General features: G+C 40.1%; 223 protein-coding genes and 1 tRNA gene. 120 read left to right on the top strand and 104 right to left on the bottom strand.

The window, feature by feature from the left end:
• Positions 1-34: 34 nt before the first annotated feature.
• Both GSQ74_RS05320 and GSQ74_RS05315 read left to right on the top strand, forming a co-directional pair.
• Entirely contained in the window at positions 35-892 is an 858-nt protein-coding gene (locus GSQ74_RS05320) for an RNA polymerase sigma factor RpoD/SigA (protein ID WP_158990816.1), read from the top strand.
• A 160-nt stretch (positions 893-1052) separates the two neighbouring features.
• Complete coding sequence (locus GSQ74_RS05315; protein WP_158990814.1) at positions 1053-1796, top strand: DUF3800 domain-containing protein; 744 nt, start codon at positions 1053-1055, stop codon at positions 1794-1796.
• 191 nt (positions 1797-1987) lie between these two features.
• Here GSQ74_RS05315 and GSQ74_RS05310 read toward each other — a convergent pair whose 3' ends face one another.
• Positions 1988-2575: a DUF4142 domain-containing protein gene (locus tag GSQ74_RS05310; protein WP_158990812.1), complete on the bottom strand. Its 588-nt coding sequence runs from the start codon at positions 2573-2575 to the stop codon at positions 1988-1990.
• 336 nt (positions 2576-2911) lie between these two features.
• Here GSQ74_RS05310 and GSQ74_RS05305 point away from each other — a divergent pair, with 336 nt between their 5' ends.
• The 4 genes from GSQ74_RS05305 to GSQ74_RS05290 all read left to right on the top strand — a co-directional run bounded on the left by GSQ74_RS05305 (position 2912) and on the right by GSQ74_RS05290 (position 8516).
• Complete coding sequence (locus GSQ74_RS05305; protein ID WP_158990810.1) at positions 2912-3559, top strand: hypothetical protein; 648 nt, start codon at positions 2912-2914, stop codon at positions 3557-3559.
• Between the two features lie 83 nt (positions 3560-3642).
• Positions 3643-4443 (top strand): S1/P1 nuclease, encoded by an 801-nt coding sequence (locus tag GSQ74_RS05300; protein WP_158990808.1) that lies wholly within the window; start codon positions 3643-3645, stop codon positions 4441-4443.
• Between the two features lie 66 nt (positions 4444-4509).
• Positions 4510-5892 carry a DNA/RNA non-specific endonuclease gene (locus GSQ74_RS05295; RefSeq protein ID WP_158990806.1) on the top strand — a complete coding sequence of 461 codons (1383 nt, stop codon included), beginning with the start codon at positions 4510-4512 and terminating at the stop codon, positions 5890-5892.
• Positions 5893-6326: 434 nt separating this feature from the next.
• Entirely contained in the window at positions 6327-8516 is a 2190-nt protein-coding gene (locus tag GSQ74_RS05290) for a S9 family peptidase (protein ID WP_254060811.1), read from the top strand.
• Between the two features lie 174 nt (positions 8517-8690).
• Here GSQ74_RS05290 and GSQ74_RS05285 read toward each other — a convergent pair whose 3' ends face one another.
• Positions 8691-9245: a DUF4276 family protein gene (locus GSQ74_RS05285; RefSeq protein ID WP_158990804.1), complete on the bottom strand. Its 555-nt coding sequence runs from the start codon at positions 9243-9245 to the stop codon at positions 8691-8693.
• Positions 9238-10587, bottom strand: coding sequence for an AAA family ATPase (locus tag GSQ74_RS05280; protein ID WP_158990802.1), 1350 nt, complete (start codon positions 10585-10587; stop codon positions 9238-9240). The genes GSQ74_RS05285 and GSQ74_RS05280 overlap by 8 nt, the downstream gene beginning before the upstream one ends.
• 651 nt (positions 10588-11238) lie before the next feature.
• Here GSQ74_RS05280 and GSQ74_RS05275 point away from each other — a divergent pair.
• Positions 11239-11991 (top strand): hypothetical protein, encoded by a 753-nt coding sequence (locus tag GSQ74_RS05275; RefSeq protein ID WP_158990800.1) that lies wholly within the window; start codon positions 11239-11241, stop codon positions 11989-11991.
• Positions 11992-12131: 140 nt separating this feature from the next.
• On the opposite strand, the gene GSQ74_RS05270 is transcribed toward GSQ74_RS05275, so the two are convergent.
• Together GSQ74_RS05270 and pdxA are read right to left on the bottom strand one after the other, a co-directional pair.
• Positions 12132-12290 carry a hypothetical protein gene (locus GSQ74_RS05270; protein WP_158990798.1) on the bottom strand — a complete coding sequence of 53 codons (159 nt, stop codon included), beginning with the start codon at positions 12288-12290 and terminating at the stop codon, positions 12132-12134.
• A 383-nt stretch (positions 12291-12673) separates the two neighbouring features.
• Entirely contained in the window at positions 12674-13729 is a 1056-nt protein-coding gene (gene pdxA, locus GSQ74_RS05265; protein WP_158991749.1) for a 4-hydroxythreonine-4-phosphate dehydrogenase PdxA, read from the bottom strand.
• A 149-nt stretch (positions 13730-13878) separates the two neighbouring features.
• Here pdxA and rsmA point away from each other — a divergent pair, with 149 nt between their 5' ends.
• Together rsmA and GSQ74_RS05255 are read left to right on the top strand one after the other, a co-directional pair.
• Complete coding sequence (gene rsmA, locus GSQ74_RS05260; RefSeq protein WP_158990796.1) at positions 13879-14658, top strand: 16S rRNA (adenine(1518)-N(6)/adenine(1519)-N(6))-dimethyltransferase RsmA; 780 nt, start codon at positions 13879-13881, stop codon at positions 14656-14658.
• A 16-nt stretch (positions 14659-14674) separates the two neighbouring features.
• Positions 14675-15289 carry a hypothetical protein gene (locus GSQ74_RS05255; RefSeq protein WP_158990794.1) on the top strand — a complete coding sequence of 205 codons (615 nt, stop codon included), beginning with the start codon at positions 14675-14677 and terminating at the stop codon, positions 15287-15289.
• 19 nt (positions 15290-15308) lie between these two features.
• On the opposite strand, the gene GSQ74_RS05250 is transcribed toward GSQ74_RS05255, so the two are convergent.
• Both GSQ74_RS05250 and GSQ74_RS05245 read right to left on the bottom strand, forming a co-directional pair.
• Positions 15309-15902 carry a hypothetical protein gene (locus GSQ74_RS05250; protein ID WP_158990792.1) on the bottom strand — a complete coding sequence of 198 codons (594 nt, stop codon included), beginning with the start codon at positions 15900-15902 and terminating at the stop codon, positions 15309-15311.
• 78 nt (positions 15903-15980) lie between these two features.
• The gene (locus GSQ74_RS05245; RefSeq protein WP_158990790.1) at positions 15981-16535 is read right to left on the bottom strand and encodes a hypothetical protein; all 555 of its coding nucleotides are present in this window, start codon (positions 16533-16535) and stop codon (positions 15981-15983) included.
• 121 nt (positions 16536-16656) lie between these two features.
• Between GSQ74_RS05245 and GSQ74_RS05240 the strand changes: the two genes are divergently transcribed.
• The 3 genes from GSQ74_RS05240 to GSQ74_RS05230 all read left to right on the top strand — a co-directional run bounded on the left by GSQ74_RS05240 (position 16657) and on the right by GSQ74_RS05230 (position 18796).
• Entirely contained in the window at positions 16657-17586 is a 930-nt protein-coding gene (locus GSQ74_RS05240; RefSeq protein ID WP_158990788.1) for an NAD(P)-dependent oxidoreductase, read from the top strand.
• A 262-nt stretch (positions 17587-17848) separates the two neighbouring features.
• Positions 17849-18322, top strand: coding sequence for a transcription elongation factor GreA (gene greA / locus GSQ74_RS05235; RefSeq protein WP_158990786.1), 474 nt, complete (start codon positions 17849-17851; stop codon positions 18320-18322).
• 78 nt (positions 18323-18400) lie between these two features.
• Positions 18401-18796, top strand: coding sequence for an HIT family protein (locus tag GSQ74_RS05230; protein ID WP_158990784.1), 396 nt, complete (start codon positions 18401-18403; stop codon positions 18794-18796).
• Positions 18797-18901: 105 nt separating this feature from the next.
• Here the strand turns inward: GSQ74_RS05230 and ruvC are convergent, their stop codons facing one another.
• The 5 genes from ruvC to GSQ74_RS05205 form a co-directional block, all read right to left on the bottom strand.
• Positions 18902-19519 (bottom strand): crossover junction endodeoxyribonuclease RuvC, encoded by a 618-nt coding sequence (gene ruvC / locus GSQ74_RS05225; protein WP_158990782.1) that lies wholly within the window; start codon positions 19517-19519, stop codon positions 18902-18904.
• A gap of 177 nt (positions 19520-19696) precedes the next feature.
• Entirely contained in the window at positions 19697-20332 is a 636-nt protein-coding gene (gene aat, locus GSQ74_RS05220; RefSeq protein ID WP_158990780.1) for a leucyl/phenylalanyl-tRNA--protein transferase, read from the bottom strand.
• A gap of 9 nt (positions 20333-20341) precedes the next feature.
• Positions 20342-22267 (bottom strand): DUF3857 and transglutaminase domain-containing protein, encoded by a 1926-nt coding sequence (locus GSQ74_RS05215; protein WP_158990778.1) that lies wholly within the window; start codon positions 22265-22267, stop codon positions 20342-20344.
• A gap of 2 nt (positions 22268-22269) precedes the next feature.
• Complete coding sequence (locus tag GSQ74_RS05210) at positions 22270-24243, bottom strand: DUF3857 domain-containing protein (RefSeq protein WP_158990776.1); 1974 nt, start codon at positions 24241-24243, stop codon at positions 22270-22272.
• Positions 24244-24277: 34 nt separating this feature from the next.
• Positions 24278-26173 carry a DUF3857 domain-containing protein gene (locus GSQ74_RS05205; protein WP_158990774.1) on the bottom strand — a complete coding sequence of 632 codons (1896 nt, stop codon included), beginning with the start codon at positions 26171-26173 and terminating at the stop codon, positions 24278-24280.
• Between the two features lie 93 nt (positions 26174-26266).
• On the opposite strand from GSQ74_RS05205, the gene GSQ74_RS05200 reads away from it, so the two are divergent.
• From GSQ74_RS05200 to pgl, 12 genes are all read left to right on the top strand, one after another.
• The gene (locus GSQ74_RS05200) at positions 26267-27646 is read left to right on the top strand and encodes a DUF1800 family protein (protein ID WP_158990772.1); all 1380 of its coding nucleotides are present in this window, start codon (positions 26267-26269) and stop codon (positions 27644-27646) included.
• An 11-nt stretch (positions 27647-27657) separates the two neighbouring features.
• Positions 27658-28857 (top strand): DUF1501 domain-containing protein, encoded by a 1200-nt coding sequence (locus GSQ74_RS05195; RefSeq protein ID WP_158990770.1) that lies wholly within the window; start codon positions 27658-27660, stop codon positions 28855-28857.
• Positions 28858-29032: 175 nt separating this feature from the next.
• On the top strand, positions 29033-30046 hold the full coding sequence (locus GSQ74_RS05190; RefSeq protein ID WP_158990768.1) for a DUF6515 family protein: 1014 nt from the start codon (positions 29033-29035) through the stop codon (positions 30044-30046).
• A 171-nt stretch (positions 30047-30217) separates the two neighbouring features.
• On the top strand, positions 30218-30499 hold the full coding sequence (locus tag GSQ74_RS05185; RefSeq protein ID WP_158990766.1) for a hypothetical protein: 282 nt from the start codon (positions 30218-30220) through the stop codon (positions 30497-30499).
• 444 nt (positions 30500-30943) lie between these two features.
• A complete protein-coding gene (locus tag GSQ74_RS05180) occupies positions 30944-31687 on the top strand; it encodes an ROK family protein (protein WP_158990764.1) in 744 nt (247 codons plus the stop codon).
• Positions 31688-31732: 45 nt separating this feature from the next.
• On the top strand, positions 31733-33742 hold the full coding sequence (gene tkt, locus GSQ74_RS05175; RefSeq protein WP_158990762.1) for a transketolase: 2010 nt from the start codon (positions 31733-31735) through the stop codon (positions 33740-33742).
• A gap of 107 nt (positions 33743-33849) precedes the next feature.
• Complete coding sequence (gene rpiA / locus GSQ74_RS05170; RefSeq protein WP_158990760.1) at positions 33850-34548, top strand: ribose 5-phosphate isomerase A; 699 nt, start codon at positions 33850-33852, stop codon at positions 34546-34548.
• Between the two features lie 97 nt (positions 34549-34645).
• A complete protein-coding gene (gene tal / locus GSQ74_RS05165) occupies positions 34646-35737 on the top strand; it encodes a transaldolase (RefSeq protein ID WP_158990758.1) in 1092 nt (363 codons plus the stop codon).
• Positions 35738-35742: 5 nt separating this feature from the next.
• Entirely contained in the window at positions 35743-36372 is a 630-nt protein-coding gene (locus tag GSQ74_RS05160) for an HAD family hydrolase (protein WP_158991747.1), read from the top strand.
• Positions 36369-37802, top strand: coding sequence for an NADP-dependent phosphogluconate dehydrogenase (gene gndA, locus GSQ74_RS05155; protein WP_158990756.1), 1434 nt, complete (start codon positions 36369-36371; stop codon positions 37800-37802). The genes GSQ74_RS05160 and gndA overlap by 4 nt, the downstream gene beginning before the upstream one ends.
• A gap of 33 nt (positions 37803-37835) precedes the next feature.
• Positions 37836-39347 carry a glucose-6-phosphate dehydrogenase gene (gene zwf, locus GSQ74_RS05150; protein WP_158990754.1) on the top strand — a complete coding sequence of 504 codons (1512 nt, stop codon included), beginning with the start codon at positions 37836-37838 and terminating at the stop codon, positions 39345-39347.
• A gap of 3 nt (positions 39348-39350) precedes the next feature.
• The gene (pgl, locus tag GSQ74_RS05145) at positions 39351-40079 is read left to right on the top strand and encodes a 6-phosphogluconolactonase (RefSeq protein ID WP_158990752.1); all 729 of its coding nucleotides are present in this window, start codon (positions 39351-39353) and stop codon (positions 40077-40079) included.
• A 52-nt stretch (positions 40080-40131) separates the two neighbouring features.
• On the opposite strand, the gene GSQ74_RS05140 is transcribed toward pgl, so the two are convergent.
• Together GSQ74_RS05140 and GSQ74_RS05135 are read right to left on the bottom strand one after the other, a co-directional pair.
• The gene (locus GSQ74_RS05140; protein ID WP_158990750.1) at positions 40132-40761 is read right to left on the bottom strand and encodes a DUF2306 domain-containing protein; all 630 of its coding nucleotides are present in this window, start codon (positions 40759-40761) and stop codon (positions 40132-40134) included.
• Positions 40762-42636, bottom strand: coding sequence for a WG repeat-containing protein (locus tag GSQ74_RS05135; RefSeq protein ID WP_158990748.1), 1875 nt, complete (start codon positions 42634-42636; stop codon positions 40762-40764). It abuts the gene before it with no gap.
• A gap of 148 nt (positions 42637-42784) precedes the next feature.
• On the opposite strand from GSQ74_RS05135, the gene GSQ74_RS05130 reads away from it, so the two are divergent.
• Together GSQ74_RS05130 and GSQ74_RS05125 are read left to right on the top strand one after the other, a co-directional pair.
• Positions 42785-43330: a peroxiredoxin gene (locus GSQ74_RS05130; protein ID WP_174236912.1), complete on the top strand. Its 546-nt coding sequence runs from the start codon at positions 42785-42787 to the stop codon at positions 43328-43330.
• A gap of 70 nt (positions 43331-43400) precedes the next feature.
• On the top strand, positions 43401-43985 hold the full coding sequence (locus GSQ74_RS05125; protein WP_158990746.1) for a carboxymuconolactone decarboxylase family protein: 585 nt from the start codon (positions 43401-43403) through the stop codon (positions 43983-43985).
• Positions 43986-44229: 244 nt separating this feature from the next.
• Here GSQ74_RS05125 and GSQ74_RS05120 read toward each other — a convergent pair whose 3' ends face one another.
• Genes GSQ74_RS05120 through GSQ74_RS05105 form a run of 4 tightly spaced genes read right to left on the bottom strand, consistent with a single transcriptional unit; the run spans position 44230 to position 48862 of the window.
• Positions 44230-45777, bottom strand: coding sequence for a DHA2 family efflux MFS transporter permease subunit (locus GSQ74_RS05120; RefSeq protein WP_158990744.1), 1548 nt, complete (start codon positions 45775-45777; stop codon positions 44230-44232).
• A 10-nt stretch (positions 45778-45787) separates the two neighbouring features.
• On the bottom strand, positions 45788-46852 hold the full coding sequence (locus GSQ74_RS05115) for an HlyD family secretion protein (protein WP_158990742.1): 1065 nt from the start codon (positions 46850-46852) through the stop codon (positions 45788-45790).
• Between the two features lie 17 nt (positions 46853-46869).
• Complete coding sequence (locus tag GSQ74_RS05110; RefSeq protein WP_158990740.1) at positions 46870-48231, bottom strand: TolC family protein; 1362 nt, start codon at positions 48229-48231, stop codon at positions 46870-46872.
• A complete protein-coding gene (locus GSQ74_RS05105; RefSeq protein WP_158990738.1) occupies positions 48191-48862 on the bottom strand; it encodes a TetR family transcriptional regulator in 672 nt (223 codons plus the stop codon). Before GSQ74_RS05105 ends, GSQ74_RS05110 begins: the two co-directional genes overlap by 41 nt.
• A 195-nt stretch (positions 48863-49057) precedes the next feature.
• Here GSQ74_RS05105 and GSQ74_RS05100 point away from each other — a divergent pair, with 195 nt between their 5' ends.
• Complete coding sequence (locus tag GSQ74_RS05100; RefSeq protein WP_158990736.1) at positions 49058-51541, top strand: PIG-L family deacetylase; 2484 nt, start codon at positions 49058-49060, stop codon at positions 51539-51541.
• Between the two features lie 115 nt (positions 51542-51656).
• Positions 51657-51848, top strand: coding sequence for a hypothetical protein (locus GSQ74_RS05095; RefSeq protein ID WP_158990734.1), 192 nt, complete (start codon positions 51657-51659; stop codon positions 51846-51848).
• A 65-nt stretch (positions 51849-51913) separates the two neighbouring features.
• Here GSQ74_RS05095 and GSQ74_RS05090 read toward each other — a convergent pair whose 3' ends face one another.
• The 3 genes from GSQ74_RS05090 to GSQ74_RS05080 form a co-directional block, all read right to left on the bottom strand.
• Positions 51914-53077: a PepSY domain-containing protein gene (locus GSQ74_RS05090; protein ID WP_158990732.1), complete on the bottom strand. Its 1164-nt coding sequence runs from the start codon at positions 53075-53077 to the stop codon at positions 51914-51916.
• A gap of 1 nt (position 53078) precedes the next feature.
• Positions 53079-55529: a TonB-dependent receptor gene (locus GSQ74_RS05085; RefSeq protein WP_158990730.1), complete on the bottom strand. Its 2451-nt coding sequence runs from the start codon at positions 55527-55529 to the stop codon at positions 53079-53081.
• 86 nt (positions 55530-55615) lie between these two features.
• Positions 55616-56551 carry a hydrogen peroxide-inducible genes activator gene (locus GSQ74_RS05080; RefSeq protein ID WP_158990728.1) on the bottom strand — a complete coding sequence of 312 codons (936 nt, stop codon included), beginning with the start codon at positions 56549-56551 and terminating at the stop codon, positions 55616-55618.
• A gap of 92 nt (positions 56552-56643) precedes the next feature.
• Between GSQ74_RS05080 and GSQ74_RS05075 the strand changes: the two genes are divergently transcribed.
• Positions 56644-58143 carry a catalase gene (locus GSQ74_RS05075; RefSeq protein ID WP_158991743.1) on the top strand — a complete coding sequence of 500 codons (1500 nt, stop codon included), beginning with the start codon at positions 56644-56646 and terminating at the stop codon, positions 58141-58143.
• An 86-nt stretch (positions 58144-58229) separates the two neighbouring features.
• Here the strand turns inward: GSQ74_RS05075 and GSQ74_RS05070 are convergent, their stop codons facing one another.
• The 5 genes from GSQ74_RS05070 to GSQ74_RS05050 all read right to left on the bottom strand — a co-directional run bounded on the left by GSQ74_RS05070 (position 58230) and on the right by GSQ74_RS05050 (position 64060).
• A complete protein-coding gene (locus GSQ74_RS05070) occupies positions 58230-59195 on the bottom strand; it encodes a zinc-binding dehydrogenase (protein ID WP_158990726.1) in 966 nt (321 codons plus the stop codon).
• Between the two features lie 134 nt (positions 59196-59329).
• Positions 59330-59842: a glutathione peroxidase gene (locus GSQ74_RS05065; protein ID WP_158990724.1), complete on the bottom strand. Its 513-nt coding sequence runs from the start codon at positions 59840-59842 to the stop codon at positions 59330-59332.
• A 36-nt stretch (positions 59843-59878) separates the two neighbouring features.
• Positions 59879-60310: an rRNA maturation RNase YbeY gene (gene ybeY, locus GSQ74_RS05060; RefSeq protein WP_158990722.1), complete on the bottom strand. Its 432-nt coding sequence runs from the start codon at positions 60308-60310 to the stop codon at positions 59879-59881.
• The gene (locus GSQ74_RS05055; RefSeq protein ID WP_158990720.1) at positions 60310-60732 is read right to left on the bottom strand and encodes an ATP-binding protein; all 423 of its coding nucleotides are present in this window, start codon (positions 60730-60732) and stop codon (positions 60310-60312) included. The genes ybeY and GSQ74_RS05055 overlap by 1 nt, the downstream gene beginning before the upstream one ends.
• 1 nt (position 60733) lies before the next feature.
• Positions 60734-64060 carry a DUF4175 family protein gene (locus GSQ74_RS05050; protein ID WP_158990718.1) on the bottom strand — a complete coding sequence of 1109 codons (3327 nt, stop codon included), beginning with the start codon at positions 64058-64060 and terminating at the stop codon, positions 60734-60736.
• Between the two features lie 191 nt (positions 64061-64251).
• On the opposite strand from GSQ74_RS05050, the gene GSQ74_RS05045 reads away from it, so the two are divergent.
• From GSQ74_RS05045 to GSQ74_RS05030, 4 genes are all read left to right on the top strand, one after another.
• Positions 64252-64689, top strand: coding sequence for a MarR family winged helix-turn-helix transcriptional regulator (locus tag GSQ74_RS05045; RefSeq protein WP_158990716.1), 438 nt, complete (start codon positions 64252-64254; stop codon positions 64687-64689).
• Between the two features lie 32 nt (positions 64690-64721).
• Entirely contained in the window at positions 64722-65990 is a 1269-nt protein-coding gene (locus GSQ74_RS05040; protein WP_158990714.1) for an MFS transporter, read from the top strand.
• A 310-nt stretch (positions 65991-66300) separates the two neighbouring features.
• On the top strand, positions 66301-67572 hold the full coding sequence (locus GSQ74_RS05035) for a sugar MFS transporter (RefSeq protein ID WP_158990712.1): 1272 nt from the start codon (positions 66301-66303) through the stop codon (positions 67570-67572).
• 360 nt (positions 67573-67932) lie between these two features.
• Positions 67933-68304 (top strand): response regulator, encoded by a 372-nt coding sequence (locus GSQ74_RS05030; protein WP_158990710.1) that lies wholly within the window; start codon positions 67933-67935, stop codon positions 68302-68304.
• Between the two features lie 77 nt (positions 68305-68381).
• Here the strand turns inward: GSQ74_RS05030 and GSQ74_RS05025 are convergent, their stop codons facing one another.
• Both GSQ74_RS05025 and GSQ74_RS05020 read right to left on the bottom strand, forming a co-directional pair.
• Positions 68382-71330 (bottom strand): outer membrane beta-barrel protein, encoded by a 2949-nt coding sequence (locus tag GSQ74_RS05025; RefSeq protein WP_158990708.1) that lies wholly within the window; start codon positions 71328-71330, stop codon positions 68382-68384.
• 157 nt (positions 71331-71487) lie between these two features.
• Positions 71488-72348: a collagen-like protein gene (locus GSQ74_RS05020; RefSeq protein ID WP_158990706.1), complete on the bottom strand. Its 861-nt coding sequence runs from the start codon at positions 72346-72348 to the stop codon at positions 71488-71490.
• Positions 72349-72531: 183 nt separating this feature from the next.
• Here GSQ74_RS05020 and GSQ74_RS05015 point away from each other — a divergent pair, with 183 nt between their 5' ends.
• The gene (locus GSQ74_RS05015; RefSeq protein ID WP_158990704.1) at positions 72532-72804 is read left to right on the top strand and encodes a hypothetical protein; all 273 of its coding nucleotides are present in this window, start codon (positions 72532-72534) and stop codon (positions 72802-72804) included.
• Between the two features lie 28 nt (positions 72805-72832).
• Here GSQ74_RS05015 and GSQ74_RS05010 read toward each other — a convergent pair whose 3' ends face one another.
• Complete coding sequence (locus tag GSQ74_RS05010; RefSeq protein WP_158990702.1) at positions 72833-74074, bottom strand: aspartyl protease family protein; 1242 nt, start codon at positions 74072-74074, stop codon at positions 72833-72835.
• 98 nt (positions 74075-74172) lie between these two features.
• Positions 74173-75144 carry a YihY/virulence factor BrkB family protein gene (locus GSQ74_RS05005; RefSeq protein ID WP_158990700.1) on the bottom strand — a complete coding sequence of 324 codons (972 nt, stop codon included), beginning with the start codon at positions 75142-75144 and terminating at the stop codon, positions 74173-74175.
• A gap of 136 nt (positions 75145-75280) precedes the next feature.
• On the opposite strand from GSQ74_RS05005, the gene GSQ74_RS05000 reads away from it, so the two are divergent.
• A complete protein-coding gene (locus GSQ74_RS05000; RefSeq protein WP_216846676.1) occupies positions 75281-75841 on the top strand; it encodes a histidine phosphatase family protein in 561 nt (186 codons plus the stop codon).
• Positions 75842-76038: 197 nt separating this feature from the next.
• Here the strand turns inward: GSQ74_RS05000 and GSQ74_RS04995 are convergent, their stop codons facing one another.
• The 4 genes from GSQ74_RS04995 to GSQ74_RS04980 form a co-directional block, all read right to left on the bottom strand.
• Complete coding sequence (locus GSQ74_RS04995; protein WP_158990696.1) at positions 76039-76743, bottom strand: M15 family metallopeptidase; 705 nt, start codon at positions 76741-76743, stop codon at positions 76039-76041.
• A gap of 9 nt (positions 76744-76752) precedes the next feature.
• Entirely contained in the window at positions 76753-77979 is a 1227-nt protein-coding gene (locus tag GSQ74_RS04990; RefSeq protein ID WP_158990694.1) for an alanine dehydrogenase, read from the bottom strand.
• Between the two features lie 53 nt (positions 77980-78032).
• On the bottom strand, positions 78033-78449 hold the full coding sequence (gene tsaE, locus GSQ74_RS04985; protein WP_158990692.1) for a tRNA (adenosine(37)-N6)-threonylcarbamoyltransferase complex ATPase subunit type 1 TsaE: 417 nt from the start codon (positions 78447-78449) through the stop codon (positions 78033-78035).
• A 135-nt stretch (positions 78450-78584) separates the two neighbouring features.
• Positions 78585-80138 (bottom strand): bifunctional response regulator/alkaline phosphatase family protein, encoded by a 1554-nt coding sequence (locus GSQ74_RS04980; RefSeq protein ID WP_158990690.1) that lies wholly within the window; start codon positions 80136-80138, stop codon positions 78585-78587.
• Positions 80139-80339: 201 nt separating this feature from the next.
• Here GSQ74_RS04980 and GSQ74_RS04975 point away from each other — a divergent pair, with 201 nt between their 5' ends.
• From GSQ74_RS04975 to GSQ74_RS04950, 6 genes are all read left to right on the top strand, one after another.
• Positions 80340-81566 carry an HD domain-containing protein gene (locus tag GSQ74_RS04975; protein ID WP_158990688.1) on the top strand — a complete coding sequence of 409 codons (1227 nt, stop codon included), beginning with the start codon at positions 80340-80342 and terminating at the stop codon, positions 81564-81566.
• Between the two features lie 249 nt (positions 81567-81815).
• A complete protein-coding gene (gene lpxD / locus GSQ74_RS04970) occupies positions 81816-82859 on the top strand; it encodes a UDP-3-O-(3-hydroxymyristoyl)glucosamine N-acyltransferase (RefSeq protein WP_158990686.1) in 1044 nt (347 codons plus the stop codon).
• A 26-nt stretch (positions 82860-82885) separates the two neighbouring features.
• Complete coding sequence (locus GSQ74_RS04965; RefSeq protein WP_158990684.1) at positions 82886-84295, top strand: bifunctional UDP-3-O-[3-hydroxymyristoyl] N-acetylglucosamine deacetylase/3-hydroxyacyl-ACP dehydratase; 1410 nt, start codon at positions 82886-82888, stop codon at positions 84293-84295.
• Position 84296: 1 nt separating this feature from the next.
• The gene (gene lpxA / locus GSQ74_RS04960; protein ID WP_158990682.1) at positions 84297-85082 is read left to right on the top strand and encodes an acyl-ACP--UDP-N-acetylglucosamine O-acyltransferase; all 786 of its coding nucleotides are present in this window, start codon (positions 84297-84299) and stop codon (positions 85080-85082) included.
• A gap of 110 nt (positions 85083-85192) precedes the next feature.
• Complete coding sequence (locus GSQ74_RS04955; protein WP_158990680.1) at positions 85193-85813, top strand: ATP-binding cassette domain-containing protein; 621 nt, start codon at positions 85193-85195, stop codon at positions 85811-85813.
• A gap of 347 nt (positions 85814-86160) precedes the next feature.
• On the top strand, positions 86161-86877 hold the full coding sequence (locus GSQ74_RS04950; RefSeq protein ID WP_158990679.1) for a DUF2071 domain-containing protein: 717 nt from the start codon (positions 86161-86163) through the stop codon (positions 86875-86877).
• 116 nt (positions 86878-86993) lie between these two features.
• Here GSQ74_RS04950 and GSQ74_RS04945 read toward each other — a convergent pair whose 3' ends face one another.
• The 4 genes from GSQ74_RS04945 to GSQ74_RS04930 all read right to left on the bottom strand — a co-directional run bounded on the left by GSQ74_RS04945 (position 86994) and on the right by GSQ74_RS04930 (position 89466).
• Positions 86994-87176: a hypothetical protein gene (locus GSQ74_RS04945; protein WP_158990677.1), complete on the bottom strand. Its 183-nt coding sequence runs from the start codon at positions 87174-87176 to the stop codon at positions 86994-86996.
• Between the two features lie 9 nt (positions 87177-87185).
• Positions 87186-87953, bottom strand: a complete 768-nt coding sequence (locus GSQ74_RS04940; RefSeq protein ID WP_158990675.1) for an exodeoxyribonuclease III — start codon at positions 87951-87953, stop codon at positions 87186-87188.
• Positions 87954-88170: 217 nt separating this feature from the next.
• Positions 88171-88857, bottom strand: a complete 687-nt coding sequence (locus tag GSQ74_RS04935; protein WP_158990673.1) for a peptidylprolyl isomerase — start codon at positions 88855-88857, stop codon at positions 88171-88173.
• 261 nt (positions 88858-89118) lie between these two features.
• A complete protein-coding gene (locus GSQ74_RS04930; protein WP_158990671.1) occupies positions 89119-89466 on the bottom strand; it encodes a hypothetical protein in 348 nt (115 codons plus the stop codon).
• A gap of 192 nt (positions 89467-89658) precedes the next feature.
• Here GSQ74_RS04930 and GSQ74_RS04925 point away from each other — a divergent pair, with 192 nt between their 5' ends.
• Entirely contained in the window at positions 89659-89985 is a 327-nt protein-coding gene (locus tag GSQ74_RS04925; protein WP_216846675.1) for a hypothetical protein, read from the top strand.
• A 133-nt stretch (positions 89986-90118) separates the two neighbouring features.
• The gene (locus GSQ74_RS04920; protein WP_158990667.1) at positions 90119-92656 is read left to right on the top strand and encodes a TonB-dependent receptor; all 2538 of its coding nucleotides are present in this window, start codon (positions 90119-90121) and stop codon (positions 92654-92656) included.
• Between the two features lie 157 nt (positions 92657-92813).
• Here the strand turns inward: GSQ74_RS04920 and GSQ74_RS04915 are convergent, their stop codons facing one another.
• Positions 92814-94346 (bottom strand): Do family serine endopeptidase, encoded by a 1533-nt coding sequence (locus GSQ74_RS04915; RefSeq protein ID WP_158990665.1) that lies wholly within the window; start codon positions 94344-94346, stop codon positions 92814-92816.
• Between the two features lie 542 nt (positions 94347-94888).
• Here GSQ74_RS04915 and GSQ74_RS04910 point away from each other — a divergent pair.
• A complete protein-coding gene (locus GSQ74_RS04910; protein ID WP_158990663.1) occupies positions 94889-97783 on the top strand; it encodes a DEAD/DEAH box helicase in 2895 nt (964 codons plus the stop codon).
• 123 nt (positions 97784-97906) lie between these two features.
• Here GSQ74_RS04910 and GSQ74_RS04905 read toward each other — a convergent pair whose 3' ends face one another.
• From GSQ74_RS04905 to GSQ74_RS04895, 3 genes are all read right to left on the bottom strand, one after another.
• Positions 97907-98317, bottom strand: coding sequence for a hypothetical protein (locus tag GSQ74_RS04905; protein ID WP_158990662.1), 411 nt, complete (start codon positions 98315-98317; stop codon positions 97907-97909).
• Between the two features lie 71 nt (positions 98318-98388).
• Positions 98389-100017 (bottom strand): M56 family metallopeptidase, encoded by a 1629-nt coding sequence (locus GSQ74_RS04900; RefSeq protein WP_158990660.1) that lies wholly within the window; start codon positions 100015-100017, stop codon positions 98389-98391.
• Between the two features lie 2 nt (positions 100018-100019).
• Positions 100020-100391, bottom strand: a complete 372-nt coding sequence (locus GSQ74_RS04895; RefSeq protein WP_158990658.1) for a BlaI/MecI/CopY family transcriptional regulator — start codon at positions 100389-100391, stop codon at positions 100020-100022.
• Positions 100392-100534: 143 nt separating this feature from the next.
• Between GSQ74_RS04895 and GSQ74_RS04890 the strand changes: the two genes are divergently transcribed.
• Both GSQ74_RS04890 and GSQ74_RS04885 read left to right on the top strand, forming a co-directional pair.
• The gene (locus GSQ74_RS04890) at positions 100535-101938 is read left to right on the top strand and encodes an MBL fold metallo-hydrolase RNA specificity domain-containing protein (protein ID WP_158990656.1); all 1404 of its coding nucleotides are present in this window, start codon (positions 100535-100537) and stop codon (positions 101936-101938) included.
• A 42-nt stretch (positions 101939-101980) separates the two neighbouring features.
• Positions 101981-102184: a hypothetical protein gene (locus tag GSQ74_RS04885; RefSeq protein WP_158990654.1), complete on the top strand. Its 204-nt coding sequence runs from the start codon at positions 101981-101983 to the stop codon at positions 102182-102184.
• On the opposite strand, the gene GSQ74_RS04880 is transcribed toward GSQ74_RS04885, so the two are convergent.
• Together GSQ74_RS04880 and GSQ74_RS04875 are read right to left on the bottom strand one after the other, a co-directional pair.
• Positions 102181-102873, bottom strand: a complete 693-nt coding sequence (locus GSQ74_RS04880; RefSeq protein ID WP_174236911.1) for a response regulator transcription factor — start codon at positions 102871-102873, stop codon at positions 102181-102183. The two genes, GSQ74_RS04885 and GSQ74_RS04880, sit on opposite strands and share 4 nt — an antisense overlap.
• A 73-nt stretch (positions 102874-102946) precedes the next feature.
• The gene (locus GSQ74_RS04875; protein ID WP_158990652.1) at positions 102947-104764 is read right to left on the bottom strand and encodes a sensor histidine kinase KdpD; all 1818 of its coding nucleotides are present in this window, start codon (positions 104762-104764) and stop codon (positions 102947-102949) included.
• 142 nt (positions 104765-104906) lie between these two features.
• Here GSQ74_RS04875 and GSQ74_RS04870 point away from each other — a divergent pair, with 142 nt between their 5' ends.
• A complete protein-coding gene (locus tag GSQ74_RS04870; RefSeq protein WP_158990650.1) occupies positions 104907-105704 on the top strand; it encodes a T9SS type A sorting domain-containing protein in 798 nt (265 codons plus the stop codon).
• A gap of 140 nt (positions 105705-105844) precedes the next feature.
• Here GSQ74_RS04870 and GSQ74_RS04865 read toward each other — a convergent pair whose 3' ends face one another.
• The 4 genes from GSQ74_RS04865 to GSQ74_RS04850 all read right to left on the bottom strand — a co-directional run bounded on the left by GSQ74_RS04865 (position 105845) and on the right by GSQ74_RS04850 (position 108859).
• On the bottom strand, positions 105845-106210 hold the full coding sequence (locus tag GSQ74_RS04865; RefSeq protein ID WP_158990648.1) for a DUF3127 domain-containing protein: 366 nt from the start codon (positions 106208-106210) through the stop codon (positions 105845-105847).
• 322 nt (positions 106211-106532) lie between these two features.
• Entirely contained in the window at positions 106533-106730 is a 198-nt protein-coding gene (locus tag GSQ74_RS04860) for a hypothetical protein (RefSeq protein ID WP_158990646.1), read from the bottom strand.
• Positions 106731-106781: 51 nt separating this feature from the next.
• Positions 106782-107906, bottom strand: a complete 1125-nt coding sequence (locus GSQ74_RS04855) for an FAD-dependent monooxygenase (RefSeq protein WP_158990644.1) — start codon at positions 107904-107906, stop codon at positions 106782-106784.
• A gap of 80 nt (positions 107907-107986) precedes the next feature.
• Positions 107987-108859 (bottom strand): helix-turn-helix domain-containing protein, encoded by an 873-nt coding sequence (locus tag GSQ74_RS04850; protein ID WP_158990642.1) that lies wholly within the window; start codon positions 108857-108859, stop codon positions 107987-107989.
• A 260-nt stretch (positions 108860-109119) separates the two neighbouring features.
• Between GSQ74_RS04850 and GSQ74_RS04845 the strand changes: the two genes are divergently transcribed.
• Positions 109120-110289, top strand: coding sequence for a class I SAM-dependent RNA methyltransferase (locus GSQ74_RS04845; RefSeq protein ID WP_158990640.1), 1170 nt, complete (start codon positions 109120-109122; stop codon positions 110287-110289).
• Positions 110258-110794, top strand: a complete 537-nt coding sequence (locus tag GSQ74_RS04840; protein WP_158990638.1) for an energy transducer TonB — start codon at positions 110258-110260, stop codon at positions 110792-110794. The genes GSQ74_RS04845 and GSQ74_RS04840 overlap by 32 nt, the downstream gene beginning before the upstream one ends.
• A 136-nt stretch (positions 110795-110930) precedes the next feature.
• On the opposite strand, the gene efp is transcribed toward GSQ74_RS04840, so the two are convergent.
• The 3 genes from efp to GSQ74_RS04825 all read right to left on the bottom strand — a co-directional run bounded on the left by efp (position 110931) and on the right by GSQ74_RS04825 (position 115153).
• Complete coding sequence (gene efp, locus GSQ74_RS04835; RefSeq protein ID WP_158990636.1) at positions 110931-111494, bottom strand: elongation factor P; 564 nt, start codon at positions 111492-111494, stop codon at positions 110931-110933.
• Positions 111495-111664: 170 nt separating this feature from the next.
• A complete protein-coding gene (locus GSQ74_RS04830; protein ID WP_158990634.1) occupies positions 111665-112708 on the bottom strand; it encodes an NAD(P)-dependent alcohol dehydrogenase in 1044 nt (347 codons plus the stop codon).
• A 468-nt stretch (positions 112709-113176) separates the two neighbouring features.
• Positions 113177-115153 carry a thiamine pyrophosphate-dependent enzyme gene (locus tag GSQ74_RS04825; protein WP_158990632.1) on the bottom strand — a complete coding sequence of 659 codons (1977 nt, stop codon included), beginning with the start codon at positions 115151-115153 and terminating at the stop codon, positions 113177-113179.
• A 62-nt stretch (positions 115154-115215) separates the two neighbouring features.
• On the opposite strand from GSQ74_RS04825, the gene GSQ74_RS04820 reads away from it, so the two are divergent.
• On the top strand, positions 115216-116067 hold the full coding sequence (locus GSQ74_RS04820) for a DUF4198 domain-containing protein (protein WP_158990630.1): 852 nt from the start codon (positions 115216-115218) through the stop codon (positions 116065-116067).
• A gap of 138 nt (positions 116068-116205) precedes the next feature.
• On the opposite strand, the gene GSQ74_RS04815 is transcribed toward GSQ74_RS04820, so the two are convergent.
• From GSQ74_RS04815 to GSQ74_RS04805, 3 genes are all read right to left on the bottom strand, one after another.
• Positions 116206-117591 carry a LutB/LldF family L-lactate oxidation iron-sulfur protein gene (locus GSQ74_RS04815; RefSeq protein ID WP_158990628.1) on the bottom strand — a complete coding sequence of 462 codons (1386 nt, stop codon included), beginning with the start codon at positions 117589-117591 and terminating at the stop codon, positions 116206-116208.
• A gap of 134 nt (positions 117592-117725) precedes the next feature.
• Positions 117726-118142, bottom strand: a complete 417-nt coding sequence (locus tag GSQ74_RS04810) for a DUF1003 domain-containing protein (RefSeq protein WP_158990626.1) — start codon at positions 118140-118142, stop codon at positions 117726-117728.
• Positions 118143-118241: 99 nt separating this feature from the next.
• Complete coding sequence (locus GSQ74_RS04805) at positions 118242-118709, bottom strand: DUF4293 domain-containing protein (RefSeq protein ID WP_158990624.1); 468 nt, start codon at positions 118707-118709, stop codon at positions 118242-118244.
• 112 nt (positions 118710-118821) lie between these two features.
• Here GSQ74_RS04805 and GSQ74_RS04800 point away from each other — a divergent pair, with 112 nt between their 5' ends.
• A complete protein-coding gene (locus GSQ74_RS04800) occupies positions 118822-119118 on the top strand; it encodes a hypothetical protein (protein ID WP_158990622.1) in 297 nt (98 codons plus the stop codon).
• A 179-nt stretch (positions 119119-119297) separates the two neighbouring features.
• Entirely contained in the window at positions 119298-120065 is a 768-nt protein-coding gene (gene truA, locus GSQ74_RS04795; protein ID WP_158990620.1) for a tRNA pseudouridine(38-40) synthase TruA, read from the top strand.
• A 234-nt stretch (positions 120066-120299) separates the two neighbouring features.
• Here the strand turns inward: truA and GSQ74_RS04790 are convergent, their stop codons facing one another.
• Positions 120300-121469: an IS4 family transposase gene (locus GSQ74_RS04790; protein WP_158990618.1), complete on the bottom strand. Its 1170-nt coding sequence runs from the start codon at positions 121467-121469 to the stop codon at positions 120300-120302.
• A 337-nt stretch (positions 121470-121806) separates the two neighbouring features.
• Here GSQ74_RS04790 and GSQ74_RS04785 point away from each other — a divergent pair, with 337 nt between their 5' ends.
• The gene (locus GSQ74_RS04785) at positions 121807-123555 is read left to right on the top strand and encodes an ABC transporter ATP-binding protein (RefSeq protein ID WP_158991739.1); all 1749 of its coding nucleotides are present in this window, start codon (positions 121807-121809) and stop codon (positions 123553-123555) included.
• 210 nt (positions 123556-123765) lie between these two features.
• Here GSQ74_RS04785 and GSQ74_RS04780 read toward each other — a convergent pair whose 3' ends face one another.
• On the bottom strand, positions 123766-123975 hold the full coding sequence (locus GSQ74_RS04780; protein WP_158990616.1) for a hypothetical protein: 210 nt from the start codon (positions 123973-123975) through the stop codon (positions 123766-123768).
• Positions 123976-124126: 151 nt separating this feature from the next.
• Here GSQ74_RS04780 and GSQ74_RS04775 point away from each other — a divergent pair, with 151 nt between their 5' ends.
• The 4 genes from GSQ74_RS04775 (at position 124127) to GSQ74_RS04760 (ending at position 126580) form a co-directional block, all read left to right on the top strand.
• On the top strand, positions 124127-124471 hold the full coding sequence (locus tag GSQ74_RS04775; RefSeq protein WP_158990614.1) for a hypothetical protein: 345 nt from the start codon (positions 124127-124129) through the stop codon (positions 124469-124471).
• A 124-nt stretch (positions 124472-124595) separates the two neighbouring features.
• A complete protein-coding gene (locus GSQ74_RS04770; RefSeq protein WP_158990612.1) occupies positions 124596-125474 on the top strand; it encodes an ABC transporter permease in 879 nt (292 codons plus the stop codon).
• A gap of 36 nt (positions 125475-125510) precedes the next feature.
• On the top strand, positions 125511-125780 hold the full coding sequence (locus tag GSQ74_RS04765) for a DUF3098 domain-containing protein (RefSeq protein ID WP_158990610.1): 270 nt from the start codon (positions 125511-125513) through the stop codon (positions 125778-125780).
• Positions 125777-126580, top strand: coding sequence for an undecaprenyl-diphosphate phosphatase (locus tag GSQ74_RS04760; protein ID WP_158990608.1), 804 nt, complete (start codon positions 125777-125779; stop codon positions 126578-126580). Before GSQ74_RS04765 ends, GSQ74_RS04760 begins: the two co-directional genes overlap by 4 nt.
• Positions 126581-126633: 53 nt before the next feature.
• Here the strand turns inward: GSQ74_RS04760 and GSQ74_RS04755 are convergent, their stop codons facing one another.
• The 4 genes from GSQ74_RS04755 to GSQ74_RS04740 all read right to left on the bottom strand — a co-directional run bounded on the left by GSQ74_RS04755 (position 126634) and on the right by GSQ74_RS04740 (position 129759).
• The gene (locus GSQ74_RS04755) at positions 126634-127395 is read right to left on the bottom strand and encodes an MlaD family protein (RefSeq protein WP_158990605.1); all 762 of its coding nucleotides are present in this window, start codon (positions 127393-127395) and stop codon (positions 126634-126636) included.
• The gene (locus tag GSQ74_RS04750; RefSeq protein ID WP_158990603.1) at positions 127392-128174 is read right to left on the bottom strand and encodes an ABC transporter ATP-binding protein; all 783 of its coding nucleotides are present in this window, start codon (positions 128172-128174) and stop codon (positions 127392-127394) included. Before GSQ74_RS04750 ends, GSQ74_RS04755 begins: the two co-directional genes overlap by 4 nt.
• Position 128175: 1 nt before the next feature.
• Entirely contained in the window at positions 128176-128958 is a 783-nt protein-coding gene (locus GSQ74_RS04745; protein WP_158990601.1) for an ABC transporter permease, read from the bottom strand.
• A gap of 90 nt (positions 128959-129048) precedes the next feature.
• On the bottom strand, positions 129049-129759 hold the full coding sequence (locus tag GSQ74_RS04740) for a pirin family protein (RefSeq protein WP_158990599.1): 711 nt from the start codon (positions 129757-129759) through the stop codon (positions 129049-129051).
• A gap of 87 nt (positions 129760-129846) precedes the next feature.
• On the opposite strand from GSQ74_RS04740, the gene GSQ74_RS04735 reads away from it, so the two are divergent.
• The 5 genes from GSQ74_RS04735 to GSQ74_RS04715 all read left to right on the top strand — a co-directional run bounded on the left by GSQ74_RS04735 (position 129847) and on the right by GSQ74_RS04715 (position 136296).
• Entirely contained in the window at positions 129847-130503 is a 657-nt protein-coding gene (locus GSQ74_RS04735) for an NAD(P)H-binding protein (RefSeq protein WP_158990597.1), read from the top strand.
• On the top strand, positions 130500-132365 hold the full coding sequence (locus GSQ74_RS04730; RefSeq protein ID WP_158990595.1) for an ABC-F family ATP-binding cassette domain-containing protein: 1866 nt from the start codon (positions 130500-130502) through the stop codon (positions 132363-132365). The genes GSQ74_RS04735 and GSQ74_RS04730 overlap by 4 nt, the downstream gene beginning before the upstream one ends.
• Before the next feature lies 1 nt (position 132366).
• Positions 132367-132615 (top strand): hypothetical protein, encoded by a 249-nt coding sequence (locus GSQ74_RS04725; protein WP_158990593.1) that lies wholly within the window; start codon positions 132367-132369, stop codon positions 132613-132615.
• Positions 132616-132672: 57 nt separating this feature from the next.
• Positions 132673-134535 (top strand): tRNA uridine-5-carboxymethylaminomethyl(34) synthesis enzyme MnmG, encoded by a 1863-nt coding sequence (gene mnmG / locus GSQ74_RS04720; protein WP_158990591.1) that lies wholly within the window; start codon positions 132673-132675, stop codon positions 134533-134535.
• A gap of 177 nt (positions 134536-134712) precedes the next feature.
• Positions 134713-136296, top strand: coding sequence for an Ig-like domain-containing protein (locus tag GSQ74_RS04715; RefSeq protein ID WP_216846674.1), 1584 nt, complete (start codon positions 134713-134715; stop codon positions 136294-136296).
• A 6-nt stretch (positions 136297-136302) separates the two neighbouring features.
• Here GSQ74_RS04715 and GSQ74_RS04710 read toward each other — a convergent pair whose 3' ends face one another.
• Positions 136303-136812 carry a gamma carbonic anhydrase family protein gene (locus tag GSQ74_RS04710; RefSeq protein ID WP_158990587.1) on the bottom strand — a complete coding sequence of 170 codons (510 nt, stop codon included), beginning with the start codon at positions 136810-136812 and terminating at the stop codon, positions 136303-136305.
• Positions 136813-136851: 39 nt separating this feature from the next.
• Here GSQ74_RS04710 and GSQ74_RS04705 point away from each other — a divergent pair.
• Positions 136852-136924: transfer RNA gene (locus GSQ74_RS04705), tRNA-Gly, on the top strand.
• Between the two features lie 5 nt (positions 136925-136929).
• On the opposite strand, the gene nadB is transcribed toward GSQ74_RS04705, so the two are convergent.
• A complete protein-coding gene (nadB, locus tag GSQ74_RS04700; RefSeq protein ID WP_158990585.1) occupies positions 136930-138522 on the bottom strand; it encodes an L-aspartate oxidase in 1593 nt (530 codons plus the stop codon).
• 408 nt (positions 138523-138930) lie between these two features.
• On the opposite strand from nadB, the gene nadA reads away from it, so the two are divergent.
• Positions 138931-139923 carry a quinolinate synthase NadA gene (gene nadA / locus GSQ74_RS04695; RefSeq protein ID WP_158990583.1) on the top strand — a complete coding sequence of 331 codons (993 nt, stop codon included), beginning with the start codon at positions 138931-138933 and terminating at the stop codon, positions 139921-139923.
• 104 nt (positions 139924-140027) lie between these two features.
• Here the strand turns inward: nadA and GSQ74_RS04690 are convergent, their stop codons facing one another.
• The gene (locus GSQ74_RS04690) at positions 140028-141482 is read right to left on the bottom strand and encodes a DNA/RNA non-specific endonuclease (RefSeq protein ID WP_158990581.1); all 1455 of its coding nucleotides are present in this window, start codon (positions 141480-141482) and stop codon (positions 140028-140030) included.
• Between the two features lie 178 nt (positions 141483-141660).
• On the opposite strand from GSQ74_RS04690, the gene thiL reads away from it, so the two are divergent.
• On the top strand, positions 141661-142713 hold the full coding sequence (gene thiL / locus GSQ74_RS04685; protein WP_158990579.1) for a thiamine-phosphate kinase: 1053 nt from the start codon (positions 141661-141663) through the stop codon (positions 142711-142713).
• 24 nt (positions 142714-142737) lie between these two features.
• Complete coding sequence (locus GSQ74_RS04680) at positions 142738-143577, top strand: DUF6263 family protein (RefSeq protein WP_158990577.1); 840 nt, start codon at positions 142738-142740, stop codon at positions 143575-143577.
• Here the strand turns inward: GSQ74_RS04680 and rmuC are convergent, their stop codons facing one another.
• The 5 genes from rmuC to GSQ74_RS04655 all read right to left on the bottom strand — a co-directional run bounded on the left by rmuC (position 143578) and on the right by GSQ74_RS04655 (position 149435).
• The gene (rmuC, locus tag GSQ74_RS04675) at positions 143578-144945 is read right to left on the bottom strand and encodes a DNA recombination protein RmuC (protein ID WP_158990575.1); all 1368 of its coding nucleotides are present in this window, start codon (positions 144943-144945) and stop codon (positions 143578-143580) included.
• 68 nt (positions 144946-145013) lie between these two features.
• Positions 145014-146312 carry a tetratricopeptide repeat protein gene (locus GSQ74_RS04670; RefSeq protein ID WP_158990573.1) on the bottom strand — a complete coding sequence of 433 codons (1299 nt, stop codon included), beginning with the start codon at positions 146310-146312 and terminating at the stop codon, positions 145014-145016.
• Positions 146313-146367: 55 nt separating this feature from the next.
• Positions 146368-146850 (bottom strand): gliding motility lipoprotein GldH, encoded by a 483-nt coding sequence (locus GSQ74_RS04665; protein WP_158990571.1) that lies wholly within the window; start codon positions 146848-146850, stop codon positions 146368-146370.
• 6 nt (positions 146851-146856) lie between these two features.
• Positions 146857-148287, bottom strand: a complete 1431-nt coding sequence (gene ricT / locus GSQ74_RS04660; protein ID WP_158990569.1) for a regulatory iron-sulfur-containing complex subunit RicT — start codon at positions 148285-148287, stop codon at positions 146857-146859.
• A gap of 2 nt (positions 148288-148289) precedes the next feature.
• A complete protein-coding gene (locus GSQ74_RS04655) occupies positions 148290-149435 on the bottom strand; it encodes an ATP-binding protein (RefSeq protein WP_158990567.1) in 1146 nt (381 codons plus the stop codon).
• 231 nt (positions 149436-149666) lie between these two features.
• On the opposite strand from GSQ74_RS04655, the gene ruvX reads away from it, so the two are divergent.
• The 15 genes from ruvX to GSQ74_RS04580 all read left to right on the top strand — a co-directional run bounded on the left by ruvX (position 149667) and on the right by GSQ74_RS04580 (position 164933).
• Positions 149667-150080, top strand: a complete 414-nt coding sequence (gene ruvX, locus GSQ74_RS04650; RefSeq protein ID WP_158990565.1) for a Holliday junction resolvase RuvX — start codon at positions 149667-149669, stop codon at positions 150078-150080.
• 69 nt (positions 150081-150149) lie between these two features.
• Complete coding sequence (locus tag GSQ74_RS04645) at positions 150150-150824, top strand: helix-turn-helix domain-containing protein (protein WP_158990563.1); 675 nt, start codon at positions 150150-150152, stop codon at positions 150822-150824.
• Positions 150825-150947: 123 nt separating this feature from the next.
• A complete protein-coding gene (locus tag GSQ74_RS04640) occupies positions 150948-151586 on the top strand; it encodes an O-methyltransferase (RefSeq protein ID WP_158990561.1) in 639 nt (212 codons plus the stop codon).
• Between the two features lie 2 nt (positions 151587-151588).
• On the top strand, positions 151589-152122 hold the full coding sequence (locus GSQ74_RS04635) for a glucosaminidase domain-containing protein (RefSeq protein ID WP_158990559.1): 534 nt from the start codon (positions 151589-151591) through the stop codon (positions 152120-152122).
• 57 nt (positions 152123-152179) lie between these two features.
• Positions 152180-153031, top strand: coding sequence for a glucosaminidase domain-containing protein (locus tag GSQ74_RS04630; RefSeq protein WP_158990557.1), 852 nt, complete (start codon positions 152180-152182; stop codon positions 153029-153031).
• A gap of 62 nt (positions 153032-153093) precedes the next feature.
• On the top strand, positions 153094-153834 hold the full coding sequence (locus GSQ74_RS04625) for a hypothetical protein (RefSeq protein ID WP_158990555.1): 741 nt from the start codon (positions 153094-153096) through the stop codon (positions 153832-153834).
• Between the two features lie 72 nt (positions 153835-153906).
• Entirely contained in the window at positions 153907-154920 is a 1014-nt protein-coding gene (locus GSQ74_RS04620) for a DUF3078 domain-containing protein (RefSeq protein WP_158990553.1), read from the top strand.
• 75 nt (positions 154921-154995) lie between these two features.
• The gene (gene ffh / locus GSQ74_RS04615; RefSeq protein WP_158990551.1) at positions 154996-156324 is read left to right on the top strand and encodes a signal recognition particle protein; all 1329 of its coding nucleotides are present in this window, start codon (positions 154996-154998) and stop codon (positions 156322-156324) included.
• Between the two features lie 3 nt (positions 156325-156327).
• The gene (locus GSQ74_RS04610) at positions 156328-157917 is read left to right on the top strand and encodes a M1 family metallopeptidase (RefSeq protein WP_158990549.1); all 1590 of its coding nucleotides are present in this window, start codon (positions 156328-156330) and stop codon (positions 157915-157917) included.
• A gap of 120 nt (positions 157918-158037) precedes the next feature.
• Positions 158038-158436: a protease inhibitor I42 family protein gene (locus tag GSQ74_RS04605; RefSeq protein ID WP_158990547.1), complete on the top strand. Its 399-nt coding sequence runs from the start codon at positions 158038-158040 to the stop codon at positions 158434-158436.
• Between the two features lie 85 nt (positions 158437-158521).
• Complete coding sequence (locus GSQ74_RS04600; protein ID WP_158990545.1) at positions 158522-160060, top strand: YifB family Mg chelatase-like AAA ATPase; 1539 nt, start codon at positions 158522-158524, stop codon at positions 160058-160060.
• Positions 160061-160091: 31 nt separating this feature from the next.
• Positions 160092-160466, top strand: coding sequence for a hypothetical protein (locus GSQ74_RS04595; RefSeq protein WP_158990543.1), 375 nt, complete (start codon positions 160092-160094; stop codon positions 160464-160466).
• Positions 160467-160555: 89 nt separating this feature from the next.
• Positions 160556-161512 (top strand): DUF2268 domain-containing putative Zn-dependent protease, encoded by a 957-nt coding sequence (locus GSQ74_RS04590; RefSeq protein WP_158990541.1) that lies wholly within the window; start codon positions 160556-160558, stop codon positions 161510-161512.
• 195 nt (positions 161513-161707) lie between these two features.
• A complete protein-coding gene (locus GSQ74_RS04585) occupies positions 161708-162859 on the top strand; it encodes an acyltransferase (RefSeq protein WP_158990539.1) in 1152 nt (383 codons plus the stop codon).
• Positions 162860-163160: 301 nt separating this feature from the next.
• The gene (locus tag GSQ74_RS04580; RefSeq protein ID WP_158990537.1) at positions 163161-164933 is read left to right on the top strand and encodes an alpha-L-rhamnosidase; all 1773 of its coding nucleotides are present in this window, start codon (positions 163161-163163) and stop codon (positions 164931-164933) included.
• A 186-nt stretch (positions 164934-165119) separates the two neighbouring features.
• Here GSQ74_RS04580 and GSQ74_RS04575 read toward each other — a convergent pair whose 3' ends face one another.
• Entirely contained in the window at positions 165120-166004 is an 885-nt protein-coding gene (locus tag GSQ74_RS04575) for a glycosyltransferase family 2 protein (protein ID WP_158990535.1), read from the bottom strand.
• A gap of 92 nt (positions 166005-166096) precedes the next feature.
• Positions 166097-167755: a glutamine--tRNA ligase/YqeY domain fusion protein gene (locus GSQ74_RS04570; protein WP_158990533.1), complete on the bottom strand. Its 1659-nt coding sequence runs from the start codon at positions 167753-167755 to the stop codon at positions 166097-166099.
• A gap of 168 nt (positions 167756-167923) precedes the next feature.
• Here GSQ74_RS04570 and GSQ74_RS04565 point away from each other — a divergent pair, with 168 nt between their 5' ends.
• The 13 genes from GSQ74_RS04565 (at position 167924) to GSQ74_RS04505 (ending at position 176319) form a co-directional block, all read left to right on the top strand.
• Positions 167924-168298, top strand: a complete 375-nt coding sequence (locus GSQ74_RS04565; RefSeq protein WP_158990531.1) for an endonuclease domain-containing protein — start codon at positions 167924-167926, stop codon at positions 168296-168298.
• A 51-nt stretch (positions 168299-168349) separates the two neighbouring features.
• Positions 168350-168769, top strand: a complete 420-nt coding sequence (locus tag GSQ74_RS04560; protein WP_158990529.1) for a cobalamin B12-binding domain-containing protein — start codon at positions 168350-168352, stop codon at positions 168767-168769.
• A gap of 9 nt (positions 168770-168778) precedes the next feature.
• Complete coding sequence (locus GSQ74_RS04555; protein WP_158990527.1) at positions 168779-169561, top strand: enoyl-CoA hydratase/isomerase family protein; 783 nt, start codon at positions 168779-168781, stop codon at positions 169559-169561.
• A 168-nt stretch (positions 169562-169729) separates the two neighbouring features.
• A complete protein-coding gene (locus GSQ74_RS04550; protein WP_158990525.1) occupies positions 169730-170314 on the top strand; it encodes an outer membrane beta-barrel protein in 585 nt (194 codons plus the stop codon).
• Between the two features lie 251 nt (positions 170315-170565).
• Complete coding sequence (locus tag GSQ74_RS04545) at positions 170566-171147, top strand: hypothetical protein (protein ID WP_158990523.1); 582 nt, start codon at positions 170566-170568, stop codon at positions 171145-171147.
• A 91-nt stretch (positions 171148-171238) separates the two neighbouring features.
• Positions 171239-172669: a sigma-54 dependent transcriptional regulator gene (locus GSQ74_RS04540; RefSeq protein WP_158990521.1), complete on the top strand. Its 1431-nt coding sequence runs from the start codon at positions 171239-171241 to the stop codon at positions 172667-172669.
• A 1-nt stretch (position 172670) separates the two neighbouring features.
• Positions 172671-172886 carry a hypothetical protein gene (locus tag GSQ74_RS04535; RefSeq protein WP_158990519.1) on the top strand — a complete coding sequence of 72 codons (216 nt, stop codon included), beginning with the start codon at positions 172671-172673 and terminating at the stop codon, positions 172884-172886.
• 121 nt (positions 172887-173007) lie between these two features.
• Entirely contained in the window at positions 173008-174012 is a 1005-nt protein-coding gene (locus GSQ74_RS04530) for an AI-2E family transporter (RefSeq protein ID WP_254060810.1), read from the top strand.
• A 125-nt stretch (positions 174013-174137) separates the two neighbouring features.
• Positions 174138-174404 (top strand): YtxH domain-containing protein, encoded by a 267-nt coding sequence (locus GSQ74_RS04525; RefSeq protein WP_158990515.1) that lies wholly within the window; start codon positions 174138-174140, stop codon positions 174402-174404.
• Positions 174405-174449: 45 nt separating this feature from the next.
• Entirely contained in the window at positions 174450-174791 is a 342-nt protein-coding gene (locus GSQ74_RS04520; RefSeq protein ID WP_158990513.1) for a phage holin family protein, read from the top strand.
• A 5-nt stretch (positions 174792-174796) separates the two neighbouring features.
• The gene (locus tag GSQ74_RS04515; protein WP_158990511.1) at positions 174797-175213 is read left to right on the top strand and encodes a hypothetical protein; all 417 of its coding nucleotides are present in this window, start codon (positions 174797-174799) and stop codon (positions 175211-175213) included.
• Positions 175214-175334: 121 nt separating this feature from the next.
• Positions 175335-175994, top strand: a complete 660-nt coding sequence (gene trmB / locus GSQ74_RS04510; protein WP_158990509.1) for a tRNA (guanosine(46)-N7)-methyltransferase TrmB — start codon at positions 175335-175337, stop codon at positions 175992-175994.
• A complete protein-coding gene (locus GSQ74_RS04505) occupies positions 175987-176319 on the top strand; it encodes an MGMT family protein (protein ID WP_174236910.1) in 333 nt (110 codons plus the stop codon). The genes trmB and GSQ74_RS04505 overlap by 8 nt, the downstream gene beginning before the upstream one ends.
• Position 176320: 1 nt before the next feature.
• On the opposite strand, the gene GSQ74_RS04500 is transcribed toward GSQ74_RS04505, so the two are convergent.
• Both GSQ74_RS04500 and GSQ74_RS04495 read right to left on the bottom strand, forming a co-directional pair.
• Entirely contained in the window at positions 176321-176680 is a 360-nt protein-coding gene (locus GSQ74_RS04500) for a hypothetical protein (protein WP_158990507.1), read from the bottom strand.
• Positions 176681-176736: 56 nt separating this feature from the next.
• Positions 176737-177102, bottom strand: coding sequence for a VOC family protein (locus GSQ74_RS04495; protein ID WP_158990505.1), 366 nt, complete (start codon positions 177100-177102; stop codon positions 176737-176739).
• A 98-nt stretch (positions 177103-177200) separates the two neighbouring features.
• On the opposite strand from GSQ74_RS04495, the gene GSQ74_RS04490 reads away from it, so the two are divergent.
• Genes GSQ74_RS04490 through polA form a run of 4 tightly spaced genes read left to right on the top strand, consistent with a single transcriptional unit; the run spans position 177201 to position 181982 of the window.
• On the top strand, positions 177201-177545 hold the full coding sequence (locus GSQ74_RS04490; RefSeq protein WP_158990503.1) for a carboxymuconolactone decarboxylase family protein: 345 nt from the start codon (positions 177201-177203) through the stop codon (positions 177543-177545).
• An 18-nt stretch (positions 177546-177563) separates the two neighbouring features.
• Entirely contained in the window at positions 177564-178571 is a 1008-nt protein-coding gene (locus GSQ74_RS04485; RefSeq protein ID WP_158990501.1) for a hypothetical protein, read from the top strand.
• 2 nt (positions 178572-178573) lie between these two features.
• Entirely contained in the window at positions 178574-179125 is a 552-nt protein-coding gene (locus tag GSQ74_RS04480) for a DNA-3-methyladenine glycosylase I (RefSeq protein ID WP_158990499.1), read from the top strand.
• 43 nt (positions 179126-179168) lie between these two features.
• The gene (polA, locus tag GSQ74_RS04475) at positions 179169-181982 is read left to right on the top strand and encodes a DNA polymerase I (protein WP_158990497.1); all 2814 of its coding nucleotides are present in this window, start codon (positions 179169-179171) and stop codon (positions 181980-181982) included.
• A gap of 153 nt (positions 181983-182135) precedes the next feature.
• On the opposite strand, the gene GSQ74_RS04470 is transcribed toward polA, so the two are convergent.
• The 3 genes from GSQ74_RS04470 to GSQ74_RS04460 all read right to left on the bottom strand — a co-directional run bounded on the left by GSQ74_RS04470 (position 182136) and on the right by GSQ74_RS04460 (position 183689).
• Complete coding sequence (locus tag GSQ74_RS04470) at positions 182136-182648, bottom strand: cupin domain-containing protein (RefSeq protein ID WP_158990495.1); 513 nt, start codon at positions 182646-182648, stop codon at positions 182136-182138.
• Positions 182645-183037: a DUF4267 domain-containing protein gene (locus tag GSQ74_RS04465; RefSeq protein ID WP_158990493.1), complete on the bottom strand. Its 393-nt coding sequence runs from the start codon at positions 183035-183037 to the stop codon at positions 182645-182647. Before GSQ74_RS04465 ends, GSQ74_RS04470 begins: the two co-directional genes overlap by 4 nt.
• A 73-nt stretch (positions 183038-183110) precedes the next feature.
• Entirely contained in the window at positions 183111-183689 is a 579-nt protein-coding gene (locus tag GSQ74_RS04460; protein ID WP_158990491.1) for a Crp/Fnr family transcriptional regulator, read from the bottom strand.
• A gap of 366 nt (positions 183690-184055) precedes the next feature.
• Between GSQ74_RS04460 and GSQ74_RS04455 the strand changes: the two genes are divergently transcribed.
• The 3 genes from GSQ74_RS04455 to GSQ74_RS04445 all read left to right on the top strand — a co-directional run bounded on the left by GSQ74_RS04455 (position 184056) and on the right by GSQ74_RS04445 (position 187016).
• Entirely contained in the window at positions 184056-185480 is a 1425-nt protein-coding gene (locus GSQ74_RS04455; RefSeq protein ID WP_158990489.1) for a glycogen synthase, read from the top strand.
• A complete protein-coding gene (locus tag GSQ74_RS04450) occupies positions 185477-186739 on the top strand; it encodes a glucose-1-phosphate adenylyltransferase (RefSeq protein ID WP_158990487.1) in 1263 nt (420 codons plus the stop codon). Before GSQ74_RS04455 ends, GSQ74_RS04450 begins: the two co-directional genes overlap by 4 nt.
• 79 nt (positions 186740-186818) lie before the next feature.
• Entirely contained in the window at positions 186819-187016 is a 198-nt protein-coding gene (locus tag GSQ74_RS04445) for a hypothetical protein (RefSeq protein WP_158990485.1), read from the top strand.
• Between the two features lie 49 nt (positions 187017-187065).
• Here the strand turns inward: GSQ74_RS04445 and GSQ74_RS04440 are convergent, their stop codons facing one another.
• The 4 genes from GSQ74_RS04440 to GSQ74_RS04425 all read right to left on the bottom strand — a co-directional run bounded on the left by GSQ74_RS04440 (position 187066) and on the right by GSQ74_RS04425 (position 190476).
• Positions 187066-187623, bottom strand: coding sequence for a hypothetical protein (locus tag GSQ74_RS04440; protein ID WP_158990483.1), 558 nt, complete (start codon positions 187621-187623; stop codon positions 187066-187068).
• Positions 187624-187882: 259 nt separating this feature from the next.
• The gene (locus GSQ74_RS04435; protein WP_158990481.1) at positions 187883-188557 is read right to left on the bottom strand and encodes a metal-dependent hydrolase; all 675 of its coding nucleotides are present in this window, start codon (positions 188555-188557) and stop codon (positions 187883-187885) included.
• A gap of 278 nt (positions 188558-188835) precedes the next feature.
• Entirely contained in the window at positions 188836-189141 is a 306-nt protein-coding gene (locus GSQ74_RS04430; RefSeq protein WP_158990479.1) for a YbaB/EbfC family nucleoid-associated protein, read from the bottom strand.
• 117 nt (positions 189142-189258) lie between these two features.
• Positions 189259-190476 (bottom strand): serine hydrolase, encoded by a 1218-nt coding sequence (locus GSQ74_RS04425; RefSeq protein ID WP_158990477.1) that lies wholly within the window; start codon positions 190474-190476, stop codon positions 189259-189261.
• Positions 190477-190660: 184 nt separating this feature from the next.
• Between GSQ74_RS04425 and GSQ74_RS04420 the strand changes: the two genes are divergently transcribed.
• Entirely contained in the window at positions 190661-191023 is a 363-nt protein-coding gene (locus GSQ74_RS04420; RefSeq protein ID WP_158990475.1) for a hypothetical protein, read from the top strand.
• Here the strand turns inward: GSQ74_RS04420 and GSQ74_RS04415 are convergent, their stop codons facing one another.
• Positions 191024-191260 carry a hypothetical protein gene (locus GSQ74_RS04415; protein WP_158990473.1) on the bottom strand — a complete coding sequence of 79 codons (237 nt, stop codon included), beginning with the start codon at positions 191258-191260 and terminating at the stop codon, positions 191024-191026.
• Positions 191261-191385: 125 nt separating this feature from the next.
• Between GSQ74_RS04415 and fumC the strand changes: the two genes are divergently transcribed.
• The 4 genes from fumC (at position 191386) to GSQ74_RS04395 (ending at position 194815) form a co-directional block, all read left to right on the top strand.
• Positions 191386-192783, top strand: a complete 1398-nt coding sequence (fumC, locus tag GSQ74_RS04410) for a class II fumarate hydratase (RefSeq protein ID WP_158990471.1) — start codon at positions 191386-191388, stop codon at positions 192781-192783.
• Positions 192784-192959: 176 nt separating this feature from the next.
• Entirely contained in the window at positions 192960-193463 is a 504-nt protein-coding gene (locus GSQ74_RS04405) for a fumarate hydratase (RefSeq protein WP_158990469.1), read from the top strand.
• 4 nt (positions 193464-193467) lie between these two features.
• The gene (locus GSQ74_RS04400) at positions 193468-194265 is read left to right on the top strand and encodes a S1/P1 nuclease (RefSeq protein ID WP_158990467.1); all 798 of its coding nucleotides are present in this window, start codon (positions 193468-193470) and stop codon (positions 194263-194265) included.
• A gap of 106 nt (positions 194266-194371) precedes the next feature.
• On the top strand, positions 194372-194815 hold the full coding sequence (locus GSQ74_RS04395; protein WP_158990465.1) for a low molecular weight protein-tyrosine-phosphatase: 444 nt from the start codon (positions 194372-194374) through the stop codon (positions 194813-194815).
• 313 nt (positions 194816-195128) lie between these two features.
• On the opposite strand, the gene GSQ74_RS04390 is transcribed toward GSQ74_RS04395, so the two are convergent.
• Positions 195129-195632, bottom strand: a complete 504-nt coding sequence (locus GSQ74_RS04390) for a GNAT family N-acetyltransferase (protein WP_158990463.1) — start codon at positions 195630-195632, stop codon at positions 195129-195131.
• Between the two features lie 116 nt (positions 195633-195748).
• Here GSQ74_RS04390 and hisS point away from each other — a divergent pair, with 116 nt between their 5' ends.
• Positions 195749-197287: a histidine--tRNA ligase gene (gene hisS / locus GSQ74_RS04385; RefSeq protein ID WP_158990461.1), complete on the top strand. Its 1539-nt coding sequence runs from the start codon at positions 195749-195751 to the stop codon at positions 197285-197287.
• A gap of 209 nt (positions 197288-197496) precedes the next feature.
• Here hisS and bshA read toward each other — a convergent pair whose 3' ends face one another.
• Both bshA and pepT read right to left on the bottom strand, forming a co-directional pair.
• On the bottom strand, positions 197497-198642 hold the full coding sequence (bshA, locus tag GSQ74_RS04380; protein WP_158990459.1) for an N-acetyl-alpha-D-glucosaminyl L-malate synthase BshA: 1146 nt from the start codon (positions 198640-198642) through the stop codon (positions 197497-197499).
• A gap of 533 nt (positions 198643-199175) precedes the next feature.
• On the bottom strand, positions 199176-200429 hold the full coding sequence (gene pepT / locus GSQ74_RS04375) for a peptidase T (protein ID WP_158990457.1): 1254 nt from the start codon (positions 200427-200429) through the stop codon (positions 199176-199178).
• Between the two features lie 95 nt (positions 200430-200524).
• Between pepT and GSQ74_RS04370 the strand changes: the two genes are divergently transcribed.
• The 3 genes from GSQ74_RS04370 to GSQ74_RS04360 are packed head-to-tail and all read left to right on the top strand — an operon-like array spanning position 200525 to position 202255.
• Positions 200525-201262 (top strand): hypothetical protein, encoded by a 738-nt coding sequence (locus GSQ74_RS04370; RefSeq protein WP_158990455.1) that lies wholly within the window; start codon positions 200525-200527, stop codon positions 201260-201262.
• Complete coding sequence (locus tag GSQ74_RS04365; RefSeq protein ID WP_158990453.1) at positions 201259-201615, top strand: MmcQ/YjbR family DNA-binding protein; 357 nt, start codon at positions 201259-201261, stop codon at positions 201613-201615. The genes GSQ74_RS04370 and GSQ74_RS04365 overlap by 4 nt, the downstream gene beginning before the upstream one ends.
• A 7-nt stretch (positions 201616-201622) precedes the next feature.
• On the top strand, positions 201623-202255 hold the full coding sequence (locus GSQ74_RS04360) for a rhomboid family intramembrane serine protease (RefSeq protein ID WP_158990451.1): 633 nt from the start codon (positions 201623-201625) through the stop codon (positions 202253-202255).
• On the opposite strand, the gene GSQ74_RS04355 is transcribed toward GSQ74_RS04360, so the two are convergent.
• Complete coding sequence (locus GSQ74_RS04355) at positions 202224-203213, bottom strand: hypothetical protein (RefSeq protein ID WP_158990449.1); 990 nt, start codon at positions 203211-203213, stop codon at positions 202224-202226. The two genes, GSQ74_RS04360 and GSQ74_RS04355, sit on opposite strands and share 32 nt — an antisense overlap.
• Positions 203214-203267: 54 nt before the next feature.
• Between GSQ74_RS04355 and GSQ74_RS04350 the strand changes: the two genes are divergently transcribed.
• Entirely contained in the window at positions 203268-204281 is a 1014-nt protein-coding gene (locus tag GSQ74_RS04350; protein ID WP_158990447.1) for a dipeptide epimerase, read from the top strand.
• Positions 204282-204507: 226 nt separating this feature from the next.
• Here GSQ74_RS04350 and GSQ74_RS04345 read toward each other — a convergent pair whose 3' ends face one another.
• The 5 genes from GSQ74_RS04345 to GSQ74_RS04325 all read right to left on the bottom strand — a co-directional run bounded on the left by GSQ74_RS04345 (position 204508) and on the right by GSQ74_RS04325 (position 206673).
• Positions 204508-204840: a DUF86 domain-containing protein gene (locus tag GSQ74_RS04345; protein WP_158990445.1), complete on the bottom strand. Its 333-nt coding sequence runs from the start codon at positions 204838-204840 to the stop codon at positions 204508-204510.
• Complete coding sequence (locus tag GSQ74_RS04340) at positions 204830-205132, bottom strand: nucleotidyltransferase family protein (protein WP_158990443.1); 303 nt, start codon at positions 205130-205132, stop codon at positions 204830-204832. The genes GSQ74_RS04345 and GSQ74_RS04340 overlap by 11 nt, the downstream gene beginning before the upstream one ends.
• A gap of 110 nt (positions 205133-205242) precedes the next feature.
• On the bottom strand, positions 205243-206148 hold the full coding sequence (locus tag GSQ74_RS04335) for a prohibitin family protein (protein ID WP_158990440.1): 906 nt from the start codon (positions 206146-206148) through the stop codon (positions 205243-205245).
• A gap of 12 nt (positions 206149-206160) precedes the next feature.
• Positions 206161-206355 carry a DUF6358 family protein gene (locus GSQ74_RS04330; RefSeq protein ID WP_158990438.1) on the bottom strand — a complete coding sequence of 65 codons (195 nt, stop codon included), beginning with the start codon at positions 206353-206355 and terminating at the stop codon, positions 206161-206163.
• Positions 206356-206358: 3 nt separating this feature from the next.
• On the bottom strand, positions 206359-206673 hold the full coding sequence (locus GSQ74_RS04325) for a rhodanese-like domain-containing protein (RefSeq protein WP_158990436.1): 315 nt from the start codon (positions 206671-206673) through the stop codon (positions 206359-206361).
• 123 nt (positions 206674-206796) lie between these two features.
• Between GSQ74_RS04325 and GSQ74_RS04320 the strand changes: the two genes are divergently transcribed.
• Positions 206797-207915 (top strand): DUF4407 domain-containing protein, encoded by a 1119-nt coding sequence (locus tag GSQ74_RS04320; protein WP_158990434.1) that lies wholly within the window; start codon positions 206797-206799, stop codon positions 207913-207915.
• A 96-nt stretch (positions 207916-208011) separates the two neighbouring features.
• Here the strand turns inward: GSQ74_RS04320 and GSQ74_RS04315 are convergent, their stop codons facing one another.
• The gene (locus GSQ74_RS04315) at positions 208012-208839 is read right to left on the bottom strand and encodes an N-acetylmuramoyl-L-alanine amidase (protein WP_158990432.1); all 828 of its coding nucleotides are present in this window, start codon (positions 208837-208839) and stop codon (positions 208012-208014) included.
• Between the two features lie 229 nt (positions 208840-209068).
• Between GSQ74_RS04315 and GSQ74_RS04310 the strand changes: the two genes are divergently transcribed.
• Positions 209069-209485, top strand: a complete 417-nt coding sequence (locus GSQ74_RS04310; protein WP_158990430.1) for a VOC family protein — start codon at positions 209069-209071, stop codon at positions 209483-209485.
• A gap of 435 nt (positions 209486-209920) precedes the next feature.
• On the opposite strand, the gene dinD is transcribed toward GSQ74_RS04310, so the two are convergent.
• The 4 genes from dinD to GSQ74_RS04290 all read right to left on the bottom strand — a co-directional run bounded on the left by dinD (position 209921) and on the right by GSQ74_RS04290 (position 213832).
• On the bottom strand, positions 209921-210754 hold the full coding sequence (gene dinD, locus GSQ74_RS04305) for a DNA damage-inducible protein D (protein WP_158990428.1): 834 nt from the start codon (positions 210752-210754) through the stop codon (positions 209921-209923).
• Between the two features lie 198 nt (positions 210755-210952).
• A complete protein-coding gene (locus GSQ74_RS04300) occupies positions 210953-211258 on the bottom strand; it encodes a hypothetical protein (RefSeq protein WP_158990426.1) in 306 nt (101 codons plus the stop codon).
• A gap of 51 nt (positions 211259-211309) precedes the next feature.
• Positions 211310-212083 carry an HNH endonuclease gene (locus GSQ74_RS04295; RefSeq protein WP_158990424.1) on the bottom strand — a complete coding sequence of 258 codons (774 nt, stop codon included), beginning with the start codon at positions 212081-212083 and terminating at the stop codon, positions 211310-211312.
• A gap of 51 nt (positions 212084-212134) precedes the next feature.
• Positions 212135-213832, bottom strand: coding sequence for an AIPR family protein (locus tag GSQ74_RS04290; RefSeq protein WP_158990422.1), 1698 nt, complete (start codon positions 213830-213832; stop codon positions 212135-212137).
• A gap of 377 nt (positions 213833-214209) precedes the next feature.
• Here GSQ74_RS04290 and GSQ74_RS04285 point away from each other — a divergent pair, with 377 nt between their 5' ends.
• The 5 genes from GSQ74_RS04285 (at position 214210) to GSQ74_RS04265 (ending at position 218007) form a co-directional block, all read left to right on the top strand.
• A complete protein-coding gene (locus GSQ74_RS04285) occupies positions 214210-214839 on the top strand; it encodes an MBL fold metallo-hydrolase (RefSeq protein WP_371724288.1) in 630 nt (209 codons plus the stop codon).
• A 22-nt stretch (positions 214840-214861) separates the two neighbouring features.
• Complete coding sequence (locus tag GSQ74_RS04280) at positions 214862-216085, top strand: FtsX-like permease family protein (RefSeq protein WP_158990418.1); 1224 nt, start codon at positions 214862-214864, stop codon at positions 216083-216085.
• A gap of 144 nt (positions 216086-216229) precedes the next feature.
• Positions 216230-216601: a 30S ribosome-binding factor RbfA gene (gene rbfA / locus GSQ74_RS04275; RefSeq protein ID WP_158990416.1), complete on the top strand. Its 372-nt coding sequence runs from the start codon at positions 216230-216232 to the stop codon at positions 216599-216601.
• A gap of 9 nt (positions 216602-216610) precedes the next feature.
• Positions 216611-217315, top strand: coding sequence for a peptidoglycan DD-metalloendopeptidase family protein (locus GSQ74_RS04270; RefSeq protein WP_158990414.1), 705 nt, complete (start codon positions 216611-216613; stop codon positions 217313-217315).
• Between the two features lie 8 nt (positions 217316-217323).
• Positions 217324-218007, top strand: coding sequence for an energy transducer TonB (locus GSQ74_RS04265; RefSeq protein WP_158990412.1), 684 nt, complete (start codon positions 217324-217326; stop codon positions 218005-218007).
• Between the two features lie 5 nt (positions 218008-218012).
• Here GSQ74_RS04265 and GSQ74_RS04260 read toward each other — a convergent pair whose 3' ends face one another.
• From GSQ74_RS04260 to GSQ74_RS04225, 8 genes are read right to left on the bottom strand one after another with little or no spacing between them, the layout of a single operon-like run.
• Positions 218013-219146 carry a DUF1624 domain-containing protein gene (locus tag GSQ74_RS04260; RefSeq protein ID WP_158990410.1) on the bottom strand — a complete coding sequence of 378 codons (1134 nt, stop codon included), beginning with the start codon at positions 219144-219146 and terminating at the stop codon, positions 218013-218015.
• Positions 219147-219203: 57 nt separating this feature from the next.
• Entirely contained in the window at positions 219204-220310 is a 1107-nt protein-coding gene (lepB, locus tag GSQ74_RS04255) for a signal peptidase I (RefSeq protein ID WP_158990408.1), read from the bottom strand.
• 18 nt (positions 220311-220328) lie between these two features.
• Positions 220329-221471 (bottom strand): signal peptidase I, encoded by a 1143-nt coding sequence (lepB, locus tag GSQ74_RS04250; protein WP_158990406.1) that lies wholly within the window; start codon positions 221469-221471, stop codon positions 220329-220331.
• A 37-nt stretch (positions 221472-221508) separates the two neighbouring features.
• Positions 221509-222258: a 4-hydroxy-tetrahydrodipicolinate reductase gene (dapB, locus tag GSQ74_RS04245; protein ID WP_158990404.1), complete on the bottom strand. Its 750-nt coding sequence runs from the start codon at positions 222256-222258 to the stop codon at positions 221509-221511.
• Positions 222259-222295: 37 nt separating this feature from the next.
• A complete protein-coding gene (locus tag GSQ74_RS04240; RefSeq protein ID WP_158990401.1) occupies positions 222296-222979 on the bottom strand; it encodes a DUF5683 domain-containing protein in 684 nt (227 codons plus the stop codon).
• A 60-nt stretch (positions 222980-223039) separates the two neighbouring features.
• The gene (locus tag GSQ74_RS04235; protein ID WP_158990399.1) at positions 223040-223720 is read right to left on the bottom strand and encodes a DUF5683 domain-containing protein; all 681 of its coding nucleotides are present in this window, start codon (positions 223718-223720) and stop codon (positions 223040-223042) included.
• A gap of 3 nt (positions 223721-223723) precedes the next feature.
• Positions 223724-224635 carry a ParB/RepB/Spo0J family partition protein gene (locus GSQ74_RS04230; RefSeq protein ID WP_158990397.1) on the bottom strand — a complete coding sequence of 304 codons (912 nt, stop codon included), beginning with the start codon at positions 224633-224635 and terminating at the stop codon, positions 223724-223726.
• A 3-nt stretch (positions 224636-224638) separates the two neighbouring features.
• Positions 224639-225442: a ParA family protein gene (locus GSQ74_RS04225; protein ID WP_158990395.1), complete on the bottom strand. Its 804-nt coding sequence runs from the start codon at positions 225440-225442 to the stop codon at positions 224639-224641.
• A 229-nt stretch (positions 225443-225671) separates the two neighbouring features.
• Between GSQ74_RS04225 and GSQ74_RS04220 the strand changes: the two genes are divergently transcribed.
• A complete protein-coding gene (locus GSQ74_RS04220) occupies positions 225672-226196 on the top strand; it encodes an NADPH-dependent FMN reductase (RefSeq protein WP_158990393.1) in 525 nt (174 codons plus the stop codon).
• Here the strand turns inward: GSQ74_RS04220 and GSQ74_RS04215 are convergent, their stop codons facing one another.
• Positions 226197-226889 (bottom strand): VIT1/CCC1 transporter family protein, encoded by a 693-nt coding sequence (locus GSQ74_RS04215; RefSeq protein WP_158990391.1) that lies wholly within the window; start codon positions 226887-226889, stop codon positions 226197-226199.
• A gap of 102 nt (positions 226890-226991) precedes the next feature.
• Here GSQ74_RS04215 and GSQ74_RS04210 point away from each other — a divergent pair, with 102 nt between their 5' ends.
• Complete coding sequence (locus tag GSQ74_RS04210) at positions 226992-228257, top strand: hypothetical protein (protein ID WP_158990389.1); 1266 nt, start codon at positions 226992-226994, stop codon at positions 228255-228257.
• Positions 228258-228369: 112 nt separating this feature from the next.
• On the opposite strand, the gene GSQ74_RS04205 is transcribed toward GSQ74_RS04210, so the two are convergent.
• Complete coding sequence (locus tag GSQ74_RS04205) at positions 228370-230337, bottom strand: gliding motility-associated C-terminal domain-containing protein (protein ID WP_158990387.1); 1968 nt, start codon at positions 230335-230337, stop codon at positions 228370-228372.
• Between the last annotated feature and the right edge of the window lie 349 nt (positions 230338-230686).

Below are 230686 nucleotides of genomic sequence, written 5' to 3'. Positions count from 1 at the left end.
TCCACATAACTTTAATTACCTTTGCAGCAATAATATGAGACAACTAAAGATAACCCAATCGATTACCAACCGCGAATCACAATCACTTGATAAATACCTGAGTGAGATTGCAAAGGTAGATTTGATAACTGCGCAGGAAGAAGTGATACTGGCCCAAAAGATACGCGAGGGTGACCAGGCTGCTTTGGAACGCCTTACCAAAACGAATTTGCGTTTTGTGGTGTCGGTAGCCAAACAATATCAGAACCAGGGCTTAACCCTTGGCGACCTTATTAACGAAGGCAACTTAGGATTAATTAAAGCGGCAAGGCGTTTTGATGAAACTAAAGGATTTAAATTTATATCATACGCTGTATGGTGGATTCGCCAATCAATACTTTCTGCTGTTGCAGAGCAATCAAGAATTGTGCGTTTACCATTAAACCAGGTAGGATCATTAAGTAAGATACGTAAATCGCACTCTAAATTAGAGCAGCAATTTGAGCGTGAACCAACGCCTGAAGAAATGGCTGAGGATTTGGAAACTACTGCTGATAAAATTTCGGACGCGTTATCAAACGCTGGTCGTCACGTATCGGTAGATGCTCCTTTTATCACCGGTGAGGAAAACACCTTATTAGATGTTTTACAAAGCGGCGATGCAGGAACAGACAGCGACCTGATCACAGATTCATTATCTCAGGAGATTAAACGCTCATTAGGTATTTTAGCTGAACGCGAAAAACAAGTATTAGTATTGTTCTTCGGTTTAAACAGCACCGCGCCACACTCTCTTGAAGAAATTGGCGAGAAATTTAACTTAACCCGCGAACGTGTTCGCCAGATAAAAGATAAAGCGTTATTACGCTTAAGGCAAAATTCAAAATCAAGGTTATTGCAATCTTATTTGTAATATTTTGATTTGCTGGGTGTAAACTTGATGTAGAACACACCCCCTGCCACTCTCAAGAGGCAGCTAAATAAGCCATCCGTTAGTTAACGGATGGCTTATTTAGTTATAGACGAAGAACGAATGGCAAAATTGATTATATTAGATGCCTTGATAATTCCAAATGGATCAACGAGACCGATACTTTTTATTTTTAGATGAAAGTGGCGATCATGGATTAATAACCGTTGACCCGTCATTTCCTGTCTTTATATTGTGTGGAGTACTAATACATGAAAATGATTATTACAAAATAAGAGACGCTATCAACGAACTAAAAAATAAATTATGGGGCAATAAATTAGTTGTATTTCATTCGAGTGATATACGGAAATGCAATAAAGAATTTCAAATATTATTTGATTTGGAAGTCAAAAAAGAATTTTATGAATCGTTAAATAATATTATAAAACAATCTGATTATACAGTATTTGCATCCGCTATAAATAAAGAGGAATATATTGCAAGATATGGCAAATTGGGAAATAGTGTCTATGAAATATCCTTGTCATTTATAATCGAAAGAACCGTTTTTTATCTTGATGATACACCTACTAATAATAATGTTCAAATCGTTATAGAAAGGCGAGGTAAAAAAGAAGACAAGAAATTAACAGAGCACTGGCAAAAACTAATGGCACGTGGAACTGGATATATCTCGCCTGAAAGATTAAAATACTTGGGGTTGAAATTAAACTTTAGAAGTAAGAGTCAGAATGTAAATGGACTTCAATTAGCTGATTTAATTGCATATCCAATAGCAAGATTTGTAATAGATTCAAAAAGAGCTAACCCTGCTTATGACCTTATAAAAGGCAAAATATACAACAAAGGGGATAAAAACTTTGGTCTTAAGATTTTCCCATAAACAAAAAGCCAATATATATTTCAATATTGGCATTCTTGCCGACCAGGTGACACCCCAATCCAATACAAATGTAATACTTATTTTGATATAAACAAACAATAATTACTAATAAAATTAGTAAAAAGTCGCTGTATTATGACGTAAAAAGCCAGACGAAATCGCCTGGCTTTTTTTGTTTAAGCTTTTTAGGCTTATTTCATATTATCTTTTATTTTGTTGATAGCGTCCAGGTGCATTTGCACCTTTGGGGCTGTTTGGGCGGCGAACGCTTTCAATGTACTGTCTTTACCATTTTTAGCTTCGTCGTTCATCAGATCTAAAGTTTTCTTATGGCCATCAATCATCGCGCTTACATATTGTTTGTCGAAATCAGCTTCGCTCAATTTGCTTAAATCATCAGCTTTTTTCAGGTGCGCGCTATCCGGTTCAGCAGGCAGCGTAATATTTTTGGCTTTGGCAATGGCCGCCAGCTGATCATTTATCTTACTATGATCGGTGACCATCATATTGGCAAAATCTTTAATAGCCTGGTTGGTAGTTTTGGTAAGTGCTAATTTACCTAATGCAACTTCGGCAAGGCCACCGTTTGCCGCTGTGGTAGCAAATTTAGCATCATCGCTGGTTACCGCTATCCCGCCTGTTGCAGCAACATTAGTGGTTGTGTCTTTAGTTTTGTTAAGGCTGTCGGCGCTATCTTTTGCGTCTTTTGCACCATGGTTACATGATTGGAAGGCTACTGCCGCCGCCGAGATCATGAATACATAACTTAGTTTTTTCATGTTAGTGGATATATTGGTTTGTTGTAAGTTAACATATTATTTAATAATAAGTTTCATTATAGATACTGATGAATCCCGTTTTCGGTTGCCCGTGTCAATAATTAACAAGCTTAATTTAAATCACGAGGCGCGCAGCATGGGCAATGTCATTAAGTTAAGGGGGGCATATAATTTAGCCCCCTCTAAATCTCCCCCAGTAGGGGAGACTTTAAATCATTCTTTCTTAAAGGCCTCCCTTCCGGGGAGGGTTGGGTGGGGCTAGCCTTCCTTTTATTTCGGTAGAGAAAAACATTTTTACTTTTAATTTATTATGATGTATTAAATCCCCCACATCATATGAAATCAACCTTTACCATTATCGCGCTATTGTTTTGCAGCTATGGCTTGCTTGCTCAAAATGCAGTTTCGGCTACAATGGGTAAAGCAATTTTATCGCATGGGTCAAATCCAAAAACCATAGCGGGCAAGGATACCGTGATCGAATCGGACACAACGAAAGAGAATAAAGAGCCGCAATACTTTTATCTATCGATAAATACGGATGTGTTTGTAAATACAAAAGGTGGCGTTGCCAAACGTTTTTCGCCTGCGCTGGAGTTTGGGCGTACCTATGGCATATTTGATATAGGTTTAGCCACAGGCGTCACCAACACGTTAAGCCGGGGTAATGATACGGCGCACTATATTGAATTCAGGCCGACGATTAATATATTTAGTAAAGGCCGCTTTAACGAAGGCTTATGCCTTGGCGGCGGATATGTATTTAATGCCAAGCAAGGCTTAATGACCGAGATTTGTAACAGCATCAACTTTAATGTTACTACAACGGTAACGGTGGCCGTAACGCAGGGCTACTACTTTTTTGATGGCACTAATAGCAGCAGAAGTACACAATACATGGGATTTTCTGTCACCTATAACTTTCTGAGGGCGCACAGCACCAACAAAAGGCGCAAGAAGGCCGCGATAATTAGCGACAATTGATAATGAGTTTATACAGGGTTAACAATTTGTTACAATTAGCTATATACTGATGTGCTTATATTAGTGACCATTTTAATTTGATCATGAAAAGATATTTGTTGAGCTTTGCTGTTTGTTTATCTATTGGTTTGCTATCATGGGGCGTTACGGGGCACCGTACCATTGGCGACATAGCCGAACGCCATCTATCGCCGGAGGCAAAAACAGCTGTTTATAAATTACTGGGGCATGAAACCATGGCTGAAGCCAGTACCTGGGCCGATGAGATCCGCAGTGCTAACCCGGAAACCGGCGCATGGCACTTTATAAATGTGCCTCTAGGTTTATCCTTCACTGATTTTGAAACACAAGTAAAAGGCGCCGCGGGCACAAATGTTTATAGAGCCCTGCTTAATGCCGAGTATACATTGAAGGATAGCAAATCTGTAGAACGGCAAAAAGTGGAAGCACTCAAATTTATTATACACTTTGTGGGCGACATGCACCAGCCGATGCATGTAAGTCGCGCCGAAGATAAAGGAGGCAATAGCATACAATTAACTTTTAATGGCGAAGACACCAACCTGCATGCCCTATGGGACAGCAAACTATTGGACCATGAAGGCCTGAGCTATGATAAACTGGCAGATAAGTATGACCATGCCACACCTGAACAAATAACCAAATGGCAAAGCGACCCTATTATCATATGGGCATGGGAAAGTTACCAGATCAGCACGATATTGTATGGTGAGGTTAACAACGATGGCAGTACCAAACTGGATAAGGATTATTACGACGCGCATATACCGGTTGTAGAATCGCGGATTGAAAAAGCGGGCATACGTTTAGCCGGTTTGCTTAACACGATTTTTGCTACGCCAACTCCTACCAAAACACAATAAATAGATAATACAGACTTAACAACTAAAGGTTAATATTTGTCTTGAAAACAAAAAAATATAACCTTTATGAAATTAAAACATTTACTTGCACCACTCGCGATTGCGTTAATGCTGGCCTCGTGTCAGAAAAATGAAACTACACCTTCTGCGGAAAAACTCAATTTAAGCTCTACAAACAACACAAACGGTAGCTATGCCAGCACACAAACCTTTGACGAAGGATTTGAATCGGCAGGTAAAACAGCTTATGCTGATGCCGACGTAACCTTCACCAGCGGATCATGGGATCTGAATTCTGCCCTTGTGGGTACCAGCGCATCAGATGCAAAAGTTGGGAGTCACTCTATTCGTATTGAAAATACCGGTACACTGGGAATGAACTTTGATGTAACAACAGGTGCATCTACCGTTACTATGGAATACGCTGTTTTTGGCAGCGATGGCTCATCGGCATTCCAGTTATGGGAATCGACAAATGGCGGCAGCACCTATACACAGGTAGGTACAACCTCTATCACCGCGAGCAGCACCACATTGGCTACAGCAACTTTTACGGTTAATGTGGCAGGTACCATCCGTTTCCAGGTGCGTAAAACAACAGGCGGGACCAACCGCATCAATATAGATGAATTCACCATCAACAGCTACAGCAGCACAGGTGGCGGCACAGGCGGCGGCGGAAGCTCAACAGCGGATAATACCAATTTGATGCTGGGTAACCCAAGCAACGCTACAGCCGACATCAGCAATTTTGATAACTATTTGTATGATCATACCTATTATGTAGAGTCGTACAATCGTGATAGGAACGAACCAAACTGGGTGAGCTGGTATGTAGGTTCAACCAGCCTGGGCTCGCAGGATAGGGCAAATGATTTCCGTGCAGATCCTAACTTGCCTACAGGATGGTACGAGGTTCCTGCTACAGCTTACAGCGGCAGCGGATTTGATCGCGGACATAACTGCCCATCGGGCGACCGCACGTCTACCGTGGCGGCTAATGAAGAAACTTTTTTAATGGACAACATGGTTCCGCAGGCACCGCAGAACAACGAGCAAACCTGGGCCAACCTGGAAGAATACGGTCGCTCATTAGTTGCCGCGGGCGACGAGATCTACGTGATCATGGGCAGCTACGGGTCTGGCGGTACAGGATCAAGCGGATCGGCTACTACGGTTGATGGTGGTTTGGTGGTTGTGCCATCAAACATCTGGAAAGTGATTGTGGTATTGCCAAACGGCGATAACGATTTAAGCCGTATTACCAGCACCACCCGTGTTATAGCGGTAAATACGCCTAATATCAACACCATCAGTTCCGACTGGACACAGTATATCACCACGGTTAAATCTATCGAAACAGCAACAGGCTATAGCTTGCTAACCAATGTACCGGCTAACATCCGTACGGTATTGGAGAATGTGAAAGATTCGGGTACTGGGAATTAAGCTAAAGGAATAATTTTCACCCTCTTTCCGGCCTGTCGGAGAGAGGGTCGAACAGCGCAGCGTGTTCGGGGTGAGTTAACTCTGCGATTGACATTTGCGCCACGGTCGCTCGTATAATTTACTCACCCGGTCATTGCTTCGCTCGACCACCCTCTCTTTTGCAAGCAAAAAGAGGGTAAAAACACTAGCCTTTTAAATAGAAACGCCGGACTTTACAGTCCGGCATTTTTTTGTTTTTGGGTAGAGGTTAAGCTGGAAGCTTAAAATATTTTAGGTCGAAGTTTGTAAACTTCGGACAGCAGTTTGTAAACCTCAACTAGCGTGCATATTCGCCTACAGGTATTTTTTTCATTACATCTGTTTGTACGAAGTTTTAAAACGTTAATTTAACAGCAATTTTACATAAAGACCTCTTATTAAAAAACTGACTTGAAATGAACTACAAGTTTTACCGATTAACATTTATAGCCGGGTGCTTTTTAATGCTGATATTTTTCCAGCTCACCGCATCCGCGCAGCGCCAAAAAACACACTGGGCTCCAGATGGCTACCAATATTACCGCAACGTTAGCGGTTCAATTGTTGAACTGGACACCCGCGATTCCAGCAAAAAAACGGTGATATTGAGTGCCGAAATGCTTACACCGCCGGGGAAAGATGCGCTCAACATAGCTAATTTTACTTTTTCGGAAGGCCGGACCAAGGTGCTGATATTTACCAATACCAAAAGGGTATGGCGCTATAATACCCGAGGCGATTACTGGGTGTATGATCTGGCTGCCAAAACATTGAAGCAATTGGGTAAAGGCAGGCCGACATCATCGCTGATGTTTGCTAAACTATCGCCGGATGGCACAAAAGCGGCCTATGTGAGCGAGCATAACCTGTTTATTGAAGACCTGGGCAGTGGCACCATTAAACAATTAACCTTTGATGGTACGGATAAGCTTATCAACGGCACGTTCGACTGGGCATACGAAGAGGAGTTTGGTTGCAGGGATGGGTTTCGCTGGTCGCCGGATGGCAGGGCATTGGCCTACTGGCAAATTGATGCCAGTAAGATCAAGAAATACCTGATGCTGAACACTACGGATTCTATTTACCCTTTTGTGGTGCCTGTAGAATACCCCGTTGCAGGCGAAGACCCAAGCGCGTGCAAAATTGGTGTAGTTGATGTGAGCACCGCCAAAACTACCTGGATGAATATTCCCGGCGACGCGGTACAGCACTACATCCCGCGTATGGAGTGGACCACCAGCCCTAACGAAATTATTGTAGAGCAGGAAAACCGCGCGCAAAACCAAAGCCGCATTATAATTGCCAATGCATCAAATGGAACGGCCCATGTAATACATGAAGAAACCGACAAAGCCTGGATAGACGGCAAAGAACGCTGGAACAGCGGCGACCCGATGGGCTGGGAGTGGATAAATAAAGGCAAGGAATTTATTTGGCTAAGTGAAAAAGATGGCTGGCGACATATTTATAAAATAGACCGCGATGGCAAAGAAACCTTAATTACCAAAGGGAATTACGATGTAATTACCTTAAGCCTGATTGATGAGGCCAATGGTTTAATTTACTTTTTGGCTTCGCCAGATAATGCTACGCAGAAGTATTTGTATAAAATAAAATTAAGCGGCGGTAAGGCCGAGCGTGTAACCCCAACCGATGAGCAGGGAACCAACGGTTACGAAATTTCGCCAAATGGGAAGATAGCGCTACATAGCTTTAGCAATATTTATACCCCGGGTGAAAACGAAGTGGTCAGTTTACCAAATCATCAGCATATAAGTGGTAAACCTATTAAGCTGAACATAGATGCCAAAAACAAACCGGAATTTTTTAAGGTAAAAACGGTTGACGGCGTGGAGATGGATGGCTGGATGGTTAAACCCACCAACTTTAACCCGGCTAAAAAATACCCGGTTGTATTTTATGTATACAGCGAACCGGCTGGCGCTACCGTTACCGACTCGTACGGCACCGGAGCCAACCGCGAATACGTAGGCAGCATGGCCGATGATGGTTACATCTACATTTCGTTGGATAATCGCGGCACCCCTGCGCCCAAAGGACGCGAATGGCGCAAATCCATCTACAAAAATGTAGGTATCGTAAATATTGAAGACCAGGCCATGGGCGCGAAAGAAATTTTAAAATGGCCATTTGTAGATAGCAGCCGTGTGGCAGTTTGGGGCTGGAGCGGTGGCGGTTCCTGCACGCTTAACCTAATGTTTCAGCACCCGGAGATTTACAAAACGGGGATAGCGATTGCCGCTGTAGGCTGGCAGTTAACCTATGATAATATTTACCAGGAGCGTTATATGGGCGTACCTATTGACGATGCCAGTCGTGAGGTGTTTATTAAAGGATCGCCGGTTACTTATGCTAAAAACCTACGGGGCAATTTGCTGTACATACATGGTACCGGCGATGATAACGTGCACTATAAAAATGCCGAAATGCTAATAAACGAGCTGATCAAATACAACAGGCAGTTTCAGCTGATGTCGTACCCTAACCGCACGCATGGCATATTTGAGGGCGAGGGTACCACCTTGCACTTGCGCACCCTGTATACCGAATACTTAAAAGAGCATTGCCCACCGGGAGGTAGATAGGCAACTAATATTTATGAGAAAGGCGGATGATTTTAAGAGTCATCCGCTTTTTTTGTGGGCGTTGGATATAATGGGGGCTGTAGTTGCAAACTACAGTCTTAGTCGTCCGAAGTCACAGACTTCGGACAGCTAGAGCAGCGCTGAACTCCTAAAGTAGTCATTTCAACATAAACATTAGACCGCGGCGAGCTTAAGGTATTTACATTGAATATCTAAGAGTTGATCTGCGAATTCTTTAAAACTTGGTGAATTATCATAAATAATCGATGGATCTGCATTGAGGAACATATCTACTCCATCAGTTGTTTTGCCATATGAGCCCAGTATCTCTTTTATTTTTGAGCATCCATTTATACCGTCAGTATCATCTGGTTTTGGCAAATCAGTCGAAACTTTATCCCAATCTGCTAAAATCCAATTTTCAATCATTCGATCTGCTACGCCTATTTTTAACTCAATATCGTTGATACCCTCATTAATAATTAATTGACGCAATTGAGAACACATTTCTTCAGTTGTTAGCTCTCTATTTTCTTTATCAACAAGAATAATTATAGGATAATTCCTGTTATTGAATAATCTGATTAACGAAGCGATTTTCTTCGCCATTGCTAATAAAGTCACGTTTTTACCATTCAAATCAGTTCTACTAATTGGCTTACCAGGACATATTGACTGAATAATATTTCTTTCTGTAAAGCCGTCTACTATAAAAGCAGGATTACTCATTGCCGAAAGAATTAGAAAAATAAAAGCTTCCTAAACCCATACCCGTTTGTGAAATCTCACTTTTTAGCAAATCAATGTTAGGTATCTTCTTAGCTACTGTTTTACCTTCTATCAAATCAACTAATATAATTTCTTCTGCATTACTATGATTAAGTAGAGATTCGCTATGGGTAGTCATAATTACAAATGATTGGTTGTTTTTACTGTCAATATGTTCTCGCATGATATTTACAATTTCAGCCTGCATCCAAGGATGCAAAAAGTTTTCTGGCTCCTCTATTGAGAAAATCGTCTTTGAGGTTAGAATTGCGGTGATTAATGTCAACCATTTAATTGTTCCGTCAGACATAGATGACAAGGGCAATACTGCTTCGTAATTACCTGTTTTTATAAAGATCTTAACTATCAATTTATTATCAAACGGGTCATTTTCTACATCTAAATTTACAACTGTTTTATTCGCCAACTTTAGATATGAAATTATCTTACTTAAAGTTTTAGGGTCATAGTCAGTTTGAATTCTCTCAATCATATAATAATAAATGAAATCAGATTGGGATACTGGCTTGCTCTTTTTTAACGCATACAGCGTGGTTGAAAGACCGGACCCATCTTTCTTAATCCCAGGGGGCTTTGCTGCATCTTCTTGTTCCTTAACCTTACTTGGCACCACGTTAAAGGATTCGCCTCCAAGTATGTCATTCACAATTATATGAGTATGTTCGATTATTGGGAAGAGGGCGCTTATAATTATTTGAGTAGATGGATCATTTTTTAATATGAAGTCTTTAAACGCTTTTTCAATCTCAGCTTCATTATTTGTTGAATTAAGAATATATCTCGGTTTGAATTTTTTTTTGTTTAATTCATGAATAATCAACTCTGGTTTTTCACCCTGATAATTATATTCTAAATTAAAGTCCCATACCGTTTTTCCTCGAATGTCGTCTGGATCTTTCCAGAATTTCGTCGCTGTTCTGACTTTGACTTCTTGCCTGCTAAAATAAATATCATCTTTTTCAAAGGATGATTTTATAATCGCCGAAATCTCATAAACAAGAAAGCTGTTCTTTTCCTGTTGTAACGCGCCATAAATTTTAAAACTAATTGTATCTTGGTACTCTACCACCTTTAGCTTCTTAAAGATAGCACCAGCCCCTCCCACTGAACTAACAGCATGCGCAATTGGATTTCTCACCATTTTAGATATGAATTCAAAAAACAAAATGATGTTTGTTTTGCCTGCACCATTTGGTCCAACTAGAATATTAAGACCTGAATTTAGTTTTAATTCAAATTGTGATAGGGACTTAAACCCATCGACTTCGATCTTGGTTATCATACAATTAAATTACTTATATAACTCCGTTTATAATTTACTAATGTAATAATCTTATCGAGCTGCAAATGAATGATAATTAGACGTCTTAGTGATGATAAATGGATTTGATATTAACTAGGCCTATAATAACAAACTAACTTCTTTCGTTGGTCGTTAAGGTTTGGTTTCAGCTAATATAAAAAAGAATCGTTATTTTTGCAAGTTAGGGATTGCCGCGCTATCGCTTGTAATGACGCTCGGAGAAAGACATTCAGTATCTTATCAGCAATTACGGGATCGGTTTGATACGGAAGGATTGAAATTAAAAAAGCCACCCGCAATTGAGCTCGTTTATAACGAGTACTTAACTCTTATTAGCATTTGTAATGCGCATATGATGATTTATCGAGGCGATGCAATCGCAAACTCATTTTAAACCCTCATTACAAACGAACACAAGTAATCTAACTTTCAAAGAACAATTCGCGCTCCTTCTCAAGAGCATTGTACTGGTACATTCAAATTTCGGGAAATGGTTTGGGATAAGTGCTGACAGTGTTTTGTCAGTAGGTGCGGTAGCGAGGGCTAAGCTGAACGCTTAAAACAGTGCGAGAAACCCCGCAATAAATTCCAATTTATTGTTATTTTTGTGACAAAATCTAAACCCGTTACATGAAAAAATATCTACCTCTGTTACTTATTGCAATGATGGCTTACAGCTGTAAAAAAGACGGACTAAACCCGGCCGAAAGGCAGCTAATCTCGTCGGAAACGATAACCGATTATTACCCTGCAGATTCTACTTTTAACTTTGTGGTAAACATGCAATATGATAATAACAACAGGCTTACCACTGTTACCCACAACTATGGCCCGCGGTACTATATTAATACAAGCAACTACAGTTATGATAGTAATGGCAATATTGTGCAATTAAGTTATTTACAGGGGAGCAACCCGAATGGAACTTATACTTACAGCTATAAGAACGGTGTACCTTTAAGCACATCATACCTGGCACCAAATTCAACGAACGCTGTAGTTGAGGCTATTTATACTGTAGAGGGTAGTAAAGTTACCGGGGTGACTTTTCCACTCTCGTCTGATTTGACGGAAACACTTACTTATAAGGGCAATAATTATAATGTACTAAGCTACAATGACGGCAGCACCAACACGTATACTTACGGCAACCATACAAGCCCATTTTTATATACCGGTTTAAAATATTGCCTGTACGGGCTTGGTTATGTTATAAATGATAATGAGATACTGGAGATTAAAGCAGTTAACAGCACAGGCGGGGTAACGGATCAAAAAAATGTGTTTACCTATAATACCGAGGGCTACCCTTTAAAAGAACAAACCTATACCAATGGCACACTTACTGAAACAATAGTTTTTAGTTACACCGAAGTTAAGTAGTAAGTACGAGGCGGTTTCAGCTTGGATTTTTTTCATATAAACACGTATGAGTTAAGGGCTTTTTTGTGGGCGAACCTTTTGCTTGCCGCTTGTAGAAATACACCCCTAACCCCACCCTAGCGAGGAATTTGAATGCCTGGTTATTTGGTGGTTGTTTTAAAATTGAGGCCGCCTTCTGTCATACCATCTACAAAGCCGTTTTTTATATCTCTCCAATGGTAAACTGCGGATACAAGCAGACAGATGATTATTAGCTTTTTGGTGGTTATTTTATTTGTTGAAGTGGTTAGGCTTTGCATAGTATTTCAAATATAGCGTTAGGCGGCGAGATTTACAACAGGGTTTGCATTGGCGTGTTTACCCCTCCCTACACCCTCCCAGGGGAGGGAATCGCACAAAGGCCGGGCTTTGATTTTGAATGATGTGGGACACACCTCTACCAATCTCAAGAGGGGATTAAAAAACTGTTATTTTGGGTCAAAACCGGTATTTTTTGTGTCGAAAATCGCCAAAAAGCATCAAAAAATAGCTCTTTTTTAGCGCTTTTGGGGCTAAAATTGGCTTTTTGAGGCCTAAAAACACATGTAAAAAGCGCCAAAACAGGGCATTTTAGTTCGATTTTAGTTCGAAAAGTGTACCAACTGTACCATGTGTTCCACTTGCATTGTGGTACAGTTTGGGCTTAGTCCCTATCGCGGCTTAGCTTGGTGAAGGCTAGCGGATTTTCGTTTAGTTCGGCGGTTTCACGGCGGTGCTTTACGATGTGTATAGCGGCAAATAGCGCCTCGCGGAAGGATACCTCGGAGGCTTTATTCTTGCCCGCAATATCAAACGCGGTACCGTGATCAGGCGAGGTACGCACAAAGCTCAAGCCTGCCGTAAAGTTAACCCCTGATTCAAAGGCGATCTGCTTAAAGGGTATCAGGCCCTGGTCGTGATACATGGCTAATACTGCATCAAATTGCAGGTAGGTACCATTGGCGAAAAATCCGTCGGCGGCATATGGGCCCATAGCCAGTATATCGTTAGCGCGGGCTTCTTCAATAGCAGGGGTGATGATGTCGGCTTCTTCGTTGCCTATCAGGCCGTTATCGCTTGCATGGGGGTTAAGGCCCAGCACGGCAATTTTAGGTTTACGAATCCAGAAATCATTACGCAGGCTGGAATCCATCATGCGCAGTTTGGACAGGATCTTCTCGGTAGTGATGCTTTCAGCCACTTTAGCAATCGGGATATGCCCGGTTACTACACCCACGCGCAGGGTATCGCTCACCAAAAACATCAATGAATCGGCAGCATCGCCACGGAATTGCAGGTATTCGGTATGGCCGGGGAAATTGAACTCCTCGCTTTGTATGGTGTCTTTGTTAATAGGCGCTGTTACCAACGCGTCGATATGACCTGCAAGCAGATCGTTAGTAGCCCGCTCAAGGGAAAGGAAGGCATATTTGCCTACTTCTTTATTGAAAATGCCGGGCTCTATCTTCACATCCTCGCTCCAACAGTTAATCATGTTGACACGTTTTGGCAGTGCTTGTGAAGCTTCGGCAATCACGTTAAAGTTAAGCTCATTAACTTCGGTGGCACGGCGATAGAACGATGCTACCTTGGTATGCCCATAAACTATCGGTGTGCAATAGTCGAATATCTTGCTATCGGCAAGCGTTTTGATGATGATCTCGAGGCCGATGCCGTTAACATCACCAATGCTTATCCCTATTTTCAATTTGTCCATTATTCTATATGTTGATTACGCTGAAAATCGGTGAAATCGCCGATTTTCAGGTAAGGTTATAATTACGCTATGTGCTAATAAACACAAATAAAAAGATTTGTTCCTTAATAAAGCGCAAATTATGATTTAATTTGCTTAAATAATCCATTATAATGACATTGGTAAGGGCAAAAAAACATCTGGGTCAGCATTTTCTTACTGATAAAAATATAGCAGCCAAAATAGTAGAAAGCCTGCGCCCCGAAGGCAAATACAAACAGGTGCTTGAAGTTGGGCCCGGCATGGGTATATTATCCGACTTCCTGCTGCAAAAAACAGCGTATGAGGTTAGTTTGGTTGATATTGATACGGAGTCGTACCTGTTCCTTCAAAAAAAATATCCGCAACTGGGCAGCAAATTATTAAATGCCGATTTCTTGCAAATGGACTTCGCGACACTGTTCGATGGCCCGCTGGGGATTATTGGAAACTTCCCTTATAACATATCGTCTCAGATATTATTTAAAGTATTGGACAACCGGGCACAGGTGGTTGAGGTAGTGGGCATGTTCCAGAAGGAAGTGGCCGAGCGCTGCAGTGCCGAAGCGGGCAGTAAGGAGTATGGGATATTAAGCGTTTTCCTCCAGGCATATTATAAGGTGGAATATCTGTTTACGGTGAAAGCAGGTGTGTTTAATCCCCCCCCAAAGGTATTGTCAGCAGTAATCAGGTTGACGAGAAACGAAACTGCAGAGTTAGGCTGTGATGAAAAACTGTTCTGGCAGGTAGTTAAAGCAGGGTTTAATCAGCGAAGAAAAACCTTGCGCAATGCGGTATCATCGCTCATGAACAAAGAAAAAATGACCGACGAGCCATTACTTGATCTGCGTGCGGAAAGGCTCACTGTTGAGGATTTTGTAAAGTTAACCAACTTGATAACAGCTAACAGATAACCTAAACAATATACAATTGAAAAATCTACCTTTCGACACAATCAACTTAAGCGGAGATGATGTACAGATATTGGAAGATACGTACGACGCCCTTAAAGCAAAATTTAATATAGGAATAGATTGCGATATCCATTTTGATGTTAAAAAATTCGACTCTACCGCAAATACTGAGACGACGATAGGCGGAATATTATCAATTAACTCTTCCAGTCCGTTTTATCTGATCTTTTTAAAAACACACTATTCTAGTTACGGCTTAAAATCAGCAACTAGGTACGATTGGTATAAATACACGGTTTGGGCTTACATTAACCAGACTAAAGATTTTGGCAGGATATTAATCAGACATGAAACTTTTAATGACAGGTTGGTTGCATTACTACATCCCTGCGAAATGAAGTTTGAAGACGATAAACCTTTCGACCATAAATTTTATGTCGTGACTAATGACGATCAAAAAGCGCATCTGGCCATGAACTGGAATTTTAGAAATGCAGTAATGGGCATGGGCGATAATATGGTACTGGAAACCGAGGGCAAGTCATTAATTATCGGCTGTCCGTTAGACATAAATACCGGGCAAACGATTCAACTGGCTGAGTTTGCCAGTAAAATTGCCGCGCTGAAATAGGTAATTGCGATTGATTATATTACGATTGAACTACTTTGGGTTTTGATAGCTTATTTTTGATCCATTCGGCGGTCAATAGCATCTTTCCTGCTACCAGCATCATTACATGAATGATCATCGAACCAAAAATGTAGCCGCTAAATTCAATATTTCTTAGCCATTTGTGTTTTACAGCCGGTAAAATTTCCAGATGGGTCGCTTTCATTTCGACTAAGCTAAGTGCATCAATATCTGCTTCGCTCAATCCATCTGCCATATAGTATAAATTCCTGCTCCTGCAGCCCCGGTAAAATGCATTAATTACTTTGGTTGGGCTGAGTATAAAACCTGTCGACAAAGCAAAAAGGTTCATTATGGTTATCAAAGGCTTGCGGCAACTTCTTGAACCGAGTTCCCATGCGCTAATTTCACTTTCGCCAATCCTGTCAATTCCATAACCTGCCATAATGTGGTGCAAGTCATGAAATTTTAGATATTTTTTGCGTGCATTAATATTCGGGACGGGAGCCAGAATACATCCAATGTAAACACGCACACAATGCGATTCAAAATCTTGGGCAAGATTTAAGCTGTTAAATTTGTAAAAACCTATAAGTGCTTCTTTAACAGTCATTCCGAATTATATAATCTATGGAAATGTAGGATTATAAATGCGGATATGCAAAAAAATGCTGCTACGTAACAATAATACTTAAAACACCTGTATTACCGCCGGCTCCAATTGCATTTTCTTCACCATTTTGGCCATGCGTTTAATGAATAAGTAGTTTGTTGTGCCCCCAATCGTAGCGCCAACTAAGGGGATCAGACGTTCTGCTGTTCGTGTCCCGAAGATCATTAGCATTTTTTCGGCTACACTTTCCATCATGGTTTTCGTGATGGTTACACTGGCCTCTACTTTAAGCGATGTGGCCACCAATGCCATAAATTCATCAAAGCCAATACGGTACGTACCCCTGTTTCGGTACATTATGGCCATAGTAACCCTAAATTGTTGGGTTATCAAGTTTATAAAATCAAATGGCATACCTATTATCATGGTGAATACGCCGCCGCCCCCCGAAATAACACCTGAGCCTGCTGCCAGGTAAGCGCATTGGTCTATAAATTTATCAAGGCCAAGCCTGTCTACCCCCTCTTTAATTTTAAATTGGTCTATATGGTTAAATAATTGATGAAAGCCATCTTCTGAAAGCCCCCTGCCGTATTCTTTTATATTGGATGTTATATTTTTTAGCGGTTGCATAATCTTCGTGTTTGTTAATACTACAATTAAAACGATTTTAGGTTTATGAATATTGCTTCAGACAATATATTGCAACGAAGTGTTATAAATTTCCTGCCGTATCAATATGTTTGTAATTGATATGAAAAAAAACATTCTTATTGTTGATGATATACACCCGGTATTTATTGAACAGGCTGAAGCGCTGGGTTATACTTGCGACTATCAGCCTTTCATAAAAGCTGCTGAAGCGTTAGAAATTATCGGCCAATATGCGGGCCTGGTTATCCGCTCAAAATTCAATGTCGACCGCAAAGTAATCGATGCGGCGAAGCAATTACGCTTTGTTTGCCGTGCCGGTGCGGGGATGGATAATATTGATGAGGTTTATGCGGCTGAAAAAAAGCTGTTCCTGATAAACGCACCCGAAGGTAATATGGATGCCGTTGGCGAGCATGCGGTTGGTTTATTACTATCGCTGATGAATAACTTCCGCAATTCGGATATGCAGATCCGCAATGGCGTTTGGGATCGCGAAGGCAATCGTGGTTACGAATTAAAAGGTAAAACCGTGGGCATCATCGGCTATGGTTTTATGGGCAGCAGCTTCGCGCGTAAGCTTTCGGGCTTTGGGGTGAATGTAATTGCTTATGATAAATATAAAACCGGCTTCAGCGACCAATTTGCGCGTGAAGTAAGCATGGAAGAGATTGTGAAACACAGCGATGTACTCAGCATACATGTACCATTAACCAAGGAAACCGATGGCTTTATAAATGAGGAATACTTCTTCCACTTTAAAAAGCCAATATTCTTCATCAATACATCCCGTGGTAAAACAGCCAAGGTTAGTGCTGTGATTGATGCTGTTAAAAAAGGTAAAATTTCAGGTGCAGGTTTAGATGTATTGGAAGTTGAAAAATTCCCCGCATTAGCCGAACAGGAATGGTTTAATGATTTAAAACAATCGGGCAAAGTATTGCTTACTCCTCATGTTGCTGGCTGGACATTTGACTCGTACCGCAAAATTAGCGAGGTAATGGCTGAGAAGTTGGGTAAATTGGTTTATTAGTTGAATTGGGGTGATTTAGTTGATTCTGACATTTCATCAACCCCTCTATCCAACATTATCAATCATTTAAGTTTGCGACAACAAAAATTTGGATATTAAAATTTAAATCACTTATCTTCGTTTTAGACAAAACAAGACTATGTAGGCAATAGCCAATATGGTCTTGTTTGTTTTTACGGTAACTGCGTCCTTCTGTGAACGGGAGGGCGGTTTTTTTTGGTAACCATTATAAATTAAAAGTTTTAAAATTAATTCGTGCGTTATGGCAGAGGTATCATACTATACCAAGGAAGGTTTAGAAAAATTAAAAGAGGAATTACAATATTTAAAAACAACGGTTCGTTCAAGCATATCAAAACAAATTGCTGAAGCCCGCGATAAAGGTGATCTATCGGAAAATGCCGAATATGATGCCGCAAAAGAAGCACAAGGCTTGCACGAGGCTAAAATAGCCCAAATGCAGGAGGCGGTAGCCAACGCGAGATTGCTTGATGAATCAAAAATTGATACATCCAAAGTGCTTGCATTGTCGATTGTGAAAATTAAGAACGTTAAAAACGGCGCAACCATGAGCTACCAGTTAGTATCAGAAACGGAGGCCGATCTGAAAACCGGAAAAATATCCGTAGCGTCCCCAATAGCTAAAGGCCTGTTAGGCAAAAAGGTTGGCGATACAACCGAAATTATGGTACCTGCAGGTAAAATGGAATTCGAGATATTGGAAATCACAAGATAAGTTGAATGGGTTGATTGAGTGAGTAGTTGATTTAGTTAACTACCCACCCAATCAACCTAATAAACCACCCACCAAACAATGAGCATTTTTTCAAAGATAATATCAGGCGAAATATCAGCCCACAAAGTAGCCGAAAGCATTGACTTTTTGGCATTTCTGGATATTAGCCCGCTAGCTGAAGGTCACGTGCTGGTAATCCCTAAAAAAGAGGTTGATTATATTTTTGATCTGGATGATGAAACCTATGTCGGCCTGCAGCTTTTCGCTAAAATTGTTGCTACGGGGTTAAAAAAAGCCATTTCGTGCAAAAAAGTTGGTGCAGCTGTTATCGGGCTCGAAGTGCCGCATGTGCATATCCACTTAATACCTATGAATCGTGTTGATGATATGAATTTTGCAAGGCCTAAATTGAGCTTCACTACTGAACAGCTGGAAGCTACTGCTGAAAAAATTAGAGAAGCGTTAAGAGGATAGGTACGGGTTTTCGGAGCATGCGACGCGGTGTCATGCTGAGCGTAGTCGAAGCTTGTGGCAAAGGCCTTTACGCTAATGCTTCGACTACGCATGACAGGCCCCAACTTATTTCTTTACTTTTCCAATACCCGCTACCCTGCTGGTATTTTCCTTCACAAAAGTTTCCCAGCCAGAATAAGACTTTTTACTGCCGCTACTATTGGTTTTACTGCCTGCCGGTTTACTCACATTAATTTTTTGGAACGAATGACAAACAGCAACCGCCAAACCATCTGTAGCATCTAAAAATTCAGGCGTTTCGGTAAAATTCAGCAGCGTTTTTAACATAGCGGCTACTTGCTCCTTGGTCGCATTACCGTTGCCTGTGATTGATTGTTTTATTTTGCGGGGAGCATATTCAGTTATCTCGATATTACGCGATAGTGCTGCTGCCATCACTACACCCTGCGCCCTCCCCAGTTTGAGCATTACCTGTATATTTTTGCCGTAAAACGGTGCTTCTATCGATAGGCAGTCTGGTTTATAATTATCAATCAAACCAACTGTTTTCTCAAATATGCGCTGTAATTTCAGCATATGGTCATCTAGGTTATCCATTTTGATGATACCCAGGCTGATGAGCTCGATTTTTGAACCGATCTCCTTAACAAGTCCATAACCCATCACGGCCGTTCCGGGGTCGATGCCTAAAATAATACGTTCTTTATGGATGGTTTGCAGCATATTTATTATTGTCCTTCTCCTTGATTGGATTGTTATTCTGATCACTTTGTCATTCTGAGCAGAGCGAAGAATTTTCTGCAACATGCATTGTTCGCCATGTAAATCGAAGAAGATTCTTCGCTCTGCTCAGAATGACAAATCTTATTTTAGAATGATTTTATAAAGTTAAAGCTTTCCTCAGCCATTATCGCGCAGCAACATCATATATTCTTCGCGGCTTATCATCTGTGCCCCCATTGATTCCAAATGGCCGGTATATACCTGGCAATCTATCAAGTTATATAATCCCGACTGGCATAGCCATACCAAAGCTGTTTTGGATGCATTGCTTGCGTTACTGAACATACTTTCGCCGCAAAAAATCGAACCTATCTGTACGCCATAAAAACCGCCAACCAATTTGCCATTTTCCCAAACTTCAACAGAATGCGCATGACCGCTTTTGTGAAGCTGCCCATAGGCCGTCTTCATTTCATCGGTGATCCAGGTACCATCCTGCCCTATCCTCTCAACAATTGAGCAGGCTTCTATAACATCAGTAAAGCACTGGTTTTGGGTGATGATAAATTTACCGGAACGCAAAACCTGGCGCATGCTTTTGGATATTTTCAATTCATCCGGAAAAAGCACAAACCGCTCATGCGGCGAATACCACAAGATGGGCGAATCATCGCTATACCAAGGGAATATGCCGTTTTGATAAGCAAGTAACAAACGTTCAGTTGACAAATCGCCGTCAATTGCCAGCAATCCATCGGGCTCTGCCAATTCGGGATCAGGAAATATTAAACGTTCATCAAGCCTGAAAATCATCAGGCAAATTTACGCCTTGTGGCGTATTACCAGTTTTTTATTTTGAGCTTTTGCAACAGCATCCAGATATTGCTGCATTTCATTATATTTTGCAGCTGGAATCACCTGGTTTGTAATATTAAATTTAGCTGTGCTTATTACTTGATTTTTCGCGGCATTGTAAACATAACTTATTTCGTAATTACCATAAGTAAACTTTAAGTTTTGATTTGCAGGCAATGCCTCTACTTCGTAGTTTGCAGGAAGATCAATAGTGGTTACACAAGTTTTTTTCATGGGAGCTTCGAAGTAATAATCGCTATTACGTTTCTCCAAAACAGGCACGGTAAACGCGCACAAATCAAAGACCCTTGGCCTGTAAAACTGCTTACTACCTGCCATTATATCGCAAAACCTATCATATTCCAGGTTTAAGTTAACCTCTCTTACACCATCTTCATCTTTACCTTGGGTAAAATCAAATACCGAAGCCTGTTTTATATTTAGTGCCTGCATTAAAAATTCTTTTTGCTCATCTGTTTTTTCATAAGACAACCCTATGTAGTCATCACGATAAACTCCCGTGCCTAAAATCTTTACCCGGGCCTTTGCACTTCCATCAGAATCAATAGCTAAATGCACTTCGCTGGTAAATTCATTGTCATCAGCTATACTTTTAGGGGTATTGACTAATTTGCCTCCTTCGGGCGTGATAAGCAACGCATTACGATTTTCTGTAAAAGAGCCCAATTTGCCAAAAGGCTTTGTGCTACTTGTGCATTCCAGCCAGGTTGTATCACTTTTAAAAGGTATGCATACAATTATATGGTTGGTTATATCAAAGGGGAATGATGGGTCAAGCGGCTCTTCATTGGGTTCAGCATGTACGATTGAATAATATGCTGGAATATTTACCGCCTTTAATAAGGCACACATATAATTGGAGAAAGCCTTACAATCACCATATTTTTTCTGATCAACAAATGTTGCCGAGAACGGCTTTAAACCACCAATTCCTAAAGTTACTGCAACATACCGCATATTCTTTTGCATGTATTCATACAAAAATTTCGCCTTTGCCTTATCCGTCTTAATGGTGTCTGTCATTTTTTGTATCTCAGCAACACGTTGTGGGCTAAGGTCGCAAACATCAGCGTTCAACGTTTGTTGCCACTTGCCGAAATTTTGCCATGTGCTAAAATCACCGTTAAACCCATAATATTCAAACTTGTTAACGCCAATTTTTAATTCCGGCAGTACACGCCATGGCATAGCACCTTCTTCCACTTTTATTGCCTTCTTATTGGCTATATTCCATATATATGTGTCTTTTCCGTTTGCACTTGTTTTATTGGGCGTTAAGCTGATATTTCTTGTCTGGTATCTAAGCCCAACTTCAGGGTTTACCGTTATTGAATACTTTGCGGATTGTATAGACTGGTCTTCCCCCTGAATATCCCATTGAAATTGTATAAAGCTTGTCTGGTTTTCTTCATATTCAACTTCGATAGTTGTTGGATAGCCCGACACCACGTGTCTTACTCCCAGTAATCGGTCGTCACTGATTAAAATTTCATCATCTAATGCTGCAACGTCAACCATATCACCCTTATGATATTTTTTGATTAAAGTTCCGGCGGCATCATAAACATGTATGCTAATGTCGCTAACTGTAAAAAATTTCTTATTATACGGAAGTACAATTATTGCTTGCTTATCTGCTTTTTCATTTAAAATGGTAACAATCAAGTGGTGTTTAACAACAGCCTTTCCGGCCCCTTCTACAACCACCTCATCGTTGGAATACCTTACCACAGAGTTAGCGTCCTCTTTTAATGAGTCAGGAATACCGGCAGCACTGTATAGTTCTTTGGGCATATCCTGACCATACGATCTAATAGTAAAAAGGAAAATTGCAACAATAGCTAATGCTAAACAGTTTAAATATTTTCGCATACTCAGGATTTTTTTAAGGCAATAGGTTCATTAAGCATTTGGAATAACTGCTTGAAAAATTCATGGAAATCAGCATAGTTTTCTTTAAAATATATGCTTTTGTTATACGTAACAACGTAACGCACTACTATAGTACCATCCTGCTCGCCTATTATGCGTTTAAAAGTAATGCCTCTATCAGGCATGGTCATGCTGATGTTTTTAGGCAGCGCGTCAACCTTGTATCCTGCCGGCTCCTTGTATATGCCGTTTATTGTTAAGGTTGATGGATAACCAAAATCAATATCGCTGCTGCGCGTTTCGTTTAAAAAAGGATTTTTATGTAATGAACTAAACAAATTCGAATTAAAATAAATGTAGTTGTCGTCAGAGCCCGTAAGGTCGAGATTAAACTTTATGTTCTGCACTAATGGCAATGAATCCACATCCATGTTATCCATTTTAAGAGAAGATATTTTCAGATTATTATCGTCCTCTCTTAAATTATCAATATATTTTTTTTCGCCCTCGGTGTTATAATCATCTATATCGCTCATCCTGTTATAACTTAAGCTGCTTATCTCGGCATTCCCCTCAATTTTACCTTCCGGCTTTATTTCGGCAGTTATAAAAATAGACTCCCTGATGGGTGTTTGCTTCTGCAAAAAAACAAGGTCCTCTGTTTTATTATCTATATCAACATAAAAACCGGATGAATTAAGCAGGTTGTAGGGTATCTCGTTGTACATATTATACTTGTTCGATGCATCAAGAACATACAGTTTTGTACTGTCGACAGGTATGTATACCACCGCGCGGTTAAACTGGCCCAGATAAGGGAATGACGGATTAGCCCTGCCATGACCACGCGTGCTAACGATCATTGGCATAGCTGCTACTCCGGATTTCTTAAGTAAATGATACAGAATAAGGTTAATCTCTGTCGCGTTCCCGGTTTTGGTATCCCAGGCACTGCTGGTGCCAACGTTTGTATACCATCTATCTTCGTCATTCCATTTCATGGTTGTTTTAACTTTATTGAAAAGGAAGGCTATTTTTTCATCATCTGTTTTTAGTGCTTTTGCCTGGCTAATAATAACATCCTCACCAGCCAGTTTCCTTTTAAGCTGATGCCCGAAGTCATCATCATCAGCCAGAACACTACCAATTTTAGCCCATGTATCGGCACGGCTTTTTACAAACCCATTTATAGGCTTGATAGAAGTAAGTATAAAAGATATAGATGCCTGGTTATCTGTTTTTGAGCTCATATAAGGCTCATCATTCAATGATGGGATATTGTCCATTTCACGCTTAGCACACTCGTTGGTATAACTTACAGCGTCCTGACCAATACCAATACTGCCCGATTCTTGAGATGTAGAGTACTTTGTTAAACGCAATAATGATTTTACACGCGTATTAAAGTATAACAGATCCGGCAGTTTGGTATCCAGCTCGCTATATCGTACAGGTATATCCTCCTGGTATGACCATGATGGTACATATCCATAATCCACACCATTCCAAACATACTTATATTCAATTATTGATCCGGATTTCACATTGGGGAATGTAAATATCATTTCCGACTTAACTTTGTCAATATTCTTAATGTATACCTGCTTTTTATCAAGCTTGGTTATTTCAACTTTACCATCAACCAGGTTCACCGTTTCTGCCTGTAACCCGGTAATAAATTCCGACCGGTCTCCGCCATCAAAAGGAATAACAATATCGGCATTGCTTTTACCATTATCATTAAAAATCTTTATCCTGCGGTGTACCTCTAAAACCACGTTAAACGTTTGGTCATAGTATAAGTCGCCTTTATCAATCAATACTTCTGCATTCGCATCTTTTTCAAAATCACAGGCTTTCATTTCAAGGTCGGCCTGATCAATTTTTCCATACTCTTGATTTAAGGTGGTAGCTTGCTGGGCTTTTACAGCAAGTGTAAGTGCACATAGCGCTAAAGTTGTAAGAAATTTATTCATTGCAATAGGTTTAATCGGTACTAATATAACAATATTAGCTTTTCTTTAGTACAATCTGCTCATTTAGCATTTCGTACATTTTTTTATAGAAATCATGGAGACTTTTATATTCCTCTTTGTGGTAAAATAACTTCTTCCGCGAAATAATATAATGTAATTGTATTACATCGTTGCTCGCTTCAAAAACTCGTTTAACACTCATGCTTTTGTCTGCCAATGTCAATAGTTGGTTTTGGGGAAGGGACTCAATTTTATAGCCTTTGGGAATTGTATATGTCCCGGTTATGGTGTAAGTGTTATTGTAAGTGAAATCGATATCGCTGAATCGTTTCTCGCTTAAAAAGGGATTCGGATCAAGCTTAAACATGTACGGAGTAAAGTATATATAATTCCCATCTGACGAAGGCAGGTCTAAACTAAAATTGAAATGCTGTGTTAACGGAAGCGAATCTGTTTCCATATTATCTATTGTTAAAGCCGATATTTTTAAGGCATTATTTCCACCTGTTAATGATTTTATATAGTCTTTTTTGCCGAGCCTATGATAGTTTTTCATATCAGCGTCCCTGTTATAATCATTGCTAGTTACCTCTACCGTTCCGTTCAACTTACCGTCAGCTAATATGTCGGCTTTTACAGAAACTAATTGCTGCGAAGGTTTGCTATCCCTTAAATATACTATACCATAATTTTTTTTATACATAACAATAAACCCGGCTGTATTAAGTAATTCTAAAGGTATTCTATTGTAAACATTATGCTTATTACTGGCGTCCAGGGTATAATAGTGCGTAGTATCCAATGATACCATTACTACACACTTATTAAATTCAAATAAACTTTCTGCAGTAGGATCGGCAACGCCGTAATCGGGTGTGCTTATTAACATTGGGTAGGCTTCAATTCCTGCACTTTTCAATAATCTGCATAAGATCATGTTTATTTCTGTCGAACTTCCTTTTCTGTTGTTCCATGCATCCTGAGCAGGATCGTCAACATACAAATGGTTAATCCCGTTAAATCGCATACTATCCTTAACAAGCGTAAAAATGGAATCTATTTTATCGTCATTATTTTTTATCGAATCCGCTTTTTTTATAATTGCTTTTTCATTTTTTAAGGGAAAGTCAAGCTGCCCCCCGAAAAACATATTTACTACTAAACTAATATTAGCCCTTTCCCACCAATTTATTTTTGATTTAAAACTCACACGTTGTAGATTAACGAACTCAGGAGTCATATGAGGTTCTTTTACAAACGAGTGAATATTTTTTAAAATAAGAATAGCTTTTGTACCAGAATCGTGGTTTATGGAAAATACCGTATCCTCTGCAAAAAATTGGTTAACAACCGTTTCAAGCTTTATTTTATACGTATTGTCCATTTCAACATTTACTTTCGAATAACGGACGGGGATATCTGACTGAAAAAACCAGGGAGGAATAGATAAAAGCGATTTAAGCTTCCACGTATATTGTATTTCAATAACTGAACCTGCTCTTACATCCGGAAATGCAAAAGTTAGGTTTTTAATTTCCTTGTTTACTTTTTGCTTATATATCAGCTGCGGATCTACCTGCGTGTATTCTATCTTTCCGCCTGTTAAATTAACGGTTTCAGCAACTAAGTCTGTTATCTTATCAAAATAAGAAAGATCAATATTTGCGTTGTCTTTGCCGTTAGTATTAAAGATTTTTATCCTTTTATGCCTCATGAAACTAACTGCACCATCCCAATTAATTTTAATATCGGCCTTATCAAAAAGCACCATTGCATTGGCGTCCTTTTCAAAGCCGCAGCTCTTTAAGTTTAACTCGCTGGTATCAACGTTACCATACGGCCGTACTTGATTAGTGTCGGTTTTAATAGATTGGGCTTTAACTGAAAAAGTGAATAAGGTTAGTGCTAATAGCACAACAGGGTTAGTCATTTGTGAGGTTTAATCGCATCTAAAATAATAAAAATAATTAATTAGCAATTAACATTAAACCTATTGAGAATCAGATTGTCCTATTATATAAGCATGAAGGACATTAAACAAATTAAACACCTGTTTGCAAGGGCCGGTTTCGGGATGCGTTTCGAAGATTTAAGGAAGTACAAAAACACTTCTATACATAAAGCGGTGAAAGAATTATTCGAAAACAGTGACAATGATGACCCAATAGCGGTTGTTACACAACCTGTTGATGACATGATGCTTGCTAAGGCCGACGCTGACACCAAAAAGAAATTTTTCCAGATGGAGCGTGAACAGGAAAAAAACCTGAACATCGGCTGGATAACCAAAATGAGCACTACCGATGCCATACTACGCGAAAAAATGACCTTGTTTTGGAGCAACCATTTCTCGTGTCGCGATGGGAAAGCAGTTTATATACAGCAGTTAAATAACATACAACGAGCCAATGCCTTGGGTAACTTCCGCACATTGCTTATACAGGTTTCGCAATCACCCGCTATGCTGCTGTTTTTAAATAATCAGCAAAACCATAAAGGGCACCCTAATGAAAATTTCGCACGTGAGTTGATGGAGTTATTTACCATTGGTCGCGGTAATTATACCGAACAGGATGTAAAAGAATCAGCGCGAGCATTTACCGGTTGGGGGTTTGATAAAGATGGCACATTTAAAATGCGGCCTTTTCTGCATGATACCGGCGTAAAAACGTTTATGGGCAAAACGGGTAATTTTCAGGGCGAAGATATTATTGACATTATCCTATCTAAAAAACAAACAGCCCACTTTATCAGCACCAAACTATACAAATACCTGGTTAATGAAACCCCGGACAACACGCATATTAACGCGATGACCGATGTATTATTCAATGCCAATTATGAGATAAAGCCACTGCTTGAATTTGTGTTTACAGCCGATTGGTTTTATGATGATAAAAACACCGGCAACCTTATTAAATCGCCGGTTGATTTTATAGTGGGGTTAAACAGGCAGTTTTATGTCACCTATCAAAAACCAGATGTTTTGTTATTATTTCAGCGTGCGTTAGGGCAGGAATTATTTTATCCGCCAAATGTGGCGGGATGGCCGGGCGGGCGAAACTGGATAGACAGTTCATCACTCATGTACCGGCTTAAAATCGCTTCAACAGTTTTAGATCAGGGCTTGATTGATTTTACCGGCAAAACCGACCCTGAAGATGAGGCTTTTTTGGCAACGGTTCGTAACCAGCAGCATGTGGTAAATACCCATGTACAAGCCGACCCCGATTGGGACAAGTTTTTTAGTGACATCCCAAAAGATATGTCGAAAGTTGAGATAGCGCAGTTTTTATTAGAACCGCCATTAAACGGTACGGTACAAAATACAGTAAACGAGGATAATGATTTAAAAATAATGGTAGTTGAATTGGTTTCAACACCGGAATACCAGCTTTATTAAATATCAGGATCATGAGGAGAAGAGATTTTATAAGGACCACGGCTTTAGTATCAGGCGCATTTATGGTGCCTGCGTTTTTAAAGCCGCTTGAAGCCATGGCCATGAGCGGCTTAACCGGGTATAAAAACTTGGTGATCATCCAGCTTTCGGGCGGTAACGATGGTTTAAACACCATTGTACCTTATTGCAACGATATTTATTTTCAAAAACGCAACACCATCGCCATTAAAGAAACCGATGTGATCCCTCTGGATGATATGCAAGCCTTTAACCCTAACCTATCGGCATTAAAAGAAATTTACGATCAGGGTTATATGAGCATTATCAATTCGGTTGGTTATCCCAATCCAGATCGCTCTCACTTCAGGTCGATGGATATATGGCAAACCGCCAGCGATTCCAACCAGTTTTTAACCAACGGCTGGATAGGCCGTTACCTGGATGCCAATTGCCAAAACATCAAAAACCCTTACACCGCTATTGAGGTTGATGATACCCTATCATTAGCTATGAAAGGCGCGAAAATGAAAGCCATCGCTGTACAAGACCCGTACAAGCTATTCCAAACCACTCGTGAACCCTTTTTTAAAGACCTGGTGCACAGTCAGAATTCTGAACATCTAAATGAAGACAATTTAGGCTATCTGTACAAAACCATGATAGAAACCTATTCTTCGGCAGATTATATCCAAAATACATCCAAAACTTATAAAACCTCTGCGGTATACCCGGCTACGCAATTTGCCAATCAACTAAAAACAGTATCAAAGTTTATAAATTCAGGCTTGCAAACCAGGGTTTATTATGTATCACTTAGCGGGTTTGACACACACGTTGGGCAACAAGGCCAGCAGGGCCGGCAACTAAAAATTTATGGCGATGCCGTGGCCGCGTTCATAAAAGATTTAAAGCAGACCAATAAACTGGATGATACGCTGGTGATGACCTTCTCGGAATTTGGCCGCCGTGTAGAGCAAAACGCCAGCAACGGAACCGACCACGGCACAGCTAATAACATTATGCTATATGGCGGAAAGTTAAAAAAAGCCGGTATTTACAATCCCCCGCCCGATCTTTCAACCCTTGATAATGGTGATCTTAAATACCAAATAGATTTTAGAGATGTTTACGCCACCGTTTTAGATAAATGGCTTAATGTAGATAATAGCCTGGTACTCAACAAAAACTTTGCAGGCTTACAGTTCATTTAAGCAATAAACAGCATGGCGAGTTCGTTTTGTTAACCTGTTTGATAATTAGCATTAATTTTATAATTTTAATGCAACCAATTAGCATGGTTTTATAAAGCGTTAAACTATTCATATAATTGTTCGTCTATATTATTATACATCATATAGATGTGCAGCTATATAAATCTTACTCGTCATGAAAAACATAATTAAATCATTATCATATTCGGCATTAGCCGTTATGACAGGTTTGGCTTTAAGCTTACCTGCAAATGCTCAGCATCGAGATGGCGGTGGTGGTGGTGGCAATTCACGCCCTGCACCTCAACGCTCTGCTCCGCAAAGCGCCCCAGCCAGGAGTTTCACTCCTCGTACCAATACGGCTAGCCCGCAACGAAGCAATGCAGGCCAACGCAACTATAATAATAACCGCCAAACTACTACACAAAGAAGCACTAACGGTATAACACAAACAAGGCAATACAGCGGCCATGTGCCAGCCAACACCCAATCAGGATCAACGGCGCGAGGTTATCGTCCGTCTGCGGGTTCTACCCAAGGTTCATACTATGGCCGTACCCACAACAGTGGTTTTTCAGGCGGCGTAAGTGTGCGTGCAGGCTTTACCGCGCGTGGCAATACCTATTATCACTATAACCATGGTTATTATGGCTCATACTATGCGCCAAGGCTTGGGTTTAGCATAGGTATTTTGCCTTATGGCTATTATCCGTTTTATTATGGTAATGACCAATATTTTTACAGCGGCGGTTTGTTTTATCAGTTTGATAACGACCAATATACCGTTGTTGAACCCCCTGTAGGCGCCGAAGTAACTACATTACCATCAAATGCGCAATCAATTGTAATTAATGGCCAGCAATATTATGAGGCTGATGGTGTTTACTATGCACCGATAACTAAAGATGATGGCACACTAAGCTACCAGGTTGCAGGTAAAGATGGCGAGTTAAATACTACCGATGACCCGTCGGTTGATAATACTCCTCCGACTCCGCAAATTGGCGACATCGTTAACCAGCTGCCGCCTAATTGCAGAAAGATTAGCGTTAATGGTGATAAGCTATACCTTTCTCCTGATGGCATTTATTACAAGGCACAGGTAGATCAAAATGGCAATAAAACCTACAAAATTGTAGGCTTACCTGAAGACGATGATCAGAACCAACCCGATCAAACAAGCAACTAATACAATCAAATAATATTTTAGGGCGATACTTACCAGTATCACCTTTTTTGTTTATATCAAAATTAAAGGTTGATGATTAAATAGCATCCGTACTAAATTGTATATTAAACGCTCAAATCGGCCCCTTAAACCCATTAATTATAAGTACCTTTAGAAAAATCCGGTACTTATATGATTTTGTTCTCAAAAAGAAATTTGCATTATTCCGATTACAAATGGAGCGCTTATCCCCATAACGATCCGCATGTATACGGAAAACCGGATGCAACGCCATTTGATAAAGAAGAAGGTAACGAAATGGTTTACCTGATAAACCGTTTAATGATTCTTTGGGACTACCGTTTTGCCAACACCGGCAACAAAATTGAAAAATTAATTCATGACCAGCTACCCGCAGATATTAGTGCCCAGGAAGAAGTTCAAACCTGGGTTAAAACTAATCTTAAATTTTAGTTCTCTATTTTTCTTGGGGTAAACAATCTCTCGTTCAGCGTTTATTTAAAAACAAACGTCATTGCTGTACGAAGCAATCTTTACATAGGCAAGGCGGTTAAAAAGGTATTGAACCTGCAGAGCAGTTCTGTAAAATATAGAGATTGCCGCGCTATCGCTCGCAATGACGATAGTTTTATTATTTTCAAACAGTTCCTTCGGATTAACCAATCTTTCGTTCAGCGTTTATTTAAATGCTGATTACTCTTTTTTTGCAATTCCTTTGTAAAAAACCTGTACATTTTATCTTAAGAAAAACAAAATCACCACTATTGTATTCTAATAGTGTTTATTTGCCTGTGCAAATAATATCATTTTTAGTAATGATTTATTATTAAAAGTGTGATATTTGGGTCTCGTTAACTGCCCACCTGATATATATTTTGTTTATCAACCTTTTCTTAAATGAAAAACACTTCTGCCATTGTTAAAATCCTTTCAATTGATATTGGAGGCTCCCATATTAAAGCAACCATCCTTAATGACAAAGGCGAATTGCAAAAAACTTATGATAAAGTCATAACCCCAATACCGTCAAACCCGGAGAATGTTATCGCTTCTATTAAAAAACTGGTATCAGCTTTTCCTGATTACGATCACGTTTCAGTTGGATTTCCAGGGTATGTACGCGACGGTGTAATAAAAACAGCGCCTAATTTAGGTACGGAAGATTGGAAAGACGTTGACTTTGCTGAAAGATTAACCCAAGAATTAGGCAAACCCACCAAAGTAGTAAATGATGCCGACATGCAGGGCTTAGGTGTAGTTAGCGGTAAGGGTTTTGAAATGGTGCTTACTTTAGGTACAGGTTTTGGTACTGCCCTATTAATGGATGGCCGTTTATTACCGCATTTAGAGGTATCGCATCACCCTATTTCAAAAAAAGAAAATTACGACGAGTACATAGGCGAAAAAGCGCTTGAAAGAGACGGCAAAAAGAAGTGGAACAAACGCATGGAGAAAGTTTTTGAAGTTTTGAAAACAGTATTCAATTACGACACTTTATATATAGGCGGCGGTAATGCGGAGAAACTGACATTCAAACTGGATGATAACATGAAAATTGTCACCAACGAAGACGGCATAAAAGGCGGCTCGAGACTATGGACATTGGAACATAATACTAAAACAGCAAACCCTTCGGCATAGGGAATTTATAAAGCAACCTAATAATACTACTATATATTTTAAAAAATGGATACAATAGCAATCCCAAGCATTGAGGAACTGGGCATAAATACAGTTCGTATTTTATCAGCAGATGCTGTACAAAAAGCAAATTCAGGACACCCGGGTACTGCCATGGCCCTTGCGCCAATGGGCCACGTACTTTGGAAAGAGTTCATGAACTATAATCCTAAAAACCCACATTGGGCAAACCGCGACAGGTTCATTTTGTCGTGCGGACATGCCTGTATATTACAATACAACTTTTTATACCTTACCGGATACGATTTATCCCTGGATGATATTAAAAATTTCCGCCAGTTAAACAGTAAAACTGCCGGTCACCCTGAATATGGCTTGTGCCCGGGCATTGATGTAACAACTGGTCCTTTAGGCCAGGGTTTTGCAAATGGCGTAGGTTTTGCTATCGCGCAAAAACATTTAGCAGCACGTTACAACAAACCAGGTTTCGACCTTTTCAATTATCATATCTATGCGATCACCAGCGATGGCGATATGATGGAAGGTGTAACTTCAGAAGCAGCTTCATTAGCTGGTCATCTGGAGCTAGGTAACATCATTTATTTATATGATGATAACCACATCTCTATCGAAGGTGCAACCGACATCACATTTAACGAAGATGTAAGCGCGCGTTTCCGTGCATACGGATGGCACGTACAAGAAGTTGCTGATGTTAACGATGTACATGCTTTAGAATTAGCGCTTACAAACGCAAAAGCAGAAACACAAAAACCATCATTAATCCGCGTGCGTTCGCTGATCGCTTATGGCAGCCCTAACAAGGCAGGAACAGCAGGATCACACGGTTCACCACTTGGCGCTGATGAGATTAAATTAGTAAAAGAGTTTTTTGGTTTCGATCCGGATAAATCATTCAACGTACCTGCCGAAGTGTTAGAATACTACCACAAAGTCGGTTCAAGAGGTGAAGATACCGAAGCTAAATGGAATAAATTATTTGCCGATTATAAAGCACAATACCCTGAGCTTGCAGCAGAGTATGAAACAGCTGTTAAAGGCGAATTACCAAAAGGCTGGGCAGATTCATTACCTGTATTTAAAGCATCTGATCCTAAAGTGGCAACACGTGTAGCATCAGGTAAAGCACTAAATGCACTTGCTGAAAAGATCCCATATTTAATTGGCGGCGCTGCCGATTTGGCACCATCAACCGAAACTAACTTAAAGAATTTCGATTCTTTCACCTCTGAAAGCAGAGCTGGTCGTAACTTCCACTTCGGTATACGCGAGCATGCTATGGGTGCCGCAATGAATGGTATGGCTTTAACAGCAGGTGTTATTCCTTTCGGCGCAACGTTCCTGATGTTCTCTGAGTACATGCGCCCGCCAATCCGTTTGGCATCCATCATGAAAATAAGCCCGATCTTTGTTTATACACACGATAGTATTGGTTTAGGCGAGGATGGTACTACTCACCAACCGGTTGAGCAATTAGCATCATTACGTTCTATCCCACGCATAACAGTTATTCGCCCTGCTGATGCAAACGAAACTGTACAGGCATGGAAAACAGCTGTTGAGCACAAAGATGGCCCGGTTGTATTAGTATTCACCCGTCAGGGCTTACCAATCCTTGATCAGGATAAATATGGAAAAGCAACCAACCTTGCAAAAGGCGCTTATGTGTTATCAGAAGCCAGCAAAAATCCTGATTTGATTTTAATGGCAACTGGTTCTGAAGTTTCTTTAATTATGGAAGCTCAGGTTAAACTGGAAGCAGAAGGTATTTCAACCCGTGTGGTAAGCATGCCATCATGGGAATTATTTGAAAAACAGAGTGCCGCTTACAAAGAGTCGGTTTTCCCGAAAGCTTATCGTAAACGTTTAGCTGTTGAAATGGCATCACCAATGGGATGGCATAAATACACTACCGACGAAGGCGATATGTTAGGTATGGAAACCTTTGGTGAATCCGCACCGGCAGAAGAGCTATACAAACACTTCGGCTTTACTGTTGATAACGTAGTTAAAAGAGCGAAAGCTTTATTATAGAAAGTACTTAGTAGCAAGTATCGAGTAGCAAGACATGCTGCTTAATACTTGCTATTATATGTTATAAAAAGTCTTGCTACTTAATACTAAATACTCGATACTAAACAATGAACTGGCAAAGCGACATACTTAATACCCTTGAATGGTCAGGAACCATTATCAACCTTGAAGGAAAACAAAAGGTTGCTGATGAAATTGCCATCAGGGTTAAAGATGGCGATATATTAGGCGTAGGTTCAGGTTCAACAGTTTATGTAGCGCTGATAGCTATTGCGAAACGGATAAAAGAGGAAGGGTTAAAGGTGAAAGCTATACCAACCTCGATTGAAATTTCGCTGTTTTGCGCCAAGCTTGGCATCCCATTAACTACCCTTTTCGAAAACAAACCCGATTGGTTGTTTGATGGTGCCGATGAGGTTGATCCCGACAAAAGTTTAATTAAAGGCAGAGGTGGCGCTATGTTCAAAGAGAAACTGCTCATCAGCTCAAGCCCTAAAAATTATATTATTGTTGATGACAGTAAGCTGGTAAAAAAGCTTGGCATTAATTTCCCGGTACCTATAGAGGTTTTCCCTACGGCCTTACTGCATGTAGAAGAAGAACTAAAAAAACTAGGTGTAAGTGAATTACAGTTAAGGCCGGCAAAAGGTAAAGACGGCCCTATTATTACCGAAAATGGTAACTTGATTTTGGATGCACGTTTTCATAATATTGGTAAGGATATGGAGCAGGCTATAAAATCAATAACCGGGGTAATTGAAAGCGGCTTATTTATAAATTACAATGTAGAGATTTTAATGGCTTAAAAATATGACATTAGCCTACAGACGGCACAAATAGGTGGTACACTTATTGACGCTAAATACACAAAAAAGCACTAATTAATTAATACATATATTCATAATGGAAACTAACAAAGTAAAACAAATACACAGCTTTGGTCAAAGCATCTGGCTGGATTTTATAGATCGCGAAATTATTGCATCAGGTAACTTGCAAAAACTTATCGACGAAGAAGGCATCAGAGGTGTAACCTCAAACCCGGCAATTTTCGAGAAGGCTATAACCAGCGGTACCGATTATGACAAGGATATTGTTGAACTGGCAAAAACGCATACTGATAACGAAGAGATCTTTTTTGGTCTTGCGGTAAAGGATATTCAAAATGCTACAGCATTGTTTGAAGGCGTATACAACGAATCAAAAGCTGAAGATGGTTATGTAAGTTTAGAGGTATCTCCATTTTTAGCATTAAAAACTAAAGAAACGGCTGATCAGGCAGAAAAACTTTGGAAAGAAGTTGCCCGCAAAAACGTAATGATCAAAATCCCTGGAACACAACCAGGTTTAGCGGCAATTCGCCAATCTATAGCAAAAGGTATTAACATCAACGTTACTTTACTTTTTGGCTTACCTCGTTACGAAGCAGTAACCGAAGCTTATATCTCAGGTTTAGAAGATCATTTGGCAGCAGGCCACAAAATCGCTCACATATCATCGGTAGCTAGCTTTTTCTTAAGCCGTATTGATGTTTTGGTTGATCCATTACTTGACGAAAAAGGTTTAGGTGACCTGAAAGGCGAAGTTGCTATCGCGTCAGCAAAAAAAGCATACGAGATTTACAAAAGAGTATTCAGCGGCCCACGTTGGGAAAAACTAGCAGCAGCAGGCGCTCAACCGCAACGTTTGCTATGGGCAAGTACCAGCAGCAAAAACCCTGCATTTAAAGATACCAAATATGTTGAAGCTTTGATCGGCCCTGATACTGTTGATACCGTTCCTTTGGAAACTATTTTAGCATTTGCTGATCATGGTATTGCTGCCAATACATTAGAGCAAGGTTTGGATAAAGCAACCGAAACTTTAGACAGAATTAAAAAAGCAGGTATCGATATCGACCAGATCACCCAGCAATTAGAAGACGAGGGTATTGATAAATTTAACAAACCTTTCGAAAAACTGTTACAAGCTATCGAGGATCAAAAAAATAAATAATCTTGGTGGAGACATTAGCCATAAAATTCCTGTTTTTTGACATTGGGGGCATTTTGCTTACCAATGGCTGGGGCCACGAATCCCGCGAGGAAGCGGCAAGAAAATTCGGGCTCGATTATAACGAGGTTAAAGAACTGCACACCTTTATTTTTAATGTGTACGAAGCGGCTGGTGTTGACCTTGACGAATACCTGGACACGGTAGTTTTTAATCATCCGCGCGATTTTACGCGCGAAGATTTTAAGAACTTCATGTTCGAGCAATCAATAGAATTACCTGACATGCTGGCTTGGTTAAAAGAATGGAAAAAGGATTGTGGTTTCAGAATAATTGCCATCAATAACGAGGGCAAGGAACTGAACGACTATCGCGTTAAAAAATTCAAACTGCACGATGTATTCGACGCGTTTGTTTCTTCGTGCGAAGTCAAAATCCGTAAACCTGATCCCGCTATATTTAAGTTAGCAATGGGCATAGCAATGGCTCAACCACAGGAATGTGTATATTTTGACGATAGGAAAATGTTTGCGCTTGCGGCCAAGAAATTAGGCATGCGCGCGTATCAGCATACCGACTTCAAGATCACAAAAAAAATACTGGAAGATTTAAAAAAAGAACAAACTCAAACAAAATGAGCGACACAACAGATAAATACGATTTTGGCATGATAGGCCTTGGTACCATGGGCCGTAACCTGCTGTTAAACATGGGCGACCATGGTGTTAAAGGTGCCGGTTTTGATAAAGATGCCTCAAAAGGCCAATTATTAGAACAGGAAAGCACGCATAAAAACCTTAAAGGTTTTAGCGAAGTTGAACCTTTTGTAAAAAGTCTTAAAAGTCCGCGCGCTATAATGATGCTGGTTCCGGCCGGTAAAATTGTGGATGATGTAATTGCTGAACTATTGCCTTTGCTTGATAAAGGTGATATTTTGATAGATGGCGGTAACTCTCATTTTACTGATACCAACCGCCGTGTTGATGAGCTGGAAGCTCAAGGTTTCCATTTCTTCGGTATGGGTATATCAGGTGGTGAAGAAGGCGCGCGCCGTGGCCCGAGCATGATGCCGGGTGGCGATAAAGATGCCTACAATGTAATGAAACCGATATTGGAATCTATCGCTGCTAAAGTTGATGGTGCTCCATGCGTAACATACATTGGCCCCGGTGCATCAGGTCACTTTGTTAAAATGGTTCACAACGGTATCGAGTACGGCATTATGCAATTAATTGCTGAAACCTATGAAGTGCTTAAAACTGGATTAAAACTGGACAACGAAGCCATAGGTAAAGTATTTACCAAATGGAACGACGGTCGTTTAAGCTCATTCTTATTAGAGATCACTAAAGATATATTCCACTACAAAGCTCCCGGAACTGATCATTTATTGTTAGATGATATTAAGGACGAAGCTAAAGCAAAAGGTACCGGTAAATGGACATCACAAGTGGCTATGGACTTGCAGGCACCTATCCCAACTATTGATACAGCGGTATCCATGCGCGATCTTTCTAAATATAAAGAAATGCGTTTAGAAGCTGCTAAAGTATACAGCAAAACCGCTCCAAAACTGGATGTTAGCAATACTGATGAGTTTTTAGAGGCATTAGAGCAAGCGTACTACTTCAGCATGGTTATTACTTATGCGCAGGGTATGTTCATGCTGTCAAACGCATCTAAAGAATATCAATACGATTTGCATTTAGACGAGATCGCTAAAATTTGGCGTGGTGGTTGTATCATCCGTTCAACATTCCTGAACGATATATACAACGCTTACAAAAGCAATGCGAAACTATCACATCTGTTATTAGATGGCGGAGTTGAAAAATTAGTTAGCGCAGCAGTACCGGGTGCAAGAAAAGTAATTTCTTCTGCTATTGCTGCTGGTATCGCTGTACCGTCTTATGCTGCTTCTATAAGCTACTTTGATAACTTCCGTACCGGAAGGATGCCATCAAACTTAACACAAGCGCAACGCGACTATTTTGGCGCGCACACTTATGAATTGGTTGGCAAAGAAGGAACTTTCCACACCCAATGGGTACCTAAAAGCGATCATTAATTAAACTTTAATTAGCCGATAGAACATAATATCATGGAATCAACTAAAAATCAACCTACAATATTTATCATTTTTGGAGGTACAGGAGATTTGAATGCCCGTAAACTGGCACCTGCACTTTACAATCTGTTTTTGGACAATTGGTTGCCAAAGCAGTTTGCCATAATTGGTACAGGAAGAACTAAACTTACCGATGAGGATTTCCGCAAAAAATTATTGGATGATATCAACCAGTTTTCGCGCAGTGGAAAGGCTGAAAAGAAAAAATGGGATGAGTTTTCAAAAAACTTGTATTACCAGGTATCAGACATCAATGATTCTGAAACTTATAAAGAGTTTGGCAAACAGGTAGAAACCCGCAACGCGGAGTGGAAAACTAAAGCCAATGTAATTTATTACATGGCGGTATCACCAAACTTCTTCCCAATCATTGCTTCTAATATTTCAAAAGCAGGTTTGGCCGAGGATAAAGAGCGTACAAGAATCGTTATCGAAAAACCTTTCGGGCATGATCTGGAAACCGCTAAAGAACTAAACACTTTATTGGCAGGTATTTTTGATGAAAAGCAGATCTACCGCATCGACCATTATTTAGGTAAAGAGACTGTACAGAATATAATGGCATTCCGTTTCGCCAACTCCATTTTGGAGCCGATATGGAACCGTAATTATATTGAACATGTGCAGATTTCTGTAACTGAACAACTGGGCGTTGAAGAACGCGGCGATTACTACGATGGCGCCGGTGCTTTACGCGATATGATCCAGAATCACTTATTACAATTACTGTGCTTAGTAGCGATGGAAACTCCGGTTAATTTTAGCGCCGATGAAATACGCAACCGCAAAGTTGATGTACTACATGCCATGCGTAAATTTTCGCCTGATGACGTACGTAATTCAGCTGTACGTGGCCAATATGGTAAAGGATGGATGGAAGGTAAAGAAGTTACCGGCTACCGCGATGAACCTAAAGTCGACTCAGACTCAAACACTGAAACCTTCGCCGCTGTTAAATTTTTTGTAGATAACTGGCGCTGGCAAGGTATCCCTTTCTACCTGCGTACAGGTAAAAGGCTGCACCAATCATCATCAGTGATCACTATTCAGTTTAAGGATGTACCACACAAGGTATTCCCTACCGAAGCAGCAGAAAGCTGGCAACAAAACAGGTTGATCATCAGTATACAGCCCGAAATGAGTATCCGCTTACAAGTACAGGCAAAACGCCCGGGCTTGGATATGATATTAAATACTGTTGATATGGTATTTGATTACAAAGGCACTTATACCAGTCAGGCTCCTGAAGCTTACGAAACCCTATTGTTAGATACTATGCTGGGCGATCAAACGCTATTTATGCGTGGCGACCAGGTAGAAGCTGCATGGGAGTTGATCATGCCGATATTAAGCACCTGGACTAATAAGAAGAGCTTGAACTTCCCTAACTATTCTGCCAATTCATGGGGACCTGAAAGCGCTGAGGCTTTAATAGCACGTGATGGTTTTACCTGGTTCTCATTGCCGTTAAAGGACAAAAAATAAGCTATGAAACTAAATATTTTCAATACACCCGAAAATGTACTGGTTAATCTGGCTACTTATTTTGTAACCCTGGCAGAGCAGTCTATAGCTAAACATAGTAACTTTTCGGTAGCCTTATCGGGCGGAAGCTCGCCTAAAAAATTGTATGAGCTTTTGGCTTCAAACGATTTTAAAAATAAGGTGGACTGGGAAAACGTGTATTTCTTTTTTGGAGATGAGCGTAATGTACCGCAGGATGATAAAGACAGCAACTATTTAATGGCAAAAACAGCTTTGTTTGATCCATTGCAAATTGATGATTCTAACATTTTCGCTGTTGATACATCACTAAGCCCTGCTGAGGCCGCGGCTGAATACAAAAAAGCTATTGATCTGTTTTTTGACGAGCAGTCTTTAACGTTTGATCTGATCCTGCTTGGTTTGGGTGACAACTCGCACACTGCTTCATTATTTCCATACACGCCGGTTCTGAATGAAAAAACGGCTACTGTGAAAGAAGTGTTTTTAGAAGATCAACAAGTTTACCGCATCACCTTTACTGCCCCATTAATTAACCAGGCACACAACATAGCCTTTTTAGTTTATGGCGAAGGTAAGGCGATAGCCGTTCATCATGTATTGGAAGATGCCAGGGATATTGAAAACTATCCTGCGCAACTAATTGCCCCTACCCATGGCAAGATACGTTGGTACTTAGACGAACCGGCAGCAGCAGATCTGAAGAATAAATAGATTATTCATTAAGTATTTATGTTAAAGGCGATAAGATGATCTTATCGCCTTTTTATTTAACTAAAGTATAGGTGGTTTTACGGTCGTAGTAATTGATTGCTTCTACAAGCAAAAGATTAGGTATCCAGCTTAAAAATGCGATGATCAGGTAATTATTCGGAAAGCTTACACCATTGCCAAATATGGTGAACAACCATATATAAAACCTTAAAGTAACTGCCGCAAAAGCCAGCGCATAACTTCTCCGCATCATACGCACATGCTCATCTACTTTACCATTCATAATCAGTAGCCACGCACTTAGCGTGAATATTATCCAAAGGGTATTTTGGATAAAAAAAGAAATAAATACGCCAGTGCCACGATTGATAAACAGTGTCATAATATAAGCGCCCGGCGCTGCGAAGAACAGTACGCCAAACACATATATTTTCCCTAATACTTTATGTAACCTGCGATTGCTGTAAACCTTTTTTGAGAATTGAAAAAATCCGGCTAACAGAATAATACTGCTGCCAAAAATATGGCAATAAAAAGCAGGTAGATAAAATCCGGTTTTAACTGCAAATTGCTTTAAGTGTAGAAAATTATAATCCGACTTAAAATTAAGGTACTGCAGCGTCCCGGCGCACAAAATAAAAATCCAGAAGAAAGCAATTATCCTAAGTGTCTTTTCAACCATTTATCTCGATGCCAGTTTTTTTGATTCGGTAGCCTTTAGCTTTTGATTGATCCAGTTGATGTTATATTTATCAATTTCAGTTAGTGAATCGTCAACGGATTCATTTTTGGCTTCGTAATTGGCAATTGATTCTGCAAATACTTCGTTCCATACAGAGTCTTTAAATTTATAGTGGTAATCCGCGAATATTTCATTTTTCATGTACTGAAGCACATCTTTTCGTAAATGATCACTCTGCTCTTTTTTGTATTTTCCCCTAGCTATTGACGGCTTAATCAGATACAAATAACAACCTTCCAGATAAGAATCATCCATCTTCCGGAATTTAGTAAACGAAAACTTGCGGTTTGTACTAGCTTCCGCCATTTTCCCATTTTTTAAGGTTAGATAATGAAATACAGGGGCTTCCTGCAAATAATCGCCATTGTACAATAGTATGCTTATCGCACTGGTAACCTTCATTTCAAGTAAGGTATCGTTTAATGGGTTTAAATTATATTCGTTACATAAACCGGTCATACCTTCTTCCCCCTCTTCCATGCTCAAGTCCGTAATAATTTCTTGTCTGTAAACCTTGTTTCTTTTCTTATCTACAATCACTAAGTTTTTAGTATCATAAAATTCAGATCTGCCACCTAAAAAATAATTACGAATTGAATAAAACGCTGTCTCAAAAATATTATCGTTCTTTTCAACTGTAGCTTTATCACTAAGCTTTATATTAATTTTAGCACTTACATCTTCAAAATCAATGTTTCTTCGTAGTGGATTTTTAAACTGTTCTATAGTTGAAAATATTCCCAGGTTAACAAGATAGGCCGGTGGTATATAAACCGATCCGTGTTGCTCGTGTGAATTAAATTCAGTTACATTATCAATATTGCTACCATCTTGGTTAAAATTACCTAAACGACTTGTTTGCGCTAATACCTCACTAATACTGATGTTAACCTTATTTGAAATAGTAGAATCCTTATTCAACCAATAAAAATCGTCGCCTTTTTGCAATGCCGCCAATGCATTATCATTTGTTACCGGGTAAATCTGGTCATATTCTACGGGTACAATTATTTTTCCCTGCAGATTATAAAAACCGTGTTTATTGCTCTTTTCAACCTCAATTAATCCATTTATTGTCCCGTTAATATTATGAATCAAATCATAATCAACTGGTATCAGTTCTTTCAAATCCGGCCCGACCAATCCCATTTTATAGGTTTTAGCTGAATCTCCGGACGCGAGGTCCAAATTCCATTTATCTTTAACCACGAAAAAATAAGTTTGTTTATTATTAATGTGCTCAAACCAAATAACACTATCATATTTGGCTTTTAACTGTTTTGCCGTTTCAAAAGCCTTTAAAGTTATTGGCGCATATATGTCTTTGTCGGTAAGTGTTTTACTTTTTACAAGGTTTTCATAGGCGATATAATCCGGTAAAAACCTGGAAACATTTATAAATGATATCCTCATTTTGCCGTCCTTATCATTAATAAGTTTCAATATTATTAATGATTTAGCGCTTTCGATGTTGTTATGTGAAAACAAAACAGGTATTGAAACTTCAATAATTCCATTGGGCGATGTTGTTATTTTACTATCATCTGTTATTAAGTCCAGCCTGAAAATAGTAGGAGACTGCTCCACTATTCCGCTTTTGCCTGCCAATATTTTAGCAATACGGTCAGTTTTAAGGCCCTGTTCTACAAAATATGCTTTAATTGAATCGGCATTGCCTGCCGATACAAATCCATTAAACTTCGTTAAGAACTGCTTTACAGCAGCACCATCTGCGCTTGCTTTATGCTTACAGCTTAGGGTTAAGATACTAGCACTTAGCAATATAATTGCGGTTAAGACAAATTTAGGTTTCATGCCACAATATAATAATTTTCATATGCAGCAGTAATATAATTTTTGAAATCAAAACTATAGATAAAATCTATATATCATAGAAAGTATATATCTAATAGCTATATAGTTATTTGTATATTTGCAACAAATAAAAACAAAAATTAAAAATATGATTACTATAGGACAAGAATTTCCGAAATTCTCTAAAACTGCGGTTGTTAGTATCGAAAAAGGAAAAGAGTTTGAAACTATCAACTCTGATTATTTTACTAACGAGGATAACGTTTGGACTGTAATGTTTTGGTGGCCAAAGGATTTCACTTTTGTTTGCCCTACCGAAATAGCTGAATTTAATAAAGCTTATGGCGAATTCCGCGATCGTGATGCACGTTTAATTGGTGCTTCAACTGATTCTGAATTTGTACACGCTGCATGGAGAAGAGATCATGATGATTTGCGTGATTTGAAGTTCCCGATGTTAGCTGATACTTCAAAATCATTAGCGGAAGAGTTAGGTATATTAGAGCCGAATGAAAAAGTTGCTTACCGCGCTACCTTCATCATCGATCCTACCGGTATTGTACGTTGGGTTTGTGTTAACGACTTAAGCGTTGGCCGTAACGTTAAAGAAGTATTACGTGTACTTGATGGTTTACAAACTGACGAGCTTTGCCCTTGCAACTGGGAAAAAGGCCAGGAAACATTAACTGTATAATTTGTTTGAATATTGATAGTCCCCGTGCCTTTGGCGCGGGGATTTTTTATGCATTACTAAACACAAAAAGATGAGTGAAGTTACCGAAACTATAAACGAGCTATTGCAAAGCATTGGCCTGGATAGCGACTATCGTACCGAAAGCCTTACCTTACTTGAAAAAGGCGAATCGCGCTATATACGCGACTTTAAATTAAATTTCAGCAGTACATTAACCTCTGAACATTTAAGCGCTAAGGAATGCGCTTTATTAGGCCTAAGCGTTTCCATAAACAATACCAACAACCCGCTTACCCAATATTACACCAAACATGCCGAAGAACAAGGTGCAACCGCAGCAGATATTGCTGAAGCTGCCGCATGTGCATCCTTACTGGCATCTAATAATGTATTTTATCGCTTCAGACATTTTACCCAAAAGGATAAATACAATCAGATTCCGGCACGTATCAGAATGCAGATCATGATGAAACCTGTAACAGGTAAGGAATTTTTTGAATTGATGAGCTTAACTATTTCGGCCGTTAATGGTTGTGAATTATGCGTAAACGCTCACGAAGATTCATTAATAAAGATGGGGACTACCGAGGAAAGAGTTTTTGATGCGATACGAATAGCATCATTAGTTACAGCAAGTGGAAAGGTTATTTATTGATATTGACGAAAAAAGCTGCTATATAATAAAATTTCATAATTTTTTCATTTTGTGTTTTTTATTGCATCACAAAGTTGTTTTTTACAATTAAAAACTATTAATTTTATAGCAAGATTAAACACCCCCGCTCCCATATATATTTAGTAATAAGCATTTGTGATTTTGTGGGGCTTATACCAAATTTTTAATTGTTAATTTTTTTTGAGAAAGCCGCCCTATGTAGTAACAGGGCGGCTTTATCTTTTTAGTGCGCGTCTACCGCGGCTTTTTGGCCTTTTTTGAATGGCTGCAAGTATAATAATGGTATTGAGAATAGCATTACTAAACCCGATATCCAATAAGCATCAGCATAAGTTAGTAGCAACGTTTGCTTAATTACCATACCTTCAATAGCCTGGTAAGCCATTTGTGTAGCATCACTTAATGATTTACCTTTTGATTCAAAATTTTGTATCAAATTATTAAAGCGCAATGTAAATGCATTATTATAAGGGTTAATATTGGTTAATAGGTTGTTGCGGTGTACCCCCTGACGTATGTGAATTATGGTAGTTAAGGTAGCTATACCAAAAGCACCACCAAGTTGTCGCATCATATTATTTAAACCAGTACCCTGTCCTATTTCCGGCCCTTTAAGGTCGGCAATTGCCAATGTGGTCAACGGTACGAATAATAATGCCATACCTACACCCCTTATCACCAATGGCCAAAAGAAATCGCCTGTGCCTGAATTAAGTGTTGATTTACTCAACATAGTGGTAAATACAAAAAACAGGAACATACCTATAGTAGCCATAAATTGTGCCGGAATACCCTTATTGAGCATCTTACCAATAAATGGCATCAATATAATGGTACACAATCCACCCGGGAATAAAATTTCACCCGTTTGTTGTGCTGAGAAGCCTAACAAACTTTGACAGAAAATTGGGAATACGAAAACCGAACCATACAAACCAAACCCGAGCACAAAGGATGTAAACATCCCCACCGCGAAACTTCGATGCCGCATAATGGCAAAGTTTACTATCGGGTGGTCGGTACTTAACTCTCGCCAAATAAACAGCAATGTTCCTAATATGGCGGTTATAGTAAGTATAAGTATATATGTTTTTGAAAACCAATCTTCTGACTCACCTTTTTCCAATATGGTTTGTAAACTACCTACTGCAAGAGCAAGTAATCCAATGCCCCACCAGTCGATCGGCTTGTTTCGCCCATCTCGCGGCGTTGTTCGCACAAAGGTGTAAGTCAGGAATAGTGCCAATGCACCAACCGGAATGTTTACATAAAATATCCATGGCCAAGAGTAGTTATCTGTGATCCAGCCACCAATTGTTGGGCCCACTGTTGGGCCTACAACCGCACCTAAACCAAATAAGGCGGTAGCTGTACCAATTTCTTCACGCGGCCAGGTTTCAATCAAAATAGCTTGTGATGTTGATATCAAACCACCACCTGCAATACCTTGTATAATACGGAATAGTACCAACTCATTTAAACTATGTGCATTACCGCATAAAAATGACGCGATAGTAAACAATAGAATAGACGCCATGTAGTAATTTTTACGCCCGAAGAAACTACCTAACCAACCCGACATTGGCAGTACAATTACGTTTGCCACAGCGTAACCGGTAGTTACCCATGCAACGTCTTCAAGTGTGGCCCCCAGGTTACCCTGTATTTGGGGCAGGGATACGTTTACTATCGTGGTATCAATAAGCTCCAACAATGAAGCCATGATCACCGTGATAGTAATGATCCACTTTCTAAAACCTTGTTCAGCCATTATTAATTAATTAGTCTTTGTAGATTACTGAAACATTCACGCTCATTCCCGGGCGTAACCTGTCCATAGTTGCTTTATCAGCTTTTATTAAAATTTTAACAGGCACACGTTGTACTACTTTTACATAGTTACCGGTAGCATTATCAGGTGGCAATAAAGAGAATTTTGCACCAGTAGCCGGTGAAAAGTTAAATACTGTACCTTCTAATTTCATTTCAGGGTAAGCATCAACCTCGATGTCAACTTTTTGGCCTGAACGTATTTTATCTAACTGGGTTTCTTTAAAGTTGGCAGTTATATAAATGCTGTTATCATTAACAATAGAGAACAATGTTTGCCCGGCTTGCACCAATTGACCTAATTGAATGTTCTTTTTTGAAACAAGACCACTTGCAGGTGCAGTAATTGACGCGTATGATAATTGAAGTTTTGCAAAATCAACATCAACCTGGCGTTGTGTAACACTGGTGTTGGTTACTGTCAATTGGTTTTTTGTAGTTCCAATTTGTTGCTGTGCTGCCTGGTATTGATCCTGTGCTGCTTTATAATTTGCCTGCGCTACTTCAAGATCGGCTTTTGCCTGATCAAATTGTTGCTGGGTTACTGATCCATCTTTTACCAGATTAGCATAACGCTGATAATCTTTTGATACCTGATCAAGCTTTGCACCTGCTGATACTACACCAGCTTTTGCAACAGATGAGTTTGAAGTAACACTATAGATTTGTGACTGACTAACACCTACACCAGCGCTTGCGCCTTTTTGTGCGGCTAGTGCCTGCTCAAGTTTTACTTTGTAATCGCGGTCATCCAGTTTAACCAATAACTGGCCTTGGTTAACATGTTCGTTTTCCTGAAAATATATACTGTCAACATAACCACCAACGCGGGCAACAACAGGGCTTATATCGCCATCTATCTGCGCATCATCAGTATCTACGTGTTTGCTGAAATATATATATTCTTTTACGCCGAAGATGATACCGCCAATTAGTACAATTATTAATATGATGGGAAGTACCTTATTCGGTTTCTTTTTTGGTTCTTCTTCTTCTGAGTTGTGTTTTTGTGCCATTGTAATTTCTGTTTGTATTATTTGTTAAGTTTTCCGGTTGATTTCAATAATGTGTAATAAGCAAGTCCTGCATCAGCTTTAGCAAGTTCCAGGTTTATTTGGGCTTGATAAAGTAGTGTTTCAGCGTCAGCACGATCGGTAGCTGAAGCTATATTGCTTGCATATTTGTTTTGTAGAATAGTGTTGTTTTCACCGGCTTGTTCAATCGATGTTTGTAAAAGCTGTATTTTGCTTAAAGCAGTAATATAGTTCTGATAATCCTGGTTTACTTCATTCCTTACATTATCAGAAGTTATACCCTTATTGATCTCCACTTCGGCTTGCTGAATTTTAGCCTGTGCCACTTTGTTCTTGTTAGTCCAAAGCGCTGAGAAATCCCATGATAAAGTTAAGCCAACTGTTATAGGCGTAATATCATTACCAATTTTAGGTATTGGGTTACCTGCAATGCCAACATAATACCCCGCTGCTGATGCTGCAAGTGTTGGGCTTAAATTAGCCTGTATACTTTTAATATTAGTTTGGGCAACACGGTTACGCAAATCCAGTTCTTGTAATTCCTGGCGAGTTGTTAAAGCGGTATCTATATAATCGCTTAAAGGGCCAACCGGTTTAGCGGCATCGGTAATCTCATCAATACTTAAATTGGTGGTTTCAGGCAAGCCTAATAAAATATCCAAATTGTAGTTAATTATTTTACGATTGCTTTCCAAATCGATACCATTTAATTGTATGTTAGCTTTCTGTAATTCAAAACGTAACACATCGTTTTTTGTAACTATGCCCTGATCAAAGAAACGTTGTGATTGATGTATTTGCGCATCAACAGTTGCAATGTTTTGGTTTACAACCTTTATGCTCTGTAGCACTTTATACAGGTTATAATATGCACTGATGATATCGTAAGTTATCTGATCTTTATCGGAAGAAGCACTTAAACGCGATACCTGTGTTAACAAATCGGTAGACTGGCGTGCATATCTAAGTTTGTTACCTCCGAAAATAGTTTCGTTAATTGAGGCTATGCCTAAATAAGCGTTAGCGCTGGTTGGTAATGCGATGGTTTCTCCACCAAACCTTAATAAGTTTTCCGGTATCTGCGCACGGTCATAAGTAGCACTTACCGAACCTGTTGGCAGCGATTTATCTTTTGCCTGATTGTATTCAGATACAGCTTCATCAATTTTAGCCTGCGAATATTTTAACGTTTTGCTGGTTTGTAAACCAAGTGAAATTGCCTCGGGCAACGTGATGGTCCTGTCTTGTGCGCTGGCTGCATTTGCCAGTACACCAAGTATAACGGCTGTTATGCCGTACAGTTTAAGGGGTTTTATTAGTTTATTTAACATATGCAGGATAGGTGTTTTGTGTTTTGTCATTTTCCTTAACTAAATAAGCTCTCAGTAATTTCTTTTGATAAGCTTTAATACGTGGTTTGAATTTTTCCTCCAGGTTATTTTCATCTAAAATGTCATATCCCAACATCATTGATGTTAACTGAGGTGCATTAATAATAAAGTTTTTTGTTCCGTAAATAGTAGCTGTAACCATCTCAAAATCAACATCCTCATTAAACTCGCCGTTATCTACCCCTTCTTTCAAAATTTTATGAAACTCATTCACATTTTGCATAAGGATTTGGGTAAGGTTCTCGGAAAGTTCCGTCCGCTTATTCATTGACATTTCCTGATAAAGCATTTTTTGGAAGCAGTTATTGTTCACCACCCGCTCTGCATACATATCAAGATACGTTTCTACTTTTGCCCATGAACTTAAATGCTCGTCATTTCCGAGGTCTTGCAACAGATCCTTAAATGAATTAATTTTCCTGTTGAATACAGCTAAAAACAAACCTTCTTTTGAACCGAAGTAATAGTTCAGCATAGCCATATTAACCCCAGCCTCGCCTGATATAGAACGGGTTGAAGCGCCATCATAGCCTTGGTCCGAGAAGACTTTCTCGGCTACGTCAAGGATATGATCTTTCTTATCTATTTTATCTTTGTCCATTGTTTTAACGGCACAAAATTAATCAAACGATTGATTAATGTAAAACTTTTTTTGTAATTTATTTGTAATATGCTCGTGTTTAGATATAAATATTCAATCAAAAGATTGCTATCTATATTAAACAGATAATCATTTAATTGTTTTTTTATTGATACAATAAATATGCCTGATTATCTTTCATTTATATTTGTTTCTATGAAGCGTATTATATCTTTTGCCTTATTCATATTTATCAGTAGTTCCGTATTTTCACAAACTGCTCCCCCATCCGATCTTATAACCATTGAACAAAGCTTTAAAAAGCTGGATGTATTGGGCAGTGTGCTATATGTTGCCGCACATCCCGATGATGAGAACACACGCTTACTGGCATATTTGGCACAGGAAAAGCATTACCGTACCGGTTATTTATCTTTAACTCGTGGCGATGGCGGCCAAAATTTGATAGGAAATGAACAAGGTGAACAATTAGGACTGATACGGACCCAGGAATTATTGGCAGCCCGAAGAATGGATGGCGCTGAACAATTTTTTAGTCGCGCCAATGATTTTGGCTTTAGCAAAGGGCCCGGCGAAACATTAAAAATCTGGGATAAGGAAAAAGTATTGAGTGATGTGGTGTGGGTGATCAGAAAATTCAGACCAGATGTGATCATCTGCCGTTTCCCTACAACCGGCGAAGGTGGCCATGGGCATCATACCGCATCGGCAATATTGGCACAGGAGGCATTTACCGCGGCAGCTGATCCAAGCCGTTTTCCGGAGCAATTAAAATATGTGAAAGTTTGGCAGGCGAAACGCTTATTGTGGAACACTTTTAATTTCGGCAGTGTAAATACCACAAACCCCGACCAATTTAAATTAGATGTTGGCGTATACAACCCAATCATCGGTAAAGGATACGGCGAAATTGCTGCGGAAAGCAGATCTAATCATAAAACACAGGGATTCGGGTCAGCCAAGCAAAGAGGTGAAGCTATTGAATACTTTAAAACCATTTTGGGAGATGCCCCAAAAACAGATTTAATGGATGGCGTTAATACCACCTGGGCGAGGGTTGGTGCAGAAGACATTTCAACTGATCTATCTGCAATACAGAAGAGTTTTGATATTGACCGTCCCGATAAATCGGTACCGGCATTGGTTGATTTGTTGGATAAGGTTGAAAATGTAAAAGATGGCTATTGGCGCGAACAAAAAACAAAGGATTTAAGCGAATTAATTGCTGCTTGCGCGGGAATATGGATTGAAGCATATGCAGAAAGTCCGATTTATGCCCTTGGAGATACCGTTTCTGTTATTTCACAGACATTAGTTAGATCTGACCTTAATATTAGTCTAAAGGCGACAAGTTTTCATAGCCTAAAGCATTTTATTGAACCACAAATACGTGCGACTCATCCATTCTTACAAAAAAATAGAATATCAGAATCTGAGGAAAAATTCCTAGCAGATGCCATAACGCAACCATATTGGTTAGTATATCCGCATTCAATGGGATCATATAACACTGATTATTTGGACAATTATAATGATGACCAAAAAACACTTCCTGAAAATACACCACATTTTTATTATGCCTATTTTAAGATATTAAATGCAATTATTGAGCTTAGGCGACCGATAGAGTACAAACACGTTGATCCCGCCCGCGGCGAACTTTATGAACCTTTAGTTATCGCGCCGCCAGTAACTGCAAATGTTAGCGACAAGGATTACATCTTCAACTCCAACAAATCGCAAAACGTTGAGGTAAAACTACAAAGCTTTACTACCACTAGTGGCAGCATCAGCATAAAACCAATAGATGGCTGGAAAATAAGCCCGGATAAGATAGATTTCGCGGACAAGAAAAAGGGCGAAGAATGGACCGTAGATTTTAAAGTTGAACCTACTGACGACAAACCAAAAACAAGTGTATTTGAAGCTGTGGTAACCGCAAATGGCAAAACGTTTTCAATGGGGATAAAAACCATCGCTTATAATCACATCCCTACTATAACTTATTTCCCACCCGCACAGGCCAACCTTATCAATATTGATTTGAAAACTGCCGGTAAAAAAATGGGCTATATAGTTGGTGCCGCTGATTTGGTGCCCGATGCTTTAAAGCAGGTTGGTTATGATGTACATATTTTGACTGAAAACGAGATCATGAACAGCGACCTATCGGTTTATGATGCCATTGTAACTGGCGTACGTGCTTTTAATGTGGATGAGCGCCTACCATTTGAGCAACCTAAATTGCTGGAGTATGTAAAAAACGGCGGCAACCTGGTTGTACAATACAACAATAACGCAGGGGTGCTTGTGCCGCAAATCGGGCCATATCCATTTCGCCCGGTTAATCAGCGCGTAACGGATGAAACGGCTAAGGTTACTGTTTTAGATCCAACTAACCCGGTGCTTAACTATCCGAATAAAATTAATGATGCCGATTTCGACGGATGGATACAGGAACGTGGTTTGTACTTTGTAAGCGACATTGACCCTAAATATCAAACCCCGCTGCAAATGAATGATCCGGGTGAAAAGCCTAATAATGGCTCGTTAATTGTGACAAACTATGGTAAGGGAAGGTTCATATATACATCACTGGCGTTCTTCAGGCAGTTGCCTGCCGGGGTACCGGGAGCCTATCGATTATTTGTTAATTTATTAAGTAACCCTAAAAAGTAAGATGCCAACATTGTAATTTCTGCGTCTTATTTTTATTAATTGAATAATTTTTTTGATACACATATTGTTATACATCAATTAATCACATACTTTTGCGGTCTGCAATAACAAGATTATGAAACATCAGCAAGAAGAAGAAAAAAGCTACGACTTTGTATATTACCTGTTAGGCCTGGTTACAGGTGTATTTACCGGTGCTATATTAGATGTAGGAATGATATGGGCTTTAGTAGGCGGCGTTTTAGGCTTACTTTCAGCAGGCTTATTCCTTAATGTATTAGTTAAAGGTCGCGGCGAAGAGGCATAACCTCTACTAAGCGCATACTATATTAAAACCAGTTTATGGCATTGCCGTATACTGGTTTTTTGTTTTTACAGCTGTTTGTTTTGTTGTAATTGTTTGTTTAGCCTGCGGTGAGCAACCGCCTTGGCTGGTTTGGGTTTCTTTCTTTTACCTAACCAAATTACAAAGCCTGTTATGGGTAAGCTCGCACAAATCAGGCTGGCTAAAAAGGCTATTATCTTCCCACACAAACCTAAAGCCTGGCCTACGTGTATGTCGTAATTCAGGTCGTTTAGTTTTAGTCCCAAGCTTTTTTGAGCATTAGGCATATGCTGCAACATCTTTCCTGAATATTTATCAAACACAAAAGAATCGTTATTGCCATAGCGCAAACTTTGCGCATATGCGGTTACGCCTATAGTCCCCGCCTTTGTATCATCCTGTGAGATCAAAAACATTTGTGCCTGCGGCGATTGTTTTTCTGCCGTCAAAAACGCCCGGTCAACAACCGGTTTATCTTTAATGGCCGATTTGAATAACGAATCAGATTTAAAAATCCGGGTTTCATTGGCATAGGTTTGCCCCAGGTTGGCAACCTTATAAATTCCCTTATCCATCCAATCAAAATCAACCCCTAAGCCTGTAATGGCTAAAATAACCACAATGGCGGTGGCATAAAAACCAAGCACATTATGCAAGTCGTAATTCACCCGGCGCCAGCGGCCATTCCATTTGATGGTGAAACTGCGTTTACGATCGCTTTTACGTTTGGGCCACCATAGGACGACACCGGTTATCATGATCAATACAAACAGGATAACAGATATGCCAACCACCAAACTACCAATATTGTCGGGCAGCAATAGGTAAAGGTGTATATCCTCTATCACCGTAAAAAAATTATCCTTTAAGCCTTCGGCATGCAAGACCTGCCCGGTGTAAGGATTAAGGTAGATGAAGGTATACCCTTTTTGAGGAACATTTGCTATAACCGAGGCTGGGCGATTCACCCCAAAGTAATACATATAATTGGCCGTAGCACTGGGATATTTACTCAGCGCGATACTTTTTAACGCAGATGGTTCAAGATATGGCCGCTCTACCGGAACAACCTTGCGCCATGAATGCACAGCATCCTGTATCTCATCCTGAAAACAAAAGATACAGCCTGTAATACTCACTATAAACACCACTAGCCCGGTTATAAAACCGAGCCAGCGATGTAAAAAGAGTATGACTTTTTTAAAAGACATGTTAGAATTTGAATGCAACGCTTCCTATTACTTGCCTTAACATTTGCGGGTCTACCGTTGTATAACCGATATAATACTCCTTGTTTGCAAGGTTATTTACATTAAGCGACAGGCGGTATCTTTCTTTGTTATAAAATACGCCGGTGTTTAAAATAGTGTATGATGGCAGGTAAAACTTACCGGTATAAGTATCATTTATTACATAGTTATTGCTAGCGTAGTTTCCGCCGAAACCAATACCAAGGCCTCTTGCTCCACCATTTGCAATAGTATAGCTCATCCATAAATTAGCTGAATTTGGCGGGCCAGCTGTTTCTGGCCTAAGGCCATTGTTGTATGATGAAGCGTTAGTCATTAAACTATTGTTATGTGAAAAGCCCGCTAAAATATTAAACCCGTTGAAAGGATTAGCGGTAAGCTGCACTTCAATGCCTTTACTTTTTTGTGTGCCATTTTGTATTGATGCGTTAGCATATTGAGGGTCGCCTATTACTTCGTTACTTACACTAATATCATAGTAACTAACAGTACCGCTTAGTCTGCCATTAAAAGCATTTGCTTTAATACCACCTTCAATTTGGTTTGCTTGCTCTGTTTTAAATAAAGTTGGCGTTAAGCCATTGGCGGTATTAGGTGTGTGTACGAATCCACTTCCGGGATTGATGAATCCATTGGTATAATTACCGAATAACGAAACCTGGTTGTTAAATAATTTGTAAACCAAACCAAATTTTGGTGATAAGGTAGTTTGATTAAACGCCTTAGTTGGGGCAATACCTGTTGTAGGGTCAATAATTGCTTGTGAATCGTAATTATCAATCCTCAAACTTGCCATAGCCAATAGGTTGTCGGTTATATTCAATACATCTGATACATACGCACTATAAGTATAGGTATTGGTATGACTGGTAGACGTAGTTATCGGGAATTTTTGGAATAAAGAATCTACTTTACTTTTGTTAAAATTATAATAATTAGGTATAGCTCCTTGGGTATTAATTACATCAAAAGAATCACTACCATTATTAGGGTTTACATATTTAATGTCTTCGCTTTGGTTCAGGAAATCAACACCGGCTACCAGCCTATTTCTCAAATTTCCTATTTTAAAATCGCCTACAAAGTTTTGTTGTATTTGTAAGGTACTACCGCCACCGCTAACACTCCAAACGTCGCGCGCTATAGAATTATTTCCTGGTAACAGGTAAAAGAATGGGCCATAGCCGCTTGAACTATTACTGGTTGAACTAATGTTAGTTTGCGATCTCCAGTTATCCGACATTTTATAATCGGCTTGTGCAAAGAAGTTCGCAACATTTGATGTTGTGATCAGATCACCGCCCTGGTATGATTTTCTGTAACCTATATTTAAATCATTTGCGTTACTAACACCTAATTGGGCAACTGTTGTATTAAAATAATATATGGATGGGGTTGGTGCTGCGCTATGGCTTATCTCCACATCAAATGATAATGTTAAGCGGTCGTTTACTTTATAGCTAAAGCTTGGGTCGAACACGAAGCTGTTGCTTTTACCATTATCCTGGAAACTACCGCTGTTGGTATATGCTGAGTTGATACGTAATAATGCTTTTTTAGCGGTATCAATCGGCGTATTATAATCAACACTTACACGGTTTAAACCGTAGCTGCCTGTAGAATAAGCAATTTCACCGCCTTCGGTATCAAAAGGTTTTTTAGTAACGCGATTAATTAAACCGCCAAATGATACTAAGCTGCTACCGTATAAAGCGCCTTCAGGGCCTTTTATAACCTCAAGCGATTCAAGGTTAGCAGCATCTATTGAGCTGGTGACATTGCCAGATAGGCCATTTCTGAGTGATGTTTGAACCGAGAAACCTCTCAATGTAAAGTAAGAACCGCCATCGCCGGCACGCCCGGTAGGGCTCCATAACTGGGTTAAGCCCGGAACGTTTTGAACAGCAGCATCAGCTGTGAACAAGCCTTGCTCCTGTATTAATTCTTTACTTACAGTAGTGTAAACCTGTGAGTTTTCAATGTTATCCAACGGCATCTTGTTAACATAATCGCTCTTTTTTATAGCGAATTTGTTTGCCTTATTAGCATTGATGGTAACCTGTTGTAGGGTGCTGCCTGTAATACTTATAGTTACTTCAGGTATTTGTGTAAGCTCATCTGCCTTTATCGTAACTGGTAGCTCCTGCGATTTCGCGCCAACATGGGTGAAGACTAAGGTATAAGATCCGGCATGTACCTTTAACTTAAATTTGCCTTCTTCGTTAGTTTTGGTGCCGTAGTTGGTGCCTTTTATAGCTACTGATACATTCTCTGCCGGTTTATTGTTACCGGTAATTACAGATCCCGTAATAGTACCTTTATTTGTTTGTGCCGATGACCAATTATAATTGAAAATAGTTATTGTGAATAACAGTAGAAAACAGAGTGTTTTGTAAGGAAGTTTGATACGCATATCTTATTAAGACTAATTAAAAATTAGGCAAATATATGCACAGAATTGGGATTGTTTAGAATTATTATAAATAAGATTGCAAGCGGCTATATATCAATAACTTCTTTTTTCTTTTTAGTCCGCATTCGTTTGGGTATGAGCTCTAATATCTCATTTCTAAGGGCATCAACCATTCTTCTTTTCAAAAAATTGTGCTGCACAACAATGCTTACTTCCCGGGCCGGTTCGGGTGAACGGAAGTAGCGGACCTTATCCAATTGCTTGTCAGTAAGATCAGATAAAGCTAGTTCAGGGAGTATAGTGGCACCGTTGTTTTGATCAACCATGCGCTTGAGTGTTTCAACGCTCCCGGTATTATATTCAAAATGCTGAAATCCTTTTGTTGCTTTACGTCGTTGGCAAATGTTTAACACTTGTTCGCGCATGCAGTGGCCTTCGTTTAGTACCCATATCTCCTCCATATCAATATCTTCGGGGCATATGTTTTTCTTTTTGGATAGCTTACTATTCTTAGATACATAAGCCACAAAATTTTCATAAAAAACGGGGATCTCTTTCAAATTACCCTCATGTAATGGGGTTGATAGGATACCACAATCAATCGTACCGTTTTTTAACTGCAAGATGATCTGCTCTGTGGTTTGTTCCCAAACGATCAATTTTACCTGGGGATATTTTTCGACGAAGCCGCGCAATATCTTGGGTAAGATGTATGGCGATACCGTTGGAATGATGGCCACCTTCAATTCACCTGATAATTCTTTCTGTCTGTCGGTTATAATTTCTTTGATCTTTTCGCTTTCGGCAAGCAGTGTGCGTGCTTGCGCGATAATATCAATACCAATCTCTGTGGGCGATACGGGTTGTTTGCTGCGGTCAAAAAGCTTTACGCCAAGCGTGTCTTCCAGCTTCTGCACTTGCATGCTTAAAGTGGGTTGTGTAACAAAACATTTCTCGGCTGCCAATACAAAGCTCCGATAAGTATCAACAGCTACAATATATTCAAGTTGTACAATGGTCATATATAGATAAAATCTATACAAATATAGTAATTATTGATTTTTTCTATTGAATATTTATAGTGAAATTTGTTTATACAAATACCGAAACATTTATGGAGAACAATAAGAAAAAACTAACTACGGCATCAGGTATACCGTATGCGGAGAATGAAAATTCCATGACCGTCGGCCCTCGCGGACCAATTCTGTTACAGGATTTCATTTTACACGAAAAAATGGCTCACTTTAACCGTGAACGTATACCTGAAAGGGTGGTACACGCTAAAGGATCGGGCGCATATGGTACTTTTACAGTAACACACGATATATCAAAATACACCAGGGCTAAGCTATTTAACACCATAGGTAAAGAAACAAAGGTTTTCCTTCGTTTCTCGACCGTAGGTGGCGAGAAAGGCTCGGCAGATACAGAACGCGACCCTCGTGGTTTCGCGGTTAAATTTTATACTGAAGAAGGTAACTGGGACCTGGTTGGTAACAACACCCCGGTATTTTTTATAAAAGACCCCAAAAAATTCGGTGATTTTATCCATACCCAAAAACGCGATCCTTATACCAACAGTAAAAGCGCTACCATGATGTGGGATTTCTGGTCGCTAAACCCGGAAAGCTTACACCAGGTAACTATCCTGATGTCAGACAGGGGAACACCATACGGTTATCGCCATATGGATGGCTTCGGAAGCCATACTTTCTCTATGATCAATGCGCATAATGAAAGATTTTGGGTGAAGTTCCACTTTAAAACGCGACAGGGTATTAAAAACTTTACAGATGCAGAAGCCGCCGAAATGCGGGGTAAAGCACCTGATTTCGCACAGCATGATCTATTAACTTCTATTGATAATGGCGATTTCCCTAAATGGAGCCTAAAAATACAGGTAATGCCCGAAGCGGATGCTAAAACTTACCATATCAATCCATTTGATTTAACTAAAGTTTGGCCACATGGCGATTACCCATTGATTGATGTGGGCACATTAGAATTAAATGCAAATCCTGACAACTACTTTGCCCATGTTGAGCAAGCTGCCTTTGCGCCAGCACACGTAGTTGATGGCGTTGGTTATTCACCTGATAAGATGCTACAAGGCCGCATTTTATCCTATCCTGATGCACACCGATATCGTTTAGGTGTCAACTACGAGCAGATACCTGTAAACCGTTGTCCGTTTGAAGTTAATAACTACCAGCGCGACGGCCAGATGAGGGTTGATGGCAACCATGGCAACAAGCCAAACTATTTTCCTAATAGCTTTGACGATATAGAAGCCGATCACTCATATAAAGAACCAGCATGGGATTTAGGTAATACTAAAGCCGATTGGTATGATCGTAACGCAGAAGGTGAAAACGACCATTATACTCAACCTGGTGACCTGTACCGTTTAATGAGCGAAGACCAAAAGCATGATTTGATTGCTAACATCACCGGTTCAATGAAAGGTATTGACGGACCAAAACGCGACATTATTGTTAACAGGCAACTATGCCACTGGTTCAGAGCTGATATGGGCCTTGGAATGGCTATAGCTAAAGGTTTAGAATTAGACCTGAATGAAACTATGAAGCAAATGCCACAAACGATTTAAATACTGCTTATACGTTTGATTATAACAAGAAAGCCATGTAGAGTTTCTGCATGGCTTTCTTGTTATCTTACTTATAGATGGGATTTTTAAATCACGATTACCAATCGTTTACCGCCGGGTATTTCTTTGTGCCATACGGCTTCAATGTCTTTTAGGTTGGCCGTTTCTGTATCGATCTTAAGCTTTCCATCAGCCGCTAATTGCAGCATATCAGGCAACAGCTCAGTAAAAAGTTTATTCATGGCATCGACATCTAAACTACCAAGCCCTGAGCCTGAGATTTCAATATCAGAGCTTCTTAATGTTCCGGATGATAATTGGATTTTATCGCCTGCCATACCACCCACAGTAACATATTTTACTTTGTGAGTTGTACCACCGGTGCCTCCTAATGCAGAAAGAACTAACTCGGCAGGATGTCCCCATACATAATCCACCACTGAGTCTATCGGCGTGATTTTATGAATTTCTTTAATCTTATTTATAATCAGTTCGTCCTCCTGTTTAAGCGAGATCGCTTCATCTGCTCCCATGGTAAGCAAATGGTTTAAAGCATCTGCATTTCTACCGGTAACGATCACGTTTTTCGCACCGTAATGTTTGGCTATTTGTACCGCGACTAATCCGGTAACGCCGGTAGCGCCATTAATTAACACCACATCGCCTTTTTTTACATTAGCCCTGAAATGAAGTGCCGCTCCTGCTCCCATCACAGCATTTGGTAATGCAGCTGCAGTTATATCATCTATTCCATCCGGGAGTTTAACTATTCTGTTTTTATCGATTAACGCCTTTTCAGCTATCATACCAGATACACCAAAACCATAAACTCGTATACCATCATCCAATATACCTACCCCATCCACGCCAGCTACTTTAGGTTCTGTGCTGCCGCCACTTGAATAGTGATGACCGCTAACTATGCCTTTATCCAGATTTTTAACCGCAGCCGCTTTAACTGTGATCACTACTTGATTTTCGTTTTGTGGGATAGGGTCTGCAAAATCTAAATATTTAGGCGTTTGGCCTGGGATATATACTGCTGCTTTCATAGGTTTTATATTTAATAATACATCAACAATCAAAGGAAAACAATTGTTATCATTTCTATCTAAAAATAAGGCAATAAAAAAGCGATGATATGCTCATCGCTTTCTGGCCTCTCAGCCTGATATTTTAAACCTGCTTATAAATATTTTGTAAGTTCAGGAGACATTGGGGTTACGGGTGAGCGGAAACGGTGGATTAATTTGCCGTTCTCGTCAATCAGGAATTTTTCAAAGTTCCATTTTATTTCGCCTGTAAAATCAGGGTTTGGTGCTTCGGTTAAATATTTAAATAGCGGGGTGATATCGTCACCCTTAACACTTACTTTTTCGCTAAGCGGGAAAGTAACACCAAAACGTTTTTGGCAAAAGGTCTTAATTTCTGAATTTGTACCCGGATCCTGGTTGGCAAAGTTATTTGCGGGGAAACCTACAACTACAACTTTGTCTTTGTAAGTATCGGCAAGTTTTTGCAATTCAGCATATTGTGGGGTATAACCACATTTTGAGGCAGTATTTACGATCAAAATCTTTTTGCCTTTATATTGGGCTAAAGAAAAGTTCTGTCCGTCAATATCTTTTAATTTGAAGGTATACAATTCGCTGCTGCTGCTAATAAACATAAAAGCGAAAATGAATGCTAATGTTTTCATGATAATAATGCGTTTTGAGAGATTTATCAGATAAAATTAGCTAATAAAAACCCGCTTATTTAAATAGAAATCCTCTTTTTGTGTCATTTTTTGCTTGTCGGCAGGTGATTTATCCTTATAGCCTAACAAATGCAATGCGCCGTGAATTATTACACGGTGAAGCTCGATGGTTTCAGTAACATTAAACTTTGCCGCGTTTTCGCGGATGCGCTCTATCGAAATAAAAATATCACTTACAATCTTGCCTTCTTCCTCAGAGTTGTCGAAGGTTACAATATCGGTATAAGTATCATGATCTAGATATTGCCGATTGATTTCCAGCAAGTAAGCGTCGGAACAAAAAATATAATTAAGCTCTTTTAGCTTGAAGCCTTCGGCAATAATGGTATCAGTTATCCATTGCCTTACCTTAGCTTTATCTTTTAGCGTGAAGCTGATGTCTTCTTCAAAAAAACTAATAGTAGGCATTATATTTTAAAATGCAGTTCAACTTCGTTACCTGATGTATTAAATATGCACTGATCGGCAAGATGTTTCATAATGAATACACCGCGGCCTGTAAGGCTTTCCAGATTTTCAGGCGCAGTTGGATCGGCAAGATGTACATAGTCGAAACCAGACCCTTCGTCGGTTACAGTCCAAATAATACGTTTGCCATCAACTTCGGCATTTATAATAACTTTTTTAGCGGGGTCCATTTTATTACCGTGCTTAATCGCGTTAATTAACGCTTCGTTTAAGCAGGTCATCATATTGGCAAAGGTATCTTCACCGACATTGTAGGCATCAGATAAGTTTTCTATCAATAACTCTAACTGCGTTATGCTTTCCTCTTTTGAGGGTAGTTGTAACGTATATAGTTTTGCTGCCTTAACGTTTGCCTCTTCCATACTATTTGGCATTGATTTGATCAAAGTAAATGTTGATTTTTTGTTTGTAATATAAGTTAAGCGCCGGGGATTCTGTTTTGATCTGCTCTGTTTGTTTAGCCTTGACCTGCTGATAATCCTGCAATGCTTTAATATATCCGGGAGGCATATCCTTGCCCGTATTACTTTCTCTTTTCTGATCCTGATCACGCTGTTGTTCAGCCTTTTCGGCTTCTAATAAACGCGTTTGGATCTGCTCCTGTCTTTTTAATGCCTCATCGGTAATATGCTTGTTTACGAGATCCCGCTCGTTTTGTTCCATTTGTTGCGAAATTTTATCAAGATTACCCAAACCTTTGGTTCCATCCTTATTATCTTCCTGGTTAATTTGCTGTAACGTTTCACGTATCATTTGCTGTTCACGAGCCATACGGGCCAACTGTTCACTCATTGAGCCACCCTGACCGTGTTTCTGGCCAGATTGCCCCTGTTTGCCTTCTTTTTGCATTTGCTCACGAGCTTTTTGCATATTTTGGTTAAGCTGCTGCTGCATTTTCGCTAATTCGCCCAGCGTTTGCTGTTTTGATTTGCCTTTGCCCGAACCATTTTTAGCTTTTTGCAATTGTTCGAGCGCTTCGCTCAACATTAGTGCCAAATTATTCATAACGGTCATTGAATATTGTTGGTTGCTTCCGGCTTCGGCTATTTGCCTGTCGCCTAAATTTTGCAACGCCTGGTCAATATGATCATTTATACTGGTAATTTGTTTATTAACTGTAGATTGTATCTGCGGTACACGGCGACTTATCGCGTACAGACTATCCTCGGCAGTTTTTAAATTATCCTTAATATCTTGTTGCTTTTGGGCCAGGGCAATATAATTCGGATCAGTCGTATTTGTTGTTTTTAATGTTTGCATTACCGATTCTTGCTCAAAAGAGCTATTTACAAGGTTTTTCAGCAAAGCCCGCAATTGCTGAATGTCAATTGTGCTCTGGTTATCTTCGCCTTCCTGATCTTGCTGCTTCATTTTATCGGCCATTTGCTGCATTTGTTTAGCTGCTTGCTGTTGCGATTGTGATGCTTTTTGGCTGTTATTCTTTTTCAAATCATCACTACTTTGCTGCATTTGCTGGTCGATACTTTTTTCCTCTTTTTCTGGATTTTGAAAATCCATTTTCCGGTCGTTTTGCTCGTTTTCTTTATTCAGCTCATCCAATGATTTTTTCACTTCCTGAAAATCATCACTCAACTTTTGCTGTTGTTGCTGTGCCGCCTGGGGGGTAGCGGTTGACTGCTTTGTTTGATCAGCTAATTTTTGTTGTTGCTGCGCCAATTGGTTCAACTGTTTAATGTTTTGATCCAATTTTTGGTCGAAAGCCAGCTTTTTGTAAAGCTCCAACATTCTATCTAACTCTTTTTTGAGCGATTTGTTATCTGACTGCATTTTTGAGAGATCTTCCCTGGTGGCATCTTTCTGATCCTGTTGCAACAGTTGTTGCAGATTTTGAAGCAGTTGCTGCGTTTTAGGATCGAGCACATTGTTAAATAATTTCTCCATTTCCTTTTGTTTTTCGGTTATGGATGGGTCCTGCTGTAGGTTTTCCTGGCGGTTAAATTCGTTTTTGTGGTTTTCGTCTTGTATTTGTTTTACCAGGTCGTCCAGATCTTTCTTCTTTTGCATCAGATCGGCTATCTGTTTCTTTTCATCAAAGGAGAGATTATTTTTATTCAGTAGTAGCTCATTCAGTTTTTGCGATTCGCGCTCCACCTGCCCGGCCAGTTTAATTGCCGACTGCATTTTTTGCTTTACCGCCTCGGTGCCCGTGTTTAACTGTTTATTTATCTCGGCAGCATCAGGCATATTTAAGGTATGCTCGGCGGAGCGTACTTTCTTAGGGCCATTTACGGCATCGTTATCGGCTACTTCAAAATAATAGGTTACCTGTTCGCCGGGTTTAATACCTATCTCCTTTAAATTCCAGTAGTAGAAAAAATCAGATTGCGTTTGGTTCAGATCGGCCTTTATCGCTTTTGAAAACACATGCGCATTTTTATCCGTGCCTATCTTATAATAAAACACCAATGACGAAAACCCGTGATCGTCCTGTATCTTACCATTAAAATAAATGGCTTTATTGCTTACCGAATCCGGCTTTTCTTCCACATTGATAGTCGGTGGCTCATCGGCAATAACGGAAATACGATAACTTGCCGAATCGCTGTTTTTTACTAGTGTATTTAGCGGGTTAATTTTATAAGCAGTGTTTTTAATTATACGTTCACTATGTTCAAAAACATCAGTTTTAGCAGGATTAAGCAATTGTGTTTTATCCCCCAAAGAAAAATATAAGCCGGTAGCATTTTGCGTATGAAAGGCCCAGTTTACAGATGTACCCGCAGGAATGGTTAAATCACCGGCATTGGCTATGGTTTCATTTTTTTTGTGCAGATAGGCGGGATAATTCAGTTCCACATCAAAATGCAATAACGACGGGCGCAGGTTAACCTTTATTTGATACGGCGCAGATGTAACCCCGTTTGCCGTTAACCTGAAAATCTGGTTTTGTTGAAGGTTAGAGAATACATAATGAAAACTGGAAATATTTTCTTTATCCAGCTTAAATGTGTTGCCGGCTGTTTCTATATAAACATCTGCAGGGAACTTGTCGCCGGTTAATTTTAGGTCGAGTTTAAAATCCTGCCCCTGAACAGCCGATAAGGCTTGATTTTGAACCACGAATTGAAATGGTGATACGGGTGCAAAATATTCGTTATGCCTGATGAGCCTTTTAGTACTTTCGGTTAGTATTGATGGAGCGGCAAGCGCGATCACACAAATAACAACAATCGGGGTAATGATCCATTTTAAATACCTGTTGTTTTCGCGGATGTTGATTGCCGAAGGGAAACTAACGGGCTTTAACACTTCTATTTTTTGGTCGATACTGGCTTCAATTAGGGCGCGATGTTTTTCATCATCGATAGCTTGTTTCTTTAGCTGAAGCGTATTCAATAATTTATCATTAACACTGCTAAAATGTTTGCCTATAATTTCGGCGGCTTCATCATGTGTAAGGTTCTTGCTCAGTTTCAGCCAGGCAAATAAGGATGGGATTACCAACCAAACAATAAGCCCTAAATTCAGCAGGATAAAAGCATAAAAAAGAATGGTGCGAAAAACGGTATTGAAGTTGCCAAAGTATTCGCTAAGCGTAATAACAACATATGCCGAAAACAAACCCGCACCCAAAAATATCAATCCCCGTAAAAGATTATTTAAATAATACTTACGGATGAAGGTATTGATCTTGCTGATTAAAAGCTCGTAGTTTTCGGTAGCGTTCATTTGGCAGCATTTATTCCTGATACCTTATTAACACCTGTTAGCGGTATATCAGGGTGTTCAAGATAAAGAAATAATATTTACCCTTAAAAACATTTTAAATTTATATAACATTAAGATGATAAGTGATTATTGCACGACTGGTAAAATCATTGTATATTTGTAAGGTAAACTTATTAGTTTAATTTATTAAAATGAGCGCTAAAGATCTTCAGTTTGCATCAGACCTGCGTACGGTTGTAACACGGCTGGTAAAAAAACTGCGCAAAAAATCGGTAACCGGGCAACAGCTGTCGCTTACAGAGCGATCAACCTTGTCGTTACTACTATCCAGCGAAAACGGCATGCTGCCCAGCGAACTTGCCGCTATGGAAAAAATAACCAATCAATCCATGTCGCAAATATTGAGTAGCTTTTTGGAGAAGGGATTTATTACACGCACAGCTTCGGAAACTGATAAACGCAAGGTGATCATCTCCTTAACCGAAAAAGGTAAGGCGATAATTTTGCAGGTGCTTAGTGAGCGAGACGAGTGGCTGAACGAGGCATTACGTGAAACTTGTACAGAAGAAGAAAGAGAACTCATTAAAAAAGCACTTGGGCCATTAACCAAATTGGTTGATTTTGAGTAAAGAACAGATTTGATAATTTTAGAGGGTGATAGATGAACATAAGCACATTCAGGGCATTTAAAAGCAGGAACTATAGGTTATATTTTAGCGGTCAATCCGTATCGTTAATAGGCACATGGATGCAGAAAACGGCGGTGAGCTGGGTTATTTATACGCTCACACACTCTACCCTGATGTTAGGGGTTACACTTTTTGCCAGTCAGTTCCCTTCGTTTTTATTTTCACTGTATGGTGGCGTGGTCTCCGACAGGTATAACCGATATAAGGTTTTACTCACCACACAAGTACTATCATTAGTACAGGCGGTTTTGTTAGCGGTTTTGATACTATTGAAGCACTACGAAGTATGGGAAATACTTTCGCTAAGTGTATTTTTAGGTATCATCAACGCATTTGATGTGCCTGCCAGGCAATCACTGGTTTATGAAATGATTGATGATAAGGATGATCTTCCGAATGCACTGGCGTTAAATTCCTCTATGGTAAATCTATCCAGGCTGATCGGGCCCGGCATCGCAGGTATCATTTTGGAAAAAGTGGGGGATGGAGCCTGTTTCTTATTAAATGCTTTAAGTTTTGTGGCTGTAATAACCTCTTTATTAATGATGAGGCTGCCAAAATATGTAAGCAAACCGCATACAAAAAATGTGTTTGGCGAACTTAAAGAGGGCTACAGTTATATCAGACGCACACCGGAAATATTATTTGTAATTATTATGCTGATGTTCATCAGCTTGTTTGTGTTGCCATACAGTACGCTTATCCCTTTTTATGCAAGGGATGTATTTCATGGCACGGCATCAACCTTTGGTATAATTGACAGCTTTATAGGGCTTGGCGCTTTTTCGGGTGCTATATTTTTAGCATCAATAAGGCCGGGGCATGACCTTAAAAAAATACTCGCTATAAACACCCTGGTATTTGGCGCGGGGCTGGTTTTATTCTCTCACGAAAATCATTATATCCTCGCGTTGCTATTCTCGGCGCTGGCAGGCTTTGGTATGATGTCGCAAATAACCATCAGCAATACTTTACTGCAAACAACAGCTGATGTAAAAATGCGTGGCAGGGTGATCAGCTTTTACGCTATGGCCTTTTTCGGGATGCAACCATTGGGCGGTTTGATAATTGGCTATGTATCTAAAATAATCGGCACAAAAAACACCATGTTAGGCGAAGGCGTTATTGCTTTAATAATTGGCCTGGTACATTTTATGTTTTTACGCAGGGCCCGACTAAAAACAAAACGAACCTTAATCATTGAGCCATCTGCAGTAGATTCCACACATATCCCTGCTTAGACACTGTTCAAAAAAACTATCGTCATTGCGAGGTACGAAGCAATCTCTACAAAGGACATGCGAACCAACAAAAGCTCTCTGTACAGCATAGAGATTGCTTCGTACCTCGCAATGACGCTTTGTTTTTGTTTAGATAAAAACAATATTTAATAGTTTTTAGACGCCTTCGAAAGGTTAAATAAAGCATGCAATATTGACAGCTTTTCTTAGCCAGTAAAAAAATTGATGTATAGCATTGAATGAGCTAACAATTTTTATATTGCATCACAATTTATAGCCAATTATAAATCAGCCAGAAATAAAATCTGTTATGCAAAACATTAAAACAAGTAAACTATTTGTCGCCAGTTGTTTGTCGTTATTAGTAACCTCCTTGTCATTCGGCATCAGGGCCGGTATTATGGGGCAGCTGGGCACGCAATTTGATTTGAACGCGGGCGAGTTATCAACCATTACCGCCACGGCGTTTTGGGGCTTTCCGCTGGCTGTAGTAATTGGGGGTTTTATTGTTGACCTGATTGGCATGAAACGATTGCTGGTGATGGCGTTTGTTTTTCACCTATTGGGTATCGTGCTTACCATTTTTGCGCAAGGATATTGGACACTCTTCTTCTCGACATTGTTAATCGGAATTGCTAACGGAACGGTTGAAGCCGCGTGTAACCCACTGGTAACAGCTTTATATCCTCAAAATAAAACCACACGGCTTAATTACTTTCACCTTTGGTTTCCGGGCGGCATTGTTTTAGGGTCGTTGTTGGTACTATTACTTAGCCATATTGGCTTAAACTGGCAGGTACAAGTTGGTGTAATGCTGATACCTACAGCTATTTATGGCTACCTATTTTCAAAACTCGACTTCCCGGTTACAGAACGCGTTTCCGCAGGCTTTACCACTACAGATATGTACAAAGGGGTACTTACTCCGCTTTATCTTTTCATGTTGGTTTGCATGTTTGGCACCGCTATTACCGAGTTGTTTACCAACCAATGGACAGGCGTGCTATTTAAAACAGTAACAGACAATGCCCTTTTAATACTCACCTTTGTAGCTACTATACAGGTAATATGCCGCGCATTTGCCGGGCCTATAGTACATAAGCTGGCGCCTCAGGGCGTTTTGCTTATATCAACCATATTATCGGCATTGGGCATTTACTTGCTAATAACCCTACACGGCGAGTCCATATTTTTTGCAGCAGTAGTATTTGGCCTTGGTGTAGCCTTCTTTTGGCCATGTATGATAGGCTTTGTAGCCGAGAATATTCCTCAATCGGGTGCATTAGGCATAAACCTGCTTGGCGGCGGCGGCATGCTTGCGGTTTCATTTTATACTATTTACATGGGTGGCTTTTATGACAGGCACACCGTGCAACATTTGACAACAGGTGCGGTGTTAGATAACTATCAAAAGGCAGCTACCGGCACACCAATGGCCAACGAGCTTGCACATGCACAAAGCCAGGCCGGGTTTGATGTATTGCATGTTACCTTGATTATTCCGGCAGTGCTTATTCTTGCTTTCGCCGGGTTGGTGTTTTATATGAAAGCTAATCGAAAAAAAGCAGTTGCAGCAAATTAAAAGTTTCGAACAATAGCTTTATACAGCTTCACGCCGGATAATTTGTTATTTAGATTTTGGGAGATGCGGCCTGATGGTAATCCGTTGATTTAATATACTACAGAAATAGCTTATGATCCTTTAATTAATACCATTCAAAAACAACGAAATTACCAGCAATCGCAAGTTGATTTGTAATATTTTTGCTAGACAGGTTTAAAAGTCACCAGGAATGTTTCGCTTTGCGCTAAATGTATATTTGCGCTAAATGTATAATTTACATAAAACAAGGGCGTTATATTATTAGTTATTTATGTGGTTTCCTAAGAATAGTTGTTTGTTAGGAAAGTTATCTATAGATTCACATACTAGTTGTGTAAAATGAATAAATCTGCTAAAAAGATCGTCATCTTTGATGACGACGAGGATATTCTTTCCATTTGTGTTTATATTTTGGAAGAGCAAGGATGGGAGGTGTATACATACACAAATTGCAATAATATTGTTGAGCGCATTAGCGAGATAAAACCTGATGTTATTTTGATGGATAACTGGATACCGGACGAGGGGGGCATTATTGCTACACAGACTTTAAAGAAAGAAGAATCATTGCAACAGATACCGGTAATCTACTTTTCGGCTAATAGCGATATCCAATTGCTGGCAGAGCACGCTGGCGCTGATGGTTACCTGGCAAAACCATTTGACCTGGAAGAACTTGACCGCGTTATTGGAGATGTAATGGTAAAATAAAGAACACATACATACCAGATATAACAAAAGAGGCTCAACTCAACTAAATTAGTTGAGCCTCTTTTGTTATAGGAATATTAAAAGCCCGGGCCACCGCCGGGTCCGCCGCCGCCAGGTCCGCCACCACCTGGGCCGCCGCCTGAACCATTACCATTATGCCTAAAATTATGCATTGATGGATCTTGATTTGGGGCTTTGCCTGCAAATTTTTGCAAACGTAAAGTGAATGTTCCAAGATAATAACGTGCAAGCCTGTTCACACGGGTTTCGGTAATAGAGCTAGCTGTTTGAGAACTGGTAAAACCTGTGTTTTGGTTAAACAAATCAAATACTGATAAACGTATAGTAGCGGCGTTGTTTTTCAGGAACCTGCGTTCAAGGTATACGTTTAAAATATTGGGGTTAGTTGCATTTACTGAACTGGCATAACCATAGTTAATAGTCTTGGTGTAGTCATAGCTAAATGTCCAGTCATTAAAATAGTTTTTCCCGTTTAAACCAATAGTCCATGTGCGGATATTTGTATTACCGCTTGTTAACGAATCTACAACACTATTATTTGTACGATTGATGGCGTAGTTTGTTAAAAACTGGGCATCAATCACTTCCGGAAGGTCGACCCTAAATTTCAATCCAGGAGTAACCTGCAAATTCTTAGAGATGTTTTTTTGTGTAAGCGAATCGGCAGTGGTTACATCGGTTAAATAGCCGGCTGTTGAAGTATACGCGATAGCTGTAGAAAGCGATAGTGTAAATTTGCGCTGTTCCCAAGGTTTTGCGTAAACAACGTTACCCGACACGCTAGTGTATCCAACACCGGGAGTATTTAAATACTTGGTTAAAATGGTATTTTCAAACCGTTTTTCGCTCGGAAAACTAGCAGGGTAAGAAATAGTATTAGTAGTTATATAATTGCTTATCTGCTGAAAAGCTAAATTGGTGAACAAAATATTCCCTGAAGCAAAATCAAATGAGTTGTACCTCATAGAAAAATTGTTGGTAAACTGGGGTTTAAGATCAGGGTTGCCTTCAACAGGATAGAGCGCATTCGAAAAATTGACCACCGGCTGTAATTGTGTAAAGCTTGGCGAACTGCTTGATCCATTATAATTTAAGCTAAAAGCATGGCTCCTCGAAAAATTATATACAAAACGGGCGGTAGGTATAACATCAAAAGTATTAATATGCGTTTGTACACCTGTTACCAAGGAGTTACCATCTAATTCAGCCGGTTGAACAGCAAGCCCTAATGTGTAGTTATATTTTTTCTGTATAAAGCGATAATTTAACCCAATTCGGTTAGTTAAAAAAGAAAAATTATACCGGGTACTTAAAGCACTATCGGGTAAAAGCAATTCATTTGGTGGTATAGTTAAGCTGGTGTCCGTTATTTGATTATTTGTTGTTGCAGCATAATTAATCGCGTAGTTTAATTCCAGGTATGAATATTTACCTACAGGTGCGATGTAGGACAATGTTGCGCCTACGGAATTTGTACGGCTGTAAGTAGTTATAACTTGATCTGCCGCTGTTGTTGGCACACCAACAATATAATCAGTTATCGGATTTTGATATTGATTACTAACGGTAGAGCTTAAAGTAATATATGCGCTAAAATTATGCCTGTGCGGTAATTTATGGTTATATAAAATATTTAAGCCATAACTAGGTGCAGAAGATGTTGCGTAGGTGTTAGAATGCGTTGAATCCACAACTTTCCCGTTTCTTAACAGTGTATTCGTTTCATCATCAGTGGTATTCACACCCGCATAAGAAAATGTTGGGGTAATTTTTAAATAGTTGATAGTATCCGGAGTATACTCCATATTCCAGGTAAACCTATGGTTAATATCCCTGTCTGTTTCATTACTTGTTTGGTTATTTAAGCTTGGATTAACAGACGAGAGATTCTGTTGACTGTTTATACTGTTTGTAGTAACAGTATTATCGGCAAAACTATAGCTGCCATATACCGCAAGGTGTTTCCCCCATTGATCGCGGAAATTTGCACCCAGAGAATGCGCATCGGTTATACCGTTTTGAGTAGTGGTCAAACTTCCTGAATTTTGCGAGCCTCTCGCCGCGTTACCACGACCGCCGCCACCACCACCACCGCCGAATCCACTGCCACCACCACTTGAGCTTGACCCAAAAGAAAAGGTATTAACATTGGTGTTGTTTACGCTTCCTAATAATGCTATTTGCTGATCGCCGTTGAAAATAAAACTATTTAAGGTGGTTAAATAACGATTGTCATCCGGTATTCCCTGGCTTTTAGGCAAAGCGTCTTCTCCATCACCAGCCGTTCCCTGTAATGTATAACCGTAGTTTTTATCTTTCCTGATGGTGATATTTAATATTTTATCAGGTTCACCCGTTTTAATACCTGTTAAATTGGCCTGATCGCCATAATCATCAATTATCTGAATATTATCAGCAACATCAGCAGGCAAATTTTTGGTGATGGACTGTACATCGCCCCCCATAAAATCTTTACCATTAATGCGCACTTTAGTAATTTGTTTGCCCTGAGTTGTAATATTGCCATTTACATCCACATCCACACCCGGTAGTTTCTTAATAACATCTTCAATCGGTGCATTATCGCGCACCTTATACTGGCTTACCTTATATTCTGTTGTATCTTCTTTAAAAACAACTGCCTCTGTAGCCACAATATTAACTGTTGCAAGCGTATTTGTCTCCGCCTTTAAAATGATTGGCGGCAACACCACTGGTTTGGTATCGGCGTCAAAAGTAAAATGCTTGCGTATTGCCTGGTAGCCAATAGATTTGATGCTGAGTGTAAATTTTGTGCCGCCAACAGCAGGAAAATCAAACTTGCCATTGGGGTCGGTTGCGGTTAATGAGCTATCACCTTTATCAGAAACAACCTTAACAATTGCTCCGGGAACGGATTGTTTGGTAGAATCTATAATTGTGCCGCTTACTTCGCGCCCATTTTGCGCACGCGCGTTAATAAAGAAGAAAAAAAGAAGTGATAAAGTTAGTAAGGATGACTTCATAAGTTAAATAATATTCATTGAGTTGTATTAATACAACTGTACGTCACAAAGGTTGTATTTAAATATTATAATTGATTAATAATCATAGCATTGTTACACATAAAAACAAAAAAGGGGCAGGATATTATCCAGCCCCATAAATAAATATTATTGAATATTAGTTACTTAAATGTAAGTATGATGTTACGCTTTGCAAGCTGTTAATATCAATACCAGGATGCGTTACTTGTATACTGTTAAGTGATGTACCAGGTATAATAACTATCCTGAATTGCGCGCTGTTGTTGGTAATATTTTGATTTGCCTCAAGCAATACATATCCAACACCATACGAATCAAAGCTTATTGAAAGGCCTGATGAATTAGTGAAAGGTAATACGGACCAAGCGCTACCACCCATTGGCCTGTAGTATACTAACACTACACCATTATCAACAATATCTTGTGTTATAGCAGGAACCACATATGGAGCGGATACTGTAGATACATTTTGATTAGATAGGGTATAACTTGATGCGCTCGCACCTGTAGCACCTGTTGCTCCAGTTGCACCTGCTGAACCAGCAGCACCTGTTGCACCATTGGCACCCGTTACTCCATTAGCACCTGTTACTCCATTAGCACCTGTTGCTCCATTAGCACCTGTTGCTCCATTACTTCCATTAGCACCTGTTGCACCGGTAGTACCATTGGCACCTGTTGCGCCGGTAGCGCCGGTTGATCCTACACCTGTAGCTCCGGTAGCTCCGTTACTACCATTAGCCCCTGTTGCACCAGTAGCGCCGGTTTTACCAGTACTTCCTGTTGCCCCTGTTGTACCAGCACCTGTTGCTCCGGTTGATCCGGTAGCGCCGGTATTTCCGGTTACACCTTGTGCTCCAACACCAGGACCAGTGGCTCCTGTTGCACCGGTAGTACCAGCATCTCCCTGTGGGCCGGGAGTTTTGTCTTTACGACATGCACTTATTGTGAATGCAATTACAAATAAGATTGATAAAGTAAGTTTTAGTTTTTTCATAGCTCTAATTGTGGCTTAATGAGCTGTTCTACGAGAAACGATTGAATTAGTTACAATTTTTTAATATAGATTAAAAATTCAACAAAGTTTTCCACAAAAATCTTAACATTTGTTCGAAATACATTTCGCCTTGGTTGAAACACTTCGCTATATTTTTCGTTAGTGTAAATAAAACATTAACTCATGAACAATATTAGTGTAAACCTGCATTCCCGTGTGCATAACTGGATAGACAGCATTGGTTTCAGACTAAACACCTCGCAAACCAATAGAAAAAGCAAGATCACTACTAACCATTATTTTTTTGAAACCTTTAATTTTTTTGAGCGCGCCAAGAATAATGACTTACAGCATTCAAAATTTTTATGCTTTGATATGTATGGCGAAAAGATAAATGTGCGTTCGCTGTTGGATTTGCAAACCGCGTTTTTTGAAAATATAAGCCAGTTAAAGTAATCGGCCGGGGTATATAGGCTATTTTAATCTAAATTCTTCTTTTTAAAGTAAGTATAATATTATCGTACTTATTATCGTGATATACTTCGAGCAATAAACTGCGGCCGTCTTTTGATTTAAAAATAGTATCAATATCCTCTAAACTCATTTTTGAAACCGGCATCAAGTTAATTGTTACAATTTCGTCGCCCTTCTCCAATCCAACCTCGTCTGCCGGCGACCCTGGTTCAACTCTACTTATAATAACATGTTTATAGCCTCCGTCTGAATAATATTCCAGTCCGCTCATATCGTGTTCAAAGGGTTCTTTATACAATGGCCCGGGTTTTAAGTATATGGCATTATCAGGATAATCAAAAATCACTTTAAATTTTTTAAGCATCCCAATGCCCAGGTTTCCATCCCTAGGTACCGAGGTTTCCACTTGTTTCTTTGTATCATCAGGGAATGACGCTAATACGTTCTTAACTTTATATTTTCCAATTTGTATTTCATCTATGCGGCTTAAATAGCCATCAATAGGGCCATTTAACCCAATCCCTAAATTAGCCGCTATAAATGCTTTAGGTAAACCATTGTTTTTAACCATATTTTCAATTGAAACCGGGTGGCCCGCTCCTATATCAATAACTAATTTACTATCTGTTTTTTTTCCATTAGGGAGTGTTATAATAGCATGCAGATATGGTTTTCGATCTTCAATGGTTATAGGAATTTTATTCCCCTTTCTAAACGGGTGTAAATCAGCCGGCCTGCATATATTAAGCGTACTGTCACTAAAATCAATACTAATAGCAAGATTGTCAAAAAACTCATACCCCAATAAGCCATCAATAGGCATACCCGCATAGTTGGAAAGATTAAAATGATCTTTTTTTAATATCGCTGCATTTACATCATGGCTTACCAAACCCGGAATCTGCACATTAAGTGCCGAGGTTATATATGCTTCTGCATCATCCCCCTCTCCCAATCCAGCTATTTTTACAATTCTTTTTGATTTCAGGTTGATCGAGTCAACCAAATCCGGCTCTGTAATTATCATCAATCCAACACCGGTATCTAAAACAAAATTAAATGGCCCCTTATCATTTATATTCAGCTTTATAACAATCATATTCCTAACCAATCGAAAGGGGATTTTTATATGCTTTCGATTTTGTGGTAGATCAAAATACTGGGCATGTGCAGATGAAAAGCAAAAAACAAAAATAAATACGGGCATTAACAAATGCACCCGCTTTAATTTATTTAAGAGATTACGCGACATGTGTTATAATTGGTTGATTAAATCTACATAAAATAGACCGCTAAAACACAATGATGTTACATCCATGATAGTGAAAAGAACCCGGTTATAGCATTAGCTTACCCGGGCTGTTTCAAATTGTCTTTTATATCAGGATGTTGAGTAGGCAACTTGGCTACTTCCATTTCAATCTCTGTTTGTTTTATGGCTACGGCATACTCCGCCGGTTCAATTTTGCTCCCCATTGCTTCCGCATAAACCTGCGTAAACTCCGCACCTATATATAATATAGCCGAGGTATAATATATCCATGTAAGTATTACTATGATTGAGCCCGCAGCCCCGTAAGCAGAGCTATTGGCGAAATATTTAATATACAAGCCTATTAAATATTGCCCCAACATAAATAGTAAGGCGGTAAATATCGCCCCCGACCTCACATCTTTCCATGAAATTTTAACATCGGGAAGTACTTTAAATATAATAGCAAAAAGCGTAGTGATTACTATAAACGTAATGGCAAGGTTAACAACATATATTATAATATGTATACCCGGAAAAAAATACTGTATCTTATTGCTCAAAGCAGAAATTAGTATATTTATAATAAGCGATACAACTAACAAAAAGCCAAGGCTACCAACAAGCGAGAATGACAAGAACCTATTCTCTATTAATTTTAACCACCCTTTTTTAGGTTTAGCTTTAACCCGCCATATGATATTTAAGGAATCTTGTATTTCGACGAACATGCTGCTTGCGCCTATCAACAATACAATAATACCTGAAACCAGTGCCGGCCCGCTTTTGCTGTGCATGCCGTAGTTTTTAATAACATCTTTTATTTGAATAGATGCTTGCATCCCCATGTAATGTTCTACTTGTACATATAGCAAATCCCTGTTTGCGGGATCTCTTAAAAATATCCCGATAAGCGCTAGTACCAATACTAATAAAGGCGCAATAGAAAATATGGTATAGTATGCCAGCGAAGCACTTAATTTAAGTCCATTATCATTTATAAAGCCCATAAATGTGGTCATAATTATTTTCCACCATCGTTTTAGGTATGCTTTTCTTAAAATCTTCATTCGTATCAAATATATTTGTAATAAAAGTATATATGCTTTATTATGATAGCTTTATGTAATAGAACAAGCCGTGTATAATAGCCATACTTAGTACTAAACTTTAAATCATAACTCCATGATAAAAAAAGTGTTTTTTTTGAGCAAACTATTAATACTTATACCTTTTGCTTTATTCCTTAGCAATTTTAGTGCCTTAGCACAAAAAACTAACGTTTGGATAGTAAACAATGCGGAGAAGGCTAAAGGAATTGATGCATTATCAGATACTGGCAAGGAACGAGCGGTTGACTTGTTTAAGGCACTTAAACATGATGACGTGCAGGTTATTTACATCACCCCTAAAAAAATATCAGCAGAAACCGCAGAACCATTGGCTACGCGAGATAAAATTTTACCTCGTGTATATACCGATAGCGTACAAAAGTTCGCACAAATTATAAAGCTGAACTTTATTGGCAAGAATGTGCTAATAGTGGCTAATTACGATACAATTATTCCATTAATATCGGCACTTGGTGGTGAAACGCCGTTTGATGAGCTGGATAAGGGAGACCATGACCAATTATTTTGTTTAACCATAAAAAGTACAGGTGATGTAGATTGCACAGTGCGATATTACGGTAAAAAGCATCATATAAACGAGATACCTCAAAGTTATATTTTAGAAAATTATTCGCAGGGGATACCGGGGCGATAGTAATTAGATGCTGTCCAAAATGATAAAACTATCGTCATTGCTGTAAACGAAGCAATCTCTATACTTTACAGAGTTGCTCTGCAGCTTCAATACCTTTCTAATCGCCTTGCCTATGTAGAGATTGCTTCGTACCTCGCAATGACGCTTTGTTTTTGTGTTTATATAAAAACAATATTCAATCGTTTTTAGACAGCTGCTTAGAGATCTGAAAAAGGCACGTCAAGCAGTTCATAATTTTTCCATCCTTTAAAATCAAAATGCCACCACTCGGTTGGTAATTCGGTAAACCCATGTGCTACCATAACCTTTTTTAACAGCGCTCGATTTGCGATCTCCTGTTTTGGTAAGTCAGTATTATTTGATGCGGCTTTTTTGCTGAAACTGTCGAAGCCGGTTGGCATATCCAGTTCTTTACCTGTTTTCAGGTCTATCAAACTCAAATCAATGGCACATCCGCGATTGTGTTTAGAGCCTTTTGCCGGGTCAGCAACAAAATCAGTATCGCGTATTAACTCATAAAACTTTACGGTAACCGCATATGGGCGATAAGCATCATAAATTTTCAAACCTAGGCCTTGAAGTTTTAATGCCGCCTCCACCTCTTTTAATGCAAGCACAACCGGCAGCCTTGCATAAGCTTTTGCCTGCGGATACATTTTTTGATGCGCAAAGTTGTTAGTGGTGGCATAACGAATATCCAGCACGATACCTGGTATATATTTTTTTATTTCTACAAGACGTTTTTCTGAATCGGCTTTAATTTCGTTTTGATAAGCCACATTTGTACTTATTAATAATGCATGGCTGTAAAGTTGTACCTGCGCGGTTGTTTTACTTATCCAAAAGGTGCTTATTACTATTGCTATTAAAACAACCCGAACTATGCGCCTAATATTTTTCATATGACTTAACTATCGATGTGAAACGATAAGCAGATCAAGGTCCTTAGTGGGAATAGAGAACCGCTCACCAATGTATTTACTGGTTAAATGTCCCTGGTAAATATATACGGCATTGCGCACACCAGCATTTTGCCATATTACATTTTTAAGGCCGCCTTGCTCGCCAATGTCCAATAAAATAGGAGCGAAAATATTAGTTAAAGCATAAGTAGCGGTACGAGCAACACGCGATGCTATGTTTGGCACACAATAATGTATTACATCGTACTTGCGGAAAACCGGATGGGTATGATTTGTAATCTCAGATGTTTCAAAACAACCACCCTGATCAATACTTACATCAATAATTACCGAGTCGCGTTTCATTTTGCTAACCGTTGTTTCTGATATAATACAGGGACTGCGGCCGTCTTCGGCCCGCATGGCGCCTATAGCTACATCGCAAGTGGTAATAGCTTTTTCTAAAACGATGGGCTGCACTACAGAGGTAAATATCCGTGTACCGATATTATTTTGTAAACGACGAAGTTTATAAATTGACGGATCAAACACCTTCACCTCGGCACCTAACGAGATAGCTGTTCGGGCTGCGTATTCGCCTACTGTACCGGCACCTAATATTACAATTTCGGTGGGTGGTACACCGGTAATGCCGCCAAGCATCAGGCCTTTGCCTTCAAAAACATTGCTTAGGTATTCAGCGGCGATCAGAATAGATGTTGCGCCAACAATCTCGCTCATGGCGCGCACTACGGTTAATGATCCGCCTTCGTCCTGTAAATGCTCAAAACAAAGCGCGGTAATTTTTTTATTAAGCAGGGCCTGTAAACACTCTGGCCTTAATGTCGAGAGTTGCAGCGCTGATATTAAGATCTGCCCGGGTTTCATCATTTCAATTTCACCCAAAGTAGGTGGGGCTATTTTGATGATGATATCGGCTTCGTAAATTTTTCGGGTATCGTGAACAATTAAGGCCCCTTGTTCGCTATAATCCTTATCCGAAAAGTTGGCGGCCTGCCCGGCATTGCTTTCCAGCATTACATTATGCCCGTTGTTTACCAATAACGCGACGGACAAAGGTGTAAGCGGAATACGGTTTTCCTGAAACGAAACTTCTTTTGGAATACCTATGTATAATTGATTTTTTTGAGCCTTAACCTCCAGCATCGACTCCTGCGGCTGCATCATTGCCTGCTTGGCAATATCAGAAAACCCACTGTATTTCCCTGAACTCATTTTGGTCTATTTTCTGGATGTTGAAGATAGGAAAAAAAAGGATTATTGTTAAACTAAATATGCTTAACAGTTATATATCTGGCACCATCCGCAACAACCTGTATGTTTATGCTGATATAGTTTTCAGGTAACAACTCAGGCACTTTTTCCGGCCATTCAATAAAGCAATAATTACCGGAGTACAGGTATTCTTCAAAACCCATATCCATGGCTTCGATTTCTGTTTTAAGGCGATAAAAATCAAAATGATAAATGGTATTGTTTGCCGCCCTGTACTCATTTACAATGGCAAATGTAGGGCTTGAGATATTATCGGTAACGCCTAATGATTTGCATAAAGATTTTATGAGCGTAGTTTTACCTGCACCCATATCGCCATAAAAAAGAAAAACACGGTTGTTAGATGCAAAAGATAAGATAGATGCTGCTGTTGCATCCAATTCATTGAGGCTATTTATGAGCAGTTCCATGCGCCAAAAATAAAAAAACTTAACTAAATGTCATTCTGAGCGAAGCGAAGAATCTTCTTCGACTTACAAACGAATATGCTTGGTGCAGAAGATTCTTCGCTCCGCTCAGAATGACAAATGGTTACTGGCTATTGCCTATTTAGGCCCGTAGGTGGCAATAGGTATAATCATTTCTTCTAATGAGATACCGCCATGCTGGAAAGTTTCGTTATAAAAATTAACAAAGTGGTTGTAGTTGTTTGGGTAAACAAAATAACCGTCTTCCTTGGCAAATACAAAGCTTGAGCTTACATGCAGCTTAGGTAGCATCGCATCATGCGGGTTGCGGATGTGAAATACATCTTTAGCGTTAAAATTTAAATTACGGCCCTGTTTATAGCGCAGGTTGGTGTTGGTGTTTCTGTCGCCGATAATTTTACTTGGTTTTTTTACGCGGATAGTGCCATGATCGGTAGTAATAACCACACGAACTTGTTTCGATGCTAAAAACTTAAGTAGCTCAAACAGTGGAGAATGCTCAAACCAGGAAAGTGTTAATGAACGGTAAGCCGAATCATCACTCGCCAACTCACGGATCATTTGCATATCTGTACGGGCATGAGACAACATATCCACAAAGTTGTAAACAACCACGTTCAGGTCGTTATTCATCAGGTTATTTACCGATTCATTCAACGCCCGACCTTCGTCAATATTCAGGATTTTGTGATAAGACAGTTTGATGTCTTTACGAACCACGCGTTTCACCTGGTCGGCAATAAAATCCGCCTCAAATAAATTCTTACCGCCTTCGTCCTCATCATTCTGCCACATTTGCGGGTAACGGCGTTCCATTTCCAACGGCATCAGGCCGGAGAAAATAGCATTACGGGCATATTGCGTTGCGGTAGGCAAAATACTGTAATAGGTATCCTCTTCCTCTAATCTAAAGTATTCAGAGATAATCGGGTTAATGATCTTAAACTGATCATACCTTAAATTATCAATCAAGATAAAAAACACCGGGCCTTTACCATCCAGTTTAGGGAAAACCTTCTTTTTAAATAACTGCGGCGAACTTGTTGGCGCCGTATCCGGATTTTTAATCCAGTCCAGATAATTACGTTCTACAAATTTGCAGAACTGGGTATTGGCTTCGGCCTTTTGCAGTGTTAAAATTTCATGCATGCCGTTATCCTGCAATTGTTGCAGCTCAAGCTCCCAATAAATTAGCTTTTTGTAAACATCAACCCACTCCTGGTGGCTCAAGTTATCATTAAGCGTCATGCCCAGGTTACGGAACTCTTGCTGGTAAGCCATGGTTGTTTTTTCGGTTACCAGGCGCTTGTTATCCGTAAGTTTTTTAATGGTAAGCAATATTTGCTTGGGGTGTACTGGCTTTATCAGGTAGTCATCAATTTTGGAGCCGATGGCATCCTCCATTAAATACTCTTCCTCATTTTTGGTAATAAGAACGATTGGTACATCATTATTAATGTTTTTAATTTGCGATAAAGTTTCCAATCCGGTTAAGCCGGGCATATTCTCATCTAAAAAAACAAGGTCGAAAAAATTATTTTTGAAGGCTTCCACAGCATCCATACCGTTAGTTACGGTGGTTACTTTGTATCCTTTTTCGTTTAAAAATAAAATGTGGGGTCTCAACAAATCAATCTCGTCATCCGCCCACAATATGGTTGTATCTTGCATGGTATATAGTTAAAGTCTGAATCAGAATTAATATGATTCAAAAGTTTACAGCGTTTTTCAATTCTATAGCGCTATAAATTCTGATCTTATAACCTTTAAGCAGGGCATTTGTTGTTGCTATTAAAGGTATTAACAAAATTTTAACAAATATAAGACAACGTTGTACCTTTACTTCACATTTTTGCAGGATATATAAATACATTGAATAAAAAGAAAATTATAAACGATCCGGTTTACGGGTTTATCAGCATCCCCTCAGATCTGGTGTTCGACCTGATAGAACATCCTTATTTTCAACGCTTAAGGTATATCAAGCAATTGGGCATGACGCATTTGGTTTACCCCGGCGCTCTACATACCCGTTTTCACCATGCTTTGGGCGCGTTGCATTTAATGAGCCTGGCTGTTGAAACCTTGCGCTATAAAGGGCAAATAATAACCGAAGCTGAGGAAGAAGCCGTTAGCGTAGCTATATTATTACATGATATTGGCCATGGCCCGTTCTCACATGCTTTAGAGCAAATCATAGTTGATGGGGTTTGGCACGAGGATATATCGAAACTGTTGATGAATGAGCTGAATAAACAATTTGATGGCCGTTTAACCATGGCGATTGAAATATTTAATGGCACTTATTCAAAAAACTTCCTGCACCAGTTAGTATCCAGTCAGCTGGATATGGACCGGATGGATTATTTGAACCGGGACAGTTTTTTTACCGGGGTATCCGAAGGCGTCATCAGCTCCGACCGTATTATTAAAATGCTTAACGTAGTTGATGACCATGTTGTGGTTGAAGAAAAGGGTATTTATTCGATAGAGAAATTTTTAATTGCCCGCAGGCTAATGTACTGGCAGGTATATCTGCATAAAACAGTGATAGCCGCAGAAGTGCAGCTAACTAAGATATTAAAACGTGCCCGTGAAGTAGCCTTAATGGGCGACCAACTAAATTGTACCCCGGCATTAAACCATTTCCTGGTAAACAGCATCAATAGTGAGGTGTTTATTTTGGAGGATAAGAACCTGCAAACTTTTGCCGGCCTGGATGACACTGATATTATGGCCGCGATAAAGGTTTGGGAAGGCAGCAAAGATTTTGTTTTATCGAAATTATGCCGTGATCTGATACAAAGAAATTTATATCACGTAGACATAACGAATGAACTGCCGGACCAAAAAAGAGTAGACGATTTGACGGCTAAGGTTGCTGAAAAGTATAGCATAAGCGTTCATGATGCATCGTATTTTGTTTTTACAGATGACGTGCGCAACAATGCCTATAAAACCGGAGATGGAAGCATACTTATTTTGATGAAGAACGGGACCGTGAAGGATATTACAGCTGCCAGCGATAACTCAAACCTTGAAGCATTGGCTAAAACTGTAAAAAAATATATTCTATGCTATCCAAAGGATTTAGTTTAAGGCTTCCGTCAAAAGCTCCCTCTAAATCTCCCCCGGTTGGGGAGACTTTGTCTTCCGTCTCTATTAAAAGCCCTCCCTTCCGGGGAGGGTTGGGTGGGGCTTTTGGATAATATTTAGTTTAAACTTTGATTATCTGCGATTTAACTATCTGATAAAATTAAATTATCTGCATTAATTAAAGCATAAACAGGCCACTTAACCACCCAATTATAAATTTGCCACTTTAGTTTTAACCCTTAAATTTGCCGGATGCAATTTACTGCGCAACAGATAGCTGCTTTGCTTAACGGAACAGTTGAGGGTAACCCTTCGGCTGCGGTTAGTCAGCTGGCTAAAATAGAAGAAGCTACCGAAGGCTCGCTTTCGTTTTTAGCGAACCCCAAGTATGAGCAGTACCTGTATACTACAGATGCCTCGATTGTTATTGTTAACAATGATCAGCAATTGGCCGAAAAGGTTAAGGCAACACTTATTCGTGTTGAAAATGCCTATACGGCTATATCGGTATTATTAGAGATCTATAACAAATTTAAACTCGACAAATCAGGTATTGAAGACCCTCACTTTATACACCCAACCGCCAAAATTGGTAAAGATGTATATATAGGCGCTTTTAGTTATATCGGCCCGAATGTAAAAGTTGGTGATAATTGCAAAATATACCCCAACAGCTATATAGGCGACGATGCTATTTTGGGTGATAACGTTACACTATTTTCTGGCGTAAAAGTTTACTTTGACTCCAAACTGGGTAACAACGTAATTATCCACTCGGGAGCGGTAATCGGGAGCGATGGATTTGGTTTTGCACCTACCGCCGATGGATCGTACAAAAAAATTAGCCAGATAGGCAATGTTGTGATAGAAGATGACGTTGAAGTAGGCTCAAATACAACAATCGATAGGGCAACCATGGGCTCAACCATTATACGCAAGGGTGTAAAGTTGGATAACCTGGTACAAATAGCGCATAATGTTGAAATTGGTATAAATACCGTTATTGCTGCGCAAACAGGGGTATCGGGCAGTACTAAAATTGGCGAGCGTGTTATTTTAGGCGGCCAGGTTGGTATTGTTGGGCATATTAATGTGCCAAACGGCACACAAATGCAGGCACAATCCGGCTTAAGCCGATCGATAAAAGAAGAAAACCAAAAATGGGCGGGTTCGCCAGCCTCAACATATAGTTCGCACATGCGATCGCAGGTAGCTTTAACCCGTTTACCTGAATTGGAAAAAAGAGTTTTAGAATTAGAAAAGATTATTGCAGAACTGCAAAAAAGCAAAGACTGATTAACCTTGCAGTTAATATTTAAGTTATGAACGTAAAACAAAGGACTATAAAAGCGCCTGTTTCAGTTTCGGGCACAGGTTTACATACCGGCGAAAAAGTAACCATGACCTTCAATCCCGCAGAGGAGAACCATGGCTATAAATTCAGGAGAGTAGATTTGCCGGGCTCGCCAGTTATTGATGCTGACGTAGATAATGTTACCGATACCTCACGCGGAACAACCATTACCGAAAATGGCGCCAGCGTAAGTACTGTTGAACACGTATTAGCGGCCCTGGTTGGGCTTGAGATAGATAATGTGATGATTGATCTGGACGGACCGGAAACGCCCATTATGGATGGTAGTTCTATCAAATTTATTGATGCCATAAATGCAACCGGCTTTATTGAGCAGGATGCAGACCGCGAATATTATCATATACCTTACAACATACATTATACCGAAGCTGACCGCAAGGTTGAAATGGTTGCCATGCCTTTGGATGATGACTACCGTTTTACTTGCATGGTTGATTATAACTCGCATGTATTGGGTAGCCAGCATGCCAGTATCTCTACTATATCTGAGTTTGTGAAAGAAATCGCCTCATGCCGTACATTTTGCTTTTTGCATGAGTTGGAAATGCTGCTTAAGCATGACTTGATAAAAGGTGGCGACCTGAACAATGCGATTGTTGTGGTTGATAAAGAGGTAGATGAAGCTGAATTAGCACACCTGGCTAAAATATTTAACCGCAAGGATATAAAAGTAGCACCACAAGGTATACTTAACAATATCGATCTGCGTTATCAGAACGAACCGGCCCGCCATAAACTGCTGGATATGATTGGCGATCTTGCTTTGGTGGGTACGCCATTAAAAGGTCACATCATGGCAGCAAGACCCGGCCATGCCGCAAACGTAGCCTTCGCTAAAAAAATCAAAGCGTTGATAAAAAAAGAAAAAAGCAAAAAACGCTTTAAAGCATATGACCCTAATGCCAAACCCGTATATGATACGGTAGACATTATGGCCAAATTACCACACAGGCAACCATTTTTGATGATCGATAAGATAATGGAGATCTCAAAAACCCATGTGGTTGGTGTAAAGAATGTTACCATGAATGAGGATCTGTTCCGCGGGCATTTCCCTGGCGCACCTATATTTCCGGGCGTATTACAGATAGAAGGAATGGTACAAACAGGTGGCATCATGGTATTAAATACCGTTCCTGATCCGGAAAATTATCTTACCTTGTTTTTAAAGATTGAGAACGCCCGGTTTAAAAGTAAAGTAGTACCCGGCGATACTATAATTTATTATTGCGATCTTACCTCGCCAATACGCCGTGGAATAGCGCAAATGAAAGGTGTAGGTATGGTTGGCGACAGAATTGTTGTAGAGGCCGAGCTAATGGCACAAATAGTTAAAGTAAAAGAAACAGAAGCATAGCATGATACAACCGTTAGCATATATACATCCTCAGGCTAAAATAGCCGACAATGTAGTGATTGAGCCATTTGTTACTATACATAAGGATGTAGAAATTGGCGAGGGTACCTGGGTCGGCTCAAATTCTGTTATTATGGATGGGGCAAGGATAGGCAAGAACTGTCGTATTTTCCCGGGGGCTGTAGTATCTGCACCACCACAGGATTTGAAATATCGTGGCGAACCAAGCACAGTTACCATCGGTGATAATACCGTTATCCGTGAGTGCGTTACCCTAAACCGCGGTACCGCGCTTGATAAAAACACTACTACCATAGGCAACAACTGCCTGTTAATGGCTTATGTACACGTAGCGCATGATTGTGTTATAGGTGATAATGTTATTATAGCTAACTCGGTACAACTTGCAGGGCATATTAATGTATACGACCATGCTTTTATTGGTGGGACATCAGCGGTGCATCAGTTTGTTGAAATTGGCGCGCATTGTATGGTATCCGGCGGGTCATTGGTTCGTAAGGATGTTCCTCCGTTTACAAAAGCTGGTCGTGAGCCGTTATCTTACATAGGCATAAACTCTGTTGGCTTGCGCCGCAGGGGATACTCGGCAGAAACCATTAACGAGATTCAGGAAATTTACCGTATCATCTTCCTTAAAAAATACAACATCACCAAAGCATTGGATATTATTGAAGCCGAATTTAACCCAACAGTTGAGCGCGACGAGATCATCAATTTCGTATCCAACTCGCAAAGGGGTATTATGAAGGGCTTTGGTAATAGTTAGTTGTCTGAACCCGGATTCATTGGATTAAATAGATTTTTATGATGCTTCCTTTTCATCTTTTTCACAAATCCTGTAAATCCCATAAATCCGTTTAATCCCGGTTCAGACAAATGAACATCACCCTCCAAAACATAGGTCGCCGCTTTAACCGCGAGTGGATATTCAGAGGGGTAGAATATACCTTTAAGGCAGGCGAAAGCTACGCCATTTTAGGTTCGAATGGCTCTGGCAAATCAACGCTATTGCAGGTATTAAATGGCAGCTTATCACCATCCGCAGGGACTATAAGCTATGAACTTAACGGAAAAGGAGTACCCGTTGAAGATGCATTTCAATACCTGAGCCTTGCCGCGCCATATATGGAAATGATCGAGGAGTTTACGCTTGCTGAAATGATCGACCTTCATTTCAAGTTCAAAAGCTATAAATCCGGCATGGATAACAAAACGGTTATCGATCTGCTGGCTATGGATACGAATAAAAACAAGCTCATCAGATACTTCTCATCCGGCATGAAGCAGCGGCTTAAGCTGGCGCTTGCTTTTTGTTCTGATACACCCATATTAATGCTGGATGAACCCACCAGTAACCTCGATGCGCAAGGAGTGGAATGGTATCTGGATCTTGTAGAAAAATTCGCCCTGAACAGGCTTACCATCATCTGCTCCAACCAACCACATGAGTATGGTTTCTGCGGGCATCAATTGAATATTTCGGATTATAAAAAATAGTACTGTACCACTGAAACAAGTGGAACACATTGGTACATTTGGTACACTTTGGGGGCAAAAAACAGCATTTTGATGGCAAAAACAGCATTATTACATCGATTTTTAAGTGCTTTTGGGTTGAATAATGGCGTTTTTTGATGAAAAAGTAGAAAAAAACCGTCCATTTTTGCCTGCTTTTAAGTCGATTTTATTCGAAAATTAGCGCTTTTTCATCGAAAAATGATCCATTTTGTTTCATTGTGAGACACCTGCCCCTTATCATTCTGAACGGAGTGACAAGGAGGAACGAACAAAACGTCACCACAGGTTATAGTTGCTAATAACACTTGAATATTTAACTTAGTGACATGAAAATTCCAACTATCAGCGGAATAATAGACCGGCGCATTTTAATTAATTATGCCGTTGATCCTGCTATAGCAAAGCAAATTGTACCTGCACCTTTCTCACCTAAAATTATTAATGGAAAGGCAATAGTTGGAATATGCCTTATCCGATTAAAAAACATCAGGCTAAAAGGATTACCGGCTATTTTTGGATTTGGTTCAGAAAATGGAGCGCATAGAATCGCCGTTGAATGGACAGAGGGCGATGAACAAAAGGACGGTGTATATATACCCAGAAGAGATACTTCTTTACGTTTTAACGCCTTAGTAGGTGGACGTCTATTTCCGGGGAAACATCACTATGCAAAATTTGATGTTAAAGAAGATGGACAGCATTATCACGTTGCATTTAAAAGTTCAGATGATACCCTCATCAGTATTGATGCCCAATTAACCGATTCCTTTAATCCTCAATCTGTATTCAAAAATTTATCTACTGCATCAGCTTTCTTCAAAGCTGGTTCTTTAGGGTATTCGCCTAATAGCAATAAGTATGACGGGTTGTTATTAAATACCTTTAAATGGGAAGTTAAACCGTTAAAAGTTGACAACGTTGTCTCAAGCTTCTTCGAGGATGAATCTATTTTTCCTAAAGGTTCTGTTACGTTTGATAATGCCTTATTAATGAAAAACATAGAGCATGAATGGTCATCTGTTGCAGACAAACCATTCTGCTAGTTTTTTTGTCATTCTGAGGAACGAAGAATCTTCTGCTCCACGCATGTTCTGTATGCAAATTGAAGAAGATTCTTCGTTCCTCAGAATGACAAGGGGGGCTATTTTTGTAACGGGCCCTAAATATAATGTAGAATCAGAGCGACTCCAAATACCACAGCCATAACCCCTCCACCTAATAATTTAATATCAAATCCAAGACTATCCTGTTCTCCTTTCTTAAAAACAATTACTTGTTTTACAGTGATCCATATTCCAAGGACCAAACATGCAAATCCTCCAATTATGTATAATGCGTTCATATGGTGACTTTAAAACTCCAACTCCACCAACATCGGGCAATGATCAGAATGCTTAGCCTCCGGCAATATCGCCGCCCGTTTAATATTCCCCTCTAACTCCTTACTGGCCATCGCATAATCAATACGCCAACCTAAGTTTTTAGCGCGGGCGTTAGCACGGTAGCTCCACCAGGTATAGTTGTGCGGCTCCTTGTTTACATGCCGGAAAGTATCCACAAAGCCTGATTCAATAAACTCTTCCATCCAGGCACGCTCTTCGGGTAAAAAGCCGGAAGAGTTGGCGTTTGATTTAGGATTGTGAATATCAATAGGGCGGTGACAAATATTATAATCGCCGCAGATAACCAAATTGGGATGCTCTACTTTTAGCAGCGTAAGGTATTTACCAAACTCATCTAAAAAACGATATTTAAATATCTGTCGCTCATCGCCGCTTGAGCCTGATGGAAAATAAGCGCTCATTACGGATACATCATCAAAATCAACACGGATACAACGGCCCTCGCGATCAAAATCGGCAATGCCGCAGCCGTATTCGATATGTTTTGGCGTTTGCTTACAAAAGATAGCCGTACCGCTATACCCTTTTTTCTCCGCCGGGAACCAGTAGTGCTGGTAACCCAATTGCTCCACCAATAGCAATTCTTTTATATCCTCTTTAGTAGCTTTTATTTCCTGCAGACAAACCACATCAGCATCTGTTGCCTGGAGCCATGCCAACCAGTCTTTATTTATTGCAGCTCTTAGTCCGTTAACATTATAGGTGATTATTTTCATATGTTTTGTTTCTTTTTGTCATTCTGAGCGCAGCGAAGAATCTATCCGTTATACATGGCGCAAATGCCTATCGATAGATTCTTCGCTGCGCTCAGAATGACAAAGGGTTTTATAATTAGACTGTGTTATGCTGAGGAACGAAGCAATCGCACGTAGAAAAGCGGATCTGCATAGTTCGCGATTGCTTCGTTCCTCGCAATGACAAATGGTAAAAACATTACAATTGCAGCAATTTATCCATCTGCTTACATTCCTTTTTGCTGAGTACTTCAACAGTCATCGGCACATCAACTAACGGGCGGTCATTCGCGTCTTTTTTTACAGCCGCTATCAAATCCACCATATCCAAACCGGCTACCACTTCGCCATAAACAGTATAGTTGCCATCTAAATGTGGCACACCACCCACGGTTCGGTAATACGCACGCTGCCATTCCGGTATTTTACGCCCGCTTCTTTTCTCTGCTTTGTTGATCATAGTATCTGTCAGCCGCTTACCCTGCACAATATAAAACTGGCAACCGCTTGATGCTTTTTTAGGATTATCATCCCGCGCTGCGGCTAAAACCCCTTTTTTATGAAACAGGCTGTCGCGAAACTCGGCAGGGATCGTATACCCAACATCGCCATTACCTAATTCAACATTGGGTTTTGCATTTTTCGAATCAGGATCTCCGCCCTGTATCATAAAATCCTGTATCACCCGGTGAAAAAGTGTCCCGTTATAAAACCCTTTTTTGGCCAGCTTTATAAAGTTATCGCGATGGAGCGGAGTTTCGTTATATAAACGGATAATGCATTCACCATAACTGGTATTAATACGCACATATTGATTTTTTGGTGGTTTGGCGAAAGCCGCCGTTACAGTGATCAGTAAAATGAATAGGGGGGAAAGTTTTTTCATGTTATAGAATTTGTCAGTTAAAATATCTTTAGTAGTCCTATCAGTACCTTACCTAAATTTCATTAAGTAAAGATAGATTTTTATGTTTTTTTTTACCCTCTTTTTTGCAAGCAAAAGAGAGGGTGGTCGAGCGAAGCTAAGACCGGGTGAGTAAATTATACGAGCAGCATTGGCGCAAATGCCGTGGCGCACAATCAACTCACCCCGAATACGCTGCGCTATTCGACCCTCTCTCCGGCAAGCCGGAAAGAAGGTAAAATATTAGTTATTTTCCATCCCCTCAAAATAATCAATCATCAGTGATTTTAACACCATTTCCTGTTCAAGCAAGGTATAATTAGGGATTACACCAACACGTTTCCAGTGTGGCCAGCCATCCTGATCCAGGCCCTCTAATTCATAAAAACCCATCATGCTAAATAATTTGCAGTTGGCAATATGCATCAGCTCTTCTTTTTGGCGTTTGCTGAATTTTCTAGGGCCCTGTCCCAGCTCCTGCACGCCGATGAGGAATAGCATCACTTTCAAGTCGGGTTTTTCATTATCAAAATCCTCAGCAATACGTTGCTGAAGCATGCTCCATTTCAAATTAATTTCGGCAGGTGTCATGCAACAAAGATATGAGCAGTTTGCTGTTTGCCGTCTTCAGTTTGCATTTTTTTACCCGAAACTTACTGCCAACAGTAAACTGCCTGCTGATTATATCTTAACATGAAGTTAATTGCAACTTAATTGCAATTGATGCTTGTTTAAAGATTTTTTTATCTACTTTTGCCTAAAGCCGCTAAATGGCCTGCTGACTTGAAGAAAAACAAATCCCATATAATCCTTACCTGGATGCTAATGCTTTGCTTTGTTGCAGGGCAATATATGGTGTATTCGCATACCCATGCGGTAAATACAACAAGTAATAAAGCAGCATACCACAGCCCTCATACACAACCCAAGCAAACCGTTACCGAAAACTGCCAATTGTGCGATGCCATGCATCATAACGCTATGGAAGTATTTAGTGCAGTTTATTTTGCACCGGTTACCGTAAGCAGTTATTATTACAAGGCTGTTAAACACAATTTTATAAGCCTCGCCCTCGTCCTATCCGCAGGGCGTTCTCCTCCAATAGCTTAATTTTCATACTTAAGTATTCTTTTATTATTTATTCCGTTTAGGTTTTGCGCTGATAGCACGTATCGGAATAAATTTTGTTAATAACAATTGACCCCATGGTCATTTCCCGGATTTTTACTTGTTTAGATTTTTTATGAAACTTATAAAGAGACTCTCATCGATATTTTACATACTGCTTTTTCTATCGACGGCGGCAAACGCTATTGATAAATCACCACCTGTAACTAAGGGCACAGGCACACTAACGGGCATAGTAACTGATAAGGCATCAGGAACCACTATTCCGGGCGCTACGGTTTCTATACCGGATTTGCATACCGGCACATCTACCAATGTAAGTGGTAAATATACTTTAAGAAATTTACCTAAAGGGGTGTATCTGGTATCAGTCACTTTTGTTGGATATGCCTCATATACCCAAAAGATTGATCTTTCAACAACAACAACTTTAAATATTGCATTGTCGGTATCTTCAATAGAAGAAGCTGAAGTTGTTGTTACCGGCGTAAGCCGGGCCACTGAATTAAAAAGAGACCCCGTGCCAATGGTAGCCGTAGGAAAAACTTATATCGACCAGCACTCCGCATCAGGAAACGTAATTGATGAAATTGCAAACTTGCCGGGTATTAGCGCGGTTACTACAGGGCCAAATATTTCAAAACCTTTTATACACGGCCTTGGCTACAACAGGGTAGTAACTTCTGTTGATGGTATTCGCCAGGAAGGGCAACAATGGGGCGATGAACATGGCATTGAGGTTGACCAAAATTCGGTTGACCGTGTAGAAATCATAAAAGGCCCGGCCAGCTTAAGTTATGGTTCTGACGCGATTGGCGGGGTAGTTAACTTAATATCGCCGCCTCCGGTTGCTGAGGGACAGATTTTAGGATCGGTGCAGGAAATATACGGTACCAATAATGGTTTATTTAACGAATCATTGAGATTGCAGGGAAATAATAACGGTATCGTATGGGGTACCATTTTATCAGATAAAATGGCCAAAGATTATCAGAATCAACATGATGGCCGCGTATATGCAACTAATTTTAAGGAAAAAGATGCAAGGGCTATGGTTGGCTTAAATAAATCATGGGGATATTCTTATTTGAACTTTTCCCTGTTTGATGATGAGCAGGCGATACCTGATGGTAGCCGCGATTCGCTTACCCGCCAGTTTACCAAACAAATATCTGAGGCTGATACCTATAGGCCAATTGTACCCGAATCGGAGTTAAATTCTTATTCTTTACCAACACTACACCAACATGTACAATTATATCGCATTTATGATAACAGTAATTTTATCATAGGTAGCGGTAACTTAATTGTGAACCTTGGTTATCAATACAGCCACCGCCGGGAATTTACACACCCTGATAGCGCAAACGTACCGGGACTGAACTTACAATTAACCACCTGGACATATGACGTTAAGTACGACTTTAACATTGGCAAGGGCTACGAAACTACCGTTGGTGTTAACGGCATGTATCAAGTCAACTCCTTAGGGTTTAGTACAGATTTTCCTATACCAGCGTATAACCAATTTGATATCGGGTCATTCTTTATCATGAAAAAAAGCTTTGGAAAGCTAGATCTTTCAGGCGGTGCCAGGTATGATACACGGTCCTTTTCAGGAAAGGCCGCATATATTGATACCGCTAAACAGTATTTCCCGACATTATATACCGGACCAAACCCAACAGGTACTGCTAACGTAACCCAACAGTTTGGCGCATTAAATAAAACATTCTCAGGTGTTTCAGGAAGTTTAGGCGCTGCATATAATTTTTCAGATGCGTTTTTATTGAAAGGAAATATAGCACGTGGATTTAGGGCCCCAAGTATTGCTGAGTTATCAGCCAACGGCGCTGATCCCGGATCGCAAATATATCACGTAGGAAACAGCAACTTTAAACCTGAATTTAGTGTTCAGGAAGACCTTGGCGCTTTCCTTACTTTGCCAAATGTTTCTGCAAGTGTGGAGGTTTTTGATAATCATATCCAGAATTATATTTTCCAGGAGCAGGTACTTGATGCTAACGGAAACCCTGAACGCGTTGATGCTAATGGCGACAGTAATCCAAACGGACAATACAGCAAATTTACTTACGTACAAAGCAGGGCGCGTATTGATGGCGGCGAGTTTAGTTTAGATGTGCACCCGGTATCGTGGTTACATTTTGAAAACGCGCTTACCTTAACTTATGGTACTAACTTAGGTACAGGTGCTAAAGTACCTGATAGTTTAAAATATTTACCTTTCATCCCACCGTTGCATACCCACTCCGAACTACGTGGCACTTTTGCAAAAGGCTTGGGAAAAACATTTAAAAACCTGTACGCTTTTGGCGGATTCGACCACTACTCTGCTCAGAACCGTTTCTTTTCGGCCTACGGAACAGAAACCTATACCGCGGGATATAACCTGTTAAGCGCAGGCATAGGTGGCAACGTTGTAAATGCAAAAGGCAATAAGGTGCTTGAGATATTTATTGAAGGAACCAACCTGGCCAATGTGAACTATCAATCAAACATGAGCCGGTTGAAATATTTCGATAATGCAACAGTACCAGCAGGTGTACAACCGGGTATATTCAACATGGGCCGGAACATCAGCTTTAAAGTTGTAATCCCTTTTGATCTATCGCCGAAAGAGAAAGCGATTTAATTTTTTGTCATGCTGATGAACGAAGCATCTGTACAGGTGTAAACTACTTTACAGATTCTTCACTCCGTTCAGAATGACAAATTGAAAAAGAATCCTCAAAAACAAAAAACCCGGCCATAAGCCGGGTCTTTTGTTTTGAAATTATTAATCACATTTATTATTGAACCTGGAAGGTATTGCTAAAGCTGGTACCATCAGGATATAGTCCTGAGATCACTAATAAACCATTACGTGTATTAGTTATGGCGGTATCCATATCAGCAATGCTGGTTATGGCATGCCTGTTTATGCTGGTAATAACCGAACCTACAGGTATTTGGGTATCGTCAAACAAACGGCCCGGGCGAACTTGTGTAACCACCACTCCTGATTGAACATGGAATTGTGCTTTTTGCTCTTTGGTTATCGGCATAAAGCTTGCCCCTAACTTATTAAACAATTCAGATGCTGATTTGGTAACCGCTGCTGTATGTGTAGCTGTCGGCAAATCACCTTTTAAGGTTACGGTAAAGGTTTTTTCAGCTCCATCGCGCAATACAGTTAAATGTATTTTATCGCCCGGCTGCAATTCGCCAACACGTTCCTGCAGATCCGATGATTCGTAAACAGGTGTACTTTCAACCTTAACAATTACGTCACCGGCTTTAATACCGGCTTCTTGTGCGCCGCCACCCGGTACAATATCTCTTACATATAAACCATTGGTTACGCTTGTTTTTAATTGCTCTGCAACATCAGGGTTAAGCTCGGTAAAGCTAACACCAACGTAACCACGTTTAACCGCTCCATATTTTTCAATATCATTCAATACCTTTTTAGCAAGGTTAATAGGTATAGCAAAACCATAACCTTCGTAAGAACCGGTTTGTGAAGCAATAGCTGAGTTAATACCGATCAGTTCGCCTTTAGTATTTACCAATGCGCCGCCGCTATTACCCGGGTTAATGGCCGCATCAGTTTGTATGAACGACTCTATAGATTTATTAGTTCTTGGACCATCGTTACTTGTACGGCCAAACGGGTTTTGATTCTGATTATCTTCGCTGCCAATAATACCAATGTTACGGCCTTTAGCGCTAACAATACCAGCTGTAACGGTAGATGTTAAGTTGAATGGATTACCAACTGCCAATACCCACTCGCCTACTTTAGCATCATCTGAATTACCTAATTTAACAATTGGGAGATTAGTCGCGTCAATTTTTATCAGCGCCAAATCAGTATTTGGGTCAGTACCGATAACTTTAGCCTGGAAAGTACGGTGATCGTTTGTATTAACCGTGATCTTGTCCGCTTTTTCCACAACGTGATTGTTGGTTACGATGTAGCCATCAGGCGAAATAATAACACCTGAACCTGATGCCTGTTGCACACCTTGCGGGCGCATTTGCTGGCCAAACATGTTACCAAACATTTGTTGTAATTCGCTTTGTTTGTCATCACCTGCATCATTTTGATAGGTAACGCGGATATAAACTACCGCGGGTGTAACCGCAGCTGCCGCTTGTGTAAAATCAACCTCGCCTGCCGAAGATGTAATCGGTGCAGACGGATTGCTGGTGAAATAAACTTTTTGGCGATCTTCAAAACTCATGTTGTCAGCATATTTGTTTTCAATCACCTTGTAAGTACCTAAGGCCATGGCCCCGCCAATAAAGGCTGTTAATAGTGTTAAACCAAACTTTTTCATTTTCTCTAATCTGTTTTTTAATGGTAATGAAGCTATTATGAAATTGGTTAATTTTAACGGAAGCTCATAATGGTTTCATATTATTATTCACTTTTCTTTTGCGTTATTTATTTTAACAATTCAAATATAATACCATATAGACTGCAATGTCAATAAGATGTTATTTGCTGTTTTGTTAAAAAATGTTAAATCAAAAATTGCTTTAGGGAAAGTCCTGCTAGCCCCACCCAACCCTCCCCGGCAGGGAGGGCTTTAAAGTTAAAGTCTCCCCTTCCGGGGGAGATTTAGAGGGGGCTAAAACCACCTCTACTTAGCTGAACGTCAGTTATAAAGTTACCACATAAAAACGACAAATTTAATTGCGTAGTATGTTGCCTATTGTCAAAACTTCAGTTGTTAAATAATGGTAATAATATTATTATCCGCATCCAAAATCAAACACTTAACAAATATTTAATATTAAATGCTTTCAATTGCTGTAAATTCTGTTTACGTTTGAATTTTTTGTTGATGTAGCTTCTATAAATTTTTGATAGAAACGGATGCTACGAGTTGACAGTACAAAACCTTGCCAGATAATTTATGCTATAGCACGGCATGAGTACCTGTCGTTCGTTATCGAACCGCATATCGTTCAGCTTAATCCAAACGGCGAATTTTCCCTTACCTACCAGCGCTTATTCTCAAACACAGCCAAAGAGTTTACTAATTTTATTGATGATACCGACATCAAGCTGATTAAGATGCTGGAGGAGATTGAGCAGGGTAACGTCATCAAAAAATATTATAAAAAACCCATCCGCCCATTTGAGTTTTTTACCAAGATATTTACCGATCAGCTTTTTGATACCATCCGCCCAAAAATGGAAAAACGGATTGGCGAAGCGTTGATATTGCTCGGGAATAAGCCCATTTATTTAATGAGCAAGGAGGGCTATCCCGCGGAGCGGAAACTGCAAATAGCCACCGAAGCGGCAACTGTACTATTCCATTTCAGGCGCGATGCCGAGGAGATCAGGTATTTCCCCACCATCAAATACCAGGGCATGCGCATTGAGTTCATGTTCAAAAATGCCGAGATCATCAGCAACCACCCCGCCTGGATGTTGCTGGAAGACACGCTATATTATTTTGAAAAAGAGATAGAGGGCAAAAAGCTACTCCCGTTTTTAAACAAACGCTACATTGCCATACCCCGCTCTTCCGAGCAATCTTATTTCGAGAAGTTTGTAATCCCGCTGATAGAAAAGCACAGCGTTTATGCCGAAGGCTTTACCATCAACACCGAGAAACATGAATCGCAGCCTATCATAAAACCTATTTATGTAGAAAATGGCACGTCTCAGTTGCAGCTTTATTTCAAATATTCCGGCTATACTTTCCCTTATGGGGATGGGCGGCATGTTTCGGTAAGGATGGAGAAGGATGGCGATGAATATATGTTCCACCGCATCAAACGCTCCCTCACCTGGGAAAAAAACAAGATGGCTGAGTTAGAGAAGATGGGGCTTAAAACCGCATCATCACTTTTCCAGAACCTCGAGGTTGATATTAAGGATGAGGACGCCGACCGCTCATTCTCGATATTTGAGTGGCTCAACCAGCATCACGAAGAACTCTCGCAGCTTGGTTTTGAAATAGAGCAACCCGAAGGCCAGAAACGCTATGTTTTCGGCACCAGCAAAATAGACCTGGAGGTTAAAGAGAATAATGATTGGTTTGATATTTACGCTGTGGTATATTTCGGACCATACCGCATACCATTCATACAGCTAAAAAATCATATCCTAAACCATAAAAAGGAGTTTACCCTGCCGTCAGGCGAGATTGCCGTTATTCCCGAAAAATGGTTTTCGCAATACGGCAACCTGTTACATTTTAGCGAAGGCAATGCCGAACTTAAGTTACGCCGCCAGCATATTGGCCTGGTAAATGAATTAGCCGAGGGCGAACTGGCCAATATCACCATGACGCGCAAGCTGCAAAAGCTTACAGACTTTGAAACGCTGGAGGACATTGACCTGCCTAAGCACTTTAAAGGCGATTTGCGCCCTTATCAAAAGGCTGGCTATAATTGGTTTCACTTTTTAAAGAGCTATCATTTTGGCGGCTGCTTGGCCGATGATATGGGTTTGGGTAAAACCATCCAAGCGCTGGCCCTATTGCAAAAACACAAGGAAGATACCGAAGCCGGCGGCACCAAAAGCACATCGCTGGTTATTATGCCAACCTCGTTGATATACAACTGGCTTAACGAGGCCAAAAAGTTCACACCAAAATTAAGGTTGATGGTGCATACCGGTACCATGCGCTATAAATCGCCTGAAGTATTTAGCAATTATGATGTGGTGATAACTACCTATGGCATCAGCCGAATAGATATTGATTTGTTTAAAGAGTTCTTTTTTGATTATGTGATTTTGGATGAAAGCCAGAACATCAAAAACCCATCATCAAAATCATATCAAAGTGTTCGCCAGTTAAAATCAAGATTTAAGCTGATATTGAGCGGCACGCCGGTAGAAAACTCAGTTAATGATTTGTGGACACAGATGTCGTTCATTAATCCTGGCTTATTGGGCATACAGCAATACTTCCAAAACGAGTTTGTAACCCCGATAGAAAAGAAAAAAGATGAGGACAAGGCCCGCAAACTGCAAGCCTTAATAAAACCTTTTGTTTTACGCCGTACCAAGGAACAGGTAGCCACAGAATTACCACCCAAAACCGAAACCTTGCTTTATTGCCCAATGACCGAGGAGCAATCAACGGTTTATGAAAAGGTAAAATCAGAATATCGTAACGAGTTATTGAAAAGCCTTGAAGATGGCACTTATGCCAAAACCCAGATCCAAGTTTTACAAGGACTGATAAAATTAAGGCAGATAGCCAATCACCCATCAATGGTTGATGCCGAATATGAGGGTGATTCAGGCAAGTTTGAGAATGTGGTGCATACGCTTGCCAACGTACTTGAGGGCGGGCATAAGGTGCTCATATTTTCGCAATTTGTTAAGCAGCTAACCATCTACCGCAATTACTTTGATGAAAAGCGCATCCCTTACGATTACCTGGACGGCAGCACACAAAACCGTGGCGATATTGTAAAGCATTTTCAGGAAGACAAGGATACCCAGGTATTTCTAATATCGATAAAAGCAGGCGGCGTTGGCTTAAATTTAACCGAAGCCGATTATGTATTTATACTCGACCCATGGTGGAACCCGGCAGTTGAACAACAAGCCATTGACCGCACGCACCGTATCGGCCAAACCAAAAATGTATTCATCTATAAATTTATAACTAAAGACTCGGTTGAGGAAAAGATATTGGCCCTGCAGCACCGCAAGTTAAGTGTAGCCCGTGCCTTAATAACTACCGAAGACAGCTTTATTAAATCGCTATCTGCCGAAGATATTAAAGAGATTTTACGATAACAACGTATTTAGCGATGACAATATGGGAGTTATTACAGTTCCCCTCTTGAGAGTAATAGCCCAGCCTTGAATTTAACGCTTTTCAATAATTTCAATCGCTAAACGTATACAGTAACAAATTTTTTAAGCAACCGGAGGCATCGCTTTTACGAACCGCGAAACAAGAAAGGCAAACAATCCCTGCAATAAGCCGAAAGCCGCTCCGAATACCGGGCAGAGTATCAGCATTAATAACCTGGGGTGGCTTGCTAAGAAGTGCATATTTACCCCCATCGCCGCAACATCAGGATGTTTAGTCGCATATGTTTTGTAAAAATAAATATGCGCAAAAGTGATCCAAACACTGTTTATCATACTTAACCAAAAGCCATGCAAAAACTGTTTCTCCGCGCATTGTTTCGCGATCACAAAGGCGCAAAAAACAAATATCACTATCCAATAAATAATCTCGGTTCTTTCAGGAATTAGCGATACGGTGCCGAAAGCCATTATCAACCCGAAGAGGGACATTTGGAAGATAAGTTTCCAGTTCATGATTCAATTGGTTGTGTAAATAAATATAACAATTATTTACACAACCAATTAACACAGATGCTGTCTAAAATTTATTTACTATTAGTAGTAATAGTAGCCGCCGGTGGCAATGGGCCTTTGTATGACTTTGTAAATATTAGTATCACGCCATTCTTTCCTTTTGAGCCATATTGTGTTACGGCTGCTTTATCTTTTAAAACGTAAATACTATTTATATCATTCGGGCTTACTAGCGACTTGAAATCTGCCGATTTCATTTCCTTACCATCAATAATATAAATGGGGTCAGCCTTTCCCGGTGGCACCAATACAATGTCAATTGGTTTTTTTCCTGTATCCGCATTAGCTACAGTACCGGCTTCTGCATCTGACAAACTAAACATTAGTGACGTTGTAAATTGCACACGCACGGCTTTTCCGTTTTGATAACCCGGCTTCCATTTAGGTGATAAAGAAACAACTCTTACAGCCTCTTCATTAGCGCCATAACCCGGCCCCTTAAGTGCGCGTAAATTACTTAATGAACCATCTTTCTCTACAACAAAAGTTACAATAACTTTTCCTTGTATGTTATTAGCCCTCATTGCCTCAGGATATACCGTATTCCTGGCTAAAAATTTATAAAAAGCATCCGTTCCTCCTGGGAAACTCGGCGTTTGCTCTACAGCTGCAAAAATCTGCGAATTATTTATAGTCACCGTATCCATTAGGTCAATCGTGCTTGTTTTTTTTGCTGTTGGGGCTTCAGGTTTTGTGATGGTTACAACATGAGCAGGTTTTTGATTGGATAGATCTGTGGGCTTGTTAGTCATCGTACTGGTTATTGCCGGTGTTGCCAACACTTGTTCTGCCTTCAGATTTATAATTTTAACAGCCTTGCTGTTGTTTACCGTTGCCGAAGATAACACCAGCATCAAAACAAATAACGGGGCAGATAGCCCGTACTTTATCAATTTTATCCGCTGTGATTTATTTTTTTGAAGCATAACGATACGTTGTTTTAATAGGCTATGGTTAAAAAAATGGTTAACCAAATTATGGGTTGGCACTTCAAACGCTTTGGTAAGTAATAGCATGGCATAATCTGCCCTATTATCTGCTGCTTTAATAGCATGGCTATCCGCTATAAACTCATGCACATGCTTTATAGCCCTGCGATAAAAATACACCACCGGGTTAAACCAGTTGATAATCATTACTGCTTCAATTATAAATACATCGGCCGAGTGCCATTGCCGGGCATGTACCTGCTCATGTGCATTGATGATGGAATTGTTATCCGCGTGCTGGTCAACTTTTATCTTTTTAAAAAACGAATAAGCTACCCCCTGTTGATCGCCCTTGATGATCTTATTCAAAACAACCAGTTGCCAAATAAGCCTTCCCACCAAAAACAAAACACCAATAAAATACAGGCAGGCTAATACCTGGCCAATGCTAACCGGCACATTTGCTACCGGCTTTAATTGCACAATAGTTATTTGGCTACCATATACCGCATAATGTACTTCCTGGGTTATAAACAAGTTTTGCACCCACCCCGCTTGTATCACCGGTATAAAAAATGATAAGGCCGAAGCACTAACCAAATAAACACGGTTAAGCTGAAAAAAGGTCTCCTTACGTAGGAGCAAAGCATAAAAACCGTAAAACAGCACCAGGTAAATATTTACCAGTAATAAATATTGCCACCAGTTCATAACTATTTATCTTTAAGTTTTTCAATCAGTTTCATTATCTCGTCGGCTTCCTTCAGGTCTATCTTCTCTTTCTTCACGAAATAAGAAAACATATGCTTTACCGAGTTATCAAAATAGCCGTTCATCAATTTATCGGTAGCAAAATTCTGGTACTCATCTTTGCTGATGATCGGAAAATACTCGTGGCTTTTGCCATAAGCCGTATGATCAACAAATCCTTTAGTCTCCAATATCCTGATGATAGTGGAGACCGTATTATAGGCAGGTTTAGGTTCAGGTAATTCCTCTATAATATCTTTTACATATCCTTTTTCCAATTGCCACAATATTTGCATCAATTGTTCTTCCGCACGGGTTAATTCTTTTATTTCCATGATTAAATTGTATCAGCCATAAACCAACTAATTATTTAGTTTTATAAAGTAAAGCTATAACTAAATAATTAGTTATGCAAATAATATTTTAAAAATCGAACATTTTACGATAGGTTGCGGTTATAAAAGCCTATATCTAAATTATGCATATAACTTTTCATGGCGCCGCCCGTGTTGTTACCGGCAGCAAACACCTGCTTCAATTAAATGATGGCACTACAGTTTTATTGGATTGCGGCATGTTCCAGGGCATGGGCGAGCAAACCGAAGACCTGAATGAGCACTTTGGCTTCAACCCAAAAAAGGTCGACCACATGATCCTCTCTCATGCGCATATAGATCACTGTGGATTAATACCGAGATTAGTAGCTGAAGGCTTTGCCGGGCAGATCTACTGCACATCCGCAACGATGGATCTTGTCAGGATTTTACTGCTGGATTCTGCCAAAATTCAAATGCAGGATACCGAGTACAGCAATAAACACCGGGCGAGAAAAGGACTGCCGCTTTTAACTTCGTTATACACAGAAGATGATGTAACTGCAGCCTTCCACTTGTTTAAAATAGTTGATTACCATACTGAATTTGAGATCTCTCCACACATAAAATTCCAGTTTACAGATGCCGGGCACATTTTAGGCAGCACTGCAATGCATCTAACCGTTTTGGAGGATGGCAAGGAAACCCATATAACTTTTAGCGGTGATGTTGGCCGCTACGGCGATATGCTGCTTAAAAACCCGCAACCCTTCCCGCAGGCCGATTATATTTTGCTGGAGTCGACCTATGGCGATTCTCTGCACAAAGAGTTGGCACCAATCGAAGATGAATTGTTAGCTATTATAAAGCAAACTTGCGTAATTAAGCAGGGTAAAGTCATCATCCCGGCGTTTAGCGTTGGCCGCACCCAGGAATTGCTGTATGCCCTAAACGCGCTTGAGCTGAAAGGCATTTTACCGGAGGTGCCCTATTATGTAGATAGCCCGCTATCAGAAAAAGCCACCCGCATTTTAATGGACCATCCCGAAGAATACAATAAAGCGGTTACCGAGGTGTTAAAAACTGACCCCAATCCTTTTGGATTCAAAGGCTTGCGTTTTATAGAATCAACAGAGGAATCAATCGCGTTAAATAGTGATCCCAGGCCATGTGTTATCATATCATCATCAGGCATGGCCGAGGCCGGCAGGGTTAAACATCATATTAAAAACAATATCGGCAATCAAAAAAACACCATTTTGATGGTGGGCTATTGCGAGCCAAGCTCATTAGGCGGCCATTTAATAAAAGGCGACCATGAAGTTTATATTTTCGGTGAAAAATATGAAGTTAAGGCGGAGGTACACGCCATTAAATCCATGAGTGCGCATGGCGATTACGAGGATCTGTTGCATTTTCTATCCTGCCAGGACCCGAAGAAAGTTAAAAAGCTATTTCTAGTCCACGGAGAATATGATGTTCAACAGCATTTTTCCAAAACCCTAAAAGACCATGGCTTCGAAAATATTGAAATACCGTATCAGCATCAAAGGGTAGAATTGGAATAATTCGAGATACACATTCAATATGATATTGCTTATATTTGAAGTATGAGTTCGTACAGGTTAGATAGAACAGCCTTTAAAGCACAAACAGCAACAGAAGCTGCTGATCATGCTGCATATTATCGTAACCTAACCTGGCAGGAACGCCTGCGTATTGCAAACTACTTAAATAGCATCGCCTACAATTATCCCGAAAACGAACCGCCAAAAATGGATAAAACTGTTTTTAGTATGAGGGGACGAAACTAATTTATCAGCAACTTATATCCCCTACCATGTACGTTGATAATCTCCACATTCTGATCATCTTTTAAATATTTGCGGATCTTGCTTAAAAAAACATCCATGCTTCGTCCGTTGAAATAGTTATCATCGTGCCAAATGTTCAATAACGCTTCTTCACGGGTCAACACCTCGTTTTTGCGCAGACAAAGCAGGCGCAATAATTCTGCTTCCTTGGTTGAAAGCTTTTGATGATGATCATCAATAGATATGGTTTGGCCGGTATAGTCAAACTCGTAGCGGCCAACTTTAAAGTGCGATTGCTTCTCTTCTTCTTTTTTCTCTGAGTTTTCTGTTCGCTTTAATAACGCGTTTATACGCAGCAGCAATTCCTCAATACGAAATGGCTTGGTGATATAATCGTCGCCGCCTAAATTAAATGCCTGCATTTTATCCTCAATCATTCCCTTAGCCGTAGCAAAGATGATGGGTACATGAGCGTTTATCTTTCTGATTTCTTTACCTAATGTAAACCCATCCTTTTTGGGCATCATCACATCCAAAATCAGCAGGTCAAAAATTTGTTTGGTAAATGCCCGTAAGCCTTCTTCCCCATCCTTACATAAAACAACATCAAATTTTCCTTTTAACTGCAGATAGTCCTGCAGTAGTAAGCCAAGATTGGGGTCGTCCTCAACTAATAATATTTTTTTCATGTTGTTTATTTATTATTGCGATAAAGCGGATTAATCTTTCGGACTTACGGTCTTCCAGACTTCCCGACTATTTTTATGCCAGGGGAAATTTCAATTCAAAATCCGACCCTTTGTCTTTTTCTGAGCGTACGCTTATTACGCCATTAAGGCGTTTTACAATGGTATTTACATAGCTTAATCCTAAACCAAATCCCTTAACATCGTGCAGGTTGCCGGTTGGTATGCGATAAAACTGTTCAAATATTTTAGTTTGCTGGTCGCGGCTCATGCCAATGCCTTTATCTGCTACCTTTATTACTATCTGGTCGCCTTTATTATCCGTACTGATGGTAATTTCAGGGGTTGAGGTACTGTATTTTATAGCGTTGTCAATCAGGTTGTATATCAAGTTACTAAAATGCAACTCATCTGCCAAAACAATAGCATTTATAGCATCCAAATGCAAGGTTAACTGAACATCATGTTTTTGCAATTTAAGCGACATGCTATCAATCACTATATTGATCATTTCATTTACATCAAGCGGTTTTTTCTCCAGCTTAAAGTCGTTCTTTTCAATACGTGCCACATTTAACACCCTTTCTATGTGGCTACCTAAACGCGCGTTCTCTTCATAAATTATATTGGCAAGCCTTGTAATCCGCGCCTTATCAGCAACAATTTCCTGATCCCTTAACGCCTCGCTTGCTATCATAATGGTTGATACCGGAGTTTTAAACTCGTGGGTCATGTTGTTAATGAAATCGGTTTTCATTTCCGATACCTTTTTTTGTTTGATAATGGAGAAAATGGTATACCCCAGGCAAAAAACAAGGACCAGCAATAACCCGCCTGTTGCAGCCATATTAGCAGTCATCTTGCTTAATATCAGCGAATTCTTATCCGGAAAGGCTATTCTAATTTTCCCCGGATCCCTAATCACATCCTTACTAAAAATAGCCGTCTCGTAAGTATTTGCTTTAATAAACACAGGTTTCTCGCCCGCCATATCCATCGCCTTCGAAAAAATGAGCGAATCATTGTTCGCGGTTAATACCTCAAAGCTATATGGCTGGTATATCCCCTGGTTATGCAATTCAAACCGTAACAAAGTATCAATAAAAATAGCGTTCAAGCGGCCTTTTAACGGCTCGCTAAAAGTTTGGTATTCCTGGGCCAGGTTTTCAATAACAGCAGCGTTACCGGTTTTAATATTTTGCATCGAGTCGGTAGCCAATAGCTTCTCTACCAGTTTAAACTGCTTTTCGCGGGCTTTGCGCGCCTGCTCTTGTTGCCATAGCGGATTTAATTGCGGTACAGAAATTATTTGTTTACCAAACTGCGGGTCGCTGTATACATAATGCAGTGTATCGTATTTATGAAGTACCCGTGGCCTTTTTATTTTAACATTTTTCTGGCTGCTCCTAACAATTTCGGGCGTAAACTGACCTCGTACCACCCCAAACTCGTCTGTATATTCGTCAATCCTTATCTGAAATTTGATCGAGCCATTTTGGAGCATCCCTTCCAGCTCATCATCCATTTTTTTATTGGCGATCATTCTTTTCAGGCTATCCCGCAATAAGGCAATTCGTCTTTCTCTTAGGGTAAGCCTTTTATTTTTCTTTTTTGTAGGTTTAAATAATACACTGGCGGTAGTATCGGCATTTTTAAGCATGTTATAATGCACCCGCTTTTGCTGATCAATTTTAGCCTTGTCATTTAAAAAATTAACAGCGTCCTGCTTAGTAACTTTGTTAACTACATTGTTAAGAGCCTCGTTAACTGAACGATCAAAAAGCTCTGATTGCATAAGGTAAGACTGCCTTAAAAAATATAACTGCATGGCTACCACGCCCAAAAGCGCCACAGTCATCAATCCTATTATAAGCCTAATGCTTCTCTTTTTCATCTTTCAAAACAAAAATATTTTAAATAAACCGACAATGCGTTCTTTTAACAATTTTTAACACAATATTTACCTTTATAACGTTGTTGTTACAAGTTGAGAAACAACACTTTACTACCTTTGATATTAATTAACTAAACATATTATGAAAAAGCGATCATTTAAACCCGGTTATGAATTTATTTTCTCTCTTTGTATCCTGGCAATTTTAGGATTACCCCCGCTGGTTTCTGCACAAAGTAGCACTAAAGATATGGATATTACCATTGTTAATGGCGATACAACTGTAAACGGAAAAAACATCAGAGATCTTTCAGGGAAAGACCGCCGCGAGGCCTTAAAGAATATTGGTAATATTTCATCTGTAAAAAGACAAGACGTCACAATAGATGCTCCGATGGCTAACAATGGTGATATGATGCACAGACATAAAAAAGGTGACTCAACTTTTGCCCTTCAGTATAAAATGCGCATAGAGGATAAGCACCATGTAGAAATGCATGAATACCACCCAATGGAAAGCGGCGACCATGACAGAGGCGACCGTATGGGATTTGATCGTAAGAACACTCAGAATTTCATATTTACCAGTACAGATAATGAGGGCATAAGCACCCATGTAACCTTTCATGTATCAGACCATTTTGGCCGACTGGATGCTGATGCGACAAATCATGAAAACTTACAAATGGAGATGCTTGATTTGATGGACCTGACACTGGCTCCCGAGTTTTCAAGCGGGAAAGTGTTATTGATGTTTAATCTGCCATCAAAAGCCGTAGCAGAAGTAAAATTAAAAGATAGCAAAGGCACCATACTTTGGATTGCAAAAGCTACTAACGGCAAATTTAGCACAACATTTGCCATGGGCCTAAACGGCACTTATTATCTGCAAGTAAAACAGGCGGGTAAAGTAACGGTGAAGAAAATAGTTAAAGAATAGGTTGATTTGCAGTTGCCGGTAGAGGTTTGCAACATTTTCTAATTCTAAGTATACGAGAAAGAGCCTTTCAGAATGTCTGAAAGGCTCTTTTATTTTGACTGTTATACAATGCAAACTGCTAACCAGCAACTGCAAACTAATTAGAAAGGCAAATCATCCTCATCCGGCTGTGAGCTTATATCAGCAGGCGGAGCATATGCAGGTGTGCCGGCTGTAGCGCCTGCGCCTGATAATACATTCACTTTCCACAACTGTAATGAGTTGAAATATGTTTTCTTACCCGCTTTATCTGTCCACGGGCGGCCTTTAAGGTTGAAGAAAACTTCAACATCATCGCCAACTTTAGTATTATCCAACAAATTACAGCGATCCTGTATCGCTTCAAACTTCAAATATTCAGGATATTGAGGGTTCTCAATATATTCAAGTATCAATTCTCTTTTCTTAAGTGAATCTGTAACCTGAACGGTTGGAGACACTTCATGTACCTTACCTTTAATTTCCATAGCTTTAAAAAGTATTAAAATGTAAAGTTAATGGTATCAAATTAATTTGGGCATTATTTGATCCATAAATTCCCAATAATATTGCTCAAGTTTTCCACAAACGCGCTACCATGTCAGCAATAGCTATTGGTAAGTATCAACGTGCGCAAAGGCTGTCATGCTGAGGTACTCGAAGTATGTGGGCGGGCCTTTGCGCTTATGCTTCGAGTACCTCAGCATGACAACCCACACCTGACGCACGACTAAGTTTATCTGTATAGCTTAGAGATTGCTTTGTTCTCGCAATGACGTTTAAACTTAAAAGCACAAGCCATCGTTCACCTCAAAAACCGGCATCGTCTGGCTCGGTTAGCACAGGCCCAACTAAAAGCACTAACAATAACAGAGGCAGGCGCAGCCGGGAGTTTTCTTTGGTTACTTTCTTTTGCGGAAAAAGAAAGTAACGCTTAGCGCAGCGATACCAAAGAAAGGTAAACATGGAAAAAGTAAACGGTATACCCAGTATATCTATGAGTTGCATCTTCGTTCCTCCCCGCAATTACAAAACTTAAAAAGCCCACCCAACATTCACCTAAAAAGGATTCTCCTGCTCATTTCTTTTACGAATCGCCTCCTCCGTTCTCGGGATAAAATTTTGTCTCACATTTAATTCAGCTATGGCCTGAATCTCCTCAATAAACGGACGTAGATCTTTATTGTAATCCTCAAATGCCAATTCAAAATCACCATTGTTTTTTACTAAAGCATCCGCCAATGCTGCGGCCCCGCTTATTGACAACGATGCACCCATCCCAGCAGCAGGCGAAGCGCAATAACCGGCATCACCCACCAACGCCACCCGCCCTTTTGTCCACGATGGCATTTTTATCTGGCAAAATTTATCAAAGTAAAAGTTTTCCAAACCCTGTACTTCTTCCAATAATTCGGTGGTTCTCCAGCCCAACCCGGTAAACTGTTCTGCAATAATTTTTCTTTGCTGGGCGATATCACGATAATCATATGAGATCTCATTTTCGGAGAAGAAGCAAAAAATAATATCGGTTTTATTGTTGTAGGCATTCAGCATAACCGATTTGTCGGGCTCATTATACATCTGCATCGTTTTTTGTTCTATCAGTAATTTATTTACTGTCGTGATGGAGAAATATGCGTCAAGAAAATGCGTGTATTTGCTTTCCTCGCCAAACCATATTTTTCGCACACCCGAATGTGAGCCGTCGCAACCAAACAGCAGGTCAAAAGATCGCTCTGCGCCACTTTTAAAAGTAACTTTTATATCGTCTTCTGTTTCCTCTAACGTGGTGATGCTGTCGTTAAAAATAAATTCAACATCATTTTTCAGGTCGTTATATAAAATGGTAATAAATTTATCCCGTTCAATTTCGATATCATCATCGGGCAGTTCCGCATCCTCGTTTCCCGTCGGCATCGAGCGTGCTGTAGTATCGTCTGCATTTTTAAACTCTATTAGCTCAACGTGTAACCTGTTCGCTTTTAATTCATCATAAATACCCATGCGTTTAGCAATGTCCGCGGTTTCTCCACGTATATCTATAGCTGCACCATTAATTCGGGGCTGACTGGCAATTTCAACAACGGTCACCAGATAACCTAATTTGTTCATCCAATAGGCGGTGGATAATCCGGCTATGCTTGCGCCCGAAATAAGTATTTTTTTATCTTTTAATGATTCCATTTTTATACGAGTTAATTTAACACGGCAAAGGAACATCACGCAGCAACAAGAAAAAATGGCAACACAGCGTAAGTATTGGACTAATCGAAGTTTTTATTCCGGAAAGACAAGGCTGTCATTCCTGTAACCTTGGTAAACAGTCGTGAAAAATAAGGATAATCATCATAGCCTAATTGTATAGCAATTTCTTTTACCGATTTATCCGAATAATAAAGCAATCGTTTTGCTTCTAAAATTACACGCTGCTGTATATGATACGAAACAGGGTGGCCCGTTGCGTTTTTAACACATTCGTTCAGGTAGGGCGTAGTTATGTTCAATTTTTCGGCGTAATCTGCCGGGCGTTTGGTTGTGGTATAATTACGTTCTAATATTTCCCTAAATGTCTTGGTAACAATTTCAAACCGGGAAAGCCTATCAATTGGTTTTGCTGATTCTAAATATTGCGAAGCAACTAACGCAACTAACGCGTTGCAGCTATCTTTTAGTAAGGAGTGAAATAGCTTATCGCTTTTTCTTTCAGCAAATTTCATAAAAAGCAATACCGCTTCGGAAATAAGGGAAAACGTTTCTTCGTTTAACACCAACGGTTTTGCGGGAGTAATGCTTTCCAGCAGTTTCAGGTATTCCGGGTTCAGGTTTTCATTGGTGATTGCCCAACTGCATACGGTCATATTGTCAAATGCCGTGGTACGATGTACCTGATCCGGGTGAACGTAAATAATTGACGGTGCCGTAATGATATACTTTTGAAAATCAATTTCAATATTAACAGTCCCTTTTTCAAGCAGAAAAAAGGAATGACTGTCGTGCCGGTGTGCTAATTTTGCTTCGTCTGAAGAGTTTAATCTTGCCTCGTCTGCAGTGCTTAAAGACATTCTTTCAATAGAAATACCTGCGTCAAAATCATCGGCCATTGTATTTACAGGAATGGATTTGTTCTTTTTACGCATTAACTTCAATTGACTGTGTAAATATAGCTTTTGTATTATTCTGTTGTGCGGTGATACCTGTATAGATGATGAATATCATCGTTCGGCCCCTTATAGAATTGCAGGTTAACTTTTATTAGCTATTTTTGCAATTCATTTATAGTTACTTATCATCGAAAGGCAACAGGAGAATGAATATTAATAACTGATTATTTGGTTGATTCGTTTATTAATGTACTTATCCGTTACTCGTCTAATTTAAGTAGTTGAATAACAACGCCATGTCAGTTTTCTCCACCGATAGTAAAATCATAATAACCTGTAATAAAAGGCTGTCGCCATACCTTCAACAAGAGGTTGAGGCGCTGGGATTTATACCCGACCGTGTTTTCCCCACCGGCATTGAACTTACAGGAACCGTAAACGATTGTATCCCGTTAAATCTTAACCTGCGCTGCGCAAGCCAGGTGCTTTATTTATTAAAGAGCTTTACCGCCGCCGATCCGAAAGAGTTATACGATGGCCTTGTTGAAATTGAATGGGAAAAGTATATCGATTTCACAGGTTACTTCTCCATAACCTCAAACGTTAATAACGAGCACATTTTAACCCCGTTGTTTGCCAACGTTAAAGTTAAGGATGCCATTGTCGACCGTATCCGGTCAGTAAAAGGCGTACGCCCAAATTCAGGTGCCGAATCAAACAAAACTGTTATCCACCTGTACTGGCAGGATGATAAGGCTGAGATTTTCCTGGATACCTCCGGCGAAACATTGGCCAAACACAGCTATCGTAAAATACCCGGCAAAGCACCAATGCTCGAAGCCTTAGCGGCATCAACTATCATAGCAACTAATTGGGATAAGGTAAGCACCTTTATTAACCCCATGTGTGGCTCTGGCACATTAGCTATCGAGGCTGCTTTATTAGCTACCGATAAACATCCCGGCCTATTCCGTATGAATTATGCCTTTATGCATATTATGGGTTATGACGAGCAGGTATTTTTTGTTGAAAGACGCAAGCTTAAGGATAAAGCCAAGAAGGAAATTAAATTTAAAATTATAGCGACAGATATATCACAAGATGCCATCGACATCTCACAAAAAAATGCAAATACCGCAGGGGTAGAACATTTGATAGAGTTTGCTGTTTGTGATTTTGAAGATACCGAAGTACCTGCCGAGCCGGGCATAGTAATGTTTAACCCCGAATACGGCGAGCGCCTGGGTGTACATACTAAACTGGAGATCACTTATAAACGTATTGGTGATTTTTTAAAGAAAAAATGCCTGGGTTATAGGGGTTATGTTTTTACCGGCAACCCCGATCTGGCAAAGAAGATCGGACTACGGGCTTCAAGAAAAATTGAGTTTTACAACGGCAAGCTTGATTGCCGCTTATTTGAATACGAGCTTTATGAAGGCACAAAAAGAGACCCAAGGGAATAAATTTTTTATAAAAGGCGGTATTATCATTGCCTTGTTTCTGTTAACATCCGTTTATAGCAAAGCTCAGGACCAGTTGATCTTCCCATTTCAGGGGGGCGTTACTATTATGAATCGCTTTTTTAAGGATAGCTTAACTGTATCTCCGGAGATCATACAGAAAAAGGCTACCGGTACGGTAGTGCTAAAATTCACTGCCGATCCTAACGGAAATGTTAAAAAGATCATCATTTATTATGCCGATGACTATATGCTAACTACACCAGTAATCGAAGCACTAAAAAAATCTAACCATAAATGGATAATACCCGATCATGAAAAACTGCATGATTTTATTATCTCGTTTACAGTTAACTTTAACCCTCCCGCTATTGAAAGCGCGGCATTGGCAAAAGAAGTATACCGATATTATAAACAACGCCACCCAATTGTATCTGTAAACCAGGTGCCAATTGATGATGTTACGTTGTTGCCGACTATACAGGTTGATTACAACCTACCGCAATAGGTGTTCGTAAGATTAAAAAGGGTGTCATGCTGAGGCACTCGAAGCATGCGGGCAAAGGCCTTTACGCTAATGCTTCGAGTGCCTCAGCATGACACCCCGCTCTTTTTTTCTCCATTGTTTGTGTCCTCACAAACAATTACCCTTTCACTCGCTCAACATAGCTGCCGCTTCCGGTATCAACCTTCACCTTATCTCCAATATTAATAAACAATGGAACTTTAATTTCTGCCCCGGTTTCAACAGTAGCATTTTTTAATGCGCTAGCTGAGGTATCACCTTTAACAGCAGGTTCAGTATAAGCTATTTCTAATTCAACAGAATTTGGTATCTGCCCCATTATCGGTTCATCGCTTTCAAAAGCAACAACCACATTCATGCCTTCTTTCAGGAATTTCACCGCGGTACCAAATAATTTTTTAGGCACATTGTGCTGATCGAAGGTTTCATTATCCATAATCACCAAGGCATCGCCATCTTCATATAAATATTGGTAGTTGCTGGTTTCTACACGGGCTATATCAACCTCCTCATCCGTACGAAAACGGTACTCTACCAATTTGCCCGACTTAACATTACGCATACGTGCCTGGTAAAACGCACGTAAGTTGCCCGGTGTACGATGTAAAAATTCTTCAACCTGCACTAGCTCGCCGTTAAAGCGAAGTATATTACCATTTTTTATATCAGATGCCTTAGCCATAATATTTTATTGAGGCGCAAAATTAGAAAATAGATGTGAGATTTGAGAGAGGAGATTTGAGATTTTAAGCCAAAAACAAATCGTACTCATTAGCTATAAACAAGATAGGAGATCAGCTACAGAAAAATTTTTCTGTAGCTGATCTCCTATCTCACGTCTCAAATCCAAAACTACAACGTAGCTATATCGATCACAAAACGGTAACGCACATCGCCTTTAAGCATGCGCTCATAAGCTGTACTAATATCTTTAATATCGATCATTTCAATATCCGAAACAATGTTGTGTTCCGCGCAAAAATCAAGCATTTCCTGAGTTTCGGCAATACCGCCGATACCCGAACCTGCAAGGCTTTTCCTGCCGCCCAATAAGCTAAACGCAGCAACTTCAGCTGGTTTAGATGGCACACCAACACATATCATGGTACCGTTGGTTCTTAATAACGATAGGTACATATTAAAATCATGCTCTGCAGAAACAGTATCCAATATAAAATCGAATGTTCCTTTAGCCGCTTTGATCTGTTCAGGATCAGATGTTACCACAAAATGGTGGGCGCCTAATTTTTTAGCATCGGCTTCTTTACTTGGCGATGTACTTAATACAGTAACATCAGCGCCAAAAGCAACACCAAATTTAACCGCCATGTGGCCTAGTCCGCCTAAACCTAAAACGGCTAATTTATGTCCTTTTCCAACTTTCCAATGGCGTAATGGCGAGTATGTGGTAATACCTGCGCATAATAATGGCGCGGTAGCGGCCAGATCCAACTTGTCCGATATGTGTAATGTAAAATCCTCATGTACTACTATCGAGTTTGAATAACCACCATATGTTGGCGTTTTATGGTCCTGCTCTAAACCATTGTAGGTTTGTGAGCTTCCATTCAGGCAATATTGCTCCAAATCTTGTTTACAGTTTTCGCAAACACGACAAGAGTCCACCATACACCCGGTTCCGGCAAGGTCGCCTACTTTAAATTTGGTTACATGCGAACCTACTTTTACCACACGGCCAACAATTTCGTGACCAGGCACCATCGGGAATATACCCGGGAACCAGTCATTTTTTATCTGGTGAAGATCAGAGTGGCAAACGCCGCAAAATTGAATATCAAATTGCACATCGTGAGGCCCTACTTCACGTCTTTCAAAATTCCAGGGCGCAAGATCTGTTGTCGGCGATTGCGCCGCATATCCTTTTACAGGTATCATAAAAAATAATTTTAGGTAATGTTTATTAAAATAAAGGTAAGTCAATAGATTTTCCTCGGGAAACCAGAAATGTCCGTACAATGCAATTTTTGAAATCTCAAACCTTCCACAATCGTCATCGAGCGAAGCGTGGCAATCCCCTACCTATAGAGCCGCTTAAAAAACTCTTCATCAAATAAAATTGTCATTCTGAGGAACGAAGAATCCGTACGGTGCAAACTACTTTACAGATTCTTCGCTATGCTCAGAATGACAAAAACTACTGACAAAACACTGTCAGCACTTATCCCACCCTTATTCCCGAAATTTGTATGTACCCCAAGCCCGAAAGCCCCCAAAAAGGAAGCATTGGCCTCGTGCGATTCCCGCCCTGGGGCGGGGAAGGGTGGGGTTTATCAGATTGTCCGCTATTTAACCGCTTCCACCCAACAGCTCTTGAGAAAAGAGCAAACCCTGTTCTTTGAAATCTTAATAATTAAGCAAAACCCCCATCTTCTCCTCCAGCCTGCTTTTAGCCATAAACTGATCTTCCAGCTCCTTATTCATCGGGATGGCCGTATCCAAACTGGCGCATCGTATTACCGGAGCATCCAGATAAGCAAAACAATGCTCAGCCAAATGTGCTGCTATCTCCGCACCAAAGCCACTTGTTAAAGTGTCCTCATGCAAAACCAAAACGCGTCCCGTTTTTTTAGCGCTCGCCTCAACAGTGCTTTTATCCCAGGGCTGTAAACTGCGCAAGTCAATAATTTCCAGCGACAACTCCGGGTGTTTAGCCGCGTATTCTAAAGCCCAATGAACGCCCAACCCATAAGTAATGATGCTTGCTTTTGTTCCCGACTGAACAATTTTCGCCTTGCCAATCTCAACAAAATAATCGCCTTCCGGCACATCGCCCGAATTACTGCGGTATAAATATTTATGCTCAAAGTAAATTACCGGGTTAGGGTCATCAATAGCTGCCATCAATAAACCTTTGGCATCTGCCGGGTTTGAGGGGTAAACGACTTTTAATCCAGGAGTTTTGGTAAACCAGGCCTCGTTACTTTGCGAGTGAAACGGCCCCGCCGACGTACCGCCACCGGCCGGCATCCGGATCACCACATCAACGTTCTGTTCCCAGCGGTAATAAGTTTTGGCCAGGTTGTTAACAACCTGGTTAAAGCCGCAGGTCACAAAATCGGCAAATTGCATTTCTACAACCGCCTTGCCGCCGTTTATGGCCAATCCCATAGCAGCCCCCACAATAGCCGATTCGCAAATAGGCGTATTGCGTACCCTGCCTTTTCCAAACTCCTCAACAAAACCTTGGGTTATTTTAAAGGCCCCTCCATACTCAGCAATATCTTGCCCCATAATAACCAGGTTCGGGTATTTCTGCATGCTCAGCCTTAAACCATCACTTATGGCGTCAATATATCTCCGTTTAGTGCTGTCAACAGATGAAGCTATAACAGGCATTTGATATGCTTGGTACATATCCGCTATCTCAATATTTTCATCCGGTACAATGTCAGGCTCGTTGAATGCCTTCTCTATTTCAACATCAATAACCTTGTTAAACTCATTCCTGATATATTGCGGCCATTCCGGGCGAAGCACAAATTCATTAATTAAATACTTTTCGAAATTTAACAACGGGTCCTTCGCTTTCCATTCCGTAAATAACTCTTCAGGAACATATTTTGTACCCGATGCTTCTTCATGGCCCCTCATTCTGAAAGTCATACACTCCACCAAAACCGGGCGCGGGGTTACACGAATATCTTCTGCTATACCTTTAATCGTATGATAAACTTCGAGAATATTATTCCCATCAATCCGGCGACCCTCCATACCATAACCTACCGCTTTATCAACCAAACGCCTACAGGCATATTGTTCTTTAGTTGGGGTAGATAGGCCGTACCCATTGTTTTCAATAATAAATATTACCGGCAGGTTCCAAACCGCGGCAACATTTAACGCCTCATGAAAATCGCCTTCGCTGGTTCCCCCTTCCCCGGTAAAAGCCAGGGTTGCTTTTTTTCTATTATTTAAAACATCAGCCAGCGCTATCCCATCTGCTAAAGCCAATTGAGGGCCTAGGTGCGATATCATACCAATTATCTTATATTCCTGTGTGCCGAAATGAAACGACCTGTCACGTCCCTTTGTAAAACCCGAAGCCTTACCCTGCCATTGGCCCATCAACCGGGCTAATGGTATTTCGCGGGCGGTAAAAACGCCCAGGTTTCGGTGCATGGGTAGTATATACTCGTCCTTTTGCATGGCTAATGTGCAGCCCACGGCAATGGCTTCCTGCCCTATCCCCGAAAACCATTTGCCAATGCGGCCTTGCCTTAACAGGATCAGCATTTTCTCTTCAATCAGCCTTGGAAGTAACAAATTCCTATACAAAGCGATTAAATCGTCATTATTTAAATTTTTTCGGTCAAAATTCATATAGCTAAACTACTGATGTTTTTAAAACTTTGTATGTTTACAAACTCAACTCCTTTTATACTATGAAAAGTATTCGTTTGTTACTTTCTATATTACTTGCCTCGTCAGGTTTTATTGCTCATGCTCAGAATTATTATTTAATACCTGAAAAGTTTTTTCTGCAAAAAGGCGACAAGCTTGATATGCATATCATAGCAACCGATGATTTTACCAAGCAAACCGACGTTAAGTTTCAACAAAGCAACACACAAAGTGTGTTTATGTATGAGGGAAAGAAAAAATTCGATCTGAATGGCGTTGTAACAGGTGCCGATTCGGCAGTAAGCTACCCGATTAAAGAGGATGGATTAACCCTAATCTCCATGACAACTAAACCTGCGGCCAATGAAATGAGCAGGAGCAAATTTTTAAGATCATTAGATGCTGATGATCCGGATAACATTGCTGATAAGGTAAAAAACAGCAACCAGCTTTTTTATAAGGAAAGATATACTTTTTATATGAAAACCTTAGTTCAGGTAGGCGATCCGGGTGGTAAAGCATTTGACAAGCCGTTGAATGACGATTACGAGATTATCCTTAAAGACAATCCATATAAATTTAATTATGGCGACGACATATCGGCACAGGTAAATTTTAAAGGCAAACCCTTAGCCGTGGCTACAGTAATGCTATACGTTAAAACAGTAGGAGGAAACGTGTACCCCCAAAAACTGAGCAGTGACAACGCCGGTATGATTTACTTCAAGCTTAGTCGCGAAGGGGTATATATTTTATCATCACGCCATTCAGCCCAGATAAAAGATAAAGATGCTGATTTTGAAAGCTGGCGTACCAGTTATGTATTTGCCTTCAGCAGCAATAACGAAATGCCAAATACTTATAGAGAGTTTGGGTTCGGTAACAAGCACTAATTAGAGATCAGAGGTTGGTGATTAGAGATTAGTTGCCGCACCGACCATAATTGTTTGGAAGATGACATTTGCTTCTTTTTAAGATTTTTTTTATAAAAATGATTTGTCATTCTGAGCATACCGATAGCTGCAAACTGCCTATTGCTCTTCTTTATGCTTTTCCTGCCATTGCTCGGTAAACGACTTTTCGGCTACTTGTGGTAATTGCCTCAGATTACCCCAGGTTTTTTTGAAGAAGGTTTTAAGCAGAAAGTTTTTGGTGTTCCCGCTAAAGTAATCCTCCAATTTGCGTTTAAGCATGCCCTTTTTCCAGATTGCCCAGCCCCAGCGTTCTTTGGTGGTTACCAGGTTATCTTTAACCGAATCACGACGGTTAAGCAACAACATTTTATGTATGTCGATTTTAACGGGGCAAACTTCGGTACATTTTCCGCAAAGGCTGCTGGCGTAGCTTAGGTGCTTAAAATCTTCCATGCCGCGCATGTGCGGGGTAATCACAGATCCGATGGGGCCGCTATATTCCGTATTATAAGTATGGCCGCCAATGTTTTTATATACCGGGCAAGCGTTTAAACAAGCACCGCAACGGATACAGTACAAACCCTGCCGCTGATCTTTTTGTGCCAGCAAATTCGTGCGGCCATTATCCAACAATACCACATACATTTCTTCGGGCCCATCCGTTTCATTGGGTTGGCGCGGGCCGCTTAAAATGGTATTGTAAGCCGTCAAATTTTGCCCCGTACCATGTGTAGACAACATCGGCCAAAACAAATCGAGGTCAGCAAGGGACGGGATCATCTTCTCTATCCCCACAATCGCTATGTGAATTTTGGGGAAACTGGTTGTTAAACGGGCATTACCCTCATTTTCAGTTATCGCGATGCTGCCTGTATCCGCAATCAAAAAATTTGCTCCGGTTATACCGGCATCGGCCTGCACATATTTATCGCGCAATATCTCCCGCGCTTTTTGGGTGAGTTGCTCGGGTGTAGAATCAAGCGGGGTGCCGAATTTTTCATTAAACAGCTTCGCGATATCTTCTTTAGATAAGTGCATGGCCGGTGTCACAATGTGATAAGGCTTCTGCCCCAGCAATTGCACAATGTATTCGCCAAGGTCGGTTTCTAAAGATTCAATTTGGTTATGCTCCAAAAATTCATTTAGCTGAATCTCTTCGGTAACCATTGATTTGGATTTTACAACTGTTTTTACGCCTGCCTTTTTTAGAATATTGAGGATTTCGCGGTTAGCTTCTTCGGCATCACTGGCCCAAATCACTTTGCCTCCACGCTTCTGAAAATTAGCCTCAAACTCGGGTAAAAACTTATCCAGGTTCTCCATCACCTTCCATTTCAGCACATGCCCCTTACGCTTATTGTTTTCCAGGTTGATGATCTTGGATAATCCGCGTGCAAAGGCGGCATCATACTTACCAATGTTATAATTGATAATGCGGCGATGATCTTTATCAAATGCCTTTTGCTCACTCGCAACCAGAAACTCCTCTGCTTTTACACCCATATTATCAGAATCCAGAGCCAGGAATCAAGAGTCAAGACAAAAGTCTTACACTCAGTTCCCAGCGTTTATGATAACCAAAGATACAAGAATCGGAGTTGAGAAAAATCTTGACTCTTGATTCTTACACCTTGATTCTATTTCCCCGCTTCCATTCTCTCCAGTATGGTAATAATTTTATCCAACTTGTCCAGCTCTATTTTGTTCAACAAAACCTGTAATTCTTCTATTTCCTTTTTAGCCTCTACGTTGGTTCTAAAATCTTCATCAGCCTGCGCACGGTCGCGTTCACCCTGGCGATTTTGCGCCATCATGATAATTGGCGCTGCATAAGCTGCCTGTGTTGAGAAAAGCAGGTTAAGCAAAATGTATGGATACGGATCCCAATGATCTAAAAAAGCCACCACGTTTAAAGCCATCCAGGCAATAACTATAACCGTTTGAATGATGATAAATCGCCATGAACCCATGCCTGTAGCCACAGAATCGGCCAGCCTTTGCCCGAAGGTCATTTCATTTTTATGCTTCTGATGCCAGTTTACTTTTTCAGCCATAATTTTTTTTATCGTTTCTAAGCTAAACATACTAATTTAATTGAAGCTAACGACCTTCATTAAATAAAGATGTTGCGGAAAAGTTTGATGTAAACGTAATTATCGTAACCTATCGGCTGATTTGATCAGCTTTTCATCACGCTGTATGCCTTTTATCGCCAACAACATAAAAACTATCGCCAAGGGGCAAAGCAACATGCCAATACCATAGTTATTGGTTTGCAGCGTTATATCACCCACAACCGCTTTTGAAGCTTGCGCTATCCAAAAACTATAACCAATAACTAGCAGCATAGCGCTATAACATAAAGCTATTTGCTGTTTACGATTTTTGAACAGGAAAATAATCACCAATGGAATAAGCGCTGCAACACCGGTAACCGCTGTAAGCGCCACAAAATGGTCAATCTGAGTTTGCTGGCCGTTCACATCCTGGTAAGTACCGGTAACCATAACGGTGGTAGGTTTATTATCCACATAAACATTATGAACCAGCGGAAACAGGAAAAGAGCGAAAATAGCCAGTGCGGCTAAAAAAAGATATATGCTTTGTATGCGTTGTAACATGGTTAATTTTATTGATAAGCAAATATAGAATTGTTTAGTTAAATGATAATCACATAAAATCATTTGAATTAGTTTTGGTTAACGATATATGTTAAGTAAATTCACAATACAGATGGGTATTGTAATAATTATATTATTTATTGTGTTGTTTGCAACTGTATTCCCTGTTTACGGTTACGTAGGCCGCAGATTAAAAAAGAATTACATCCTTTGGGGGTTTATAGGCTGGGGTGTAATATTGTCCTCTTCATTGGTATTGTTCCCTTTTATTTTTTTATTTAGAGATACTGATTCCAGGCTTACCTTTTGGACGGCTGTTAAATTTACGAGCCCTACGGTTAGTTTATTTGTCGCATGGTATATCGCCTACCGCAATGGCTTCTTAAAGAAAAAAGAGCAACTGGCTTAACCGCGCACAGTGAAATCACTTTTAAGAATTTATGTAGTTTGTAGATGGTTTCAATCTCCAAAAGTATAAAGTGCGGGCCATGTGCGATACCTTTCCATAGAATAGGGAAAGGAGGAGGATAGGGTAGATATGCGACATTCTCATTCTTTCGGCGGTTCAAAAATCCATATTTTTGCACCGTGGCAACCCAACGCTTTTTTCTCGAACTCGCTTATGATGGTAATAATTACCACGGCTGGCAATTGCAGCCCAATGCTATCGGTGTGCAGGAAGTTTTGAATAAAGCATTAAGTACTATTCTGCGGGAACCGATCGAGACATTAGGTTGTGGGCGGACCGATACCGGCGTACACGCTAAACAATTCTTCGCGCATTTTGATACCGGGAAGTTAATGACCGATGGGATATGGCAGATAGATAAAGGCGGTTTCCTGCGCAGCCTGAACTCTATTTTGCCGCATGATATTGCCGTAAGCAACATATTCGCTGTAAATGCCGATGCTCATGCCCGGTTTGATGCCACTTTACGATCGTACCAATATCATATCCATTTTAATAAAGATCCTTTTAAACATGGCTACTCCTGGTTGCTGCGCGATGAACCGGACCTCGAGCCAATGAACCGTGCGGCTAAAATCATTATGGAGTATATTGATTTTAGTTGTTTCAGTAAATCAAACACCCAGGTAAAAACCAATAACTGCAAAATATCCAAAGCGGAATGGGTTAAAACTGATAGCGGAATCGTATTCCACATCTCTGCCGACCGCTTTCTCCGCAATATGGTTCGGGCTATAGTAGGCACGCTGATACAAGTCGGCAAAAAAGAAATTGAACCGGAAGATGTACATATCATCATCCGCAGTAAAAACCGCAGCAACGCGGGCACATCAGTACCTGCGTGTGGGTTGTATTTAACGGAGGTGCTTTACCCCCCAGCCCCCTGAAGGGGGAGCAATTATTCAGTTACTATTTTACCCTTTGTTGGTGTCCCAATTATATGTGTTCGGAAGATTGTGTAATTTCAATTGTACTCAAATAGGTTATGTGTCGCGGGGTCATCCTGAGCGTAGTCGAAGGGTGAGCGCAGAGGCCCGTCCGCATGCTTTGACTACGCTCAGCATGATCTTTTTGATCTTCAGAACCCTTTGTTGGTGTCCCCACCATAGGTGTTCGGAAGATTATTCAGGGGAGATTTTAAGATAGGTATTTACCTTATGTGGGTCACCACCGCATAGTACAACAAAGTCTTTCATTAATGATATTTCCAGGTCATTAATGAATTTTTGCTTCACAATCTTATATCCTTTTAGACCGTTAAGCTCTTTATAAGCGAGTAGCAATATTGCCGCTATCATAGTACAGTACAACATCACTTTAATCCCATTCTCACTTCTGTTTATTAGGTGGCTGAAGTTCAGTTCTTGTTTAAGAAACTTGAAAAACACCTCAATATCCCATCTGTGCTTATAAAGCATAGTAATGTCCTCTGCACTAAGCTCTTTGATGTTTGTAATAAAAGAGATCGCCTGACCATCTTGTTTTCGGGTCGCATCGATACATCTCACAGGGTAAACTGCTTTTACTGCCTTATCTTTAAATAGGTAAACGGAGTAATCACTGTTAATATTCAGCGTTGCTGTTTGTATAGTTTTTTGTAATTGGTTACTGATATGGATTTCCCGCTTACTTTTTACATTCATCCTGGAAATGAATGGGATATTCTTTTCTGTGAGTTCATCATAGGTTTTACGGGACGATATCCCCCTGTCAAAAACCCGGATCACTCCGGCTTCGGTCGGTTTAAATGATAAAACGGCCTGTTTTAAAGCTGCGTTTTCACTGGTATAGATTTGTTCCGTAAAAAAATGAACGGCTATAGGAAGATTAGAAAATCCGATAGTGAATTTCAACTGCCTGACGTGGTCTGCATCTCCTCCTTTGAGGTGATAACCTACCTTTAATAACTTACCCGATAAAGCCACTATAGTTGAATCAAACCGGATTAGTGGGGGTTTAGCCGGTGCTAACAGATTGCGGTATGTTTCAATACAAGTATTATAGAGTTTTTCAAAATAAGCTGGATCAATAACAGAGAGCCGCTCACTAATGGAGCTGAAACGAATCCTTTCACTTTTCCTTTGTGCATTTAATAACTTAAATGCCATGGATTCATAAGCCGATTCCATCGTTCTAAGGCTATTATCTTTGTAAGACAGTATGCAATGCAATAATAACTTGAAAACTAGTTCACCATGTAGCTTTTTAGCATATTTGTCAACTTTGGTCAACAATGCCAACTCACTTAGCGTGCTTTCTGGTAACAAAGAAAGTAACTGACCCACTTCCATAATGCAAAATACCCAATAGGTCAACTCAATTTCTCTGAAAATTACTCACTTATGGGGATAAATAATAATCTTCCGAACACCTATGGTGTCCCCACCAACAAATATCCCGACCAAATTGTTGACAGCATTAACCTCCACGCATGCTAAAATAAAGTCAATTTACACATTGCGATTTTTGATGTTATAATTATAACTTACCTTTGATTTAGTGAGCGAGAATAAACAAGATAATGACACAAAGACAGCAGCACCCAAAGTGGCTGATCAAAAAGCTCCCACTTCAGGGGGCAGGGCGGTTACCGGCAAAGCGCTCGACTGGAAATTACTCGGCCGCGTAATGCACTATGTTAAACCCTATAATAAAACCTTTATTATAGCGCTTTTCCTTACTATTTTCTTGGCGGGCGTAGCCATCATCCAACCTATTCTCATCCAAAAAACAATGGATGATTATATTTTAAAGAACAACTACACGGGTTTAGTTTTTATGGTGGAGCTGATGATCACTCAACTCATTGTACAAACCATCGCCCAATATTACCAAACATTTATTACCAACTGGCTGGGCGAATCCGTTATCCGTGATTTGCGAATTGATATTTTCAACCACATTACCAGCCTGCGTTTAAAATATTTCGATCGTACCCCGATAGGCGTTTTAATTACCCGCACCGTATCCGATCTGGAAACCATTGCTGATATTTTTTCGGAGGGATTGATTTCCATTATGGGCGATATGCTGCTGCTTTTGGCGGTTATTGGCTATATGCTTTGGGTAGATTGGCGACTGGCTTTGATAACATTAATCCCGATGCCCTTCCTTTTCGCATCAACCTATGTATTTAAGGAGGCTATCAAATCATCCTTCCAGGAAGTGCGTACCCAGGTAGCGCATTTGAATACTTTTTTGGCTGAGCATATTTCGGGCATAAGCATCATCCAGCTATTTGCGCGTGAAGAGCAGGAGATGCGCAAGTTTGTATCCGTAAACAAAAAATACCGCGATGCCAATATACGCTCCAACTGGTATTACTCCATCTTTTTCCCGGTGGTGGAAGTTTTGTTTGCCATGTGCATAGGCTTATTGGTTTGGTACGGCAGCAAACGGGTATTATCCGATCAGCAGCTAACCTACCTCTCAACCACTGGCAAACCGGTTACGCCGGGTACTATTTTGGCGTTTATTGTTTATTTAAACTTATTGTTTAGGCCTATACGCCAGCTGGCCGATAAATTCAACACCCTGCAAATGGGCATGGTAGGTGCCGACCGTATTTTCAAAGTTTTGGATACCGACGAAGTAGCCGTAAACACCGGCCATTTAAAACCCGCCCGCATTAATGGAAACATCGAATTTAAAGATATTTGGTTTGCTTATAACGATGAAAATTGGGTATTAAAGGATATAAACTTTACCGTTAAACCCGGCGAAACATTGGCTTTGGTTGGCGCTACCGGCGCAGGCAAATCATCAACCATCAACATACTGAACCGCTTTTACGAAATAGGCAAAGGAACGGTAACCGTTGACGGACACAATATACAGGACTACGATGTAAACTACCTGCGGGCACAAATTGCTACCGTGATACAGGATGTTTTTTTGTTTACCGATACCATTGCCAACAACATAAGCCTGAATAACGAGGCGATTACCCGCGAGCAAATTACCGCGGCAGCAAAAGACGTTGGCGCGCATGAATTTATTGAACGCCTGCCGGGTGGTTATGATTATAATGTTATGGAGCGCGGTTCTACCCTATCTGCCGGGCAAGCGCAATTAATTTCGTTTATACGGGCTCTGGTTTATGACCCGGCGATTTTGGTTTTGGATGAAGCTACTTCATCGGTTGATACCGAAACGGAAATATTGATACAAAACGCCATAGATAAACTGATGGATGGCCGCACATCTATTGTTATCGCCCACCGCCTATCTACCATTCAAAAAGCGGATAGAATTATCGTACTGGATCACGGTGAAATCAAAGAAACCGGCACCCACCAGGAATTGCTGAAGATTGAAGACGGTTACTATCGCAAATTATACGACCTGCAATTTAACTCGGCGGGGATTAGCCGGTAGTCTAAAATGATCGTCATTGCGAGGTACGAAGCAATCTCTACATAAGCAAGGCGATTAAAAAGGTATTGAACCGGTGAAGCCGCTCTGTAAAGTATAGAGATTGCTTCGTACCTCGCAATGACGTTTTGTTTTTGTGTCTATTTGGTAGGCTTTAATCTCAGCTTAACTTTACACTTTCGACTTTAAACTCTAAACTCAATCAGGTCACACTTAACCCTTTTCAATTGGCGGTTTAGTGCCCGGACCAACCGGTTGCTCCTCTTTCTCATGTTTCTTAGCGATGTCCCCGCCATGCGGTTGATCGGCTCTATATTCTTTATCTGATTTTTTAACCACACTTTTATGGCCGTTATCATGCGACCTCTCGGTTGGGGTATCTGATGGGGACGGTTTATCTGTCGAATTTGCTGGCTTTGTCATTTGTATGATAATATCTCTGTTGATCATTTAACCAACAAACTTGCCTGTTTGTTTAAAAACCATGTTATTTTGTAATAAATTGATTACAAGGTAATTTTGATGCCCCTGATTAGTCGAACTATAAACTCATATCACCTTAAGCCATTAAAAAATGAAAAATCTATTATTCCTGCTATTATTATCATTGCCGGTTTTTTGCTATGCGCAAACGGACACCACTGTTTATCAAAAAAAGATAGCTTACTGTACTGTTGAAATTGCTACTCGGGGATCATATTACCTTGTTTCAATAGATGATGGTACAACAACAAAAGCCAGCGATATGGAAATAAAAGATAGCAAAGGCAAACAGATCAAATTTACTTCAAGGATCGCCGTTCTTGATTATGTGACACAACGGGGGTGGAAATTGGTTTCTTCTTATTACGTAGACGACAAGTTCAATAATACATTGGGTTTGATTTGTGAGAAACCAGTTGTCACTAATGTACATTAAGGCCAATTGCTTGTTAAATTTTGTTAAACCCAGCTGCCTTTAATATACTAAATCGCAATTAATCACATATAAACTTTTACCTTTAAGGCGTGTTTGTTAATTTCGCACAAACCCAAAGGCATCTATGGAAGAATTTGAAGCAAGCGAATCAGCAAAAAAAACCAAGACGATATATATATCTACCGTTTTTGGGATAGCCATGGTATTACTGATGGTTGGGCTGTTGGGGCTTATACTGGTACACGCCAATAACCTAAAACGCTACGTTAAAGAAAACATAGTGCTTAATATTTTTGTGGATGATGCCGCACACGAAACTGATGTATTGCAATTGCAAAAACAATTGGAAACAAATCCAATGGTTAAACAAACACAATATGTAAGTAAAGAACTAGCTGCACGTAACCTGCAAAAGGATTTGGGTGAAGATTTTGTAAAGTTTTTAGGTTACAACCCTCTTTCGCCATCACTTGATGTTTACTTGAAGGCAGACTACGCAAATAATGCAGATATAGAGAAATTCAAAGCCGAATTGCTCAAGAACCCTTTAGTAAAAGAAGTTAAATACCAGCAATCATTGGTTGATGAGATGAACCAAAACATAACCTCTATAAGTTTGGTTATTTTGGTTTTCGCGGGCATATTTGTGATATTATCGGTAGCGCTGATTAACAATACCATTCGGTTAGCAATTTATTCGCAAAGGTTTTTAATCAAGTCGATGCAATTGGTTGGAGCCACAAAAGGGTTTATCCGCAAACCATTTTTGTTATATGGTATATGGCACGGCTTGCTGGGCGGCCTTATTGCTGTTATGATTTTAATCGGAACATTATATTTTGCCGATAAACAAATACCGGATCTGATCATATTACAAAGCTATACCGAGTTTGGTATCGTGTTTTTAGGCGTAATAGGATTAGGCATTTTCATATCCGGTTTCAGCACGTTTTTAGCAGTAAACAAATTTTTAAGATTAAAGATATACGACCTTTACAGGTAATCGCTCATTAATAAATCAACATTTAAAATAGTATAAATGGCACAAAAAATAACCCAACCGGCTAGCACGGTTAAAAGTTCTGCAAAAAGTACCGCAGAGTCACAACCTGTACATTTTGTTTTTGATAAAAGCAATTACACCTGGCTTATTGCCGCGGTTATTGTTGTTATTCTCGGTTTCTTCCTGATGTCGGGCACAACAGATATTTATAGCAATACTAAAATCATTTTAGCTCCGCTTACCGTTTTGGCGGGATTCGGCATTGGTTTTTACGCGATACTTAAAAAGCCCGATACCAAAGCATGAGTATAATACATGTTATTATCCTCGCAATTATTGAAGGGATAACAGAGTTTTTGCCGGTATCATCAACCGGTCACATGGTTATTGCCAGCTCGTTAATGGGCATCAGCAAAGATGAGTTTGTAAAACTGTTTGAAATTGTAATACAGCTTGGGGCCATACTGGCCGTTGTTGTATTATATTTTAAGCGTTTCTTCCGCTCGCTTGATTTTTATTACAAGTTAGTTGTAGGGGTTATCCCCGCGGTGATATTGGGCATGCTGTTAAAAAAACACATTGATAAATTATTGGAAAGCCCGCTTGTTGTGGCTTATGCATTTGTTATCGGTGGGGTAATCCTCCTTTTTGTCGACAAATGGTTCAATAAACCAACGGTGACCAAAGAGCAAGACATCAGCTATTTAACAGCCTTTAAAATTGGGTGTTTTCAATGCTTGGCGATGGTTCCGGGCGTGTCCCGATCTGCTGCTTCTATCGTAGGTGGTATGTCGCAAAAATTAAATCGTACCGCCGCGGCTGAATTCTCTTTCTTTTTAGCTGTGCCTACGATGTTTGGTGCAACCCTAAAGGATCTTTGGGATTTTCACAAAGATAATCATCTTGATTCGGCAACACTTCATCATGATATTATCTACCTGCTAATAGGTAGCGCGATAGCATTTGTAGTGGCTTTATTAGCAATACGTACATTTATCACCTTTTTAGAGCAAAAGGGTTTTAAGCTATTTGGCTTTTATAGGATATTGGCTGGCCTGGTCATCATAATATTATACTATTCAGGCAACGCTTTGCATAACATGTAAAATACTTATATTAAGTAAAACAAAAAGGCCTCGATAATCGAGGCCTTTTTGTTTTACTTACTTTCCGGTTGTTGCCCGGCAGCATCCTGCGCCTTTTTTATCGAATCCTGCTTAGCTTTTAACGCTTTTTTCTTTTTGTTAAAAAAGCCCTTCAACAAAAAGTTATGCTGGGCGGCGGTAAGATCCTCATTTAAGGTAGAGGTGGTTTTATGTACATTGGCCATAGTGCTTTTGGCTTGTTTAACAGTAGCATCCAGGTCATTTGCCATTTTATCATTATTCAACAATCTACCTAAACTACCTTTACCGTTATTCACTTTCCCTGTTATATCTGATAGGTTTTGTATCAATGTACCTGCATTATCTGCAATTCCGGTTAGTTTGGCAATAATTTTATCAGCATCAACTGGAGGTACTGATGGTAATTGATCGCCATTAGTTACCGGCAACTGACTGGTTATACCACCCGGCGCAATTACAACCAATTTGTCCCCCATCAAACCATCGCTACCAATACTAATCTTCGAATCCTTTTTAAGGAACTTCTTCACATCATCATTTAAGGTCAGGTCCACACGTACTGTTGTGTCATTTATTATAGTGATGTTTTGTACAATGCCCACAGTTATACCCGCAAACCGAACGTTGTTGCCAATAGCGAGGCCATTAACATTTTTAAACGTTCCGTAAACGCCAAATGTGGAACTAAACAGATTTCTTTTATTGCCAATTAAAAAAATAATGGCAATTAAAACCGCTAAACCAGCAATGGTAAACAGCCCTATTTTCATTTTTTGTGATCCCGTTGTTTTCATGATATATCTTTAAAAAATTCCCTGGCTATTTCGTTTTTTGATTTTTGAAGGCTTTCAAATGTTCCTTCGGCTATATATTCCCCATCATCCATAATCACTACCCGGTCTGATGTGATGCGTGCGCATTCCATATCGTGGGTTATAATGATCGAGGTTGTTTTATATTTCTTCTGCATATTCAGTATCAGCTCACTTATTTCTCGTGATGTAATCGGATCTAAGCCGGTAGTTGGCTCATCATACAACATTATTTCAGGTTTAATGATCAATGTACGGGCCAATCCAATCCGTTTACGCATGCCTCCGGAGAGATCTGAGGGCATTTTGTCTACCGCGTCAACCAAACCCACCCCCTCCAGCACTTCGTTCACCCGTTCATCTATTTCGCGCTGATCTTTCATCTTTAAAACCCGGGTTAATGGAAATTCCAGGTTTTCTCTCACCGTCATAGAATCAAATAAAGCACCGCTCTGAAACAGGAAGCCGATCTTCATCCGTAATTCCTTCAGCTGGTTATCATTCATATCGGTAACCTCGTCGCCAAATACTTTTATTGATCCGCCATCGGGTGTTAATAAACCTACTATACATTCTATCGTAACCGATTTCCCCTCACCGGATTTCCCCAGTACAACCACATTTTCTCCACGATCTACTTCAAGGTTAATGTCTTTCAGTACCTTTTTTTTACCGAAAGATTTTTTCAATCCTTTTATCACGATAATTGCCTCTTTTTTAGGCTTTGCTGTGGCTTCCTTTTTTTCCTTTACCGCTTCCATATTATTTGTAGAATAAAATACTGGTTACCTGTACAGCAATCGCGTCAATAACAAAAATCCACAGTGAAGCGGTTACCACAGCCGAATTTGCTGCCAAACCCACGCTCTCTGTCCCTTTATTTGAGTTGAAGCCTTTATAACATCCCACAAAACCTATCGCGAAGCCAAAAAAGATGGTTTTAACAAAGGCTGGTAAAAAATCGGAAAAGTCAATTGAATCCACACATTTGTGCAGGTATAAGGTATAACTAACGCTGTCTTTAATATTCAGTGCTAAAAAGCCACCTGCCAAGCCGATAACATCACCAATAACAGTTAGTAGCGGCACCATAAGGGTTACCGCCAAAATACGTGTAACCACAAGGTATTGTACCGGGTTAGCGCCTGATACTTCCATAGCATCAATTTGCTCGGTAACCTTCATACTACCCAGTTCAGCGCCTATACTTGATGATATTTTACCGGCACATATCAGCGCGGTAATCACAGGGCCTATCTCGCGGATAAGCGAAACGGAAAGTGTTTTGGGCAACATCCCCACCTGGCCAAATGACTCTAACGATGGCCGCAATTGTAAAATTAAAACGGCTCCCATAATGAACGAAGTTATACCAACCAGCATCATCGACCGGTAACCGATCTCGTAACACTGGCGAATAAACTCCGACCACTCGAAGCCGCCTTTAAATATATTCCTGAAAAACCTGGTAAAGAAAACGCATTGATCGCCAACTTCGGCAAACCATTTTTTCCAACCTGTTAGTTCTAATTCCTGCTCCGCCATAAGGTGTTTATTAATTGACTGATACAACAAATAGCAAGCTATTTGTTTTTTAGTCGCTCAAATAAATCTCACCTTGGCGTTAAAGCCGGTTTACATCATTGGTATTTCCATCAAAAGCAAACGGGATTGAGCTTCGGTTTCAATTGTAAGTGAACTTAAATCATAAACACCCAAAGCATCTCTTTTGTTTAATGTGTGCCCATCAATCTTAGCAGCACCTTCAATAACGAATATATAAATGCCGTTTCCCGGAATTTTTATATCGTAATTAATGCTCTGCCCTGGCTCAAAATCACCCATGGAAAAAACAGCATCCTGGTTAATCCAAAGCGTATCTGCATCTTTATCCGGCGATATAAGTGTTGCCAATTGATTGGGTTTAAGTAGGTCGTTAAAGTTTTTTTGGTCATACCTTGGCTTGATGTTTCTTTCTTTAGGGAATAACCATATTTGCAAGGTATTAGCGTCTTCTGTTTTAGAATGATTATACTCAGAATGTGTAATACCGGTACCTGCCGACATGATCTGAACTTCGCCTGAATGGATCACACCCACGCTTCCCATGCTATCTTTATGCTCTAAAGCACCTTTAATTGGAATGGTGATGATCTCCATATTATCATGCGGGTGGGTACCGAACCCGGTTCCTCCTGTAATAATATCATCATTCAAAACTCTAAGCGCACCAAAGTGTACTTTTTCAGGATTATAATATGGGCCAAAGCTGAATGAGAAATTAGCTTTTAACCAACCTATGTCATTGTGTCCCCGTTCATTAGCGGGATAATATATACTTTTCATAATCGTTTTATTAATTTACATGTTTAAACATTCAATTTTTATTCCACAAATTTATTATGCGTATTTTTGCGAAAATAGTTGTGTATAATGGCATATAAAGCAATAATAGCAGGCGCAAGCGGACTAATTGGCAGTAGTTTATTAACTATACTGCTAAATGAGCCCACTTATGCTGAAATTACTGTTTTAGTGAGAAAAAAAACTGGCATCACGCATCCAAAGTTAAGGGAGATTATTGTTGATTTCGATAGGCTTGATGATTTTGCCGGGGATATTAGCGGCAATGCTTTATTTTGCTGCATCGGTACTACTAAAAACAAAACGCCAAACTTAACCGATTACTATAAAATTGAGCATGATTATCCTGTAAAATTAGGGCAATTAGCGGTTAAAAATGGCGTTAAACAATATCACTATGTTTCGTCTATTGGGGCCGATAAAAATTCTGCTGCCTATTACACCAAGTATAAAGGTCAAACAGAATACGATTTACAGCAGCTGAATTTGCCGTCGCTTCATATTTACCGGCCATCAATATTAGCTGGGGAAAGAAAAGATCATAGGCCAATGGAAAAATTCGTTAACGGACTAATGTATATTATCAATCCATTACTTATTGGCAACTTAAAAAAACACAGGAGCATACCTGCAAAAACCGTGGCTATGGCCATGTATAAACAATCAATTAATAGTGAAGAGGGCGTTTTTATACATCCATCGGATCAAATAAAACAAATAGCGTGAGTACTTATATTTCTGCCGAAAATCTTGGCCATTCTTTTCATGATAAATGGTTGTTTAAAAATGTAACCATTGGCATTAACCGTGGTCGCCGTGTAGCCCTTGTTGGCATCAATGGCGCAGGTAAATCAACCCTTTTAAAATTATTAGCCGGTGAGTTTCTACCTACCGAGGGCAAAGTTGTGCGCAGTCGCGACCTGCGTTTAGGTTACCTGGAACAAGATCCGCACTTTAAAAATGCAGTTACGATAAGTGATTATATTTTCCATGAAGACAATGTGCAGCAACAGGCTATCCGTAAATACGAAGAGCTTTTAGAGAATGACCCCGATAATGCCAAAGCGATTGATAAAGCCATGGAAGAGTTGGGCGATGTTGATGCCTGGGAATATGAATATAAGATCAAAACCATTTTAGGCAGATTGGATATTCATCATTTAAACCAGCATATTGATACCCTATCGGGCGGACAAAAGAAACGCCTTGCATTGGCAAGGCTGCTTATTGAAGATCCGGATATTTATGTTTTGGATGAGCCAACCAATCACCTGGACATTGATACGATTGAATGGCTAGAGAAATTATTGACCGATGGGGCAAAAACCATATTGATGGTTACGCACGACAGGTATTTCCTGGATAATGTTTGTAATGAGATTTTGGAGATTGACCGGGGCAAGATGATACCATATATTGGCAACTATGGCTATTATTTAGAAAAGAAGGCCGAACGCGAAGCGGTTGATGAACTACAATTCCACAAAAACTCCCTCCTTTTAAAGAAAGAATTGGAGTGGATGCGCCGCCAGCCACAGGCTCGTGGTACCAAATCAAAAGCTCGTATTGATGCTTATTATGATCTTGAAGACAAAACTAAAGGCGGTGGTGCAAAGGAAAAAGTAGAGTTGAGCGTTAAAACGGCTCGCCAAGGTAATAAGATCATGGAGTTGCACCATATCAACAAAGCATTTAATGGTATTACTTATACTGATAACTTTAGTTACGTTTTCAAAAAAGGCGATCGCATTGGCTTAGCCGGCAAAAACGGAAGCGGTAAATCCACCCTTCTGAATATGATAACGAACGGTTTGCAGCCAGATTCAGGCGTTATTGAGCGTGGTGAAACAACGGTAATGGGCTATTTCCATCAATCGGGTATTGCTTTTAAGGATGATGAACGTGTTATTGATGTAGTAAAAAACGTAGCGGAGTTTATTACGATGGCTGACGGTAAAACCATTTCAGCTTCTGCCCTGCTCACGCTGTTCTTATTCCCTCCTGCTAAACAGTACGGCTTTATAGCTAACCTGAGCGGTGGCGAAAAGAAACGCTTGCAACTGATGAGCATCCTGATGAAGAATCCAAACTTCCTGATACTGGATGAGCCCACCAATGATTTAGATATTGATACATTAAACGTACTGGAAGAGTTTTTAACCAACTACGGTGGCGTATTAATGATGGTATCGCACGATAGGTATTTACTGGATAAATTAACTGATCAGCTATTTATTGTAGAAGAGAAAGGCCAGGTTATAATATATAACGGCAACTATTCCTCGTACAGAATTGAGCAGGAAGAGGCCAGAAAACAAAAGCTGAACCCTACCCCCGTAGCTACAACAATCAACACTCAGCCTAAAAAAAACAAGCTAAGCTTTAAGGAAACCAAAGAGCTTGAAACATTGGAAGCAGAAATTGCGAGCCTTGAAAAGCAAATTAAAGACTGCAACAATCAATTAAATGCTGTTGGTATCGATACTCATTTATTAAATGAATTGATAGATAAATCAGCAAGATTAAGTATTGAGCTTGATGAAAAAAGCTTAAGGTGGCTTGAATTAACCGAGTTAAAAGAAATGTAATATGAAGGAATCGGATATTATAGCTACTGTAGGTGTTGTGATTTTATTGATCGCATTCCTATTGAACCTATATAAAAAACTACCCGCAAACAGCATCCCCTACACCCTAATGAATTTTATAGGGGCGGCAACTTGTGGCTATTCATCCTATCTAATAAAATTTTATCCGTTTGTGATATTGGAAACCATTTGGGCGCTGTTTGCATTGGCGTCCTTAATCAAGGTTTCACGTGGAACATCCGGAAATTAACAATAAAAAACTACACGTTCCACGTGGAACGTGTTAAATAATTTAATGGTTTAAGCCATGTTTAAGAAGTATAATGTAATAGTTGTAGGTGCCGGGCATGCTGGTTGTGAAGCCGCTGCTGCTGCTGCCAACCTTGGTTCATCTGTTCTATTGGTTACCATGAATATGGGAACTATAGCACAAATGAGCTGTAACCCTGCTATGGGTGGTGTTGCCAAAGGGCAAATTGTTAGAGAGATCGATGCTATGGGAGGATACTCTGGTATCATCACAGATAAAACATCCTTGCAATTCCGCATGCTGAACAAATCGAAAGGCCCTGCCATGTGGAGTCCTCGTGCACAAAGCGACCGCGCGCGGTTTGCTGAAGAGTGGCGTTTAGCATTGGAAAGAACGCCGAATGTTGACTTCTGGCAGGACATGGTGAGCTCGCTACTAGTAAAGAACGGCACCGTTTGCGGGGTACGTACATCAATTGGCGTAGAGATAGAAGCCGATGCGGTAGTGCTAACCAATGGGACTTTCCTCAATGGTGTTATCCATATTGGTGAAAAACGCTTTGGTGGAGGAAGGGCTGCAGAACGCGCAGCTACCGGGATTACTGAGCAATTAATCGAATTAGGATTTGAATCAGGTAGGATGAAAACCGGTACCCCCCCGCGTGTGGATGGCCGTAGCTTGAATTATTCTTTAATGGAAGAACAATGGGGAGATGAGGAAAGAGGGCGTTTTTCTTATACCGATGTTGAGCTATCAAACGATCAACGTTGTTGCTGGATTACTTATACCAATACCAAAGTTCACGAAACATTAAAGGAAGGTTTTGAAAAATCACCAATGTTTACCGGTAGGATCAAAGGCTTGGGCCCGAGATATTGCCCATCTATAGAAGATAAAATAAACCGCTTTGCAGAGCGCGATCGTCATCAAATTTTCGTTGAGCCGGAAGGTTGGAATACTTGCGAAATCTATGTAAATGGTTTCTCGACTTCGCTACCCGAAGATATCCAATATAAAGCATTAATACAAATACCGGGATTTGAGAGCGTAAAAATGTTTCGTCCTGGCTACGCGATTGAATACGATTACTTCCCACCTACCCAATTAAATCTGACTTTAGAAACAAAACAAATCAGTAATCTTTATTTTGCCGGGCAGATAAACGGAACAACTGGTTATGAAGAAGCGGCATCGCAAGGGTTTATTGCCGGGATAAACGCGCATCAAAAAACACATGATAAACATGAACTGATCTTAAAAAGATCGGAATCATATATCGGTGTATTGATTGATGATCTGGTAACCAAAGGAACCGAAGAACCATATCGTATGTTTACATCAAGAGCAGAACATAGGTTACTACTTCGCCAGGATAATGCAGACATAAGATTAAGCCCGATCGGCCATGAACTGGGTTTAATAAATGATACGCGATTAGATAAGGTTAATGACAAGATTAAAAACTCGGATGACATTGTCGCTTATACCAAATCTAAGTCGCTTAATCCCGAACACGTAAATTCGTTATTGGAATCCTTGGAAACAACTCCGATATCACAGGGCGCAAAACTATTCGCTTTATTAAGCAGGCCCCAGGTTAATTTTAACGACTTGAGAAAAGCAGATAGTGCTCTGGATGAATTACTCTCGGCCTACGATAAAGAAACTATTGAGCAGGCTGAAATAAAAATCAAATACGAGAGTTATTTTGAAAAGGAATTGGATATTGTTGAACGCATGAAAAAAATGGAAGACCGCGAGATAAATACAGAATTTAATTATCATAGCCTGAGCTCGCTTTCAAAAGAGGCCCGGGAAAAGTTGATGAAAATTAAACCACGTACTTTAGGGCAGGCATCGCGTATTTCTGGCGTTTCACCGTCGGATATATCGGTTATAATGGTTCACATGTCAAAATAATAATATAAAATGTTGATTATTAATTAATTACAACAATTTTGGTTTAAAGCGATTATTTTTCATTTCGAATATCAATCTTCATCAAAAAGCAAAAATCGTTTATAGCTCATAAAAACTATGTTAAATAAAAAATCGCCTTTTTTCTGCACTTTTTTATCGTTGATAACACTATTTTTCATGTTTTCAGGCTGTGCAAACATCCAAAGGCCGATGGGCGGACCAAAAGACGTTACCCCTCCCCGACTTTTGAAAGCGACGCCACCAAACATGAGCCGAAATTTTAATTCCAAAATTATCCAGCTTGATTTTGATGAATATTTTAAATTATCAAATCAGTACACTGAAATTTCGATGAGCCCCGCTCAGGACAAATCACCGGAATATAAAATCAAATCTAAAAGCCTGGTTATTGTTCTTAAAGACACGCTTCAGAAAAACACCACCTACGTTATAAATTTTGGCAAAGCAATTGCCGATGTAAACGAAGGAAATATTTTAAAGAACTTTACTTACGTTTTTTCTACCGGCCCACATATTGATTCATTAAGCGTATCCGGAACGGTTACAAATACCTTAACGCAAAAAAGGGAAAAAGATGTAACAGTAATGCTTTTCCCGATTGAAAAGGATTCGTTGTATTTTGGAAAGAAAAAACCTTCCATTTATGCTACTACCGATACCGCGGGTAATTTCTCTTTAAACAACCTGCATGATGGCGATTACCGCATATATGCACTTGAAGAAAAAACGCCTGATAGGATTTATAACAAGGATGATGAATTGATCGCTTTTCAAAAACAGCCTGTACATTTATATGCCGATACATCGGGCATACAATTATATTTGTTTAAACAAGAACCCGCTAAATTTCATTTAGCAGTGAGGAAGTTCGACCAGGACGGTAAGTTATTTTTTGTTTTCAATAAACGCTTAAATAACCCTTCAGTAAAAATTATTTATCCGCCAGCATTAGATGATCAAAAAATAGTAGAGTTTTCGCCTACAAAAGATACTGCAAACATCTATATGAAAAACATGGATTTCGATTCCATCAGGGTTGCCTTTTTTGATAATAATAAACCGTTAGATAGTGCCTCGTTGTTAAAGGGCAGAAAGGAGAGTTTCACAAAAAACTACACATTTAGATTAAATTTAAGCAGTAATAATAAATTAAAGCCTACATCTGATTTGATGGTCATCGCGTCCTATCCTATTGCTTCATATGATCCATCGCAGATAACTTTATATGAAGATTCGGTAGCTGTAAACAATCTAAACATCATAAAGGATACAACCAACCTTAAGCGGTATATTATAAAGTATAAATGGAAGGAAGATTCCAGGTATATATTTGTTGCTGATGAAGGTGCCTTTACTTTTGTTAACGGCGATAAAAACAAGAAGTATCAGAAGTCATTTTTGGTTGATAAAATTGAAAATTATAGCACGTTAACCATAAAAGTTACTGTTCCTGATACTTCAAAACAATACCTTGTTGAGGTTTACCAGGATGCTGATCATATTATACGAACAGACAAAGTAACTAAGAATGCATCTATCGTTTATAAAAATTTCCTGACCGGTAAATATTCATTTAAAGTAGTTTATGATGATAACCACAATGGCAAATGGGATAGTGGGGATGTGAAACAAAAAAGATACCCTGAAAACATATGGGTTGACCCTGTACAGATCACCTTAAGGCCAAACTGGGATGCGGAAGAAAAACTGGATATACCAAAAGAACAGATATTACCATAATATCTATTACTTAAACCAGCTGGAATACATAATGTAATTATTAGGCAGGCGTTTAAGCATTTCACGCTGTTCATCGGTAATTGGTTTTATTTTTTTTGCGGGGATACCGGCGTATAGATAGCCTGATTCGCAAACGGTTTTCTCCAATACTATAGCTCCTGCTGCTATGATAACAAAAGGCTCAACAACGGCGTAATCCATCACAATTGCTCCCATACCTACTAATACGTTATCGTGTAAAATACAGCCATGTACAAGCGCGTTATGGCCTATAGAAACATTATTACCTATATCTGTACCTGCGTGCAAATAAGTACAGTGTATCACAGCACCATCCTGTATATTGGTATTATTACCTACTTTAATATAGTTTACATCGCCACGTATTACCGCGTTAAACCATACTGAACAATTATCGCCCATTATAACATCACCAACAATGGTGGCATTTTCAGCTATATAACAATCAGATCCCCAAACAGGGCTTTTATCTTTTACTGGTAGAATGAGTGGCATTATTTAATTTTTAATTATATGTTTGATAAAATTTAAAAAGCGGAAATAGCTCAGCTGGTAGAGCATCAGTTTCCCAAACTGAAGGTCGCGAGTTCGAACCTCGTTTTCCGCTCTTAATTAAAATACCGTATCCTCTATTACCTCAGCATGCACTGGGTAATCCGTGGTATAATGTAATCCCCTGCTCTCTTTACGCAGCATTGCTGATTTTACTACAATATATGATACCTGGATCAGGTTACGCAACTCGCAAAGCTTTACTGATAATTTGGTTTTCTTATAAAAAGATTCTGTTTCTTCATATAATAAACCTAAGCGGCGCATCGCTCTTTCCAGCCTAAAATCAGAACGTACTATACCCACATAATCATTCATCAGTTTTTGCATTTCACGAACATTGTGCGTTACTAATATATCTTCGTTTGATAATTGTACACCATGCTCATTCCAATCAGGAATATTTTCAGGTAATACATTTTTTTCAAACTGGCCTATAGAATGCTCGTAAATACGATGCGCAAAAACCAAAGCCTCTAATAATGAATTTGATGCTAAACGATTAGCACCATGTAAACCGGTTGAAGAGCACTCACCACAAGCATATAAACGATGTATAGATGATTTACCTACATGATCAACCAATATACCACCACACATATAATGGCAAGCTGGAGCAACCGGAATCATATCCTTGGTCATATCAATACCGATCTCTAAACACTTGGCATAGATATTAGGGAAATGGGCCAATATATCTTTTTTATTCCGATGGCGAATATCAAGATAAACATAATCCTCCCCTGATTTTTTAATCTCGGCATCAATGGCACGGGCAACAATATCACGTGGCGCTAATGATTTACGCGGATCATACTCCTGCATAAATTCTTCACCGTTAGTTCTTTTCAATACACCACCAAAACCACGTACCGCTTCTGATATTAAGAATGATGGATATTCACCTGGATTATATAAAGCTGTTGGATGGAACTGTATAAATTCCATATTCCTAACTTTTCCTTTAGCACGATAAACCATCGCTATACCGTCACCGGTTGCAATAGTTGGATTAGTAGTAATTGAATAGATATGACCAGCACCACCCGATGCCATTACCGTTACTTTGGATAATATCTTATCAACAGTATTAGTATGTGTATCTAAAGCATAAATACCATAACATATAATATCATCGCTTGACTTATTCACATAATCACCTAAATGATGTTGAGTAATTAAATCAACAGCAAAATAATGCGTTAATATTTCAATATTAGGGTTCTTATGTATCTGCTCTAATAATGATCTTTCAATCTCAAAACCGGTTATATCTTTATAATGTAATACCCTGAATTCTGAATGGCCACCTTCTTTTGCCAGATCATAAAAACCTTCATTGGTTTTATCAAAATTAGTTCCGTAATCAATAATTTCTCTAATTCTTTCCGGACCTTCCTCAATTACTATTTCCACAGCTTCTTTATCACAAAGGCCATCACCTGAAATTAGGGTATCATTTATGTGTTTTTCGAAAGAATCTTCCTTTTTATCCACAACCACCGCGACACCTCCCTGGGCGTACTTAGTGTTAGATTCATCTTCATTTGACTTGGTAACTATCAGAACCTTACCATGTTTTGCAGCCTTTAGTGCAAAACTTAATCCTGCTATGCCTGATCCTACAACTAGGAAATCAACTGTTCTGGTCATATACGTGCTATAATATGTGTAAAATTAGTGCTTATGTTAGTAATAGGCACTAAAGATGTTAATTTTGTGTAAGTAAATATTTAATAAATAAACAGAATGTTGATAAGTGGCTATTTAATGACAAAATGGTTTAAACTTTGAGTTACTTATGAGATCAATATTCGCAGTAACTAACATTTAATTAGCCAATGAAATATTAACAATATTATTTTGATAAAATTAGTTGTTACTGACATGGTATTATAAATCAACCCTATATAAATTAATAACTTTTAAAATAGTGTGGATAAAATATTAAAAACAACTTTTACCCTAAATAGTTCAACAACTTTTTAACATAACTAACACCTTAATAACAACTGTTTCTTTATATATATATAAACTAATTATTATTAATTGATTTGTGGAATGGATACCTTAGAGGAAATAAATTTGAAAGGTTTTGTTGACGAATACATCGACCCAAAACTTGACCTTTTTGATGAAATTGAAAAACTTAAAAAAGAAAAAAATGCTGTCATACTTGCTCACTACTACCAGGAAGGCGATATTCAGGATATCGCAGATTATATTGGAGATAGCCTCGGATTATCGCAACAAGCGGCAAAAACAGACGCCGACATTATTGTATTTGCCGGTGTACACTTCATGGCCGAAACAGCAAAGATCTTATCACCAAACAAAAAGGTCTTATTACCGGATTTAAAGGCAGGATGTTCATTAGCAGATAGCTGCCCGCCACATTTGTTCAGGAAATTTAAAGAAAATTACCCTGATCACCTGGTAATAACTTATGTGAATTGTACAGCTGAACTAAAGGCTTTGAGCGATATAGTTTGCACCTCGAGCAATGCGGTGCAGATTGTAGAAAGTTTACCTGCAGATCAAAAAATAATATTCGGCCCTGATAAAAATTTAGGTGCTTATGTGGCTAAAAAAACAGGCAGGGATCTGGTTTTGTGGAATGGTGCCTGTATGGTCCATGAGATTTTTTCGAGAGAGAAAATTACTAAATTGAAGGAGCGTTATCCAAATGCAAAACTATTAGCGCACCCTGAGTGTGAGGATGTTATTTTGCAAATGGCTGATTATGTAGGCTCAACTACAGGGATACTAAAATATGCTACCAACAACCCTGCAAAGGAATTTATAGTAGCGACAGAAGCCGGTATTTTACACCAGATGCAAAAAGAAAACCCTGATAAGGTTTTTATACCTGCACCCCCTAATAACAATTGTGCTTGTAATGATTGCCCGCATATGAAGCGCAATACTTTGGAAAAACTATACCTGTGTTTAAAAAATGAATCACCGGAAATAGAAGTTCCCCAGCATATAATTGAAAGAGCTGTAAAACCTATTGAACGAATGCTGGAAATATCAGCACAATTAGGTTTATAAATACTTTATGTCATTGCGAGGTACGAAGCAATCGCGAACCTTACAAGGTGGCTTTTCTACGTGCGATTGCTTCGTACCTCGCAATGACATTGTTTTATAGAATTTTATATACCCGAATCCTTTTCGCCTTCTAAAGCTGTCCTAACATTGGTAGGTAAAGCTGTTAATAAACTATAACCTGTTGCTGTTTCAATAGCGCTAACAGTAGTTATGTATTGAGTCCAGTCTGAATTAATGGTGTTGATATTTGGAGTATTAACCGCAATAACCCTGGTTGTAGTAGTAACACGGTTTAAATCACCATTACCAATCGGGATAATTACAGCTACTTTCCAAACATTACTAGGTACATTAACATGTCCGGCATCAACTGTATTAGCAGTACCTACTGATCCTGTACCGCCTGTGCCATAACTACCCATGATAATATAAACCTCGTTACCAGCTGTAACTTGCGTACGTAAATAATTTTCCAGATTACCCCAGGTTTGTTGATTATTTTGAGGTGCCTGTGGTATCATATTGGTCATTAAAAAAGTAGCATCATTGGCATTAGTAGAACTTGTTCTATCGCCTGAAGGGCAATTGTGTCCTCTATCAAAACCTGAACCACTATACCCGGTACTTTGCACTTCAAAAAATCCGGTTGGTAAACCACTAAAAGCCGCAAAATCGTTTTGACGGCCTGTAGACTGTGTTATATTAGTAGCATCTAAGTGCCAGCTTACCCAGTTTGGTTCGCCTTTGGTACTATTGTATGATTCTACGTAATAACCCTGATCTATTAAATAATTATCAGCCATTACAATTGCTGTTGTTGCATTTGATGGGTTACCAAATAAAAGGTTGCTATTATCACCGGTTTCCGGTGGGGCATCAGTACCAACAGTTACACCTCTTGGGGTTGCTGCCGATGATGATGCAGAAGTATCGGGGCCGCTAGTTGGTGGAGCTACAATGGTTACACCTGAATTTCCGCTTCCTTTAAAGGTAATATCATCAACATCTATACGGGTAGTACCTGCTTTTACTATTCTAAATCTTACTTTACCGGTAACTGATATTTTAAATGAATCAGTTACTAAAGTTGTGCTGGTTTCAGTAATATTAGTACCAACCTGAGTGTAAGTAGTACCACCATCTGTTGATTGTAGTAATTGCCAGGTAGAAGTTGCATCAGTGCCATATTTTGCATGCTTAATGCTAATTTGTGTAAGTCCGGTAATATCAAAATTCATGGCAAGGTCGCCGGTACGTAACCTAACGGAATTATTTCCGTCTTTTACATCTGCTGCCAAATTACCAATTAAAGCGTCGTTAAAGTCCCATATACCTGTACCTAAAGTTACATTAGCATCAGCATAACCCGTTTTTGAACCCTCTTCAAAAGTTTCGGTAATGGAATAAGCTTGCGGTTGAGTGGTACCAGTAGTTCCTGTTGAACCAGTAGTTCCAGTACTTCCGCCAGATCCGGAATTAGTGTTTGCTGCATTATCTTTTTTACAGCTTGCAATTGCCAGTATAAGGCTTGCATAAATAAGTAGATTTCTAAACTTCATATATTATTTTTTTACAAATATGCCAACTCATTATTAATCTAATGTTAATATTAATATTGTTTTGATTAACCTTTCTGAGTTTTTTATGAAATTTAACAAAGTCTTTGTTTTTAAGCTGTTATTAAAGAAATATTTGACCTGAGCTTTTTTGTATTTTTGTGATGTTTAAAAAAGTACCATGGCATTATTTGATAATAAAGAGAAAACTAACATAGATAACTTGGGTGAATTTGGTTTGATAGATCACCTTACAAAAAATATAAAGCTAACCCGCGAAAACACTACTAAAGGTGTAGGTGATGATGCTGCCGTGCTTGATGCTAAAGGAAAAAAAGTATTGGTATCAACAGATATGTTGCTGGAGGGTATTCATTTTGATTTAGCTTATACACCATTAAAGCATTTGGGATATAAGGCCGTACAAGTTAATTTGAGTGATATTTATGCGATGAACGGTACTGCTACGCAGATTACCGTGTCGATAGGTTTATCCAGTAAATTTCCTTTAGAGGCGGTTGAAGAATTATATGAAGGCATCTATTTGGCCTGCGATAAATATGGCATTGATATAGTTGGCGGTGATACTACTTCATCAAAACAAGGCCTGGTTATCAGTATAACTTCTATTGGTTATGCTGATGAAAAGGATATTGTATACCGCAACGGTGCTGAAGAAGGTGATTTAATATGTGTATCAGGTGATTTAGGCGGTGCATATGTTGGCTTACAGTTATTGGAACGTGAGAAACAAATTTTCCTCGAAAACCCAAATATTCAACCCGATTTAGAGGGTAAGGATTATATCGTTGAACGCCAGTTAAAACCGGAGGCCCGTGGTGATATTATAGACTTGCTAAAAGAAATTGAAGTTAAGCCAACATCGATGATTGATGTTTCGGATGGATTAGCTTCTGAAATTTTGCATATATGTAAGCAAAGCAATAAAGGTTGTAATTTATACGAAGAAAAAATACCACTTGATCCCATGACTTTTGAAACAGCAAGGGAGTTTAACCTCGACCCAACAGTTTGCGCTTTGAGTGGTGGCGAAGACTACGAGCTGTTATTTACCGTAAAACAAGCCGACTACGATAAGATTAAGTTTAAAATGGATATTACCATCATCGGCTATATAACAGAGCCTGCGGTGGGCTGTAATTTAATAACCAAGGGAGGTGTTGTTCATCCATTAAAAGCACAAGGGTGGAATGCATTTAAAAAAAATGATTAAATTGGCTTAATAAACTTTTATCTCATGAAAAAAATTCTGTTTGTAAGCTTTTTAGCATTGTCTTTTAGTTTTGCAAAAGCCCAGGATAGTGTTTTATTTAAAATAAAGTATTTGCCAAATCATACCTACCAATTAGCAGGAAATACTTCTATTTCGTTATATGCCGATCTGAGTGGGAATAAAGAATTGGCCTCAAAACTGGCTACACAAGGCATTGCCCAACCCATGAATGTTATAGTACAATTTAATACTAATGGAACAACTACAACGTCATCAATTGGCGCAGAAAATTCATTCGCGGTAGATATGAAAGTAAGTGCGCCAACAATGAGCGGCACACTTAACGGAAAGCAAATACCTATACCTATAAAAAAAACTAATACAGAATTTTATGGCCGGGTTAACAGCGAAGGTAAATTAAGTATAGATTCTTTAAACGGACAAAAATTAAATGACTCTGCGACGATTGCGGCAAAGAAAATGATGAATAAGATCATGGGTATGGTAAATTTTCCGGAGCATGCCATAAAAGTTGGCGATTCTTTTACGCAGGATATTCCGTTTGATTTACCTGTGGCTAAGGGAATGACCATAAATATTGAGATGACCTATAAATTAATAAAAATAACTGACGGCAAAGCTTATTTTGATATAAAGCAAGGGCTAGATATGCAAATGCCAATGAAACAAATCAATATAAGCATTACAGGTACAGGCTTAGGGAAAATGGTTTATGATATTAAAAACAATTTCCCTGTAAGCTTAAACAGCAATATATTTATGACCATTAATTTAAAATCGGATAAATTTTCAGGCGGGGCAACTGCTAATATAACCACCAACAGTACTTACACCATCAATTGATCATTCTTCGCTTAAATATTTCTGATCAATTTGTTTATTAGCTTTGGCCCCAAGGCTTTTTATTTTTTCGGCTGTTTTGGTAAGGTTACCGTTGCCTTCAGTTAATTTGCTGATGGCATTATCATAAGCCGATTGGCTTTGTTTAATGTTTTTGCCAATACCTTCCATATCGCCCACAAAGCCGACAAATTTATCGTACATCGCACCACTTAACCGTGCAATTTCCAATACGTTGCGGTTTTGGCGCTCCTGTTTCCAAATACTGGCTATGGTACGGAGCGTTGCCAATAATGTTGATGGACTTACAATTACCACCCGTTTATCCCAGGCATCACTGAACAGTTCAGCATCAATTTGTACGGCAAAGCTGAAGGAGGATTCTATAGGTATAAACAACAGTACAAAGTCCGGTGAATTGATCTGGTGCAGGTCATGGTAATTTTTTGCGGACAACCCATTTACGTGGCTGCGGATAGATTCCACGTGTCCTTTTGAAAATAACTTGCGCTCCTCTTCCGTTTCACAGTTAACCAGGCGCTCGTAAGCGATTAATGATACTTTGGAGTCGATAACAAGGTGCTTGTCATCCGGCAGATCAATAATAACATCGGGTTGTAAACGACTGCCATCATTACCTGTAAAACTCGTCTGTATGCGGTATTCCTGATCTTTAACCAGGCCTGAACGCTCTAAAACACGTTCCAAAATAACCTCGCCCCAATTACCTTGTTTCTTATTATCTCCTTTTAAAGCTTTGGTAAGGTTTTGGGCCTCATTACTGATCAGTTGGTTTAACTCCATCAGCTGTGTTATTGCACCTTTTAGGGTATTACGCTCGGCAGCCTCCATGTTGTAAACCTTGTCGACTTTTTCCTCGAAAGCTTTGATATTTTCTTTCAGCGGATTTAAAAGTATATCCAGGTTGGCACGATTGGTTTCTACAAATTTTTGAGATTTTTCATCGAGTAGCTTATTGGCTACGTTCTGAAATTCTAATTGGAATTTTTGCTGTATATCTTGAATAGATTTTTCCTGCTCCATTAATCGTTCGCGCTGTGCTTTGAATGATTCTTCAGCTTTAGCCATCCGGTTTTTTTCGGTTAGCAGTTCCTGGTTTAGTGTAGATACAGAAGCATCATATCTTATGCGCTCGTCCTGTAATAACTTATCGGATTTATTACGTTCAGCTATTAGGCCTGATGCGCGCTCTTCGCTACGCGCTACGGTAATTTTAAGCTGGTCGCTTTCTGCTTTTAGGCGAAGCAGTTCCTCGGCAGAAATATTATCGGCTGTAGCGGGTTTCTTCAAAAAGAAATAAACAGCAATCACCAGAATTAAAACGGAAACAATTAAAAAAGCGACACTCATTTTGCAAAAAATATTAGCAAACTAAGGTAGGGATTTACTGGTTTTAAAAAGAAAAAAATAGTAATTAGCTATTTACAATATTTATTAATATTTCCATCCGCTTCGGCAGAACCTAATTCTTTGGCTTTATTAAAATCAGTACAAGCAGTTTCTTTATTATTACTCATATATTCAGCATACCCGCGGTCATTATAAGCGTCAGCATTTTTTGGATCGATAGTGATAGCTTGTGTATAATCAGCAATGGCTCCTTTATAATCATCCTGGTGCCTTTTAGCTAGGCCCCGGTTTATGTATGCATACAAGTAGCTTGCATCTATACCAATTGCAACATTGTAGTCCAATATCGCGTTCGCATAATCTTCCAGGTTGAATTTGGAATTTCCACGTCTATAAAATCCGTCAGCATCTTTAGGAACAAGTGAAATGTATTGATTATAATCATCTATAGCATCAGTAAAATTATTCATGTTATCTTTTGCAAGCCCTCGATTATAATATGCATTGGCATATTTAGGGTCGCCTTTTATAACCACATCATAATCAGTAATTGCACCGGCATAATCATTAATATGGTATTTAGCCAAGCCGCGATTATGAAAAGCATCCAAATATCCCGGGTCAAGGGTTATGGCATGGTTAAAATCATCTATAGCCCCATTATAGTCTTCCAGTGATTTTTTGGAAAGACCACGATCATTATAAGCCTCTTCGTTTTTCGGATCTAATACAATTGCCTGGGTATAGTCCTCAATTGAACCTTTATAGTCCTTTAAATTATATTTTGCTAAACCACGATTAGTATATGCAATTGGAAATGAAGGAAGTAAGGTAATTGCTTGTGAGTAATCCTGAACCGCTCCGGTAAAATCGTTTAAATTTGCTTTTGACCGGCCTCGATTATAAAAATAGTCTTCGTCTTTTGGATCTAATTTTATAGCCTCATCATAATCGGCAATAGCTCCTTTAAAGTCTTCAAGGCTGTGTTTTGCTATTCCCCTATCATAAAAAGCTACTCCGGTAGGTTTTATAGCAAGCGCAGCGGTATAGTCGGCTATTGCGCTTTTATAATCTGTTAAAAAACTCCTTATGCGCCCGCGATCAATATAAGCATCGTCATATTTAGGGTTTATGACGATAGCTTTGTCCATATCGGGCAGTGCTTCATTATATAGCTTAAGATCTATTTTGGCATCGCCCCTTTTATAATATGCGGTAGCATCATTAGGGTTTGCCGCGATAGCTTTAGTGTAATATTTTATAATATTTACGTTTTTAACACTATCGGTATTTATGGTTTTTGCAGCAGGGGTTTGGCTATATGCAAACAGCGGCATTAACAGAGCGGATAGAAATAGTTTTCTCATTGATTTAGGCGGTTCATCTGCCTAAAAATAAAACTATCTAACAAAGAATCAAAATTTATTGAGCTTTTTCAACCCTCAACCCCACATCGCTAACTTCATGTAAAGGATTATCGCGCATATTTTGTTCAATGGCGAAATGGTAAACACCTTTTGCCGGGAACATATAATTTGCCCTGAACATCATTTGGTAGCTATATAAGTTACCCGAACCTACGCCCAGCCATTCGCCGTCGGCGTTGGCTAATTTAAATTCGTAGCGGTTAACATCGTTTTTTACGCCCGGGCCATTTTCATGCATTAAGATAAAAATGTTGGAATACTTATAATCACCCGTTACCCGCAGGTTAAAGTACAGGTTATACGGGATCTTCTCATTGTCGATCTTCACATCATACTTAACCTGGTTAACGTATGACCAGTTGTGATTATCGATCCCGGTATTTTTGTCAACGATAGCATTAGGATCTGAACATCCGCCAAAAGCTAACGCTATCAGTATAACGGGTAAAAAACAAAGTATTTTATAAGCACGCATCATTACTTATTATTCTGCTGATGGCCCGGGGTTATTACCAGGGCGGTTTTGATTATTTTGGTTTGGCCGACGATGTTTATGGCGACGGTTTTGATTATTTCCTTGCGGCTTAGCCCCTTCAGGGCGCGTGCCTTCAGCGCTATTTCCATCTACGGGTTTATTGTTTTCCGGACGGGGTGCCTTTGGCCTGTTCCCTTCAACCGGCTTGCTGCCTTCGGGGCGTGGCGGTCTGTTGGTTTGTACAGCACCTGCTGGCCTTGGCTGGTTTGCCTGCTGTGGGCTTTGGTTAGGATTTTTAGTATTCCTGTTTCTATTTTTGTTCTTGTTTTTATTATTGTTGTTATTACGGCGTTCATCCAAGCGGGTTAAACTATCCTGGCCAACAACATTTTCATAATCCAGCGCTTTAGCCGGTTTGGTTTCTAACTCAACCGTTTCACCCAGATCCGCAGGGATTACACCATCTCTGTTTTGCTGCTGAATTTCCTTAACCTTGCTTATCGGCAATGGGATCCATGCTTCTTCGCGAGGATAAGCAAACCACATTATTTTTTTAAATATGTCGGTTTTTTGCAGGCGGGCATCACCTTTTTCAGTCTTTAATACATTTACATTATCGGGGATGTGCTTAAGCGCATCCATGTAAGTATCCAGCTCGTAGTTTAAGCAACACTTTAATTTACCGCATTGGCCAGCAAGCTTTAACGTGTTTAAAGATAGATTTTGGTAACGTGCCGCTGAGGTAGAAACTGTTTTAAAATCAGTTAACCAGGTTGAGCAACACAGCTCGCGACCGCATGAACCAATACCACCTAAACGGCTTGCTTCCTGTCTCATACCTATCTGCCGCATCTCTATCCTGATACGGAATTGCTCCGCCATTTTCTTGATCAGCTCACGAAAATCGACACGGCCTTCGGCAGTATAATAAAATGTAGCTTTGGTTTTATCGCCCTGATAATCCACATCACTCAGCTTCATGCTCAGGTTAAGCTCCAACGCCAGCTTGCGCGATTTATGCATGGTTTCCCACTCCATATCTTTGGCTGCTTTCCATTTTTCAACGTCAGCAACGGTAGCCTTGCGATAGATCTTTTTGGCAACGTCGGCTTCTTTAACACGGCGTTTAACCATCTGCATCCTAACCAGTTCGCCGGTTATGGATACGTGACCAACGTCGTAGCCGCCTGTGGCGGTTTCAACAACCACAAGCTCGCCTGCTTCCAGGTAAATATTATCACTGTTAAGATAAAATTCTTTACGTGAACCTTTAAATTTAACTTCGATAACCGGAAACGGTTTATAATTTGTCGGCATGTCCATGTGCGACAGCCAATCGTATACATCTAATTTACTGCAACCGCTTGTTAGGCACGAGCCATTACTTTTGCAGCCTGCCGGTGAGCATCCGCCCCCCGTTGAGCAACTTCCACATCCCATAATTAATTCGGTATATATTGTGTCCCCTGCGGGATCGTTTTAAACTTTAGTATCTTTATAATCTGTAAAGATACATCTAAAAATAAAATTTTCGGGTTTGCATTTCGTTCTACGTGATAATGTGTCTTTTCAAGCTCGGCACTTATAGCCTGGGCCTGGGGGATATTCATCACATTAGTCATTTTTTGCGCGGTTTCCAATTCCTGCGCAGGCAGGTGAACCAGGTTACCGGCGCCAGCCATCAGCAGGCAGCATTCCCGTATAAAACTCACGCCGTAGCGTAAAAAATTCTTTTGATTCTCGCGACCCATCTTAGCCAGTTGATCAACAAAAGGCAATATTTCCAACCCTTTATTACCAAAACATAAGCGTAACCAGTCGACGAATAATTTATGGTATCCTTTGGTATCTTGCTGCAGCATTATCAGCGCGTCGGTTAAATTGCCATTGCTTAGATAAGCAATTTGCGCGGCAGCATCTTCAGTTTGATTATATTTTTCGACCAAATGATCCTTAACCTCATTATAACCCAATGAAGGAATTTTAATCAGCTGAGTGCGCGAAAGGATGGTATTTAATATTTGATCTTGATTTTGGGCAACCAATAAAAACAGCGTGTTGGGTTGTGGTTCCTCAATAATTTTAAGCAGGGCGTTGCCTTCTTTATCCAAATATTCAGGCAGCCAAAGGATCAGTACTTTGTAGGTAGATTCAAAAGGCTTAAGGCTAAGTTTTTTAATGATCTGATGGCATTCGGCAATATTGATATTGGCCTGTTTGTTTTCGGCATCCAGGTAATCACGCCAAATATCCAGGCTTAAATATGGATGAGCGATAAATGCTTCGCGCCATTGTTCAATAAATGTTAACGAAGTATCATCCTTATGTTTAGCGAAGAAAGGATAGGAAAAATGCAGATCGGGGTGCATCAGTTTTTGATACTTCCGGCATGAGGAACAAACCCCGCAGGAATCCTCAGGTTGTTTATCCTCACATGATAAATATTGCGCGTAAGCAACAGCCAGCGCCAAACTCCCCGAACCTTCGGGTCCTAAAAATAATTGGGCGTGACTAACCCGGTTTTCATTAACCGAGTTCATTAACCGTTGTTTTATCGCGGCCTGGCCTACAATGTCCTTAAACTGCATTGGTGCAAAATAAGAATTAGATTTGAGATGTGAGATATGAGATGTGAGACTGCGGTGGTTTTTGACAAAAATCGGCGAGTTTAACCCCACCCGGCCTCCCCCTAAATTTAGGAGGAGGTGTCGACGAAGGAGACGGAGGGGGTAAAAAACGTTTGCAGATGAACTCACCAAAATTAATTTATCTTTGGATATGTTAATCTCATATCCCATATCTCATATCTCATATCTCATATGAGATTAATGGCCTTTGACTACGGAACCAAACGCATAGGCATCGCGGTTACCGATCCATTGCAGATCATCGCTACGGGCTTGGATACTATACATCCGCAGCATATTGTCGAGTACCTGAAAAAATACTTATTAACCGAAGAGGTTGAGCTTTTTATTGTGGGTGAACCAAAGCAAATGGATAACACCCCATCACAATCAGCGGTGCATGTAAAGGGCTTTCTGACGATATTGAAAAAAAATTTCCCCGGAATTCCTATTGAAATGCTGGATGAGCGATTCACCTCCAAGATGGCATCGGCAACCATTGCGCAAAGCGGTATGAATAAAAAAGGGCGGCAGAATAAGGAATTAGTTGATACCATTTCGGCAATTATTCTGTTGCAGTCGTGGATGGAAAAACGAGCATTTTAAGGGCATTAAGCTTTGATTAAGAATTTGTTATTGACAATAAAAGTCAAAACAATTTCCTAATTTAACCGGATGGAAACCTTAGGTGCAGCAATAAAAAAATTACGCGAAGAACAGAATATCCCTTTAAGAAAAGTTGCCGCTTATATTGATATTGATCAGGCGATATTAAGTAAGATAGAGCACGGCACTCGTCGGCCCAAACGCGAGCAGGTGATAGAATTAGCTAAATATTTTAAGGTTGATGAAAAAACGCTGCTTATTAAATGGCTGGCCGGAAAAATACTGGAAGAAGTAGATGGCGATGAATATGCTGTTGATGCCCTACAGGCGGCAAGCCAGATGTTAAAGAGGATAGTAGAGGAACCCAAAGAAGATAAGCCGAGCATTTTAGATTATTTAAAACTGGGCGAATTGCCCGGTATGGAAAAAATGTTTCATAGCAATAAGCTACCCAGCTATATTGAGCTTGCGCGCTATTTGTTTAAAACAGCCACCGGCAAAAAGTTTGATGAAGATCAGCTTGATACCCAAACAAACTTTATAGGCGAAGACAAAGAGTATGAATTATACCTGTTTTATATGCCGAACCAGGAGTGGCTGAAGAACAACGCCTTAACACTAAACATGATCAACAGGCTACCTGATTATAAGGGTAAGAAGCGATTGATATTCGCATCATTAAAGTATGTGGATGACGAAACTTGCGTAAAACATCATATTGAATTTGCTAAAATACCTTATTGACCACCTATTGTTTGAACCATGATTTTCCTGATTAGTTGATTGCTTGATTATAATGAAGATCATATCAGGAAGATCCTTAAATCCGACAAATCATGGTTCAGACAAAATGTTTATCTTTGCACCATGGAGATTTTGGATCCAAACCTTCAGGAATACTTAGATAATCATTGCGAACCCGAGTCGGAGCATCTGCAAAAGATTAACCGGGACACCTATTTAAAGGTGTTGAAACCGCACATGCTATCGGGCCATTATCAGGGCCGTTTGCTGAGTATGCTCAGCAAAATGATGCAACCCAAACGTATTTTAGAGATAGGAACATTTACCGGCTATGCCACGCTTTGCCTTGCCGAAGGCTTAACCGAAGACGGTATAATTCACACCATTGAGGTTAACCGGGAGCTGGAGGAAATGCTTAATTCACATTTTAAATCAACAAATGTGGAAAACAAGATCCAATTGCATTTTGGGCCCGCAGAGCTGATTATAAACGATTTAGCTGCAGAAATTTTCGATATTGTGTTTATTGATGCCGATAAAAAGAATAATTTCACTTACTTTGAGTTAATATTTGACAAAGTCAGATCCGGAGGATTAATAATAATTGACAATGTTTTGTGGAAAGGGAAGGTATACGGCCCAGAAAATGACGCCGATACAGAACGAATTCGCGAACTAAATGATCGGATTTCCGTAGACAACCGTGTAGAGCAATTAATTTTGCCAGTGCGTGACGGGATTCTGGTTATCAGAAAAAAATAATTATGAAGAAAATCTTACTGATTACAACACTGCTCATATCCACCCTTGCCGCTTCGGCACAAAAAAATACATCAGAGTCGTATATCGAAAAGTTTAAAGATGATGCCATCCGCATTATGCATGAAACAGGCGTGCCTGCAAGTATTGTTTTGGGTGTAGCCATGCATGAATCCGCTTGCGGAAACAGCTCTATCGCTAAAAACTTAAATAACGAGTTTGGTATGAAAGGCGGCGGCTCTTCGGTTTATTACAAGCATAACAAAAAAGTAAGATCGCCATACAAACAATACGGTTCGGTATTTGATTCTTTCCAGGATTTTGCCCGCATCATGACTGAGCGTAAGCAATTTAGCCACTTAACCGATGAATTTACCCACTATGATTACATCGGCTGGGCAAAAGGAATACAACGCAGCGGTTATGCCGGAAGTAAAAAATGGGCGGCGCAGGTTTTGGGCATCATCAACAAGTACAAATTAAATTCGCTTGATGAAACTCCGGCCGATCAGCCTCAATTAGCAAACAAACCGCAGTAAAATACATTTTTAGTATTATTTTGGCCGAACTATTCTATTACCTCAAGTTTGGCTATTATGCGTAAATCAGGATTTTTATTACTCCCCATATTGGTATTCGGCGCATGTGCGCCGCACAGGATGACCGCCGCATCAAACGTCAATACCGTAGGCGACCGTGAGGCACATCGGAATAACCAGGAAATACAAGCGGAACACCGCGACGCGATTAATAGTTACCAATCCTACACATCGTTACAATATATTGAACGCTTCAAGGCCATTGCCATACAGGAAATGAATTTGTACGGCATCCCGGCGAGTATCACTCTGGCACAGGGTTTATATGAATCGGGCAGCGGAAACAGCGAATTGGCAAAAAACGCGAATAACCACTTCGGTATAAAATGTACCAGCGATTGGAAAGGTAAAAGCTATTATAAGGATGATGATAATAAAAATGATTGCTTCCGGGTGTATGACAGGCCGGAGGATTCCTTCAGGGATCACTCCAACTTCCTGAAAAGAAAAAATTACGCCCATTTATTTGAGCTGGATAAAAATGATTACCAGGGATGGGCATATGGTTTAAAGGCAGCGGGTTATGCCACCAACCCCAGGTACCCGCAATTGCTTATCGGTATTATTCAGAAATATAATCTTGATCAATATGACAGGCCTGAGGGTACCGTACAGAAAATTAAACGTGAGGATAGAGTGCTTACACAGATAGATCAAAATATAGGGAAAGCTAATCAGGATTCAATAGTGCAGGCTACGCCAGGTAACAAATTATATACAGTGCAGACGGGTGACACACTATATAACATATCAAAGCGTTTTGGTTTAACTGTTGACGAGCTGAAAAGCCTTAACAGTATGGCAGATAATAATATTAAGATCGGCCAACAATTAGTAGTGGCAAAATAGCTTGTTAATTTGTGTTAAATAGAATGAGGTTTGTACGGCAAGCATGTAGTTTTGGCATTGCTATGAGATTTGGACTGACGGTGTTGTTGTTAGGGAGCTGTTTTTGTGCTTTTGCGCAGGATAAGGTTGTTGACGGAATTGTTTTTGATAAAGGTACCAATGGCCGCATAGCCGAAGTAAACATTTTTAACACAGGCACCGGGAAATCGGTATATAATAACCTAAAAGCAGAATACCAGATTGCGGCAAATATTGGAGACATATTGATATTTACCAAGCAGAATTATTTTAGTGATACCATTAAGATTGAAAATTATAAATCATTAGCGGTTTATTTAAAACGCAGTGCCATACAATTACAAGAAGTAAAAGTAAACAGCGTTGTGATTAACCCGGAACAAAAACTGGCCGCTACCAAACGCGACTATACCAAAATATATGGCGTGCTTGCAGATAAGGATATCCTTTCGGTATCACCAGGTAGCGGGGCGGGAATAAGTATTGATGCACTTTATAATATGTTTAGCCGCGAAGGAAGAAATGCCGAGCATTTACGGCAAACTATACAAAGCGATTATTACCAGGATGTAATTGATTACCGTTTTAATCGTGAATTGGTTGAGCGAATAACTGGATTAAAAAACCCACAATTAACCGAATTTATGCAGCGCTACCGCCCGGGGTACTATTTTGTGGTGGCGGCAAGCGAATATGATTTTATAGCGTCGATTAAAGCAAATTACCGCAGATACCTTCGTAGACCGAAGGCATATGCATTGCCCGTGCTTCAACCGGCTAAGTAAAATAGGTTCAAGCCATTAATTTTTTCTTATTTTTTATTGAAAAAGCAGATTTTAGCTTTTCTTTGTAGCAGTATGGTTATAAAAAGTGTTTCGGGCTTAATTTGCTCTATTCTGTTACTGTCGGGTTTGTCGGCATCGGCACAAAAAACCGATACCGTTAAAACCGACAGTATTAAAACAGATACTACACTTTTAAACAAACTGCGGATTGAGCCTGTTAAAAATGCATTGCCCGTACGTGTAAGGCAAGTACAAATAACCCCCATAACCATACCTGTTTCCCTACCCGATTACCAATTTAGCTATTGGCATAAATGGACCGTTTTCAATGTTAATTTTAACCAATCCGGGTTTACCAAAAACTGGACTGGTGGTGGTGTAAGCAACCTGGCTTTAAATGTTAACTATGATTTTAAGGCCGAGTACAACAAATCGCCATTAGATTATACCACCGAAGTAAACCTACTTTACGGTACGTCGAGAATTAAAGGTGAGGGTTTGCGTAAAACCAACGACCGTATATTTTATGATAATAAATTAGCGACCCAACTATCAAAGCATTGGTTGTTTTTCGGGGCATTAACCTTCGAGTCGCAGTTTGATAATGGATATACTTACCAGGATCCCTTACCGCCATTGTTGATCTCAAAATTTATGTCGCCGGGTTATTTAACGGAGTCTGCCGGGGTGGAGTTTAAGCCCAATAAATGGTTTGATTTGCGTTTGGGTGCCGCAACAGCCAGGCAAACTTTTGTATTGGATACCACCATATACAAAAACCAGACAGATAACTATGGAGTAACCCAAGGCCATACTATTTTTAACCAGATAGCTTTTCAGGGAGTGGCTACGGTTGATAAGGACTTGATGCCAAACCTGCATATTACAGCGCGTTATGCCTTATTTATACCATATACACAATCATTGGCCTATATAAGCCACCGCGTTGATGCCACATTAACCGCTAAAGTAAATAAGCTGATCGCAGTTACCGTTAACGGGTCATTCTTATATGATAAAAATACCGCTCCGCAGGCGCAGGGTACTGAGGGTATGGGCTTGGGTATGATCTATAAATTCCCGTGATCAAATCGCGTTTAAACCAATAGGTTTAAAATCTTAACTTTGCATTCTTAATAACGATTAAAGAGCTGAATAATAATGTTTGAAAATCTTTCGGATAAACTCGACAGGGCGTTTAAAGTCCTGAAGGGACAAGGAACTATTACTGAAATAAACGTGGCAGAGACCATGAAGGAAATACGCAAAGCCCTTCTGGATGCCGACGTTAACTATAAAACCGCTAAAGCATTTACCGATGATGTAAGGCAAAAAGCATTAGGCGAAAACGTATTAACAGCAGTTTCGCCGGGTCAGTTGCTCACCAAAATAATGAATGATGAGCTGGCAGCTTTAATGGGTGGCAGCACTGCAGAATTGGAATTTTCGGGCTCGCTAACCATTATATTAATTGCTGGTTTGAACGGTGCGGGTAAAACTACCTTTACCGGTAAGCTTGCCAATTATCTAAAAACACAAAAAAATAAAAAGCCATTATTGGTGGCTGATGATATTTACCGCCCCGCGGCTATTGACCAATTAGAGGTTTTAGGTCAGCAGATCGGTGTTCCGGTTTATTCAAACAGGGAATCAAAAGACCCTATCGCGATAGCAAAAGAAGGTATCGCGTTAGCAAAACAAAATGGCCACAATGTAGTGATTATTGATACCGCCGGCCGTTTATCAATTGATGAAGCCATGATGGTGGAAATTGAGCAGGTAAAAGACGCGGTTAAACCACACGAAATTTTATTTGTGGTGGATGCCATGACCGGTCAGGATGCGGTGAATACGGCTAAGGTATTCAACGATCGTTTGAATTTTACCGGTGTTGTGTTAACCAAATTAGATGGTGATACCCGTGGTGGTGCAGCGCTATCTATCAAATCGGTTGTTAATAAGCCTATTAAATTTATTGGTACCGGCGAAAAGATGGAAGCGCTTGACGTTTTCCACCCTGATCGTATGGCATCAAGGATCTTGGGCATGGGTGACGTGGTTTCGTTGGTTGAACGCGCGCAACAGCAGTTTGACGAGAAAGAAGCGGCTGAACTGCAAAAGAAGATCCGCAAAAATAAATTCGACTTTAACGATTTCTACAGCCAGATACAGCAGATCAAAAAAATGGGTAACATGAAAGATCTGATGGGCATGATACCGGGTGTTGGCAAAATAATGAAGGACGTTGAGGTTGATGATAATGCCTTTAAAGCTATTGAGGCTATTATTCAATCCATGACCCCGCACGAAAAAGAGAATCCGGATAGCATCAATCAGAGCAGGCGCAACCGCATAGCAAATGGATCGGGCACAAACCTTGCCGAAGTAAACCGCCTGATTAAACAGTTTGATGATATGCGTAAGGTAATGAAACAAATGAGCAACCCCGCAGCCATGGCCAGCATGATGCGCCGTATGCCTAAAATGTAATACATGCAAAAGCACCTTTTATATTTCGGGTCTATATTTTTTTTATTTTCGGCATCAGCAGCGAAGGCACAGGTTACCTTTCGGGATATGGATGTACAGCACTATACATTTGCTATAGGGTTGAATGACGCGAATGATAATATAAAAGGAAAAGCAGATGTTACCATAAAGTTTACAGGCAATGTTAATGAACCCGAATTAAACCTGGTTAAAAAGAACAGTACCGGTAAGGGTATGCTGGTATCATCCATTGATGAAAATGGAAAGGCTTTAAAATTTGTACAGGATAGCGATGTGATTCACATTCTATCGCCTGCAAAAATTAATACCACACATACCTACACCATCAATTACTCGGGCATACCTGCCGATGGATTGATTATATCTGTAAATAAACACGGGCATCGTACGTTTTTTGGGGATAACTGGCCAAACCGCGCCCATAACTGGCTGCCTTGCGCGGATTACCCAAGTGACAAAGCATCGGTTGATTTTATTGTTACTGCGCCTAGTCACTATCAGGTGGTATCTAACGGCTTAAAAGTCGAGGAAAAAGAATTACCGAATCATCTTAAACAAACTCATTGGAAAGAAAAAGAGCCATTGGCACCCAAGTTAATGGTAATAGGTGTTGCTGAGTTTGCGATCCAACAATCAGGTATAGTAAATGGTGTGCCGGTTTATACTTATGTTTTCCCGGAAGATAAGATTAATGGCTTTAAAAATTATGCTTACGCGCCGGACATTTTGAAATTTTACGATGCTAAAATTGGCTTGTATGATTATGAGAAGCTGGCTAACGTACAATCCAAAACCATATATGGTGGGATGGAAAATGCCAGCGCTATTTTCTATTATGAAGATTCGCCGGATGCTGGCAGAGCCGATGAAGAGCTGCAAGCCCATGAAATTGGTCACCAATGGTTTGGGGATGCGGTAACCGAGAAAAACTGGGAAAATTTATGGCTAAGCGAAGGCTTTGCTACCTACATGACCAATTGCTATCTCGAAAATAAATATGGCATCGATACACTAAAAAAACGTGAGGCTATTGATCGTAACAAGGTGATCAAATTTGAACGTCGCCGCTATACACCTGTGGTAGATACTGCCGTAACAAGTAATTACGTACAATTATTAAATGCCAACAGCTACGAAAAAGGCAGCTGGACATTACATATGTTGCGCCGTAAAATAGGCGACGACCTGTTTTGGAAAGGCTTACGCACCTACTACGCTAAATACAAAAACCTTAATGCCAATACTGCCGACCTGGAGCAGGTAATGGAACAAACCAGTGGGCAGGATCTGCATACCTTCTTTAACCAATGGATTTACAATGCCGGCCATCCGGAATTGGGTATTGTTTGGAATTATGATGCGGATAAAAAAGTGGTTAATATCGCTATCACCCAAAAACAGAGCAATTTATTTGTGTTTCCATTGCAATTGGAGATAGGCGGTAAACTTTATACTGTTGATGTTAAGGATAAAGAAACTGCCGTCACTTTCCCCGGCAATGCAAAACCAACAACAGTAATAGCCGATCCGAATGTTGATTTGCTGGCAGGGTTTGATGTCAAGGAACAATAATAATCGATACTATTTTTGCAATTGATGATATAGTAAAAGGAAGAAATCAACTGCCTGGAAATAAGCCTTGGTGTTTTCCATAATTAAGCATAAATTAGTGTTCCAATACCTAATCTTATTATGAAAAGTATAAAGCATATTATCATTTTAACATCAATGCTGATGATTGCTGCGACTGCATGCAAAAAGGAAAGCAACTCTAAATCAATCATACAACTTAACGGATTGGACAACGGAAAATCAGTAATGGTTACACAAGGCGAAAAAATCAATATAACCTTGGGAAACCCGGGCGACGGTGGTTATGTATTTGGCTCCTGGCAATATGATTCAAGTATTTTGCAATTGAATTCACATATACGTGTTACTCCAACCAATACTTCAATCGTTGGCGATTTTGGTTCGGATGTTTGGCTGTTTACAGCATTAAAGAGCGGCAAATCGGCATTATCAATTACTGTGTCGAGAGGTTCGGCAGAAATACAAACTGAATTTGCAGATACTGTAAAGGTTCAATAGCATTTGCCGGTGTGATCAAACGCATATCCGATTTTATCCCTCAAAATAAAATCTATATCTTTCGGTTTGAATAAACTTTATCATAGTGTTAGTTAAAACGTTCGGCAGTGCGGTATATGGCATAGAGGCTATAACAATTACAATTGAGGTTAATATTTTGCCCGGCACCAAATTTTTTATTGTGGGCCTGGCAGATATGGCTATTAAAGAAAGCTATTTCCGTATAGAATCAGCCTTAAAAAGCTCAAACTATAAAATGCCGCGGCAGCAGGTAGTGGTGAACATGGCTCCTGCCGACATCCGTAAAGAAGGATCATCCTATGATTTAACCATAGCTACCGCGATTTTAGCGGCATCAGGACAAATAGAAACCGAGGAACTGGATAAATACCTGATTATGGGTGAACTTTCGCTGGATGGCAGCTTGCAGCCTATTAAAGGCGCTTTGCCTATTGCCATACAAGCAAGAAAGGATGGTTTTAAGGGTTTCATCCTACCCAAACAAAACGCCCGGGAAGCCGCCATTGTGAACGACCTGGAAGTTTACGGCGTTGAAACTATAAAACAGGTAGCTAATTTTTTTAATGGTGATGCAAAACTAGAACGTGAGATTGTAAATACCCGCGAAGAATTTTACGATAGCCTTTGCAATTATGACAGCGACTTTAGCGAAGTAAAAGGTCAGGAAAATATTAAACGGGCGCTGGAGATTGCCGCCGCAGGCGGGCATAATGTGATCTTGATCGGTCCGCCGGGGGCGGGTAAAACTATGCTGGCACGGAGGCTGCCATCTATATTGCCTCCCCTGAGTTTATATGAATCATTAGAGACTACCAAGATCCATTCCGTAGCGGGTAAGCTGGCTGCGGCTGATGCATTGGTAACAATAAGACCGTTCCGGTCGCCTCACCATACTATTTCTGATGTCGCGCTTGTAGGTGGTGGAACAAATCCTCAGCCGGGTGAAATTTCGCTCGCGCATAATGGTGTTTTGTTTTTGGATGAATTGCCAGAGTTTAAACGCAGCGTACTGGAAGTAATGCGCCAGCCGTTAGAGGAACGAAAAGTAAATATTTCTCGCGCTAAGTTTTCGGTAGATTATCCCTGCAGCTTTATGCTCGTCACCAGCATGAACCCCTGCCCTTGCGGCTATTACAATCACCCGGAAAAAGTATGTACTTGTCCGCCAGGGGCCGTACAAAAATACATGAGTAAGATATCCGGTCCGCTATTGGATAGAATTGATCTGCATGTGGAAGTTACGCCGGTAAATTTTAGCGAGCTATCCAGTGATCGCCTTGCGGAAAAAAGTGAGCTGATCCGTGAGCGGGTAATTACTGCCCGTAATATACAGATTGAACGATTTGGCGACAGACCAGATTTGCATGCCAATGCCCAAATGACACCACAAATGGTACGCGAAATCTGCAAGATAACCGAGGCGGGCCAAACTCTGCTTAAAAAAGCGATGGAGAAGTTGGGATTATCCGCCCGTGCCTATGACCGGATATTGAAAGTGTCCCGCACCATAGCCGATCTTGCCGGAAGCGAGGATATTAAAATGGAACATTTGGCAGAGGCGATACATTTCAGGAGCTTGGATAGAGAGGGTTGGGCTGGGTAAAACGGACAATAGAGTAGAAGGTAAAAATATAATGGATCAGATTTCAAAATTCGAGATAGTGTTTTTGGTGTTTAATACCACTTCATATACTATTGCAGAGGCAATTTCACCTAATTCCCCATTCATAAATAATACCCATATTAAAGGCACTGCATTCCTTTTTGTAATGCTTATTGATTATGCCGCAGTTGATCTTCTATTTGGCCAGCTAATGAAAACCACATTTAACGAGGTGACAATAATCAGTATTTTATTTATGGGAATTTATATTTTGTTAGAGGTGTTTTATAAAGAAAAAATAGAAGTTATAGCCAAAAATTACGGGTCTTATTATTCGTTTTTTATTCCCATTTTATTTGTATTGTTTTCTATTGGCAGTGCGATATATATTTTTACCAGGGCTTAAATGAAAAGTACCCCTACGACAGCGAGAATAAAAGTGGTGCGATGAAAACACCCCCACAAGCTAAAGTAAATAAAAGAATACGATCTGCTATGAAAAACCATTACCTGCTTTTTATTTTTATTTTCTTTTCGGCTACCTTAGTTGCCCAAACACCTTTACGTACAACTAATCCGGCATTGGTTAAGCTGGTTACTGATGATATTCCACGGTTTTGGGTTGCTTTTGATTCGTGTAAACAAGATACAGTCGATAGAACCGCTATTTTAACACATTTATATCTTGATAAAGGGACACCTGGATTAAAAAATTTTAACCAGATCAGCATTAACGGCGCTCAGAAAATGGCGCACTCTTTGCAGAAATACCAATTGTATTATCAATCGATACGGGCAAATACATTTAAGGTTAAAACCCTGGAACCACAGATACGTAAATCATTATTTAAACTTAAGCAGATATATCCCGAGGCACAATTTCCGGATATTTATTTCCTGATAGGTAATTTGAATTCGGGCGGTAAATCGGATACCACGGGGCTGTTGATCGGTACTGAAATAATGGCTGCCGATTCGAATAGTAACTTCGAAAACATGTCACTGCCATTTCAAAAAGTACTTGTATCATTTGGGTTAAGAAGTATACCCCTTATTGTAGCACACGAACTGATCCACTACCAGCAAATCTATTTAAACAGTGATCTTAATCTGCTGGGCTCGGCTATTAAGGAAGGCAGTGCCGATTTTATTGGTGAATTGATCTCGGGCGAGAACACTAACAAGATACCTTTTATTTATGGAGAGCAGCACCAAAAGGAGTTATGGCTACAATTTAAAAAAGAAATGAATGGCAGCGATATCAGTAATTGGTTGTATGACAAAGCTACCGTTGACCGCCCTAAAGATCTTGGTTATTACATGGGCTATAAAATTACGCAGGCGTATTATGCAAAAAACAAAAATAAAAAACAAGCCATATATGATATACTGCATATAACCGATTTTAACCTATTTTTGGTTCAAAGCGGTTATGGCGATAGATTTAATTGAGGTTTTTGATATAGGTTTAGCTCCAAAACCGACTTCAGTTTGTAACTGAAGTCCATAGATAAAGTCAGTCTGTGACTGACAACAGAGTTGGTCCGGGTAATGTTTGTCGAGACGCAGTCTAGGGGCATCGTGGTCGATAGTTGGAAACTACAAACAGCAATAGAAACAATTCTACTGTTTAATTAAAGTTATAAATTGAAAAAAGCGCTAGATTTTTGCAAGGATTTATTTTCAGAAGTTGATCACATTCCCGAGATGTTGAATCATTCTTATTATAATTCACTTGATGGAATAAGGGCTGTTGCTGTAACTATTGTTGTTTTGTTTCATTGCGACTTAAGCAGAAATTACTTTTACACAACTGTTTTTAATGGTGCATTAGGTGTAAACATGTTTTTTGTATTAAGTGGGTTTTTAATCACAACCCTATGCCTGAAAGAAAAAACAAACACATCAAACCTCGCCTTAAAAAACTTTTATATAAGGCGCATTTTCAGAATTATACCAGTAGCATACTTGTACATAGGTGTTTGCATTGGGCTCAATTACATATTAAATAGCCAGGCAAGCCACATAGCATTTGCTTTTGCGGCTTTATTTCTTGCAGATTTTTCTTATACCAGGCAATTTAATAACCCTTATGTAGGGCAATATTGGTCATTAGCAGTAGAAGAACAATTTTATATCATATTCCCTTTTTTGCTAAAAAAAAGCTTCAAGTTATTTTTTGGCTCAATCATTTTTATAATAGCCATATTGCCGTTAATTATTACCGTAGAATTTTTATTGCCCGGTAATAATACAATGCTTTATTACATTACCCATTTCTTAATAAAGTTTCAAGGAATAGCAACTGGTTGTTTGTTCTCAATCCTTGTTTTTAAAAACAAATTAAACTGGAGTTTTTTTGAAAGAATAAGGGTTTGGATAAGCTTAGCGCTCATTATACTTATATTTTATTTAGGTTTTGAGGCTTGGCTATCTATTGTTAATATGTATAAAGATTTATTAATCTCAATACTTATAGCCTGTTTTATTGTGCTTAATATTAATCCCGGGAATGACTTTATTTATAAATTTCTGAATATAAAGATCATCCGTAAATTGGGTCTGCTATCTTACAGCATTTATATATGGCAACCTATGTTTGTAGCTAAAATATACGGAATACCGAGTGTTTTCTCAAAAGCTCCTTATAACTTTATATTCTTGTTAATTATTAGTTGCGCATCGTTTTTTTTATATGAGAAATACTTTTTAAAGCTTAAAACTAAATTTAATAGTGCCGGCAAATCAAAAAGGGGTGAAAAAATGTTAGAAGCGAATGGGCTTGTGTCTGCCAAATAATCTCAAAAGTTGAGATAACGGATACCTTCAGGCCGCCATTAGCTTCAGTTTGTAACTGAAGCCCATAGATAAAGTCAGTCTGCGATTGACAACAGGAGGTTGGCCCGGGTAGTGATTGTCGAGACGCAGTCTCGAAACTTTATCGTATGTAGTTGGAAACTACGCACAACAGGAAACTACGTACAGCAGGTTCGTAGTTAAACTACAAACTACGAGCGATCCTGCTAAATCATTTTTTTAATTCTATAAACGATTGTTAACTTGTACGCAAACTAAGTGTTTCGCATAACTTTCATTTGATATGGATAAACCATCAACCAGCCTACTGCTTGTTTTTTTATTTCTGCTAAAAAATAGCTATGCGCAATTACCGCCCGTTTTTGCAGGGACTCATTTAAAGGATGTTCAAACGGAAGAAACTGTTCGCCGCTATCTTTCGCCGGTGAAAATACTGTGGGAAACACCCGATGCATCAACCCATATCATTAATGCCGAAAAACTGTTAAAGCCAGGTGACGGACAGGCTGATCTTTCAGGAAAAGACTTGTGCGTTATGCATAATGATGCAAAGGGCAAAGCCGGAATATTGCTTGATTTTGGACGAGAATTGCAGGGTGGGTTACAATTGATCACAGATCAATCGGCAGGAGGAAAGCCAGTCCGCGTACGTATCCGCTTTGGCGAATCGGCAAGTGAGGCCATGAGTAATATTGATACCATACATGATGCCACCAATGACCATGCTATGCGCGATTTTGTTATTTCATTACCGTGGCTTGGTAAGCTGGAGGTTGGTAACACGGGTTTCAGGTTTGTGCGAATTGATTTGGTTGATAGTACCGCTGAACTTAAATTGAAAGAGGCGAGGGCGATATTTGTGTTTAGAGATATTCCTTATTTAGGGTCATTTAAATGCAGCGACACGCTATTGAATAAAATTTGGCTCACCGGCGCTTATACCGTACAGCTAAATATGCAGGATTATTTGTGGGATGGTATAAAGCGCGACCGCCTGGTTTGGGTTGGCGATATGCACCCGGAAACATCAACTATAGCGGCTGTATTTGGGTATAATGATGTAGTGCCAAAGAGCCTGGATCTGGCAAAAAGTATAACACCGTTGCCGCAATATATGAATGGTATGGTATCCTATTCCATGTGGTGGATATTGATTCAGCATGACTGGTATATGCATACAGGGGATAAGAAATACCTTGACGAGCAAAAAGCATATCTTATACCGTTATTGAACCAGCTGATTTCCAAAATAGACAATAATAACAGCGAGAACCTGAATGATGGGACAAGATTTTTGGACTGGCCCTCAAGTACAAACCCCAAAGCCATACACGCGGGTTTACAAGCTATGTTGGTATTAACTTTACGGGCCGGAGCAGAGTTATGTGATGATTTGAACGATCACACGATGGCCCTTAAATGTAAAGCAGCGGTTGAACGGCTAAAAAAAAATGTACCTGATGCCAATAACTCTAAACAGGCGGCCGCCCTGCTTTCATTATCAGGGTTGATGCCTGCTAATAAGGCTGATAGTATTTTATCATTAGATGGTGTGCATAATTACTCCACCTTTTTTGGTTATTATATGCTTAAAGCCAAAGCAAGGGCAGGTGATTACCAGCGCGCCATTGACGCTATCCGCAATTACTGGGGGCCAATGCTTTCGTTAGGGGCAACTACATTTTGGGAGGATTTTAATATTGATTGGCTACCCAATGCATCGAGGATAGATGAGTTGGTGCCTGCCGGTAAAAAGGATATCCACGGAGATTACGGCGCTTTTTGTTATAAAGGCTTTAGGCATAGTTTATGCCATGGTTGGGCATCGGGGCCTACGCCTTGGTTAACACAATATGTGCTGGGGGTTAATATTATAGCCCCGGGATGCAAGGTGTTGAAAATTGAGCCACATTTAGGAGACCTTACTTATGCCGAAGGCAATTACCCTACCCCTTTGGGTATTGTTAGCATTAAAGTTAAAAAACAGCCAAATGGAAAAACGAGCATAATTGTAAGAGCCCCCAAAGGCATCACAATAATAAAAGCCGGTAGTTAAAGCCCCCACTGGCTTCAATTTGTAACTGAAGTCTATAGATAAAGTCAGTCTGTGACTGACAACAAACACAAGCCATCCAAGCAATGGCATACCTACAAAACCTACGCTATAAAAGAAAGCTACAAACGTTCTTGATTTGTTAGGCTTCAGTTACAAATTGAAGCCAGCGGAAGGGGGCTTCGTAGTTTAGTACCTTTTAACAATTTTATAATTCTGATATTCGCCTATACTCCAGCCAGTTAAATCAAAAACAAATTGTAAGAACCGGCGCCTAAGGGTATAGTCTTGTTGTAAAGGTTTTTCTTTAAAATCAATTTTCCAGTTTGTGGCAGCAATACGCTCATGCATTACTTGCGGGTGGGTTCCCTGAAATTTTTTGATACGGTCGGCATTGTCATAAGCAAATTCAAAGGTCTCCGTCATGTGTTGCTGGTTCCATTGCTCATCATGATAGAATTTGTTGAAATTCCTGGCCTTATTGGTTAACCCTTGCGGCGGCCTGGCCCAGCCATAATGGTAGATATAAGCATCAATCAGTTTAACTTTTATTTTTTCGCCGTTAAGTTTAAAGCCTTGCGCATCGCGGAATGATGACATGCCGGGGATGTTTTTTATGATACGGATTTCGCGACGGTACCATCTGCGGGTATCGCCATAATAATCATACGAGGCATAAAAGTGGACGTATTTAAACAAAAGACCTTCAATTTGGGCATCATTCAAGTTGTCTACCATTTCTTGACGGATAAGGGGCAAATACTTTTCGTGTACAACCTCATCGCCCTGTATATAAAAGGCCCAGTCGGTATCGGGTGAAATGGCTGCCAGGGCTTTATTGGTTTCGATGGCAAATACTCGCCCGCTTTCTGTTATCGAGGTATCCCAAACAGTATCAATAATTTTTATTTTGGGTGAATTAATGTTTTCGATCAATAGCCGCGTATCATCATCCGATTTGCCTACCGCGACAATAAATTCATCACATATTGGCAAAATAGAGGTTATGGCTTCAATAATTTGGTAATCGTTTAAAACAGCATTTCTGATAAAGGTGAATCCGCTAACTTTCATAAGGCTTAATATTTTCAATATTACAAAAAAGACCTTAACCGTATATATTGGGCTAAAGTCTTTTTTATAAAATTATTTATGTACGAGTGTGTTTATTTCTTAACCCAACCATCCTTTAAGGTAACGGTGCGGTTAAACACCAATTTATCGGCAGTGGAGTGCTTATCTAAAGTGAAATAGCCTTTACGCATAAACTGATAGCCTACGCCAACTTCGGCTTTAGCAAGTTCGGGTTCAATGTAAGCTGTTTTTATGATGTGTAAGCTATTCGGATTTAGGTAGTCTTTAAAATCGCCGTCTTCATTCGATGGGTCTTCTACCTGGAATAAACGGTCATACAAACGAATCTCGGCTGTTTTAGCATGCGGAACGCTCACCCAATGAATGGTGCCCTTTACATTGATGCCACTGGTGTCATTACCTGATTTTGATTCGGGGAGATAAACGCAATGCACTTCAGTTACATTACCGTCGGCATCCTTAACAAAGCTTTCGCATTTAACGATGTAAGCGTTTTTAAGGCGCACCATCAGCCCAACACCTAAACGGAAGAATTTTTTAGGTGGCTCTTCCATAAAATCCTCGCGTTCTATCCACAATTCATTGCTGAATGGGAATTCTCTGCTGCCATCGCCATCTTCTGCTTCGGGGTTGTTTTCGCCGTGCATGGTTTCGGTTTGGCCTTCGGGATAATTGGTTAACACCAGTTTTATCGGATCAAGTACTGCCATACGGCGCCAAGCTGATTTATTCAAATCCTCGCGGATACAGAACTCTAATAAACTTACGTCTATCATATTCTCGCGCTTGGCAACGCCAATACGCTCGCAAAACTCGCGGATAGATGCCGGGGTATAGCCCCTGCGGCGCAAACCGCTTATTGTTGGCATGCGTGGATCATCCCAATCTTCCACATGGCCTTCGGTTACCAGTTGCAGCAGCTTGCGCTTGCTCATTACGGTATAGGTCATGTTCAGGCGGGCAAACTCGTATTGCTTTGACGGGAATAAGTCCAGTTGCTCAATAAACCAATCATACAAAGGCCTATGGGGAATAAACTCCAATGTGCAGATTGAATGCGTGATCTCCTCAATAGCATCTGATTCGCCGTGGGCAAAGTCATACATTGGGTATATACACCATTCATCGCCCGTACGGTGATGATGGGCATGTTTTATACGGTACATTAGCGGGTCGCGCAAATGCATGTTTGGCGATGCCAGATCAATTTTTGCACGCAGCACTTTTGCGCCATCCGGGTGTTTTCCGGCTTTCATTTCTTCAAACAAAAGCAGGTTTTCTTCAATACTGCGGCTGCGGTATTCATTGGGTGTACCGGCTTCGGTTGGTGTACCTTTTTGCGACGCGATCTCTTCAGGGCTGCTGTCATCAACATAAGCCAGTCCTGATTTTATAAGGGTTACCGCGAAATTATATATGATATGAAAGTAATCAGAAGCATACAATTCATTTGCCCACTCAAAACCAAGCCACTTTACGTCGGCTTTTATACTATCGACATATTCGGTTTCTTCTTTAGTTGGGTTGGTATCATCAAAACGAAGGTTGGTTGCGCCATTGTACTTTTTGGCCAGCCCAAAGTTTAAGCAAATGGATTTGGCGTGGCCTATATGCAAGTAGCCATTAGGCTCAGGCGGGAAACGGGTAAGTACCCTACCGCCGTTTTTGCCGGCAGCAATATCCTCTTCAACTATTTCTTCTAAAAAATTTAATGATCTCTCTTCGCTCATAGGGGAGCAAAAATAAGAAAAAATGGGGTAATGTGCAGGAGTATGATTTGTGTTGTTTACCCCCACCCGGCCTCCCCCTAAATTTAGGGGGAGGTGTCGACGAAGGAGACGGAGGGGGGTAAAATAAAGGTTCTTGGTATTAGATGGATTATTTTATAATTTTCCTTCATGAACCTTGTCACCGAATTTTGTCGCCAACTACGAAACAATCAAACACCCGCCGAAAAGTTGTTGTGGAATGAATTAAGGCGACGTAATATTAACGGAGAGAAGTTTTTACGTCAGTTCCCATTATTTACTATAAGTGGCTTTGGTAAACGATCATTTTACATAGCCGATTTTTATAGCGCAAAATCCAAATTGGTTATTGAAGTAGATGGGCCTATCCACCTGTTAAAAAAAGAATATGATGCTAACCGGGATTTGGTGATGCAAAGTTGGGGGTTCAATATACTGCGCTTTACCAATGATGAAGTTGTGAATCATCTTGATAGTGTTGTTAAAAAGATTGATGATTATTTGTCGATTCTCGCCAACAATTAACCTCACATTTTCTTCTTACTTTTATCGAACAAAATAAATCTCGGTTTTACTATGAGTAATACCTTTAACCGGCCCATTCGTGTATTAGTTGCTAAGGTTGGCCTTGATGGGCATGATCGCGGCGCACGTATTATTGCTACATCGCTGCGCGATGCTGGTATGGAAGTGATTTATACCGGCCTGCGCCAAACCCCTGAAATGGTAGTGAATACTGCTTTGCAGGAAGATGTGGATGCCATTGGTATATCAATATTATCAGGAGCACACATGACCGTTTTCCCTAAGATCATCAACCTGATAAAAGAAAAAGGCATGGATGATGTGCTGGTTACCGGTGGCGGAATTATACCGGCCGAGGATATGACCGCTTTACAAAAATTGGGTGTGGGCGAGCTTTTTCCACCGGGGACTACCACACATGATATTGTGGATTACATAACCAAGTGGGTGCACCAACACCGGAACTTTTAATTTGATTTTATGGCTTTTGAAAATATTTTAGTTGAGTGTAAAGGACGGATCCAATACATCACCATTAATCGTGAAAGCAAGTTGAATGCTTTGAATAAGGCGACACTGGCTGAACTGCATACCGCTTTAACTGATGGATTTAGTAATAACCAGATTGGCGGCTTGATTATAACCGGAGCGGGACAAAAAGCTTTTGTTGCCGGGGCAGATATTTCGGAGTTTGCATCTTTTGATGCAGTGGCGGGCCGGGCGTTGGCCAGCGAGGGACAAACCAAGGTTTTTGATTTGATAGAGAATGGTCCGAAACCAGTAATTGCAGCGGTAAATGGTTTTGCTTTAGGCGGAGGGTTGGAATTGGCGATGGCGTGCCACATAAGAATAGCTTCCGATAATGCTAAAATGGGTTTGCCCGAAGTTACCCTGGGCTTAATACCCGGCTATGGTGGTACCCAACGGCTGACAAGCTTAGTTGGCAAAGGGAAAGCTTTCGAAATGATAATGACCGCTGATATGATTACTGCCGCGGATGCGATGGAGTTTGGTTTGGTTAACTATGTGGTAAGCCAGGAGGAATTGTTGACGAAGGCAGAGGAGTTATTAAATAAGATGCTACAGCGTGCACCGCTTGCTTTGGCCTCAGCTATTAAGGCTGTTAATGCAGCAGGAAAATCCGGTGTGGATGGTTTCGCTATTGAAATAGAGGAGTTTGGTAACTGCTTTGGAACTGAAGATCTTAAGGAAGGTGTAAATGCATTTATGGAAAAAAGGAAAGCCAATTTTAAAGGCAAATAGTCATTAAAGTGTCATACAGTTGTTTTAAAATCGTTTTAGCTAAAATTTATCTTATTGTTAATCAATCGATTGAATAATCCTGACATTTGGATGAAAAAACTTAGATGATTTGTACCGTTACTTTGTACTGTGTTAACAAACACACAACAATTTAATAACATAGAAATCATGAAAAGTTCAATTAAAATTTCAGCATTAGCATTAGCATTTGCTGCATTCACATTCAGTGCAAAAGCACAATCAACTACCCCAACAAGTACAACTACAGCATCAGGTATCCGTTACAGCATTGGTGTTGACGCGGGCATCCCAACCGGAAAATTATCAGATTCTTATAACTGGAACCTTGGTGGTTCATTACAGGTAGATATTCCTGTTGCCAACAAATTATTTGTTACCGTTAATGCCGGATATGATAATATTTTTGGGAAAAATGTTACTGTTGGAACAATAACATCAAAAGCACAAAACATTGAATTATTGCCAGTTAAAGCAGGTTTAAAATATTTTGTTGTAAGTAACTTTTATGTACAAGGCGAAGCTGGTGCTGCATTTGTGTTAGACAAAACTAAAATTGATGCAAACAACTCAGCAGCTTTTGTTTATGCTCCACAAATTGGTTACCAGTTTCAGTTAGGCGGTAAAAACTATATTGATGCCGGTGTACGTTACGAAGCAAGCACTAAATTAAACAGCGATGTTGATGACAGCAAAGTTAATTTCTTTGGTCTGCGTGTAGCTTACGGTTTCTAAGGAAGCTTACTTAATTAGAAAAAAGCGGGTGCTGATTGATCAGTACCCGCTTTTTGTTTATATGGAATTACTAAATAAATTAACATTTCAGCAAATAAATAATTCGCAATTTTATTATTACAAAGCAGTTTATGTGAAAACTGATATTAGCTTTGCATAAAAATTGTATTATTGCCTGCATAATTATTTAAAGGCTGGTATACGTTGTAATTGTATTGTACGTTTTAACAGCATTAATCTAAACATAGAAAATGGAAATCACTTTTAAAAAGGGACTTGTTTTATTGGCATTTATATGCTTTACCTTGGGTGCAAAAGCACAATATAGCGCTGTTCCTGATACTGCGCGTTTAAGCATTGGCATTGATGGAGCGGTGACATCAGGTGGATTTAAAGACGAATATAAGTTTGGTATAGGCGCATCGGTACAATACGATCTGCCATTGACTGAACATCTGTATGTTACAGCAAATGCCGGTTACCTTAACCTTTTTGCAAATAACAGCAGCTCAAACCCTAATTACATACTAAATGTAAAATCGTCAAACATGGCTGTTGCGCCTGTAAAAGTTGGCCTTAAGCTTTTCATAATCCGTACATTCTATATACAAGGTGAGGCAGGCGAAGCCTTGTTGCTAAATAAAAACTCGGTATATGCCATTAACAGCACCGCGTTTACTTATGACGGGCAAATGGGTATATTATTCAGGCGAAAACAAAAAAGCTATATTGAGGCAGGTATAAAATATTCACTTCAGCAAAGTTATTTCGGCGATGGAAATTACGGTATTATGTGGGGTGCCCGCATAGCTTATGCCTTCAACCTGAAATAAAAACACCGCATTTTTTACAAAAAACTACAGGATTTCACAAAATTGTGTAATTTAACAGCTTAATACATTTACCTGTTAACAGTTTTGTGATATGAAAAAAATACTCATCATTGATGATGAAGTTAATGTTGCGCTGTTATTATCAAAGTTTTTAACCCGTAACGGGTTCGACGTTCAAACAGCATCAAATGGTACCGCGGGTATGGAATGCCTGAAAAATGGTGAGTTCAACCTGGTGCTTTGCGATTTCAGGCTGGAAGATACCGATGGCCGCGAAATGTTGAAAAACATTAAAATTCAATACCCTAAAACCGGTGTTATCATTATTACCGGTTATTCTGATATAAAAATGGCTGTGGAGCTCATTAAAATGGGCGCTTATGATTATATCACCAAGCCACTATATCCCGACGAAATTCTGAATACAGTAAACAAAGCTATTGAAACTCAATATGCTTTGTTGGAGGCAATACACGATAATGAGCCGTTAGTAAATAACAAATCAAAAGAACATAAAAAAGCGGTACAGTCGGGCGAGTTTGTGTTTGGCAATAGCCGTGCATCAAAAGAAATTATACGCCAGATAGACCTTGTTGCCCCAACTAACTATAGTGTAATTATTATAGGTGATAGTGGTACCGGGAAAGAAGCGGTTGCTAAAAGCATACACATGAGCAGCCCGCGCCACAACAACCCTTTTGTGGCTATGGATTGCGGATCATTAACCAAGGAGCTTGCGGCAAGTGAATTTTTTGGGCATGAGAAGGGCTCGTTTACAGGAGCATTGTACACTAAAATAGGCCATTTTGAAATGGCTAACGGCGGCACTTTGTTTTTAGATGAAGTAGGTAACCTATCATACGATATACAGGCCGCTTTACTAAGAACAGTGCAGGAGCGGAAAGTTAAAAGAATAGGCAGCACCAGGGAAATAGACCTTGATGTACGCATAATTGTAGCAACAAACGAAAATCTTCAGGAAAGTATACAGAAGGGCCGTTTCAGGGAAGACCTCTATCATCGCTTTAATGAATTCAGCATTTATATGCCGCCTTTGCGTGACCGGGGAAACGATATTATGCTATTGGCAGAGCATTTTTTGCTGATAGCGAATCAGGAGTTAAGCAGAAATGTAACTTCATTTTCGCAGGAGGTTATAGAGTGCTTTATGAGCTACCGCTGGCCGGGAAACATCCGCGAGCTGAAAAACATTGTAAGGCGGGCTACCTTACTTACCGAAGGGAATGTGATAATGATGAAGGCCCTTCCGCTTGAGATCTCAAACCGGATGATGTCGTTTGATTATAGTGCCAATAGCGGTAATCATACCTCTGTTAATACGGAAAACGGTGAAGTAAAGGAAAATAGGCATGATTTAAAAAACGCGGCCCTGGAAGCAGAATATGAAACTATTTTGCAAGTGTTGAAAGAGGTGAACTTTAACAAAACCAAAGCAGCGGAAATACTAAAAATAGACCGAAAGACCTTGTATAATAAAATGAAAGCCATTAACCTTAAATAAAATGGAAGAGCCACTGAAAGAAAATACTGAGGATCGTAACGAATCTGAAAATTTGAAGCACGATATCAGGAACCAGCTTTCAGCCATACAGCTAGCTATTGAACAGCTGCGCTACGAAATTCCATTAGATTCAGCCGATGGCGTTTTTTATCTGGATACAATTGCTGCCAGTTGTGTTGTAATTAATACCTTATTAAAAGATAAAAACCAAATATAACCTATATAAATATTGTGAAAAAACGCTAAAAACATTTTAGTGTTTTTTTGTTTATGGAATAAGTCTGTCTAAATATCATCACGTGTCAATTTTTAATTATAAGCAACGGAACAATATCATATTGGTCAGCATAATTTTGCTGGGTTGCTTTTTGTTATATGCCCTGAGCGGATTATTCAGTTCAATACTCGGCGCAATTGTATTGTTCACCATATTCAGGCCATTGTATTTATTTTTGGTTGAAAAAAAAGGCTGGAATAAATCACTGGTAGCATTACTTATTATTTTTAGTTCGCTTATTGTAATTGTTATCCCTTTCCTATCATTAAGTTTTATGGTGATAGATAAAATAGCATCTATCAATCATAACACCTTCCCTATACAAGAGTGGCTAACTAAAATTGATGCATTTGCCGCCCAAAAGTTAAATCAGCAGCATTTTGCAGAAAATACGCTTCAAAAACTAGGCACTTTGGCTACCGATCTGTTCCCTTCGATACTGGGCAGCGCAGCAAGTATAATTTTAACCCTGCTGGTTTTGTATTTCCTGCTTTATTTTATGCTTACCCAGCGCAACGAGTTTGAAGCAGGGTTGTTAAAGTACGCACCATTCCGCGAGCAGCATGCCCTAAAGTTTGCAGAAGCAATGCGCAATTCAACTTACTCCAATGTGTTAGGCCAGGGAATTGTAGCTATTACCCAGGGATCATTGTTGGGTTTGGGTTTTTATGCATTCCAAATCCCCGACCCTATATTTTGGGCGGTGATAGGCACCTTCATGTCGTTTTTACCGGTAGTTGGCGCGCCAACCCTGTGTATACCGGCAGGTATCATATTTATAGCTAATGACCATACCATAAAAGGGGTACTAATAATAGCTTACGGTTTATTATTTATTGGCAATATTGATAACGTGTTAAGGGTTATTATAAATAAGCGTATTGGCAATACGCACCCTATCATATCGGTTATTGGGGTTTTTATAGGTTTGCCGCTATTTGGGATACTAGGCCTGGTTTTTGGCCCGGTATTATTATCGTATTTTTTGCTGTTGCTTGAGATATATGAAACCAACAGATTGGCAGCAGACAGGTTGGAACGAATACGGACCAATACCGAAACATAAAACAAGAATGCTTATTTTTGGATATAAATGGTGAAAAGTTGTAAAGACAATTTGTCTTATTACAATACTTGGCAAGATTTTTAGCCGTTTATAAAACAATTAGTCAACTTAAAAATTATAATAGTATGAACGATAACTCAAAAGTAGTAATTGCATTGCTGGCAGGGCTGGCAGCAGGTGCAGCGTTAGGAATGTTGTTTGCTCCGGAAAAGGGTAGCGAAACACGCGATATGCTTTCAGAATCATTAAAAAACCTTGGTGACTCTATAAAAGAAACTGCCGCTAATGAAATTAATAACCTGGTTGGTATAAAAGATAAGGTTGTTGAAAACATCAAAACTAAAATTAACGGTGCTGAGGCAGAATACCAGGACGATTTAGAGCACGCATAAACCAAAGTATCGCGAACATAAGTGCCGCGATCGTAAATAAATTATATGGAAGCCAATAATAAAGAAACACCTCCCCCTATTATCGATCAGCTTACGGAATATGCTGAACTGCGGTTTAAGCTTGCTAAACTGAGGGCGATTGAAGGGGGAACATCAATAGCAGCCAGTATTATTGCTGATGCTGCCGTAATGGTGTGTATGGTATTGGCTTTCATATTCGCTAGTCTCACGCTGGCTTTTTTTCTGGCTGCAGTATTTAACTCCGACTGGGAAGGCTTTGGTTGTGTTGCGCTTATTTATTTACTGATAGCGCTTATTGTAAAAGTTAATAAAAAGAGGCTGGAGAAGCCTATTGTTAATGGGTTTATAAACAAAATATTTAAATAAGTAAGATGGACCCGATTATAAAAAACAGCTGGGATTTAAAAGAAGAGATAGTAAGGCTAAGAGCGCAGGAAAGGGTGCAGCTTGCAGCTATACAGGAGCGTTTTAGCAGTCCGTCGGCTATTTTTTCTACTGTGTATTCGGCATTTCCGAAAAGTAATCATACCGGCGAAAACAAATCGAACATCTTTAATCAGGATTTTGTAAGTATTATATCCCGTTTCCTGATACCGATAACCTTAAATAAAACACTGTTTAAGCATTCCGGCTTTTTAGTGAAAGCACTGGTTGGGTTGGTATCTCAAAAAGCATCTGGGTATGTTAACGAAGAATCTGTAGGTGGGATTTGGGATAAGGCAAAGGCTTTAATTACCAATTTTACTAAAAAAGATAAAATCGAAAAAAGATACCCTTACAGCATGTAAGAAGCTGTTTGAAAAAAGATAAACTATTTTTTTATCATTTTTAACAGCTTCCAATACGGTATAAAATAAATTTCGCCCCAATAAAGCTGGAAAAGTTATTTTTGCGCTTTAATTTTAAAAAGTGGGAAAAGATAAGATCAGGCGTTTCGCCGAAATAGATACATTCAGCAATGTTTTGCAGTTAGATGCAGGTAAACCATATCAGGGTACCTGGGCAAGTCATTTCTTCAAAAACAATCATCCTGTAGTATTGGAGTTGGCTTGCGGTAAAGGCGAATATAGTGTAAGCCTGGCCCGTATGTTCCCGGATAAGAACTTTATCGGTATTGATTATAAAGGTAACCGCATATGGCGCGGCGCTAAAACCGCTTTAGAAGAAGGCGTGAATAATGTTGGTTTTTTACGCATACAGATAGAAAACCTGCTGGATTACTTCGCTCCCGGCGAAGTAGAAGAAATATGGATCACCTTTCCCGATCCGCAACCACAACTTGGTCGCGAAAAAAAGCGGTTAACATCTCCCCGCTTTCTCAATAAATACACACATATCCTGAAAAATGGCGGCTATGTTAACCTTAAAACGGATAACGATGTATTGCATGCCTACACTGCCGAAAAAATTGGCGAGCTGGAGCTGGTCCTTCACGCGAAAACAGAAGACCTGTATCATTCGCCATTTGCTAATGATGTGCTGAACATCAAAACCTATTATGAAAAAAAATACTTAAAGGATAATAAGAATATTAACTACCTTAAATTTTCATTTACAAATAATGGATGATATTAACTTTTTTGATAAAGTTTTCCAGGTAGCAAGGCTGATACCACCGGGCCGCGTAACTTCCTATGGTGCTATAGCGGGTTATTTGGGCACAAAAGGTTCATCCCGGATGGTTGGTTATGCCATGCAGGCTTGCGGAAAAGAACAGCCACCGGTTCCGGCACATAGGGTAGTAAACAGACAGGGTCTGCTTACTGCAAAATTTCATTTCGGTGGCAGTTTGATGGCTGAACTATTAGAAAGCGAAGGGGTAAAAGTTGTTGACGACCAGGTACAGGATTTTAAAAATGTATTTTGGGACCCCGTGATTGAGTTGGCTTTATAGGTTAATCCTGGATATATTTATTACCATGATAATCAGAAAATAACCAGGTAATCAAAACAGCAAACCCAAAAGCGATATAAAATATCTTACCTGTTGCGCTATCTTTAAAAAGGGTGAATCCCAATGTAATTAATACAACACCTACTACTAATTCTATTATGCCATGTAATGGCAAAGAAATTACCTTAAGCAAACCTGCACTAAAGTCAGTTAATAAAGTAAGTGTTAAATGCACTATGGCGAGTGCGTATGTAAATACGGCCACAAAGCCGCTCAACCCAAAAGACATCGGCGAAGCCAAAAGAAATAGCACAACCAAAAAATCGATAATGCCATGTATCCTTGGGGAAATGAATTTCATAATTATTGCGTTGAAAGAGGTATAATATAAGATACGCTATTCGTACCGGATAGGTTTTATAAATCAATCTTTTGCAGCAGCTCTATCCTATTTCCGAACGGATCTAAAAAAGCAAAACGACGCCTGCCCGGTATTATAGGTTCTTCCAAAATCTTTACTTTATTTTCAAGATAGCTTAAGGCCGCGTCTACATCCCCAACCTCAAAGGCGGTGTGTCTTGTCGAAACAGGTAATGGGGTTTCTACGCCAATATGTAACTGGGCATCGCCAATATTAAACCAATAGCCGGGCGTTTTAAAAAGATGATTTGGGCGATCGATTAGTTCAAGGCCTATTACTTCAGTATAAAAAATCTTAGCTTCCTCCAGTCGTTCAGGTGCAACGGCTATGTGGACATGATCGATACGTTTAAATGTTATCATAGCATCAAATTATAGGTAAATTTATCAAATAGAGTACTTATCAGCATAAAGATTTATACTTTTAAAACTCTGAAAAGAAATCCATAAAATATATCGCCATGGGAAAACTTATAAATGATTTTGAATCCTATCGTACTAAAATGAACGACAGGATAATGGAAACGGCCAATACTAATATTAAACGGTTTTTCGCTTTAGATACTACCACCTATGCCCAAGGTTCGCTTGATGTAAAAACCAAGGAAATGCTGGGACTGGTAGCCTCGATGGTTTTGCGTTGTGATGATTGCATCAAATATCATTTAGGTAAATGCCATGAAGCAGGTGTAAACAGCGATGAAATGAACGAGGTGTTCATGATCGCTAATTTAGTAGGTGGATCGATAGTCATCCCGCACTATCGCAGGGCGGTTGAGTATTGGGATGAATTGAATGAGGCTTAACAACCATATTAAATATACATGAAAACACTAAAACCTAAACAGCACATTGTAGTGGTTGCTTTTTTATTGGCGCTATTGATGCCAATATTTACTAAAGCGCAATCCAAAAATATTTTTTCCGGTAAAGGCTGGATACCTTTCTCGTGGGAAAGCATGAAACTTGGCAACAGGACATTTGATAAAGCGGCCATGATTGTTCCGTTTAAAATAGATGGTATTGATGCTGATTTTACGCTGCAATTCGATCTTGGCGCAACCAGTTCGATGTTGTATGGCAATAGTATCGACTATTTTTTGAACGAGAACAGTGTGTTAAAAGCAAAACTGGACACCACTACTAAACGCTTTTTTATACAGAACACTAAGAATGGAGGATTCAGGAATCTCGATGCGTGTTTAGGGAGTGTAAAATATATTTTTGATGATATGGCCTACTTTAAAGGCTTTGGCGATACGCTAACAGTCGATTCTATAAAAAAAGGCAAACCAATAAGAATAGGCACACTTGGCGCACCATTTTTTAAAGATAAAGTGCTGATCATTGATTACCCCCATCAGCGTTTTTTAATATTGGATTCGTTAAATGAAAAGACTAAAAATGATTTTGATTTTGTAGATGCGCGGCTCGATATGGGCACATTAAAAATTCCATTTAATATTGGTGGAACACCCTACTGGATGATGTTTGATACCGGTTCAAGCATTTTTGCAATAATGACTGATCAGCAGCATTATAACACATTTACCGGGAATACGCAGGTTGATTCTTTGGGGATTAGCTCCTGGGGGCAAATTAAAATGGTTTATGGAAAGCAAATTAATAAGCCTGTAAAACTGGGCAATACAGTCCTGCCCAATAATTATGTTTACATGATGCCGGGAAACGATTGGGATGATTTTTATAAACAGGAGAAGATCGTAGGTTTAACAGGTAATGCTTTTTTCTTGAATAACGTGGTTGCCATTGATTTTAAACAGTTAAAATTTGGCGTTTATAAATATAAAGTAACTACTAAATCTAAATAACAATGAGTGAAATAAAACGCTGCCGCTGGCCCGGAACAGATGAACTCTACATCAAATACCACGATGAAGAATGGGGAAAACCGGTTCACGATGATAAAATTTTATTTGAGTTTTTGATTCTCGAAGCAGCACAAGCTGGTTTAAGCTGGATAACCATACTGCGCCGCCGCGAAAATTATCGGAAGGCCTTTGCAGAGTTCGATTATAAAAAAATAGCGGATTTTAATGACGAGGATGTGCACCGGTTATTAAATGATGCGGGCATTATCCGCAATCGCTTAAAAATTGGCGCGGCTATCGGCAGCGCTAAGCTTTTTATGGAGGTGCAAAAGGAGTTTGGTTCGTTTGATAAATACCTGTACAGCTTTATGCCAGAGGGCAAACCGATTAACAATACATCGGGTGCAACACCTGTAAATACCGAAATATCCGATGCGATTAGTAAGGATATGAAAAAGCGTGGCTTCAAATTTTTTGGCACCGTAATTTGTTATGCTTTTATGCAAGCTGTTGGTATGGTGAATGATCACATTCCGGAGTGCTCATTTAAATGATTTGGCCGATAGGTTTTAGTAAATTTGCCTACTTTTATAAACAATGAAAAAACTATTTCTTTTGGATGGCATGGCCCTGATATACCGGGCTCATTTTGCGTTGAGTAAGAGCCCGAGGTTTACTTCGGGTGGGTTAAATACATCGGCAGTTATGGGTTTTACGAATACCCTGCTGGATGTGCTGAAAAAAGAAAAGCCAACCCACATGGCCGTGGTATTTGATACCGAAGCACCTACCGATCGCCATATTGAATACGAAAAGTACAAGGCACATCGTGAGGCTATGCCGGAGGATTTATCTAAGGCATTACCCTATATTTTTAAGTTGGTACTTGGTTTTAATATCCCGCTGATCACGTCTGATGGTTACGAGGCTGATGATATTATCGGCACCCTTGCCAAAAAAGCAGAGCAGCAAGGCTACCAGGTTTACTGTATGACGCCGGATAAGGATTTCGGTCAGCTGGTATCGCCTAACATCCACATCTACAAACCGGCCCGCATGGGTAATGAGATGGAAATACTGGGTGTGAAAGAGATTTTAGCCAAATGGGAAATTGAGCGTGTTGACCAGGTTATAGATATTTTAGGTTTATGGGGCGATGCGGTGGATGGTATCCCCGGTATCCCCGGTATCGGGGAAAAAACCGCCAAAACGCTGATCAAACAATATGGATCGGTTGAGGAGATTATCGCGCATAGCCATGAGCTGAAAGGCAAGATGCGCGAGAATGTGGAGGCCTTCGCCGAGCAGGGTTTAATGTCGAAAAGACTGGCTACCATCAACCTTAATGTTCCGGTTGAACTGGATGAGGCCGGACTGGAAATGTGTGCCCCAAGCAAAGATCTGCTAGAGCCGCTTTTTGCTGAACTGGAATTCAGGACATTGGGCCGGCGTGTGTTTGGAGATGATTTCAGCGTTACGGAAATGAAATCGGTATCTATTCAAACCGACCTGTTTGGCAATGAAGTGGCTACCGGACGTACTACGATGACTGTTGACATTGCAGACATCGGTCAGCCTGAAAGTTCGGTTGCGCCTTCAAAAAATATAGATACTGTTCCGCATGAATATCATTTGGCTGATACTTTTGAAAAGCGCGCTGAATTGATCAAGCTGCTGAAACAGCAAAAAGATATATGCTTCGATACAGAAACTACTGGTACCGATGCTAATTTTTGCGAGTTGGTGGGCTTGTCATTCGCAATAAAAGCTAATGAAGCCTGGTATGTGCCCGTGCCTGCCGAGCAGGAAGAAACAAAGAAGATAGTAGATGAATTTAAGGGATTGCTTGAAGATGCTTCTATCGGCAAAACAGGCCAAAATCTAAAATTTGATATTCTGATGCTGAAATGGTATGGCATTGAAGTAAGAGGCAACCTGTTTGATACCATGATGGCTCACTATGTGCTTGACCCGGATACCCGCCATGGGATGGACATCCTGTCGGAAAATTATTTAGGGTATAAACCGGTTTCAATCACTTCACTCATTGGCGCCAAGGGTAAAAACCAAGGCAATATGCGCGATGTGGAAATCGAAAAGATAAAAGAATATGCTGCAGAGGATGCAGACATCACGCTGCAGTTAAGAAATATTTTCGAGCCAAAGATTAAAGAAGCTGAGGCAGAAAAACTGATCAATGAAATTGAGCATCCGCTGATTTATGTTTTGGCTGATATAGAATATGAAGGTGTAAAAATAGATCATGATACGTTAAAAGAGTTTTCGAAAGAACTGGAAACTGATGTAGCTAAGTTGGAGAAAATCGTATTTGAAAAAGCTGGAGTGCGTTTCAACATCGCATCGCCCAAACAATTAGGCGAGGTGCTGTTTGAGAAACTAATGCTCGATCCTAAAGCTAAAAAAACCAAAACCGGTCAGTACCAAACCGGCGAGGATGTTTTAGTAGGGCTTGCCGCGAAAAGCGATATTGTACGAGATATTTTAGATTATCGCCAACTGCAAAAATTAAAATCGACTTATGTAGATGCATTGCCGCAGCTGGTAAATGCTAAAACCGGGCGTGTGCATACCTCCTACAACCAGGCGGTAGCAGCCACCGGGCGTTTAAGCTCAACTAATCCAAACTTGCAGAACATACCCATCCGTACAGAACGTGGTCGCGAGGTGCGTAAGGCCTTTATCCCTCGCGATAGCGGACATGTTATTGTATCTGCGGATTATTCGCAAATAGAACTGCGCATCATCGCCGAAATAAGCAAGGATGCGAATATGATGGAAGCCTTTGTGCAAAACCTGGATATTCACACTGCTACGGCAGCCAATGTTTATGGTATCGGGTTAGATGAGGTAACCAGTACGCAGCGCCGTAATGCCAAGGCGGTTAATTTTGGTATTATCTACGGGCAGTCGGCTTTTGGCTTGTCTCAAAATTTAGGCATACCGCGTAAGGAAGCTGCCGAGATCATCGATAATTACTTTGCCCAATACCCCGGCATAAAAACCTATATGAGCGATACGATGAATTTCGCCCGGGAGAACGGTTATGTTTGTACGCTGATGGGCAGACGCAGGTATCTGCGTGATATTAATTCGGCCAATGCAACGGTGCGTGGTTTTGCGGAGCGAAATGCTATAAACGCGCCAATACAAGGTTCAGCCGCAGATATGATCAAAATAGCGATGATCAATATCCATAAAGAATTCCTCGCCCAAAAATTGGATGCCCGCATGACCATGCAGGTACATGATGAGTTGGTTTTTGATGTCCCGCATCATGAGGTGGAAATTGTTAAGCCAATCATTTTGCACAACATGAAGACCGCCATAAAAACAACCGTACCTATAATGGTTGAAATTGGCACCGGCGCTAATTGGCTGGAGGCGCATTAATAGAAAAACAGACACCAACTACAGGCAGGCACTTGCCTTTATGTCATTGCGAGGAACGAAGCAATCGCACGGAGAAAAGCGGCTTGTATTGTTCGCGATTGCTTCGTTCCTCGTAATGACATGGAGTAGAGAGGCCCTTCGGCAACATTGTGTTTATTTACAATATCTCTCTATCAACTCATCCAAGCGCCCTCTTTTGATAGCGGCTTTAGCAACAATCTTAAATAGCGGCGCGGCTATTCTCTGAATCCCTACCATTTTTGAGTTGTTTAGGTAAACAAATAGTGCTAAGTCTGAAAAGCTTTTTGGGGTTCCGGCATCGCTTGCCAAGCCATCTTTTGCAAGCCCTTTTAAAATGAAAAGGGCATTTTCAAAGTTTTTATTGCCTGGATTTAGGGTTGTGGTTACAATACATTCTTCGTTAGAAGTATTATGAAAATAATGTTTCTCATTCGGTTCTATAGTAGCAATGTCTCCCTGTTTTAAATGGTGAATGTCTTTACCTCTCCCAACTTCAAGTGTGCCTTTTAAGACTTCAAAGGTTTCTGAAAAAAGTGTGTGATAATGCCATGGTGTATTTTCGCCCGGAAGAATATTCATCTCCAATACACTGTTTTTATGGGTGTCGACTGAACTGATCAGTTTTACATATGATTGAGTTTTCATAACGCTTTTTGTGTTTGTTTGGCTGCCAATAGGATTATTCCGAATACGGAGCAAATGATGATAGCGATGATGTGCGGCATAGCTTGAGAGATGCCGTTATAGCTTTTGCTGAGCACAATAAGCATATCGTTAACTGGTATTATTGTAGCCGCTAACAAGGTTACGCCAAGGGCGCGCCTTTCATTCATCAGCACAAAGGCGCAAACAAGCAGCCCGGAAAATATATCCCTGATACCTTTTATATGGTCAAAGGAATAATCGCCATTTGCATTAAAGTGGATGCCGAACGCGGCTGTTGCTACCTCCGGAGATATAAAAAAGCGGACCCCGAGAAAAATTATTCCCAACCCGGTTAAAAATGCGATCGCATAAGAAATTTTTGTTGTCATGATATTTTGTTTTTAAATGATGACACAAAATTATCAGGACGGCAACCGGTATTAATGCACCTGGGTTAACAAATCAAAATTGAGTAAAAATTCTTTTACGGATACGGCTTAAGGACTGTGGTTTGACGCCGACATAGGAAGCAATGTGGTATTGCGAGATCCTTTGTTGCAAGTCGGCGTGGTTTTTTAAAAACCTTTCATAACGAAGTTCGGGTGTTTCTGTATAAAATGAACTGATATCCTGCAGTAATTGTAAAAAAACGGCCTCAATGGCTATCCTGCCAAAACGTTCCCCTTCACGAACGTTTTTATAAAGTGACTGCAGGTCATTATAGGAGATAACGAAAACAACACTGTCTTCTAAAGCCTGAATGATTTTTGAAGACGGTTTTTGTGACAGAAAACTTTCATAGTTACATACATATTCATTTTCCTGGGAGAAGTCGTATATTTTTTCCTCCCCGTCATGATTAATGTAGTATCGCATCAATCCTTTTGCAACAAACCCCACGTGTTTACAAATTCGCCCTTCTTCTAAAAAAAAATCTCCCTTTTTATAGGTCTTTTCTTTAAATAAAGTTGTTACGATATCTGCCTCCGCCGGGCTTATCGCTATCAGGCTTTGTATGCTATTAATTAAGCTATCTATCATTATGGGCCGTAGTTTTAAATTATTGGCAGGGTATGTGTTTATCAGGGTACCTAAACAAAAATAAATAATAAATCCCTTCAAGGAGCACGAATGAATATTGATTTATACTAATGTGCGCAGGGTGTCATCCTGAGCGCAGTCGAAGGGTTAGCGCAGAGGCCTTTACCCACATACTTCGACTACGCAGCATGACATCCCTTTTAAAAATCTGCCGCACTAAAAAGCCCATCTCTTTAATAAATGTTGAATTATCAACTTAATGTTATTTTCTATTAAAATTTCACAGTATTTGAAACACATTTTTTAAAAAATGTGTTTGCTTATTGAGTTAAATGTTTCCTAAATTGAGCCATTATATATACCTGTATGAGAATCTACCATCTTGCCGCCGAATGTTACCCTATTGCCAAAGTTGGCGGCCTTGCTGATGTGGTGGGCGCATTGCCTAAATACCAGAATCTTGCCGGCATGGATGCCGCGGTTGTTATCCCATTTTACGACCGGAAGTTTACCCGCGAAAATGAATTTGATATTGTTTTTAAAGCGGGAACGCTATTAGGCAACCGCAGGTTATATTTTGAGGTATGGAAGGAGAAAACCAATAAGCTTGGCTTTGAACTGTACTTGATTAAAATTCCCGGATTATTAGACCGTGAAGAGGTTTATATGTACCCTGATGAGCGGGAACAATTTATCGCGTTTCAGTTGGCGTTTTTGGATTGGATAAGCTATTCGCAGCAAAGCCCTGATATTATTCATTGTCATGATCATCATGTGGGATTGATACCATTTTTGATGTATCATTCAAAGCTGTATACCCGCCTGGCTAATATACCAACCGTATTTACTATTCATAACGGGCAGTACCATGGTGTTTTGAGCTGGGACAGATTTTATTATTTGCCGGATATAGACCCAGCCAAAGGTGGTTTGCTAGATTGGGCAGGCGCGATTAATCCATTGGCGGCGGCAGTAAAGTGCTGTTATAAATATACCACGGTATCGCCAAGTTATCTGGAGGAATTAACCATTAGCTCCAACGGATTAGAATACCTATTTTATTTAGAGCAAGCAAAAGGCTCAGGAATTATCAATGGCATTGATACCGAGGTTTGGAATGCCAAAACTGACACCATGATCCCGGCCAATTATACGGTGACCAAGGTAGCGCAGGGTAAACAAAAAAACAAAGAAGAATTATGTGCCAGGTTTAACCTGTCGCCGGAATTGCCTTTGGTATCATTTATTGGCCGGTTGGTATTGGAAAAAGGAGCCGATTTACTGGCGGAGTCCATAGCAAGAACCATCGCCAGCCATCCGGATAAAGTTAACTTCCTGATATTGGGAGCCGGTGACCCACTAATGGAGCAGGGTTTAAAAGAATTAAAAGAGCTGCTGCCGGAGCAGTGCAATATATTTATTGGATACGATGAAGCACTGGCGCATGTAGTATATGCCGGGTCGGATTTCTTGCTGATGCCATCGCGCGTTGAGCCTTGCGGGTTAAACCAGTTATATGCATTGCGTTATGGCACCGTGCCGATAGTTCGCAGCACGGGTGGATTAAAAGATACTGTTATTGATTTTGGAGAAGAAGGTGGCTATGGTATACGATTCAACAACATATCGGTAGATGATATTTGTGGCGCAGTTGACAGGGCATTAGTATTGTATGAAAACACGCAACAACTTAACCAATTGCGTAAAAGAATGATGGCGCTTGATTTTTCGTGGGACAGATCGGCCAAAGAGTACATTAACCTTTATGAAAGTTTAAAACCTAATATATGACCTCAAAAGTAATCTGCATTGTACTTGGCGGTGGCCAGGGCAGTCGCCTATCGCCGCTTACCGCAACTCGATCCAAACCGGCCGTTCCAATTGCCGGTAAATACCGTTTGGTTGATATACCTATCTCCAACTGTTTGCATTCGGGTATAACACGTATTTATGTGTTAACGCAGTTTAACTCGGCGTCGTTAAATAAGCACATCAAAAACACCTACCATTTCAGCAGTTTTAGTGAGGCTTTCGTGGATATTTTGGCTGCGGAACAGACACCAACCAGCGGTGGATGGTACCAGGGTACGGCCGATGCGGTTAGGCAGAGCTTACACCATCTGGCTGTTCATGAGTTTGACTATGTGCTGATCTTATCGGGCGATCAACTATACCAGATGGATTTTGAGGAGATGATAGAGAATCACATCCAGGCAAATGCTGAAATATCTATCGCGACTATTCCTGTACATGCCAATGATGTGCCGGGCTTTGGTATTTTGAAAACGAACGAGGAAAGCATGGTTACTGCTTTTATCGAAAAACCAAAAACAAATTTTGAAAATTGGGCATCAGAGGTTAGCGATGAAATGAAGGCTCAGGGCCGCTTGTACCTGGCGTCAATGGGTATTTATATATTTAACCGCGACTTGCTATATGAGCTTTTGCAAGGTAATGAGCGCACTGATTTTGGTAAAGAAATTATTCCACAGTCGATTGATAACCATAAGGTTTTAAGCTATCAGTACGAAGGGTATTGGACCGATATTGGTACCATCCCATCATTTTTTGACGCTAACTTAGGGCTTACAGATGATATCCCACAGTTTAACCTGTTTGATAAAAATTACATATTTACCCGTGCACGTATGTTGCCGCCATCAAAAATGAGCGGTACACAAGTTGATAAAGCCATTATTGCTGATGGTTGTATTATAAATGCGAGCCATATTACACGGTCGATTATTGGCATACGCAGCCGCATAGGTTTGGATACCACTATTGAAAACTGCTATGTGATGGGTAGTGATAATTATCAAACGCTTGAACAGATAGAAGAATCAAGGCTCAGTAATTCACCAATAATGGGTATTGGCGACAGGTGTACCATCAAAAACGCCATCATCGATAAAAACACTTATATTGGTAATGATGTAAGCATTAATTGCGGCGAAAAGCTGGAAGATGGTGATTATGGTACCCATACCGTGCAGGATGGGATTGTGGTTGTTAAAAAGCGGGCAATGATTCCACACGGCACTGTAATTTAGTTAGAAAGAAATTAAAAACAATTGATGATTAATTTTGTGTTTGTATAGAACAATCTATTAAAAACTAAAAATTATCATCATGAGAAAATTGTTTTGTATGATTGCTTTAGGAGCGATCTCGTTCGGAAGTGTATTTGCGGCGGTACCAATGCCTAATACAAAAACCACGATGCAAACAGATACCGGTAAAAAAGTGGATACCGGCAAAATGAAGAAAAAGTGGAAGAAAGGGAAGATGAAGATGAAAATGAAAGACACCACCAAAATGGGGTCATAATAAAAGCCTCGTTAACATTTGTTAGCGAGGCTTTTATTATGTGTTACGACTAATAGGAATCGATACCTACCTGAAAATCCAAGCTGTTTCCAGTCACATTTCCTATATCTATATTACTATATATGAGATCGTCGCCATCGCCTAATTCATATTCCCCTACCCACGGGCTTTGTGTATCACCATTGCTGTCTTCGTAGGTGAAACCCACGTCATAATGATACTGGTAACTAGTGGTGATATCAACGGTATAAACATCCGGCACTATATGGGGGTAAAAAGTGTAAGTACTGCCATCAAAGTTATAATTACTGTCCCACGTATTAAACGAATAACTTTCGCCGTTGGCACCTGTAAGTGTAATCAGGTAGCCTTCGTTCTCGCCATAAGGCTCGGTAAGTGTTACAGGTATAGTACCGGTAGTCGCGGCAGTAATCTGTTTTGTAAATACTTTGTGGTTGGTTTTAAACGGGAATATTTGTTGCAGCATATGAGCTGCTTCCCTTTGCCTTAGTCTAAGCGTATTACTCAGATCATTTGCTTGTGATACATCAGCGAATACAATAGAAAATAGCATTGCCAATGGCAGAATGGTTTTAAATGGTTTCATAGTAATTTGGGTTTTGGTTTCTAATTACTGTAAATCTAAACACCTATTGAGCTATTAACCTATACGATATTGCCTTATCTTTTTAATATATTAGCCTTGCCGTTTATTGCCGTTGTCAACTAAGATGATAGCCTCAAAACCAATGGTTGATCACACGCAATTTGTATTTACTATCAGCGCAAACCGATCAAAAAAAAATATTACCGAATAAAAAAAGAGGCTGTCTCATATTTATGAGACAGCCTCTTTTTTTATTATTTTACAACGATAAGCTTTCGCCAATTGCAGGTAGTTTTAAATTGAGGCCTGCTTTTACGAATTTCGCCATTACCTCGTCTTTATCTATCTTAATTACCGGGAACGAATCATAATGTACACCAATCACGTTTTTGCAATTGATAAAATCGCAAGCCTTAATGGCATCATCGGCACCCATGGTATAGTTGTCGCCAATTGGTAAAATGGCCCAATCCAGGTTATCATCAGCCAATAGCTTCATATCATAGGTAAGCGCGGTATCGCCTGCAAAATAAATCGCTTTTCCTTCAGTATAGATAACAAAACCAGCGGGATTGCCCCCATAGCTGCCATCGGGCATTGAGCTGGAGTGGATAGCGTTAACCATTTTAACACGGCCAAAGTCGAAGTTATAACCGCCACCTATGTTCATGCCGTGCGCTTCAATATCTTGTTTACCTAGCCAACCGGCTATCTCGGCAATACAAATAACTTTTGCACCGCTATTTTTTTGGATGGTTATCAGGTCGGCTACGTGGTCGCCGTGCCCATGTGATACCAGGATATAATCCGGTTTCAGGCTGTTAATATCAATATGGCTCGCTAAGGGATTTGGCGATATAAATGGATCAAATAATAGTGTTTTGCCGCCTGCTTCTATTTGAACGCAGGATTGACCGTAATAAGTGATTTTCATGATGTTTGATGTGTTTATGATAAAAGTAAGAAGCCGTGGTATAAGTTTTCTTAAAGTGGAGTTTAATGACCAAACTTTTACTTTTATCTTGTTGTTTCGAATGCTCTTGTCATTTCGACGAGGTACGAGGAGAAGTCTTCTACAGCATGCATTGTCGCCTTTGCATGCTGTGTTGAGGCTAGTGAGATCCCGACTTGATGCGGGTGAAGGGTTTCATCGCTTTAATAAACCGCTTCCTCCTTCCCCGGGGAAGGAATCGCACTGCCCCCGGCTTTTTATTACTTTCCGAACAATCCGCCTAAGCCACCAAACATTGGTTGAGTCATGGCTGCCATTTCGCTTTGGCTTACGTTTTCGGCTTGTTCCATAGCTTTGTTTATGGCTATTAAAAGCAGTTCTTCCAATTCTTCTTTATCGGCATCAACAAAAAAATTTTCATCGATATTGATGGATTGAATTACTTTATTGGCGTTGGCATTTACGGTTATCTTACCACCTTCGGCAGTGCCGGTTACGGTTATGGCGTCCAGGCGCTTTTTTACTTCACCAGCCTTTTGCTGGGCTTCCATTATTTTATCAAACATATTTGGTTGATTAAGTTGATTTAGTGAGTGGTTGATTGGTTACTTAACAAGGTAAAAATGCAATAGTTTGAGCGTTAAACCACTCACCTACTCAACAATTCACCAATCAACTAAAAATTACTGGTCCTCTTCTGTTTCGCCATTACCCGTATAAGCGCTTTTACGAACTATCGGCATACCGGTCAATTTAAACAGATCATCTAAATGCAGTAAGCTGCCATTGGCCATATTGCCAAGCAATACTATGGTTACATCATTTTTCATATCACGCAAAAATATGTGCCTGAAACCATGCCACCAGCCGGTATGATAAACCACTTTTTGTCCGGGAGCCTCAAATAACCGCCAGCCATAGCCATAGTTAAAGTGCCCGTGGATCATTGGGTTACGATCGGTATAGGCAGAATCCTGGGTTGCTGGTTTAAGCAAGCGGCCGGCTCTTAATGCTCTATCGAACAAAAACAGATCGGCAACGGTACTGTAAACACCATATGCGCCAACCGGGCCATCCAAAAAGTTTGGTGCTACCGAATATTTCCAGCTATTACGATCATGCCCCAGCACAAAGGTTGGGATTTTGTCATATACTGCTTTTGAGTATACTGCGGTATTCGCCATCCCCGCAGGGGTGAAAATATTTTGTTTCACATATTCGGCATAACTCATGCCTGTTACTTTTTCTATTATCGAGCCCAACACCATAAAGTTGGAGTTGTTGTACAGAAAGCGTTTATCGGGTTTGTTAAAAGGAGCCGGTTTGTATTGGGCGATCATATCCATGGTTTGTTGGTTGGTGATACCCTTGTGCTGGTCGCGGTGCTCAGCACGGTACACGTCATCAACAAAATATACATAGTTCATCATGCCCGAACGATGGGTAAGCAACAACTTTATAGTAACACCCGCATATGGGAAATTCGGGAAGAAATCGCGTACATCCTGGTTCAGTTTTAGCTTCCCACGCTCCATTAGCTGTAAAATAGCCGTCGAGGTGATGGTTTTTGTTACCGATGCCAATTGAAATTTGGAGTTAATATCTAAAGCATGCTGGTTAGGATAATCAGCCCAGCCGAAGCTGCCTTCATAAATTATTTTACCTTTTTTTGCTACCAGCACATTGCCGTTGAAGTTTGCCACCTGGTGTAGGTGTTTCATAAACGCGTCGATCTTTTTGTCGGCTTTTTTAGGATCGTACTGCAGGTATTGTTTGGAGTCGAAAGGCTTGCCGACATCGGGTGTGGAGGAGACCCCGGATTTGTCTTTTTTATCTTGAGAACAAGAAGCTAAACATAGCAACGAGAGAGAAATAGTAAGAATGTTTTTGTATAATATCATAAGCAGCAGTCAATCACTTTAACGATGGCGAAATTCAGAAATTATACAATCGCTAACTATTTTAAGTTTTAAACATTTGGATAATATTATGAACGATTTTTGGTTTTGACTGTATAATGAATAGAAAATATTAATTATGGGTTTATTTAATCGAGTTAAACTATACTTTCCGCTAATTGTTGTTATGATTCTAGCGGTTTCGTGCGCGGTAAAGAAACCGGTAGAATACGATCCACAGCCACAAACAGAAGCCGAGGTTATCACAACCATTAACAATTTACCCGAGGTTATAAAAGCCAATGCATTGGATAAGAAAAACTCACATGGTAAAAAGCACCTCGTAGCCTACATTACCGGCAGGCCTTCAGCTTCGCAAAGTTTTTATTCGGTAAAGGTTTCTGAGTACTCCAATCCCCCCGGTGATACTTGGTTTAGCTTTATTGTATATCCCCAAACCAACAAAATTTACTATTTAGATACTAAAAAAGCAAAATACATCCCGCTTGTGGTTTGGCGCAGGCAAAGAAACTATAACCCGATAAAGTAATTAATCGGATACAGGTATTGGTACGCTTTTAATTTCGGGGTTGTCATCTTTAGGGAATGATCGCGCTATAGCTTTTTTGCAATTGGCTATCGCATCTGCAAGCTCTTCTGCTTTAAATGCTTTTCCGCTGAACATCAGGTTTTCCTCTCCGGATTTTTCCAACTTATTGAGCGAAGTACCATTCCACAGGTAATGATCGTGATGTGGGGTGGTGTATATGATGTTGTATTTGGGCATGGTTAACGGATTGTTAAATCATTAAACATCGCCAATAAGGATTAGTTTTTTGTACCAAAAAGATTACCCTTTTCAGTTTATATCCTCCATATAAAACATAACTTTGCGCAGCAAAATATAATACAATGAGTTTCAGAACTGAACATGATACCATGGGCGAGGTACAGGTACCTGCCGACAAATACTGGGGTGCGCAAACCGAAAGATCACGTAATAACTTTAAGATCGGCCCGGAAGCATCAATGCCTAAAGAAATTATTGCCGCCTTTGCTTATTTAAAGAAAGCAGCAGCTTATACCAATACCGATTGCGGCGTATTGCCTGCCGACAAACGCGACCTGATCGCTCAGGTTTGTGATGAGATATTAGCAGGTAGCTTAGCCGCGGAATTTCCGTTGGTAATTTGGCAAACAGGCTCAGGCACGCAATCAAACATGAATGTGAACGAGGTTATTGCTAACCGCTCACATGTTTTACAAGGAAATAAACTGGGCGAAGGCAAAACCTTTATCCACCCGAATGATGACGTGAACAAATCACAATCATCAAACGATACTTACCCAACAGCTATGCATATCGCGGCATACAAAATGGTGATTGATGTTACCATCCCGGGGATTGAGAAATTGCGTGATACACTAAAAGCGAAATCAGAAGAATTTAAAAGTGTTGTTAAAATTGGCCGTACCCACTTAATGGATGCTACGCCGTTGACTTTAGGTCAGGAATTTTCGGGCTATGTATCGCAATTGAACCACGGCTTAAAAGCTTTGCGCAATACGTTAGATCACTTATCTGAACTGGCGCTTGGCGGTACTGCTGTTGGTACCGGCATCAACACCCCAAAAGGTTATGATGTTAAGGTTGCTGAGTACATTGCTCAATTTACCGGTCTTCCATTCCGCACCGCGGAAAATAAATTTGAAGCTTTGGCTGCGCATGATGCTATTGTAGAGAGCCATGGTGCTTTAAAACAGATCGCGGTATCATTAATGAAGATTGCTAACGATATCAGGATGCTGGCTTCTGGTCCGCGTTCAGGTATAGGTGAGATCCATATTCCGGATAACGAGCCGGGATCATCCATAATGCCAGGCAAAGTTAACCCAACCCAAAACGAGGCGGTTACCATGGTAGCGGCACAGGTTATGGGTAACGATGTTACTATTTCAATAGCGGGCAGCAATGGCCATTATGAGTTGAATGTATTTAAACCGGTTATGGCAGCCAATTTTTTACAGTCGGCGCGTTTAATTGGTGATGCATGCGTATCATTTAATGATCATTGCGCTAACGGTATCCAGCCAAACTATGCCGGTATCAAAAAACATCTGGAAAACTCGTTAATGCTGGTTACCGCGTTAAACCCGCACATCGGTTATGAAAATGCCGCTAAAATTGCCAAAAAAGCGTTGAAGGAAAACCTTTCATTACGTGAAGCAGCTATAGGCCTTGGCCTGGTAACTAACGAGCAGTTTGACCAATGGGTTAGACCGGAGGATATGATTGGTAGCTTAAAATAGTTCCCCAATAAAAATTGTCATTCTGAACGGAGTGAAGGATCTGTAAACAATGCATCAGCGCTATGTATAACGGATGGATTCTTCACTCCGTTCAGAATGACAAAGAGTTAAGACTTACGAAGTTTTAAAACTTCATAAGTCTAGTACTCGACTCAGCGTGACAAAAAGATAACTAAATGCAAAAACTGACTTTCGCCCTTCTTCTTTTAACAATAACCTTATTCCTCGGCTCCTGCTGGATGAACCCCAATATGCAAAAACCGGGCGTGAAAGAATTTCAAGGCGAATGGCAGCAGGATTCAGTACCGATGCAGAAAAAACTGCTGACGTACTCGCTGTACCATTTTAAGTTTACCTGCGACTCTTTTTTTGTATCGATAAAAACATTCACCAAAGTAAACTACGGTGCCGATAGCTGCATGAAAGCAGGCCATTGGGCCGAATACACCAAAGGCAACTACGGCCAGCGGAACGACTCCCTTTTTTTAAAGGGCGAGTTTTGCAACCCTGATTTTACACTGAAAGAAAAGCCCGATTGCTTCCGTTTCGGGATGTATGAGGAAGTGTTTAAGATCACCAAAAAAACCGATTCTGTTTATCAATTTTCAAGCACATCGGCTGTTATTCCTATCACGGCACGATTAATAAAAAGAACTATTTGTATTGTAAAACCACTTTAAGCAAATGAAAACAACATTCTTTAAAAAAGTACTTATTGGCGCGGCACTGCTTTATGCGCCAATGCAAAGCATGGCATGGGGCACTATTGGTCACCGTGTTTGCGGGCAAATTGCCGAAAGCTATTTAACACCAAAAGCACGTGCTGCGGTACATGCTATTTTGGGTCATGAGTCGATTGCTTTAGCCAGCAACTGGGCTGATTATATCAAATCTGATCCCGCTTTTAGTTATTTATCATCATGGCATTATGTTGATCTGAACAAACTATATACCTACCCGGAGTTGGTTATATTTTTGAAACAGGATACCAATGTTGATGCCTACACCAAATTGAATTACCTGATAGGTGAATTGAAGAAAAGAGGTAGCTTGTCGCCAAAAGATAAATTGCTTGATCTGCGTATGCTGATACACATTACCGAGGACATACACCAGCCCATGCACGTTGCCCATGCTGATGATAAAGGCGGTAACGATTTTAAAGTAACCTGGTTTAACGCGCCAAGTAACCTGCATTCGGTTTGGGATTCGCAATTGATAGACTACCAGCAGTTAAGCTACACGGAGTATGCAACAGCCATTAATTTCACCACGCCTGCGGAGGTTAAAGAATTGCAAAGCGCACCGATAAGCCAATGGTTGTTTGAATCGAACCAGATAGCTGAAAAATTGTATGTTGATACTAAACAAGGCGATAACCTGAGCTACAGATACAACTTTAACCACATTGATACCCTGAACCGTCAATTGCTTAAAGCGGGTGTTAGGTTAGCAGGGTTATTGAACCAGATATTTGGATAGTTTTTTAAGGAAAAAGGCGAAAGGAAAAAGGTGAAAGGTCAATCCCATTTTCCTTTCACCTTTTTCCTTTCGCCTTTTTCCTTTAACCTTTCACCACTTCTACACAATGAAAATACTAATGGTTTGTCTGGGTAATATTTGCCGTTCGCCACTGGCGGAGGGGATTATGCAGGATCTGTCGGATAAAAACCACTTAGGTTGGGAGATTGATTCGGCAGGGACAGGCAACTGGCATGTTGGCCAGGGGCCAGACAGGCGCTCGACCCGCGTAGCCGATGTTCGTGGCGTGCCTATCGGTCACCAGAAATGTCGCCAGTTTAGATTAAGTGACTTTGAGGACTTTGATCACATTTATGTGATGGACAGAAATAATTTAGCTGATGTGCTGGCCATGGCCCCTAATAAGCAAGCCGCCGGCAAAGTAAAGCTGCTATTAGGCAATAAAGAAGTCCCCGACCCTTATTATGACGATACCCAATTTGCGCCTGTTTTTGATTTGATTGAGGATGGTTGCAAAAAGATCGTTAAGGAATTGCACGATGACAGATAAGTGATTATTTCGTTAATTCAAAGAACGGCAATTGCTCTTTCGCAAGAGCGGAAGTACCGGTACATTCAAATTTCGGAAAATGAGATGGAATAAATGCTGACACTGTTTTGTCAGTATAGGAGCGAACTTGGCGCTTAGTTCGAGGGGTGCGGTTGGAGGTGAAGTGACAGGGAGGGGTTTAGGCGCCAAAAAATCTGTTAAACCCCAAAATGTTTTTATAGCCCCACCCAACCCTCCCCGGAAGGGAGGGCTTTAAGAAAGGATAATTTAAAATCTCCCCTTCCGGGGGAGATTTAGAGGTGGCTAAATTAAACTACCCTCTCGCTTTTCTAAAAAAAGCCAATTCCAACCCATCCCTGACGAAGTTGTCGGCTCGTTTAAGGCCTGCTTTCTCTAACACACGTTGCGAGCCGATGTTTTCTAATACAGTTACGCCAACTATTTCATCAACATTGGTATCCAAAAAGCCGTGTGCTATCATGGCTTCAGTCATTTCAGTGCCGATGCCTTGTCCCCAGTATTTTTTATCCATGCTATAACCCACTTCTAAGATTTTATCATCTCCATTAAAAGGCCTTAGGAGACAGCTGCCGATAAACTCACCAGTCTGTTTGTTAAACATGCCCCAAATGCCAGCTTGTTTGGTATTTGCATAGTTGGCTAATGCTGTTTGAAAAATGTTTATACGCTCATCCGTAGTGCGTTTGGGTAAATAGAGACAAACCTCCTCATCTGTAAAATGATGGAGGTAGGTTTCCTGTTCGTCCGGTAAAAACTCGCGGATGATGAGGCGGGGTGTTTGGGTGATGATATGCATGGGGGTAAAAATAATAAAAAGCCCCCTCTAAATCGCCCCCGGTAGGGGAGACTTTTTTTAAGCCCTCCCTTCAGGGGAGGGTTTGGGTGGGGCTACCTTTTTTGTACATTTGCCGCATGGCATCCATCAAACCATCAACCCCCAAAGGCACCCGCGATTTTTCACCCACCGAAATGGTGAGGCGCAATTTTATTTTTGATACGATTAAAAGCGTTTTCCGCAAATATGGCTATCAGCAAATAGAAACACCTGCGATGGAAAATTCATCTACTTTAATCGGGAAGTATGGTGATGAGGGTGATAAATTGATATTTAAGATTTTAGATAGTGGAGAGTTCTTTGAAAAAACAGAAGCTATTAAAACACTTGTAGAAAGATTACCCGAATTAATAGATATAACAATTGATCAACGAGAACGTCTAAAAAAGGCGGATTCAATTATTGATACTGCAAGTGACGAATTGAAATCCCAGATGAACGAGGTCAAACAAGATCAGATCAAGGTTGAGCAACAACTATTTTCTTTTATTAAAGAATCTTTGACCTCAAAAAAATTAGTTTCTCAAATCTCAGAAAAAGCCCTCCGTTACGATTTAACTGTTCCATTCGCCCGGTACGTGGTGATGCATCAGAATGAGATCACCTTCCCGTTCAAGCGTTTCCAGGTGCAGCCGGTTTGGCGTGCCGACAGGCCTCAACGTGGCCGTTACCGTGAGTTTTATCAATGCGATGCAGATGTGGTAGGTTCGCCATCGTTATTGAACGAGGCGGAGTTTATTATGATCTATGATGAGGCCTTAAGTAAGCTGGGATTAAAAGATTTCACCATAAAAATCAACAACCGCAAAATATTATCAGGTATTGCCGAGGTGATTGGCAAGGCAGATAATATCATCGACTTAACTGTTGCCATTGATAAGCTGGATAAAATAGGCTTAGACGGTGTAATAAAAGAGCTATTAGAAAAAGGCTTTAGCGCTGAAGATATTGAAAAACTAAAACCGGTTATTCTACTGGAAGGATCGAACAGCATTAAACTGGAAAGCTTACGCGATGCTTTGAAAGATTCGGCAACGGGTTTAAAAGGTTGTGATGAAATTGAAACCGTATTTACCTATATCGATAGCTGTAAACTACAAAACGCCACCCTGGAGCTGGATATTACACTCGCACGTGGCTTAAACTACTACACTGGCGCCATATTCGAGGTTAAGACTAATGAGGTTGCCATGGGCAGCATCGGCGGCGGCGGTAGGTATGATGATTTGACCGGTATGTTCGGTTTAAAAGACCTGACCGGCGTTGGTATCTCTTTTGGTGCCGATCGTATTTACGATGTGATGGATGAGCTAAACCTCTTCCCTGCTGATACCAATCAAACTACCAAGGTGCTGATCTGCTGTTTCGACAGTGATGGCGAAAAATATGCTTTGCCGTTATTGCACAGTCTGCGCCAGCATAATATCAATGCGGAACTTTATCCCGCAGGAGCAAAAATCAAAAAGCAAATGGAGTACGCCAATAACAAGCATATCCCCTACACCATATTAATTGGCAGCGATGAAATGCAAAGCGGTTTGTTAGCTTTTAAAGATATGGAAAGCGGTTTGCAGGAGAAATTGGATGCTAAGGAGATTTTGGAAAGGTTGAAATAATTAAGATTGTCATCCTGAGGAACGAAGTGAAGAATCTGTAAAGTAGCTTACATGTGTACAGATGCTTCGTTCCTCAGCATGACAAATCTTTTTATGAACCCATTTGTCATTCTGAACGTAGTGAAGAATCTTCTACAAGATGCAAAGCGAAAATACAGGGCGAAGAAGATTTCTACCGATGGTCGAAATGACAATAAGGAGAAATAGATCTACAATAAATTACTCGCCTTCGCTTGTTCAAGCACTTCGGCATAATAGTTTTCGTATTGCGGTAAAATATTAGTCAGGTCAAATTCCTTTGCACGGGCAAGGGCATTGTCTTTAAATTGAGCAAGCCGTGCTTCATCTTCCAAAATATAGATCGCTTTTTCGGCCATGCCGTCAACATCGCCAACATCTTTCAGGTAACCGGTTACACCATCCACATTTAATTCAGGCAAGCCGCCCGCATTTGAGCTGATTACCGGCACTTTGCAGGCCATAGCCTCCAATGCCGCCAAACCAAAGCTTTCAGACTGTGATGGCATTAAAAACAGATCACCTACTGATAGTATTTCCTCAATAGCATCCTGTTTACCTAAAAAACGCACATTGGCGCTCACACCCAAATCGCGGCACAGCTGTTCACAATCAGAACGTTCACCACCATCGCCCACCATTAACAATTTGGAGGGTATTTTTTGAATCACTTTAGCAAATATCCTGATCACATCTTCGGTACGTTTTACCCTGCGGAAGTTGGACGTATGTATCAGTATTTTTTCTCCTTCGGGAGCAATGGCTTTTTTAAAGTGGTCCTTTGCTTTAAGGCTGAAACGGGAAAGATCAATAAAATTGGGTATTACTTTAATATCGCGCTCAATTTCAAAAAACTCGTAAGTATTATCCCTTAAATTTTGAGAAACGGCTGTTACACCATCTGATTTATTGATAGAGAATGTTACTACGGGTTTAAACGTACGATCCTTGCCAACTAAAGTAATATCGGTGCCGTGTAGGGTAGTTACTACCGGAATGTATATGCCGTAGGTAAGCAATATTTGTTTTGCCATAAACGCTGCCGAAGCATGTGGAATAGCATAATGCACATGCAGCAGATCCAGCTTTTCAAAACGAACAACATCAACCATCCTGCTGGCCAGGGCAAGCTCGTAAGGCTGGTAATCAAACAATGGATATTTAGATACCGAAACCTCGTGGTAAAACAGGTTGGCCGAGAAAAAATCGAGTCGGGCGGGTTGATTATAGGTGATAAAGTGAACCTGGTGCCCGCGATCTGCAAGGGCCTTGCCAAGTTCGGTGGCTACAACGCCGCTACCGCCAAAAGTTGGATAACAAACAATACCTATTTTCATTATTACAAGGTTAACAGCAATTTATTGGAATAGTGTTAAGCGGATGTAATAATTTTGGTACGGTTTGGCCTCTATTTGTCATTGCGAGGAACGAAGCAATCGCTTGCTATATAGAGGAAATTGGATTCCTTTTCTCGGGTATCGCTGACGCTAAGTCGTCACTTTTTTCGGTTGTTTGTTTTTAAAGACTCTCAAGAGGGCTCCGCCGTTCTTTTTCCGCAAAAGAAAGTAACCAAAGAAACTAAGCGGAGCGACCTCATGAACACCATTAAAAACAAAAACATCTGTGAATAAACTCCCGGCTACGCCTGCTTCTGTTAAAGTTAGTGCTAATTGTTCTGTTGTGCTACCCGAACCAGACGATGCCGGTTTTGGGCGGTTAACGGAGGTCGTGCTTTATTGGATTCTTATTGTCGCAGCATAAAAAATCCTGTCATTCTGAGGTACGAAGAATCTGTACTGGTGTAAACTACTTTACAGATTCTTCACTCCGTTCAGAATGACAAAGCGGGGTTTACCCCCCTGTCAATTTATTACGCTTTCTCTTCCCAAATCATGCATAAATGCAGGATGGTTTCAACTGCTTTTTGCATGTCTTGTACCGATACCCACTCCTGCTTGCCGTGGAACGCGTGTTCGCCGGCGAAGATATTGGGGCAGGGTAAACCCATAAATGATAATCGTGAGCCATCAGTACCACCTCGGATGCTGCACAGTTTGGCATCCATACCGGCACGTTTAATGGCATCCATGCCGTATTCAACAATTTGCGGGTGTTTCTCTAATACGCCTTTCATGTTACGGTATTGCGGCTTAATATCTATTGTACGGGATGAATTCGGGTATTTTTTTAATACTTCATCTGCTATATCACGGATAACTCTTTCATGCTCTTTTAATTTGCGTTCATCAAAATCGCGAATGATAAAATCAATGGTGGCTTCCTCTACATGCCCGGAAATACCAACCGGGTGAACGAAACCCTGCATACCACTAGTGCCTTCTGGTGATAAATTTAAAGGCAGTTTCGCTACAATTTCACCAGCAATTTTAATGGCGCTTTCCATTTTACCTTTGGCAAAACCGGGGTGCGCACTAAGGCCATGGATGATGAGTTTTAAACCATCGGCACTAAAAGTTTCGTTCTCCATATTGCCTGCGCTCTCGCCATCAATAGTATAACCCGCGTAGGCGCCTAATTTTTTAATATCCACCTTATCAACACCACGGCCAATCTCTTCATCGGGGGTAAATAATATACGGATATCGCCATGCTTAATTTCCGGGTGGTTTATCAAATGGTAGCAGGCATCCATAATCTCGGCAACACCGGCTTTATTATCGGCACCCAGTAAAGTAGTGCCGCTGGCGGTAATAATATCGTTCCCTATCTGATTTTTAAGGTCGGGGTGTTCGCTCATTTTTAATATCTGCGTAGCATCATCAGGCAAAACCAAATCCTGCCCCTGGTAATTTTTGTGGATGATGGGTTTTACATTTTCGCCGCTGCAATCAGGCGAGGTATCCATATGCGAACAAAAACAGATCACCGGCACATTAGCTTTATTGGTATTCGCGGGGATGGTAGCATAAACGTAACCATATTCATCTATATGTGCATCGGCAACACCTATTGCTAATAATTCCTTAACCAGCAAGTTACCTAAGTTTTTTTGTTTTGCTGTGGATGGACAGGAATCGGATTCAGGGTCTGATTGCGTATCAATTGTTACATATCGCAAAAAACGATCGGTAACATTAAATGATAATATTGCGTTTAAAGTCATAATGTAAGCTTTTTTTCGGGGGAAATCTTATTTTTACAGCTTCCCTGATTAAACTGTCATCAAAATTGATAAATTATTGAATTAAAATAGGACTATTGAAAAAATACTTTTTACTTTTTGTTTTAATACTTACTTCAGTAATTGTAAAAGCCCAGGGCGACTATAACTTTAGCCCGTATGGCATCGGCTTTGGAGTTAGTACCATTCGCGGTTATACTAACGTAGCCAAGCAAAACAATACATTGGCGGCCAATATTAACTTTACTTACAATTACAGCCCGTATGTGCCTATAACGCTTGAACTGGAAGATGGCAGGTTATGGGGTGGCAGCCGGGTTACCGACCCCAGCAAACGCGAATATGAAAATAATTACATAGCATTATATGTACATGCCGATTTGCAATTGGGCCAGATTATAGATTATGATTACAGCGCTTTTAACGAGGCCATTAAAAACGTATATATAGGCGGTGGTTTGGGGTTTGTTAATGATAATGTACAAAACCAGCGCACTAATCTTGTTGGTAGTCAAGATTACCCTATTGGCACCTATGTTTACCCCGGTAGTGATAAGAGCTTAAACTTAGCCATACCACTACGTTTAGGGTACGAGGTTAAAATTTACAATGAGTATGATGAGCCTTGTGTAAGGATTGATTTTGAATACCAGCACAATATTGTTTTTGGCGAAGGTTTGGATGGATATGATGACCCCCCGAGCCAGTTTAAAAACCAGCACCCTGACCAATACCGCGAAATAAGTGTTGTGCTTAAATACAATTTTGGTACGATACGAGCGTTTACAAAACGAATTAGAGGGACAAGTTTTTGAACGTAGAGGAATTACGCGATTATTGCCTGCAAAAAAGCGGTGTAACGGAAGGGATGCCCTTTGGCGAGGATACTCTTGTATTTAAAGTCGGCAATAAAATATTTTTATTGATGAGCCTTAATACCGGCAACCGCTTTAACGTAAAATGCGACCCGGAACTAGCCGTTGAACTACGCGACCGCCATACCGAAGTGATACCGGGTTTCCACATGAATAAAGTGCACTGGAACACCGTTTATACGGATGGGAACCTTACAAATAAACAACTCTGCGAAATGATTGATCATTCCTACTCCTTGATTTTAAAGAGCCTGCCTAAAGCAGTACAAGCCGAAATTACAGCAATTAAATAACCCTGAAATGATCGAAATTTTAAGAGATACGCCCGTAGCGTCGCTCATATTTATTATTACCATAATTACTACCGTGATGGCATTCAATAACCAGGAATTGCTATCGGAATTAATATTACACCCTTACAGCGTAGCCCGCAAAAAACGTATTTATACTGTTATTACCAGCGGCTTGATACATGGGGATTGGATGCATTTGGCATTCAACATGTTCTCGTATTATTTCTTCGCTTTTAATTTAGAGAAAGCAATGGGGCACTGGCAGTTTGGATTACTGTATATCGCCAGTTTAATATTGAGCGACCTGCCAACCGTTTATAAACATAGGGACGATTATCAATATCGCTGCCTTGGTGCATCGGGCGCGGTTAGCGCGGTGATATTTGGTTCCATATTATACAATCCAACGGCTTCAATGTATATTATGCCAATACCTTTTGCTATAAATTCAATAGTGTTTGGTATACTATATTTGATCTATTGCCATTTTGCATCTAAACATGCACGCGATAATGTAAACCACGAAGCACACTTATTTGGTGCTTTAAGTGGGCTTATTATCACTATTATATTGCATCCAGGTGTTGTTAATACCTTTGTACAAGGCTTTAATGAGGTAACCCGATCGTACTTTCATTAACAAATTCGCCATTGGCGTCAAACAAAAAGCTCATCGGGTTTTCCGGGTTCTTGATGATTTCTAGCAATAGGAATCCCCAGTTTTTCCAGAAACTTTCCAGTACTTGTCCGTAAGTTTTATTGTTCCAGGTATCAAACAAGGGTTTGGTACTCGTGCCTCGTAATGGCATCGCTTCTAAGTAAATAGTATCATCAACAGGCAAAATATTATACTCGGGCAGGCGGTTAAAAAGGTAAGCTGAGTAAAATACACGCCCGCTGAATTCTTCAAACTGTATGGGGTGCAGCGTTTGGTTGCCTATTTTATTTAAAACTTCTTTATGGTATGATTTATTCGCGCCGTTATCCTGCAAGGAGATCACCAATCCAAAATCACGTATCCGCAGCGCGAAGGTCATGGTGTTAATTTCATCGCGGTAGCCAAACTCCTTTTCGTGGTTATCTACCTTAAATAAAAAAACGCTGTAAGGTTTAAAATCGTCGAACTGCAATGGCAGGTTGATGCTTTGAAGCATTAAATGCAGGTGACTGAACTTATGAACAATAGAATGCGAGATATTAAACTCCTCGCCCTGTGAATGCTGCAGCTTTATACCGCTTTGTATCTCATTAAAAATAATACCATACAGCAATTTACCCGCCCATTGGAACAGCTTTAGCTCGTCGATATTTTTAAGGGCTTCGTAGCCGATCTCGAAGGCGGCGGCAATTTCGGCTTCAAGTGGTTCTAACCACTTTTCATTTACCTCTGCGGCGCAGGGGATCTTTAAATCCTTGTAGGTGGCCATGCTTTCATCAAGCAGTTTAAAGGGCTGGTCTTCCAAACCGTAGCGGCTCATGAGCCATTGGGGGAAAACCTGGATCTTTTCTTCGGATGATGTTAATTTTTGTCCGCTTAAAAAGCAAGTGGTATTACTAAAGTTAGTGATTTCGAACGGATGGTAAATTTGTGCCGGCATGGGTGCAAAGATAGGTATGAAATTCGTTTTGAAAATTTTAGCTTTGAATTTAACATGGAACTGACTTATCAACCTTTCGAGCTGCAGTTAAAGCACACGTTTACCATCGCCAAATTTTCGCGCACATCAACGCCTGTAATGTTGTTGCAAATAGCGCACGAGGGCCATATTGGCTACGGAGAGGCATCGATGGTGCCCTACATGAGCGAGACTTATGAAACCGCCTTTGCATTTCTGAAAAAGGTGGACACTACTCAGTTTAAATACCCATTTAATTTTGCGGAGATCAGTGCATATTTGGATAGCCTTGCACCGGGGAACACGGCAATTAAGGCCGGAATTGATATTGCCCTGCATGATTTGGAAGGCAAATTGCAAAGCAAACCCTGCTGGGAATTATTAGGAAGCAACCCTGCCCAGATGCCGGTAAGCAGTTTTACCATTGGTATTGATACGCCCGAGATTATGCGCCAAAAGGTACAGGAAGCTGCCGAATATAAAATTATAAAGGTAAAACTGGGCCGGGATAATGATAAGGAGATCATCCAAACGATACGCTCGGTTACTGACGTGCCTTTGTATGTGGATGCGAACCAGGGCTGGACAGATTTGGAGAAAAGCCTTGACCTTACGTATTGGCTTAAAGAGCAGGGCGTATTATTAATAGAGCAACCGATGCTGAAGACAGACCGAGACAGCAACGCCTGGCTGACGGAGCGGAGCCCGCTGCCGATTATTGCCGACGAGGCCATGCAGACTTTTGATGATGTGGAGCGGGCGAAAGGTGCTTATCATGGTATTAACATTAAACTGATGAAATCTGCCGGAATGTATGAGGCAAACAGGATGATTTTAAAAGCACGTGAACTGGATTTGAAGGTAATGATAGGTTGCATGACCGAAACGAGTTGTGCCGCTCTTGCCGGTGCTGCTCTTGCACCACAATGTGATTGGGCTGATCTTGATGGGCCCTTATTGACGAGTAATAATCCTTTTGTATTGCCTGAGTTTGTGGATGGGAAGTGGGTTTTGAGTGGGGAAAGTGGGCTGGGGTTACATTTATTATAATAAAATGTCATTGCGAGGAACGAAGCAATCTCTAAACTATACAGAGTTTGCCTTTGGTATCGCTGCGCTAAGCATCACTTTCTTTTTGGCCGTCAAAAAGAAAGTAACCAAAGAAAAACCCCCGGCTGCGCCCGCCTCTGTGAATGTTAGTGCTTTTAGTTGGGTCTATGCTAGCCGAGCCAGACGATGCCGGTTTTTGGCGGTGATGGGCGGGTAGTGCTTTTCTTTATTTTAGGAGTGCTGTAACTTCTTCATAAAGTTTTGGCAGATGCTTAACAACAATCGCCCAAATAATTTCGTTGGAAACGCTATCATATCCATGGATGATCCTGTTCCGCGTATCAATTATTTTTTTAATATCTGTTATAGCAATATCTGGTAATTGTTTTAAAACACGGTTTGCGGCTTCGCCAATAATCTCTACGTTTCTTTCTATCGCACGTTTGGTTTTGAGATCTTTTTTAAACTCATAGAAGTTCTTTTGATCGGGAAGAAAATCATTGATCTCTGTAATCGCCTGCCTAATATCCGCAAGCCACGTTTTTATTTCATCTTCCATAAACAAGCACTTTCGTATTGTCGATTTGTTGTTTAAGAAATGGGTTTTTAACGGAGTTACTTTCTAAAAGATCAATTTGCCTTTTAAAGATTGCCTCAAGTTGAAATTTCAGGTCGAAATAGTTATCTGAATAGGCAATTGGGTCTGAATTTTCTATATCGACTACTAAATCTATGTCGCTATCGCTATTCAGTTTGCCAGAAACAATCGACCCAAAAGCAAATAGCGATTTCACATCATGTGTATTACATAATTGATCGATTTGCGCTATATGGTCTTTTATTTCTTTCATTATAACAAAGTTACGTATTCAGTTTGTTAATCGGGTTCGAAATTATTCATAATAAATACACCGTCATTGATGTAAGGAACGAAGCAATGACGATATAGAATTATATTTTACTACTTATCGCTCAACATAATAGGCGTAGCCTTGCCACTACCCATGATGATAATTTTGGTATTTGGCGAGGTGGCGATTGCTTGTTGCGCTAAGATGGATTGGTACTGCAATTGTTTGTCGGTTAGGCCTGTTGAGATGATCTTTTGGTAATCGGCTATACCTTGAGCTTCTACGCGTTTACGGTCGGCTTCCTGGCGTTCTTTTTGGAGAACAAATTGCATTTTCTGGGCATCCTGCTCGGCTTGTATTTTTGATTCGATGCTGGCACGAACGGTGGCAGGCAGGGTGATGTTACGAACCAATATCTGCTGCACTTCTAAACCATTTTTGGCGAAGTTATCGCTGATGGTTTTATTGATCTTAAACTGAAACTCTTCGCGTTTGGTAGAATACAAGTCAACCGCCTGATAATTTACCGCGTTATCACGGATTGCGGTACGGGTTACCGGGCGAACGATCTTATTTACATAATCTTCACCAATATTTTGGTAAATGAAAGGGGCCTTTGACGGGATAACCCTGTAAAGCACCGAAAGATCAATGGTAACTTCTAGCCCATCGCTGGATAATACACGTATGGCATCATCGCCTTCAACCTGGCCTTCGCTGCTTTTGGCGCTCATGGTATAGTTTTCGGTTTGTACGCTGAAGGTGGTAACATCAACCAAAGGGTCGATAATGTGTAAACCGCTTTCCAGTACATCGCCCTGCACCTGGCCAAATAGGGTTTGCACACCTACTTTACCCGGGTCGATTATTTTAAAGGCAGCGGATGAGATCCCTAAAAAAATGACTAAAGCGCCTACAATGGTAGCGATACCACTAAAATTGCTGGCTGGTTCGGGCGAGCGTTTCATTACTATTCCTACGATAAGAATAATAACACCTAAAATTGCGATAAGCATGGTTGGTTGGGGTTATTGTTTGGGTTTGGGCATGTTTTTAATCTGTTTCATGAGCTTTATTTTTTGCATCACGAAAAAGACAAGGGCAAAAATGGCAGGAAAAACCAGTATAAAGCTTTTCCTGTCGAATGCCATATAGCCAACAGCAAGGCTTCCGAAGATGCCGATGTTGTACATAAAATTTAGCATTGCTTTTTTAAACATCATAGCTTAGTATACGCTAAGTTCAGGGTCAATTTCAGCTGCCCATGCTAATATGCCGCCTTGCAGGTTTGATAGGTTGGTGTAACCCAATTGCTCCAGTTGCATAATAGCTGCCGCGCTGCGTTTGCCACTGCGGCACATTATTACAACAGGTTTATCTTTTGATATTTTATCAGCCTCAATTAAAACACCACCTAAGGGGATAGATACACCGCCCAGGTTTGATACTTCGTACTCAAAATCTTCCCTTACATCAATAAGTTGAAAATCCGCATTGGTATCCTGCAATTCTTTTAGTTCCAGTACACTTATTTCTTTCATGATATTGTATTAATAAAAATCAAAGTTAGCTTTTTCTGTATTAAATATTTAACCGATTATTTTGTAACATTCGCTAGTTAAGTGCGTTTCATATATGTTTGCAGTTATAACACATAATATATAATGAGAAAAGTTACACGCTTTTTCTGGTTTTGTTCAGGAGCGCATATAGATACATTAAAAAAGTACCCCATCGAGCATAATAAATATGTGGGTATTGGGGCCACTATATTTTTCACAGCCTTGTTTGCTTCGCTATCCGGCGGGTATGCCATGTACTTTGTTTTTAGCGGGGGCGGTTTTGCCGTAGGTTTTGCCATTTTGTTTGGGTTGATATGGGGAACCGCCATTTTTAACATGGACAGATACATCGTATCCAGCATCAACAAAGAAGGCAGCACGAATCAGCAGATATTACAGGCATCGCCCCGTATTTTACTGGCGATCATGATCGGCGTGGTAATTTCCCGCCCTATCGAACTTAAAATATTTGATAAAGAGATCCGCAACAAGCTAAAAAACGCCTATATCAAAGGTCAGCACCGTAAGATTGATACGCTGGAGAAAACCTACAACCAAAAATACGCTGTGGAGATGGGCAAGGATATCGACTATAAAAAGGAAAGTGACTCCCTTACCAAGGATATTAACCGCACCCGTTACCAGTTGAACCAGGAAGTTTTTGGCGATAAATCGGACCAAACATCGGGAATTAAGGGTTACGGTACTTATGCCAAGCAAAAAGAGGGCTTTTTACAGGAGAAAGAGGACCGCCTGAAACTGGTGACACAAAATCAGGATAAGATGGACCAGTACCTTGCCCAACGCAAGGATTACGAAGGCTTAAACACGCTGCGTTTATTCTCCGACCATCAACTGGACAGCCTGGCCACCGTTGCCGGTTTCGCCGATCGTAACTGGGCATTAGGACAGTTGGGCTACAACGATGATGGGACGCGAAATTTGGATACTTATCTGGCCGAAACGTTTATCAGCTGGCTGTTTATTTTGTTTGAGTGTTTACCGGTGTTTGTTAAGCTGATGTCGCCTAAAGGGCCGTATGATGTCGCGTTAGCAAAAACAGCTGAAGCTAATATGTACTTTGCCGAGAAGGATAAGGAGCGGGATGTTGCCGTTACCGATGAGGTTTATGATCATCATTTAGATGAAGACGTGGCGAAGCGAAAGAAACTGATCTCCGGGCAATCGGAGTATGATTTGGGTAATCATCGGTACGATTAAGCAGACCTGCCCCCTCTAAATCTCCCCCGGTTGGGGAGACTTTTCGATTAGCAATTTATTTTTAAAGCCCTCCCTTCCGGGGAGGGTTGGGTGGGGCTAATTATACTTCTTATACACATTATACAACACATTCAGGTCTAACTGGGAGAGTTGCGGGCTGTTGTCTATTTGTACAAAGTGGCGTTTAAAGGCTACTATGGCGGCGTTGATGTCGTGCGTATCGTAACCGATCAGGCGCAGGGCAATGGCAGGGTCGAAACTATCGGGTGGTACTTCCAGCACATCATCACTCCAATAACCAAAACCATGCTGGGCTAACACTTGCCATGGGAAGTATGGGCCAGGGTCGGGTTTGCGGCCGGGGGCTATGTCCTGGTGACCAATGAAATTGGTTGTTGGTATATTATACAGTTTCTTTAATCTCGCCAGCAAAATCAGCAGACTATTGATCTGTTCCTTGGCGAAAGGCTCGCTGCCATTATTATCCAGTTCGATGCCGATGGAGCAGCTGTTCATATCCGAAATGCTGCCCCACTTGCTTACTCCTGCATGCCAGGCACGCAGGTAATCGTTCAGCATGTGATATACCTTGCCATCGCGGCTGATGACATAATGGGCGCTGACCTGTGTTTTAGCACGTACAAAAGTTTTGAGGGTTTGCACCACGCTATCCTGCGCGGTAAAGTGTATAATAACGTAATTGGGCTTGCGGATGTTAAAGTTAACCGTCCCAACAAATTCCGAAGTGATGTCGATCCCGGCAGAATCTTTTAGTGCAAGAGGGTCGCGCACGGCAATGATTTTTTTTATGGAATCAACCTGCCTATGATATACCTTGTTGCTCAATACGTATGGCCCCTTTGGGGAACATGCCGCAAAAAGCATTACAAATGGTAAAAGCCGGAGAAGAATACGCATTTTCATTATTGGATTAGTTTTTACGGTTAAAGTGGCTTAATGTTGCTGTAAATGGGGCTGTTTTACACTATTGTTACAGTTTAATATAAGTTTGTATCACATTGTTTTAGTGGTAGTTAAATTTGTCATTTGGGTTAATCATTTCTTTCATTTCAGTTGAGTAATTGGGCGCATATTGTTGGTGTTTTAATATCCTATAATTGAGAAACGGATTAACTTTACAAAAAACAGCAGCATGATCACAAAATTGAACCACGTCAGCATCTTTGTTTTAAACCAACAAAGCGCTTATGAGTTTTATGTAAATAAATTGGGCTTTAAAGTACATACCCACGAGGAGGTAGCGCCGGGGATGCAATGGATAACGGTTTGTCCACCCGAACAACCCGAGCTGGAAATTTCGCTGATGTCGGTTGAGGCGGGGATGATGTTTAATGAGGAATCGGGCAAGCTAATGCGCACGCTGGTAGAGAATGGTACCTTCGGTTTCGGCGTTTTTGAATGTGATGACTTGCTGGCTACCTGCGAAGAGCTAAAAGCCAAAGGCGTTGAGTTTGAAAAAGAGCCAACCCAGGAGTTTTATGGTTTCGAGGCGATATTTAAAGATGATTCGGGGAATTGGTTTTCGTTATCTGAGAGGGTGAAGGGGTAGATGGTTTTTCCTCACGTCATTGCGAGCGAAGCGTGGCAATCCCCGACTTACAGAGCGATTTGCTGCGCGCTGAGCTGTCACACTGAGGCACTCGAAGCGCGGTGCGGTGGGGCTTGGACGATGTCTTCGTTTTAATGAAGTATTCTGTCCCGCTCATTGCCGCGGGGGCTACTACTTTTGGCTTGATCCAAAAGTAGCAAAAGATCAAGACGGAAAAAACCTTCTACCCTCAGGCCAACTCCTGGCCCGGTTTTCCGTCAGGCGTTTGCGCGCTTTCTTTTCTTCAATTGTCATTTCGAACGAGGTACGAGGAGAAATCTTCTGCGATATGCAAAGTTCGATAGTTTTGGTGTAGAAGATCTCTCCCTGCGGCCGAGATGACAGGACGGATAGTGTTTTTGTTAAGCGTTTACGTGCTTCTTCTTTTGAGCTTTATTACTTCTTTGATCCTTTTGACGCTTTTTTCTCGTCACTTTCTAAACGACGCTCTAACTTTTTTACGTCTTCGGCAGGAGGCAGTGCTTCGGGCTTTACACCTCTTTGTAATAGAATGTCTCTTACGGCTTTGTTATTGTCGACATGCTCTCTTGAAATTTGGTTATTATTATTCAGGTCTTTTTCAATAACATTATGGCTTGTTAATTCATTAGCAAAGTCTTTTGCTTTAATGGTTAAGGTAGGTAAAAAATCAGCTAATGGTTTTGTAGCTGGTATACCCAACTTTTTCTTCATATCATTAGTGCTAAACCCACCAAATAATGCTTGGTCGCCTTTAGAACGAATAAGCGCAAATCCTTGAGCATCTACACCGCGTTCATATAAAATACCCGACAGCTTCTTTTCTGATTTTGTTAGCTTTTCACGTGCAGAAACACGCTCAACATCAATCAGGCGTTGCTCAATAATTTCCTGTTTACGGGTTTGTACAGCAAAATAGGTTTGGGCGAAAGCAATGGCGGGTTTGGATGGATCGCCATTTTGCGCGATAAGATAACAGGCATATCGAGTTAAAGCAATATCTTCAACCTCTCGCTGTGCCCCCTTTGCTATCGTGATCATTTTACCGACATCGGCAAAATGATCTGAAATACTTGAACCGGCGTTTTCACATGCCTTTTTAGCTTTATCAATGACATTTAAAAAATTCACCCATTTGGTATAACCTAATATTTCCTGCAATTGGCGTGCACTCCAGCATTCAATGCCGTTATACGTGTAGCAAGCCTGTTCAAACTTGCTGAATAATTCTAATATGATTTCCTTTTTCAACTTTATAAAGCGGTTTAGTTATAGGCTAATTTATGAAATTGTTAGTGAATGCGGGTGTGTTATGAAATAACTCTTTTGCACGCCTCTGCTTTTTTATTGTCATTTAGAACGAGGTACGAGGAGAAATCTTCTTCGATCTGCAAAATTCTATAGTCCTGGTGTAGAAGATCTCTCCCTGCAGTCGAGATGACTGGATGTTTAATGTACTTGTACAAGGTTAATAAATTCCATTAACGTTATTTCTGTGCTTGGCGCCTCGCTCGTGTATTCGATGCTTTCAAATTCATGCCAAGTATGATCAAATTCATTGTTCCATGTACCGAAGTGTAGGTCGGGTAAATGCCATTGGTGTACGTAGAACCAAGTTTCATCAATTAGCTTTGCTTGGATAAGTTTTAGTAGTGCATCGAGGCTGATGCCATTCGGATTCCCAAATATTACTGAACTGAAATTTTTATAGTTAGCGCTGTCGCGGTAGAGATAATTGAATTTGATATTTGGCATGCGCCAAGCTATATCATTTGCCTTTTATTGGCAATCGGATATAAGTGAATTTTAGCCTTTAAAACTTTGGTTGTGAATTTTTAGAAATTCGGTATCGGGAAAGAATTTTTGTGGTTCGATAAGTGATTTTCCGTCGTAATCGATGAAGTTTTGTTTGATGCTGAGTATATCCCGATTTTTGAGAAACGAGGATGCTACCTTTATTTTCAAATCTTCGGTTATGGTGAGTAGGCCGCAGTCAAATGCTTTGTCGTGCAGGTAGTTTAAGGCTAATCCGTTTTTAGGGTTCAGGCGATCTGCATGGTGTTTACTCCAGGGTAAAATATGGCTGGCTACCAGTAATTCTGTTTGTTTAATGCCGGTGATGCAGCATTGATTGTTAAAATTGGTAAGCACTATTTTACGGAACAGTGATTGATTAACCCTAACCGTTACTAAGCGTTCCCGCTCCTTGCCTTGTATGTCTTTTAAATTATCGAGGTCGATATGGTTTAGTTGCTCAATGGTGGTATGCTTCTTTTTGGCTAATAGTTTTTCACTTTCGATGAATTGCTCATCCCAATTTTGCATGTATTCGTTCCAAATGTGTTTATCCAGTTTACTGGCATTTTCCAAACCTTTTACACCACGCGCCCTGAGTTTCGGATCGAAACTGGCGAAGTTACCCAGTTTACGGGCAATGGAACTTGGCGACCTATCAATTAACTGAGCCAAAGCGATAACATCAGCATTGCGGGAGTGCATTTGGCCGAAAGGAATTTTACAGTACAGATTAATGGCTAAAATTGATTCTTCTTCAGTCCACAGCCGTTGGCCTTCTTTCATTTGTGATTTAGTTTTCTACCTCTAAAACTACGTGTTTACCGTCATTATAAACTAAGCACGTTTGTGATTTAAATTTAGTTCTTTATTTATTTCAGTATCTAATTCAGCAGCCTTTAGAGCATTATTAAGATCAATCTTAAACTTTGAATTACTCGAAATTATCGCATTTAATATTGCCATTGCTTGAGTAATATTTGAGTCTAAGATTAAAGGGGTAGCAATTAAAGAAGTTATATAAGACTTCATATAGGATGCATTGCTCCAATTATCTCCATTTTTAAATAAAAAAGCTACAATCCGAGCGATGTGAAATGAAGCATTTTTTGCTAAATATCTAATTGTATCATCCGTCGAACTTGCAAAAGAAGCTTGAATATACTCACTTGTTTTTCTAAAAATAAGTACAGATAATAAATACGGTTCCACCGTATCCACGCCTGAAAATATTTTGGAATAAAACTCATCCCATACTTTGTATTTTCTGCTTCTTGCATCAGATGGTTTGCGCAAAACAATGCCTAAATATGCTACAGCTAATTCTTCATTAGGTACTATATTATCTTTCGTTATTATTGTGCTTTCATATTGTCTTGGTTTTCTCTCAAGCGAATAACCATATAATAAAAATCCCTTTTCCAGGTCGAATTGAGTTTTATCATTTGCCCTTAAATTTCGACCCGTTATTTTGTTTTGATTATTAGTAGTTAATACAATTTTATCTACCAATTCGAGATCGTTAGTTTCATAAATTCTTAACAGCAATTTAGTATCTGGTTGGAGATGACCTTCTCTCAATGCATTTGCTAAACTTGTCGCTGTTTGACAACCATTAACAATTTGCATGTTCTCTATTTTTACTTTCGCATCGTCTGGATCTGTAACGGGATCAACTTTATCGCAAACAATTGTTACCCCATTGTTTAAAAACCAAAATAGATTACTTAAATTACTATTGGTACACGTGTTTAAAATGTCCTTATTTACTCCTCCGAGTTTTCCTAAATATTTTCTTATGTTTAAATCGAATACAAATCCATTTTTGTCATTGTTAACAACTGTAGCTATTTCAAACGCGGTAGCCGAACAAATAATCCCTTTTAATCCTTGACTGTGGTATTTAATCAATGATGGATTATTAGTATCATAAAGAATTTTTATTTCACAATTTATTTTCTTGTTCTTCTTTTCTTGAGCGTTAATTATGTCGACTAATTCAGCGGAACCTATTATATCAAATGTAAAACTTGAAAAAGTTTCATTGTCATAAGTATCTGTAATGGTCTTTATTTCTTGTATACATTCATCGGAAAGCTCACTGCTTAAACCATTTGTAATGTATGCCACTTTAATATTAATATTCGAAGGACCTAAGTTCGATTGTGTTGCTCGATAATCTTTAATTTTATCTTTAAACTTAATATTAGTAATAGTATTAACATCATTAATAGGCTTTTCAAATAACCATTGTAAGCCATTTCTAATATGAATTATTCGATTTGACGAAAAACTATCTTCATTTTTTACTTGAGTAATGTAAATCGTAGCCTCATCAGAACTCTCTTCAATTGTGATAGAATCTATTTGTTTATCTTGTCCACCATCTACATCGTCGTTAGGATTAAATGAGTGAATACTATTATCAGTAAAGATACTATGTCCAAATATTTGGAAACCTTTATCATTTGAAGTATTTAACTTACTTGCAGTTTTTTCAATATGATCTACTATAATTTGCTGTCTGAGATTCATTGTTGGATTAGGTTTAAATTTCTCTAATTTATAACAATTAAGCTTACACATTTACATATAATAAAATAGTTCCTGAGACACTTCATTTTTCACTCCAAAATCCTCATTTTTCCATCCAAAACCACTCATTTTTACTCAAAAAAGCATCAAAAATAGTCCATTTTAACCCATTTTTTGCCCATTTTAGGCCTTATTTTGGTGTTTTTTGCCTCATTTTCACATCTGAAAACCGCCTATTTAAGTACTTTTCGAGCGTTTTTAACCCTAAAAGTGTACCAAATGTACCAACTGTTTCACATGTTCCGTGGTACAGTACAGCGCAAAATCGAGTGATTTATCACCCTCCTGCCTAAAGGCTTAATTTTGTACTTTTGTGCATGCTTAAAGTATTCCCCAATAACCCATACCAGGAAAACACCATCGTTTTGTATGATGACAGCCTCGAGTGCGCCATCATCGACCCGGGCATGTACACCGCGGCAGAGCAGAACGCGGTGGTTAACTTCATCCGCGATAACAAGCTTAAACCGGTATTGCTGCTCAACACGCATTGCCATATTGACCACGTGCTGGGCAACAAATTCGTGTTCGACCAGTATGGCCTGAAGCCGCAGTTCAACATTGGCGAGCAGGATATACTGGATGCAGTACCTGCCTATGCGCCAAGCATGGGTTTCCGCTATGAGGTATCACCGCAACCTGAGATTTATTTGCCGGAGACAGGCACAGTTAGCTTCGGTAATACTGAGCTGGAACTGATCTTTGCGCCGGGGCATTCTCCCGCTTCGTTGTGCTTTTATAACCGTAAGGATAATGTTTTGGTAGGCGGCGATGTGCTGTTCCGCGGCAGCGTGGGGCGTAGTGACTTGCCGGGCGGTAATCATGCTCAGCTGTTGAAGAATATTGAAGAAAAACTGTTCACCCTGTCGGATGATTGCACGGTATATCCTGGTCATGGCCCGGAAACTACTATAGGTTACGAGAAAGATACCAATCCCTTTTTTTAACTTAGGCCATTAATCACCAGGTTTGAATACATCGGTCTACATAGCTAAGCGGTACCTTTTTTCGCGTAAGAAAATGCATGCCATCAACATTATTTCGGGCATCAGCATGCTTGGGGTGTTTGTGGGCAGCGCCGCACTAGTGATTATATTGTCGGTTTTCAATGGCTTCGAGAAGGTAATATTGGGCCTGTACAGCAACTTCACCCCTGAACTGAAGATAGAGCCCCGCTTCGGCAAAACATTCGACCCAAATACTACCTACTTTATGCAATTGCATAAGGACCCGAGGGTATTCTCGTACACAGATGTGCTGCAGGAAAAGGCGCTGATCATGTATAATAACAAGTCGTTTATAGGTAACATTAAAGGTGTATCGGCTGATTTCCTGAAGAACAAGCAATTAGACAGTACCATACAGGATGGTTCATTCACCCTGCGAAGCGATAGTATTAATTACGCGGTTATTGGTGGTACGGTGGCAGGCAGCTTGTCGGTTAACTTAAGCGATCCTACACCGCTGCGCATTTACGCGCCCAACCGCACTGCCATGAGCAGTGCCGACCCGCTGAATGAGTTTATAGTGCGCAATATATCGCCATCGGGGGTATTCAGTATACAGCAGGATTTTGATGATATAGCGGTAACACCTATCGACTTCGCACGTGAACTGCTCAACGAGCCAGTGAATGTATCATCGATAGAGATCAATTGTGTAAAAGGAACTAATGTTGATGGCTTTCAGCGGGAGATTATAGACCAGGCAGGTGGTAAATACGCGGTAAAAAACCGTATCCAGCAAAATACCGAATTATATAAAACTTTAAACTACGAACGGTGGTTTATATTTATGATATTGGTTTTTGTACTCATCATCGCTATATTTAACATCATCGGCTCGTTAACTATGCTGGTGATAGATAAGCGTAAGGACATAGCCATACTAAGCAGCCTGGGGGCAGGCAAAAAGCTGGTACAGGGTATTTTCTTTTTCGAGGGGATGATGATATCGGGTATTGGTTGCATAGCCGGGATGGTAGTAGGCTTGATATTTTGCTTGTTACAGCAGAAATATGGTTTTATAAAAATGGGGGCCAGCATGTCGGTTATTGATGCTTACCCGATAGAGCTAAGGGTGAAGGATTTTGGCCTGGTGTTGTTAACAGTAGGCTTTATAGCGGTGATGGCATCGTGGATCAGTTCGAGACTGAGTATTAAGAATCTGGATGATATAAAGGGCGATTTGTAATAAGTTAAAAGTAAAAGGTTTAAAGTTCAAAGTTGCTTACTTTTACCTTATTCGTCCCTTCAACATAAATAATTAATAGTGAATTGTGGAGTTACTTTTAACTTTAAACTCTTTACTTTCAACATAAACTAACCTGATAACAACATGGAATCAAAACGTCAGCAAAAATTCGCCGGAGTTATACAAGAAGATCTTGCCGCTATCTTACAGCGCGAAAGTAGTAGTTACCTCCCTAACACCATGGTTACCATTACCAAAGTACGTGTAACCCCCGATTTAGCTATTGCCCGTGTTTTTCTGAGCTTTTTTAGCAATAACAACAATCAACTGGCGCTCCAAACCATTAAACAGCATGCATCAGAGATACGTTATAAGCTGGGTTCGAGAATAAAGGATCAGGTGCGTGTTATCCCTCAACTAGAGTTTTTTATTGATGATACCAGCGAATATGTTGACCGCATGGATAAGATCTTCGACAAAATAAGTAAAGAGGAACGCCAGAAAGAGGAAGAATAGTTCCTGTTTATGGATGCATCCGCTCGTTTAGCAGTCGCGTTAAAATCACACCCGCAAAGTATTAGTAAGGTGATTGATTTTGATGAGGCTGTAGATCGCCTATATCAATTCGACCTGACAAAAAACAACACTGAACTTAGTTTTGAGGTGGTTAATGATGTAGCCAAATTCAGCCATTGGGTTGATCAAAAGCTTGCTGATAATCATTGCCGTTATGGTATTGGGGGCTATATGGAGCTGCGCACCATTTACGATAACCGTGAGCAATTTGAAATCAGCGGTGAGCAACGCCAACTACATTTAGGTATTGATATTTGGGCCGATGCGGGTACGCCTGTTTATGCGTCTTTAGATGGCGAAATACACAGCTTTCAGGATAATGCACATTTTGGGGATTACGGGCCAACTATCATCCTCAAACATCAACTTGGCGAATTAATATTTTACAGCCTTTATGGCCATTTAAATAGGGAATGCCTTACCAGTTTAAGTGTAGGCAAATCAATACAAGATGGTGATCATATAGCCAATTTTGGCACAGCGGAAGTTAACGGCGGCTGGCCGCCGCACTTACATTTTCAATTAATGCTGGATATGGAAGGCAAGGTTGGTGATTATCCCGGTGCTTGCCGTAACGCTGATAAAGCAAAATATCTGCAAAACATTCCTGATCCGGCTTTATTACTGCAATTTCCGCCTGCTATAAATGTGTAACACAAATTATGTTTAATCAATGTTATAATGGCATGCGCAAGATGTTGATTATATTAATGTTGATGACAGTCGCCTTTGCGGGCTATGCTCAACAACCTACTTTTAAGGGTGGGCAACAAGCATTAGATAATTTCCTATCGCAAAAAATAGTTTACCCTGAATACGCTAAGCAAAATTGTATCTCGGGCACTATAAAAGTTGGGTTTGTGGTAGATGAGAATGGTAAAGTTATCAACCCAAAAGTAATACAAGGCTTAGGCATCGATCTGGATGATGAAGCCTTGCGGGTTGTTAAATTGACTTCGGGCAAATGGGTTATTCCAATTAATTACCAGCCTTTGAATATTGTGCTGCCGGTTCGATTTGAGGCAGATCAAATCGTTTGCGGTATCAGCAATAATGATATGAATCTGGCCATCGCCAACTATAAAAGCCAGCAGAATCTGGAGGACGCCGTAACCAATTACTACAAATCTAAATACTTGGGTAAGTCAGATACTACGCATGAAGCTGCCATTATCAGCCTAAAAAAGCAATTGGGTTATGATGACAAATTCATCGATGATGTATTAGAACAAGGCCAGGAAAAGCTAAACCAGGGTGATAGCGAAGGTGCCTGCCACGACTGGACATTCATCCGCAACATAGGCAGCAATAGAGCCGATGATCTGCTTGCTAAATACTGTAAATAACAGCGCTACAAATAGCTCAGCCACCATTGTTTGTGAGTTTGCTTATACTTCATAAACCAGCGGCACGGGAAATATAGGATAAGCACTACCAACAGCCAAACAATGTACACCGTACCTAATGGGAAGCTGTAACCATGTTTTTTACCCATTATAACAAAAGTTAAAAAGCATAATAAACGCGCCAGGTAAAGGTGCAGAATATAGTAAAACAAAGGAACGCGACCATATACTAAAAATATGGAAGTAACACGACTGTGTACATTTTCCAGTGCGGCCAACATCAGCATAACCGGACCGAGCGTTATTAATAGATAGTCGAGCGAGGGCGGGTATTTGCTTACATCAATAAATGAAAGAACATCGCGGTACCAACTATATTGGTTTGTCCAGTTGCTCGGGTCGCCATAAAAATTAAATGACCTGATGGCTATAAACATAACTATAGCACCAATACCAAATGTGATCAACAGCTTTCTGCGTTTGGCTTCATCTATTTTAAACAGGGTGCCGAAGCAATAACCAAGCGCCATTACACCGATCCAAGGGATCAACGGGTAAAAGAAAAGCACGTTAACATTGCTGAAGCTAACTATGCCCCCTACGTGTAAAATGTCCCAAATATCTTTTGCGGCAACACTAAAAGTCGCAGTTGAAAGATTATCAAACAAATCATGCCCAAAAACCAATATAAAACCGATTGCGGCTATTGCAGATAAAGGCAAATATATCAAAGCGGCTAATACAATCATGCTGATACCTATTGCCCAGATTACCTGCAGGAATATAAAGTGATAATCCAGATTCATAACCCAGCCAAACCGAACAATGGTCAACTCTAAAAATACAAGCCATAAACCACGGCTCAGTAAGAATTTAGCAGCCTCGTTTTTGGTTTTGCCCCGGCTGATAGATAGAAAAGCGCTTGTACCTGCTAAAAACACAAAAGTTGCGGCGCAGTAATGCGTTACAAACCGGGTTAAAAATAAAATGCTTGATGCCTTCGAAAGATCGGTCGGATCGTAATTAAGATGGGTTAAAAAATCCCGGCAATGGTCGAGCGCCATTACCACCATCACTATACCGCGTATTATATCAATAGATTCAATACGCTTTTTGGCTGGAACAGCTACTGAGGTCATCTTTGAAATTGTGATTTGTGCTATTAAGATACATCAAATCTGTCAATTACAAAAAAATTAATCAATAGGCCTCAATACCCTACTCCACCTGATCCTGTTTAAGAAATTGGCGCCGCTATCCACACTTAGCCAGGTAAAAACGGCTTTGCCAACAATATGATCTTCGGGTACAAATCCCCAAAAACGGGAATCCTCGGAGTTATGGCGGTTATCGCCCATCATCCAGTAGTAATTCATTTTGAAAGTATAGGTATCGGTTTTCTTTCCATTGATTAAAATATCGTTACCTAATACCAATAATTTATTGTTTTCGTAAACCTGTATAGCCCTGCGGTAAATAGGTAGGTTTAGGCTATTCAGTTTTACTGTCCAGCCCTTTTTCGGGATGATAACAGGCCCATAATTATCAACGTTCCAACGCAAACGGGGATCACGTGGAAATATATCCGGGTCATAAACGCCATTAAGCTGGTTGTATTCTTGTACTGAAGTTATATGTGTTGTTGCTTTTAACTTGGCGGCCGCCTGGCGAGTCATCAGCAACTCAAAATCGTGTGTGCTAAGCTGCTGACTAAACGTGATGTTTAATTGATTTATTAATTGCTGACTTATACCAGTGCTATCCGTATGCACTAAAAACGATGGCTGACTGTATTGAGGAATGGCCTCGGGTTTACCATTAATGTAGACTTGAGCATCCCTGATACTTAACGTATCTCCCGCAGTGCCCTGGCAGCGTTTAATATAATTCTCTTGTTTATCAATGGGGCGATAAAATGGCGAATCAATATCCATAGGATAATTAAAAACCACTACATCGCCCTTTTTAACTTCGCTAAGGCCCGGTAAACGGAAGTATGGTAGTTGTATGCCATCCCAATAAGACTTAGTGCCTGAGAACGGCATAGTGTGCTGCGAGAATGGAAAAGATATGGGTGTGATTGGCATCCGGGCACCATAATTCACTTTGCTTACAAAAAGAAAGTCGCCAACCAAAAGCGTCCCTTCCATAGATCCGCTGGGTATTACAAAAGCTTCGATAAAAAGGCCGCGTATAAGTATAGCCGCTATTACCGCGAAAAGGATAGCGTTAGTCCATTCGCGTACTGCGCTTTTCTTCTTTTTGGGTTTTGATCTTTTTCTTTTCCAGAATCTCCAATTCATCAATGCTGCCGACAAATATTAGTGTATAATATTGAACAGCCTGCCCCATCTTATTTTATGCATGAAACTTGCGTTATCATCCCAGCTCATCCAAATAAATATGGCCTTGCCAACAATGTGGTCCTCTGGCACAAAACCCCAGTAGCGTGAATCTTCTGAATCATGGCGGTTATCGCCCATCATCCAGTAATAATTCATTTTAAAGGTATAGTTGTTAGTTTTTTGTCCGTTGATGTATATATCGTCGCCTTTTACCTCAACTTTATTATGCTCATAAACCTCGATACAACGCTCGTATAATGGGAAATTCATACTATCCAGCTTAACTGTCCATCCTTTTTTGGGGATGATGATTGGGCCGAAATTATCCACATTCCACCCATATCTCGGTAACCTGTTATGCAATTTAACATCTATTGGATATTTCAACGGGAATACCGGATTGTATATATCGGCCTCATCTTTGATACTGATTACCGGCATCAGGTTTTTAACATTAGAGTAAGTACTTAACTCATGTGCTGATTCAGCGGTCATAGTAGGTACAGTTGGCCTTCCCGGGTCATAATAAGATATATGGAGTTCATCCATTATTTCAGGATTTACCTCTTCGCCTGTTGTAGTATAACTGTATTCGGTTTGTTCGCCAGGCGGGTTTGGAGCTTTTTTGCCATTTACGATAACCTGGCCTTCAACAACACTTAAGGTATCGCCTGCAGTACCCTGGCAGCGTTTTATATAGTTTTCCTGTTTATCAACTGGCCTGTATAGTGGTGAATCAGCATCCATTGGATAGTTAAACACCACTACATCGCCCTTTTTAACCTCGCTAAAGCCTGGTAAACGATGGTAACCTAATTCCCATCCATCCCAATAAGCTTTAGTGCCTAGTAGTGGCATGGTATGGTGCGCGAACGGAAACGCTATCGGCGTCATCGGCGTACGTGCGCCGTAATTAAGCTTGCTTACAAATAAAAAATCACCAACCAGTAACGACCGCTCCATTGATGGAGTAGGTATGGTATAGGCCTCGATAAAAAAAGTACGGATAAGTGTGGCTGCGATAACCGCGAATATGATGGCTTCGGTCCACTCACGTGTGCCGCTTTTTTTCTTCTTCCCGGGTGTCCTACTTTTCTTGCTCCAAAATTTCCAGTTCATCTTTTCCTTATCAGTTATCGCGGCGACAAATTAATTATTAAATACCAAAGTCAAACATGTCCTGTACCGAGTGGAAGCCTTTTTTATCCTGCAACCATTCTGCGGCTAACACGGCGCCTAATGCAAACCCATTACGGTTATGCGCTGTGTGTTTAAACTCTATCGAATCCACTTCCGAATCATAAATTACAGTATGGGTTCCCGGTACGCTATCAATACGTAACGATTCGATCAGCAATTCGTTTTGATTAATATTGTCTTCGGTATTATTATCATCGGTAGTTAAAACATTTAACCAACCTTTTTTAGCATCAATATTTTCAATTATGCCTTCGGCGATGGTTATGGCTGTTCCGCTTGGCGAATCCAGTTTTTGTGTATGATGGATCTCTTCTACCTGGACATCATAATACGGGTAGTTATTCATTAATTTGGCCAGCATTTTGTTTATTTTGAAGAAGATATTTACCCCTACACTAAAGTTGGTGGCATATAACAGCGTACTGTTATTTTCTTCGCATTGCTGTTTTATATTTTCCAACTCATCATACCAGCCTGTTGTACCCACAACCACCGGCGTACCTGCTTCAAAGCATTTAGCAATGTTACCTAATACAGAACCGGGCATGGTGAATTCAATAGCAACATCCGCCTTTTGTAAGTTTTCGGCAGTTAGCTCATGCAGGTTATCATGATCAATTTTTAATACAATTTCGTGTTTACGGTCGGTAGCTATTTTTGCAATGATTTTACCCATTTTACCATAGCCTAACAATGCGATCTTCATCGGTATAATTGTTTTTAGTGGTGATGAACCAATTTATTTATCTGAGGGTAAAGGTAAGTTTTATCCCGGGAATTATTGGGCTATTTGAACTTTGAGCATACATAGGTGATTGATTGATGATAGTGGGATCAACATTGTAAGAAAAATCAGTATCCATAGTATATGAGTGCTTAAACTTAGCATCAATATAGGCATCAACCATTTGCACTCCCCAAAAAGCTGCAAAGCCCATTATGCTCAAATCCCGGTCGCGACGAAAAGCATCCTTAATATTATATATTGTTTGGGGCTGCTCACGCCCGAATAACATGTAATCACTATAATATTTATCGCCGGGCTTTGGCATCTTATAGTGAGCAACGTCAATTGACAAAGCTAAAAACTCTTTATAATAGTGCTGATTATATACAATAGCATCAGCTAACAATCCTAATGCTGTATAAATTATAGGAACTTTCCACCACTGATGATTATAAACCTGCCCCAAACCCGGAAGTATCAAAGAGCGGATAACCGCTTTGCGCGGGCTGTGCAAACTATCGGGATGATACTTTTTATGATCTTGTTTTACTTTAGGCGCAAATGGTTTTGATGTAACCGAGTCCTCATGTAAGTTAACATCGTCTTTGGATGTTTCTTTAAGTCTCGAATCTTGATTTTGAGCTTTAGCTGATAGTAGAGTGGAAGTAAGTAAGGAAAAAATAATAAGGTGTTTATACATATGATAAGGTCTGTGCAATAACTGCACTTCCTTATTAACGTATTACTTATTGAGGTATTATCAGAAAGACAGTGTAAGTTTTAACCCCGGAATCATTTGGCTACCTAAACTTTGGGCAAACATGGGTTGTTGGTTCATAATTGTTGGTTCAATTTTATAACTAAAATCGGTGTCCATGGTATATGAATGCTGAAATTTGGCATCAATATAAGCATCAACCATTTGGATACCCCAAAAAGCCACAAAACCCATTATGCTCAAATCTCGGTCTCGGCGATAGGCATCATTAGCATCGTATATGGTTTGATCTTGCTGGCCCTGGTATAAAATATAATCGTTATAATATTTACTACCCGGCGCAGGTGAGGTACCATGTTCCCTATATTTAGATAAGGCTAAAAATTCCTGGTAATAGCCTTCGTTAAATACATAAGCATCGCCCAATAAACCTAATGCTGTATAAATTAAAGGCACTTTCCACCAACGGTGATTATAAACCTGCCCCCATCCCGGTATTATCATTGATCGTATTACCGCTTTTTTCGGGCTGTGTAAACTATCCGGATGATATTTTTTTTCGTCGTGCTTTATTTTGGGCGCAAAAGGTTTAGACGTAACAGAATCACGACGTAAATTAATACTATCCCTTTTGGTTTGTTTGTTGTTTAAATCAGGGCTTTGTGCCCTGGCTGCTAAAGCAAAACCACCAACCAATAAAAATACAAGCAGGAATTTATACATTTTTTACCAATCCAACATTTCAAGGATACGGCCAAGGTCATCCTCTGATAAAAATGGTATTTCAATACTGCCATTTCCTTTGCCGTTAACTTTAAGTTTAACCCTTGTACTAAATTTCGAAGCCAGGTCGTCCTCTATCTTTTGCATGTGATAAGGAATGGGCTCGGGTTGTTTGCCTTCTTTTTTTACAGGCACCCGTTGCATCTCGCGCACCAGCTCTTCAACCTTACGAACGGATAAACCTTCCTTTATAATATGCTGATGAATAAATAATTGTTTAGCAGGGTCATCAACGGTGATCAATGCGCGTGCATGGCCCATAGTTAATTGCCCATCACGAATAGACGCCTGTATAGCTGGTGGCAATTTAAGCAGGCGCAAATAATTGGTAACCGTTGAACGGTTTTTGCTCACGCGATCACCTAGTTCTTCTTGTTTCAGGCTGCATTCATCAATCATTCGCTGAAAGCTGAGAGCAACTTCAATAGCATTCAGGTTTTCACGCTGTATGTTTTCAATAAGCGCCATTTCCAGCATTTGCTGATCGTTGGCGGTACGTACATAAGCCGGGATCTGCGTTAAACCTGCCAGTTTTGAGGCACGTAAACGGCGTTCGCCCGATATAAGCTGGTAGCTATGCGCATTAACACGCCTAACGGTAATAGGCTGTATAAGCCCTTGTAGTTTTATAGAGTCGGATAGCTCCTGTAATGCCTGCTCGTCAAAATCAGTACGTGGCTGAAATGGATTAACCTCAATTTCGGCTATCTTAATTTCGTTAACAGAACCCATGCTGTTAACCTCGGGCGACAAAGCGACCCCAGAGGAACTATTTTTATCAGGATTTACACTTGCAGAATCATTAAGCAGCGCGCTTAACCCTTTACCAAGGGCATTTCTTTTTTCTGTGCTCATTTATTAAGCTGTTACTGTGGTTTCCGCGGCCGGGTTTGCAATTAAACCGTTTTTCTGTACAATTTCGCGGGCCAGATTCAAATAATTTATAGCGCCTTTACAAGTGGCATCGTGCATAATTACCGATACACCAAAGCTTGGCGCCTCACTTAAACGTGTATTACGTTGTATAATAGTATCAAACACCATATCCTCAAAATGAGTGCGCACTTCTTCAACCACCTGGTTACTCAGGCGAAGGCGTACATCATACATCGTTAACAAAATACCTTCAATTTTAAGTTCGGTATTTAAACGGGTTTGAACAATTTTTATAGTGTTTAACAATTTACCCAAACCTTCCAACGCGAAATATTCACATTGCACCGGTATAATTACCGAATCGGCAGCACTTAACGCGTTTATGGTAATTAAACCTAACGATGGCGAGCAATCAATAATAATAAAATCATACTCATCGCGCAGGCTGTTAAGCACATGCTTCATTTTAAACTCGCGGTTCTCCAGGTTTATCATCTCTATCTCGGCACCCACCAGGTCAATATGGGCAGGCAACAGGTCAAGATTTGGGGTATCTGTTTTTTGGATAGCATCATGCGGATCAATATCATTAATGATACACTCATAAATGCTGTTTTTTATATTGCGCGGATCAAAGCCAATACCCGATGTGGAGTTGGCCTGCGGGTCAGCATCAACAAGCAATGTTCTGTATTCTAATACGGCTAAACTTGCGGCCAGGTTTATGGATGATGTAGTTTTTCCTACGCCGCCCTTTTGGTTGGCTAAAGCAATAATTTTACACATTGTATATTAAAATTTATTTTGGGGTTTATTCATAACGAAAAACAGAAACATAAATTTCTACCTTCGTGAAGTTAAACGGTGCTAATATACAAAGTTAATAATTGCCTGCATTTGTATGATGCCGGTTATGGCGTTTAAGCTATAATTTTACTCACATTTTTGGCTCACTTACACACAATTTCAAGTATAAAAAGTTTAAAACCCGCTTAATAGCATTGCAAATAAAAAGATGATCAGTATAATCTCATCAACCAACAGGCCGGGCAGCAACACCTTTAAAGTGGCTAAGTATTACCAGCAAATACTATTGCAAAAAGGCCAGGAGGCTAACATATTATCGTTAACCGAATTGCCCGACACATTTATAGCCACCGATTTGTACGGAAAAAGAAGCGAAGCTTTTAAACGGATATTAGATGCGGCGATAAACCCATCGGATAAATTCCTGTTCATTATCCCTGAATATAATGGCAGCTATCCGGGTGTTTTGAAAGTGTTTGTTGATGCCTGCGATTTCCCTGAAAGCTTTTATGAGAAAAAGGCAGCTTTGGTTGGCATCTCATCAGGCAAATATGGTAACATACGCGGCGTTGACCATTTTACAGGCGTTTGCCACTATTTTAACCTGCACGTATTACCGCTAAAACTTCATATAGCCAATATAAAAACAGAATTTGACGAAAACGACAATTTGTTTAAAGAAGACACCGTTAAGTTTGTAAACGAGCAGACTGATAAGTTTATAGCCTTTTAATTAAAACCCACCATTAATTAACTTAGCCATAATAAATGCCGCCGCTGCCGCAAGTGCACCTATAAATAACACTTTTAACGCACCACTAAACGCAGGCTGACCTGTAACTTTACTTTTAAAGTATCCAAAAATAAACAGGCATATCATCGTTACCCCGCATGAGTAATACAACGCCATCTGCGAACTCGGGGTAAAAAAATAGGGAGAAAGCGGAATAATACCCCCAACAACATAGGATGCGCCGATTGTTATTGCGCTTTGCGTAGCGCGGTTAGCTAGTGGTTCTTCAAGGCCTAATTCGTAGCGCATCATGAAATCAACCCACTTGTGTTTATCTTTTGCCATTTCATCAGCTACCTGCTGTTGCAAGGCAACCGATAACCCAAAATCAGCGAAAACTTCCATCACTTCTCTTTTTTCTTCCTCAGGTACACGCTCAACCTCATCATATTCGCGTTTTAACTCAGCAGCATAATGATCGGCTTCTGTACGGCCTGCCAAAAAGCCCCCAAGCCCCATCGCAATTGAGCCGGCAACAATCTCAGCTATACCTGCTGTTACTACAATGTGCGATGAATTTACCGCGCCGCTTAAACCTGCCGCCAAGGCGAATGGCACGGTTAACCCGTCAGACATGCCGATTACAATATCGCGGATAGTATCGGAGCTTTTTAAATGATGTTCATGATGCATTTTTAAAATTACCTCCAATTACCGGATCATATCATATTTATATGCAGTTTATTATTAGTCTGAATTAATTTCATATATTTACAACTGATTAAACCTTATTGAATGAAATATCTATACTTATTTGTTACCCTGATTTTTTTAACCCCATTATTTTCCTCCGCTCAAAACAACTACAAACCCGGCTATGTAGTAACCTTAAAAGGCGATACCCTAAAAGGATATATCGACTACAAAGAATGGATTCAAAATCCTCGAGGAGTTAATTTTAAAACCGACGCGGGTGCAAACCAAACATCGTATTCTATTAATAATTGCAGCGCCTTTGGCGCAAATGGATTTGAATATTACAGAAGATACATTTTACCTATAAGCCAGGATAAAGTGCAAGTATCAAACCTCACAATTGGTGTTGATACAACTACAACAACTGACACCGTTTTTTTAAAAACGGTAACCAGCGGAAAAAACATAACCCTGCTTACTTATAATGATGGTATAAAACGTAGGTTTTTTGTAGCTGAAAATAATGCTGTCGCAACAGAACTTATACAACATTTATACCTTGACCCTCAGGAAACATCAAGAATTGTCACCCAAAAAACTTATACCAGGCAATTGCAGCAATTAGCGGCCCAGTATCAGCCGCAGGATGATAAATTAATTAAAGATATCCCCTCAGCCAATTATAGCGGAAAAGATATAAGGAAGATTGTATATGAAATAAACGGTGCAACTAATTATGAAACGGTACAATCCACTACAGGTTCAGCAACACGCTTCTTCGCTGGAATAGCATTAAATGATGCTATGTCAAGATTTACACCACCCAATGGCACATCTAGTTTAAAATCATCATCAGCGTTTCCTCAAATAACATTTGGCACCGATATTCTTGTAAATAAAAACGTGGGTGATCTTTTGGTTCGGCTCGAGATAGGAGCAACGGGAAATAAAGCTAACTATGCATTTAGCGGGCAACTTGCAAATTCAACAACTTACACAACCTTTAAATATACTCAATACCAGGGTTTCTTTAATCCTCAATTATTGTATAATTTTTATAACACCAATGCATCTAAAGTTTACGTTGCAATTGGGTTCCAATTAAATTATGCTACTTATGCCAATAAATCTTACGCTACCCGTTACACATTATCAGGAGGATATTCACAAACCAGTGATGATACATTCCCTGATTTTAAACCATTTGTTGTTAATTTAACCAGTAAAATCGGCTATGTAATAGGTAGTAAACTCGATATTTATTTAGGCTATAATCCTTCAACCAATATTAATGACAATGAGGGGTATTCATTAAACACAGCATCCTTTAAAGTTGGCATTAACTACTTGTTTGGGGCGAAATAAATATATGCGGACTATAATCCTAAAACGAGTTTGAATAATAACACTCAATTCTCAATAAACGAAACATTATTTACAGTAGGCGTAAACTATATTTTCGGCCGGTAATTAATCACTACCTGACTACCAGCACCCACCCCGATATTTTGGGTGTGTTATTTTTTAGATCCAAAACATAATAATATGTGCCAACCGGTACCGGTTGGCCATTATATTTTCCATCCCATGGGTTGGCGTAGCCAACGCTGCGAAATACTTGCTGCCCATATCTGTCAAACACCAGCATCAGGCTTTCCGGGTAGGTGATCAGCGCGTCAATGTCCCAATAATCATTTCGTCCATCGCCATTGGGCGAAAATGTATTGGGAATGGTGATTTTTTTATAAACCCTAACAAAAACATTGCTGCTATCTGTGCCGCAATTAGTTGTTGAGTTAACATGTAGCGTATAGGTTATATCATCAGTCGGACTTGCGAAAGGATTAAGCACATTTGGATCACTTAAACCGGTAATAGGCGTCCAATAAAACACGTTGCCATATTTTTCACTCGCGGTAAGCCTTACCGTTTGGCCTTCAAAAATAACTTTGTTGGTACCTGCGTTAGCAATTGCCTTTTTTAATGTGTTAACCGTTACTGTCTTGGTGGAAAAACAGCCGCTGGCATTACTTACCTTAACTGTATAAGTTGTAGTATCTGTTGGAAAAGCAACCGGGTTTGATATAGTTGAATCAGATAAGGTTTTACCGGGTGTCCATAAATAAAATGCACCGCCCGACGCGGTTAAGCTGGTGCTGTCACCAGCACAAATGGTAGTCGCGCCTGTTGCAGTTGCCACAGGTACGGGATTTACATTAATTTGTGTGGATGTGGTTGAGGAGCAATCGTATTGATTATAGGCAACCACCGTATATTGCCCGGCATCAGCCGCGCTGATGCCATTTATTGTTACCGGGTTGTTAGTAGTAGCAGGCAAATTTGGGCCGGACCATTGATAACTCGACCCGCCTGTTGCATTAAGCACCACGGTATCGCCTACACATTGTTGCATAACCGGGTTTACTCCCTGTACTACCGGGTTTGGCGATACGTTAACCGTTAATGGCTGCGAGTATACACGGCAACTTGCTAAAGTACTGGTGCCATTGGTTACACCCAGGCGGTACTGATAAGTACCCGGTATGGCATTTACAAACTGAACATTAAGCGTATTGCTTGTTTGCCCTACAGTATCAACCCATCCCCCGTTGGTATGGTAAGATTGCCATTGGTAGGAAGGCGTTGTATTACTACTATTATCAACCTGCGCCTGAAGTGTATAATTAGCGCTTTGCCCCTGGCATAATGATTGTGTAGGCGATCCTGAGATTGACCCAAAACCGGTTTCAATTACCGGCCCGCACGCTCTGAAAGTAATATCATCCAAAATAAGGTCATTTCCATTGCCACCGGGTGCGTTATTGGTCATTTTAACAATTACTGATGACACTGAGTCTGGAGTGGTGAAAAAAAGGGTCTTTTGCACCCATGTAGGATCGGTTGTTGGAGGGATGGTGCCGCTTGAATCTATAGCCAATACCTGACCACTGGCCGTTTCTACTGAGAATGTGATATTAGGCTCGCTTACACGGGGCCCACTGGTTTGCAGTGTTATCAAATTTAATATATAGGCCGAGAATTGATAGGTAGTGCCGGGACAAAGCGTTGGCGCGCTTTGAGTAAAAAATACATTGGGGGCAACTGATGCGTTAACAATCATCATGTATCCATTAGGATTACCTGTATGATCTGATGTTACATTATGCCATGTGGTGGGGTGGCAATTGTCGGTACCCGTTAAACTATTGGCAATGGTATATTGCCCATCAGATGGGCAACTATTATTAACATAAATTAAATTGGTAACCCCTGCCGCAAGTGGAGGGCCGGGGTTTGAGCCGGAACCAAAGTCCTGATTGATCACCGGATCGCCCAGGCTACCATTACAGGTGGCTTGTGGCCCAGTTTGTGTTTGAGCGTTACATGTTAGGGATACGGCTATAATTACCGGCAAAATGAAAATAAAAGCAGCTACTCTAATCAAAGTTTTATCCGGTTAAACAATTGGCTTCCAAAAGTAAAATTTTTAACGGATGCCACACATATTTAGTTGATAATAACGTGTTTATTACAAAGCCATTCCATAATAATCATCCATTTCTCCCAAAAACAAAAATCTTTATAGCGGGCTGTTTTAATATGTTGGCTGATAATAATTTCATTATATATATACTATTGTTGTGGCGATAAAATTTTTTGGATGCACGCGAAACCATGTGAACTGGAATGATGCCGCCATTATAACCAATTCAAGCAAACAAGTGGTTAATCTGCCACCACCATCACATGACAGAACTATATATAATTACAACAAGTCTTCGCAGGGTCCTCTG

It is taken from the genome of Mucilaginibacter sp. L196 (assembly GCF_009765905.1).
Taxonomy (GTDB): domain Bacteria; phylum Bacteroidota; class Bacteroidia; order Sphingobacteriales; family Sphingobacteriaceae; genus Mucilaginibacter.
This window is presented reverse-complemented; position numbering and strand designations above follow the sequence as displayed.

Bases quoted from the DNA above. Each gene is read 5' to 3' on its own strand.
- GSQ74_RS05320 (WP_158990816.1), top strand. From the start codon at position 35: ATGAGACAACTAAAGATAACCCAATCGATTACCAACCGCGAATCACAA.
- GSQ74_RS05315 (WP_158990814.1), top strand. From the start codon at position 1,053: ATGGATCAACGAGACCGATACTTTTTATTTTTAGATGAAAGTGGCGAT.
- GSQ74_RS05310 (WP_158990812.1), bottom strand. From the start codon at position 2,575: ATGAAAAAACTAAGTTATGTATTCATGATCTCGGCGGCGGCAGTAGCC.
- GSQ74_RS05305 (WP_158990810.1), top strand. From the start codon at position 2,912: ATGAAATCAACCTTTACCATTATCGCGCTATTGTTTTGCAGCTATGGC.
- GSQ74_RS05300 (WP_158990808.1), top strand. From the start codon at position 3,643: ATGAAAAGATATTTGTTGAGCTTTGCTGTTTGTTTATCTATTGGTTTG.
- GSQ74_RS05295 (WP_158990806.1), top strand. From the start codon at position 4,510: ATGAAATTAAAACATTTACTTGCACCACTCGCGATTGCGTTAATGCTG.
- GSQ74_RS05290 (WP_254060811.1), top strand. From the start codon at position 6,327: ATGAACTACAAGTTTTACCGATTAACATTTATAGCCGGGTGCTTTTTA.
- GSQ74_RS05285 (WP_158990804.1), bottom strand. From the start codon at position 9,245: ATGAGTAATCCTGCTTTTATAGTAGACGGCTTTACAGAAAGAAATATT.
- GSQ74_RS05280 (WP_158990802.1), bottom strand. From the start codon at position 10,587: ATGATAACCAAGATCGAAGTCGATGGGTTTAAGTCCCTATCACAATTT.
- GSQ74_RS05275 (WP_158990800.1), top strand. From the start codon at position 11,239: ATGAAAAAATATCTACCTCTGTTACTTATTGCAATGATGGCTTACAGC.
- GSQ74_RS05270 (WP_158990798.1), bottom strand. From the start codon at position 12,290: ATGCAAAGCCTAACCACTTCAACAAATAAAATAACCACCAAAAAGCTA.
- rsmA (WP_158990796.1), top strand. From the start codon at position 13,879: ATGACATTGGTAAGGGCAAAAAAACATCTGGGTCAGCATTTTCTTACT.
- GSQ74_RS05250 (WP_158990792.1), bottom strand. From the start codon at position 15,902: ATGACTGTTAAAGAAGCACTTATAGGTTTTTACAAATTTAACAGCTTA.
- GSQ74_RS05245 (WP_158990790.1), bottom strand. From the start codon at position 16,535: ATGCAACCGCTAAAAAATATAACATCCAATATAAAAGAATACGGCAGG.
- GSQ74_RS05240 (WP_158990788.1), top strand. From the start codon at position 16,657: ATGAAAAAAAACATTCTTATTGTTGATGATATACACCCGGTATTTATT.
- greA (WP_158990786.1), top strand. From the start codon at position 17,849: ATGGCAGAGGTATCATACTATACCAAGGAAGGTTTAGAAAAATTAAAA.
- GSQ74_RS05230 (WP_158990784.1), top strand. From the start codon at position 18,401: ATGAGCATTTTTTCAAAGATAATATCAGGCGAAATATCAGCCCACAAA.
- ruvC (WP_158990782.1), bottom strand. From the start codon at position 19,519: ATGCTGCAAACCATCCATAAAGAACGTATTATTTTAGGCATCGACCCC.
- aat (WP_158990780.1), bottom strand. From the start codon at position 20,332: ATGATTTTCAGGCTTGATGAACGTTTAATATTTCCTGATCCCGAATTG.
- GSQ74_RS05215 (WP_158990778.1), bottom strand. From the start codon at position 22,267: ATGCGAAAATATTTAAACTGTTTAGCATTAGCTATTGTTGCAATTTTC.
- GSQ74_RS05210 (WP_158990776.1), bottom strand. From the start codon at position 24,243: ATGAATAAATTTCTTACAACTTTAGCGCTATGTGCACTTACACTTGCT.
- GSQ74_RS05205 (WP_158990774.1), bottom strand. From the start codon at position 26,173: ATGACTAACCCTGTTGTGCTATTAGCACTAACCTTATTCACTTTTTCA.
- GSQ74_RS05200 (WP_158990772.1), top strand. From the start codon at position 26,267: ATGAAGGACATTAAACAAATTAAACACCTGTTTGCAAGGGCCGGTTTC.
- GSQ74_RS05195 (WP_158990770.1), top strand. From the start codon at position 27,658: ATGAGGAGAAGAGATTTTATAAGGACCACGGCTTTAGTATCAGGCGCA.
- GSQ74_RS05190 (WP_158990768.1), top strand. From the start codon at position 29,033: ATGAAAAACATAATTAAATCATTATCATATTCGGCATTAGCCGTTATG.
- GSQ74_RS05185 (WP_158990766.1), top strand. From the start codon at position 30,218: ATGATTTTGTTCTCAAAAAGAAATTTGCATTATTCCGATTACAAATGG.
- GSQ74_RS05180 (WP_158990764.1), top strand. From the start codon at position 30,944: ATGAAAAACACTTCTGCCATTGTTAAAATCCTTTCAATTGATATTGGA.
- tkt (WP_158990762.1), top strand. From the start codon at position 31,733: ATGGATACAATAGCAATCCCAAGCATTGAGGAACTGGGCATAAATACA.
- rpiA (WP_158990760.1), top strand. From the start codon at position 33,850: ATGAACTGGCAAAGCGACATACTTAATACCCTTGAATGGTCAGGAACC.
- tal (WP_158990758.1), top strand. From the start codon at position 34,646: ATGGAAACTAACAAAGTAAAACAAATACACAGCTTTGGTCAAAGCATC.
- gndA (WP_158990756.1), top strand. From the start codon at position 36,369: ATGAGCGACACAACAGATAAATACGATTTTGGCATGATAGGCCTTGGT.
- zwf (WP_158990754.1), top strand. From the start codon at position 37,836: ATGGAATCAACTAAAAATCAACCTACAATATTTATCATTTTTGGAGGT.
- pgl (WP_158990752.1), top strand. From the start codon at position 39,351: ATGAAACTAAATATTTTCAATACACCCGAAAATGTACTGGTTAATCTG.
- GSQ74_RS05140 (WP_158990750.1), bottom strand. From the start codon at position 40,761: ATGGTTGAAAAGACACTTAGGATAATTGCTTTCTTCTGGATTTTTATT.
- GSQ74_RS05135 (WP_158990748.1), bottom strand. From the start codon at position 42,636: ATGAAACCTAAATTTGTCTTAACCGCAATTATATTGCTAAGTGCTAGT.
- GSQ74_RS05130 (WP_174236912.1), top strand. From the start codon at position 42,785: ATGATTACTATAGGACAAGAATTTCCGAAATTCTCTAAAACTGCGGTT.
- GSQ74_RS05125 (WP_158990746.1), top strand. From the start codon at position 43,401: ATGAGTGAAGTTACCGAAACTATAAACGAGCTATTGCAAAGCATTGGC.
- GSQ74_RS05120 (WP_158990744.1), bottom strand. From the start codon at position 45,777: ATGGCTGAACAAGGTTTTAGAAAGTGGATCATTACTATCACGGTGATC.
- GSQ74_RS05115 (WP_158990742.1), bottom strand. From the start codon at position 46,852: ATGGCACAAAAACACAACTCAGAAGAAGAAGAACCAAAAAAGAAACCG.
- GSQ74_RS05110 (WP_158990740.1), bottom strand. From the start codon at position 48,231: ATGACAAAACACAAAACACCTATCCTGCATATGTTAAATAAACTAATA.
- GSQ74_RS05105 (WP_158990738.1), bottom strand. From the start codon at position 48,862: ATGGACAAAGATAAAATAGATAAGAAAGATCATATCCTTGACGTAGCC.
- GSQ74_RS05100 (WP_158990736.1), top strand. From the start codon at position 49,058: ATGAAGCGTATTATATCTTTTGCCTTATTCATATTTATCAGTAGTTCC.
- GSQ74_RS05095 (WP_158990734.1), top strand. From the start codon at position 51,657: ATGAAACATCAGCAAGAAGAAGAAAAAAGCTACGACTTTGTATATTAC.
- GSQ74_RS05090 (WP_158990732.1), bottom strand. From the start codon at position 53,077: ATGTCTTTTAAAAAAGTCATACTCTTTTTACATCGCTGGCTCGGTTTT.
- GSQ74_RS05085 (WP_158990730.1), bottom strand. From the start codon at position 55,529: ATGCGTATCAAACTTCCTTACAAAACACTCTGTTTTCTACTGTTATTC.
- GSQ74_RS05080 (WP_158990728.1), bottom strand. From the start codon at position 56,551: ATGACCATTGTACAACTTGAATATATTGTAGCTGTTGATACTTATCGG.
- GSQ74_RS05075 (WP_158991743.1), top strand. From the start codon at position 56,644: ATGGAGAACAATAAGAAAAAACTAACTACGGCATCAGGTATACCGTAT.
- GSQ74_RS05070 (WP_158990726.1), bottom strand. From the start codon at position 59,195: ATGAAAGCAGCAGTATATATCCCAGGCCAAACGCCTAAATATTTAGAT.
- GSQ74_RS05065 (WP_158990724.1), bottom strand. From the start codon at position 59,842: ATGAAAACATTAGCATTCATTTTCGCTTTTATGTTTATTAGCAGCAGC.
- ybeY (WP_158990722.1), bottom strand. From the start codon at position 60,310: ATGCCTACTATTAGTTTTTTTGAAGAAGACATCAGCTTCACGCTAAAA.
- GSQ74_RS05055 (WP_158990720.1), bottom strand. From the start codon at position 60,732: ATGGAAGAGGCAAACGTTAAGGCAGCAAAACTATATACGTTACAACTA.
- GSQ74_RS05050 (WP_158990718.1), bottom strand. From the start codon at position 64,060: ATGAACGCTACCGAAAACTACGAGCTTTTAATCAGCAAGATCAATACC.
- GSQ74_RS05045 (WP_158990716.1), top strand. From the start codon at position 64,252: ATGAGCGCTAAAGATCTTCAGTTTGCATCAGACCTGCGTACGGTTGTA.
- GSQ74_RS05040 (WP_158990714.1), top strand. From the start codon at position 64,722: ATGAACATAAGCACATTCAGGGCATTTAAAAGCAGGAACTATAGGTTA.
- GSQ74_RS05035 (WP_158990712.1), top strand. From the start codon at position 66,301: ATGCAAAACATTAAAACAAGTAAACTATTTGTCGCCAGTTGTTTGTCG.
- GSQ74_RS05030 (WP_158990710.1), top strand. From the start codon at position 67,933: ATGAATAAATCTGCTAAAAAGATCGTCATCTTTGATGACGACGAGGAT.
- GSQ74_RS05025 (WP_158990708.1), bottom strand. From the start codon at position 71,330: ATGAAGTCATCCTTACTAACTTTATCACTTCTTTTTTTCTTCTTTATT.
- GSQ74_RS05020 (WP_158990706.1), bottom strand. From the start codon at position 72,348: ATGAAAAAACTAAAACTTACTTTATCAATCTTATTTGTAATTGCATTC.
- GSQ74_RS05015 (WP_158990704.1), top strand. From the start codon at position 72,532: ATGAACAATATTAGTGTAAACCTGCATTCCCGTGTGCATAACTGGATA.
- GSQ74_RS05010 (WP_158990702.1), bottom strand. From the start codon at position 74,074: ATGTCGCGTAATCTCTTAAATAAATTAAAGCGGGTGCATTTGTTAATG.
- GSQ74_RS05005 (WP_158990700.1), bottom strand. From the start codon at position 75,144: ATGAAGATTTTAAGAAAAGCATACCTAAAACGATGGTGGAAAATAATT.
- GSQ74_RS04995 (WP_158990696.1), bottom strand. From the start codon at position 76,743: ATGAAAAATATTAGGCGCATAGTTCGGGTTGTTTTAATAGCAATAGTA.
- GSQ74_RS04990 (WP_158990694.1), bottom strand. From the start codon at position 77,979: ATGAGTTCAGGGAAATACAGTGGGTTTTCTGATATTGCCAAGCAGGCA.
- tsaE (WP_158990692.1), bottom strand. From the start codon at position 78,449: ATGGAACTGCTCATAAATAGCCTCAATGAATTGGATGCAACAGCAGCA.
- GSQ74_RS04980 (WP_158990690.1), bottom strand. From the start codon at position 80,138: ATGCAAGATACAACCATATTGTGGGCGGATGACGAGATTGATTTGTTG.
- lpxD (WP_158990686.1), top strand. From the start codon at position 81,816: ATGCAATTTACTGCGCAACAGATAGCTGCTTTGCTTAACGGAACAGTT.
- GSQ74_RS04965 (WP_158990684.1), top strand. From the start codon at position 82,886: ATGAACGTAAAACAAAGGACTATAAAAGCGCCTGTTTCAGTTTCGGGC.
- lpxA (WP_158990682.1), top strand. From the start codon at position 84,297: ATGATACAACCGTTAGCATATATACATCCTCAGGCTAAAATAGCCGAC.
- GSQ74_RS04955 (WP_158990680.1), top strand. From the start codon at position 85,193: ATGAACATCACCCTCCAAAACATAGGTCGCCGCTTTAACCGCGAGTGG.
- GSQ74_RS04950 (WP_158990679.1), top strand. From the start codon at position 86,161: ATGAAAATTCCAACTATCAGCGGAATAATAGACCGGCGCATTTTAATT.
- GSQ74_RS04945 (WP_158990677.1), bottom strand. From the start codon at position 87,176: ATGAACGCATTATACATAATTGGAGGATTTGCATGTTTGGTCCTTGGA.
- GSQ74_RS04940 (WP_158990675.1), bottom strand. From the start codon at position 87,953: ATGAAAATAATCACCTATAATGTTAACGGACTAAGAGCTGCAATAAAT.
- GSQ74_RS04935 (WP_158990673.1), bottom strand. From the start codon at position 88,857: ATGAAAAAACTTTCCCCCCTATTCATTTTACTGATCACTGTAACGGCG.
- GSQ74_RS04930 (WP_158990671.1), bottom strand. From the start codon at position 89,466: ATGACACCTGCCGAAATTAATTTGAAATGGAGCATGCTTCAGCAACGT.
- GSQ74_RS04920 (WP_158990667.1), top strand. From the start codon at position 90,119: ATGAAACTTATAAAGAGACTCTCATCGATATTTTACATACTGCTTTTT.
- GSQ74_RS04915 (WP_158990665.1), bottom strand. From the start codon at position 94,346: ATGAAAAAGTTTGGTTTAACACTATTAACAGCCTTTATTGGCGGGGCC.
- GSQ74_RS04910 (WP_158990663.1), top strand. From the start codon at position 94,889: ATGCTACGAGTTGACAGTACAAAACCTTGCCAGATAATTTATGCTATA.
- GSQ74_RS04905 (WP_158990662.1), bottom strand. From the start codon at position 98,317: ATGAACTGGAAACTTATCTTCCAAATGTCCCTCTTCGGGTTGATAATG.
- GSQ74_RS04900 (WP_158990660.1), bottom strand. From the start codon at position 100,017: ATGAACTGGTGGCAATATTTATTACTGGTAAATATTTACCTGGTGCTG.
- GSQ74_RS04895 (WP_158990658.1), bottom strand. From the start codon at position 100,391: ATGGAAATAAAAGAATTAACCCGTGCGGAAGAACAATTGATGCAAATA.
- GSQ74_RS04890 (WP_158990656.1), top strand. From the start codon at position 100,535: ATGCATATAACTTTTCATGGCGCCGCCCGTGTTGTTACCGGCAGCAAA.
- GSQ74_RS04885 (WP_158990654.1), top strand. From the start codon at position 101,981: ATGAGTTCGTACAGGTTAGATAGAACAGCCTTTAAAGCACAAACAGCA.
- GSQ74_RS04880 (WP_174236911.1), bottom strand. From the start codon at position 102,873: ATGAAAAAAATATTATTAGTTGAGGACGACCCCAATCTTGGCTTACTA.
- GSQ74_RS04875 (WP_158990652.1), bottom strand. From the start codon at position 104,764: ATGAAAAAGAGAAGCATTAGGCTTATAATAGGATTGATGACTGTGGCG.
- GSQ74_RS04870 (WP_158990650.1), top strand. From the start codon at position 104,907: ATGAAAAAGCGATCATTTAAACCCGGTTATGAATTTATTTTCTCTCTT.
- GSQ74_RS04865 (WP_158990648.1), bottom strand. From the start codon at position 106,210: ATGGAAATTAAAGGTAAGGTACATGAAGTGTCTCCAACCGTTCAGGTT.
- GSQ74_RS04860 (WP_158990646.1), bottom strand. From the start codon at position 106,730: ATGCAACTCATAGATATACTGGGTATACCGTTTACTTTTTCCATGTTT.
- GSQ74_RS04855 (WP_158990644.1), bottom strand. From the start codon at position 107,906: ATGGAATCATTAAAAGATAAAAAAATACTTATTTCGGGCGCAAGCATA.
- GSQ74_RS04850 (WP_158990642.1), bottom strand. From the start codon at position 108,859: ATGCGTAAAAAGAACAAATCCATTCCTGTAAATACAATGGCCGATGAT.
- GSQ74_RS04845 (WP_158990640.1), top strand. From the start codon at position 109,120: ATGTCAGTTTTCTCCACCGATAGTAAAATCATAATAACCTGTAATAAA.
- GSQ74_RS04840 (WP_158990638.1), top strand. From the start codon at position 110,258: ATGAAGGCACAAAAAGAGACCCAAGGGAATAAATTTTTTATAAAAGGC.
- efp (WP_158990636.1), bottom strand. From the start codon at position 111,494: ATGGCTAAGGCATCTGATATAAAAAATGGTAATATACTTCGCTTTAAC.
- GSQ74_RS04830 (WP_158990634.1), bottom strand. From the start codon at position 112,708: ATGATACCTGTAAAAGGATATGCGGCGCAATCGCCGACAACAGATCTT.
- GSQ74_RS04825 (WP_158990632.1), bottom strand. From the start codon at position 115,153: ATGAATTTTGACCGAAAAAATTTAAATAATGACGATTTAATCGCTTTG.
- GSQ74_RS04820 (WP_158990630.1), top strand. From the start codon at position 115,216: ATGAAAAGTATTCGTTTGTTACTTTCTATATTACTTGCCTCGTCAGGT.
- GSQ74_RS04815 (WP_158990628.1), bottom strand. From the start codon at position 117,591: ATGGGTGTAAAAGCAGAGGAGTTTCTGGTTGCGAGTGAGCAAAAGGCA.
- GSQ74_RS04810 (WP_158990626.1), bottom strand. From the start codon at position 118,142: ATGGCTGAAAAAGTAAACTGGCATCAGAAGCATAAAAATGAAATGACC.
- GSQ74_RS04805 (WP_158990624.1), bottom strand. From the start codon at position 118,709: ATGTTACAACGCATACAAAGCATATATCTTTTTTTAGCCGCACTGGCT.
- GSQ74_RS04800 (WP_158990622.1), top strand. From the start codon at position 118,822: ATGGGTATTGTAATAATTATATTATTTATTGTGTTGTTTGCAACTGTA.
- GSQ74_RS04790 (WP_158990618.1), bottom strand. From the start codon at position 121,469: ATGGAAGTGGGTCAGTTACTTTCTTTGTTACCAGAAAGCACGCTAAGT.
- GSQ74_RS04785 (WP_158991739.1), top strand. From the start codon at position 121,807: ATGCACTATGTTAAACCCTATAATAAAACCTTTATTATAGCGCTTTTC.
- GSQ74_RS04780 (WP_158990616.1), bottom strand. From the start codon at position 123,975: ATGACAAAGCCAGCAAATTCGACAGATAAACCGTCCCCATCAGATACC.
- GSQ74_RS04775 (WP_158990614.1), top strand. From the start codon at position 124,127: ATGAAAAATCTATTATTCCTGCTATTATTATCATTGCCGGTTTTTTGC.
- GSQ74_RS04770 (WP_158990612.1), top strand. From the start codon at position 124,596: ATGGAAGAATTTGAAGCAAGCGAATCAGCAAAAAAAACCAAGACGATA.
- GSQ74_RS04765 (WP_158990610.1), top strand. From the start codon at position 125,511: ATGGCACAAAAAATAACCCAACCGGCTAGCACGGTTAAAAGTTCTGCA.
- GSQ74_RS04760 (WP_158990608.1), top strand. From the start codon at position 125,777: ATGAGTATAATACATGTTATTATCCTCGCAATTATTGAAGGGATAACA.
- GSQ74_RS04755 (WP_158990605.1), bottom strand. From the start codon at position 127,395: ATGAAAACAACGGGATCACAAAAAATGAAAATAGGGCTGTTTACCATT.
- GSQ74_RS04750 (WP_158990603.1), bottom strand. From the start codon at position 128,174: ATGGAAGCGGTAAAGGAAAAAAAGGAAGCCACAGCAAAGCCTAAAAAA.
- GSQ74_RS04745 (WP_158990601.1), bottom strand. From the start codon at position 128,958: ATGGCGGAGCAGGAATTAGAACTAACAGGTTGGAAAAAATGGTTTGCC.
- GSQ74_RS04740 (WP_158990599.1), bottom strand. From the start codon at position 129,759: ATGAAAAGTATATATTATCCCGCTAATGAACGGGGACACAATGACATA.
- GSQ74_RS04735 (WP_158990597.1), top strand. From the start codon at position 129,847: ATGGCATATAAAGCAATAATAGCAGGCGCAAGCGGACTAATTGGCAGT.
- GSQ74_RS04725 (WP_158990593.1), top strand. From the start codon at position 132,367: ATGAAGGAATCGGATATTATAGCTACTGTAGGTGTTGTGATTTTATTG.
- mnmG (WP_158990591.1), top strand. From the start codon at position 132,673: ATGTTTAAGAAGTATAATGTAATAGTTGTAGGTGCCGGGCATGCTGGT.
- GSQ74_RS04715 (WP_216846674.1), top strand. From the start codon at position 134,713: ATGTTTTCAGGCTGTGCAAACATCCAAAGGCCGATGGGCGGACCAAAA.
- GSQ74_RS04710 (WP_158990587.1), bottom strand. From the start codon at position 136,812: ATGCCACTCATTCTACCAGTAAAAGATAAAAGCCCTGTTTGGGGATCT.
- nadB (WP_158990585.1), bottom strand. From the start codon at position 138,522: ATGACCAGAACAGTTGATTTCCTAGTTGTAGGATCAGGCATAGCAGGA.
- nadA (WP_158990583.1), top strand. From the start codon at position 138,931: ATGGATACCTTAGAGGAAATAAATTTGAAAGGTTTTGTTGACGAATAC.
- GSQ74_RS04690 (WP_158990581.1), bottom strand. From the start codon at position 141,482: ATGAAGTTTAGAAATCTACTTATTTATGCAAGCCTTATACTGGCAATT.
- thiL (WP_158990579.1), top strand. From the start codon at position 141,661: ATGGCATTATTTGATAATAAAGAGAAAACTAACATAGATAACTTGGGT.
- GSQ74_RS04680 (WP_158990577.1), top strand. From the start codon at position 142,738: ATGAAAAAAATTCTGTTTGTAAGCTTTTTAGCATTGTCTTTTAGTTTT.
- rmuC (WP_158990575.1), bottom strand. From the start codon at position 144,945: ATGAGTGTCGCTTTTTTAATTGTTTCCGTTTTAATTCTGGTGATTGCT.
- GSQ74_RS04670 (WP_158990573.1), bottom strand. From the start codon at position 146,312: ATGAGAAAACTATTTCTATCCGCTCTGTTAATGCCGCTGTTTGCATAT.
- GSQ74_RS04665 (WP_158990571.1), bottom strand. From the start codon at position 146,850: ATGATGCGTGCTTATAAAATACTTTGTTTTTTACCCGTTATACTGATA.
- ricT (WP_158990569.1), bottom strand. From the start codon at position 148,287: ATGGGATGTGGAAGTTGCTCAACGGGGGGCGGATGCTCACCGGCAGGC.
- GSQ74_RS04655 (WP_158990567.1), bottom strand. From the start codon at position 149,435: ATGCAGTTTAAGGACATTGTAGGCCAGGCCGCGATAAAACAACGGTTA.
- ruvX (WP_158990565.1), top strand. From the start codon at position 149,667: ATGAGATTAATGGCCTTTGACTACGGAACCAAACGCATAGGCATCGCG.
- GSQ74_RS04645 (WP_158990563.1), top strand. From the start codon at position 150,150: ATGGAAACCTTAGGTGCAGCAATAAAAAAATTACGCGAAGAACAGAAT.
- GSQ74_RS04640 (WP_158990561.1), top strand. From the start codon at position 150,948: ATGGAGATTTTGGATCCAAACCTTCAGGAATACTTAGATAATCATTGC.
- GSQ74_RS04635 (WP_158990559.1), top strand. From the start codon at position 151,589: ATGAAGAAAATCTTACTGATTACAACACTGCTCATATCCACCCTTGCC.
- GSQ74_RS04630 (WP_158990557.1), top strand. From the start codon at position 152,180: ATGCGTAAATCAGGATTTTTATTACTCCCCATATTGGTATTCGGCGCA.
- GSQ74_RS04625 (WP_158990555.1), top strand. From the start codon at position 153,094: ATGAGATTTGGACTGACGGTGTTGTTGTTAGGGAGCTGTTTTTGTGCT.
- GSQ74_RS04620 (WP_158990553.1), top strand. From the start codon at position 153,907: ATGGTTATAAAAAGTGTTTCGGGCTTAATTTGCTCTATTCTGTTACTG.
- ffh (WP_158990551.1), top strand. From the start codon at position 154,996: ATGTTTGAAAATCTTTCGGATAAACTCGACAGGGCGTTTAAAGTCCTG.
- GSQ74_RS04610 (WP_158990549.1), top strand. From the start codon at position 156,328: ATGCAAAAGCACCTTTTATATTTCGGGTCTATATTTTTTTTATTTTCG.
- GSQ74_RS04605 (WP_158990547.1), top strand. From the start codon at position 158,038: ATGAAAAGTATAAAGCATATTATCATTTTAACATCAATGCTGATGATT.
- GSQ74_RS04595 (WP_158990543.1), top strand. From the start codon at position 160,092: ATGGATCAGATTTCAAAATTCGAGATAGTGTTTTTGGTGTTTAATACC.
- GSQ74_RS04590 (WP_158990541.1), top strand. From the start codon at position 160,556: ATGAAAAACCATTACCTGCTTTTTATTTTTATTTTCTTTTCGGCTACC.
- GSQ74_RS04580 (WP_158990537.1), top strand. From the start codon at position 163,161: ATGGATAAACCATCAACCAGCCTACTGCTTGTTTTTTTATTTCTGCTA.
- GSQ74_RS04575 (WP_158990535.1), bottom strand. From the start codon at position 166,004: ATGAAAGTTAGCGGATTCACCTTTATCAGAAATGCTGTTTTAAACGAT.
- GSQ74_RS04570 (WP_158990533.1), bottom strand. From the start codon at position 167,755: ATGAGCGAAGAGAGATCATTAAATTTTTTAGAAGAAATAGTTGAAGAG.
- GSQ74_RS04565 (WP_158990531.1), top strand. From the start codon at position 167,924: ATGAACCTTGTCACCGAATTTTGTCGCCAACTACGAAACAATCAAACA.
- GSQ74_RS04560 (WP_158990529.1), top strand. From the start codon at position 168,350: ATGAGTAATACCTTTAACCGGCCCATTCGTGTATTAGTTGCTAAGGTT.
- GSQ74_RS04555 (WP_158990527.1), top strand. From the start codon at position 168,779: ATGGCTTTTGAAAATATTTTAGTTGAGTGTAAAGGACGGATCCAATAC.
- GSQ74_RS04550 (WP_158990525.1), top strand. From the start codon at position 169,730: ATGAAAAGTTCAATTAAAATTTCAGCATTAGCATTAGCATTTGCTGCA.
- GSQ74_RS04545 (WP_158990523.1), top strand. From the start codon at position 170,566: ATGGAAATCACTTTTAAAAAGGGACTTGTTTTATTGGCATTTATATGC.
- GSQ74_RS04540 (WP_158990521.1), top strand. From the start codon at position 171,239: ATGAAAAAAATACTCATCATTGATGATGAAGTTAATGTTGCGCTGTTA.
- GSQ74_RS04535 (WP_158990519.1), top strand. From the start codon at position 172,671: ATGGAAGAGCCACTGAAAGAAAATACTGAGGATCGTAACGAATCTGAA.
- GSQ74_RS04525 (WP_158990515.1), top strand. From the start codon at position 174,138: ATGAACGATAACTCAAAAGTAGTAATTGCATTGCTGGCAGGGCTGGCA.
- GSQ74_RS04520 (WP_158990513.1), top strand. From the start codon at position 174,450: ATGGAAGCCAATAATAAAGAAACACCTCCCCCTATTATCGATCAGCTT.
- GSQ74_RS04515 (WP_158990511.1), top strand. From the start codon at position 174,797: ATGGACCCGATTATAAAAAACAGCTGGGATTTAAAAGAAGAGATAGTA.
- GSQ74_RS04505 (WP_174236910.1), top strand. From the start codon at position 175,987: ATGGATGATATTAACTTTTTTGATAAAGTTTTCCAGGTAGCAAGGCTG.
- GSQ74_RS04500 (WP_158990507.1), bottom strand. From the start codon at position 176,680: ATGAAATTCATTTCCCCAAGGATACATGGCATTATCGATTTTTTGGTT.
- GSQ74_RS04495 (WP_158990505.1), bottom strand. From the start codon at position 177,102: ATGATAACATTTAAACGTATCGATCATGTCCACATAGCCGTTGCACCT.
- GSQ74_RS04490 (WP_158990503.1), top strand. From the start codon at position 177,201: ATGGGAAAACTTATAAATGATTTTGAATCCTATCGTACTAAAATGAAC.
- GSQ74_RS04485 (WP_158990501.1), top strand. From the start codon at position 177,564: ATGAAAACACTAAAACCTAAACAGCACATTGTAGTGGTTGCTTTTTTA.
- GSQ74_RS04480 (WP_158990499.1), top strand. From the start codon at position 178,574: ATGAGTGAAATAAAACGCTGCCGCTGGCCCGGAACAGATGAACTCTAC.
- polA (WP_158990497.1), top strand. From the start codon at position 179,169: ATGAAAAAACTATTTCTTTTGGATGGCATGGCCCTGATATACCGGGCT.
- GSQ74_RS04470 (WP_158990495.1), bottom strand. From the start codon at position 182,648: ATGAAAACTCAATCATATGTAAAACTGATCAGTTCAGTCGACACCCAT.
- GSQ74_RS04465 (WP_158990493.1), bottom strand. From the start codon at position 183,037: ATGACAACAAAAATTTCTTATGCGATCGCATTTTTAACCGGGTTGGGA.
- GSQ74_RS04460 (WP_158990491.1), bottom strand. From the start codon at position 183,689: ATGATAGATAGCTTAATTAATAGCATACAAAGCCTGATAGCGATAAGC.
- GSQ74_RS04455 (WP_158990489.1), top strand. From the start codon at position 184,056: ATGAGAATCTACCATCTTGCCGCCGAATGTTACCCTATTGCCAAAGTT.
- GSQ74_RS04450 (WP_158990487.1), top strand. From the start codon at position 185,477: ATGACCTCAAAAGTAATCTGCATTGTACTTGGCGGTGGCCAGGGCAGT.
- GSQ74_RS04445 (WP_158990485.1), top strand. From the start codon at position 186,819: ATGAGAAAATTGTTTTGTATGATTGCTTTAGGAGCGATCTCGTTCGGA.
- GSQ74_RS04440 (WP_158990483.1), bottom strand. From the start codon at position 187,623: ATGAAACCATTTAAAACCATTCTGCCATTGGCAATGCTATTTTCTATT.
- GSQ74_RS04435 (WP_158990481.1), bottom strand. From the start codon at position 188,557: ATGAAAATCACTTATTACGGTCAATCCTGCGTTCAAATAGAAGCAGGC.
- GSQ74_RS04430 (WP_158990479.1), bottom strand. From the start codon at position 189,141: ATGTTTGATAAAATAATGGAAGCCCAGCAAAAGGCTGGTGAAGTAAAA.
- GSQ74_RS04425 (WP_158990477.1), bottom strand. From the start codon at position 190,476: ATGATATTATACAAAAACATTCTTACTATTTCTCTCTCGTTGCTATGT.
- GSQ74_RS04420 (WP_158990475.1), top strand. From the start codon at position 190,661: ATGATTCTAGCGGTTTCGTGCGCGGTAAAGAAACCGGTAGAATACGAT.
- GSQ74_RS04415 (WP_158990473.1), bottom strand. From the start codon at position 191,260: ATGCCCAAATACAACATCATATACACCACCCCACATCACGATCATTAC.
- fumC (WP_158990471.1), top strand. From the start codon at position 191,386: ATGAGTTTCAGAACTGAACATGATACCATGGGCGAGGTACAGGTACCT.
- GSQ74_RS04405 (WP_158990469.1), top strand. From the start codon at position 192,960: ATGCAAAAACTGACTTTCGCCCTTCTTCTTTTAACAATAACCTTATTC.
- GSQ74_RS04400 (WP_158990467.1), top strand. From the start codon at position 193,468: ATGAAAACAACATTCTTTAAAAAAGTACTTATTGGCGCGGCACTGCTT.
- GSQ74_RS04395 (WP_158990465.1), top strand. From the start codon at position 194,372: ATGAAAATACTAATGGTTTGTCTGGGTAATATTTGCCGTTCGCCACTG.
- GSQ74_RS04390 (WP_158990463.1), bottom strand. From the start codon at position 195,632: ATGCATATCATCACCCAAACACCCCGCCTCATCATCCGCGAGTTTTTA.
- hisS (WP_158990461.1), top strand. From the start codon at position 195,749: ATGGCATCCATCAAACCATCAACCCCCAAAGGCACCCGCGATTTTTCA.
- bshA (WP_158990459.1), bottom strand. From the start codon at position 198,642: ATGAAAATAGGTATTGTTTGTTATCCAACTTTTGGCGGTAGCGGCGTT.
- pepT (WP_158990457.1), bottom strand. From the start codon at position 200,429: ATGACTTTAAACGCAATATTATCATTTAATGTTACCGATCGTTTTTTG.
- GSQ74_RS04360 (WP_158990451.1), top strand. From the start codon at position 201,623: ATGATCGAAATTTTAAGAGATACGCCCGTAGCGTCGCTCATATTTATT.
- GSQ74_RS04355 (WP_158990449.1), bottom strand. From the start codon at position 203,213: ATGCCGGCACAAATTTACCATCCGTTCGAAATCACTAACTTTAGTAAT.
- GSQ74_RS04350 (WP_158990447.1), top strand. From the start codon at position 203,268: ATGGAACTGACTTATCAACCTTTCGAGCTGCAGTTAAAGCACACGTTT.
- GSQ74_RS04345 (WP_158990445.1), bottom strand. From the start codon at position 204,840: ATGGAAGATGAAATAAAAACGTGGCTTGCGGATATTAGGCAGGCGATT.
- GSQ74_RS04340 (WP_158990443.1), bottom strand. From the start codon at position 205,132: ATGAAAGAAATAAAAGACCATATAGCGCAAATCGATCAATTATGTAAT.
- GSQ74_RS04335 (WP_158990440.1), bottom strand. From the start codon at position 206,148: ATGCTTATCGCAATTTTAGGTGTTATTATTCTTATCGTAGGAATAGTA.
- GSQ74_RS04330 (WP_158990438.1), bottom strand. From the start codon at position 206,355: ATGATGTTTAAAAAAGCAATGCTAAATTTTATGTACAACATCGGCATC.
- GSQ74_RS04325 (WP_158990436.1), bottom strand. From the start codon at position 206,673: ATGAAAGAAATAAGTGTACTGGAACTAAAAGAATTGCAGGATACCAAT.
- GSQ74_RS04320 (WP_158990434.1), top strand. From the start codon at position 206,797: ATGAGAAAAGTTACACGCTTTTTCTGGTTTTGTTCAGGAGCGCATATA.
- GSQ74_RS04315 (WP_158990432.1), bottom strand. From the start codon at position 208,839: ATGAAAATGCGTATTCTTCTCCGGCTTTTACCATTTGTAATGCTTTTT.
- GSQ74_RS04310 (WP_158990430.1), top strand. From the start codon at position 209,069: ATGATCACAAAATTGAACCACGTCAGCATCTTTGTTTTAAACCAACAA.
- GSQ74_RS04300 (WP_158990426.1), bottom strand. From the start codon at position 211,258: ATGCCAAATATCAAATTCAATTATCTCTACCGCGACAGCGCTAACTAT.
- GSQ74_RS04295 (WP_158990424.1), bottom strand. From the start codon at position 212,083: ATGAAAGAAGGCCAACGGCTGTGGACTGAAGAAGAATCAATTTTAGCC.
- GSQ74_RS04290 (WP_158990422.1), bottom strand. From the start codon at position 213,832: ATGAATCTCAGACAGCAAATTATAGTAGATCATATTGAAAAAACTGCA.
- GSQ74_RS04285 (WP_371724288.1), top strand. From the start codon at position 214,210: ATGCTTAAAGTATTCCCCAATAACCCATACCAGGAAAACACCATCGTT.
- rbfA (WP_158990416.1), top strand. From the start codon at position 216,230: ATGGAATCAAAACGTCAGCAAAAATTCGCCGGAGTTATACAAGAAGAT.
- GSQ74_RS04270 (WP_158990414.1), top strand. From the start codon at position 216,611: ATGGATGCATCCGCTCGTTTAGCAGTCGCGTTAAAATCACACCCGCAA.
- GSQ74_RS04265 (WP_158990412.1), top strand. From the start codon at position 217,324: ATGTTTAATCAATGTTATAATGGCATGCGCAAGATGTTGATTATATTA.
- GSQ74_RS04260 (WP_158990410.1), bottom strand. From the start codon at position 219,146: ATGACCTCAGTAGCTGTTCCAGCCAAAAAGCGTATTGAATCTATTGAT.
- lepB (WP_158990408.1), bottom strand. From the start codon at position 220,310: ATGAATTGGAGATTCTGGAAAAGAAAAAGATCAAAACCCAAAAAGAAG.
- lepB (WP_158990406.1), bottom strand. From the start codon at position 221,471: ATGAACTGGAAATTTTGGAGCAAGAAAAGTAGGACACCCGGGAAGAAG.
- dapB (WP_158990404.1), bottom strand. From the start codon at position 222,258: ATGAAGATCGCATTGTTAGGCTATGGTAAAATGGGTAAAATCATTGCA.
- GSQ74_RS04240 (WP_158990401.1), bottom strand. From the start codon at position 222,979: ATGTATAAACACCTTATTATTTTTTCCTTACTTACTTCCACTCTACTA.
- GSQ74_RS04235 (WP_158990399.1), bottom strand. From the start codon at position 223,720: ATGTATAAATTCCTGCTTGTATTTTTATTGGTTGGTGGTTTTGCTTTA.
- GSQ74_RS04230 (WP_158990397.1), bottom strand. From the start codon at position 224,635: ATGAGCACAGAAAAAAGAAATGCCCTTGGTAAAGGGTTAAGCGCGCTG.
- GSQ74_RS04225 (WP_158990395.1), bottom strand. From the start codon at position 225,442: ATGTGTAAAATTATTGCTTTAGCCAACCAAAAGGGCGGCGTAGGAAAA.
- GSQ74_RS04220 (WP_158990393.1), top strand. From the start codon at position 225,672: ATGATCAGTATAATCTCATCAACCAACAGGCCGGGCAGCAACACCTTT.
- GSQ74_RS04215 (WP_158990391.1), bottom strand. From the start codon at position 226,889: ATGCATCATGAACATCATTTAAAAAGCTCCGATACTATCCGCGATATT.
- GSQ74_RS04210 (WP_158990389.1), top strand. From the start codon at position 226,992: ATGAAATATCTATACTTATTTGTTACCCTGATTTTTTTAACCCCATTA.